This is a genomic window from Paenibacillus sp. FSL W7-1332 (assembly GCF_037969785.1).
GTDB lineage: Bacteria > Bacillota > Bacilli > Paenibacillales > Paenibacillaceae > Paenibacillus_AQ.
Genome location: NZ_CP150209.1, coordinates 5,852,407 through 6,083,092 on the forward strand (window position 1 = coordinate 5,852,407; position 230,686 = coordinate 6,083,092).

Genomic DNA, 230,686 nt, shown 5'->3' on the forward strand with positions numbered 1-230,686 from the left:
AACTTTATAGAAATATTTAATGAGTTCGCAAAAAACATTTTATTGGTAATACGAGGCAAGATTCTATAAAATTCTTTTTAACTTAAAAATGCTGAGTGCAAACTTTTAATGTTTTAGTACAAATTGTCCGAGACAGGCTTTCTTTTCAGCAAAACCGACGATTTATCACGCAATTCTACTTTAACGATTTGAAGGAGTGCATCGCAAAAGTGACTACGAATATTTCTGTTTCTTCACCCCTTAATGCCGCGAAAGACTATGTGGAATCCATCTATAACCAAGTGGTGGCCCGGGATCCGCACGAGAAAGAATTTCATCAAGCCGTCCGGGAATTTGTCGATTCCCTCGTCCCTGTTTTAGCCCAGCATCCGAAATATCGGGAACACGGTATTCTGGAACGCCTTGTCGAGCCTGAACGAATGATCACCTTCCGTATACCATGGGTGGATGATCAAGGCAAAACCCAAGTAAACCGCGGGTTCCGCGTCCAGTTTAACAGCGCGCTGGGTCCGTACAAAGGCGGCATCCGATTCCATCCTTCGGTTTATGCCGGCATCGTCAAATTCCTTGGCTTTGAACAAATCTTCAAAAATGCGCTCACAGGCCAGCCCATCGGCGGCGGCAAGGGCGGCTCGGATTTCGATCCAAAAGGCAAATCCGATCAGGAAGTCATGCGTTTTACCCAAAGCTTCATGACCGAGCTCTACCGCCATATCGGACCTGATTCCGATGTGCCTGCTGGCGATATCGGTGTCGGCGCTCGCGAGATCGGTTATATGTTCGGCCAATACAAGCGTATCCGCGGAGGACATGAGGCCGGCGTGCTGACAGGCAAAGGCGTCATCTATGGCGGAAGCCTGGCACGTACGGAAGCAACCGGTTACGGCTGCGTCTACTTCGTACAGGAGATGCTGGCTTCGCAGGGCCTTAGCTTCAAAGACAGCCGCGTTGTGGTGTCCGGCTCGGGCAACGTCTCCATCTATGCGATTGAAAAAGCACAGCAGCTCGGTGCGCACGTCATCGCCTGCAGTGATTCCAACGGATACCTGTATGATCCGGACGGAATTAACCTCGAAACCGTCAAGCTGCTGAAGGAACGGGATCGCCTGCGGATCAGCGAATACGTCAAGATTCACCCGCATGCCGAGTATACCGAAGGCTGCACGGGCATCTGGAACATTCCATGCGACATCGCGCTTCCATGCGCCACGCAGAACGAGCTGGATGAAGAAGCAGCGAAGACACTCATCATGAACGGCGTAAAAGCCATCGGTGAAGGAGCCAATATGCCTTCCACGCTGGAAGCGATTGAGCAGTTCATCAGCAGCGGCGTACTGTTCGGACCGGCTAAAGCCGCCAATGCAGGCGGGGTTGCCGTATCCGCGCTGGAGATGAGCCAGAACAGCATGAGAATGTCATGGACCTTTGAAGAGGTGGATGCAAAGCTCCATCAGATCATGAAAAACATCTACAGCAGTGCCGTAGATGCTGCAGAAGAATATGGCGTAGCCGGCAATCTTGTGGCTGGTGCCAACATCGCAGGTTTTATTAAAGTAGCAGATGCCATGATCGCACAAGGTATCGTATAAATAAGGACAAAAAAAAGCCCTGCCGCATATGCGGCAGGGCTTTTTGCAGCTTATAGAAGCTCGCTGCGGAGCTCTTCAGCCGATTTTGGAGATAAGTATCCCAGCGGGATATCAAACACCGTCTTGGCGCCTTGCTGTCCCTCTCTGCTCAAACGATGGGCAGCTCTTGCATAAGATACCAGCACACTGGCCGTAAATTCCGGATTGCTGTCAAGCTTCAGGCCAAATTCAACAATTTGTTTATTACCGCTTCCGGTTACGCCGCTGCGAATGACAAATCCGCCATGAGGCATGCCTGCATGCTCAGCTTCAAGCTCTTCTTGCGTAATGAAAGTTACGGTTGTATCGTAATCGGAAAAATAGTTAGGCATCGACACAATCGTTTGACGGATTTGCTCTTGGTCCGCGCCTTCTTCCGCTACGACGAAGCAATCTCTCCGGTGCTTCTCGCGTGTGGCAAGCTCCGGTGTTTCACCAGAACGGATTTGGTTGATAACCTCTTCTACTGGAACCGTGTATTGAACGCCTGCCTTCACCCCGGGAACACGACGGATGGCATCCGAGTGGCCTTGGCTCACGCCTTTGCCCCAGAAGGTATAATCCTTACCTTCCGGCAAAATCGCTTCGGCAAGCAGACGATTCATGGAGAACAAGCCCGGATCCCAGCCTGTCGAAATGACGCTGACATGGCCTCCGCCCATCGCCGCTTTGTTGACTTCCTCGAAAAACTCAGGGATTTTCGCGTGTGTGTCAAAGCTGTCTACCGTATTGAACATGCTAGCAAGCTGTGGTGTTTGCTCAGGCAAATCCGTAGCCGAACCGCCGCACAGAATCATAACGTCAATCTTGCCGATATATTGCTCTGCCGCTGATATATGCTCGAAGCGAGCACCGGAATTGGCCGGCATTTGCTGCGGGTCTCTGCGCGTGAAGATGGCTACCAGCTCCAAATCCGGATTTTGCCCGATGGCTTTCTGTACGCCTTTGCCCAAATTTCCATAACCTACGATCCCTACTTTAATAGATGCTTTCAATGTAATCCTCCCTTTGTCAGAACCATTTCCTGTAGCATGATGTTTATGTACCGCTTTAAAGTATAAGTATATAGACATCACTCAAATTGTAAACTATTTTATATGGACAGGAAATTGTTTCTATCTGTGTTATTCTTATTTTCCACCGTGCTATCCGATAACTTGTACAACATTTCCTTCTTGATCCTTGATTTCCGTCTTCAGGACTTCAATCCGAATTCCGTGCAAGCCAGAAAGCTCGAAGGTGCTGACCTGCGGCAGCAATCGGCTTGAAAATTCACCCGCGGTCCGATCGTCCAAAACAAGGGTAACATCTCCATCCTCTGCAGTCCAGCGACTCTCTTCCCCCGGCTCAAATACGACCCGAACATCCGAGCCTACTAGGCTCAGTTTCTTATCTTTCAGAATTCGGCCCTGCAGCAGCTTCCCGATAATTTCGGCCTGCTTCGCGCCTATTTGCAAGGTGGCCGGGGTTTTACTTAACCAGCCCTTCTTCCCGGGTTCAAAAGCCAGCTGGCTCACGTAGAGAAATCCGGTGTTCGAGCCCTCTTGTTTTCTCCCCCGATCAACGGCTTCTGAAATCGAAGGCATCTTCAGCAGCGAATCCCGATCCAGGTCCGTTATGTACTGCGGCATATATTCCGCACAAGCTTGTAATACGCCAAGCGTATTCCATGTCTGCATCGCCTCGAGCTCTTCACGCGTGATGCCAACCATCTGCAGGAATTCTACCCGACCATTCGGCGTATCCATCCCCGGCAGCTCGGGATCCAGGGTGAAGGCGAGTGCGGTCAATTGCGTATCGGTTCCCAGGCAGATCGGCCCATTGGCATCCAAATAATCCCCCGAGCGAAAAACATTCCCGCTGTTAAACACGTATCTCCCCATGTTCTGAAGCAGATTTAGCGCCCACGCCGGCGGCTCTTCCTCGTCCTCCCGCTTAGCCAGCCTGAACGTCAATTCGAATCCGTAACCGCTCTCCTCCAGATTGTCCGACTCCTTGTCATACAGCTCGCTAAAGCCATAAGTGACCATATGCCAATGGGGAAAAGGGGCATTCGACGTATAAGCGCTGATTCCATTCAGCGGATCGGGTCCTCCAAGAGCATAAGGAATTAGGGCTCCGTAATGTTTCGGCTCCTGCTCCCCGTACAGCTTCAACAGCTGCTCGTCAATTGCGTCCCAGCCTGCGGCGTTTTCTTCATATGTCATATCCTGTTCCCTCCCGTTTCCTGTGCATCCAAAAATATAACCATATCCGAGTAGGCCCAATCATTCAAGTCACCATCCTCTTCCGCTTCATTATATAGGACGTATAGAGGAATGAAGAAGTAACCAGCGAAGTGTATAATAGAACCATCTCAACAAAGGAGCCTACATGTTCATGAAAAAAATAACGGCATTATCCGTAACCTTAACACTTTCAGCTTCGCTTATAGCCACTTCGCTAGCCCCGCTGCCGGGTTCCGTCGATGCGGCCTCCGCCAAGGAATGGATACAGATCTCCGAACGGACATCCTATTACGGTGAAGCAGCCAACGGCCAGCCCAATGGTCGCGGTACGATCAAGTGGGGAAATGGCAAACAATATTCCGGCGAATTCATTAACGGGAAGCGCACCGGAAACGGTAAATACATTAACGAATACCAATTAGACGGTGAGACGCATAAGGTGGTATATATCGGCCGCTGGAACAACGACAAAATGGATGGCGAAGGCATCCTGACGCATAAGGTGACGTTGCCTGACGGGTCCGTTCGATGGAATCAGATCCAGAAGGGGACATTCCAGGCAGGTGTATTCCAAAGCGGATACGATGTCATTCATGCCGTCGCGGATCCCGACTACAGCTTTACCTACAAGAAAGGCAAGGAATCGCTCGAAATCATGGGCTTCAATCAAAACATGAAGCAAGCCTGGACCGCCGGAACGATGTTCAGCGTTCATTACAAAAACGGCAACATCAACAAAAAATCTTCGATCTTCCCTGCCAATTCGGCAGCTGAACAGCGTCAAAATGACGTCGCGATTCGTTATTTCAAGAGTATTCAAAGCAAAGTAAATCCTCACCTGGAACAATTTGAAGCATTGTCCAAGCAGGTTCCGTTAAAATAACCCAGCCCCATACAATCGTCAAAGAACCCGGTAGCTTGCCTAGAGCAAGACCGGGTTCTTCTATTACCGAAGTCTATTAATCACAATATTTCATAAAGCAGGACCCTCGAATACATACTGAATCGTATATTGATCCGGCTTCTTGACCACGATGGTATCCCCATTCATTCGGCGATATCTCTATTGTGAACGTCCCTCGTTCAGCATCGTGATGGTCTTATCGATTCGCCGCTGCCGGGTTTCCATCGCTTGCAAGCTTGATAACGATAAACCTACCTACTGTGCCGTCCAGCCGCCATCCACAAGCAGCAAAGTGCCAGTAACGAGATCAGCTGCCGGGGAGGCGAGATAAATCACGGCTCCGGCCACATCGCCTATGGTGCCGATCCGCCCTGCGGGAATCCGTGCCAGGACGCCATCGCGGAAATCAGGGGAGTCCAAACGCTCGGCTGTTCCCGGCGTATGGATGAACGTAGGGCCGACGGCATTAATGTTCACGCCACGGCTGGACCACTCCAGCGCCAGCACCTTCGTCAGCTGATTCACGCCGCCTTTGGAGGCGCAATAGGCTGCCCCTTCCGTAATCCCAACGACACTCACCTGGGAGCTGACGTTAATGATTTTTCCAAACCCCTGCTCCAGCATGATACGGCCAGCGGCCTGACAGCAGAAAAATACGCCCTTCAAATTCACGTCCATCATCTCATCCCAATAATCCTCCGTGATGTCTTCCGCCAGCATCCCCTCTCCCAGACCCGCGTTATTGACCACGATATCGAGCCGGCCGAAGTCCTTGGCTACCTGACCAAATACAGCTCGAATCTGCTCCACATTCCGGACGTCCAGCTCATAGGCCTTGGCCTGACCTCCTGCCTGAGAGATTTCCTCGACCAATGGATGGAGCAGGTCCTTGCTTCGTGCCATGACGGCAACCTTGGCCCCTGCCGCTGCCAGCGCTTGGGCTAGTCCATAACCGATGCCTTTGCTGGCCCCCGTCACGATCGCGATTTTATCCTGTATGCTGAAATTAGGCTGCATATGTAATACCTCCATCTCTTATATACATTTATGTTAGTTTCATTAAAGCATGATGGCGGGTCAGCAGCAATCTTTGCCAGTCCCCCTTCCCAATAAATCCATCCCGTTAAGTACTATAATACGTTCATTTGCAGCAGCAATAGAGGAATCTCAGCCCGTGGGCTAGAAATGATGAGGATAATAGCGATCGTTGTTTAGTTTGGAGAGTATGGAGGAAATCCACTTATGAGCGGACGGTTATCTGAAGCGCAGCAGCAAGCGATTCTTCATGTCGAATCAACAGCGGCGAGCCAGCGAAGGGTCGCCTTGAAAATGACGGAGCACATCTTGCGGAAGCATGGAAAAGATTCCGTAACGATCGGCTCACTGTTATCCTATATCGAAAAATTTGCCCGCGTCACGTTGAATTTCCATCCGGATCGGATACTGCCCGCCGGACACGCTGTCATCGAATCCCTCATGGCAGAAGGCATATATCATAACCAATTCATCACGAGCGTGACCAATGGAAGCAAGACCGCTTATCCGGGCGGTGACCGCGACCAATGGGAACGGCTCCTGTTTGGCGGAGCCTACCAGCAGCCCGGTGTGCGTAACGATGAGCGGCCGAAATACGGAGGACTTAATCTTATGAATTATGCCGATGGCGCGTCTCCCCGCTTCGGCTCCTGTTTGTTGGTGCTGTCCCCTAACGTATTGAACCGCTGTACCTTTACGTTCGGAGACAGTCATGCAGGTCCTGAGTATGTAGGCACGCTCCGTCGATGGGATTCCATTCTCGCTGCACTCTTGCATCAAGTTGAGTCCACTGGCTCGGCCCTGGGTTCCCCGAATGTGGACATTCCATCCATGCTGGATCGGCTTCTTCATCTGCCTTCATCATATACCGGTTCTTCCGGGCCTGTCGGTCGTTCCTTGGATGATTATATTGAAGCGCAGATCCATGGCGTCATTGACTTGTCCAGCGATGTGGAGGCCCTGGTAGCCGATCCTTCCTATAGGAACACCCCAATTGGATCTTTGCTTCATGCTTTATGTGAACGGTATAACCTCACCTTGTCCTGGCATCCCGGCTTCTGCCTTGCTGTACGGGATGTTCCGGATGATTTTCGGGGACCCGCCATGCGACCGCTCACCAAGCGGATCGATCAACGGTTTGGAGGCTCGCTGGGCATGCTGGATGCAGCCATTATCGGCAAAGCGGCTGCTCAACTGCACCATGATTCAAGCGAATGGAGCGATTGGGGAACATTTGCTGAAACCTTCCAGCATCTCAAACAGCTGTGGCATGTGCTCGTAAAGTATGGACATTCGTATCCGTATACGCCAAACCGCTAAGCTGTTTTTTTTGCCTAGTACCTGCGTTGGAATGATGGTTTGACTTAGATAACCGGGCTAGCGGAATCCGTTCAGCAACGGCTAGGCCTATCAAGCGCACCTTCTTATACATTGATCTTAGAAAGGATGATGACCGGATGGATTGGGTAAAGCGGATGAATGAGGCCATAGGCTATATAGAAGAGCACATAACCGAGGAGATCGATTACGCTGAAGCTGCTCAGATCGCATGCTGCTCCGTTTATCATTTTCAACGCATGTTTCCGTTCATTACGGATGTGTCGCTGTCCGAATACATACGGAGACGCCGGCTGACACTGGCCGCTTACGAGCTGCAAAACAGCGATATCAAAGTAATCGATCTAGCGCTTAAATATGGTTATGATTCCCCGGAGGCGTTCGCGCGTGCGTTCCAGAACATGCATGGCACAACGCCGACGGCTGCACGCCAAACCGGCACCAAACTGAAGGCCTATCCCCGCATCTCCTTTCAATTCTCAATGCGAGGGGCTGCCGAAATGAATTACAGAATCGAAGAAATGAAAGAGTTTTCCGTTGTCGGTTTCAAGGAGCAGGTACGCACGCAGCGTGCTTATGAAGACGTTCCCCGCCTCTGGATGGAGGCCCAGGAGAAGGGCATTTTCGAGAAACTATGGAACTATCGTGTGCAGGACCATCCGATCCGCGGAATACTCGGTGTTTGTGCAGACGGTGACTATGGGAAGAATGAGGATTTTGACTACATCATGTCCGTCGTATCCACGGATACGCCTCAGGAACCGATGGTACAGCGACATTTCCCTGCCGCCACTTGGGCCGTATTCGAGCTGGAAGGAGATCCAAGCGGCATTGCAGAGATGTGGAAACGTCTTTATACGGAGTGGATACCATCCCAAACTTATGATCTAGCGCCGCTTCCCGCCATCGAATGCTATCTTCCTCCGGATGAGCATAAGAACGAGTTATGGATTCCCGTGATTAGAAAGGCTTAGTACAACTCCGCAGTAACGACGTATTTTTCGCTCACCGCTACGAAAATCTAGATCGTGCGGTGAGCACTCCATCATTTTTCCCCGCCTATATGAAACAAGCCCAACCTGCCCAATCCTTCGAGGACTTTTCTGTTCTCATATATGAACAGGAATCATGATGATAAATTCGGGGTCATCCGCATAGGGATCCTGGCTCATCGGATATTTTTCGAAATGCGTTAAATGATCCGGGTTATATTCCGAGTAACCTTGTTCTTTGATCCAGGCATAGATATTGTTATAGGACTGATCGATGCTCTGCTCTTTCCGATGAGTACAAGAGGCATAGGTTAATGCGGGAACGGATATCGTAACCATCCCCTCCGGAATTTCGTCGATCCGTTCCACTTCCACGACCGCGTAGTGAATAAATCCGTCACCACCGGGAACAGCGTGATAAGATAGCCCCAGCAGCGTGTCGGTATGCAAGGCATGGGGGATCTCCGCGAGCCGCTCTTGCATCAACCGATGCACTGCACGTATCCCGCCTGCACCCGCCTCGGCAAATGTGCCTTCCCACTTCAATCCTATCGCCTGAAAAGCTTCCTTAGTCGTAACCGCTGCTTCGTTTCGTTGATCGATTGTCATCAGTAAATGCTCCTTTATCCTGTATTTGGTTTCATTATATACTTGAACTATGCCAGAAACTGTCATAGTATAAAAAATCACAGGAGCGAAAACATGCCCAAAACCGAACGCATCCTTAAGGTCATGCAGCGGGTGTATGAACGGCAAAACTTCACTGTTGGCGAGTTAGCCGAAGAATTCTCGGTTTCGTACCGTACGATGCTCCGCTATCTTCATGAGCTGTCTCGTTTAGGTGTCCCTTTATACGCCAATGAGGGGAAAAACGGCGGCTACTCCATTCTGACATCGCGGCAAAAGCGAGAACGATCCGCACAGACGAATGAATCTATTCAGCGGATCATCAAACCGCAAACGCTGATCGTCGGCCTGGAGATGAAGCTTCCTTTTACGGCCTATTATATGTCCCAAGCCCTCAAGCCAAAGCTCTGGCAGGAACTCCAGGACCGTATGGAGGAAATTCCATATATCCGCAAGAAAACGTCGAATCCCTTGTATATTGCAGCTGTTTTGAATCGACAGCAGATCTATCACTATGTAGCCGGAATCGAGGTAACGACGATTCGTGATACGCCGGAGCGGATGGTGGGTTTAACCCTGCCGACACAGGAATATGCCATGTACACCCATGAGGGGCATTCCGACAGGGAGGATACCGACCAGTCCTATGCCTATGTTATCCAGCAATTGAAACAACGTGCCCTTACGCCAAACCCGTCGCTCTACAGCTTGGAGCTGAGAACTTCGGTACATGCCTCTAAGGCCCAAATCTACATACCTATAACCTGAATGAATCAGAAGCTTCCCAATTCCGTTTGTCCCGCAAAAAAAAGCGAGTCCCCCAATCATTTCGGGGCTCGCTTTTTTGCATTAAATGGCTTTCGGATTGTCGACCACTGGATTAACATCCGCATCGTAATCCACGCCATCGGTTTCAAAGCCGAACAGCTGGAAGAACTCGCGGCGGTAACCGGCAAGGTCCGTCAATTCTTCAATATTTTCGCTTGTCACCTTGCTCCACAGTTCGGCTACCTCGGCCTGTACATCCTCGCGTAGCTCCCAATCGTCAATACGGATGCGCCCCTTCTCATCCACCGGCGTTTCTTGCCCTTTATAGAGGCGGTCGGAGAATAGACGATAGATCTGCTCGATGCAGCCTTCGTGAAGCCCCTTCTCCTTCATCACTTTGTACAGCGCCGATACGTACAGCGGAACGACCGGGATCGCTGAGCTGGATTGGGTCACTAACGCTTTGCTGACCGTTACATAAGCTCGCCCGCCTCCAGCAGCAAGCTTCTCGTTCAATTTCAGCGCGGTTGCCTCCAGGTGATCCTTGGCTTGTCCAATGGATCCATCCCGGTAGATGGCTTTGGTAATCTCGGAGCCGATGTAGGAGAAAGCAATCGTGGTCACATCAGGAGTCAATACGCCGCCTTCCGCCAGCTCATTCATCCATAATTCCCAATCGCCGCCGCCCATCACCTCTACGGTGTTCTTCACTTCCTCTTCCGTGGCCGGCTCAATCGTTACCTCCGTCACTTCACCCGTATGGAAGTTTACCGTCTTGTTGGTATAGGCCGGTCCGATCGGCTTCAATACGGAGCTGACCGTCTCACCCGTCTCAGGCAGCGTACGGCGCGCCGAAGCAACACTGTACACTACGAGATCAACCTGTCCCAGCTCTTTGCGGATAAGCTCAACCGTCTTGGCTTTGGTCTCTTGCGTGAAAGCATCTCCTGTCACGCTGAACGATTTTAAGCCTGCAGCCTCCGCTGCCTTCTCAAATGCGACCGAGTTATACCAGCCTGCCGAAGCGGTCCGCTTCTCGGTTGCCTGGCTGGGACGATACACGCCTACAGTATTTGCCCGGGAGCCGAATGCGGCAGCAATTCTGGCCGACAAGCCGTACCCGGTGGAAGCGCCGATAACCAGCACATTGCGCGGGCCCTCGATGCCAGGCTGTTGTAACACATAATCAATCTGCTCCTGCACCTGGGCTTCGCAGCCTACAGGATGGGATGTTGTGCAAATAAATCCGCGTGTTCTAGGTTTAATGATCATATTTATATACCTCTCTTCCAGTAATCGTCGTCTGACACCATATGTATGGTCTTTTAATTTTCCTTTCTATTTTAACTGTTTTTTGTGGAGAGAGGAAATCTTTTGACAGGAAATCCAAGAAAACCTCTCTTTACGAATCATGCTAGCTGCAGCCAGCATCCATTCAAAAGAGAGGTTTGTATTAGCGTATATCGATAATTAGCAATCCATAAAATGACCGTTACATTATTTAAATGACGCGTAACCTTGGTCAGCCATGACCACGCTGCCTGTAATCGCAGCGGCTTCATCCAGTGACACGAGATACACGGTATCCGCAACAACCTCAGGCTTTGTTAATTCACCGCCCATGACTTTGGCTCTCATGGAATCCAGCATCCCGGAATCTTTATAGCCTTGAATAATCGGTGTATCCACTGCTCCAGGAGCAACGGCAACGACGCGAATGCCATATGGTGCCAGTTCAAGCGCAGCGGATTTGCTCATCATGATGACAGCGCCTTTTGTAGCGTGATAAGCAAACGTTCCCGGTGAAGCCAGGAATCCGAATACGGATGCTGTATTGATGATCACGCCTTTAATGCCAAGCTCTTTCATCTTTCTGCCTGCTGCTATAATACCGTAAGCCACCCCGTGCTGATTCACGTTAATGGTGCGATGGTAGAGATCCATATTTTGCTCGAGAACCGGTCCAGCCCCGCCAATACCCGCATTATTGTGCATGACATCGATGCGGCCGTAAAGCTCAACCGCTTTATCCACAAGCGCCTCGACGCTTTCTTGTTTGGAAACATCGACTTGAACGAAAGTGGCTTCGCCGCCTTCTTTTTTGATCCATTCGACCGTCTCTTGACCGGCTGCCTCATTATAATCGGCAACGACGACACGATCGCCCTTTCTTGCAAATTTAAGGGAGACCTGACGACCGATTCCGCTTGCTCCGCCGGTAATTACCGCTACACGTTGTTCTGACATTATCAATGACCTCCTAGGGTATAATAGCGTTATTGTTTGAACATTGTGTGTCCATGTCCTTGTGTTCATTGTAACGCTGCGTTATATTTAAGTAAATTTAAACCTAATTAATATTACTTAACTATAGATTAAGGATGAGGTCATATGAATCTTGAACAACTGGAATATATCGTGGAGACGGCCAAGACAGGATCGTTAACCAAAGCAGCCCAGAATTGCAACGTTACCCTTTCCGCCGTCAGCCAAGCAGTGTCCAGCCTGGAAGCCGAGTTCGGTTTCTCCTTGTTCACCCGGTCGCGGCTTGGTGCCGTACCCACAGCCGAGGGCCAGCGAATCCTCCAGAAAGCCTATGCCATTTTGGAACAATTTCAGGAGCTGAAATCAGAAGCCGAAGGATATTCCAACCTGCTGAGCGGATCTTTGCGGATTGCTACCGTTCCGGTCCCCTTAACGCTGTCCATCGATGCCATTATCCAGTTTAAAAAGGACTTCCCCCAGATCAAACTCGAAATTACGGAAAAAGCGACACTTGATATTATTGAGGATATCAAACAAAATCATGCGGATATCGGTTTGATTTTTGTGGATGATTCCACCATTCATCAACACCGCGGCCTTCACTTCGGCAAGCTGCTGGAGAGCAAATTCGTGGTGGGGGTCAGCCGTCAATCTCCACTTGCCATGCGGCAATCGATCACGCCCGAAGAACTGCGTAAATACCCCTTGGTTCTCTACAAGGATGACAGTCTGTTCAAGCTGATGGATGTATTCGAGGAGCAGTACGGGGAAATGGATCTGCTCTTCTCAACCAACCAGACAAGAGTCATACAGAAGGTCGTCGAAGAAAATGTAGCGGTCACGGTGGGGGTCGATTTGTCCTTCTCGAGCTTCACTCCCGTACCTTCGGGAAACATCGTAACGCTGGAGCTGGAGATGCCCCCCGGCCACACTGCTTCTTCATTCGGATGGGTACAGCCCGGAACCCACCATCTGTCGAAGCCGGCCTCGATCTTTCTGGACAAGTTGAAGCATCAGATTGGGTGAACGGAGCCTTTGCTTTCAATATAAAAGCCAACCGGCGTAGGCAAGGCTGTTATCCAGTCCCCTGCTCTTCGGTTGGCTTTTTTTAAAAATCTGAATTTTAACGTAATGACTCGCTGAGCGTCAAACTCACCGGGCAATGATCGCTTCCCATCACATGGCAGTCGATCTCGGCATCCTTCAGCTTCTCGGTTAAACGGGCAGACGCCAGAAAATAATCGATGCGCCAGCCGATATTCCGCTCCCTTACCTTGGCCATATACGACCACCAGCTGTATACGTCCGTACGGTCCGGGTAGAAGTGGCGGAAGGAATCGATGAAGCCCGCTGCCAGCAGATCGGTCATTTTGCCGCGCTCTTCCAGGGTGAAGCCGGAATTGCCATGATTGGACTTGGCATTTTTCAAATCGATTTCCTGATGTGCCACATTCAAGTCGCCGCATACGATCACGGGTTTACGTTCGTCAAGCTGAAGCAAGTAAGCACGGAACCGTTCCTCCCACTCCAATCGATAATCCAGTCTGCTCAGGTCGCGCTTCGCATTCGGCGTATACACGTTTACGAGATAGAAGTCCTCAAACTCCAGCGTGATCACTCTGCCCTCGGGCTCACTGTCTTCCTCCAGACCATAGCGAACGGACAATGGGGCGATTTTCGTAAATACCGCCGTTCCTGAGTACCCCTTCTTCTCCGCATAGTTCCAATATTGTTGATATTCCGTCCCTAAATCGAGCTCGATCTGCCCCGCTTGCAGTTTCGTTTCCTGCACGCAAAATATATCGGCATCCACCTGCTGAAAATAATCCATAAATCCCTTCGTTACGCAGGCCCGCAATCCATTGACGTTCCATGACACTAGCTTCATATCGCAACCTCCGTGGTATCCATATCGTTTAAGCGTGTTGAATCTATGAATCTTCTAAATTCTACTATGGTATCATGTCACGGCTGAAACGAACAAGCAGCTACGAGCGCTTTCATCATAACTTCATAAACGGAAGATGAGACCCTGCGTGCATAATCCCGCGCCAAATCAGGAACAACATAAACGTTCGCAAAGTACGATCATTCGTACGTTCGCAATCGATGAGAACCCCACATAAGGAGGAATGCAGCATGACAGGCAGAAACAGCAAACCTAAGAACGACGGTCCTTCCAGCAGCCCTGAGCGTTTGGACCAATACGGTGATAAACTTGCTTCCGAGAATGAGGAAGAGTTTACTTCGGCGGCCGAGGAGCACTGTCGGGATCAGGAATAACGGATTTGATACGACTGTTGATGCACATTCGATAATCACCGCAGCAAAAACACCCATCCTTGCCAAGTCAATGAATGGGTGTTTTTCCTAATCGATCGTCTGGGCAAACACGATGCCCGTCGGTTATAGCCATTCTGCTTCTCGCTGTCGTTACTCCGTCACTCCGCAGCGGTTGCCGTCTGGATCCGTCAGGGAAAAGCCCTTGAACCCGCCAAAATCCTCAATTTCCGTCACGTCGGCTCCCTTGGCAACCAATCGTTGATGAATTTCACTTACATTCGTGGTATGCAGGTTGAAATATTGCCCCACGCCATAATCATTTCTGGGAAAAACCGGCTGCTTCACTTCATAGGACCGCACGAGGCAGAAGGATACCTTCTCATCGTTCATTCGCATGACCACCGCATTCGGTTCATCCGTATGGATCACTTCAAATCCGAGCATGTCCGTATACCAGGCCGTCGAACGCTTCAGATCACTGACCGGTACAAAGATGCCAACGCCGTACAAAAGGGATTTTTTCAAAAAACTTCCTCCTCTTTGATTTGCTTATATAGCTACTGACACATAAGTAACGAAATTTCGAGCTAAAACCAAACAGCGTCCAAATATAATGTTTTATTCTGTAAGTTTCCATACATTTCCATCCGGATCTTCCATATAAAATGCAAGGGCTCCGCCAACCCGGCTCAATTTGCTTATTCTTATTCGCAGCTTCGTCAATTGGAGATACGAGGTACAAATGGCTTTGGGATCCCTTTTCCGAAAAGCCTCCACAAGCCCATCCATATCCAGTCCTGCCGCTGTGCCTGCCCGGGCTTTCTCTTGCGGCTTAGATTCCATGCCTGTTTGCTGCAAGCGATGCAGCTTCTTCAGCCTGGTTCGCGCACGTCCGAGCGACACCTGAACCGTCCCTTCCGACATGAAGAGAAAATCAGCCGTCTCCCTGGCCGTGAAGTCAAAAACGTCCATCAGCAGCAAAATAACCATCGCCCGTGGGGACAACCGGTCCGCTAAGGCCTCCAAGAGCTCCCTGGTGGATAAGCCGTCATCCTCGGCCGCCCTATCTGCTAACTCATCCTGGGAAGCCCTCATTCCGGGCTTATCCTTCTTCAGTCGGTCCTTCCACGCGTTGCTTGCGATGCGATATAAATAGGCATTGGACAGGTGTTTTCCAGGATCGGTTTCAACGGCTCGCATCACCTTTATCATGACGTCCTGCAGCAGATCCTCCGCTTCCCATGGATCCCCTGAGATTCGCATACAGTATCGGTTCAGCTTCGCCTGCACATTGGATAAGTCCGGCATATACTTCGGCATCATCATTCCCACCTCGCTAATTAGTTCTGTGAGTGCCCACGTTTTCCTGCTGAATGTTTGCGCCGTCCCTGTTCCATATACGTACCCATACAAAAAACCGCCTCCCCACTAATGTGGGAAGGCGGCTGATTGGCTCGATCTAACAGCGTTTATTTCACCAAACTCTCCAGCACGTTATCGATGATCTGGCCGTTGGCAATCGTACCGGTATACAGCCAGCTTGTTTCTTTTCCATATTCATAGATGTTGCCGTTCTTAACGGCCGGAATATTCGCCCAGAGCGGATCCTGAAGCACATCCGCCCCTTCGCCGTCGCTGTTAATAAAGAACAGATGATCCGCGTCGAGCTCGGCCAATTTCTCCAGGGAAATGGAGGACCAGTTGCCCGTAGCCGATGCCGAAATTTCCTTCACCACGTCCGGTACCGTAAGTCCCAAGTCGCCGTACATAACGGCTCCGCTGGACAATGTCTCGCTTACGACGAACAATTTACCGCCGACAAGCCATATCGCTGCAGCAGATTCACCGCCGATCGATTGCTGGATTTTCTCCTTGGCCTCCTTTGCCTTCTGCTCGTATTGATCGAGTGCCGCTTGCGCTTCCTCCTCCATGCCAAAGATTTCCCCTACTTTCTTCAGCTCTTCGCGCCAATCGTTATTGACCTCATTGCCGATGACGTAGGTTGGAGCAATCTTCTCGTATTGGCTGTACTTATTGCCTTCTACCATGGAAGCCGAGTCCATAATCAATAAATCCGGCTGGAAGCTCGCTACCGCTTCAAAGGGAAGATCATGCTCAATCGTAGGCACATCCTTCAATGAATCCTGCAGATAATCCTGGACGCTTCCGCCTTTGACCGACCACTGCGCGATTGGGGTAATTCCTAACGCCACCAGGTTATCCTCCAAGTAAGAAGCAATCACCCGTTTCGGCTCGGCTGGAATTTTCACCTCATGACCCATGGCGTCTGTCAGTGTTCGTTCTGTCTTGGCTTCCGAGCTTCCTTCCTCCGGCTTCGCTTCGCTGCCGCCGTTCTGCTCGCTTGGCGTTTGCGCCTCCGTTGGCTCGTTCCCGGCTGCGTCCTTGCTATTTCCACAAGCAGCAAGCAGCGTGAAAGCTGCCAATAGTCCTGCGATTATCCATATTTTTTTCTTAAATCGACTCATTTTACAGGTCCCCTTTATGTATATTTTTTCTGCTTAGATCACTAGCAATCTTGGGATGAAGTGATATAATATAACCATGATAATGAAATTCATTCTCAATTACAATACTTTCATTCTTATTTTTTTATCAACACGAAGGTTTAGGTGACTATGCAAGCAAATCATCCCATTAACAAATCAACCGCAAAATCCATTTATCGTCCCAAGACAGCCGCGGCCGTCATTCTGCTGGGGCTTGGTCTGCTGGCTGCAGCGATGGCATCCTCCATTATCTATGGCGCTTCGAACATTAAGCTGTCCACCATATGGGAGGCGTTTGTCCGCTTCGATGCCCATTCCACCTCGCACCAGATTATCCAAAGACTGCGCATGCCGAGGGCCCTGGCAGCTGCACTGATCGGCGGTTCCCTGGCGGTTTCCGGAGCCATCATGCAAGGCATGACAAGAAACGCGCTTGCTTCCCCTTCCATTATGGGAGTCACCGCAGGTGCCACTTTCATGATGTCGATCGGGTTTGCCTTTATGGAGTCGCCATCCAACACTGTGCTCATGCTGCTGTCTTTTGCCGGTGCAGGCCTTGGGGCCGGACTCGTGCTTCTCATCGGCTCGTTATCCAAACGGGGCCTGACGCCCGTCAAGCTGGCTCTGGCCGGATCTGCCGTAACCGCGCTCCTAAGCTCGATTTCCTCGGCCATTGCCATCCGCTTTAACGTTGCCAAGGATATCAGCTTCTGGTATGCCGGAGGCGTGTCGGGCGTGCAGTGGGTGAACGTGCAGCTTCTGATCCCTGTCGCCATCATCGGGCTGCTCATTGCACTCGCACTCAGCAGATCCATTACCGTCATGAGCCTGGGCGAAGAGGTCGCTACCGGGCTTGGCCAAAAAACAGGAACCGTGAAGTTTCTGGGCACGCTCGTTGTGCTGCTCCTCACGGGCGCAGCGGTAGCTGTGGGCGGAACGATCGGATTCGTGGGGCTTGTCATCCCGCATATCGTTCGCTTCATCGTAGGTCCCGACTATCGGCTGATCATCCCTTGTTCTGCTGTCATGGGAGCACTTCTGCTGGTGTTTGCCGATGTGGGGGCGCGGATGATCAACCCTCCGTTCGAGACGCCTGTTGGCGCAATTACGGCCATGATCGGCGTTCCTTTCTTCCTCTATCTTGCACGTCGGGAAGGGAGGGGGCTGTAACGATGAATACAACGCGAAAAATCATGTCCGTGTCGATGATCCTGCTGCTGGCCATATTAGCCGTGTTTCTGGTCAGCCTGAATATGGGAACGATGAAAATCCCGCTCGCTGAGGTCATCAAAGCATTCAACGGGACGGGATCTGAGCAAAATTATACCGTTCTGGTGCACTTTCGTTTACCCCGCATGGTCATTGCCATCCTGATCGGTGCGGGAATCGCCGTCTCCGGTGCTATTCTGCAGAGTGTTTCGCGGAACGCGCTGGCAGACCCGGGCATCCTAGGCATTAATTCCGGAGCAGGACTGGCCGTCGTGCTGTATATCTTTTATTTCCAAGGCAGCTCGTTCAGCTCCGGCATATGGTCCGTCTATATCATGCCTTTTGCCGCCCTATTCGGTGCTTTTCTTGCCGCCTTCCTCATCTATTCGCTGGCCTGGAAGCAAGGCGTAACGCCGATCCGGCTGGTGCTTGTGGGGATTGGCATCAACGCGGCTTTCGGCGCGCTTATTATCGTGTTCCAGCTCATGATGGACCCTAACAATTTCATGCAGGCTACCATCTGGCTGTCCGGAAGCATTTGGGGCGCAAGCTGGGAATATGTCGTTGCGATCCTCCCGTGGATCCTTCTGCTGATTCCCTGGGCGGTGTATAAATCGCAACATTTGAATGTGCTGAACCTTGGGGACCACACGGCAGCGGGACTTGGGGTCACGGTAGAACGCGAGCGAAGAACGCTGCTGTTCATCTCCGTTGCCCTCGCTGGCGCCTGCGTGGCCGTAGGCGGCGGGATCGCATTTCTTGGACTGGTTGCTCCGCATCTGGCGCGTAAGCTGGTAGGGCCCCGTCATCAGGGAATGCTCCCGGTCTCCGCGCTGCTCGGCTCACTGGTGCTGCTTGTGGCCGATATGATCGGCAAGAACCTAATGGCCCCTTCCGAGATTCCTGTAGGATTAGTCGTTTCATGTCTCGGAGCACCCTACTTTATTTATTTGTTGATCAAGGATTAATTGAATGAGTTTAAAAAAGACGGCGATGACCTCCCGAATCCATTCGGAGGTAATCGCCGTTGTTTTGTATAATGTGCTAAAGCTTGTGCAAATGCGTTACTGCGTTTAGTGAGCACTCACCAGGATCTTCACCTGGTTCTTCTCTTTAAGCAGAGCCTCAAAGCCCCGGTCGATAACCTCATCCAGCTTGATCCGCTGGGTGACCAGCTTATCCGCAGGGAAGAATCCTTTTTCCATCAGGCTAATGACAGCCGGGAATACGTCGCGATAACCGATGATTCCGGTAATATTGCGCTCCTTCATCACGATGTCATTCGGCACGATCGGAGCGGAGGTTTCAAAGATGCTCACAATCATAATCTGCCCGCCAATCTTTGTAGAGTTGATCGCTTGATTCAGTACAGGCGGAACACCCGTCACTTCAAATGCGACATCTACCCCGCCGCCGGTCCGGCGATGAAGTTCCTCAACCACATCGTAAGCCTTCGGATCAATCACGATGGCACCCAATTCTTCAGCTTTTTGTTTACGCTCAGCCGACAGCTCCACGGCGTAAATCTCGGACGCCCCTGCTGCCTTCAATGCCTCGATGACAAGCAGACCGATCGGCCCCGCACCGAATACAACCGCCCGATCCCCTGCCTTGAGCTGGCTTTGGCGTACGGCATACAAAGCGACTGCCGAAGGCTCTACCAAAGCCCCTTGCTCATAGGAGACGCTGTCCGGAATTTTATGAACCATATGCTCATCCGCGGCGACATATTCGGAGAATCCGCCGCCACCGCCGGCAAGGCCGAGAAAGCCCATTTCGTCGCACAGATTGTATTTGCCTTGTCTGCAAGCTTCGCATTTTCCGCATGCAAATACAGGCTCAACAACCACGCGGTCACCGGCCTTGAATTTCGTAACGCCTTCGCCAACCTCTACCACCTGGCCGGAAAATTCATGGCCCATAACCACCGGAGCCTGTTCTCCGGTAAGGGTGTGAGGCGTATTCTCAGGTATAAATATAGGTCCGGCTACGTATTCGTGGAGGTCGCTGCCACAAATCCCGCACCATTCAACCTTGATTTTCACTTTTCCACTCGTAACTTGCGGCTCCGCAATGGTCTCCAAACGCAGATCCTTTACTCCATGCCAGCGCAATGCTTGCATTGTCTTCATCTCCTTATGGGTTCGAAAAAATAAAAACAAAACGGGAAACGTTTCCGAAAACAAATATGTCACAGTTTTGACAATCTGTCAAACATGATGGACTATAATGTATGAAAAGTCATGGACAACCGGTGATCAGGGTACATCGACTTTTTTAAGGAGTTGCAGCTTTTTATGCGCCCTCTTCCGCCGCACCTCATTTCTTAGCGAGGTGTTCCATGAATTGAAGGTATTCTTAATGTTATAATATAGATATTACTCCATTAGGATTTCGAATCAGATCAATAACAGGAAACGTTTCCGAAATAGAGAGAGGACTTTTTGAATATGGTAAATCCCAAAAAAGTGACGATTGAAGATGTCGCCAAACAAGCGGGCGTTGGCATTGCCACCGTGTCCCGAGCCATCAACGACAGCAAGGGGATCAGTCCGAAAACGAAAGCACGGATCATGCAGGTGATCGAAGAAATCGGATTTAGTCCGGATACATCGGCTCAAAGCCTGAAGGTTCGGCAGACGAATCAAATCGCCTTGGCCGTGCCTGACATCCGTAATGCAATCATCCCGGAAATCGCCTGGTCGGTGGAACAGACCGCCAAGCAGCACGGATATCGGGTCGTTCAGATCAATACGGCCGGGAATGCCCGTAACGAGCTTGAAATCGTGAGAGATATCAAGAAGCTGCACGTAGACGGCTTGATTATTATGCCGCTGGCTTATCCGAAAACGCTGGGCGACCTGATCAACAAATCCAGCCTCCCCGTCTCGATCATTAATTATGGGAAACAGCTGGGGGATGAGTATAAAGCCGATATCGTCGGCCTGGCACGCCAGGAGGGCAGGCTTGTCATGGAGCATCTGCTGAAAATCGGTCGGACCCGCATTGCCTACGCGGGTGCGCCCAAAGATAAAATCGAAGAGCGGTATTGGGCCTATGAGCAGTCGCTGACGCAAGTCGATCCGTCGCTTGTCTATTTCGGGGAGGATTTCTCGTTTGAAACGGGGGTTCGTGCGGCGGACTATTTCTATGGCCTGAGGCATATGCCGGACGCCATCTATGCGGTAAACGATATGGTTGCGATCGGTATCGTCAACCGTTTTAAAGAGCTGAAGATCCGGGTTCCCGATGATGTGGCCGTCGTCGGCATCGATAACAATGTATGGACCACCGTCACGACGCCTCAGATCAGCTCGGTGTCCATCATGGGCGATGAAGTAGCCCGGCTGGCTACGGAATTGCTGCTCAAGCGCCTTCGCGAGCAAAAGTCCGGCCAATACGAACGCGTGCAATTCGAACCGAGGCTCATCGTCAGGGAATCCAGCGTATCCGTTATACGAAACGCAACAACCGACTAGGGTCAGCAACCCAGCCCATAAAGAAGAGCCTGGAACGCGGAGTTCCAGGCTCTTCTTGCCGCTCTTGAAAAATATTAGACGCTTAATGACTTAGGGTATACAAGTAATAGCTTGTATTAAACGTCAGTCACCGCTTACCGAACTTCTTGCTCCTGAAAAAATCGCGGCAGATACGAACGGTTCCGCTCCAGCATCTCATCCAGCATCGCTTCCGCGGCACCAACGGAATCGATGAGCGGATGAACGCTAAGCGCGAGCAGCGCTTTCTCTCTGCTTCCCGTTACTGCCGCCTCGATAGCCAAACTTTCGTAGGTTTTCACGGCTTGGATCAGGCCCACCGCCGCAGCCGGTACTCGCTCGACCGGCACCGGAACCGCACCGTTCTTCGTCACGACGCAGTTCACCTCGATACTGGCATCCGCCGGCAGGAAGTCCAGCGTCTCGCCGTTCATGACATTCAGCGTCTGAATCTCACCGCTATCCGTATGAATAGCCTTCATCAGATTGACGGCCGCCTCGGAGTAATAAGCACCGCCGCGCTGCTCAAGCTGCTTCGGCTTTTCCGCGAGCCCCGGCTGCTCGTAAATCTCGAACAGCTCTTCCTCAAGACGCTGGACCGTCTCGGCTCTTGTCTCCCCTCTTACCGCGGCAGCCTGCTGCTCCTCCAGCATCTCACGATGGAGGTAATAATATTTTAAATAATAGGACGGAATCGCACCTATCGCCCGAATCAGCGTATCATTCCAGGCCAACTGAGGCACGTTGCCGGCAGAATAGCTCCCGCCTGCAGCCAGTAGCTCCTCCAGCTTCGACTTCCCGTCAACCTCAATTCGGCTGATCCAGTGCAGATGATTCAATCCGGCAAACTCGCAGTAGATGCGCTGCGCCGGCACCTCGTAAAGCCCGGACAGCCATTTGTAAGCGGCGATGGGGGAGTTGCACAAACCGATGGAGCGGATGCCGGAGTGCTTCATGATGGCTTCCGTTACCATCCCGGCGGGATTGGTGAAATTCAACAACCAGGCGTCCGGACATAATACCTCCATGTCCTTGCATATATCCAGAAGAACCGGTATCGTACGCAGAGCCTTCATCATGCCGCCGGCTCCGGTCGTCTCCTGCCCGAGCATTCCGTATTTCAAGGGAATCGTTTCGTCCCAGCCTCTGGCCTCCAGCAGCCCGACTCGCATCTGAGTCGATACATAATGGGCATTCTTCAGACCTTCCTTACGGTCCAAGGTTAGCGTAATACGAATCGGCAATCCGCTTCGCTCAATCATTCGCTGGGCCAGGCCGCCTACAATTTCGAGCTTACGGCGGCCTTCCGGGATATCCACGAGGACGATATCCGTCACCGGAAACGACGCATAATGGCGGATGAAACCTTCAATCAGCTCTGGGGTATACGAGGATCCACCACCGATAACAGCAACCTTCAATCCAGTGCCCATTCCACATTCCTCTCCTTCACGGCAAGCTCTTGCTGCAATTGTTCATACACGGCAGTGCCCGGAACGACGCCGCTATCATCCATTGCGAGCAGGACGGCACCTGCTGCCGGCTCAAGGTCCAGAATGCGCAGCCGGCCATTCGGGGCTGCCGCAAGAACCTGAGACTCGATATACGGAACGACATATTCCCTTTCTCCCCTGGTCAGGACGCTGCCTGCCAGCACGACGTCGAAGGCGTCATTGCCCATGTTAAGCTTATGAATAACCGCGCTGGCGACCTTCCCCAGCTCCATCCCTTGTCTCTCCAATATCTTTCTTGCAGCCTCATCCACGGGTGCAGCTTGAAACAGCAGCTTCGCCAAAGTATGCGGCGCCCTTCTGCCCTCGTCCAAAAATCGGTGAAACATCTCCTCCACGCTGCTGAATCTAAGCGCATCCAGCGTGAGCGGCGTCAAAGAAGTCGGCTTCTCACGGCCTTCCCAGGAACGAACGACCGTCCGAAACACCTCGACGGCAAGGTCAGCGCCTCCACCGAAATCGCCGAACGCATAACCGAATCCTCCGATCTGAACCTCCTCGCCTGCCGCGTTGACGCCGTAACCGTTCGTTCCGCTGCCGCATATTAGGACAACGCCGTCCCTCTGTCTTGTGCCGGCTCGCATGGCAATGACGGTATCACATGCGATATGGTGTTTCTTGAAGCCCATGGCGCCGATCATGGGCCGCAAGATGCGGAAATCCGCCTCGCGGTCGGCTCCTGCGAGCCCGAAAGACGCACAGGTGATATTTTCTCGTTGTAGTCCCGCCTGCCCAAGCGCTTCTTCCACGGCCTGCCTGATGCTGGATTCCGCAAGCGCTGCCCCAAGCTGATGGTTGCCGCAACCGCCCATTCCCTTTCCTGCGATTCGTCCCGTCTCGTCCGCCACGACCGCCAGCGTTTTGCTTCCTCCGCCATCGACTCCCAAGTAGTAATTCAAGTATGATCTCTCCTATGATGCCCGGCTCATGAAGCCGTCCTGCCCAAGGAATGCCAGCGGATATTCCGCAAGCCCCTGAAAGAACGACGGCTTCGCCGTGACGTTTATTTCGATGCTTCCAGCTTCTGCTTATTCTCCTGCCATTTTGCCGTTTTGTACTTCAACAGCTTGTCATAACCCGCTTTTTGCGCATCCGCCTCTGCCTTATCCAGAAGCGAGAGCACTTCCTGATCTGAGGAGGCCGAGCTGATCGCCTTGGCTCTAACCTGCTCATAAATTTCGAACACGCGCTGTGCAATAATGCCTTCCTCCGAATCGCCTGCCGGATCGAGATTAACGTACTCCGTCGTGTTCATCTGCGTCTTCCAGGTAATCTCCGATTGCCAATACGTTTCGAAGTTCCGCTTCTCCGGCGGGAGCGTGGATTCGAATTTCATCTTGGAATTGTCGACATACACCGTGTTGCCGTTCCACTGGAAGTTGACCGTGGCGTTCATCAGCTCATCGCGTCCCTTCGCATCGCTGGTGAATTTATCGGTGAACAGCGGCATGTCCTCTTCGTCCGTCCCGTCCCAGTACAAACCTTCAGGTCCCCACATGATCGTCCGCTGGCCCTCGGGACCGGTAAACCAATCCAGGAACGCGAAAATAGCTTCCGGATCTTTTGCCGCTTGCGTAATGACGCTGACGTTCCAGCCAAGCTGTTTGTAGTCGCCCGGGAAAATTTTGTTGCGATCCAATCCTTCCTTGTGGACCGGCCATATCATGATGTAACCAGCATCGGGGTCTTGTGCCTTCAGTAGATTGTTGCCCTTGGAACCGAACTCGGTAGGGCTGGATGCCACATATACTGCCACATTGCCGCTCAGAATCTTCTGTTCAACTTGCTCCAGCTTCTGTGTGAAGGCATCCTGCGTAATGAGTTTCTCGCGGTACAATCGGCTCATATATTGAAGCAGCTCGCGATAAACGGGATCCGTGAACAGCGACACGAGTTGATCCCCTTGGGGTACGGCAATCATACTGTTGAACGTATACGGGCGATTCTCGGCAAAAGCCGACACCATGATGTCCACGCCCGCTGCCGATTGGCCTACCTCCAACGGAACGATATTCGGATACTTCGCCTTCACTTGCTTCAGATAGGCGTACAGATCATCCGGCGTTTCCAGTTTTGGCGATCCGAGCTCCTCATAAATCTTTTTATTGACGAGATAGCCGGCATTGCCGTTCGGCTGCGTCGTATACCAGTTCGGGAATTGATACAGCTTGCCGTCCGGCGAGCGAAGCAAATCGAGCGTGGACTCCCCGGCCCATTTTTTCAAATTCGGGTATTTATCCAGATAATCGTCGAACGGCACCAGCATGCCCTCGGCACGAAGCCTCTCAACCTCCGCACCCCGCTCCATCCATATGACATCCGGCAGCTCCCCGGACACGATCATCGTACTAAGCTTGTTCTTGGCAACGCCGCCGGAGCTGACCGGGACCACGTTGACCTTCTTGTTCTCCTGGATCCACTTGGTTGCCGGATCCGCACCCCAATCCGGCATGGTATACCAGTCATAGTGGCCGTAGAACGAAAATTCCAGCGGGTTCTCTCCCAGCACAAAGGTATCCTCTCCGGCTGGCTTCTCCTTGTTTTGCGAGCCTGGGCTCTCCTTCTCCGGGCTTGCTGAGTTACCTTCTGAACCCGAACATCCCGTTAAAGCCATAACGATGACAAGCGTGACTGACCATGCAGATAGAAGCCTTTTTCCCCTTTTTTTCATTCCAAGTGCTCCCTTCATGATTCATCTATGGTCAAAGCTACCGCTTTAAACCCTTGGCAAGGTTGCTGGTGAATTACTCCTTCAAAGAACCGATTAACACACCCTTCACAAAATACTTCTGAACGAATGGATATACGCACAGAATCGGGACGGTTGCCACCATCATGGTCGCCATGGACAAGGACTTGGTCGTTACGGCCTTCATCGCGCTCATCCGGCCCTGCGCCGCCGCATCCATGTTCTGCATTTGTTCCATCATGATATTGGCATTGAGGATCTGCTGAAGCTTCGTCTGTATCGGCAGCAGATCCGCGTTGGATATGTAAATGCTTGGCGCAAACCAATCATTCCAATGATATACGGCCGTGAACAACGACAGCGTCGCAATGACCGGTCCCGATAGCGGAAGCACGATTCGGAAGAATACGCCCCAGTTCGAGGAACCGTCGATATGGGCCGACTCCTCAAGGCCGGGCGGGATGCCCTTAAAGAACGTCCGGAATATGATCATATTCCACACGCTGATGATACCTGGAATGACCATAACCCAGAACGTGTTCATCAGGCCCAGCTCCCGAATAAGCAAATAATTCGGAATGAGTCCGCCGCTGAAGTACATCGTTACGATGCAAGTGACCATATAAAAATTTCGGCCCATCAACTCGCGCTTGGATATGCCATAAGCGAATATGGCGGTTGCTACAATGGATAGAAGCGTACCGATGACCGTGCGGAGCACCGAGATGACGAACCCGTCAATGAGGCGCTCGTCCTTGAACACGACGCGGTAATTCTCCAGCGTAAATTCGCGTGGCCAGAACGTAATGCCGCCCATCATCGTGTCAGTCCCCGAGTTAAACGAGATGATGGCCGCGTTCCAGAATGGGTACAGCGCGATAAATGCCAGCAATGCCAAAGAACCGTAGATGAACCCCACGAATACCCGGTCTCCGTTTGACAGCCTCATAAACATCTCTCCCCTTTCTTCCCTACCATAGGCTGTTCCCCGATCGTCGGGCCCAGTAATTGGCTCCGGCCAATAACAAGACGCTGATGATGGCCTTAAATAGACCTGCCGCTGTAGCGTAGGAGAATCGGCTGTTCTGAATGCCAATCCGGTAGACGTACGTGTCCAGCACGTCGCTGACATCCCGCAATACCGGATTGCCGGCCAGCAGCAAAATGTCCTCAAAACCGGCATTCAGGAAATTGCCGATCGCCAAAATCGAGAACACAACGATAATCGGCATGATGGACGGAATCGTGATGGAGATGATCTGCTTCAGACGGCTCGCACCGTCAATGGAAGCCGCTTCATACAGCTGGGGATTGATGCCAGCAATGGCCGCCAAATACACAATGGAGGAAAAACCGATCTCCTTCCACACATTCGTTACCGTCAGGATGCTCCAGAAATACTTCGGCTCCGATAGAAAATTGATCGGTTCATCGATCAGGTTCAGCTTCTGCAGCAGAATGTTCAGACTGCCGTTGTCCGTGGACAGAATGGAAATCGCAAAGCCCGAGACGATGACCCACGACAAGAAGTGAGGCAGATAGCTGATGGTCTGGACGATTCTTTTGAAGGAATGCCTCCCTACTTCATTCAGCATCAACGCAAGCAGGATCGGTGCAGGAAACCCGATGCACAGCTTCAGCAGGCTGATGACCAGAGTGTTCCGCATAATGGTCCAGAACTCCGGAGCCCCAAAGAACATCTCAAAATGCTTGAAGCCGACCCACGGGCTGTTCAGAAACCCCTTGAACAAACTGTAGTCCTGGAACGCCATGAGCACGCCGTACATGGGAATGTAGCTGAAAACCAGAATGAACATCATGGCCGGAAGCACCATCAGCTGTATATCCCATTGCTTCAGAAAGCGGCGCAAGCGGCCTTTCTTCACATGCGTCTCCGCCCTGCTGTCGATCCCGATTTGCGGCACTGGCATCTCCCCCTTTAATATTTTGTGTTAGGTTTATTGACATATTCTTGAGATGCTTGCCACTTTATTGTATCGCCTGACCAGGCTCATTTCTCTGCTAAAACAAGCAAAAACCAGCACTATTTCACTGGTTTTTAGGAATGTTGCTTTTGTGAAGCCTTCGGCGTCATGCCGATGTGCTTTTTGAACAGCCGATTAAAGTTGGTCAGCGTACGGAAGCCGCATTCCAGGGCGACGTCCATCACTTTCATATGTCCTCCTTCCAGCATCGTGACCGCCTGCTCCAGCCGAATGTGGATCAGGTACAAGAGCGGCGGCATCCCGACCGCACGCTTGAATATTTCGCTGAACCTGGAAGGACTGAGATAGACCAGGGAAGCCAATTCCTCCAGCGTCCAGGGGTGGGCAAAATTTTGCTCCATCACCATGATGACTTGACGCATTTTCTCCAGCTGCCGTTCGCTGATGCTGGGTTCGCTCCCGCCCTCCCCTTCGATCCGGCACTCCCGGTTTACGGTAGCCAGGAACTGAAGCAGAAGCGAGTATACTATCGTAGCGTAAGACCGCTGTTCCCCCACATGCTCCTTCTGCAGCTCAAACAGCAGCGAACGCAGCTTATCCATCGCCGGGTGGTCGCGGGGGATCAGGTTCATGTAATGCTTGCCCATCTCGCGGAACGGGCTGAACAGCTCCGGATCGAACCGGAGGTTATGGATAAACCAAGTCGAATCGAATGAAATGACGGTCATGACAAGATCCTTCGTCTCGTAAGCGCAATGAAGATCATTCGAGTTGATGAGCAGTACATCCCCTTGCTGGAATTCGAATTTTTGCCCATTGATGATGTAGTAACCCGTACCGGATTTAATGTAATTTATCTCCAGCACATTGTGCCAATGAAGCTTTTGATAGGGGCTGGTCACGCCAATCGTATCGGCGACAAAAACCGGATAATTCTTGGCTAATATTACTTTTTCCTTCGGTATCGCTTCTTCCCGCATGATCGATGGCATGATAAATCCCTCCATAACCGATATTTTTTTGTAAGCGTTGCATCCATACATTTCTTGTGAAAGACTCTATCATCTATGTTCCATAGTTGTAAATAAAAAGCTGCCCCAAATGTCATTTCTGACCTGGGGCAGCTTGTTGGTGCGATGATTCCAGAACAATAAGCGGATGCTGATCAAGGAAACTTCAACATACCTGATCAAAACCTGCTGAATACCCGATAAACTAGTTGGCCGGCGTGAATTTGATCCAGTCATAGTACGCACGGACCGGCGAACCCGGGTAATTGAACTTCCCGGTCCATATCTCGGCCGGTCCCGATCCCGACCATAGGTTAACCATGATATGGCCCGGGCTAGTCGGAAGCGCCCCGCGTGAGCCATTCTCCGTGTGGACCAGTTGGCCGTCTACATACCACTTGATGGATGATGGCGACCATTCGAACGCATAGTTATGGAAATCGAGCGACGCATCAAACCCTAAATTGATGATGGTGCTGTGCTGACCTACCCCATTGGTAAAATAATTTGTTTCCATCTTCGTGGTGTCTTTCCCCAGGATTTCAATATCAATTTCGTCATTGGACGTGCCTGTGGCTTGACCGGAATACGTAAAAAGGCTCGTAACCAAGCCCGTTCCCTTGGCCGCTTTGATCCGCGCTTCAACGCGGCCGTAACCGTACTTTAGATGTGTCGCATATTCACCGGAAGCATAGGATTTGCCCGAGCAGCTCGCAGGACATCCCGCATTGTCCAGTCGTAAAGCCATAATTCCGTTTGAGAACTCCTGGTTTGCCGCCTTCCAGCCCACCCCGAAATCCGGCCCATTCCCCCATCCATCGGAAGTATAGAACAGATTAGGGTTCGTGCCATTCAGCGGCTCATTAAATGCAACGTCGGCAGCCGACGCTTGAATCGGTACCAACAATCCGCACAACAAGCTGCCAGCCATAAGTACAGTCGTCATTTTCTTTCTGAACACACTTAGCTTTTTCATGAACAACACCTCTTTCTTGAAATGTAGAGTGAATGCAAGCAAGAACATCCGTGCTTCCGTAATCTCTGATCTCTTTAAGACCTCCCTCCATCAAATGGATGTAATAACCACCGGGAATGGTGGATCCATTCTATCGTACACACAAATATTTTGGAAATCTCAGCCATTTTAAGGATAAAACGACACTATTTAACGGCACTTGCTGCCTTTCCAAGCGAAAAGACTGCAGCAGGTTTTGCTTCTCCCTGTTACAGTCTTGTTATGCATATCCTCTCCTATGTACTACTAAATTGGAACTGGCACATGCTGCTGCCGATACGAGGTAGGCGACACGTGGTGATATTTAGCGAATGCTCTCGAGAACGTGTGGAGGTTGGAGTATCCCAGCGAAAAAGCCGCCTCCGTGACGGATACATCGGTTTCAGTCAGCAGCACCGCTGCACGCTCCATCCGCAGCTTCATGAGATAATGGCTTGGACTGATGCCGTACACTCGAATGAATTCACAGTACAGATGCGTCCGGTGTACGCCGGCATGCTCGACCACATCCGTAACGGTGATCCCCTCCATGTAATGGGAATCCATATAATGGACGCTTTGCTCAAGCCAGTTCGATTTACTCCCTTTTTGGACCGCGGCACCCGCCAGCAGCTCAAACAGCCGGTATAACCATTTCTGTCGTGCAAACTCGTTTCCGATGGTATCGTTGTTAACACACCTATTCATTTGATCGAGCACCGTCTGCAGCTCACCCTTCATCACGTTCTGCACATAAGGCTTGCTTGGATGCAGCCCAATCCGGCTCAAAGCCATGTCGGTCAATCCTCCATCCAACACGACCCACTGCATGCGCAGCGTCGGTTCGAGATGGCCGTTCGGCTCCCAGTAGCTGTACCTCGTATGAGGAAACAGGCAAAAGACATCCCCTGCCGACAGCGTAACCTCCTCGTCCCCGTAAGCCAGTGAAACCATTCCGTTCAGAACAAAATGCAGCGCATAATTTTCGGATACTTTGGGGCCTACGAAATAGTGGGGTTTGACCCGGCTCCGGCCCGTACGCAGAATCCAGATTCCACCCCTTTTTTCCATATCCGAAGGTATGGAGTACTTCATATCGGCATATTCGAAGACCATTTCCTTCACACGAAATCCCTCCCGCCTCAAATAAAATGCTTCCAGCCAAATGCCAAATGCAAAATGTGGAGCATAATACTCCTGCCTTCACGGCATAAAAAACAACAAAGAGGCACGGCTTCATTGCCATGCCTCCAGTGATCTGGTCGACAAACCTTCCATATGTTATCTATTTTGATATGCCCCCGCGTCAGACGCAGGCTCTCCCGCTTTACACGTTCCCAATGGCCACCGGATGATCCTTATAGCTGATCCAGTCGCTCCAGCTGCCCGCATACAGCTTCACCTTGCGGTATCCCGCTTCTTGCAAAGCCAGCACATTCGGGCACGCGGACAGCCCGGAGCCGCAATACACAATCACTTCATGATCTGGAGCTATTCCTGCAAAACGCTCAAGCTGCCGCTCTGCACTCTTCAGTGTTCCGTCTTCATCTATACCGTCCTTCCAATAGGCGTGCACCGCCCCCGGAATATGTCCGGCTACCGGATCCAGCGGCGCCGTTTCTCCCGTGAACTGCTTCCAGTCCCTTGAATCGAGCAGGGTCACGCCGGCTGCGCCAAGCTTCGCCCTCACCTCGTTCACATCAGCCAGCCAATCTTTCTGCACGCTTGACTGGAAAGAACGCGGCGTCACTTCGATTTTCCCCGAGATGAGCGGATACCCGGCTGACTTCCAGCCTGCGAAACCTCCATCCAATATATATGCCGATTCATGGCCCAGGTACTTCAAAATCCACCATAACCGCGCCCCTTCCGGGCGGAGGTCATCATCATAGACAACGACAGGCGTACTTGCATCGATTCCGAGATTGCCGAGTCGCCTGGCCAGCTCCTCCGGATGCGGCAGCGGACTCCGCCCGCCATGCTCGCCTGGAGGTTCCGTCAGATCCTTTTTCAAATCAATGAATACAGCCCCGGGCACATGTTCACGCTGATAAGCCTCGAGCCCGTATCCCTCATTGCCCGGGCTGAATCGGACATCCGCGATAACCAGCTGATCCGGGTTCGACTCCAGCTGCTCCAGCACCCATTCCTTGCTTACGAGATTTGACAATAGCTCCACGTCCCTTCTGATTTCCAGCAGCTGTTGTTAAATCGTAAATTCCAAATCCTCTTCTGTCTTCACGTCATAGATTGCAGAGTAGATGTCGTTCTGAATCTTCAGGAGACCGACATCCTCCCGCTTGCGCGGACGCTCATGGGGAACGTCGAAAATGTGGTGGATGCGCCCGGGACGCGGGGAAAGCAGGACGACCCTGTCCGCCAGAAAGACGGCTTCGGATACGTCATGGGTCACAAACACCACCGTCTTCTTCTCCTCCTGCCATATGCGGAGCAAATCCTGCTGGAGCTGAAGCCGGGTCAAATGGTCCACCGCTCCGAACGGCTCGTCCATCAGGAGGATGTTGGGGCTGCTTACAAGCGCCCTAGCGATCCCTGCCCGCTGCCGCATGCCTCCCGACAGATGATGGGGATATTTGGAACCGAATCCCTGCAGACCGACCATGTTCAGATATTTGTCAACGAGCATTTGCCGCTCCGCTTTTTTCATGCCGGCGAGCTCCAGCCCAAGGCCGACATTCTGCGAGATGGTACGCCACGGATACAGGGATGCATCCTGGAATACGACCCCTGAGCTCCGCGTGGGTCCTTGAACCTTCGCGCCATCCAGCAAAATTTCGCCTTCCGTCGGAAGCTGCAGCCCCGCCAGCAGCTCGAGAAGGGTGCTTTTCCCGCAGCCGCTCGGCCCGAGAATGCACAGGAATTCGCCATCCCGGACCTGCAAGTTTATATGTTGAAGCGAGATCGTAGGAAGATCGCCGTCATAGACCTTCGAGACATTTTCTACCGTAAATCCCGACATAGGAACGCCTCCTGCCAGACTTTATTTTTTCGGAATAAACCTCAGGTCCAGAATGTCCTCCACCTTGTAAATCTCATCCTGGAAGCCTAACTCCTTCTGAATCTGCTGGGTATCGTTCAGCGCGTTGATGTCCACGTCCGGGTTGTTCTCCCACAGCACCTCTTCACGTTCCAGCGCCAGATCCAGCACCTCGGGATCAATCTCGATATGGTTCAGATAGTACGCCTTATACTCGTCCGGATGGCTCTTCGCATATTCCTGCGATTTGAAATAAGCCCTCAGCAGCTTCTCGACCAATTCCGGTTTCTCGTTCAATATGCCGTCACGCGCCGCCAGCACCCCGGTGTGGAAGGTCGGCAGGTAATCCCAACCTGTAGCGATAATATGGCCTTTTCCCTGCTTCTCCGCGAGAGAAGCAAACGGCTCATGGATGATGGTGGCGTCTACCTGTCCGGTTTCCAAACTCGCATAAGCCGCCTGATGCGTGCTGTTAGCAATGAAGGTTACATCCTCCGGCTTCAAGCCATGCTCCTTCAGAATGACTCGTGTATACACCTCCAGTCCGCTGCCAAACACGGCGATGCCCACCTTCTTGCCCTTCAGGTCTTCCACCGTCTTGATCTCCGGCGAGGCAATCAGGTAGAACGGGCCTTTGGTCCGGAACATGGAGGAGACGATTTTGACGGGAGCGCCCTTGCCCGCTGCCACAATCGCTGTCGTCGTGGCTACGTCAGCCACGTCAATGTCCTTGCTGGTCAGACCGGCTATCGGGTCCTTGGTGGTAATAAACTCGACGTCGAGTCCTTCCTCCTCAAAGAATCCCTTCTCCGCCCCGAAGGACACCGCCAATCCGCTGACGCCGCTAAGCGGCGCGTAACGGATCTTCTCCAGCTTGGTTCCCGCAGCGCTTTCTCCGGCCTCTGTGGGGGTTGCTCCCTTGCCGCTATCCGTGCCGCTTGCGCAGCCGGCCGTTATGACGATTAACCATAACGCCGCAAGCGCTATGATGCATGGACGTATTTTCCTTCTGTTCATATGAATCTCTCCCCTTGTATGTGACGCTCTTTCTGATGGATTATGATGATTTCCATTTCAAAAACACATTGCGTTCCAACAAATCGATCAATGAAATAATAAGTACGGATACGACGGTAACCAGCGCTACAATGGCAAAGGCCTGCGCGGTATTATACAGCGATGTCGCCTTCACGAGTATATTGCCAAGGCCATCCTTCGACGCCAGCATCTCCCCGAACAGAGCCCCAACCAGTCCGGTTGCAGCCGATAAACGAAGACCCGCAAAAATAGTCGGCGCAGCCGATGGCAAAATCACCTTCATGATGGTCTGATTCCGCGTGGCTTCGAACACTTGGGCGACCTTCAGGTGATTATCCGCCGTCTGTTTGATCCCGGTCATCGTATTGACCGTGATCGTAAAGAAACAGAACAGGAACACAATCGATATTTTATGCGTAACCCCGATCCCGAGCCAGAGCGCAAGCAGCGGCACGATCGTAACCTTCGGAATCGCCATCAGCGCCGAAAGATACGGCCGGAAGAATTGCTCCGCCCAAGGGATCAGCACCAGAGCCATGCCGACGGCCAAACCGCCAAGGGCAGCAATGCCGTAGCCCGTAACGAATTCGGCCAGCGTGACGTACAGGTGCTTCCAAATCTCCCCGTCACCGAACAGTTTGAACAGCTCACGGAATACCTGCGATGGCGCAGGCAGATACAGGCTGCTGACGATCTCCGTGCGAACCAGGAGCTCGCAAATCCCCAATATGATCAGCAGCAAAGCCGCCTGCCCCGCCCAGATGCCGCGGTATTTCCTGGCATGCCTCGTTCCCATCAGGCTCACCCCTTCGCAATCAGATCGTATCGGTTCCCCGGGCGGCTTAGTCCCAAGTGCTCCCGGAAGGTGCTGCCTTCATATTCGTTGCGGAATAAGCCACGACGCTGAAGCTCAGGAACCACCAGCTCCAGGAACAGATCCAGTCCACCCGGCATATAAGGCGGGCACACATTGAATCCATCGGCCGCTTCATCCCGGAACCATTCCTCGATGATATCCGCCACCTGCTGTGCACTGCCGACAACTAACAAATGCCCGCGGACCGTGACGGTAAAGAAATAGAACAGATCCCTGATCGTAATATCCGCGCGCCCGTTGGCCGCTCTGGCCAAGTCGGCCCAGTGTAAGGCCGTTTCCGAAGCCGATACATCCGGCAGAGGATCGTCCAGTGAGAATCCTCTTAGATCGATCCCGATCTTATCCGACAGCGGACCCAGATCGTAATCGGTCACAACCAGTTCATTCAGCTCCGCATATTTGGCCCGTGCTTCTTCCTCCGTCCGGCCCACAATCGGAACCAGCCCCGGCAGGACTTTCAAATCCGAAGCTGCCCTTCCATACTCCGGCAGTCGGCCTTTCACATCCTTGTAAAATTTGACGGCTACTTCCTTTACATTCGTTCCCGTGAAGACCATGTCGGAATACTTGGCCGCCAGCATTTGGCTGCGCAGGGAGGTTCCAGCCGTGATCAACGGAAGCTGCCCCTGTATCGGGCGCAGAATGTTCAGCGGACCCGCAACGGAGAAGTGCTCGCCGACATGATCCAGAACGTGCACCTTACTCCCGTCGGCGAACACGCCGCTTGCTTTATCCCGCGGTAGGGAGTCGTCCTCCCAGGTGTCCCACAGCCCGCTGACAATTTCGATGAATTCCTCGGCGTAGTCGTACCGCTTGGCGTTATCCCAATGCTTCTCCCGGCTGAAATTCAGCGCTGCCCGCGGATCGGAGCCCGTCACGACATTCCATGAGGCACGGCCCTGGCTAAGATGATCCAGCGATGCCGTGAAGCGTGCGATGTTGTAAGGCTCGGCATAGGTGGTGTTCACCGTGCCGATCAAACCGATTTTTTCCGTTGCCGCCGCCAGATAGGACAGCATCGTAAACGGCTCCAGCCGCGTCATTTGCGAAGGGAATAAATGCTGCATGTCCGCGCTCGTGGCCAATCGGTCCCCCAGGAAGAAGAAATCGAACTTGGCCTTTTCAAGCTTCCGGGCGACTTCCTTCAGGAACTGGGGATCGTAAGCCCCGTCCGTTTTGCCTTCAGGCAGTCTCCAGCCCGCGGGATGATAGCCTGTCCCGAATAAAAACAATCCAAGATGCAATTGACGACGTTTTGAACTCATCGTTGTGTCACCTTCCTGATCCATATTGGTTACGATTGATCATTATCGTGCCGTATAGGTATTTCGCTATATCTGCTTTATCCACGGATTTCCTCCGATAAACGATCAATTTCCTTCAGTTCTTCTTCTGTCAGCCGCTCATCCGAGTATTTCAAGGTATCTGCAATGTGCTCCGCCCTGGATGCTCCGACAATGGCTGATGTGATGCCCGGGCGGCTAAGCACCCAGTTCAGGGCGAACTGCGGAAGCGTCCATCCCCGGTACTCAGCCAGCGGCCGGATCGCTTCTACAATAGAGAGCGCATGCCTCTGGTTCAGCAGCAATTGCAGTCTCTGTTCGCCTGCAGCCAGACGCGAGTCCGATGGGGGAGCTTCCCCCGCCCGGTACTTCCCTGACAATATGCCCCGGCCCAGAGGGCTGTACACGATAACCCCAACATGCTCGGACTGGGCAAAGGGAATTAATTCACGTTCGATATCCCTTGTAATGAGACTGTATTCCGGCTGTACGCTTTCGAACCTGCGAAGACCGTGGAGCGCACTGATGCCATGAGCTTTGGCCAGCTGCCAGGCCGCGTAGTTCGAGCAGCCGATATAGCGGACTTTGCCTTGTCGCACAAGATCCGTCAGCGCCTCCAGCGTCTCTTCCAGCGGAGTAAACTCATCAAACCGGTGCACTTGATAAAGATCGATATAATCCGTTTGGAGCCGAACAAGGCTGTTCTCCAGCGCGCGATAAATATGATAACGGCTTTGGCCTTGGTCATTAATGCCGGGCCCGATCCGGTTATGCAGCTTCGTAGCCAGGAGAATGCCTTGTCTTCGCTCCTTCAGCAGCCTGCCCAAAATTTCTTCCGACTCCCCAAGCTGATTTACGTTCCCGTTATCCATACCCGTGCCGTATACGTCAGCCGTGTCAATCAGATTGATTCCAGAAGCAAGCGCCACATCCAATACGGCGGCCGAAGCCCTCTCATCGATCCAACGCCCGAAAGCCATGGTCCCGAGACTCACCTCCGACACTTGAACTCCCGTTCTGCCCAGTGGTCTATACTTCATACATTGGAGCCTCCTCATAAGATTCATATAAGAAAACCTCTATCGAGGCTTTTTCAAAGGATGAGCGAGCCGATTCAAGGGTAGGTTTTCTTGCGATATCAGCAAGACCCTGCCTTGAAGTCTGATATCTAAAAAACAGCCGAAGACACACCTCGGATCACTAGTTGATCCAAGGATGCATCTCCGGCTGTCCGGTAGAATACGCATAAATTCTATTATTTCCGATATGTTAAGTAGGATTATAGCACCGTCTAATTTTGTCGTCAATTATTTTTCATGTTGAGTTTCCGGCCGGTTGAGACCAAGATGGTCCCGTAACGTTCTGCCTGTATAGTCCTCGCGAAACAGTCCGCGCTGCTGGAGCAGCGGCACTACGCCCTCCACAAACTGTTCGAGACCACTCGGAAGCAAAGGGGCCATAATGTTGAATCCGTCGCAAGCCCCGCTTCGAAACCAATCCTCGATCCGATCGGCAATCTGCAGCGGGGTTCCGATCATCGTCATATGACCTCTGGCGACCGCGTAATGCCTGCCAAGCTCCAGAATGCTCATGCCCGATTTCGCGGCCATATCCATAATCATGATCGCCCGGCTGCTGTTCCCTTCCCTCGGCAGATCAGGCAGCGGACCGTCTACCGGATATTCGGTCAAGTCGGCATTCAGCAATTGAGACAAATATTTCACCCCTGCTTCCGGCAAGATGAGCTCGCTGAATGCCCGGTGATACGCCAAAGCTTCGGCTTCGCTCTCTCCGAGGAAGATCAGCAATCCCGGGAGAACCTTCACCTCTCCCCCTTCCCGTCCATACTCCTTAAGCAAGTCCTTAAACTCGCGGTAATACCTTATCGCATCTTCTTTACTCTCACAGGCCGTGAACACAACATCGGCTGTTTGGGCGGCCAGCCTCCTTCCCGCTGCCGAGGTTCCCGCTTCAATGATAACGGGCCTGCCTTGCGGAGATCTGGGCATGTTCAACGGACCTTCCACCCTAAAAAATGCTCCTTCATGATGAACCCGATGAATCCGTGTGGTATCCGCAAAAACAGCTCTCTGCCGATCCAACACAAGGGCATCGTCCTCCCAGCTGTCCCAACATTCCATCACAGCCCGCAGAAACTCCTCCGCCCGTTCATACCGCTTTCCATGCTCCATTAATTCCACCGAGCCGAAATTGCGCGCCTCGGCATCCTTCGTGGAAGTCACCACATTCCATGCAGCTCTGCCGCCACTGATATGATCCAGCGTGGACAGACGCCTTGCCAATGCGTAGGGCTCGTTGAATGTGGTAGATGCCGTACCGGCTAATCCAACATACGCCGTGACGCCTGCCAGACTGCTGAGCATGGTCAGCGCTTCAGGCTGAAGAAAGCTGACATTCGTCCGCAAATCCTCGATCAAAGGAATCGAGTTATTGTCCGCAAGGAATACCATATCGAATTTCCCGCGTTCGGCTGCTTGAGCGCAGCGCTTATAGAAATCGTAATCCACGGCTCCGACCCCCGCCGAACCGGGATGCCGCCAAGCGGCAATATGATGACCGTAATTCATTAGAAAAGCACCCAGACTTAATTGGCGTCGCTCCGCACCCATCTCTATACTCCCCTTCGCTTTATCTCTTCTAAAAGCTTTACCTCTACAGAAACTTACGCTCAACCAGGTTCTCTACGTAATCACCGACAAACTTCCTATCATCAAGACGGGATTGAACCTCCTTCTCCCATGTCCCGGCATCCCGTAATGAAGCAAGTGTGACCTGATTGCCAAACCACGACTCCACCTCATCCCGCTGGATGGTAAAGATTTGGTCTTCAAAGGCGAAAATCAGTTTCTCCAAATTATCAATCATGGCAAAATTAGCAGTGGAGTTATAAACTAGCAGCTGCTTCAGCTTTTCCTCTTGCAGATCGCCGGCCCTGGCCTGGAATCGGATCTCGGCCGTCAATTCCTCCGGATACAACTGAAATGTACGTTCGATGTCACGCATGGGAAGCGAAGCATTCAAATTGATCAGGTTCCCGGCATTCCCCATATACGGGCTCGCAAAGCTTAACGAATTCCGGATATCATGCGTCAACGGATCATTCTGCTCCGCTTCATATTGAACGGCCTGTTCGTCTGCTTTGGGCTTGATGAATCCCTCCAGTGCAGCCATACCCACTACGCCGATAAGCAGCAGTATAACGATCAGCCCATTTTTTTTGCTCATGGTTCATTCACCTCAAGTTGAAGAGTTAATTTACTAGCTTTTTGGACAAGCAGCGGAATGATGACCGACGTCATCGGGATGGCATATCGCATGACGGTCACGTAGAACGAATAGGGCCCATCGATCCGCAATTCTCGCCCAAACCACAGATCGCTGCCGTATTGAATCAGGAAGGTGTACATCGATACAACTACGATAAATATCGACCACAGCCACCATGCCCCTTTGCTCCATTTGGCCAATTTGCCTGCGTTGATCACAGCTGTCTGCTTCTCATACCGTTTCAGATGCCGTGACATGGAAAGATACACCGCACCGGATAAGACAACGAGACATAGCAGAAGGGTGTTCACCCCTATACCGCTTGGCAAAAATCGGGCCGGTATGGTCACGATCCACGCCAGCAAGGAATAAATAAGCGCGCTCTGAACCAATTCATAGCGGAAACGGTAGCTGTAAACTTTTTGATTATCGTCAATGAGGGCTTCGATATCTTCAATGTTATCGATGGCCAGACTAATGGCCGATTGATATTCCATCCCATTCTCCATATAATCCGTAACCCGAGCCTCCAAATTGCTGAGAACCTCATTCTTTAGCTCTACCACTTCCTTGGTTTTGCGTTGATTCGCAAATAGACGGTCCACAAAAATCTCTAAGTCATGCCTGTTGGTCATTGTCTGTCAGCTCCTTTCCGTTTCCGATCAAAATATCAATAATCTCGCGCGCAGCCTTCCATTCCTCCTGATTGTGCCGCAAGCGTCCCTGTCCCTCCTGGCTGATGGTGTAATATTTGCGCCTTCCGCCCTGGGTTTCTTCACCCCAGTAGGAACGGATGAATCCCTGCTTCTCCAACCTTCTCAGACTGGAATACAGTGTAGGCTCCTTCAGCTCAAATCGATTCCCGCTTCGCAGCGAGATTTCTTTAATGATCTGATAGCCGTAATTATCTCCGTCCGATAACACGCGCAAAATAAAGGTATCAATATTTCCACGTATCAAATCGCTGTTATGTATGGATTCAATCAAATACCCGGACCTCCTTAACGAAACGAATGGGTATAATATAACGCATATTACTATGCATGTCAAAGTAATACTTCACGCATTTATTTCTTCTTTCATCGATTGACGGTTTACAACCGCTACTATATAATTCTTGAAAGTTCTTTCTATTATAAATGGAAACAAAATGCGGTTCCAATCCCTTCATTATTGTATTTAGTAAGTGCAGGAGGAGACGGTTTTGCTTCATAAATACATTCGACGACTGAAATACTATATTCTCCGGACTCTCCGCATGCAAAATAGCGATCATCGAATTGCGCTCGGTTTTGCCGTCGGCTTCTTCCCTTGCTGGTATCCAACCTTCGGCATTGATCTGCTGCTGGCTCCGCTGCTCGCTCGCATGGTTCGGGCTAACATCCCTTCCGCCTTCCTTGCAGCTTCGGCAGGCTCCGTCTTGTGGCCGATCCTGTTCTATTTAAACTATAGAATCGGGGTATTTGTGCATCTGTTCACCACATTTCCCAAAACCTTTGAAATCGAAGATGCTCTCTCGGTACCTGTCCCGGAGACGGATTATAGGATTGAGACGAACCATTTTGGCAGATTAGGCGATATGGGCGTCAATTTTCTTGTCGGTGGTCTCATCAACAGTGTCCTGTCTACATTGATACTCTATATTTTGCTGCGCTTCGTTTTAACGTTCTACCGAAAACCATTGCTCCAACGAATAAAGAAATCCATCAAAAGAGGAAAAACCAAGAAGTAGCGGTTTAAATCGCAATTAACGGTACACCTTATAATCGCCCGTTTCGTAACAGCTTCATGCCGTTATGAATCAGGCGTATTTTTTTTCTGCATATCGAATGATCCCTAGCTCAGTCCCCCTCTCGACAAGTTAACTTCTCTGGTCATTTTGAATAACTTGCCAAGAGTACGGCATTCTATAAAAAAAGACACATATGAGCGTGAGGGGGTATCGGTTTTGAAGGAACAAACTCATCATGAACTGGTTGAGAATATAAAACAAAATCTTGAGAACTGTGAAGATGTCGTCTACCAATCATTTCGGGCCCATGGCAAATCCTGCACCCTGATTTATATCCAATCTATTATTGATACCAGCTCTTTGCATGAGCGTATCATTACCCCGCTCCTCAAAGAGGCCTCTGCCTTACAATTTAATTTAGATGACTTTATTAATGAGCTGGATCGTGGCGATTTACTCTCGATTCCATTCAACCGCTCATCATCAGCTCACGATATTGCGAACCTGATTGTAGAGGGCTATGTCGTTCTGTATATTGATTCATTGGTTAACGTCTATACCTTTGATCTAACGAAGTATGAAAAGAGAGCCGTCTCGGAATCCCAAAATGAGCTTGTGGTAAATGGCCCCCAGGAGGCTTTTATCGAGGACATCTTCACCAACCTGTCCTTGCTGCGTCACAAAATCAAACATCCCGCATTAAAGACGCGCCGTTACCAAATCGGGCGTTATTCGAAGACCCTTATATACATGGTATATATTGACGGACTGGCCGATAAGGATGTGGTGGCTAAGATCGAAAAAAATATCAAGGCCATATCTATCGACGGGGCCTTTGGCATCAGTACCTTATCTGAACAAATGAAAGAAGGCGTGAAATCGCCGTTTCCTCAGTTTCAATACACAGAGCGACCCGACTCTGTTGCAGCTTCACTGCTTGAGGGGAGAGTCGGGATGATGATGGACGGTACACCGTCTGCTCTTATCGTGCCGGTTACGCTCTTGTCTCTGCTGCAATCTTCCGAGGATTATTATCACAGCTTTTTTTCCTCCAGCTGGATCCGTCTTATTCGCTTTATGTTCGCTGTCATTTCGCTGCTGATGCCATCCATGTATGTTGCCATTACCACGTTCCAGCCTTCTATCATTCCGACGGATCTGCTGCTCACGATTACATCAACTCGTGAGAACATCCCTTTCTCGGCATTAACGGAAGCCCTCATTATGGAACTAACCTTTGAAGCGCTCAGGGAAGCCGGAACCCGAATTCCAAAACCGGTCGGTCAGACTATATCGATTATCGGCGCCATTGTCATCGGACAAGCCGCGGTGGAAGCAGGGATCGTGTCTAACCCGATGGTAATCGTGGTATCCATAACAGGGATTGCTTCGTACATCATTCCGCATTTTGAGCTTGGGCTGACATTTCGACTCCTACGCTTCCCCCTGCTTCTCTTGGGAGGAACACTCGGTCTAATCGGTTTGTTTGCAGGAACTTTTGTAGTGCTTGGACATTTGGCTTCGCTTAAATCCTTCGGGACTCCGTATCTGGAACCGGTAGCTCCGCTGGTATTCTCCGAGTGGAGGGATACGTTTCTCCGTGCTCCCTCTCCCCTGCTGAATAAACGTCCAACTTCCTATGCTGCTCAGACCTCGAATAATAGGAGGCAGAAACCAAAATGAAATGTTCAACAATCATTCGATTTCTGCTGCCTTTAATCATTCTTACCGGTTGCGCAACCAAGGTGGAGGTTAATGAACAGACGTTCGTCTTCGCTATGTATATTAATAAAGGCAAGCAGCCGGGAAATGTAGAGGTTACCATTAGCGCTCCCCTGCCGAATCGCTTAATGTCCGGGCAGCAGGCCGGCAGCGGGAGCGGCGGCGATCCTTATGCCATGGTCTCCAAGGATTCCGCCACAATTCAGGATGCCTTGCATCTTATTCAAAAAGATCTGTCTCGGCGGCTTGACTTCAGTCATACCCGGGTCCTTGTATTGGGCCGAAGCTACGCTGAAGACGGTATTGAGGATTTAATGGATTGGTTTGAAAGGGAACCCACGATCGATTTCAGATGCTACTTGATGGTTGCACCAGGCGACGCCAAGCAAATCGCCAGATTAACGCCGGTCTTTGAGCAAATGCCTTCGGAGGTTCTCATCAAATTCGCCGAACATCATAATATGGTGGCAACTACGGCGAGAGATATTTTATATGCAAGCAAAGCCAACCAAGGGTACGCCCTGACATACTTATCTGCAGGCAAAAAGCCGTTGGTAGCCGATCCAGCTAAAAAGGATGATTGGGCCGGAGTTCAAGGGACGGCGATATTTCAAGGTCACAAGCTAAGGGCCACCCTGCCACTAAAGGAATCCATGGCCGTCAGCTGGGCTCTTAAGGAGCTAAGAGACGCGCTTTACACCGTGTCTTGGGACGATGGCAAGAACAAAGGTAAGGCCAGCCTGTTACTCATCAACATCAGATCCCAGAAGAAGGTGAAAATGACGCCCGACGGCCCCGTTTTCACGGTTATGCTCAAGGGAAGGGCAGACATCATATACAAAAAAGACACACACTTACCGGATTCGGCTGCTATCAACAAAATGATTGAACGTGAATTGAATGACCAGGTCAGCACTCAAATGAACCGTGCTCTGCGTACATCCCAAAGGGCTGGTGCGGATATATTGCAATTAGGCATGGTCCTCGACTGGCACTACCCCGATGCTTGGCATAAACTGCGTTCAAGATGGGAAGATTTTTACAGAAATGAAGCAGAAATTCAAGTTTCGACTCATATTACCATACGAAACCTGGGAGCAAGTTTTAATGCCAAATCAGAATAAGGAGGAGAAAATCGAATGATAGCCATATTTTTTTCGGCGATTGCACTGCTGGAGTGGTACCTTGTCAGACAAAAATCGCGACGGGAAAAATGGATGGTGCTTTCCCTCATTGTACTGGCTGCCATATGGAATATGCTTGCCGCTTTCATCCATTGGTGGCCCACACCCAATCAATGGATCCACTGGGGATTCGGTTGGTTAGGCTGAAATTAGAAAGGAGAGGAGGCGATATAGGATGCGTAAAACTCCCTGGCAGCTGTTCCGGTTTGCGTTTGTTTATCTATCTGCCCAGCCCACTGGGTTTCTGATCACGCCTCTGCTATGGAATTCAGAATATCTAGGATGGATGTCCATTCTTGCCGGAAGTGCTATGAGTCTGATCCTTCTGTGGTTCACGATCAGGCTCGGCATGTGGAGCCCGAATACCTCCTGGGTGGATTTTGGAGAACGCCTGGTCGGGAAATGGGTTCATACCATGATCATCCTTTTGCTCTTGTTTTGGAGCATCAATTACATTGCCTTGGATATCGAAGGTTTTACCTTGTTTTTTAATACGAACTATATGCGGGAATCCCCGCAGTGGATTATCCAGATTATCATTGGATTGGTTGTGATCATCACGGCCAGATGGGGACTGGAAACGATGATTTATATGTCAGACGGATTATTTATACTTTCCGTGCTCTCTATCGTGCTGGTCAATATATTCTTTTTCAAAAACTCGGAATTTGAGATGCTGCCTGCTTTGATTACGCATCATAATTATGGTTCCGCGGCAACAGATGCCGTGTATTGTCTCTCTTTCTTTGCCGAATGGGTCGTATTCCTGTTTATTGCACCCTACATACAAATCGATCGGAGAGCGTTTCGCAATCTGGCCTGTTCAGGGCTCTTGGTCGCCTTGGCGGTTTTGCTTCAATGGTTGGCTGCCCTGCTCAATTTCGGTCCATACTTCGGGCGAGAACTTCAATATCCGCTCGTGGAGCTTATGCGTTCTACCGGCGGCTTCCTCGGTAAATCCGATCCCTTAATGATAGGGTTATGGAGCAGCTCCATGTTTATGCACAGTGCGTTTTTGCTCCATGTCAGCGTAAAATGCCTGGGAAAGGTATTGAACCTAAAAAAAATGGACAATCCCCTGATTTCCTTGGTTGGTGGTACTTCGGTCGTTATCGCCTACCAATATTCGCGGAATCCTACGCTGTTTCAGGAGAATTACGACTCTGTGCCTATGATTGCTTTTTTCCTGACCATTGAAGCGATTCCCCTATTGTACTGGTTAGCCATACTTCTGCGCCCGCGAAAGAGAAAACGGCGGACAGCCTAGCAGCGCGGTATCGGAAATGAATGAAGCTTGTTTAGACGTGAGAAAATTAAAAAGAGTATCCTGCATTAGGATACTCAGGCTGTCGAGAAAGTCTCGACAGCTATTTTTTGTGTATTTAGTTCAACACGACACCGCGTTAATATTATATAATATTAGTAAATAAACCGTTCGGAAGGGTGTTAAATATGTTGCGTTCTAACCGAGAAAAACAGCAGGCTTACGAGTTTGTTTCGATTGAAGAATTGGTTCCTCAAGATCATCTGCTCCGTAAAGTGGACAAGTATATCGATTTCTCTTTCATCGACGAAAAGGTCCGTCCGCTTTACTGTGCTGATAATGGGCGACCAGCCATCGATCCTGTCGTGTTATTTAAGATGATTTTCCTCGGTTATTTTTACGGCATTCGTTCAGAGCGTCAACTGGAACGCGAGATTCAGACGAATCTGGCATACCGTTGGTTTCTTGGTTTGGGATTGACAGACAAAGTTCCGGACCATACCACCATTAGCTGGAACCGACGGACTCGTTTCAAAGACACTAATATCTTTCAAGATATCTTCGATGAGATTGTGCTGCAGGCAATCGAGCATCGCATGGTCGGCGGACGAGTCCTGGTTTCGGATTCCACGCATGTGAAGGCCAATGCGAACAAACACCAGTACACCAAGCAGCAGGTTCTACAAAACACACGAGATTACATGGACGAACTCAATGGCGCAGTAGAAGCCGACCGGAAGGCGCATGGAAAAAAGCTTTAAAACCCAGAGAGGATGTGGTCGAGAAGAAAGAAATCAAGGTGAGCAAAACCGACCCGGATAGCGGTTATATGATTCGCGACGGGAAACCGGAAGGATTCTTTTATTTAGATCACCGGACCGTTGATTTGAAGTACAATCTGATTACCGATGTCCACGTCACGCCGGGAAACGTCCATGATTCTGTACCGTATTTGTCGCGTTTGGATCGCCAACGAGAGCGATTTGGTTTTGAAGTTGAAGCCGTTGCCCTGGATTCAGGCTATTTAACAACCCCCATCTGCAAAGGATTGCAGGAACGGGGGATCTTTGGAGTGATTGCTCACCGGAGATTTCATCCGACCCAAGGCTTATTTCCGAAGTGGAAGTTTACCTATGATGCCGAGCGTAACCGTTATATTTGTCCGCTCCAGCATGAATTGTTGTATCGCACCACGAATCGAGAAGGATACCGGCAATATGCCTCCGATCCGAAACACTGCAAGACTTGCCCGATGCTGGAGCAATGTACCCGTTCACGGAATCACCGCAAGGTCGTCACGCGCCATGTCTGGGAAGACAGCAAGGAATGGGTGCGAAACAACCGGCTCAGTCGATCCGGCAAGTATTTATACCGAAAACGAAAAGAAACGATTGAGCGAAGCTTCGCGGATGCCAAAGAGCTCCATGGGTTTCGCTATTGCCGGTTGCGCGGGTTGCAAAACGTCAGGGAACAAGCTCTGATGACAGCAACCGTGCAGAATATGAAGAAGATGGCGATCCACTTGGATCGCCTGGAAAACAGGGGGTAATCCCCCATTTCCCCTCTTGAATTGACCACTTAAAAAGGGAGAAACCCTGTACTTTGAAAAAAGTGCAGGGTTTCTCGACAATCTGAGTATCCTGCATTAGGATACTCTTTTTAATTCAACTGAAAAGTTCTGAGGAAAGTTGCGATGACCTAAAAGCCCGAAAGGTCCTTCATTTAGGATCAAAAGTGCAACAGCCTTACGATATGAGAACTTGGAAAAATAGAAAATTTGAAAATCTCTGTGCATAATGATGAAATTATTACGTAAGCGCTTCCTACAAAAAGGTTCTTTTATTGTAAGCAATTGGCATATTATATAGTACAGTAGACCAGCTGGCAAGGGTGGCAGCAGGAGGTGATAGGCATGGGCGTGAATGAAGCTTTGGCTTTAATGATATCGTTCGCCACTCTGGTCGTCTCGATCCTTGCCTTCCATAATAAGAAATAGACCCGTCCCTTGTACAGATGAATCTATTTCTTACGTCTGGTAGCAAGCAAATATCCACCTTGCAGGTAATGATCTGCTGTGCGGGGAGTCGGCGGCAACCGGCTCCTTTTGTAATACACAAAAATATCCTATTCCGATTTTTACGGAATTATGACTCGGTGGCTCCCGAATTAAGTATTTAGGATTGGCTTTACCTCGGCTATAATCTTCTCGATCTGTTTGGAGCTTTCTTCATACATTTTTTTTGCCTTCTTACTCTTTGTACTGAGGCTGAATAACTCCAGATCCGCCTGACATTTTTTCAAATTCGCATAGAGCAGTTTCCGCTCCTCATTTTGGGGAACCTGAATCTGATCATCATACAAATCGACGGTTAGTTGTCCATAAGTGTCTACCTGTGCGAGAAATACATCCTTGATCTTAGCGCCCTGCTTGTCCAGTTCTTCCACCAGCCATCCATGATTGAAGCCTGCGACGCGCAGCGGTTCATCCATGACTTCACCATCCATGACGACAACCTGTCCGGGCTTTTCCGGCGCTACCTGGACACCAAGATCTTTAGGAGTTAAAGGCAGATTCTCACGCGTCAGCAGAACATTAATTTCCCCGCTGGACTCCATAATGGCAAATTCCACGTCAGCGATCTGAAACACGTCTTTTTTCCGCAGCTGCTGCATTAACTCATCGGAAGACAGTTTTTCTTTCTTTAAATTATCTTCCAATATCTTGCCGTCTTTAATGAGCACGGTCGACTTAAAATCGATAAAGTCCCTGGCCTTCTTGCTCTTGATTGTCAGGAATTCAATAAGTAATGAACAGGCTACCCATACGCCCAGCGCTACTAATCCCAAATACCAGTTCGCATCAAGATCCAGGGAGATGTAGGCGGCCAAGCTGCCGATCGTAATCCCCGTTAAATATTCAAAAAAAGATAGCTGCGTAATTTGCCGCTTGCCCAGCAGTTTCGTCATCAGAAACAACACGACCACAGCACATAAGGTTCTAAGTACAATTTCCAACCACTCGGCCACAATAAAGCCTCCTCATTTCATGTCTTGACTAAATAATCACACTTTAGATTATTGTCAAATATCCCTTTAGAAATCACACCATTATTTTCCAAAATATGCTCCATGCATGTTCTTCTGCAAAATGCGTACATTATTACGCATGAAAGGAGTGATAAAAACCAATGACCGTAGCTTCCGATGTTAAAACATGTCTCTCATCCTTAAAAAGCGCTCAGGCCAGCCTTGAGCAATTTGCACTGTCCACGCAAGATCAAAATGCCAAGGATTTGTTCACGGCTGCAGCTCAACAGACACAGCAAGTCGTGGACCAAGTGGCCCAGCGGGTTCAGCAGCTTGAACAGGAAGAGCCTCAGTATAAAGGTTTCTAAACATAAGTTTTTAGTTTGCTCCATCACATGTAAGCCTAAGCCTACCTCCTATCTTCCCCTGATAGGAGGTACTTTATATTGTGTTATTTATTATTGAGTTATCCTCCCTATCAGGGTAAAGTGTTAATAACGGCGACTGAATTCAAGGGGGTAGATTCGATGAAGAATGGAACGCGTCCTATCGATGTCATCACGTTCGGTGAATCGATGGGATTATTATATCCGGAAGGTACACGGGGCATAGGACAAGGAGGAAGCATGGCACAATCCTTCGGCGGTGCCGAAAGCAATCTCGCCATCGGACTGTCCAGGCTTGGCTGCAGCAGCGGATGGTTCGGTCAACTCGGTAACGATCCGATCGGAACCGGTATTTTGAAAACGCTTCGAGGAGAAGGTGTCGATATTTCCGCCGCCAGACAAACGGATATTGCACCGACCGGCCTTATGCTGCGCCAGAACGTTCGCGGTCAATCCTCCGTCTATTACTACCGCAAAGGCTCCGCCGCCAGCCACATGACGCCGGACCATGTAGACTCCGAATACATAGCCAATGCCCGCATCCTTCATTTTACAGGCATCACCGCAGCTCTAAGCAGCAGCTGCCTGGAGACGATTCGGCATGTCATTTCCGTATGCAAAGCGCATGGCGTCCTGATCAGCTTTGACCCTAACCTGAGGCTCAAGCTATGGAATATCGAGGAAGCTCGCCCTGTATTGCTGGAACTTGCGGAAGCCTGTGATTATTTTCTTCCGGGCTATGATGAATGCAAGCTGCTGTTCGAAACTGAGGACGAGCAGGCGATCCTGGACCGACTGCGACAGCTTCCCGGAATGTCCGTTATCAAAAGTTTCAATGGGAGCAATGTCATTGTCCACAAGAGCCACACCTACTCCCTTCCCTTTGAACAGGTGGATCAAGTGGTGGACACCGTGGGAGCAGGCGACGGCTTCTGTGCTGGTTTCCTTGCCGGTATCGCCAAGGGCTGGACACCCGAAGAGGCTCTCTCGCTGGGCGGCTTAACCGGTTCGCTGGTGATCCAAGCGCCCGGTGATTGGGAAGCACTTCCGACCTGGGAAGAGGTACAACAGCGGCGCGGAAATGCTGCTCATATCGAGCGTTAGCTCCTGTTCATTAAACGAGCCATCTTTCTAATCCATTCATAGACGAGAAGGAGTGTGTAACATGAAAAAGCTAAGACTGATCGAACAAATTCATCATGCGGGTGTCGTCGCTGTCCTTCGCGGAGATTCCCCCGAAGAGGTTGTCGAGATTGCCAAACGTGCGATTGAAGGCGGTATCAAGGTTATCGAAGTAACCATGACCGTACCGTTCGCTACCGAAGCCATTACGACGCTGGCCAAAATGTACTCCTCTAAAGACCCGCAAGCGGATAACTATGCCATCATTGGCGCAGGCACGGTTCTCGATGCTGAAACAGCTCGAATCACCATTCTTGCCGGTGCCGAGTTTGTAGTCTCGCCGGGCTTCGACCGCGATACCATTATGCTCAGCAATCGTTACCGCATCCCGGTTATGCCGGGCGCCGTAACCGTTCATGATATCGTTGCCGCTCTTGAGCTTGGCGTCGACGTCATCAAGCTCTTCCCGGGCAATCTGTACTCTCCATCCGTCATTCCATCTCTGAAAGGTCCGCTCCCGCAGGCCAACATCATGCCAACCGGCGGCGTAAATCTGGACAATCTGCATGAATGGATCAAGGCCGGCGCGTTTGCGGTCGGGATCGGATCGGATCTGACCAAGGACGCATTGAAGAGCGGTGACTTCAATCTGATTACAGAAAAGGCACGCGCATACATCAACGCCTTTAAGGAAGCTCAATCGCAAAGATAAAAAATGATGTACGTTTTCGTATAGGATTCCTCCGAATATCGCTCTTTTCATAAACAGACAAGCCTATCAAGAGTCGACTTGATAGGCTTGTCTGTTTATTTAATCCGTCTCTTTTTGAACCAACGCTTCTGGGTGAACATTCCTGTCGTAAAGCCGCCCGCTACGATCGTCAGAACAGAATACATGAAGGTGCTTTCCGACAACAGGAAACCTCCGAAACCAATGATCACGGCATCCATCAGCAAAATAATGACGCCTACATTTAACGGCAAATATTTAGCCAGGAAATGCGCCAGCAGATCCGTTCCGCCCGTGCTTGCATTGTGTCTTAGCATAAATCCAAGTCCGGCTCCGATCAAAGCCCCGCCCAGGAGCGCGCTCAGGATGACATTCGGGGCAAAAAATCGCAAAAAATCCGGTTGCAGCGGTGAAAGCAAATCGATAATAAATGAAGATATCAGCATGCCTGACAGACTATTGTAAAAAATTTCGCGATTTAATATCCAGGCTGCGATAAACATGGGAATGCTGCACAAAATGATGACGAATCCGATATGTAGATCAAACACATAGTTAGCTATCAGGGCGATGCCGATAACTCCACCATCCAAAACTTTATGCGGGACAAGAAAAAAATTGGTCCCCATCGCGATCAGAAAACTGCCGATCACGATAATGACATGTTTTCGAAATGACACCATTTCCCCATCTCCATTTATAAGGGCATGTCTCATTTATATGCTTGCCATTTCGAAAAATTGCGGACTTGCTGTCCCGCATTTGAAAAAAATTCCACCGAGCTCGATTCGGATACCTTTTGCTACTAATCCTTTACATAAATCAAACGCTCGGTCCGTGCCATCACCTTGGTCTTCATATAGGGATAGTTCTCATAACAATAATCTACAAAATACCCCGGCTTCTCTCCATTCCAAGGGAAAATATCATAGTGCATGGGAATGGTCAGATCGAATCCCGATGCTGCGGCAAGCTCTGCTGCCTCCCGAAAGCCCATATTTCCAACGATTCCGTCTTTCCGGCGGAAGGCATCTCCCCCGTTGATCGGCACCATCCCGATATCAATCGCATACGCTTGTAACCTTTCAACCAAACCAGGATAAACGACGGTATCTCCCGCATGGTAGATCAACACGCCCTGGATATCCACCAAATATCCGACATATCGGTGCCCGAACTGTTCATGCTCATCCAATGTTTCATGGGCAGCCGGAATCGCCATCAGTCGGAAGCCCTCAAACTGCTGCCATTCATCGCACATCGCCGCGTACAAACGCTCCGGAGCGACACCGGCCTCTCTCATCGCTTCATGGCAGCAAGCCGGTGCGACAAAAATTGTCTCTGGATTCTGTTTGGCTATGACCGCAATCGTTCCCAGATCCATATGATCGTCATGCTCATGGGTGATCAGCACCATGTTCGCATTCGTGATATGCTCCGGGGTCAACGGTGCAGGAAATGCGCGCTTGAATCCCGCTTTGCGTTCCAGATCATCAGACATATAAGGATCGATATAGATGACAACCTCCCCGCCCTTAAGGACAACGCTCTCCTGTCCCAGAAACCATACCGCCGCCATTCCTTCAGCTGTGGACGTCCGGTTGATTTCTTCGATAAGCTCCTCGGGACCTCGACCCTTGCTGTTCTGTTCCATCATCTCTATTCTCTCTCCTTCCATTTTCGATCATGACTAGATTATAACATGCGGTCAACTGCAGAAATGACCAACCGACTATGAAAAAAACGAGTCCGAAGTAAGCAGAAACGCCTACTCCAAACTCGTATTGTCTCATCTGTATGAATCTATTTACGCTCAAGCGGCTTCTTCCACAGACCAAGCAGCAGGCCTGATAGCACCGCGCCAATCAGGACGGCCAGCAAGAACAGAAGCGCATGGTTGGCCAGAGCGGCAACAAAAACCCCCCCGTGAGGAGCAGGGACGTTGATGCTCCACAGCTGCGTCAACCCGCCGGCAACCGCCGAGCCGAGGATGCAAGATGTCAGCACGCGCAGCGGATCGGCAGCGGCGAACGGGATCGCGCCCTCCGTAATGAAGGAAAGTCCCATCACATAGTTGGTCACACCGGACTTTCGTTCCTGCTCCGTAAACTTATGCTTGAAAAACGTCGTCGCCAGCGCAATAGCAAGCGGAGGAACCATACCGCCGGCCATAACCGCAGCCATCATGGCTCCGTTCGTATTGCCGCTGGATGTAAAGACGCCGATCGCAAATGCATATGCCGCTTTATTGAAGGGTCCACCCATGTCAATCGACATCATTCCGCCCAGAATAAGACCAAGAATCACCGCGTTTCCAGTACCCAGATTGTTCAGAATATCAATCAGGCCGAGATTGATCCAGCTGAAGAACGGATCAAACAGGTAGAACATGATCGTTCCGGTTACAAGGAGGCCGACAACCGGGTACAACAGAATCGGCTTTAAGCCATCAAGCGCTTTGGGCAGACCAGCAAAGACTTTGCGCAGCAGAATCACCACATAACCCGCCAAGAAACCTGCCGCTAGCCCGCCAAGAAATCCCGAATTAGAATTCAGGGCCATTAGCCCTCCGACCATACCGGGCATCAACGCCGGACGATCACCTATGCTGAGCGCAATGAATCCCGCCAGAACCGGAATGAGGAAGTGGAAGGCGCCGTCTCCCCCGCCAATCGTCTGCAGCAGCTGGAAGAGGGGATGATTGTCTCCTGCAAGCTGCTCGATCAGGAAGGAGATAGCCAGAAGAATACCGCCTCCCACGACGAATGGCAGCATATGCGAAATACCATTCATCAGGTCCTTATACACTTTCGTGCCTATGCTGCCCTTCTCCGCGTCCTTCGCCTGCGACTCACCTCCGCCTTCGCTCCGGTAGATGGGGGCATCACCGCTCATCGCTTTGCGAATCAGCTCCTCCGATTTGCGGATACCGTCGCTGACCGGTCGCTGGAGCACAGGCTTTCCGTTAAAGCGGGCCATTTCCACGTTTTTGTCGGCGGCAATGATGACGCCTGCCGCCCTGCGGATTTCCTCTTCCGTCAACACGTTCTGCGCACCCTCCGAGCCATTGGTCTCCACCCGGATCTCGACGCCCATTTCCTGAGCTTTCTTCTTCAGGGCATCTTCAGCCATAAACGTATGGGCAATACCGGTCGGACACGCCGTTACGGCAACAACAAAAGCATCCGAGGTTCCGTCAGCAACCTTCTTGGGGTCAGATTCGGAAGTGACATCGGATTCCGGAGCCTTCTCCGATTCCTTTTTTGCCGCTTCCCTTCTCTTGGCCGCTTCCTTCTCCGCCTTGGCAGCTTCTTCCACTGCCTGTTTCGAATCAAATAACGCCGTTACTTCCCCGGGCGTCTTCGTATTCATCAATTGTGCGATAAATTCGGTATCGATCAACAGCCGCGATAGTGCGGCAAGCGTACGGAGATGGGTATTTCCGGCTCCTTCCGGAGCTGCGATCATAAAAAACACATACGCCGCCTCTCCGTCCAGCGCTTCGAAATCCACGCCCTGACTGCTCTTGGCAAACACGACGGTCGGTTCATTAACCGCTTTCGTCTTCGCGTGCGGCATCGCGATGCCGCCTCCGATTCCCGTACTGGATTCGGCTTCACGCTTCAGAATCATCTCTTTGAACAAGACCGGATCGTTGATCCGCCCGCTTGCAGCCAGGCTTGCGATCAGTTCATCAATGGCTGCCTCCTTCGTGACCGCCTTCAGGTCCATGATCATCGTTTCTTGTATCATTAAATCCGTAATTTTCATGCTGGTTCACACTCCCTTGATATCCTCGTGATGACTGCCACGCCATAGCCGGCCGGCCGCATCATAACCGCGTAATCGATGTAAAGCGGCTTACCACTCCGTGATCCTAACCTGCGGAAGAAGTCGATCAATCGTTTCCCGCACAGCCAAATCGTCCGAGAACGCCGTCGCGCTACCCGAGGCGACCCCTGTCCGGAATGCCTCGATCGGATCCTTGCCCATCGCTAGCGTACCGACGAATCCGGCAATCATCGAATCACCGGCCCCGACGGAATTACGGACTGTACCTGACGGTACGCTCGCGTGATATACCCGATCGGCCGTGATGAACAGTGCCCCTTCGCCGGCCATGGAGATAAGAACATGCTGCGCTCCTTCCTCTAGCAGCTTTCGGCCGTACTCTACAAGCTTCTCGCTTGAATCGATAACAACGCCGAATAATTCGGCCAGTTCGTGATGATTCGGCTTTACGAGGAGCGGCTTCCAGGCCAATGCCTTCATCAGCGCCTCTCCAGTGGTGTCCATCACGAATTCGGCACCGCACTTCCGGCACGTTTCGATAAGAAGGCCATAAAAATCAGGTCCCAGCGAAGGCGGAACGCTGCCGGACAGCACAACGATGTCCCCTGCTTGAAGCTGTGACAACTTATGAAGCAGTTCTTTCGTTTCTTCCTCGCGGATGATAGGACCCAGGCCGTTAATCTCGGTCTCGTCGCCATGCTTAAGTTTGACGTTGATGCGGGTATCGTCCGCGATATTCACGAAATCGGTGCGGATTCCTTCCTTGCCCAGCATCTCGTCTATATAACGACCGGTGAATCCGCCCAGGAAACCAATGGCCGTATTATCAGCTCCAAGCTGGTTCAACACCCGCGATACATTAATTCCTTTGCCGCCCGGAAATTTCAAGTCCCGTGTCATTCTGTTCAAACCGCCGAGCTCGATATGTTCAACTTCCACGATGAAATCGATGGAAGGATTCAGTGTTACCGTATATATCATCATGATCCCTCAATTATTTTGGTTTTCTGTGAAATAGCCTTCTTCCAGGATTCCGATAAGGACTCCGTAATCAGCGTCGCTTCGTTCAGATCCAGTAATTTGGCAAAGGAAACCTCTCCTATTTTGCTTGAATCCGCAAGGACATAACTGGAGGCGGACAGCTGGTGGGCTCGCCGCTTGATCAAGGCTTCTTCCGGATCGGGCGTGGTGTAGCCCATCTCTACATCCACACCGTTCGTGCCGAGAAAGCAGCGGTCAAAGCGGAAGTTGTCCATATTTTGAAGCGCTATGCTTCCGATGACGGCTTTGGTATGAATTTTCATCATGCCGCCCAGTAGATAACTTTTGATTCGTTTGCTTACCAGCGCTTCGATATGGGATAAACCGTTCGTTACCACCGTAACGTCCTTCGCGTCGATGAACGGTATCATCGCCAGCGTGGTCGTTCCCGCATCGAGGTAGATGCTTTCTCCATCCTCCACCTGTGCTGCCGCTAACCGGGCAACGGTATTTTTCTGTTGAATGTTTTTGAACGTTTTTTCCTCAATTCCAGGTTCCTGTATCTTTGGGCTCGGCAACGCGGCTCCGCCATGAATGCGCTTTAATAATTGACGTTCTTCAAGGTCGATCAAATCACGCCGTACCGTTGATTCCGAAGCTTCAAGGAGTTCAACCAATTCCTGCAGCTTCACGACGCCACGTTCTTGCAAGCGCTCTAATATGATTCGGTATCTTTCTTCCGTCAGCATAATGTGAATTCCCCCTCAAAGCATATAGTAACATAAACATACCAAAAAACAATCTAAAACTTTCAAAATCATTCACAATCATTCAGGGAGACAATGAATCATTTACCATATCCCATGATATCCATTTTCGCGTTTCTTCCTTATTCCTGACAGTTTACCCATTATCAAGACAACTAGTGTCGAAACATCACATAAACGTTTGTAACCTGCCGCCTCTACACTATATACTGGTAAATAGGAAACTCTCACAGTATAGAAGAGGTGACATGAATGGACCAATTGAAAGAAGCCTATGAGCGAATGGGTCTGCCGGAGGATGCAACCAAGGAACAGCTCGACGACCGGTATACGCTGCTCATGCGCCAAACCCGCTCACATCAAAGGCGGGAGCCGGACCGGGCGGAGGAGATCGAAGCCGAGTTTGCCGACATCACCAAAGCCTATAAATTCATCCTTGAAGAAGAGAACCGTAAAGCTTTGGAAGAGATGAATCAGAAACGGTACGGCAAATATAAAAGGTTTGCCGGGACAGCGGAGAAAACCGATCATTTCTTCCGTTATTATAAATTTCATGTGCTCGGCGGTATTGCTCTAGTCGGCGTCCTCATTTATATCGTGATTAGTATTTTCAACCATCAGGCCGAAAAAGAACGGTTGGCCAATCTGCCCCCGGTTGATCTGGAAGTCATGTTCCTCGGATCTTATATGAATCAGGATGGTGGACAGGACCTCAAACCAATCGAGGATGCGATTCTGGCGCAATTCCCCGATTGGAAACGCGTAACCGTTAACATTAACTATGTACCGCCTCTGGATTCCAACAATCCGCAGGATGCAGCCATGCTGCAAAAGGCACTGCTTGTACTGTCCACCGAGCGCCCGGACCTGTACATTATGGATCAGACCGCCTTTGATTGGGTTGGCAATCAAGGGATGGTGCGCCCCCTTGAAGCGGAGGTTGAAGGCGAGCTGAAGGAACTGCTCACGCCGGAGATGCTGGTAAAGGGGAAAAATGAGGAAGACGGTTCGGAGCATGTGTATGCCGTGGATATTATGGGCAGCCCGCTCGGCGAACAACTGCCTGTCCTTAAGAAAGAAATGTTTGCGGGCATTCGTGAAGGCACGGAACGTGACGCAAATGCACTGCGCTTTATTAAGCAATATTTGGAGACCTCCAAGCAACAATGAATGCATCCATCCGATATGAATAACAAAACAGCCTCGCTGCTCAGCCTTATGGCCAAACAGCAGAGGCTGTTTTTGCGAGTATTATTGATTAATAATCGAGCTCAAGGATGTAAAGGCATGCGTAGCAAATCCTTCGGAAGGTTCGCGGTGAGGGTTATTGACGCGGAAGATATAACCCTGTCCGTCAATCTCATCCACAATGTACATCTTGGTCAGGCTCTCACCTTCGCCTATCATATACACGGATGCACCCTCCATGACCTTATGCTTCTCATTGTCGCCAGCTTCACGAACCTTACCGGCATCGGCAAGCTCCTTCTTCGCTTCCAGCCTGAGTTCATCCTCGTTATAATCCGAAGGCAGCTTCGTAATCTCAACATAATAATCTTGATCCACATTCATGGTCAGCTTATTGGTCTTTGCATCAAAGGAAAAGATATCAAAAATATACAGCGCGTAGCCGTCGCCCTCTGCCAGTTTAGCTGTTTTGGTCTCTTTCATGCCCTCCAGCTCAAGCTCAAACTCTTTGGTTGCAGGCAGCTGCGCGGTTTCCGAACCCTTGCCCCCGCCTTCCTCTTCCACCGTCAGCTTGGTGAGAATCAGCTGTTTCAATTCTTCTTCACCCTCAATGGGCTGCTCCCAATACTCATACGAGACGGATTCATCTCCCTGTAGTTTGGATATGACTTGCTCCATACCTTCGTCCAGCCGGAACGCGGTAGGACCGTCTGCTGTTTCAATTTCAATGGAATTGTTATCGATTTGACCTACATAGGTACCGGTACCCTGCTTGATCTCGATCTTCGGCTCTTCGACGGGTTCAGCCGGTTCCTTGACATCATCCACTATGGGATTCGGATTAGCCGGCGGCTGAGAAGTTGGGTTTTCACCTCCACATGCCGTTATTGCCATCAGCAGCATTGCAGCGGTCGTTAATGCGATCATTTTGCTCAAATGCTTATGCTTAGCCATAAAACCACCTCCATTAGAATTAACGGGAAACTTATGGAATATGTTGCACAATTACAGCCTTTTTTGGAGTATGCTCAGCTCTCGACCCAAAACGACAAGAGCATTCCCTTTTCTCATCAAACAAGGTATTCTAGTAGTACAAGATTCAATTAGTTGATAAAGGGAGATGTTCATGTCTGGTAAAATTAGAATTTTTGCTGACAGTACTTGCGACTTACCACCTTCATGGATAGAAGAATATAATATCGGCATCGTTCCGCTCTACGTCGTATTCGGAGAACAATCCTTGCGCGACGGAGTCGACATCACGCCGGAACAGCTATACGCCAAAGTTGACCAGATCGGCAGCCTGCCCAAAACAGCGGCACCTTCTCCGTCCGACTTTATTTCGGCCTTCACGCCATCCATTGAGCAAGGCGAGGATATCCTGTTCCTAAGCATTTCATCAGAGCTTTCTTCCACCTACCAAAATGCGTTGATCGCCGCAGGTGAGCTGCCCGAGGGCCGGGTTACCGTGTTTGATTCACGCAATCTTTCCTCCGGTATCGGCCTGCTTGTCATGAAGGCTGTTCATGCAGCCAATGAAGGTTCATCCATACCGCAAATTTTGGAGTTATTAAGCCGCACCGTAAATGAAGTGGAGTGCGAATTCGTTGTCGATACGCTGGATTACTTGTATAAAGGCGGACGCTGTTCGGGCATGCAAAACATCATCGGCAGCCTGCTGAAAATCCGTCCGGTTATCAAAGTCGTGGACGGCGGCATGATCCCCGCTTACAAGGTACGCGGCAAAAAAGAGAAGGCACTGGATCAGATGATCCAGAATGCGCTGGCTCAAGTGGATAAGATGGACAATGATCTGATCGTTGTTGTACATACCATGGCCGAGGAGGAAGCCCGCTTCCTGCAAAAGCAACTGCAGGAGAAAACAGGCGCACGGCAGGTTAGCATTTCTACGGCGGGCTGCGTCATATGCAGCCACTGCGGTCCTCAAACCGTTGGACTCATGTATACCAAGAAGCCTTCATAATATCCTTCAATGGGAAAAGACAGTCCTGCTATGAAACCCTTTTGCTGCAGGACTGTTTTTTCTTTATTCAGGCTTGCCTAACAGGCGCTTAGCACCTTATTAAACGGCCTGCCTATTGGCTAAACATGCCATCCTAGACTAAAGTCTAGGTGAAACATTCCCCGCAGGACCGAGGACATCCCCATTCATTGCATGGTATTCTTGGATTAATCAATCTACAAAAGGAAAGGAACGAAGTTTGTATGACGAAACGTACAATCTTGGCACCGCTGCTCATCCTGCTCGGCGCATACTTGCTCTTAAACCAAGGCGGAACAGTTGGCGCCGGTTCCATCTTCGCCACATTCTGGCCTACGCTGTTCGTGATCCCGTTAGGTCTGTTTTTTCACTGGATGTACTTCTCGCTGGTTGGACGACAGGGTATCGGACTGTTGATACCGGGCGGCATTCTGCTCACAGCCGGTATTGTCAGCCAAATCGCTTCCTTGTTTGACTCGTGGGGTTCCATGTGGCCCGGCTTTATCCTGGCCGTTGCGGCAGGGCTGTTCGAGTTCTACTGGTTCGGATCGCGTAACAAGTGGCTGCTCATCCCGATTAACATTCTGACCGTATTGTCGCTGCTGTTCTTCGTGGTATTCTCAATCGGACCGGTACTGAATTATCTGTCCGTCGTGCAGCCTGTCATCGCTGTGCTGCTTGTGCTTGGCGGAGCTTGGCTGATGCTCGGACGGAAGAGACACGGTTAAGCATCCGGCAGCGCCAATCCGTTAACAACGCATAAAGGCACTCCGAAGGTTAGCTAACCATCGGAGTGCCTTTATATTATGGATACCCTGCTTATGCATTAAGAAGATGCAGCGGCAGCTAAAGTCTCACTGCTTTGAAACAGATGATGAACGCTCCGGATATACCGGACGGTTCTAGTGCCGGAATACATCATGACGGAATGCGTTTCGGCCCGCTGACCCGGCATAAACTTCACGCCGCGCAGGAAATCGCCAGCCGTCACGCCCGTAGCCACGAATAATACGCCTTCGCCGCCTACCATATCCTCCATCGTCAGCAGCTGCTCGGGATGCTTCAACCCCATGTCCTGGCATCTGATGAAATCCTCCGATGTCTCCGGTATGAGCCGTCCCTGGATTTCCCCGCCCAGGCATTTCAAAGCAGCGGCAGCGAGAACGCCTTCCGGAGCTCCTCCTGAGCCCACATAGAGATCGACCTCGCTGTCCGTGCAGGTCTCGATTGCTCCCATGACATCCCCATGGCTCAGCAGCTTGATTCTTACCCCGGACTCTCGCAAAGCCTTGATCATCGCGCTGTGTCGGTCGCGATCGAGAATGGATACCGTCATCTCCGACAGCGGCTTGGATAAGATCTCCGATGCTTTTCGAAGGGTGACCTCAATCGGATCATTCAAACTCAGCTTGCCCGCAAGCTCGGGTCCAACCGCGAGCTTATGCATATAGATATCGGGCGCATGCAGAAGGGTGCCTCGGGGAGCTGCGGCGATTACGGATAACGCGTTGTTCAGCCCGCTGGCCACCGTTTCCGTTCCTTCGAGCGGATCTACCGCCACGTCCATCTTCGGACCTTTGCGGTTCCCTACGCGCTCTCCAATATACAGCATGGGCGCTTCATCCATCTCGCCTTCCCCTATGACAACGACACCATCCATCGCTGCGGAATCAAAATGCTTGCGCATGGCAACCGTCGCGGCTTCATCAGCACTGTTCTTGTCCCCTCTTCCTGTCCACCGGGCGGATTGCAGCGCCGCTTCCTCCGTCACTCTTACAAGCTCCAATGCTAATGAACTCTCCATGAATGAATCCCTCCTTCAGCTTTTTTCCTTACCGATGCACCTTATTTCAGATAATTCATAATCAGTCCTGCGGATTCCTCAATCGCCTTATCGGTAACATCAATGACGGGGCATCCAAGCTCCGCATACAGCGACAGGGCATAATCCAGTTCCTCTTGTATCCGCTCAAGGGCTGCATACTGCACCTGATGCGGCAGTCCCATGACCTTTAAGCGCTCGCTGCGGATTTTGAGAAGATGCTCCGGCTCGATCGTAAGCCCGATGATCGTCCCGTTCGTGACTTCTCTGAGCTGCGACGGCGGCGACATCTCCGGCACGATCGGGAAATTGACCGTTTTGTAGCCTTTATGAGCGAGGAACATCGATAGCGGCGTCTTGGAGATTCGAGATACGCCCAACAATATGATGTCCGCCTTCAAAATAGCGCTAACGTCCTTGCCATCGTCATATTGGACAGCGAATTCCATCGCGTCGACCCTCCGGAAATAGCTGTCGTCCAGGCGATGCAGCAGCCCCGGCAGTCGTTTGGGATAGTCGTTGAACGTATCGGCAAAGGCCTGCATCATCGGCCCCATAATATCCACCGTACGAATGTTGAGCCGCACGGCTTCCTCCCGTATGACCTCGCGAAGCTCCGGCTGCACAAGCGTGTAGGCCACAAAGCCTCCGCGCCGCGCCACCTCTTCCATCAATTCGGTCAATTCATCCTCGTCGCGAACGTTCATATAACGTTTAATCTCTGTATTCGGAAGCTCGAATTGGCGCAGGGTAGCTTGCACAACTGCTTCAGCCGTCTCCCCGATGGAGTCCGAACAGATTGCTATGAAATGAGTTAATGCCTGATTCATCCGATTCCTCCCATTATTCCTCGGCTACCATGTCGAGCAGCATTTTGATAATATTCGTTTTTGTGATCCGACCGACAACCTTCCAGTGTTCCCCCGGATTCCCCGTAGCGGACGGAACGACAACCGGCAGGCTATCGATTTGATGGTTGATGATTTTCCGGGCGGCATCCAGCACCGTATCTTCCGGCTGCACGGTTGTCACGTTAGCCCGGCGGGTCATGATCAGGCTTACCGGCATGGAGGATGCCGTCGGGTTGCCAAGCGTTACCTTAAGCAGATCCTTGCGGGACACAATCCCGGCCAGATGACCATCGGCATCGGTAACGATCAGATTCCCCACGTTCTCCAGAAACAAGGATACAACGGCTTCATGAATCGTCGTGGTCTCACGCACAATAACCGGAACACCGTGCAGATCGCCTACCTTCATTTTGAGAAGGCGGAACTTCTCCTCCCGGTCGCGCGTTCCCCGCTTTCCCAGAAAGTACCCGACCTTTGGCTTGGCATCAATATAATCCAGAACCACCAGTTTGGATAAATCGGTACGAAGGGTGGCTCGGCTGACATTCAGCATCTCCGCAATCTGATCTCCTGTAATCGGTGCATGTTTTTTTACGATATCGACGATATCCTGCTGCCTTGTCGTCAGTTCGATAGTGATCCCTCCTGCGTGCATTTCCTCTACTTGCCGATATAATACGTCATATATAATATATATGCAACATATTTTCGTCTAAAAAATGCATAATTAGGTATCAATCATTTTTTTAATGCCCATCAAAAAAGGTTATAAATCCATAAAAAAGCATGCTTTCTGGAAGATTCCTTCCAAAAAAGCATGCTTTGTTTACATTCCGCTAACGATCATCCATTAATTTTGAGGCTCTGTGCCTTTGCATTCCCCTTTTCCGCAATATCCATAAATGATCTTCACTCCGTCGGTTGGAATCGTGTCCACCATTTCATCACATCTGGAGCATATAATCAGGCCCCATTCCTCATTCGCCTTGCCTTTCGCTGCCTCTGGACTTGTTAACGCTTTCATAACATTTCCTCCTTATGTTTTTTCACTTTGCTGCAAGGCAGTTTACGCTTTGTCATCCAGCGGTAACTCGATTCGCCACATCCTCCTAAAGACCACTTACCAACCGTGTTCACTACATACATCCCTTTATTTTCCACTATATTCTTAATGTATTGGGTAAGAAATGAAGATATGAGTAAATAATGATTAATGTAACAAAAAACATGTTAAGTATTATGTATGACATCATGTTTCACGTGAGGATAGGGGATACCCTTAATTTGGCATGATATGATAATATATACTTCGGATTTAAATCGAAATCGACAAAATAGACGGAGGGTTCGGATTGAAGAACACATGGCAGCTTATTAAAAAAGGAAACACCTCATCCGCCATTGCTGCACTGGGCAACACCGGATTGGCCATAATCAAGGGGATAGCGGCGTCCGTTAGCGGGAGCGGTACGATGTTTGCATCCGCCATGCACTCGGTGGCCGATGCCGTAAACCAGGGGTTTGTATTCGTAGGCAGCGTGCTGGCCGAGCGAAAGCCGACCAAGAAGTTCCCCACCGGATTCGGCAGGGTCATTAATCTGGTCTGCATGGTCGCGGTGATCGTGGTCACCATCATGGCCTACGAAACGATACTGAAAGGCTTCAAGCTGTTAAAGCATCCGGAAGAAGCCACGAATTTCTGGCTTAATTTCATTGTGCTGGCCATTGCCGTTATCATTGATGGCTCTATCCTGATGAAAGCCATGAAAGAGATTATGAAGGAAACCCGTGTTCAAGCATCCGGATTTGCCCTGCTGCCCGCCGCTTTCAAAAATGCCGGCCGCGCTGCCCCGCCTACACGGCTTGTGTTCTATGAAGACATCGTGGCTACGCTTGGCGCCCTCTTCGCGCTGATTGCCATTGTGTTCGCGCATTTCTTCAATTTCCTCATCCTGGACGGAATCGCCACGATCCTGATCGGCTGTCTGATGGTGGGCGTAGCCTTTAAGGTCGGATATGACAATATGGTCGGCTTAATCGGCGTCGCCGCACCGAATGAAGTGGAAGAGAAGATCTCCGAGATCATTCTCGGCGATCCGGATGTCCGCGACATCAATCGTCTTCGCATCCTGCAGGAAGGCCGCAACTATCATGTGGAGGCCTACATTGAACTAAAGAAAGGGATGACCCTGGCCGAGGCCGGCCATTCCAAAATGAGAATCAACGCCCTGCTCACCCAGGATCCGAACATTTCGGATGTGACCTTAGGCATCCTGGAGGACGATGGAATCAAGCTCTGGAATCCGAGCGACACTATAGATAACTAACAGGGAAAGAGGCGTACCTCGGAGTCCGAATGGACCTTGGGTACGCCTCTTTTTTCATACGGTCTCTTACTGATTGCGCTTCAGGAATTCGACCATCCGCGCATAAGCGATTTTTTCGTTGGCCTTCTTCGTAATGCCATGCCCCTCGTCATCGAACACGAGATACTCCACATCACGGCCTTTCGCCCTCAAGGCTTCGACGATTTGGTCAGATTCCTCTTTGACGACACGCGGATCGTTAGCCCCTTGGATGATCAGCATCGGGTTCACCATATCATCCAGGTACGTAATCGGCGAATCCTTGATAAAGCGTTCTTTATCCCGTTCCGGATCGCCTATCCAGCGCTCCATAATCGGCTTCCAGTGCTCGGGTACCGAATTGTAGAAGGTAAACAGGTTGCTGACCCCGACGATATCAATCGCCGCTTTGAAATACTCCGGATTACGTCCTGCCAGCAGCAGAGTCATATAACCGCCGTAGCTTCCGCCCATCACAAAGAGCTTCTCACGGCTCGAAATGCCTTGCTCAAACAGCCAATCCATGCCTGCCAAACAATCCTTTCGCGGTCCCTCGCCCCAATCCTGCTCCACCAATTTCACGAAGGAACTGCCGTAACCCGTGCTTCCCCGGAAGTTCGGACAGAAGATGTGATACCCTTTGGCCAGAATATACTGGAACATGGAACGGAACTGCTTGCGTTCCGAGGCTTGCGGGCCGCCATGCGGCCAAAAAACCGTATAACCGTTCGCCACATGGTCTTTGGCTCGGAACAGGAGCGCTTCGATCTCCATACCGTCAAAAGAAGGATACGTCACAACCTCCGGCGTCACCATGTCCTCGTCGGTTAATCCTGTCAAAACGTTCTTCGTAATCATACTCCATGAGCCGCCTGCGTAACGGTAAATGTTAAGCGGCTTCACGGCGCCGCGGGCGAGCAGGTACAGATTGCCGGACTTTGTCACGTTGAGCTGCTCCACGATATCCGATGGAAGAGGAATGGCGGTTAACGCCCCGCTGTCGAGCGAATAGGCATACAGTCGATCCTCCACCCCTTTTTCCGTGACGATATAGAGAGTCCGTGAATCCTTATGGTAGCGCAAGAGCTGGATGCTCTCCCGGTCGAAACGGCACAGCGGTTCAAACTTCTGCTGAGGAATGTCGTAAGTGGCTACATATGAAAATTCCGATTCGTAATCCGTTGCGAAAATGACCTGGTCATTGCTGGCGAACAGCACATCGCCCGAGATGTGAACCTGATCAGGGGAAGGTGTCAAGCAGAGCGGCTGGCCGCCTTCACGCTTCACGTAACTGACATAGTAGGTGTTGGCATACATTTTCGTATATGCGATGGTTTTCTCGTCGGGGCTCACGGCACACATTTCGGTCGACGTCACCTCGCCTTCATGCAGCAAATGATCCTCCTTGGTGTCCAGATGATATACGCGCGAATTCAGGAAGGACGGATTCCCCTTCGATGTGACGTAATACAATCGCTTGCCATCCTCCGACAAATGCACGAAATAATGTTTGTCATCCGCATCGGCCCCTTCGAACAAAGGCATCGGCTCGCCGCCGTTCCAGCGCAGCACATGAAACTGATAATTTTCATTCCCGTCACGGTCAAACGCCGTTAAGATATGTCGCCCTTCCGGGTCCAGCTTGATAAAGCTTGCGATCTGGTCATTGTATGTAAGCGGATAAGGGTAGGACGTCTCCCCTTCTAACTCCATGGCCCATAAATTGAACTTTCCGTTTAGACTGCTGCTGAATACAAGCCGTGACTCGTCTGCACTGATTCCAAAGGTACGAATGCCATAAGTTTGAAAAAATTGCTCCACATCGGGTTTAGGAAATTCGATCATTCATTTGCCTCCCTGACCTCATCTTATTATCCATCGGTTAATAAATGGTGAAGTCTGCCAAACCGCTGGATTAATCCCATTATAACGCAAAGCTTTCCGAGGGGCATCGTTACATGGTCTGGCAGCTCGCTACGTCTGTGGAACGAGACGGGACTCTTTTTTCGCAGAAGCCCGTACATATTCCCGGCATCCCCTCGTCAGCCCGCATATCTGCAGCAAGATTCCATATAAATGATAAGAACCATGTTTTTAATAACGAAGGGGGGATTCTCGTGCACCAAGACGAGATCGCGGAACTGGAACGTTCCATTGCGGAGATTACCGAGATCGCTACAGGCTTTGGCCTTGATTTTTACCCTATGCGATATGAAATCTGCCCGGCAGACATCATATATACCTTCGGCGCATACGGCATGCCTACCCGGTTCAGCCACTGGAGCTTCGGAAAAACCTTCAATAAAATGAAGATGCAGTACGACTTCGGCCTTAGCAAAATCTACGAGCTCGTGATCAACTCCAATCCATGTTATGCGTTTCTTCTGGACGGCAACTCCCTGATTCAAAATAAACTCATTGTGGCCCATGTCCTTGCACACTGCGATTTCTTTAAAAACAACGCCCGCTTCTCCGTCTCTAACCGTAATATGGTTGAGAGCATGTCGGCTACTGCCGAGCGTATCTCCCGTTACGAGATTGAGCACGGCACGGAGGCTGTGGAGCAGTTTATCGACGCTGTGCTGGCGATTCAAGAGCATGTGGACCCGCATATCGTAAGGCCGGATAAACTCGATAAGCAGCGATACACCGCACGGCGGATGCAGGAGCAGAAGGAGGAAGCCAAGCGACAGAAACCTCCCGGCCGGTATGACGATTTATGGGATATGGACGAAAATGGCGAAGACAAAGCCGATAAATCACCGGCAGCACCCAAACGCTTCCCGCCCGAGCCGGAGAAAGACATCATGTGGTTCATTCAGGAGCACTCCGACATTCTGGAGGATTGGCAGCGGGACATTATGAGTATGCTGCGGGAGGAAATGCTGTACTTCTGGCCGCAGATGGAAACCAAAATCATGAACGAGGGCTGGGCTTCGTACTGGCATCAGCGCATTCTGCGGGAGATGGACCTGACCAGCGAGGAAACGGTGGAATTCGCCAAGCTCAACGCCTCGGTCGTGCAGCCGTCGCGCCACAGCCTGAACCCCTACTACCTGGGTCTGAAAATCTTCGAGGATATCGAACGCCGCTGGGATCGGGAGAAGATGTTTGATGTGCGCGAATACGACTCCGATATTTCCTTCCTGCGCAATTATTTAACGAAGGAACTCGTGGAGGACCTGGACCTCTATGTCTTCGAGAAAAAAGGGCCGGAATGGAAAATCACCGACAAGGCGTGGGAAAATATCCGCGACCAGCTGGTCGTCTCCCGCGTAAACGGCGGCTCGCCGTTTCTCGTGGTAACCGACGGCGATCATCTTCGCTCCGGTGAGCTGATGATCAAGCATCTGTATGAGGGCATTGAGCTTGACCTGAAATATATGGAGCGCACCATCCCCTATGTTTACCGGCTCTGGGGCAAACCCGTGCATCTGCACAGCATGATCGAGGGCAAACCGATCCTGTTCTCCTACGACGGCAAGAAGCTCCATCGGCGATTTATTTAACGACGCAGCGCTTGAAGGGCATGATGGCGCCATAGAGCAGCAGCACCCGCGCTGGGGGATTTCTCCATGCGCGGGTGCTGCTGTTGTTTAGGGATATCCTTCATCCGTTCGCTTCTTGAATCCCTGTTATACGCTTACCTTCTGGGATATGGCCCCCTCTTGGACATCGTGCTTCTGAACATCATATTCATGCTGAAGCGATTCCAAATCATCGGCCAGCTTTTCCATCATTTTCACAAAAGCAGCCAATTCCTGCGAGCTTGCCGCTTGATTTCGTGCGTTCAAGGATGTTTTCTCTGATTCCTGCTCCACAAGCCCCAGCTTGCGGATAATGCCGCTGACCTTGTCCTGAATCTCGTCCATCGCCTTCTTGGAATGGGTGGCCAGCTTTCGAACTTCCCCGGCAACCACCTCGAAGCCTCTGCCTAATTCCCCGGCATGAGCAGCCTCAATCGCCGCATTCAGACCGAGCAAGTGGCTCTGATCCGAGATTTCCCTAATCAAACTTCCCATCTGCTCAATATGCAGAATTTCTTCGCCCAGCTCGGAAGTCAGCGTATGCGCTTTATCCTGTGCTTCCGCTGTTTTGATCGCATTGTCTGCCATTAACGCCGCGCTTTGATCCAGCTCCACGATCATGGCCGTCAATTCTTGAACCGCATTTGTAATCGCTTCCAACATTCTTTGTTGATCCGATACCAAATTGTTGATTTTCTCTTTCTCTTTCATTTCGTAAGCTTCCAGAACGAGCTGGGAATCCAGATTAAACATCTTGCTCAGGGCATGCACCACTTGGATCCACTGATCCGGTACGATTTGCTTCAGTAAGTCGGTAGCGATATCCAGATAAACCATGTAGCTTCCAAGGTAATAGTCCGTTTTCAGTCCGATTCTGGAGTGAACTTGTCCGATCTTAATCCGTTCGGCAATATAAGCATCATCCACTCTTCCTGCCGCAAGGGACATCCAGTATATCCGCTGGGTCTCCTTAAGCCGTTCCACCGTCGAGGTGCGCTCGATAATCTGCATCAGCTGCGGCTGCGTCCCGATCTGCGCGTAAAACCGGTTAACGACCTCTTCAACCACCTTCGCGAACACGTCACGATGATTGGCCAGCAGCTCCAGCCCTTGTTCATCCAATCCGATATACTCCAACTGTTGGCGTCTTTTCGGGGAAACATCAATCATTTCGATAACTCCACTCCTAAATAGCGTGATCCATATCACAGGTTCAAGTACTTAGGGTCCATTATAGACTATATTTACCATATAAACATAATCCTAAAGTCCTAATTGTGTGTATATTTGCACCACCCAACCGGGCCATTTCATCCCAAAACATGAGAAACCACCCTAACTTCACAAGTGGTTTCTCATGGCATTCCGTTATTCTATTCGATATTACCGATTCAACAGACTGCCCACATAACGCAGCAGCTCGTTCGCGCATACCGGGCAGTACCCGTGCTCCTCGATCAGTCTGGAGCTAACCTCGTTGATCCGTTTTAACTGCACGGCATCCGGCGTTTTCGTCGAGGTTGTAATCTTGACGATATCCTTCAGGTCGGTGAACAGCTTCTTCTCAATTGCCTCGCGCAGGCGCTCATGATTGTGATATTCGAACTTTTTGCCCTTTCGGGAATAAGCCGAGATGCGAATCATGATCTCCTCCCGGAAAGCCTTCTTCGCGTTTTCCGAGACGCCGATCTGCTCCTCGATCGAACGCATCAGTCTTTCGTCCGGATCCATCTCCTCATCGGTTAACGGATCGCGGATTTTCGTCCAGTTGCAGAATGCTTCGATGTTATCCAAATAATTCTCGAACAGCGTCTTGGCAGACTCCTCGAAGGAATACACAAAGGCCTTCTGGACTTCCTTCTTCGCTAGATCATCATACTCCTTGCGTGCGGCGGCAATAAAATTCAGATAGCGCTCCCGCTCCTCCTTGGCAATCGAGGCATGCTGATCCAGCCCATCCTTGATCGCCCGCAGCATATCCAGCGCGTTAATGCATTGAAGATCCTGCTTAATCAAAGCACTGGATATCCGGTTAATGACATACCGCGGATCAATCCCGGACATGCCTTCTTCCAGATATTCATTCTGCATCTCCTTCAGGTCCGCTTCTTTATACCCTTCGACTTCCACACCGTCGTACATGCGCATCTTCTTGATCAGATCCATGCCCTGCTTCTTCGTTTCCTTCAGACGCGTCAAGACGGAGAATATCGCGGCAGATCGAAGCGCGTGCGGCGCGATATGGATATGCTTCATATCGCTTTGGCCGATCAGCTTCGAGTAGATTTTCTCCTCGTCGCTGACTCGCAGGTTATACGGAATCGGCATAACAATCATCCGGGATTGCAGCGCCTCGTTTTTCTTATTGGCGATAAATGCTTTGTACTCGGATTCGTTGGTGTGAGCCACGATCAGCTCATCCGCGCTTATCAGCGCGAACCGGCCCGCTTTAAAGTTCCCTTCCTGGGTCAGGGAGAGCAAGTTCCATAGAAATTTTTCATCGCATTTCAGCATCTCCTGGAATTCCATCAAGCCGCGGTTCGCTTTGTTTAACTCACCGTCAAAGCGATAGGCGCGCGGATCCGATTCGGAGCCGTATTCCGTGATGGTGGAGAAATCGATGCTGCCGGTCAAATCGGCAATGTCCTGCGACTTGGGATCCGACGGACTGAACGTGCCGATGCCGACCCGGTTCTCCTCGGAGATTAATATCCGTTCAACTTCAACCTTTTCGATATCGCCGCCGTACTCGGTTTTAAGCCGAAGCTGGCAGGCCGGGCACAAATTCCCCTCGATCCGGACGCCGAGCTCCTTCTCGATCTCCGGTCTTAGCTCCATCGGAATCAAATGCAGCGGCTCTTCCTGCATCGGGCAGCCGGCGATCGCGTATACCGCTCCGCGGTCGGTACGGGAATGCTTCTCCAGGCCGCGCTTCAGCAGCGTGACCAGCGTGGATTTCCCGCCGCTGACAGGCCCCATAAGCAGCAGTATGCGTTTGCGCACATCCAGCCTGCGGGCCGCGGAATGGAAATATTCTTCAACGAGTTTCTCGACAGCCCGGTCGAGACCGAAGATTTCCTGTTCAAAAAACTTATATTTTTTCTGGCCCCCGCTCTCTTCGAAACCGTAGGATTCGATCATGTCATATACACGGGCATGTGCCGTCATGGCTGGAGAGGGATCCTTCTTAAGTATTTCAATGTATTCCCTGAATGTGCCGCTCCACGCCAAACGGTCGCCTTCTGCCCGATACGATGCTATGCGTTCGAAAATATCCATTTCGCTACCTCCTATGAGTCTGTTTATGGGGATTGGCTTCCATTCCACAGCGTCATTAGAAAACATTCCATTTTCGAAAAAGTGTATTACATACCTATGCGACTTGCTTGGAATAGTTGACCTTATTTTCGAAGTCATGCGCATGCAATTTTATCTAACCACCGGTCCATTCTACACTCGGGTACGCCATGCGAGCCGTCCCCATGCTATACTGAAATTACATTAACTTGACATTAAAGCATCTTTCGAATAAAGGAGAGTCATCATGGCGATAAAGCATGAAGCCGAGCTGTACGCTCCCCTGAAGGCCTTTTTTGAACTAAACGGTTATGAAGTGAAGGGTGAAGTACGCAATTGTGACCTTGTCGGCATGAAAGAGGGCGCCGATGAACCGCTGATCGTGGAGCTGAAAAAAACCTTCAATCTGGCCCTTCTGCTCCAGGGCATCGAGCGGTTAAAGCTGACCCCCTACGTTTACCTTGCCGTCGAGAAGAGCCGGGCGAAGAAAGGAGCCGTCAATCAGCGCTGGGCGGAGCTGACGGGGCTCTGCGGACGTTTGGGACTAGGACTCATTACGGTCACCTTCTACAAAACCAAAGCGCCCTTCGTCGAGGTGCTCTGTGAGCCGGAGATCGCCGTGCAGAAGGGACGAACCGCCATCAGGCGCAAGGAACGCCTATTGTATGAATTTCGGGAGCGCAGCGGCGATTACAACACGGGCGGGGTGACGAGAGCCAAGCTGGTTACCGCTTATCGCGAGAAGACGCTGCGCGTTGCTGCTGCCATGAATGCGGCGGAAGTGGAGCAGCGAAGCTCGCGCGAACTGCAGGAGGGGCATGAGCTTCAAGAAGCTACACCCGCGGTGCTGTCCGGTATTTCTCCCGCGGCCGTGCGGGATCGAAGCGGCGTGGGATCGGCGGCTGACATTCTGCAGCGCAATTACTACGGCTGGTTCCGTCGGGTAAGTCGCGGTCGCTACGTGTTGACACCGGCCGGCGTACAAGCTCTGGCAGACTATGCTTCCGTATTGAAATCATAGATTCTGCATGTAGAACTCCGAACAAGTACATATTCGCCCATGAAAAAAAGCCGCTGATTCTATTCCGAACCTGAAATCAGGCTCAATCAGCAGCTTTGCTATGTTATACACGATTCGCATAAAGAAACCTTCCATGTCTAATTCCGGGCTGTAAATTCCATCACGGCTTCGCTGATGAGATTCATGCCGAGCAGCAGCTCATCCCGCCCCGGGTGCGTAAAATTCAGCCGGATACACTCACGGGTACGATCTGCCGCCGAGCACATCGAGCCTGGCAGGAAAGCGGCTCCTTTTAATAGAGCGGCTCTTAGGAGCGCATCCCCATTCAATCCCGGAGGCAGCTGTACCCAGAGAAACATTCCCCCGGGAGGCACCGCATACTTCGAATCCTTCCACGCGCTGCGTTTCAGCAGCTCCACCATCAGCTTGAGCCTCGTTGCGTATTCCCGATTAAGCATGCCGATATGGTCCTCCAGCTTGAAATGCTTCGATTCCAGCAGATGGTGCAGCATCCGCTGGTTCAGCATGCTGGATTGCCAGTCGGCCATCTGCTTCACGGCCGTCATCATCTCAATCAAGCGCCGGTTCCCGGCAGCCCATCCCGTACGCAGCGCCGGCGCTACCGTTTTACTGAACGAGCCCACATACAGAACATGTCCTCCCTGCGGCTCCTCTAGTGAGAAGATGGAAGGAATTCGGGGTTTCGGATTCTTGGCGTCCGCAAAATAAAGATCGCCGTAAGAATCATCCTCCACGATAAGAAGTCCATGCGAGATACACAGCTCCAGCACCTGCTGACGCCGCTCCAAGCTCCACATCACGCCTGTCGGATTGGTAAAATTGGGCGCAGCCATAAGCAGCTTCGGCTTGTGCTGCCGGATCATGGCCTCCAGGTGCTCCGGCAGCATCCCGTCTTGATCTCCCTCCACAGGCACGATGACGGCACCTTGGAGACGCAGCACCTGGAGCAGTCCCGGTGAGGTGGGGTTCTCCACCAGCACCGGATCGCCCGGGTCCACGTACACCCTGACAAGCAAATCGATGGCCTGCTGCGTGCCCGTGGTCAGCAGAATATGCTGCGGCTGGACGCTCAGGCCTTTACGGCGGGAAAAGTCCTCGCTCAGCCACTCGCGCAGCGGTCCATAGCCTTCGGCCTCACCGTACTGCAAGGCGAGCGGGTCCTCGGAGAGCACCGAGGTCGCCGCTTCTGCCAGTGAATGCAAAGGAAATAACTCTTCGGCCGGCAGCTCTTCTGCCAAGGAAATAAAAGAATCCCGCTTCGCAAGTTCCCTGATATCGCGCAGCGGGGATGACAAAAGGGTCTGTGCACGGGAAGCAAAGGAATACTGCATGGAAGTCCCTCCTCTAACCGTTATCAAAACCTCGGTTTTGTATTCAGGAGCCTCTTAACAACCTCTAAAAGGTATTCCTGATATGTATATATTATACCTTAATCCTGCCTTAGGCATATATTTGCCTGCCTTGACGGGTATACAGCGCATACTTCTCGATCGCCTGTGCACGGGTGGATACCCCGAGTTTCACGTAGATTTTACGAAGGTAATTGTCAATCGAGCGGCGGCTCACCTGAATTTCCATGGCGATTTTGTCGTATGTAATGCCCTGGACAATCCGTTCCATTATAAAAGCCTCCGTCTCGGAGAGCTGGAGTCCGCCTTCGTTCATTGCAGAGGCCGTTAACGGCCAGATGCCTTGCCTTACCCAGTCGAGCGGCAGCGAGGCAACGCCTTCCCGGAGCCCGGTAATCATATGTATGAGCTGAAATGTGGATGCCTGCTTGGACAATAGGCCGCTTGCCCCGCGGCTGATCAAGGATTGCAGCAAAGGAAGGCCATCATTGTCGGTCATAATGACGACATGGGTCTTCGGGGACAGCTGCTTCATCTGCTCCAATACGGCTTCCGAGGTATGTTCCGACAAATGATAATCCAATAGTACCAAGTCAGGAAGCAAATCCCCGACCATGCGAAGCCCTTCTGAATCCGAGGATGTCATTCCCTCAACGAGCAGATCCTGCTGCTCTTCCAAAATCAATTTTGTTCCCAGCATGCTTGTAGGTTGACTGCCGACGATAACTACCCGCCAAACCTGATTCATTTTCTAATAGACCTCCTGTATCAACAAACTTGAATCTCTAGTATCTCTATTAAGTAAGCGCCGTCAATTTCTTACATATCCGGTATTGCGAATCTTCGTTGTTTGCAGATATGGATAGACGCAATTTAGAGCCGTTATACGTATAGAAATTAGGTTAATTAATCCTATAGGCGCAGGGCCTTTGACGGTATGCATGGCGAATGTCTTATATGTATCCTATTTGATAATCAAATCTATACAGATTGTATCCCACTCTATCTTTCTAGGCAATCTATTTTTCATAAAAACAAGTGCTATTGGTTCGTCTTTGCGAAAGTAATTCTGACATGTTAGAATGAAATTTGGAAAAAATGATAGTTTTTGAGGGGTGATGAAATGCCAATGTTGGACCAGGAACACAATACCCCCTATAAATCCCGTGAGGAAGTGCAGCAAAAGGGGCCATCCACCAAATGGTTCTGGGTATTTTGGATTGTTCTCATCGGGCTGGGTACCACCGCAGCCTACCTATATAGCAATCACTTGAAGGAGCAAGTTGTGGTGCAGCTGCAGCAGGATACGCGCCAGGAAATGGCGTCATTCAAAGCAGAGTACGACCAAAGGTTTAACGAGCTGGTTCAGGAAATGGACGAAATGCAGAGCAAGGTTCAGTCGTTTAATGAGCTGCTGACCTTTACCAAGGATCAGGCTAGCGGCAAAACGGACAACAGCAACAAGCTGTACAGTCAACTAAGCCAAGTTGAGAAACAGCTGAAAGAGCTGGAACGCAAGATGGAGCTGCTGAAGTGAGAAAACTGAAGTATATCCGTCCCAAGCAGTTAAACCGTACGTTTATGCTGGCCATTGCACCTTTTATCGGAATGCTGCTGTGTATGTGGTTCATCACGGAACCGCCGCGTCTGTCGCACGACACCGCCGAGTACATACCATCCGGCAGCATATCGGAACAATCAGCCGTGATCAAACAGGATTTGGATCAAGCCGCCGTCTCTGCGGAACAGACGATATCCTCCATTGAAAAAACGGCCAAGCTCTATCGGCAGACGACGGCCACAGTGGGAACCATTCTGCAAACAGCGGAATCGCAAGCCGCGCGCCCGGAGCAAATCTATAATCGAAGGATCACAACCAAATTGGGTGTCCCTATTGAAACGGTCAACAGTGACCGGATTCGAATCGAATTGTACAAGATCAATCCGGGCACCTATCACGGCTATGCGATGAAGGTCAAACTGAAGGATCCTTCCGCGATGAAGATGTCGCTTGGCAGCGAAAGCGGCAGACCCGGGTCCGTCGAAACCACCATGCGCGCCGTAAGCCGGCATGGTGCGGTCGCGGGGATTAATGCCGGTGGATACGCTGACGGGAACGGGGGCAGACATCCACTGAGCACGACCTATTATGATGGCAAATACGTCTCGGGGTTTCAACCGAGCTTTAAGGATCTTGCCTTTGTCGGCATGAGCAAATCCGGCAAGCTGATCGGTGGCAAGTTCTACAGCCAGAGCGAGCTTGACCGGCTCGATCCCATGTTCGGTGCTACCTTTGTCCCCGTGCTGCTCCAAAACGGCAGCAAGACGACAATTCCCGAGAAATGGAGAACGACCCCCGGCCGCGCACCGCGTACCGTCATCGGCAACTACAAGGACGATCAGCTGCTCATCCTGGTTACCGAAGGATATGATGAGAAAGGCAAATCGGGAGCCACGCTGCAAGAGCTGCAAAACAAGCTTAAAAAGCTGGGCGTGATCGATGCGTATAATCTGGATGGCGGCGGGTCCGCATCCCTCATCCTAAACGGCCGCGTCGTGAACAAACCATCGGACGGAAGTCTGCGTCCGGTACCTACGCACTTCTTATTTTTCAAATGATAGAATCGGCCCTCATATTCTCGTTTATTTTTTGGCTCAAGGTGGTTATAATAAGGTTAGCTTAGCAGGAGGTGGCAAGAATGTCGTTCTCATTAACATTTTGGATCGTCATGCTCGTATTCGCCCTTTACATGGTTGGCATTTGGACCGCGGCATACAATGATGATAAAACCAAAGGCCTGTAAGGCGTCTCCCTCGTATATCGGGGGAGTTTTATTTTTTTGAGGGACAAAAAAGGCACCGCTCATTAGCGATGCGCAAAAGGTGATTCATTTAAGGTCCTAAGCATGTTTCGGAAGCTGCTGCATTTCGGACATGCATTGTGAACAGATATAGCGTTCTTTAAACTCGCTTACTCCGTCCATAGAACCACAGAAGACGCATTTCGGACGATAGCGCTCCAATATGATATGGTCCCCCTGTACAAGAATTTCTACGGGATCCCCCTCGTTCATTTGATATCTCTTGCGTAGAGACTTAGGCAGAACGATTCTTCCCAGCTGATCCACTTTACGAACAACACCAGCAGGTTTCATAACGATTGTACACCTCTTTCATTTTCAACAAGTGATTTCTGACACCACAGTTCAGAACTGATAACAAGGGCCTAGTATAATAGTTCGATAAAAAGTTGTCGAATCCTGCTGGAAATTAAGAATTTCTTAGTTTTTTTCAATATCAACTAGGTATACTGGATGATATTCCCCAAAAAACTCAAAGTTTTGCATAACTTATTCCATACCCGGGAAATCCAATTGACGCAATGCTTCATATACCATAATCGCTGCAGAGTTGGATAAATTCAAAGAACGCACCTTATCGGTCATCGGCATGCGAATACAATGCTCACGATTCGCGGCTAGCAGCTCCGGCGGCAATCCCTTGGTTTCTTTGCCAAACACCAAAAAATCCCCGTCTTGATAATCAATGTCCATATAACGCTTGGTTGCCTTCGTCGTGGCGTAGAAATAGCGTCCTTCCGGATAGAGTGCCTGCAGCTCCTCAAAGGAATCATGATATTCAATATGTACGGCATACCAGTAATCCAGCCCGGCCCGTTTCAAGGTTTTGTCATCTGTATTAAAGCCGAGCGGACGGACCAGGTGCAGATGTGTGCCCGTTGCGGCGCAAGTTCTGGCGATATTGCCCGTATTGGCTGGAATTTCCGGTTCGACTAGTACGATGTGTAATGCCATGTTGATAAGTCCACCTTTTCTTCTGTTTTATTTTTATTATAACCGATTCCTTCCCGATTTCCCGGGATATCCAGAAATAACCTTCCGCCGAACGGCGGAAGGTTATCATGGTGTAATCTTATATGATATTAGCTGTGACTGTTCTTAAACTGCTGCATGAATTCTACGAGCGCCTGAGCGCTCTCGTACGGAACGGCGTTATAGACCGAAGCGCGCAAACCGCCAACGCTGCGATGACCCTTCAGGCCGACAAAGCCTGCTTGCTCCGAAGCCTTCACGAATTCCTTCTCCAGCTCCTCGGAAGCAAGACGGAAGGTAATGTTCATATCGGAACGTACCTCTGCATTCACGCAGCCGCGGTAGAAGCCTTCGCTGTGATCGATGGCATCGTAAATGAGTGCGGCTTTCTTGCGGTTCATCTCTTGAACGCCTTGCAGGCCGCCCTTCTCCTCAATCCACTTCAGCACTTCGTTGATCATATAGATGCCGAATGACGGCGGCGTATTGTACAGCGAGTTATTTTTCAAATACGTATTGTAGCGGAGCATAGTTGGCAGATGTTTAGGAGAATCTGTAATCATATCCTCTCTAACGATCACAACCGCTACACCGGACGGCCCCAGGTTCTTCTGAGCACCCGCATAAACCATGGCGAATTGGTTCAAATCGAACGGACGGCTGAGAATATCGCTCGACATATCACAAATAAGCGGCACCGAGCCGGTATCCGGGAATTCCTTAAACTGCGTACCTTCAATCGTTTCATTGGACGTAAGATGGAGATAAGCTGCACGATCCGACAGCTGGATGTCCTTAAGGCTAGGCAGAGCCATATACTTGCTCTCCTCGGAAGAGGCCGCCACATGAGTTTCGCCGATCAGCTTGGCTTCTTTAATCGCCTTGTCAGACCAGCTTCCCGTCATTACATAGTTCGCAACCTGATCTTGTCCCAGGAAGTTCATCGGAATCATCGCAAATTGTGTGCTTGCACCGCCCTGGATGAACAACACCTTATAGCCGGATGGATTCCCCAGCAGGGACAGCAGGCGCTCCTGCGCTTCGTTATGAACGGCTTCATACACAGCACCGCGATGCGACATTTCCATGATCGACATGCCGGTATCCCCGTAATTGACGAATTCGGCCTGGGCGCGCTCCAACACTTCAAGCGGCAATGCAGCAGGTCCTGCGTTAAAATTGTATGCTCTCTTGCTCAAAAGACTCTCCACCCTTTCTCTACTATGAATGCTAATTAACGCTAATCATAGCAACAATCCCATAGACCTTCAAGTGTAATTATTCACATTAAATTGTCCGGCTACCAACAGAAGAATTGATACTTTCTGCTCCAGGTTCTCTTTTCTCCGGGAGCCAGGCTCAGTTGAATAAACACTTCCGGCGAGATGACATGGCCCATCCCCCACAGAGCCATATACGCGACCGGAAAATCACTGATCTCCCTTACTCCCGCCCTGCTGGCAGTGTGCGTTAGCTCCCATGAATAGGAATAATCGCTGCCGTTGAAGCCTTGTATTCTTCCGTAAAAAGGCTTGTTCGGTCTGGCGTTCCAGCCTATCTCGCAATCCTGAACGGATAGCAGATCCGATGTATAATCCGATTCGACCTCCGTAAAACGGACAGGGACCGGTAACTTCAGCTTATACTCTGGTCCTACCAGCTCCTCGTTAATCCCTATGAAATTATGAATATACTCCTCCGTATCGATCCTCTGGCTTCCTTCATTGCAGAGCTCATAATCTATCGTCATTGCCGTGTCCTGAATCGAGATTTTCTTAACGAGTTTTGCCGCATACCCCTTGACGTTCTTAGGATGAATCGTATAGGAAATGCTCACATCATCCGAAGTGATATCCACATCGAACGGTTCCACCGGATACGTATACTGAAAGTGATACGGGTCCTCGCTGACCCGTTTAAGAAGCCCTACCCCTAATTTAGGAAACCACCCTCCTACTTCGGCCTCTGCATACCCCATCCCCTCATGCAGTCCAAACTCGTTACACAATCCAGACCCGCCCTGGGCGTTAAAACCCTCCGCAAACTCGTGTACACAGAAGGTGTGACCGCTCTTGGTTAATTTGACCTGGGTAATGAAACCGGTTCGGTCAAAACGCGTGCCTTGATAACGGCCGATTTCCGCAATATCAACTTCCAATTGTCCGTTTGCTAATTGATGTCCCAAAACAATCGCTCCATTCATGATGAAGAAGCCCCGGCCGAATTGCCTGCCAGGGATTCCGAAATATTGTATGCTCGCGCGTTAGGCAAGCTCGACAAGAATCCGCTGACAATCGTCATCGGATAACGCGGACAGCAAGCTGCGATCCAGTTCGGCAGACTCCTGCTTCTGACTGCGCAGCTGAATCTTCTCGCCGTTCAGCGTAACCGATTGAATCGTATAGCTTCCGTAATCCAGCCGCTTCGGATTGCTATATACAATCTGAAGCTCTTTACCCGCAAACCGCGTATGAACAACGGCAGTACCGTCGGCTCCGAACTGCGAAGGCCTGAGCTTCGGCTCCAGGAGCAGATGTCCACAATTTCCTTTTACTCCAAAAACCTCGGTCAGCATGGTCAACAAAAGCCAGCTTGCCGACCCGGTAAGATAGGGATACATCCCTCTCCCCTTCTCGTTGATGTACTCGGGAATACCCGGATACATGCGGCTGCGTTCAAAGTCATTGCTTAAATCGTAAATCGATTGCAATACCTCGTATCCCTCTCGGACAAAACCTCTCTTATAGAGAGCGTTAGCGTACATGACGCTCATATGACTGAACATGGCTCCATTCTCTTTATGGCCGAAAGCGAATCCGAAAGCCCTCCCGAGATTTTGCTGAATCTCGCCAAAGTTCGAATTCAGGCGATAGCCGATGCTCGGATCTTTTAAATACCGATCAACTGCCTTCGTTATTTGCCCTACCTGTTCATTGTCCGCTATTCCGCCCATAATAGCAAAGACCTGACCAGTGAGCGTCATCCGGACGCCAAGGGGATGATCACCTTCCACGCGCTCTCCATCGTTATTGTAGTAACCGTTAAACCACGAATATCCTTCTTGGCTCGTCATCCATTCTTTGCCGCGCAAATGCTGGATGATCCAGTCGGCTTTCCGTTTCAAATCCTGCACAACATCCGCCACGCTAAACTTTCGTTTGTTTCCGGTCACGGAGACTTTAACTGACTCATAATACTGGTCAAGCAGCCCCAGCTTCGCCTGCACATCGTCGTATGAGACGGGAGCCGTTAGCGAATCGAGCAGCACGGCCATTTCCTCTGCTATTTCAATTAACTCCACGCCTTCGCTGTCCCGCCATGCCAGCAGCAGATCGCCAAGCTGCATCAAATTGCTTGCATAGAACGCAGTAAAGGCTACGCTCTCGCCTCGATCCGGGGCAAGGTCAAGACCATCATTCCAATCTGCCCCCTCAAGCTTGATGTTATTGTGCTCCCCTACATTAAAGAACGGAACCAGATTCTGCAGCAGCATATGCTCCAGTATCGTACCTTCGTATACCTCACCGTCCACGGTTAAGAGCTGATTCCCGTGCTCAGGCAGCCATCCGATGTCCTTCTCCTGGCAGCGTTTCACGAATACATCGCGGAAATAGGTCTGCGGCTGATTCAGGAAATCCAAATCCCCGCTCTGATCCATATAAAGCAGCGTGGTCATGAATGGCCATGCACCATGATCCATCCATACGCGCGGTATGTTGTTCCGGTCAGCGATGAACTCACCGGGCTTCGTTCCGATAATCGTTGCATTGCTTCCGTCAATCCGTACACCCGCGTAATTATTAAGCAGCAGATACCGTACCTCGGACGGTTCCATGATCATCAATGCCAGGCAGTCCTGCCATAGGTCACGCCATCCACGTCCCCCACGGCCATAGTCATGATAAGGAAGGAATGAATTGCCATAAAGACGTCTCAATATCGGCTGCAAGGTTACCCATTTCATCCACAGGTCCTGCTGCTGATCACCGGTCTGGAAGGAAACGGCATTCAGTTTATCATTCCAATAGGCTTCATTCTGCGCAAGCAGCTCATCAAAGCGTCTCTCCGATAAATACGTTTCGGCAAGTGTTCCAATCTCGGCGCGACCTTCCGAAATGACCATCGCCATAACATAAGCCTTCGATTCACCAGGCTGCAGCTGCACCCCCGCAAACCGCAGGCCTCCAATGGCCTCGTAACCCGCCAAGGAGTCTCCTGCTTGCGCGACCGCTTGCTTGCTGGCAATGACCGCCTCAGGCCAATCGAGCGCGCCGCCTTCCCCAATAAATTCTTCAAGCACCGGAAAATAACCAATCGGTTCCGCACCGTCCGCTTCCGCACCCAACACACTGTAGGATACGTGATTGATACGGTGACCCCGCTCGTCAAATGAGAGAGCAGGCTGTACTTCAATCCCTTTACGATGGACAAAGATCCGGTGAAGAAGGGATGTCACGTGGCGATGGTCCCGCAGGTCGTCTGCCGAACGGCCATACAGCGGGATCGCCGCGGTAGGGGTTAGTTTTAGCGTCTGCTCGCCTACGTTGGTCAGCTTCACTTTCATTAATTCGACCTGGTCATCCGTTACCGGAACGAAACTTGTTACTTCCGCTTGCAGTCCGGCCTCTCCATTAATCCGCGTCAGCTTATGCCATAAAAACCCGGCTTCCAGCTGGCTTTCTTCTTCCTCGTTCATGAACCGGCTTGCATTCTGCTTGGCTGAATTGCCGGTTACGGACCATGCGCCATGCCCGTCAACATGCACCCAAAAGTTACGCGCGGACTTGGAATTGTGAAGATCCTCCACCGAAACGGGCGGCATGAAAAACGTATTATGACTGCTGGTCATTTCACCGTGAAGATTCGGCGTGACGGCCGACATCATGCCGGCCTCATTCACTAAAGGAAAATATAAATAGTTATGATGTTCGGGATGACTTATCTTAAAGACACCCTGGTCCCCCTCAAACTTCCATCCTGTTGATTTCATATTGCGATTTCTTCCCCTCTATGCCTTAGGATTTGACGGCTCCCGCCAGCGCCCCGTCCACCAGATATTTCTGTATGAACGTGTACAGAATGATCAACGGTGCGGCTACGATCATAATTCCGCATGCAAGCAGCGGCCAGTTATTCCCGTATTGCCCCCTGAATTCCTTCAGGCCGAACGTAATGGGATAATTGGACGGACTCGGGAGATACATGATCGGGCCGACAAAATCATTCCAGATTCCGATCGCGGTCAGAATGACGCCCGTTGCGATAACCGGCTTCATCAGCGGCAGAATGATCTGGAACAGGTAACGGATATAACCGGAACCATCCATGCCTGCCGCCTCATCCAAATCGCGGCTAATCGACTTGATGTAACCGACAAACATCATGAACACAACGCCCGTTCCCGTCGTTTTCAGCAGGATATAACCGAGCTTGGTATCATACCCGAAGAACGATACGCTCTCCTTGAAGGACAGCATGAGTTTATACTGTGCCACCATCGGATTCGGAAGAAACTGGGACAGCAAAAAGAACATATAAATAAAGCCGCTCCACATCACATATCCGCGCGCTACCGGAAACGCCGCAAACAACGACACGATGATGGTCAGCAGCGTCGCCGCTACCGTATATATCAAGCTGTTCGCAAAATAACCGGCGAAATTGCCTTCAGACCATGCTTGCGTGTAATTGCCCCATTCCATGTTCTGAACGATCCCGATCGGATTGAGCAGATACTCGTTGAAGGATTTGAGCGATACATTGAATACAAGCAGCAGCGGAACGACATACAGAATCAGCAGCAAACCTACAACGGCGTAAGAAAGAATTTGCGTGGTTTTGGAATTCCGCATCAATACTCCACCTCTCTCTTACGCGTCTGTCTGACCGCCACCACAACAAAGAGGAGAATAATCAGGAACTGAACAACAGATAACGCCGAAGGAAGGCCCATTTCCAAACTTCCCCGGAATGTCTCTTTGTACACGTCATACGCCATCGTCCTTGTATTGAAGCGACCGTCCGTTGTCGCCAAAATGATATCAAAGGTCGACATGGCGCCAATGATGGATAACAGCATATTCACCGTAAAGGACGGTGCGATCAGGGGGAAGGTAATATGACGGAAGGACTGCCACTTGTTGGTGCCGTCAATATGCCCCGCCTCGTATAAATCTTTAGGGACCGATTGGAGCCCGGCCAGAAAGATCAGCATGGAATAGCCCATGTACATCCAAATCTGGACGAAGATAATATAGCCGAACGCATGAGTAAAGCTCCCGAAGAACATGTCCTGATAGCCGAAGAGCGCGTCGTAGAGGCGATTGACCGGTCCGTTTAACGGGTCGAACATCATCCCCCAGATCAAAGCGACGACAGCTACGCCCAGAACCACCGGCAGGAAGAATACGGCACGATAGAAGTAATCGCCTTTCAGGCGCTGGTTAATGATGACGGCGATAAACAGAGCGACCCCGTTCTGCACGATCGTAACAACGAACATAAAGATCAGGGTGTTTACGATGGAACGCCACCGCTCTCCTGAGTTCCCCGAGAAAAATAATTCCTTATAATTATCCAGCCCGACAAATTGGTACGTGCTGCCCGGGAGGTTCTTGACATCGGTAAAGGAATAGATGACCGTCAGGATCGATGGTCCAAAATAAAAGACGATGTAAAGCGCCATCGGTATCAGCAGCAGCAATAAGGGTATGAATCGGTTAAATCCTTTTCCAAATGGATACATCTCTCTCACCTCGCAAATCCCATTTCAATAAATGTCGGGGCCTGCTGCACAGACCCCGACTACAGTATGGTTCATTCTATATAGGTCTCTTTATAATAGAAGAAGCTTTATTTTGGAGCGGCAGCTTCCCATTCTTTTTGTTGAATGTCAGCCAGCTCTTTTGCTGTTTTGTATGGGCCGCCCGGTGCCAGGAATTCCGTATGAACGCCTTCTGCAGCCAAATGCTCGCCGATATTTTGACGGTTAATCATCATGATTTCGTACGCCAATTCGAACTCTCCGAGATATGGAGTCAGTTCATTGTCAATAAAGTCGCTCTCCGTCTGAATGTTATCCTGTGTCGGGATGAAGCCGGCAGCTTTCACGAAGGTGGTGTAATTTTCCGGCTCGGAGAAGAACTCAAGCCATTTTAGAGCCCCTTCTTTGTTCGGTCCCTTCTCGGCTGCATACCAGGTTACGTCATACTTGCCGACAAAGGAGGAATTCTTGGCTGCATCTTCCGTAGCCGGAAGCGGGAAGTAACCGAATTTCAGCTCCGGATTCGCTGCTGCGACGGTTGGAGCATCCCAAGAGCCATCAGCCAGCATCGCTGCTTTTCCTGTGGCAAAATAGGAAGGCGCCGTTGCGTAATCAATCCCCATGAATCCGTCAATCATGTAATTGTCTTGAAGCGTCTTCATTTTTTCCAATACTTCGATTGCCTCTTCATCGTTGTAAGCCGTCTCGCCTTTCCAAACGCCTTCAATCCATTTCTGCTGATCTCCGCCACCCAGAATTTTTGCTTGCAGGGCGAAAACAGGAAGTTTCAATGGCCATACGTCTTTACCAGCAACAACAATCGGGGTAATGCCTTTGGCTTTCAGGTCATCGTTCAGCTTGATGAACTCCGACCATGTTTTCGGTACGCTCAATCCATTCTGTTCGAAGATTTCCTTATTGTAGAACAGGCCGGACATCGCAACCTTGCCCGTTGGGATAGCATACACTTTATCGTTATAAGTTCCGGCTTTTTCGATATCGTTGGCGTTATAATTCTTAATGAAGGCTTGGTCGGACAAATCAGCGATCAAGCCTGTATCGATCCACTGCTGCCAATCAGGCACTTTCGCACCCGGTGTCCATTCCTGCGGGGAGAGTCTCATACCCGATAAATCAGCCAAAACGTCGACGTCATTAGCGGTAATTCTCGCTCTTTGGGCCTGCTTGTATTCGTCATCAGGACCCGTAGTGGTATACTCGATCTTATACTCGGGATATTTCTCTTCAAATTTCTTGTTGATCTCTTCAACCGCTTTATTGATGTTATCTTGTTTCCAGTGTAAAATTTTGATGACCTTTTTATCGCCTTTCGCAGGTGTACCCTTATCGGCCGAATCGCTGCTTCCGCAAGCCGCTAGCGAGAAAGTCAGAGCACCCGCCAAAAGTATTGCTGATAATTTCTTAATCATTTCTTTACCCCCTGAAATTAAAGTGCAATTCGTTATGAAACCGGATTCATCATTTTCGCTTTTTCTCGTCCAGTACAATCTTGATGTTACGAAACATTCACTATAAATTTTCGTAATTCAGCGAAATATACCGAAAGCGGTTTCGCAAGGCCTATTATTACTCATAATTTTTTGTTTGTCAAAGCTTTTTTTCTCTTTGTCGCAATATTTCATTATTGAACATATTTCAGCATAATTCCTTTCTATAACAAGCATCCCGGCTATTCTCTTCATTGACTTACCTAGGTAAAGCAGATACACTAATTTACGAAACAGTTTCGGATATGTGCTGTATACGTTGCAACCGGATTGGTTAATACTGATCACAATGGTAGGCTTCATCGATATATTTTCCGTTATCACTCTATCGGATCATATAAAATCGTGTTCTTAAACAACACATTTCGAGTTGAAAACACGTATAAAACGGCTCTTTCTCTCCTTAACCTTACACATACAAATCATTGGCAATCATGATTAACGAAAACTTACGAAAATTATGAAGTGACATCATAAACAGAATAAGGGGCGTTTCGCATGGCGTTAAACATTAAAACAATCGCTAAAATGGCCGGGGTATCCGTATCCACCGTCTCCAAGATTATCAACAACTACAGTGATGTGTCCGAGGAAACCAAAGCACGGGTGTTGGAAATTATGAAAGAGACGGGATACACCCCTTCGAACTCCGCGAAAACATTAGCAACCAAAAAATCCAATTTAATCGGCATCATATTTGCGGGAAAGCTGAATGTCGATTTTACCCATCCTTTTTTTGTTGAAGTTCTCAATTCCTTTAAGAAGCAAATGGGGGTGCTCGGTTACGATCTGCTGTTTTTTTCGAATGAGAAATTCCAAGGGGATGACGCCGACTACCTCGGCCGATGCCGTCATTATCAGGTGGATGGCTGTGTCATTATATCCGGCGAGGAAATAGAGCCCTCCATCAAGGAGCTTGATGAGAGCGACATTCCGTGCATTGGGGTCGATATAGAACTGTTCGGCGAAATGTCGGGGCATATCATGTCCGATAATTATAAAATGTCCTCGAAGGTCGTGGAGCATTTCTATCTTCAAGGCCTCAGAGACTTGGGGTTCATCGGAGGCAGCAAGGAGTCTGAAATCTCCAACATGCGTGAGGCCGGTTATCGTAACGCCATGGAAAGCTTTGGACTTCCGGCCCGTGCGGAATGGTTCTTGAACGGTGAAGATTTTCATGAGGCAAGCGGATATAAAGCCATGACGCGGCTGATTCAAGCGGGTTCTCTCCCCCGCGCGATCTTTGCAGCCTCCGACCAGATTGCGATTGGAGCCATCCAAGCGCTTCAGGAACACGGTCTGAATGTCCCTGACGATGTATCGATCATCGGTTGTGACGACATTGAAGCGTGCAAATATACAACTCCCAAATTAACGACGATTCGGCAAAATAAAGAGAAAATCGGCCGCCTGGCAGCGCTCATGCTCTACGACCTAATCCATAAGCAATCACCCGTGAGCTCCTTTGTCGTTGAGCCTGAGCTCATCGTCCGTGAATCTTGCGGAAGCAATACGCATAGCTATGGTTACTTTTGAGAGTAAAGCTTTAGTGACGGGTATGTTTTAGCTAAGAGCAGCGTTAGTAATGAATGCCTTTGAAAATAGCCCTTGATCTCATTTGGCATGGTAATCCGCACCTAAAACCTAAACCTATCCAGACTTATATGTGTACAAAAAAAAGCCCAGGGCATCATGCCCTGGGCTTTTTAACGTTGTTTATTATAGATCGTAGTACAGGGAGTACTCGTGCGGATGAACGCGGATATTAACCGCTTTGGCTTCGGCACGCTTGAACTCGATGAAGTTCTCGAGGAATTCTTGCGTAAATACGCCGCCTTCTGTCAAGAATTCATAGTCTGCTTGAAGTGCATCCAAAGCTTCATCCAGGGAACCCGGTACGCTGCGGATTTCTTTCTTCTCGGCGTCAGACAATTCATAGATGTTTTTATCGAATGGTCCATATCCGAGTGCGGTTGGATCGATTTTGCGCTTGATACCGTCCAAGCCAGCCATCAGCATAGCGGAGAATGCAAGGTAAGGGTTCGCCGTGGAATCCGGTGTACGGAACTCGATGCGGCAGCCTTTAGGCGTTACGGCCGCAACCGGAATCCGCACTGCGGCAGAACGGTTGCCCTTCGAGAATACGAGGTTAACCGGTGCTTCATAGCCTGGTACCAGACGTTTGAAGGAGTTGGTGCTCGGGTTTGTCAAAGCGATCAATGCAGGCGCGTGGTACAGAATACCGCCGATATAGTGGATCGCTGTTTCGCTCAGGTTCGCATAAGCGCCTTTCTCGTAGAACAATGGAGTGTCGCCATCGAAAATGGATTGGTGAACGTGCATGCCGCTTCCGTTATCCCCGAACAATGGCTTCGGCATGAACGTAGCGGTTTTGCCATATTGGCGCGCTGTGTTATGCACGATATATTTATAGATCAACAAATTGTCAGCTGTTTTTTTCAATGTATCGAAACGGAAGTTGATTTCCGCTTGGCCGGCAGTTGCTACTTCATGGTGGTGACGCTCAACGCGAAGTCCTGCTTCATCAAGCAAACGACACATTTCGCTGCGGATATCTTGCTGCGTATCCACAGGCGCTACTGGAACATATCCGCCCTTAACGCCAACTTTGAAGCCCAGGTTGCCGCCTTCTTCCTTACGGTTCGTATTCCAATGCGCTTCCTCGGAGTCTACGAAATAGCTGGAGCTGTTCATGGAGCTTTCATAGCGAACTTCATCAAACAGGAAGAACTCGGATTCCGGTGCAAAGAATGCCGCTGTTCCGATACCGGCCTCTTGAAGGTATTGCTCGGCACGAGCTGCGATACCGCGCGGGTCACGCTCGTAAGCATCCCCTTCCGGAGTATAGATGTTGCTCATAATGTTAAGCGTAGGATGTGCTGTAAACGGATCGATATAGCAAGACTCCGGATCAGGCATCATAACCATATCCGATTCTTCAATGCCGCGGAATCCTGGAATAGAAGATCCATCAAATGCTACCCCGTTCACGAATGTTTCTTCGTCTACTTCTGAAGCCGGCAAGCTAATATGATGAACCCGTCCCGACAAGTCTACAAAACGAAAATCGACCCACTCAATATTGTTCTCTTTAATGGTTTGCAATACTTTCTCTACCGACATGTCTCTTCCTCCCAATTTCCGAACATTAAGACTTAAACAGCTTAACAATGTTCATAATCTTTCGATTTCTTTTCGTCATTATATGCCGGGAGATAACCTGACGTCAATACCTATGTAAGGTATTTTTGAAAACAATGTCAACTTATATGACATGAGAAACCAGTTAATGTAAACTCAGAAAAAAGACACCTGCAAGCTCTTTGCAGGTGTCTTCTCAATTAGATTTAAGGAAATGGTGAACCTTGACCAGGTTCTTAACGCGATCCCTGTGGTTGCAGCGTCACTGCTCAAATGCTATACGCGCGCAAATTCAGAAGCAGGCGCTTTGGCAGTCGCAAAGCTTTTGCCTACCAATGGGGCCAGCTGCTCCAAGTCTTTAAGCAGTGCGGCGAATTGATCCGGGAACAGGGATTGAACCCCGTCACCTGTCATGGAATTATCCGGGTCTGTATGCATCTCAATAATAAGGCCGTCTGCTCCGGCCGCCACGGATGCCTTGGACATCGGTTCGACAAGCTCGCGTCGTCCCGTTCCATGACTCGGATCAGAGATGACCGGAAGATGACTCAACCCTTGTAAAACAGGGATGGCAGATAAATCCAGCGTATTGCGGGTGTAAGTTTCGAATGTTCGGATTCCACGTTCACAGAGCATGACATTCGGATTGCCGCCGGCAAGAATGTACTCCGCTGCATTCAGGAATTCATCATAGGTTGCACTGAAACCTCTTTTCAGCAAAACCGGCTTGCCGCAGGTGCCCAGTTTCCGAAGCAGATCGAAATTTTGCATATTGCGGGTACCCACTTGCAGGATATCGGCGTACTCCGCACATATATCCACGTATTCAGGCGTCATAACCTCCGTAATCGTCAACAGGCCGTGTTTTTGCCCGGCTTCCGCCATCATGATCAAACCTTCGACGCCAACGCCCTGGAAGCTGTATGGACCCGTGCGAGGCTTAAACGCGCCGCCTCTAAGCACTTGTCCGCCTGCTGCCTTAACCAGCTGCGCAATCTCGTCAATCTGCTGCGGCGATTCCACGGCGCATGGACCACCCATAACGACCAGATTGCCGCCGCCAATCTTGGTGCCTTTAATATCAATGACGGTATCATCCGGATGGAAATCACGACTCGCAAGCTTGTAGGACTTGGAGATTTTAACTACATTCTCTACGCCCTTCATTTGGCGAAGATGCTCCGCAAGCTTCGGGTTTACGCTGCCGATCAGCCCGATCACGGTACGATCCGCTCCCTTGGATACATGAGCCTGGAGTCCTTCCTTCTCAATCTCGCTTACAATATACTGAACTTGTTCCTCTGATATTTGATTGGATGTAATAACGATCATAATAAAACCTTCTTTCTGAATATATTCCATTTTATTGTTGGATAGTCGCTTTCGCGCTTGTTCGCTTTTAAGCTTTTATGCTTTTAACCGATAAAGTAAATATACAAAAAATATCTCCCCTCGTCAAGCCCATTCTTGAAGCCTGAACGATCGGGAGATATAGGCCCCCTGTTACATTAATGTTTTGCTGCGTCCTTCCGCTACGGTTCGCTTCACGAGGGGGATCACAATTCTTACCGTCGTCCCAATACCGGCACGGCTGAATAATGTAACCCCGTATTCGCTGCCATAGTGAAGTTTGATTCGTTGATCCACATTCCGAATGCCATATCCGGCATTGGTTAGATCCTGTCCGCCTGTATTGTCCAGAACTCTGCCGGGCGGGAACCCGACGCCATTATCGATAATTTTAAATTCCAGAACATCTTCCAGCACTCTGGCGGTAATTCGAACATGTATATAATCCCCGGTCCAGGCATGCTCCAGCACATTCTCGATAAACGGCTGCAAAATCAATTTTACGGTCTCATACCGGACCACTTCCGGCTCAAAATCATAAGTAACCTGCATCCGTTCGTCGTATTTAATCTTTTGAATATCCACATATGCCTGAGCCTGTTCCAATTCATTCTTCACAGAGATGATATTCCGGCCATCATTAAGAGACAGTCGATAAAACTTCGCTAAGTCCATCACCATGCGCTGCAGCTTATCCAGCATCCCAAACCGCGCCAGACGGCTGATGGAGGATAGGGTGTTGTATAGGAAATGCGGATTAATCTGCGCATGCAGCGACTCCAGTTCCGCTTGTTTTTTCTGAAGGTCGGCCAGATATACCTCATTAATCAGCTTGCCGATATTGCTGCCCATATCATTCAGGGCTGAAGCAATATGTGTAAACTCATCGTTTCCCTTGAACTGAGCCCGTTTATGAAATGCACCTTCCTGAAAAGAATCCAGAACAGAGACGATCTTGGATACGCGTAAGCTGAAGTACTTGGATATTACGATGCTGACTACAAAAAATATAGCAATGCAAATGAGGCAAATAAGCAGGGTGAGGTTCCGGATTTTCACCGTATCTTTCTCCACGATTTCTGCAGGAACGACAGCGATAAGATTCCAGCCGAGCACGGGAATCGGCTTACGAATAAGCAAGTCTCCATTATTGCGCAGCTCGTTCTCCTTAAACACGGTTGTCTGTACCCCGCCCGAAGAAAGAATGACTCTGCCTTGCGAATCCGACAAATATAACGCTGTCCCATCACCAATTTTATTATAATCCATGCTTTCGAACATATCTTCGAGACTGACATTGATTCGCACGAATCCAATCTCCTGCAGCTGTATAGAACTGATGTCGATCAGCCTGCGCAAAAGTGAAATACGACCGTTGCCCGCATCATTTTCAACCTGCTTCCATTCCAGCGTCGATCCATAGTTTTCCTCTTGGGGATAGAGCTTGTACCAGGTCTTATCCACCAGGCGCTCATACTGATATATATCAAATAAACGCGTGTTGGACTCAAGCGGATCAGAGTAACTATAATTATTATAAATTTCCCTTAACTCTTCATTCCGTAAATAAATCGACAGCCAAATCTTGGAGTTCGCTGTGTTAATCGCCGTTTCCAACTTCGGAATCAGGACATTGACCATCGTATCGTAGCTTACCCATGTACTTTCTGAATAACGCAGTCGGTTATTAAAGGACGAATCAAAGTAGAGCATGTCGGAAACGCGGACGATGTCTTCCATTTTATACGAAATATTATCACTCATTTGGTGCAGGGTACCCTGAATGTTATTATACGTTTGTTCTCTAATCGATTTGATAAATACCTGGTTCGCGATATTTCCTACAAGCAATACCGGTATTATGATGAATACACAGTAAGAAATCATTAATTTGAAGCCAAATGGTATCTTGACCCGGATACGCTCGAATTTCCCCGCCAAACCTAATCACAACCTCATTACAAGCGGTATAGTAGTATTAAGAGTGTTTACGCCTATACTCCAGTGGTGTCATTCCATACATCTCTTTGAATTGACGACTAAAATAGGGCAAATACTGGTAACCTGTTTGAGAAGCCACTTCATATATTTTAAGTTTCGTGCTGACTAATAGATCTCTGGCTCGCTCCATACGAATCTTGATGACATAATCACTAAAATTATAACCGGTTTCTTCCTTAAACAGAACACCTAGATAGTTTGGAGAAAAGGAAAAACGGTTCGCCATATCCCGGAGCGTAATATTCTCGTGAACCCGCTCTCGTATATTATCAATAATCTCCTCAACAAGACGTCCATTCTTGGACGATTTGCGAAATTTCAATTGCTCCGAAATCTCAAAAACTTTCATTCTTAACCACGAGAAAATATCGTCCATCGTTTCAAATTGCAAGAGTACATCGAGGTTTTTCAGTTCGATTCCCAGCATCCGAAACAGGTCTTCATGCATCGTATGCAAATGCGCGTCCAACTTCAATATAATGTATACTCCAAGATTTCGAACCGTAAATTTGGAGCGGATATTGGATGCAAGCAGTTGTATGGCTTCGATCTCATCGTGGATTTTGACGATCTCATAATTCGTCATAGCGGTAAATAAAGAGTCCAGCCTGATATCGAGGCTTTTGGCGTCCTCCCGGTCCTCTGTCGGCACTTCGTTATAAAGTATCCATTTCCCTTTTCCACGAAACATTTTATAGTCAAGGGCACCCTCTGCCATAACGTAGGACGGATGAAGTTCTTCAAGCTGATTCGCAGTCCCTCCCTCACCTACGGTCACGGTTAGGGGATACTCTTGGCCTAGCGCCGTCAGTAATGACTGAATCTCTTCCTTGCCTTTTGTCGTATCCATGAGTACTGCCATCCGCTGATCTGTCACCTTGCATATATGCCTGAATCCGCAACATTCCAGCTCTTTATGCAATCTCGTGAAGTACTGCTCATTTAATCCACTCGGATTCTCGACCTCGTAATGATTGCTCCGCCAGGAGCTGACATCATCCACTTCAAGTAATATGACTCGCACGGGCCAGTTCATCTCATGAAGTTGATATTCCCGCTTAATAATACCCAGCATGGCACCGTCATAAGGCTTCTGGAGAATTTGCAGCAGGTACTGATTTTTGAGAATCGGTACCATCAGTTGATAAGCCCGTTCTGTTTCCTTGCGGTCATGGAGCCTGTCCAGCTCAATCCGAACTTTGGTCAACTCTTCAATCAGCTCTTGGTCCTCCATGGGCTTCAGCACGTAATTACAAGCGTTTAATGCGATTGCCTGTTTAACATAACTGAAATCCTGGTAACCACTCACAAAAATAACCTGTAATTCATCATGTATCTTCAGCGCTTTTTGCGCTAGTTCAATACCAGTCATATTGGGCATGCGTACATCCGTCACAAGAATGTCGATATCCTCTCGTTGCAGGACTTCCCATGCTGCAAATCCATTATTGACCGAATCAACCACGGTCATTCCAAGACTCTCCCATGGAATAAAGCTCCTCATGCCCTCTAGGTCCAATATTTCATCGTCAGCCAGCAGCACTTTATAGATGGGTATCCTCTCCCCTAAATTTCGATAAGGGTATGCTGCAGATGCAGCATACCCTTTTGGTTTACGTTATTCTACTTTTGACCATTCATTTGAGCCAAGTTTTCTTGCCATTTCGTTGTTTTGAATGCAAGAAGTTTATCATAGCCAGCTGCTTGAGCATCCGCTTCTGCTTTGTCCAAGACAGCCAGTACTTCTGCATCGTCCTTCGCAAACAGCGCCTTCGCTCTAGCTTCTGTGTAGATATCTTCTACACGCTGGCGGATAATACCTTCTTCGCTTTCTGGGGCCGGATCAAGATTGATGAATTCCGTTGCATTTGCTTGAGTTTTCCAAGTTATTTCATACTGCCAACGAGTTGACCAGTTACGCTCTTCTTCTGGCAATGTGCTTTCGTATTTCGCTTTTGCTGTATCAATAAATACCGTGTTTCCGTTCCACTGGAGGTTTGTTGTTTCCGCTTGCAACTTGCCAAGACCCGCAGCATCCGTAACATATTTCTCAGTAAACTTAGGCGTTATACCATCTTCTTCATATCCATCCCAATATCCGCCTTCCGGTCCCCACATTAACAGTGTTTGACCTTCAGGACCTGTATACCAGTCCAGGAAAGCAAAGATCGCTTCAGGATTTTTTGCAGCTTTCGTAATAACGCTTACGTTCCAACCCAGTTGAGTATAGGTTCCCGGGAAGATTTTATTCTTGTCCAGACCTTCCTTATGAATCGGCCAGATCATGAAATAACCGGCTTCCGGATCTTTGGCAACGAGTTCCGCATGTGCGTTCATTGCATTTTCAGTCGGGCTGGAAGCTGCATATACAGCAACGCGGCCTGTCATTACTTTTTCCTTGATTTGGTCAGCGGTTTGAGTCAATGCATCTTGAGAAATCAGTTTATCACGGAACAGCTTCGCTGCATATTGCATCGATTCGCGATATGTTGGATCCGTAAAGATCGAAGTCAATTTATCTCCGTTAGGCACACCACGAATGGTAATCCATCGTGTCATTGCATCCTCTTTGAAAGCAGAGTACAACACATCAATCCCTTGTCCTTCAATACCTGGTTCATAAGGAACTACAGAGTTTCCGTATTTCGCCTTGACAGCTTCCAGGTATTTAGTCAAATCGTCCGTTGTTTCCAGCTTAGGCTCGCCAAGCTCTTTATAAATTTTACTGTTGACTACATAACCAGCATTACCGTTCGGTTGGCTGGTGTACCAGTTAGGGAATTGATACAGCTTGCCGTCAGGGGAACGAAGCATGTTGATTCCCGCCTCACCCAACCATTCCTTCAAGTTCGGATATTTATCCAAGTAGTCATCGTAAGGTACGAGCATGCCGTTTTCTCTCAATTTTTCAACATCCGATCCCCGCTCCAGCCAAATAACATCAGGAAGCTCGTCGGAAGCAATCATCGTGTTGAATTTTTGTTGAGCATTACCTTGGGAGTTAACCGCTTTTACATCGACTTTTTTATTCTCTTTAATCCATTTCGTTGCGGCATCTTCTCCCCATGTTGGCATCGTGTACCAGTCATAGTGACCATAAAAACTAAAATCAAGCGGTTGCTCGCCCAGTACAAACTTGTCTGATGCTGCTTCTGTTGGCGGTGTGCTGGTTCCATTGTCGCTAGGAGTCGGGTTGGCTGTCTTAGTGCCACCGCTGCATGCTGACAGCATTAAAGCCGCTGCTAACAACGCAGTAACCGATGTGGCCAAAGATTTTTTTCTGAGCCTCATTCTCTAATTTCCCCTTTCATAATTCCCCTTGATATTTATGTCTAAAGCTAAGCTTCAAACAACAGGATTGCTTGCCATACATGTGCTACTCTTTCAACGATCCCACCAGTACTCCCTTAACAAAATGCTTCTGTACAAAAGGGTATACCATGATGATCGGAACCGTAGCGACAATCATTGTTGCCATGGACAACGATTTCGTTGTCACACTCTGCATTCGAGATAAAGCGGCCTGAGATGCCGAGTCCAAATTGCTCATCTGTTCAGACATAATGTTGGAATTCAGTATTTGACGCAATATCGTCTGAATGGGCAGCAATTCTTCTTTATTGATGTAAATACTCGGTAGGAACCATTCATTCCAGTGTGATACTGCCGTGAACAAAGACAACGTTGCAATAACCGGACCGGATAGCGGCAGGATAATCTTAAAGAAGATCCCCCAATTGCCCGCCCCGTCAATTTTTGCCGACTCTTCCAAGCCATTAGGCAACCCTGCAAAGAAGGTACGGAAGATAATCATGTTCCATACACTTACCAAACCAGGAATGATGAATACCCAGAACGAATCCATCAAGCCCAGACCACGAATCAGCATGAAGCTTGGTATCAAACCACCACCGAAATACATGGTGACTATACACATAATCATGTAATATTTACGACCGATCAGTTCGCGTTTGGTCATGCCATAAGCGAAGATGGAGGTCACTAGAATCGAAGTTATGGTTCCCACAATCGTACGGGCTACCGATATTCCGAAGCCATTCAGCAGGCGTTTATCCTGAAATACGATGCCGTAGTTTTCCAAAGTAAAATCCCTCGGCCAGAATGTGACTCCCCCAAGCGATGTATCGGCTCCAGAGTTAAAGGAAACCACAAGAGCGTTCCAAAAAGGATAAAACGTCACAAAGGCCAAAAATGCTAGAAAGATATAAATCATGATCATCATGAAACGATCACCGAATCCTAAACGCACCAAGTCTAACCGCTCCCTTCATCACCATGTTCGTTTACCATAGACTGTTACCTGATCTGCGTGCAATCACGTTAGCAATTGTCAGAAGCATCACGCTGATTACCGCTTTGAACAAGCCTACAGCCGTTGCATAGGAGAACCTGGAGTTTTCAATACCGATCCGGTATACATAAGTATCAATTACGTCGGATACCTCTCTTAAGACAGGGTTCTTAGCCAAGAGCAAAATATCCTCAAAACCTGCAGTGAGCAGGTTACCTATTGCAAGAATCATAAAGATGATAACAACAGGCATGATGGATGGTAATGTAATCGTGAAAATCTGTCTGAATTTGCTCGCACCATCCATATCTGCCGCTTCGTACATATGAGGATCCACTCCCGCAACTGCGGCCAAGTAAACGATGGAGGAGAATCCGATTTCTTTCCAAACCCCTGTGGTTACCAGGATCGCCCAGAAGTATTCAGGAATGGATAGGAAATTAATCGGTTCTTTAATCAAATTCATTTTTTCCATCAGAATGTTTACGCTTCCGTTATCGGTAGAAAGCAAGGAAACCACAAACCCTGATACGATAACCCAGGATAAGAAATGGGGTAAATAACTGACGGTCTGAACCAATCTCTTGAAGAACAGATGTCGCACTTCATTCAGCATCAGCGCAAGCAGGATCGGAGCTGGAAAGCCGACCAAAAACTTGAGTAAGCTGATAACGATAGTGTTTCGCATCACGTTCATAAACTCTGGAGACTCAAAGAACATCCGGAAATGCTTCATCCCTACCCAAGGGCTGTCTCCCATGCCTTTGAAGATATTAAAATCCTGAAACGACATCAGAATACCGTACATCGGTATATAACTGAAAATAAAAATGAGTGCGAGAGCGGGAAGTACCATTAACTGAATATCCCACTGTTTAAAAAAGCGAATGAATCCGTTGTCTCTCTTCCGTTTTGGAACAGTTTCCTGTTCTACGGATATTTGCGCCATGTCCAACCCCCCGTGTGTTCTATGCCATGAAGTTTTACCTGATGTCTAACATTGTAGAATAAATGATCCCATATAAACATTTGCCTATTCAACGAAAAATGATATTATTCAATCGAAAATTAAAACGCTTACAGCTTACGGGAGGGATGAGAAACCCCAAAAAAGCTCCTTTAACGGGGCAGGTAGTCTCATTCACCCTGGCATCTTAATCCCGGACATAGAAATTCCCCTAGCGTCAATAGTGTCAAGTTCATTTCACATGAACAGTTGTTCCACCATTCACTGCAAGGGGAAGTATCCATAAGCTCTATCAACATTTAACCGAGTGATCATGAAAAATGATACTAATCAATTAATAACGGCGGAATACACAATTCAAACCTATGGCTGTTAACTATAACGATGACGGGATCATATTAAGGACACACCGATATCAACAAAAATACAACGGTTGCGATTGATCGCAACCGTTGTATTAAAATTCTTATGACTTGCTCTTCACCCGTACAGGCGGAAGCAATTTATTCATATTCACCGTGCGCTTGATCTCCCAGGTTTCCGGCTGATCATGTTCATACTGTTCCAAATAGGCGATGACTTCCTTGGTAATCGGAGTCGGTGTTGATGCCCCTGATGTCACAGCCACTTTGCCTACGCCTTCAAGCCATTCGCGTTTAAGCTCCGTCACATCGCCAATGCGGTGAGCCGGTACGCCGGCTATCTCTTCGGATACCTGTGCAAGACGGTTTGAGTTATTGCTGCGCGGATCGCCGACCACGATGACCAAATCCGCCTGGCCCGCTTGCTCGGCTACAGCCTCCTGCCGAACTTGTGTTGCAAGGCAGATTTCATTATGAATCTCCGCCCCCGGAAATTTATCGAGCAGACTCTTCATGATATGCTTGATGTCCCATTGACTCATCGTTGTCTGGTTCGTAATGATGATTCGGGACGATTTGACCTGAAGCTGTTCGATCTCTTCTTCCTTCTCGATCAGATGCACGTGATCCGGTGCAATCCCGATCGCGCCTTCCGGTTCGGGATGTCCCTTCTTCCCGATATAAATGATCTCATACCCGTCCGCTGCCTTCTCCCGGATCAAATCATGGGTTTTCGTAACATCCGGACATGTTGCGTCGAGCGTGGTTAAACCTTTATCTCGCGCAAGCTTGCGTACTTCGGGAGAGACCCCGTGTGCGGTAAATATGACGGTGCCGCTCTCCACCTGGCTCAGGATTTCCATCCGGTTCGGACCGTCCAGGGTAATGATGCCTTCATCCTCAAAGGATTGCGTGACATGACTGTTATGCACAATCATGCCCAATATATAAATAGGCCGAGGAAGATCCAGATTCTGGGCCGCCTGACGTGCCAAGACCATAGCGTCAACGACACCGTAACAGTAACCTCTCGGTGATATTTTCAAGACTTCGATGATCCTCACCTGCTTTCCGTTGTCATACGTAAAGTATCCATTCTATTATAACCTATTCCAGCGGAGGAGCAAAGACGACGGGCAGCCAGACGATAAAGGTGCTGCCTTCCCCTCTTCGGGTAACAACCTCGACAGAGCCCTTGTGCTCATCAATAATCCATTTGGCGATGGATAAACCAAGTCCGGTCCCGCTCGTGATGCCTCTGGACTGATCCGCGCGATAGAAACGCTCGAATATAAACGGAACCTCATCCTTATCCATGCCGATCCCCGTATCCGAAATTCGCAGCCCGACCTGACCCTTGTACAGGACGACATCCAGGCTGACTTCACCCTCCGGCGTATACTTGAATGCATTCTCGATAAAGATGAACAGCATCTGCTGCAAGTAGTCCTTATTTCCTTCTACATAAACACCGTTCAGGACAGACAGCTCTCCGACATGCCACTCAGCGGTTTTATCAAGGAAATGAGCGCGCCGTGCGACCTCTTCAACCAAAGGCTGCAGAGGAACCGGATTCAGTTCAAAGGTCTGGCCGGTATCGGCTCGCGCCAGAGATAACATATCGTTCACCAGCCGACTCATCCGCTTCGCTTCATCGGATATATCTCCCACAGCTTCGAACGAGATTTGCTTGATCGTTTCTTCGTCCATATTCGCTCTCTCGCCAGGGGCTTCCGTCCACATCTTCTGGAGGAGATCCACATTCCCCCGGATGGTGGTCAGCGGCGTTCGGAGTTCATGGGAAGCATCCGATACAAACCGGCGCTGGGCCGCATAGGCATCTTCAAGCTCTTTGAAAAAGCTTTCCGTTCTCTCAAGCATCCCGTTAAACGTGCCGATTAACTGACCGATCTCGTCCTCGGGCCCATCGTATTCGATACGTACGCTGAGGTCGGTCCCCTTCTGGATCTGCTCCGCCGCCTCCGTGACCTTGCCGATTGGTTTCATGGATTTCCGGGCGAGGAACAAGCCAAAAGTGGAAGCAATGACCAGCGTTGCGGCGGACCCCATAATCAGGATCGATTGCAGACGGTCCATTGTCTGGTCGATTAGCCTTGTACTGGCACCGATTTGCAGCCAGCCAAATAACTTACCAGTATACTCTTCAAATACAGGCGCCTCCAGCAGAAGAAACGAATTTCCCTGAACCGAGAAGCGCTTATATTGCTGATCCGAGCTTAATGCTTTTTGAACTGAAGGCAGCTCAAATTGGAGGCCGCTAAACTCCATATTCCCTGATTTCCAAATTGCACCATTGTAAAAGGTATACAGCTGCACATATAAATCAGCAGCCTCTAAATTTTTTTCAGATTTACGATCGGGTAATAGAGAGACCGCTCCGTCGGTATATCCGATTTTATTTGCCTCTTGCTTCAATCGCTGCTTAAACTCCTCATACGTATACAAATGGACAAAGCCATACACCGCCGAGCTGAAAATCAGCAGTGTCACAAATAAAATGCCGGTATACCATGCTGTCAGTCTTAACCGAATGGACATGCTAGTTATCTCCTCTTAAAATATAGCCGGCTCCGCGAATCGTCTGGATCAGCCGTTTACCTCCATGTTCCTCGGTCTTTTGCCGGAGCATGGCGATGTAAACCTCCAGCACGTTGGACTCCCCGCTGTAGTCATAGCCCCATATTTTATCCATGATTAAATCGCGGGACAGCACCCGCTTCGGATTTTGCATAAACAGATGCAGCAGCTCAAATTCCTTGGCGGTGAGCTCCAGTCTTTGCCCGCTGCGAATGACTTCCCTTGCATCGGTATCCATCACGAGATCCTCGAAGGTCAGTCGGTGGTTAGAGCTATCATCCCCGGTTTTGCGGCGCAGCAAGGCCCGTACGCGGGCGAGCAGCTCCTCCAGCGCGAAGGGTTTGACTAAGTAATCATCCGCTCCGGTATCCAGTCCCTTGACCCGATTCTCCACCTCATCCTTCGCCGTCAGCATCAGCACCGGTGTCGTGCTTCCGCCTTCCCGGAGTCTGCGCAGCGCTTCAAATCCATCGACCTGAGGCATCATGACATCCAGAACGACAACGTCCGGGTCCTCACTCAAAATCACTTTCAAACCTTCCGCTCCGTTGGATGCGGTCAGGACGTCATAGCCCTCAAACGCAAGTCCCCTGCGCAGCATCGAAATAATCTTCTCATCATCATCTACAATTAATATCCGGGATCGCATAGCGGCATCTCCTCTATCTTCTAGCGTTAAATTTAGTACGACGTTACAATCCCATTATATCGGTCGTCTTAAGGACAAGACAAGCGGAAGGGAACGGTCCCTTCCGCTTGTTGTCACACATATCCAGGGTTACGGTTGTTGCTGCTGTTGGGTTAAATCGAATTGGTTCTTATCGCCGATCGTAAGCGGCAGATCAATCTTCTTGCCGTTACGAACCACATTCAGCGTAATTTTGTCTCCAACCTTCTTCGATTGTATCAATTCAATTAGATCCTTCGAGGTCGGATATTTCGTCCCGTCCACGCCCACAATGATGTCATATTGACGCAGGTCCGCTTCATAAGCCGGCGATCGGAATACGACACCGTCAACATAAGAACCTTCCGTTACGTCGGTCCCCAGGGACTGGGCAATTTGCGGAGTGACCGTTCCCAAGGTTGCCCCGATAAACGGAACCGGCTCTTTCGGAACTTCCTCGTTGTTCTTCAGGTATTCCACAACTTCCTTGATCGTGCTGGACGGAATCGCAAATCCGATCCCTTGCGCTTCCGCGCTGACGGCTACGTTCATCCCGATAACCTCCCCCTTCAGATTGAGAAGCGGTCCACCGGAGTTACCCGGATTAATCGAAGCATCGGTTTGCAGAAGATGCTCGTAATTCCGTTCAGCTTCACCATTCGTCCCTTGAATATCGATCTCGCGTTCCTTCGAGCTAAGTACGCCTGCGGTTACCGTATGCTCAAAACCGTGCGGGTTACCGATGGCAACAAGCCATTCACCGACCTTCAGCGAGTTGGAGTCGCCTAGCTGCACCGATGGAAAATCGGCCCCTTCGATTTTCAGAACGGCCAAATCGAGCTCATAGCTGGAACCGAGCAGCTTCGCTTCATATGGCTTTTTGGTACCCTGAACCGTCACTTGGATCACATCTGCGCCATGGATCACATGCTCATTCGTCAAAATGTATCCCGACTTCTCAAAGATGAAGCCCGAGCCGATGCCTGAAGGCTGAAGCTGGGATTCCTGACCTCCGTTGTTGCTGCTTCCACCGTTTCCGCCATTTCCTCCCTGGCTCGATTGTCCGCCGCCAAAGAAGTACCAGAACGGATCATTCATGTTCGGATTCGTGCTTTGACGATTGCTGCTGTTTACAAGCGTCTCGATCAGCACGACGGCTGGACTTGCCTGGTCAACAACCGCCGATACATCGCCCGGATTAGAAGGAATCATGGCCGATGCCGTAGTAGCTCCGCCGTTATCATCAACGCTAGCTGAAGTTTCATGGGCTGGCTCCGATGAATACGCCGCATCCGGCGTAAACAGATTCGTGCGGTCCGCGGCAAACATCAGGCTTGAGATCACGAGGACACCTGCCAAGAAGGACAACAGCACCGTCTTCACGGAATTTTTAGGCTTCTGGCTGTAGTTCCATTCTTTGTTTCTTTTCATCGAATCCATAGACCCGCCGCCCCCTTGGCTTCCGGAGGAATGTGACTGCGAGAAACCGGAGGATGGTATCGGTTTAACCGGCTGCGGAGCGGTAACCTCCACTTCCTGCGATTCCCGGCTCTGATATGGTCGCTCCGTCTGCTGATCATCGCGTTCATTGGGTATGGACTGAAACGGTCCGTAAGAATAGTAATAAGACGAATTCTTCGTGGATGCTTCCTCACGTCTCGGTGCTTCATTGTTATTCGACTCATTGTTCATTCCCTCATCATCCGGATACCCGTAGCGCTTTCTTTGGTCGTCCATAGGTCTACCTCCTATTTAAAATCACTTGCTTCCAAGTGGTTTAATTGATTAACTGTTCTTATTGTGTACTATAAACCTTAATAGTACCTTAAAAACAATTAAAAGGCAGATAAAAAGAAAGCCGGGCGGCGTCAAGGGAATCTGATCCGAATGGAATCGCTATATTTTGACCCATCCCTTCCGGTGGGCATAAATCGCCAATTGCGTGCGGTCTTCCAGCTCACACTTCATCAGCAGATTGCTGACATGAGTTTTAACCGTTTTAATGCTGATATGCAGCTCTTCGCCGATCTCTTTGTTGCTCTTGCCCTCGGCAATGAGCAGCAGCACTTCTTTCTCGCGCTCGGTAAGCCCGGAATCATCGCCGTTCACCATATGTCGGCGGATCCCGCGGGTGAGTGCTTCCGACACGTCTTTGGTCATGACCGGCATCCCCCTGAACGCTCCCTGAAGAGCGTAGATGAGTTCGTCAGCTGAAACGGTCTTCAGTACATAACTGACAGCCCCCGCCTCAATGCACTCAACCACAAGCTCATCTTCTAGAAAGCTGGTCAGAATCACAATCTTCTGGTCCGGGAACTCGGACATGACCGCACGCGTGGTCTCTGCCCCGTTCATCACCGGCATCATCAGATCCATAAGAATGAGATCAGGCCGGTCTGCCTCATCTCCATTTCTTAACATATCAACAACCTCTTGGCCGTTTGCTGCCTCTCCGATCACTTCAAATCCCGGATCCAGCGACAAATACGTTTTTAATCCCATACGAACCATATCATGATCATCCGCCAGCAATATCCGAATCGTACCCATAATGATGTTGTCCCCTCTCTACTCCACTGGCTCAGCCAGCTCTTCCTGTTCCTTGCTCTCTTCCGCAGCCGGTCCCTGACTACCCTCGGCCTCAAATAGCGGAATATTTACGCGAACTGTCGTTCCTGCACCCTTTTTGCTTATGATATCGACCTGGCCACCAAGCTTCTCGGCTCGCTCACGCATCGTGGACAGCCCGTATGAGCCCTGCTTGCCTGCCACCTCGTCAAACCCGATCCCGTCGTCGCTGATGCTTAAAATAACGCGTTTCTGATCCTCACGAAGCGACATGCTGACAAGGCTTGCACCGGCATGTTTCACAATGTTGGCTACGGCTTCCTGGATAATCAGGAACAGCTGATGCTCAATTGCATCGGATACCCCGCCGTAGAGCTCCACATCCTTCATGCCCTTCAGGCCATTTTGGCGGCAGTAATCCGGAAACCACCGTTCGAGTGCCTCCTCCAGGGTTCTTCCTTCCAGTTCAACAGGCCGAAGCTGTGCAATCAGCGCCCGCATCTGCTTCTGTGCCACGTGAGACATCTCAATCAACTGACCGAGCACTTTATCGCCGTGCTCCGGGTTTCTCTTCAGAACCGCCGGAAGCGATGAAGCCGACATATGAATCGCGAACAACTGCTGACTGACCGTATCATGCAAATCCCTTGCCATCCGGCGTCGTTCCTCAAGCACGGCGGCTTCCGCGGCGATCTCTTTCTCAATGACATCCTGCTCGCCCAGGCGCTGCAGCAGCTTCATCTTCTTCTCCAGCGCTTCCGTCATTCCGTTAAACTCATCGTATACTCTGGCAAAAGAACCGTCTTCCATAGCCGGCAGCCGCACATTCAGATTTCCTTTGGCAACCTGCAGCATGTTCAGATGGAGCAGGTCCAGCGGTCGCTGAATGCGCTGCCCCGCGATGTATCCCGCAATCCCCGTAAACAGAAGTACACCGACCGTGTAATACACCCACAGCCGGTTATCTTCAATATGTATGTAGCCGGATTGGTTTGCTGTATACAGGAAAACAGCAACCCCGGCTCCAATCAACAGAAAGTAAAACAGTATCACCCATTTGGTATTTTTCAATATTCCCATCATAACCGTTATCCTACCCTATTCACTTTGACATCACCGATAAATACGCTGACGGTGATGCGTATTTTCTTACCGGCTTCCCTGTAATGCGGGCTTTCCAGTCCGGCATTGCTCATAAAGCCGCTGCGGCTTTCCTCCAGCACCTTCATATCGCCAATGAAGGAGTTGGTCGTGACATGAATGCCGACATCCGAATCATTAGGAACGAATACCTTGACATCCCCGATAAACGCCGAGATGTTGATTTTCGTTTCTCCGTAAGGGATTTGAGCTTTGGTCAGATCCAGCACCGTATCACCGATGAACTGGGAGATATTTGTCGGCTTCAGCTGAAAATAATCTTTTCCCATATGCACGTCCCCGATAAAAGAGGACTTGTTCACCGCATCATGGCTGTGCCAAGATTGATGATGATGGTGTTGATGTTGGTGCTGTTCATCCTTATAATCCGATCCGTTGCCGTAGCTTTTGCCGTTATCGTCAAAATCCACATGAACTCTGAACTTGCTGCGATCCTGATGCTCCTGGCGCGGGCGATCCTGATGCTGTCCCTGCCAGCGGTAACCCTTGCCCTGCTCATGAAAATCCGGTGATCCTGGTTCGCGATCGGGCAGGATATTCTCAGACTTGTCAGCCTTGTCTGGCTTGCCAAATCTCCGTTCGAATTCTTCATCCAGGGAAGAATCCAGCGGACGCGCTTCAGGCGGATCGGGAATGTTGTAATGCTCGCTACGATGCGAGCTAAAGTCATCCGGACTTGGCGGCGATGGCGGCGGCGTATGAGGTTTCGGTTTGAAAATGACCTGCAGTCCAAACCCAATCAAGATAATAGGAATCGCATACTTGATCAGATCGCCAAACGAGAAGTCAATCAAATTCAGGTTTCTTCCAAGAAAATACGACCCGATAATGATCGGCACGACAGAGCCCCATAGTGCCCCTCCGCGGGCATAAATTAAGCTTTGCAGCCCGAACCAGATGATGAACACCGGCCAAAAAGTCGAGAATATATAACCAAGGTCCACATGTATCATATCAAGCTGATTTAGAAGAAACACCACACCAATACCGATGAGCAGCAATCCGTTGCTAAGCTGGCTCCATCCTTTTCTACTCATGGTCATCCCCTTGCCTTCCAGTTCTATTTTTTCTTAACTACAGTGTACAACATATTGCGATGAACAGGTTAGCGGCGGTGGAATGAAGTTGATCTCGGTCTAGAGACGGAGTCCATGGATAAAAATGGAAGTAGAGCCATAATAAAAGACCCCCGCTAAAGCGGAGGTCTTATTTTTGCACGAACGGGCGCTGGCATCTACACCTTAACGGTTTGTTGGATGGTCCCCTGGTGTGTTCAGTTCGCCAAACTCAGCATCAAACTTCTCGTTCGGTTTTTTGTAGTTCTCTTGAACTTTGGAATTCCCTTTTGGGTTGCTGGCTATGCTGGTATCTTCAGCAAACTCAGCGTTAAACTTTTCATTCGGCGTTTTAAAGTTCTCTTGTACCTTGTTCTTTTTAGCCACAGTATTCACCTCCCTGTTCATATGCAATACCATCATCCTCTTCAGGGGTTTGGCCCCCGAAAAGTAGTATGTGATGAACAGGGAGGCATTATTCTTAAATGTTTACTGCCAATCTACGCGCCAAAATCACCCTAAATGGCTTCCTCCAAAACGGATGCCGGCAGGAAACGATAGGTCTCGATCGCGTTATCCAGGGTTCTGAGCATTTCCTCCGTGCATTTGCCGCTTCCGGTTTTAATGACCTGTACCTCGACGTCCTTCTTCCCCCACTCCTTAAACACTTGTTTGGTTGTGGAGAAATAAAGATCGATTTTTTGCCCTTTGATCGCTGATCCGATATCCGCTACGATTCCATAACCATAACCCGGTATATAGAGAATACTGCCAAGCGGAAAAACATCCGGATCCGCGGCAATCGTTGATAGCGTATTTCGATCCCGCTTCACCTTCACCCCGGAATAGGTGATTCCATATTGAGGATGTCCCGGCTTCTTCCCGGTCGATTCATAACCTGCCGTATAGCCCGTAGCGGTGACCTTCACCGTATGCAGCACCTGGTCCTCCCTAGGAGCAAGCACGGGCATGGATTCGCGTTTCTTGCCAGGCACGCTGGCCTTAGGCCCCGTATCCGGAACATCCAAGTATCTATTCATATCGCTAAAACCTGCTACTCGAAGCGCATAGAAGCGAGACATTTCCACGTAATCGGAGCCTTGAAATTCCCCGGACGGATCATACACATTTCTTAAGTCTGTTGAATCATAGGATTCGCTTAGAATCAGATTATGGGCATCTACTATTGAAGAACCTGCACTGAACAAGACGGCTGATAAAATAAAACCAGCAAAAAACCTCTGCCATTTTTTCCATTGGATCATGTGAGTACCTCCCCCTTACTAGCGAGGGTTCCCACTTCCCAAAAAGAATATACGTGATGGCAGAGGTTTGCATGTCCCTACGTTACTTAAGCTTAAAGCTAAACTTAAACGACGTGGGTGTTAATTTCTTCACGAAGCTTGAGGATGATCTCGTCGAGCGGCTGGGCCCCGATATCCCCTTCGCCGCGTTTGCGAACGGAAACCGCACCAGCATTTTTCTCGTTCTCGCCAACGATGAACATGTAAGGAATCTTCTCGAGCTGCGCTTCCCGAATCTTGTAGCCCAGCTTCTCGTTTCGAAGATCCGGCTCTACGGAGATACCGGCGAATTGAAGCTTCTCGGCCACTTCCTTGGCATAATCCTCAAAGGCATTGGAGACCGGAATGACTTTCACCTGTACCGGTGACAGCCACAGCGGCAGCGCACCCGCAAAATTCTCAAGCAAGAACGCAGTGAAGCGTTCCATGGTGCCCAGAATACCGCGGTGGATCACGACCGGACGATGCTTCTGGCCATCGTCGCCGACATATTCCAGTTCAAAGCGCTCAGGCAGCAGGAAGTCGAGCTGAACGGTTGACAGCGTCTCTTCCTTGCCTAGAGCCGTACGGATCTGAACGTCGAGCTTCGGACCGTAGAAGGCAGCTTCGCCTTCGGCCTCATAGAACGGCATATCCAGGCTTTCGACAACTTCGCGCAGCATGCGCTGGGACATTTCCCACATTTCATCATTCTGGAAATACTTCTCGGTATCCTGCGGATCCCGGTAAGAAAGACGGAAGCGGTAGTCATGGATGCCAAAGTCCTTATAAACCGTCATGATCAGCTGAATGACCCGTGCAAACTCTTCCTTGATCTGATCCGGACGGCAGAAAATATGCGAGTCGTTCAACGTCATCGCGCGCACCCGATGCAAGCCGGTCAGTGCACCGGACATTTCATAGCGGTGCTGCATGCCAAGCTCAGCAATACGGATCGGCAGATCCCGGTAGCTGTGCATATCGCTCTTATATACCATCATATGGTGAGGACAGTTCATCGGACGAAGAACAAGCTCCTCGTTGTCCATCTCCATTTTCGGGAACATATCCTCCTGATAGTGCTCCCAGTGACCGGAGGTTTTGTACAGTTCCACGTTTCCGAGCACAGGCGTGTACACGTGCTGGTACCCGAGGCGCTCTTCCATGTCCACGATATAACGCTCCAGGGTACGGCGCAATTTCGCACCGTTTGGCAGCCAGATCGGCAGGCCTTGTCCAACAAGCTGAGAGAACGTAAACATTTGCAATTCCTTGCCCAGCTTACGATGATCACGCTTCTTGGCTTCTTCCAGCAGATGAAGATGCTCATCGAGCTGCGCTTTTTTCACAAACGCCGTACCGTAAACGCGCTGAAGCATTTTGTTCTTGCTGTCGCCGCGCCAGTATGCGCCCGCCACGTTCATGAGCTTGAATACTTTGATCTTGCCGGTTGAAGGGACATGAGGTCCACGACAGAGATCAAAGAACTCGCCTTGCTCATAGATCGTAATAACGTTGTCCTCAGGCAGGGCATTGATCAATTCCAGCTTGTACGGATCCCCGAGCTCGCCGAAGATGCGCAGCGCTTCCGCACGGCTTACTTCCTTGCGGACAATCGGAAGATTCTCGCCGATAATGCGTTCCATTTCCTTCTCGATCTTTTGCAGGTCCTCCGGATTCAAAGGCTCTTCCAGATCCATGTCATAGTAGAAGCCGTCCTCAATGACCGGACCCACGCCCAGCTTTACTTCTTTGGCTCCATACAAACGCTTGGTCGCTTGAGCCAGCAAATGCGCTGTACTATGACGCATCACTTCAAGCCCTTCGGGCGTATCCTGCGTTACGATCTCGATCAAAGCTCCGTCCTGAAGCGGTGTCGAAAGATCCACGACGATCCCGTCCATTTTTCCTGCGACCGCATTCTTTCGAAGTCCGCTGCTGATTGAAGCAGCCACATCCTCAATACTGCTGCCCGCCTCATACTCCCGTACGGAGCCGTCAGGCAATTTAATGCTAATAGCCACCTTGTATTCCTCCCAAGAAAAAGAATTTCACGTTTCTTCCATATATGAAGGACGCGTTAGTCTCCCCGCGAAGACAGGCATGGACCGCTGAGGTGCCCGCCAAGACTTCAACGAAAGATACCGGAACATGCAAAAAACACCCGTCCCGCGAAGGGACGAGTGTTATACCCGTGGTTCCACCCTAATTCGATCTCTTTCATCACCTTATGTACTGGGTACATAAACGATTAAGATCCTTCATCAGCATTGAGTAACGGTCATGAACCGGTGAAGCCTACTCATCCGCATTCATCATGACGTGCGGGTTCGACGACACAGCTACAAAGGGGTAAATCAATGGTGAACCGGAGGAAATTGCAGCCGAGGTTTCCTCTCTCTGAGCGGTCAAATCCAAAATTGATTCATGTCTTTGTCAGAGCTTTTACGTGAATTTATCAGTAATTATAATCCTGACCGCTTCGATGCGTCAAGTCATCATTCGTCCGCTACCGAGAAGCGCGCTGCATTCGGGACAGCTGCAGCATACTTCGGCGCGGTTATCAAAGATATGGGCCAACGTCACGATGACGGGAAGCTCAGGCTGCCTCGTGTGGATAATCATGCGGGCCGGAGATACCGAAATCAGCGTACTGACCACCATATCTTCAATCTCCATATCCTGGTCCAGCCTTTCCATAACGAGTCCTTCATCCCGAGGGCGTTCAATCGGGCGAAGATTGCCATCCAGCAGCAGGAACTCTTCCTCCCCCTTATGAATGACGTGAACCAGCGGCATTTTGGGCTCCTGAAAATAAACAAAATATTTCAGCAGACTGACGAACTCCTCGTACTGCTGATCCAGCATAAATTCATCCACTGCATACTCCGCCATCTCGCGGAGCTCCTGTTCATAAGACTGAAGCCGGAAGGTTATAAACCCATCCAGATTAAGCTCAGGCGCCTCGTTCAGGCATTGATATATGCCTTCCGACAGCTTGCGTCTGCGGCTCTGCCAGAAGTCCCCGGACGGGCCTTCCTCTTTTTGCAGGAGCATCAAAAACCACTGCAGGATCCGCCCCGCTTCTTCCTCATCATCAAACTCGAATTCCGAGAACATTAACCGTGCAGCAATCTCCTGCTCTTTCTCTTCCATAATATAAGCAGTGACTGCTTCGGCAGTGAGCCGGCGCAGCGTGTCGGCCGATGCGGTCCATGAGGACAGCGGAAGCTTGCCGGAGCACGTCCAAATCACGCGGTCATCCGAAGCGCTGAATGTGAATTTCAGCTGCTTGCATTGTTTATGTAGCTCTTTCTGCTTGTCTGACAATATACGGTGAAAAGCCTTTTTCTCGTCTTCCGTCCGTGTACCGACAGAAATGCTGAACAGTTCCATGGAATCACTCCTTTCGAGTTCCCTTTTCAGTATATGGGGACCCGCTCGGGGATATACGGAACTCCTGCTTGGAAAAACAAGCAAGTCCGGAAAATATCTAATCAACGGCCGCATCCTAAATATGTCCATCAACGCACATACTCTCTGATCCAAATTAAAAAGGCGGACCGAGTTGCTCGGCCCGCCTTACGGATCTTCATGAAGTATAGAATTAGTTCTGCATGACGAAGTCGCGCTCAACGGTGCTGTTATCTTCGAACACGCGCAGAATATCATACCGGGTGTTGCGTTGAGCCGGGATGTTGCCGGTCTCCCGGATCAATTGAATAATCGATTCAATATTGACCTTATAGACGGCTCCTGCGGAAGAAACCACGTTCTCCTCCATCATCGTGCTGCCAAAGTCATTACAGCCGTAGCTGAGTGACAGCTTGCCGATTTCAGGTCCCATCGTTACCCAGGACGACTGCAGATTCGGAACGTTATCGATCGCCAAGCGACCGATGGCTACCGTCTTCAAGTACGCCTCCGGCGTTTCGCGCTCGCGCTTAAGGTTCGTATTGTCCGGCTGGAACGTAAATGGAATGAAGGCCAGGAAGCCTTTGGAATCATAACCGTTCTGAATGCATTCATCCTGCGCATCACGTACGCGAAGCATATGTAGCGCACGCTCTTCCATCGTTTCGCCCAGACCGATCACCATGGTAGCCGTCGTGTTCATGCCGACTTTATGGGCCGTTTGCATGACATCCATCCACTTGCGCCATGTGCCTTTCAGTCGACTGACCTTTTTGCGGATACGATCATCCAAAATCTCGGCCCCGCCGCCAGGCAATGAGTCCAGACCCGCGCTGTGAAGCTCGCGCATCACCTCTTCGAGCGTAAGCCCGGAGATCTCCACCATTTTCATAATTTCCGCCGGGGAGAACGAATGCATCGTGATGTTAGGAAACCGCTTCTTAATGTTGCGAAGCAGGTCGGTATAATAATTGAAAGGCAAATCCGGATTAACGCCGCCCTGCATCAGAATCTCAGTACCGTTCACATCCTCGGTTTCCTGAATCTTCTGGAAGATTGTTTCATCGGGCAGTACATAGCCCTCGGAAGAGCCGGGTCTGCGATAAAAAGCGCAAAAACGGCAGAATACATCACATATGTTTGTGTAATTGATATTCCGGCCGATAACAAATGTCGTGATAGGATCCGGATGCAGACGCTTTGTCATCACATCCGCCGCATGACCAATTTTCTCAATCTCATCACTTTCAAAAAGCGTTACGGTATCTTCCAGGTTCAAACGCTCACCGCGTAAAGCTTTATCCAATATACGGTTTACCGCACTCATTCTTGCAGCCTCCCTACTTAGAGCAAAATAACAAATCACCAGCAAAACTTTTTCTATCTCATCCTACCACAATCCGGCATTAAAAACGACATCCCGTCCGTGACAGGATGCCGAATTCTATGATTTGGCAAATCTTTAGTAACTGGCAGCAAAAGCCCGATCCAGATCAGCAATCAGATCGTCCACATCCTCGAGTCCGACCGAGAAACGAAGCAAGCCATCCGTAATTCCGCGTTCATGCCGAACCTTCTCGCCCATGGCCGCATGCGACATCATTGTCGGATACGACAGGATGCTCTCCACGGCTCCCAGGCTGACCGCTACCAGCGGCAGCTTCACATGGTTCAGCACGTGCTTGGCGCGTTCGCCTGAGCCGACGTCAAAAGAGATGACCGCGCCATAACCGCTCGATTGCTTCTCATGGACTTCACGTCCCGGATGATTCAAGAGGCCAGGGTAGTACACTTGCTCAATGTCGCTTCTCCCTTGCAGCCAGGCCGCCAGCTTGGCCGCGCTTTGCTCGGAGTGGGCCATACGTGTGCTGAGTGTTTTCATTCCGCGCATAAGGAGCCAGGAATCCTGGACCCCAAGGACCGTGCCCAAACCATTTTGCAGCTGCTTCAGTTGGTCTCCCAGCTCCTCGGTTCTGGCTACCGCGAGACCTGCCAGCACATCGCTGTGCCCGCCAAGGAATTTGGTCGCGCTATGGATCACGATATCCACGCCGAATTCAATCGGACGCTGGTAAAACGGCGTCATGAACGTATTATCCAGCAGGGTAAGCAGGCCATGCTCCTTCGCCCAATCCGTCACCGCACCAATGTCGGTAATTTTCAGGGTCGGGTTTGAAGGGGTTTCCATATAGACGGCTTTCGTATTCGCTTTGAGGGCCGCCTTCACCTGATCCAGATCGGTCATGTCCACGAAGGTGCTCTCGATGCCCATACGGCTTAAAATGCTGGTCAGCAAGCGGTAGGTTCCGCCGTACACATCCTCCGTCACGATCATATGATCCCCCGCACTGAGCAGCATGAACGAGCTGGAGATCGCTGCCATACCGGAAGCATAAGCGAAACCGCGTACGCCTCCCTCCAAAAGGGCGATATAATCCTCCAGCGCCTGCCGAGTCGGATTGCCGGAACGGCTGTAATCGTGTTGCGGCGGGTTAAAGATGTCTTCATGGTGAAACGTCGAGGCTTGATAGATCGGAACGCTTGAGGCGCCGGTTGCCCGGTCGATTTCCCCGCCGAAATGCAATAGTTTTGTCTCGAAACGCAGTTCTTCCTCGTGTCCCCGTTTAGCAGCTAACTGCTTGGTTTGCGTTTCCAATCCGGATGGACCTTTATCGATGCTCATTCTCCCGTGCTCCCTTCCACTTCAGCCATGGCCGCGCTCAGTGCAGCATCCAAATCCGCGATCAAGTCATCCGCATGCTCGATGCCGACCGAGAACCGGAGCAAGCGGTCATCCACGCCGATTGCTTCCCGAATCTCAAGCGGGATGTCCGCATGGGTCTGAACAGCAGGGTATGTCATCAGGGACTCAACGCCCCCCAGGCTTTCTGCGAACGCAATCAGCTTAATGTGCCGCAGCACGGGCTCCACATAACGGGCGTCCTTCACCTTGAAGGAGAAGATGCCCGTGTTGCCGCTGGATTGACGATTCTGGATGTCATGTCCCGGATGGTCCGGCAGGGCAGGATAATACACCTCGCCGATCGCCGGGTGAGTTGTCAAAAACGTTGCCACTGCGGTTGCATTCGTCTCGTGCCGATCCATACGCAGCGCAAGCGTCTTCATTCCTCTCATCAGCTGATAGGAATCCGTCGGGCTTAACACAGCGCCGATGGAGTTATGAAGGAAAGCCATCTCCTCCGATAGTTCCTTGCCCTTCGTTACGATGATCCCCGCCAGCACATCGTTATGTCCTCCCAAATACTTGGTGGCGCTATGTATAACGATATCCGCCCCAAGCTCGATGGGTCTTTGGAAATATGGAGTAAGCAGCGTATTATCCACAATGCTGATCAGTTGATGGTGCCTTGCCCATGTACAGACGGCTTCGATATCCGTAATCATCATAAGCGGATTGGTCGGCGTTTCGATAAATACAGCCTTCGTGTTGGGCCTTCTTGCCCCTTCCAGCGCATCCAGGTCATTCGTATCCACGTACGTAGCTGTAACGCCGAACTTGGACATAATCCGCTCCAGCAGCCTATACGTCCCACCATACAGATCCAGCGATACAATCAGATGGTCCCCTTGACCGAACAAAGCAAAAATCGTCTGAAGGGCAGCCATGCCCGAGCTGCAAGCAAAGCCGGCATCGCCGGATTCCAGCTCGGCGCAGGCGTCCTCCAGTACCGACCGGGTCGGATTTTTCGTACGGGCGTAGTCAAACCCCGTGCTCTGGCCTAATTTGGGATGGCGGTATGCCGTAGCCTGATAAATCGGAAAATTCACGGCTCCGGTTACCGGTTCTTGCACCGAGCCGATCTGTGCCAGCCGGCTCTCTATATTAAAAGGTTTCTTCTCCATCACAAACTCTCCTCCCGTATACTGCTATATTTGCGGACCAATATCGTATGGCGTTTCCTGATATACATAGTAATTGAGCCAATTAGTAAATAATAAGTTTGCATGCGCCCGCCATATGGACGGAGGCGTCCTTGTTGGATCATTATTCGGGTAATAGTTCCGCGGCAGTTCGATGTCCATGCCCTTGGCAACGTCCCGGTCATACTCCCACTTCAGAGAGTCCGCATCATACTCGGAATGCCCCGTGGCAAAAATCTGCTTTCCATCCCGGCTTGATACCAAATAAATGCCTGCTTCCTCGGACTCGGACAGGATGACCAAATCGTCAATGCCTGTAATGTCCTCGCGCCGAACTTCCGTATGACGGGAATGCGGAACAAAGAACATTTCGTCAAATCCGCGGAGCAGCTTGGTACATGTTTCATTGATCGTATGCGGAAATACGCCGAAGCATTTTTCCTCGAGGCTGTATTTCGGCACGCCGTAATGATAATAAAGTCCGGCTTGCGATGCCCAGCAGATATGGAGCGTGGAGGTCACATGCGTCTTGGTCCATTCAAAAATTTCAGTAAGCTCATCCCAGTAATTCACTTCTTCAAACTCCAACTGCTCGACCGGAGCTCCTGTAATGATCATGCCGTCAAAGCGACGGTTCTTCACTTCTTCAAAGGTTTTGTAAAATGATTTCAGATGCTCAGCCGACGTATTCTTCGAAATGTGCGAACTCGGGTGAAGAAGGACAACATCCACCTGGAGCGGGGAGTTACCGATCAATCGCAGCAGTTGGGTCTCCGTCGTTTCCTTGGTAGGCATCAGGTTCAAAATAGCGATCCGCAATGGGCGGATATCCTGATGAAATGCGTGACTCTCATCCATGACAAAAATGTTTTCTCCAGCCAGAACTTCCTTTGCCGGCAAGGCATCCGGAATTTTAATTGGCATCGTGGCTCACTCCTTCGAAATATGAAATGATACATCCATAAAAAAGCTGTGAGAAAGAGCGTTAGACTGTATAAACGCAAGAAGACCTTTCTCAAAGTAGAGAAAGGTCATCATATACGTATCACAATGCGCCTCTCTCATCTGTCAGACTATACAACGGCTTCGAAGAAGCGTCGTATCTCCTGCAAGAATTAGCACCGTGCGATGTTGCCGCCGGTTGCCGGGTTTCATAGGGCTAGTCCCTCCACCTGCTCTTGATAAGATTTCGCTTTATTCAGTTGTCTTAAATTGTTCGTAATTGATACTTACTTTAAATCATTCCCAATTTTTCGTCAAGAACCTTTTCATAAAGTCCGTCACACTTCACCGAAGGTTTCCATACCCTGTACCGTGGCCCCTGGCTGGACCGGATTTCAACTTGAAAGGTCCTACACCCGGCGTTATACTAGACAAGTGCTGTTTAAAACCGAGTATGAAAGAGGTGACATGGAAGATGGACGGTGACCCGAGCCAGAAACTGGATGCACAAGACGCACAACCGCATAGGATTAAGATCAGCTTACCGGCAGAGGGCGGCGTTATTTTTCATGCGCTTTTTATCGTATTCTAACCTTCCTTGATTATGCCCGTATACCGGTGGGCTGATATCCTGTGCCTTTACTGCTTAACCAAGCAGCTTGAATTTGACAAAGGAGTGATATCAGATGAAAATCCGGTTGGTCGATTCGGGCGTATTTACCCCTGTTGATGACATCGAAATGACGCTGACACCTCCGGCCAGCGGCTTCTACTGGCTGGATGCGGATGTGGATGATTTAGCGGAACTGCAGCCCCTCTTCTCCCTGCATGATCTTGCGGTTGAGGATTGCCTCAGTGAAGAGGAGCAGCGTCCCAAAATTGAAATATACGAGAACCACTATTTTATCGTCGTGAACAGCATCCGGTTTGACGACGAAGAGATTTTCCTTCGGGCATTGAATGTTTTCCTGGGCAGACATTTTATTATTACGGTGACCAAGCAAAAGATCCACGAGCTGCGCACCGTTAAACCGCTTCTCTGGGAGGATGAAGTCAGCACGCCTGACCGCTTCCTCTATCTCTTGATCGACCTTGTGACGGACAACTATTTCTCCGTCGGGGACCGCATCGAGGCGCGGATTGAAAAGCTGGAGGAAGACATTCTGATGCATACCAAAAAATCCCACCTCAGCGAGATCATCGGTCTGCGAAGCGAGATTCTTTGGTTGAAAAAGGTGCTTGGACCGCAGAAGGAAGTTATCAATACACTTAACAAAAAAGATCTCCGGCTGATCGATGACCAGCTGCAAAAATATTTCAGCGATATCTATGAAAATGCCGTGAAAATTTCCGAAACATTCGAAACCTACCGGGATCTCATGGGGAACCTTCGAGAGGCTTACCAATCCAGTATCGCCAATCGGGCCAATGAAATCATGCGCGTGTTTACCGCCATTACAACGATCTTCATTCCACTGACGCTGATTACAGGCATCTACGGCATGAACTTTGACAATATGCCTGAGCTTCACTGGGAATATTCTTATTATGTAGTTATAGGCGTCATGATTTCTGCCGGTGCTCTCATGTTTTATCTGTTCCGTAAGAAAGACTGGATATGAAGCTCTCGAAACCATCAGGACGGATCTCCCTGCCGCAAGGGAATCCGTCCTGTTTTCATTACCTGGAATTAGCCTGCGTTCGCTTTACCAGGTTCTTCCCGCCGAAAGCGAATCCTGATCAGGCGCAGCCGCTCATACAGCTTCTCCGTTCCGCCAATCTCTTCTACCTCTCCATTGTGGGCTTGTCCTTCTCCATATACCCGTTGTAATACGGGTTTAAGAAATGTATCGCCCAGCTCTTCAAAAGCCTTCCATACCGTCGCCTGCTCTGTAGCCGTCATCGTGTTCAGCTCAACCTCCAGCAGCTGCTCCGTATCATAACCTTCCTTCTCAAGGCCCTCCAATTCCTCAACCAAATCTCGACGAGATAACGAAGTGCGTTCTTCCAGCTCGGTCAGCGAAGCTCCCTCAGCTATGCCAAGCAGCATCGTACGGCGAATTCGGAAGCGGTCCAGCTCTTGCTTATATCGCTGCTCCTTCTGCTTATAAAGCCAGGACAAGAACACCTCTTCCTGCAGCTGCTTATCAACCCAATCCAGTGGAAAGGTTGTGGTTCGCTCGATTCCTGACGTGATCTCCAGCCACTCCGCCCCATGCTCTGAAGACTTGCTGATTCCGATTCCCGGAAGCTGCAGCAGCTCTTCCTCGTTCTGGGGGATGAAGGCGCTAATCATGCGCAGCACCCGATTGCTGGCAATGAAATAAGGTGCTTTTCTTCCGGAAGCCGCCTTTCTCCTGCGCCAGGCACACAGCTCCGTGTACAGCTCCTCCGAGCCATACAGCTCACTGTAGCACTGCAGCTTCTGCACCCCAAGATTCTTGCCTCCAGTCTCTCCCGGTTCGTGGAATACCCCCTCCACAAGCGGCCGGAACCCCTCTCCAAGCTTCTTCGCTAATTGATGTCGATACACGCATAATAACTCATTCCATGAATTCCCTTCATACCACTCATCATCGGATACTTCACCGTCCGGTTCCATGTTCCGCCAGCCGAGCCGCCATCCTCCCTCTTCCTCACCGATCCATACTTGAGCAGAACGGAGGTGACCTGACTCATCCGCTCCGCTCATCTGATTCATGAATACAATTTGCATCCCTCGAATACCTCCCGTTTAGCATTCAGCACAACGATGGAACAACGCAAAAAAGCACCTCTCCTCCGCCGCAGCGACAAAGAAAGGTGCTTCCCGTTCCATACGTTATACTGTTGAATTCATAATACCATAATCTGTAATAAAGTCAAACTCATTTTGGCTCACTCTATATAACAAATAAAGTTAAGCTTGAACGCTCTTGGCCTCATCTACTGCAAGCTTGGCCAACGCCAATGCACCGCAGAGACCCGCATTATCGCCGAGCATCGGCGGAACGATGAACTGATCAATCCCGTCATGAAGGCTTGGATGCTGTACATATCCGGCCAGCAGCTCCTGAAGCTTCGTGCGGATCAGCGGGAACAGCTGCTCCTGCTTCATAACGCCTCCGCCCATCACGATTCGCTGAGGGGACAGAATGAGGACATAATTCATCAGCGCTTGTGCCAGATAATAAGCCTCCATCTCCCAAGCCGGATGATCCGGCGTCAATTCCACACCGGGAACTCCCCAACGTTTGCCAAGAGACGGTCCGGCTGCAAGCCCCTCCAGACAATCTGCATGATAAGGACAGGTCCCTTCATACCGGTCTTCCGGATGGCGGCGCACATAAATATGCCCCATCTCCGGATGAGACAATCCGTGGATCAATTCACCAGCTACCACGGCGCCTGCTCCTACTCCCGTTCCAATGGTGATATACAGACAGCTATCCAGTCCCTGGGCAGCGCCCCATGTATATTCTCCAAGAGCTGCTCCGTTTACATCGGTATCAAACCCAATCGGAACATTAAAACGCTCTTCCAATGCTTTGACAATATTGTAATTGCTCCAATGCGGCTTTGGTGTCGTTGTAATGCAGCCATAAGTCGGGCTGCCCTTCACCGGATCAATCGGCCCGAAAGAACCGACTCCGATCGACTCTATATCCTTATCAGCAAAAAAGTTAAAGACATTTGCCATGGTTTCTTCAGGGGTTGTTGTCGGGAAGCTCACTCGCTCCACAACCGTTCCATCCTCCATACCCACGCCGCAAACGAACTTGGTTCCTCCTGCTTCAATTGCTCCAAGTAAACTCATGCTTCTTCCATCCTCTCCACGATGTGCTGTGCCTTGTTCTCTATATAGTTGCTAACAAGCTCTATTCGAAGCATATGTAAACATGGTGCTCCCGTCAAGTCTGCCCGCCTCTTTCTCTGCTTCTGCCCGTTCCTGACGCGGCCAGTAACAGCCATGAGAACAAAATAATGACCGCCGTCCACGCCCACGCCAGCCCGCTCTCGCCATTGCTTACCGCAACGTAAATCGCCGTGGGCAGCGTTTGCGTAACGCCCGGTATATTGCCTGCAACCATCCAGGTTGCCCCAAATTCCCCTAAACCTCTGGCAAAGGCCAGTATGAACGCCGAAATTCCCGCCCTGCGAACAAGCGGCAGCGTAATCCAGCGAAGGACCTGCCATTCGCCGGCCCCGGCCGATCGCGCCGAATCCTCAAGCTCCGGGTCCACAGACTCAAAGCCCACCCGCATGCTCTGATACACAAGCGGAAACGAGACCACGATAGCCGCTATGACCGCGGCTCCCCAACTAAAAATGATGGGTCTGGCAAACAGCCATTCGGCAGCTGAACCTATCCAGCTGTTTCTGCCCAGCATGACAAGCAGAAGAAAGCCAACCACCGTAGGCGGAAGCACGAGCGGAAGCATCAGCAGCGTTTCTACCGCCGTCTTGCCGACAAACGAGCGCCGGGACATCCAGCGTGCTGCTGCTGCTCCCAGTATAAATGCAATGATGCTGGACAGCAGTGATGTTTTTATCGACAGCCATACCGGCATCCAGAACATTTCGGTCGTGGTCACGGCGATGCCTCCGCTACCTCAAATCCAGCCTCCGTGAAGATATCCCTGATCTCAGGCTTCCGCATAAATTCGAGAAGAGCCTCAGCCTCCTGCGGATGCTTGGCATTACCGGGAACCGCTGCAGGATATTCGATCGGTTGGTGCTTGTCCGGATCGACCTCAAGCGCAAGCGTTGCCTTGGCGGAACTCTTCAGATCGGTTTTGTACACAAAACCGGCGTCTGCATTCCCCGACTCTACATAAGCCAGAACTTGCGTCACGTCCTTGGCATACACCGCCTTGGATTCGACATCATCCCAAAGGCCTTCATTCTGAAGAGCCTCCTTGGCATATTCTCCGGCCGGTACAGTATCCGGCTGCCCAATGGCCACAACGCGCACCTCGGGTTTTAATAGATCCGGTAAATGCTTCACGTTCTGTTTGCCGACAGGCTCAATCAGCACCAATGCATTTCGAAACATCAACTGAACCGCATCGGATTGCACGATCCCCTTCTCGACCAATCGATCCATCGGCTCGGTTGCTGCGGATATAAACAAATCTACGGGCGCCCCTTGCTCAAGCTGCTGTCCAAGAGAGCCCGAACCGCCGAAATTATAACGCAGCGTAATATTTGGAAATTCCGCTTCAAATCGTCGTCCGGTCTCTTCCAGACTGGATTTGAGGCTTGCTGCTGCCGAAACCATAACTTCCACCTTCTTCTCGGCCCCTGAGGGCTGTTTAGAGGTATCGGTTGAAGGAGTCTGGACGGAGGCACATGCCGATATAAGAAGCAGCAATGTCCCGAGCAGTAGACCGGTCAAAATTGATTTTCTTCCGAAATTAAACCGTCTCCGCATGACTAGGAAACCACCGCCACACCAAAAAGATGACCGAGGCTCTTCATCTCAAGCTCCTCCAGTTTGGTTAATGCACGTTCGTGATCCACGCTTAAGCGGCACAGATCCAATTCGCACTCCATGGGAACCTCGCAATGGATTTCGGCCAAAGCCCGGGACAGGTGCAGCATCTCCAAATCCGCCTCGATCTTGGTGCGGACCCCTTTGGTCAGTGAATCAAGATTCGCAAGAATGCCTTCCACGGATTCATACTCCTGAATCAGCTTGACTGCCGTTTTCTCGCCAATCCCGCGTACGCCCGGATAATTATCGCTCGTATCTCCCATCAGGCCTTTCACATCGATAACCTGTCTTGGAGAAAGTCCTTTTTCGGCATATAACGTTTCCGGGGTATAGTGCATATAATTGCCGTGTCCCTTTTTCATAATGATGACGGAAGTCGAATCGTTCACGAGCTGAAGCAGATCATGGTCCCCCGACAGGATCATGACATTCATGCTATCCCCGTACCGTTTGGCCAGCGTGCCGATGCAATCATCGGCCTCATAGCCCACGACGCCCAGGTTCGGAATTCCCAGACATTCCGTCACATCGCGTACCAACGAAAACTGCGGAACCAGATCATCCGGTGCTTCCGGACGATTGCCTTTATACGACGCAAACTGCTCTGTACGAAATGTTTTTGATCCCATATCCCAGCAGCACGCCACATGGGTAGGCTGAAATTTATCGATAGCATCCCACATATAGCGCAGGAAGCCGTAAATCGCGTTGGTCGGTACACCCGCTTTGGTTCGACGGATATAGCCGCTTGACGCGGTTGCATAGTAAGCACGAAATAATAAAGCCATCCCGTCTACAAGCATTAAGGATGGTTGTTGATTGGGTATCACAGTCATGATCGCTCCTAACTTTAACTTCTCTGATATAACCTTAAATATACCTTGTCATTATACCATATCCCTATATAGTCTTGGGCTTGTCATAAGGTATTTCTTTGAATTTCCTATCATTGGCTGTTCATAAGAAAAACGTCTATCGACGTACTTTCTCAGTTGACAGACCGCATTTAGCGGAAGTTTTTCTTGCGAGATAAGGATGCTAAGCCTCGGATGTTTATACTTTCTTTTCTCTTAAGAAAAACGTCTATCGACGTACTTTCTCAGTAGACAGACCGCATTTTGCGGAAGTTTTTCTTGCGAGATAAGGATGCTAAGCCTCGGACGTTTATACTTTCTTATCTCTTAAGAAAAACGTCTATCGACGTACTTTCTCAGTAGACAGACCGCATTTTGCGGAAGTTTTTCTTGCGAGATAAGGATGCTAAGCCTCGGATGTTTATACTTTCTTATCTCTTAAAACAAAAGAGCATCCCGGCGCTCGAAAGACCTTGGGATGCTCTACCTTCTTCAGCAGGAGAATGTGTATACACTGGATCCATTCTACTTCTGCCATGACTCCTGATATTGTTCCGCCTTAAAGCCGACGGTCACTTTACTGCCGTCCGTCACGATCGGACGCTTAATTAATCTGCCGTTGGACGACAACAGTTCGATCTTCTCCTCATCGGAGAGCCCAGGCAGCTTGTCCTTCAGATTCATTTCCTTGTAGACCTCGCCACTCGTATTGAAAAATTTCTTAAGTTCCAGGCCGCTCTTGGCGATAAGGTCGGCTAGTTCTTCCTTTTGTGGCGGTTGTTCAAAAATATTTTGAAGTTCCAGCTCATGTCCTTCGTTCTGCAGCCATTTGACCGCGTTGCGGCATGTCCCGCATTTCGGATATTGATATACTTTCAGTTTGCTCATTCGATACGTTCTCCTTCTAGTGTTGTTTTGAACCTACTTAAGTCGCCTCTTCCGCGAGCATGTTTCTCAGTGCGTTCATATCCTCAGGAAGCGGGGCTGTGAATGTCATCGTGCTCCCCTCAATCGGGTGGATCAGCTTCAGGCTCGCTGCATGCAGCGCCTGCCGGCCCATATAGCGGTCCAGCCTCATGATCGTTTCGGCTTCCAGATCTGCTGGACCGGCAGCCAAGTCCGAAGCCGCCTCCGCTCCGTCTGATCGTAACTCCCGATCGCCGTAAACCGGATGCCTATACATCTGATCTCCAATCAATGGACAACCGATGCTAAGCATATGCACCCGAATTTGATGGGTACGACCCGTTTCCAGCTTTAATTCGACCAAGGATCCGGAAGGGTAAGCTTCGCATACCTTATACCGCGTAAGCGAAGGGTATCCTTCGGGAGTTACGATGCGGCGGTGGGGCTCTAACGGGTCCCGATCAATCGGACCGTCAATATCGCCTGAGGGCAAAGCAGGCTTGCCATGAACAAATGCTACATACCTCTTGTCAACGGTGCCGGCTATCATTTGTTCGGAGACATGCTGGTGAATATATGCATTCTTCGCAATCACCAACACGCCGGAAGTCTCCTGGTCCAGCCTGTGAACCGCTCTGAACCGGTAGTTCCAGCCCTTCTCCTGCCAATAGTGAACGACGCCGTTCGCCAGCGTGTCTGTATAATGCCCGTGCGTCGGATGGACAATGATCCCCGCAGGCTTGTTCAGGACAAGCAAATGTTCATCCTCGTACAGAATATGAAGGTTCATCGGCTGGGGCAGCATATCGTCCGATCGTTCCTGCTCCATCCGGATTTCGATCAGATCTCCGGCATGCACGTTAACGCTAATGTATACACGGGTCCCGTTCAGCATGATGCCCTGCTCAGTCAACTTGAGGCGAGACAGCAGCTTACGGGATACTCCCATCCGTTTTTGCAAAATGGTCTTAAGCAGCATGCCGTCTTCCTGTGGGGACACGACATAACTGATAGGCGGATAATACAAACTCATGAATTACCGAAACACCTTTCCGCTTCGCTCATATTCGACATCCGGAATCCCGGCGTGCACATTGGCTGCCCGTGCAGTCACAAAGAAATAGTCGGACAATCGGTTCAAATACCGGCGGACCTCCGGATTGATTTCCGTGGTTCGCTGCAGCGAAACGGTCAACCGCTCGGCTCGGCGGCATACGGTCCGACATACATGAAGCAGCGAAGACAACGCACTTCCGCCAGGCAAGATGAAACGCTCAAGCGGAGGGTTCTTCTCCTCGAAAGCATCCAGCCATACCTCCAGATTGTCCACAAGCTCGGCGCTTACCTTGAGTTTACCCTCTCGAGGCCTCGCATAGGCCAGATCCGAGCCGCAATCGAACAGTTCATGCTGGATTCGAACGAGCTGAAGGTGCAGCTCCTCAAAGTCGGCTTCCTTGGCCAAAAACACGGCCTGACCGACAAAGCTGTTCAATTCATCAATCGTGCCATACGCTTCTATCCGCGGGTCATCCTTGGGCACACGACCGCCAATAATTGAAGTTTCCCCTGCATCTCCCGTTCTCGTATATACCTTCATCACAATATCCTCCATTTCATCGTCCGATCCTTATTCAATAACACCATATTTCTTAAGATTATAGAATTTATAGTTTCAGCGAAGCTGAGCAATTCTATAATCGCAAGAAAAACTTCCTTTAACCGCGGTCTGTCTTCTGAGAAAGTACGTCGATCGACGTTTTTCTTAATATGCTCAACTATAGCATAATTTCGAATCAGGGTCCCTCTGCGCCGGAATAAGCCCAGGCCCATCATGATTCCGGGACGGTTTTTTACATCAGAGGGAATCATTTAAACGCAAACAAGGCTGATCCGTAAGGCATCTAGCCCCAGGAACAGCCTTGTATTATTCAATCAGATCGTATTTTATAGTTTCTTTTTGGGATGGGCCTTCATATATTCGTTAATCTTCAAGTCCAGCAAACTGCTGATCTCGATGACAATCTCTGATGTGAAGGACTGCTCTTCCAAAAAAATTTGTTCCATCTTTCGGCGAAGCATGTGAATTTCGTCTTCCAAGGTAATTTCCTGAGGAGTGGATTTGGCTGATTTAATTGACCATTTACCGTGATTATTGTCTTCAGCCGTATAGTCACCACGGTAGTTTGACAATTCATAATCACAAAACACTGGTGATCCCTCCTTGGAAAGTAAAATTCTGCCCCCAAAATAAAATTATAACATATATTTTGCCAATGGAAAGTAATTTTTTTGTTAATTCAAGGAAAAAGTTCAACGATTTCCTTGGCTACTTTATTTTTTCCACAAAATTGCCCATTCTCTCCAAGGCCTCATTCAGTTGGGCAATGGATGTAGCATATGAGCAGCGAATGAATCCTTCCCCGCCAAGACCGAATGCGGTGCCCGGTACGGCAGCCACTTTCGCCTCGGTCAGCAAGCGCTGGGCAAATTCATCCGAGCCAAGTCCCGTTCGCTTGATGCTCGGGAACGCGTAGAACGCTCCCTGTGGCTCGTGGCAATCCAAACCGATCTCGCGCAGCCCTTGAACCACGAGCCTGCGCCGCTGGTTATAGGATTCAACCATTCGGTCCTTTTCCCCCATGCCGTTACGCAATGCTTCGAGCGCGGCGACTTGCCCCATTGCGGGTGCACACATAACCGTATACTGGTGGATTTTCAGCATGGCGCCAATCAGATCCGAATGAGCACACACATACCCCATACGCCAACCAGTCATAGCAAAAGCCTTCGAGAAGCCGCTTACCAGAATGGTGCGGTCCATCATGCCTGGCATCGAGGCAAAGCTGACGTGCTTGCCTTCATACGTGAGCTCAGCATAGATTTCATCGGAGATCACAATCAGATCGTGTTTTTCCACTACTTCCGCAATGGGCAGCCAATCCTCATAGGTCATGATCGCTCCTGTTGGATTGCTTGGGTAACACAGGATCAGAATCTTTGATTTGGGGGTGATTTGCGCTTCGAGCGCCTCGGCGGTCAGTTTGAAATGATGCTCTGCCGTCGTTTCAATACCAACGGGCACCCCGCCACCGATTGAAGCAATCGGCGAGTAAGAAATGTAACACGGCTCGGGGATCAGAATTTCATCTCCGGGAACAATCAAGGCACGCAGCGCCAGATCAATCGCTTCACTGCCGCCTACGGTTACGATCATTTCATTGGCAGGATTATAGGTCACGTGGAAACTGTCGTTCAAATATTCCGCGATCGCCTCCCGAAGTTCAGGCATACCGGCATTGGACGTATATCCTGTAAACCCGCGCTCCAATGAATATACGCAGGCTTCTCGTACATGCCACGGCGTTACGAAATCAGGCTCACCGACACCAAGTGTGATAATATCCTTATTTCCACTGACGAGATCAAAAAACTTCCGGATTCCAGAGGGTTGAATGTCCCTGACCCTGGGCGCCAAATAGGAGCTCATCGATTTCCTGTTATTTTCTGCAAGCTGCTGTTCGTTCACAATCATAGCACACGCTTCCTTTACGGCGAGATCAGGAGACGATTGTCTTCTTGACGTTCTTCAAAAATAATCCCGTCTTGTTTATATTTTTTCAAAATAAAATTCGTTTTGGTCGATAATACAGAATCGATAGGTGACAGCTTCTCCGAAACAAAGTTGGCCACCTCACGCAAGTTTCCGCCTTCCACTTCAACCAGCAAGTCGTAGGCGCCAGACATAAGATAGACGGACTTCACCTGCGGGAATAAATAAATCCGTTCCGCAATTCCTTCAAAGCCTCTTCCGCGCTCAGGTGTAATTTGAACCTCGATCAGCGCCGTAACCTTCTCGTCTTCCACCTTGCCCCAGTTGACTACGGTCGCATACTTAACAATGACGTGATCTCGTTCAAGCTCCGCAATGGAGGTCTTTACTTCTTCCTCATCTACACCGAGTAGAGTAGAGAGCAGAGCCGGCGATCTTCTCGCGTCTTCTTTCAGCAGGTCAAGCACCTTCAGTTTCAATTCGCTAAGCTCTTCCATATACGTATCCTCCAGCACTTATTCCGAATATCCGTTCTTATAGCATGATATATCGGAACAGAGATTAATACTTATATTACAATAACTTACACGGGATGTGCAAAAAAAAATACCGATGCATGCCGGCAGCAACGGCTGCGGGGGTCATCGGCTCATAGATTGAGTTCACCATGGGATCATTGGGTTACATTATTAGAAGAAGGCGCTACATTGGTGGCATGCGGCGCCACATTCGGGTGATGCGCGAACGCGCCCATGCTGGAAGTTTTTTGATTAATGGTTTCCCGAGTTTTTTGCAGCGACTGCTGCGCTTGCTTATACTGCTTGTCCACATCGTATTTCAATGCATGCCGAGGGGCGGTATACATGTTCTGCTGCTTCATCATATTAAAAAACTCGCCTTGCAGCCTCAGTGTATCCGCGGTCAGATCCGTAAACATTTGACGCACCTCAGGGCAAGAGGCTTCCGTCGTGGCTGTCGTATACTCTCGAACGGCACGTTTCAGCTCTCCCAGAATAGGGCTAAGCATATCCTCTTCGGGCAGGTATGAGGATCCATTAGGGGTTACCATAAGTCGTTCCTCCTTAACAATTTTGCTTCCTGGTCTATACATCTCCTCTTATTGAGGCTGCGTCGGCGCGATATTGCTGTGAATTTGCAGAGCATTCACCAAGGTGTCCAGATGCTGCTCATGGCGTTTTACGAATCCCAGCAGCGCCTGCTGGATAGCTGGATTCTGACTGGCTGCTGCTGTCGCGGCACAATGCTTGGCCAGCATGGTTTCGTTGGAGATGCAATCCGCAATATAGTCCAGTTCTTTTGAGGTTAGAGGCTGTAATTGCTGATTAGGTGTCATCTTTGTGTTTGTTCCCCTTTCCATTTAGGTTGCACAGGAGCTAGTATGCCACCTATATAAAAATCTATGTCGTGAGATGTCATTAAAAACGAAAGGAACGTCCAAACTAATAACGATGTGACAATGAGGGGGTGAGGGACATTTTACTGACCGGCGGAATAACGCCCTGGAAATATTTAAACACTGAACCTGTAAAAAAATACCCCGGTCTATCAGAACAGCTCAGCTGTGATGTACTCATAGTCGGCGGCGGTATAAGCGGCGCGCTGATGGCCTACGTGCTGACCATGCAAGGCGTGGACACCGTCCTACTGGAGAAAAAACGCATGTGCGAAGGCAGCACATCCGCTAATTCGGGGCTGTTGCAATTTTCTAACGACTGCCCTCTATCTGATCTGATCCAACAATTTGGTGAACAACGGGCTTCCTCCTTCTACATGATGTGCAGACATGCGGTACGCCGGATCACCGAAATCGCAAATCATCTGTCCAGGGATTCCGGCCTGATCACGCGAAGCAGCCTCTACTATGCCAGTACCCCCCAAGATGTCGGCATGATTCGGCACGAGTATGACCTGCTCAAACGGAAGGGCTTCGATGTGGAATACTGGGGCCGCGAGCATGTGAGGGCTAACTTCCCGTTCTCAAAAGAAGCGGCCATCTATGCCCGCGGCGATGCCGAAGTCGATCCCTACCGTTTCGGGCATAATCTTCTCCAGGATGCCTGCGAGCATGGGCTGCGAGTTTACGAAAATAGCGGAGTGAAGGAAACCCGGTATACACACAGCGATGTCACCGTCTTAACCGATCAAGGAAGCGTTCTGGCCAGGAACATCATCTGGGCCACCGGGTATAGCACCCAAGAATGGAAGCCTGATTATCAAGCGGAGCTGCTCAATACCTATGCCATCCTGACGGAGCCGGTATCCGATCTGTCTTCATGGTATGAGCGCGCATTCATATGGGAAACAAATCGCCCTTATCTCTATTTCCGGACAACGCCGGATCAGCGAATCATAGCCGGAGGGCTGGATGAGCCGCTGCCTCCTTCTGGCAAACCAGAGGAGTACGCTGAACCAAGAAGCCGGAGATTGTTAAATGAAATTCATCAGTTGTTCCCCCATATGACGGATTTGAAGATCGCTTGCAGTTGGGCCGGCGTATTTGCCACAACCAAAGACGGCATCCCGCTGATCGGCAGGCACCCGAAATATCCGCACAGCTACTTTATCGAGGTGTATGGCGGAAACGGGACCGTATACAGCATGATTGCTGCGGATCTGCTGGGCGAGACGATAGCAGGACGTGAGCCCGAAGAACTGAAATGGTTCTCCCTGACACGGCCAATGGACCTTAAGATGTCATAAAATAATAGAAGGTATCTCCAAGCAGGCCATGCAGCCCTGGAGATACCTTCTTTGCGTGTACGGATTGCGCTATGACGCAGTCGTTCAGCAAACCGTTTGTTTGACTATCGGATTCTTTTGACCCGAGAGATGTCATTAGGCTTTAGGTGACTTGACCTTTGGAAGGGAACAGCTTTCGTATAAACAGCCACGATCCGATAGGGGACGCCCCCAGGAACAACAGCAGCAATGTCACCGTTAACGTGTCCTGTCTAAATGACAGGACAAGAATGAACACAAGCAGGCCCGTAATTCGGCCTATAGTTAAACTGAGCTCCCGCAGCACGACCAGTTCCACCCGCTTCTCCACGTTTTCCTGATTTACTCCCATAAGATCAAAGCTGGCGGATATAGCCGGCATCATGTACAGCGGAATGAACAGCGACGTCCCGATTCCCAGCACCAGCAGCGTCGTATAGTTAACGGCAAACAGCAGCGGTAAAATGACCAGCAGCATCAATATGGAACCTACCAGCATGCCGGTTTTACGGAATTTGGGCTTGAACCACTTCCCGCAGGCCCAGTAGCTGACCAGCGAAACCGCCGAAGTAATCAATGCAAACTGCCCCAGCTTCGACTCCTGATCCGTTGCCACAAAAACAAGGAGTGTAATAAGGAAGGAAAACACACCTTCCCTGATTCCCTGAACGGCCAAGCCGAATACCGCGTATTTCCATACGCCGCCCTCCTTGAGCCGGCTCAACCCCTCCAGCCAATGATAGCCGCTCTGAACCGGCCGTTTTCGCAGAAAAAAGCTCAGCACCACCGTCACGGCGAAGATGACCATCGATACGGTAAAAATAAACCGGTAGCCTTGATCCCCATGCATCATCGTGATGATCCAGCCCGCCAGCCACGGACCGATAATGCCCGTGATGGAGCCCAGAAGTCCGATCCAGCCATTAAACCAGTCCCGATTCTCCGCGCTCGAAACCTCAAAATAGACCACATTAAAGGCTAACCAGAATAATCCTAATGACACGCCGAACAGCAAGCCGAGCGGCCAAATATAATGGACGGCGTCCCGCCCTGCCCACAGAACGCATAAATAAAACAGGCCAGACACCGCAATTCCCAGGCGAAGCGCATTCATTTTGTTATGCTCCTTCACCCATTTGCCGGCGGCCCAGAACGTCAAGCCCAATGCCACCTGCTGTGCAATCGTGAACCAACCGAGCATCGTATAATCCTGGCGGCTTTTCCATAGGTATACGTTGAGGAACGTACCCGACAATGCACTCGATAAGATAAACAACCCATGAACTGATAACAGAAGTATAGCCTGGGGGTCCTTTGTCAACTTCATATACAGTTCCTCCCTCGCCCTCACACTTGAAGTCCAAGGTATTTTACCCCTCTAATCCCCACTTCATGAACAAAAAAAAGGAAACCGCCGACAGCAGTTTCCTTAAGTTCGCGCGGATCGGCACACAGCGCCTTTCCGTAAACGCTATTCCTTTTTATGGATAAAGCTCTTGATCATCCGAAGCCGGTCATTCTCTGCCAGATTATACTGTACATGGAAGCATCCAGGGCACACATATACGTTTAAATCATATGGCGGCTGCAGGATCGGACCTTGAATCAAGGCTGCGTTAACCGGCTGGAAGCCTTCCCCGCTCACGTGCTGCGTTCCGGCATGAAGCATATACTCCCGGCAATGCAAGCACTCGGGAACTTCCTCTTGCTGGTCCAGAATCCCCTCTACGGTCTCCTCAAATGCAAATAGGTCGTGATCCTCCCCGTACTTATCCACGGTTCGAAGCGAGGACAGCGATTCATGGTCGGACCCCCAAATACGTTGAAGATCACCTGCTTCCTCATCGGAAGCCTCATAATCCTCTTCATATTCCTCCGGATCGTCCTGTGTTTCCTCGTCATCCAATGCGATATTCAATGTGCGGTAGCCTTTCAGCTCGTTCGCACAATGAGGACAAGTATCTTCGGGACCTATCTCTTCATCCCACACAATCTCACTTTGGCACCATGGGCAAACCGTCGGTTCCATCGATCATTCATCCCTTTCTTATTCAAACGGCCATGGATGGCCCTGTTCACTTTATTTTTATTGAGACATCAAGTATACAATACCCGCCACAAAAAAAATCAAGGCGGCCGCAAACAATATCCGCGGTAAATATTTCATCGTCCTTTTCCTCCCGAAGCCCTTAAATGATGCTCGCTCCAATAATGTAAGATAAAGATACGGTGATAAGAAGTACGATCAAGCCCACTGCTCGGTTATCCTTGCCAATCTCTTCATCGACCGAAAACACGGGCGTCAAGAACTCAAGCAACCAATAAGCCAATAAAAGCAGTATAAACCCGAAGAACGACCATTTAATCATGCCATAAATGGACGTATTCGCCGTTATGCTGTACCGCATCACGTTACCGATGCCAAAGATCTTCCCGCCGGTCGCCATGGCCGCCGCGATGTTTCCTTTGCGTATTTCATCCCAGCAATTGTACTTGGTAACCAATTCAAAGCAATACAAGTAAACAATAAGTGCAAGTATCGCAACCGAGAAATAGCCGACGAGCACCCCGAGTGGATGGGCCAGCAAATGATCAATCGCTTCCGTCATTACCTTATTTCCTCCCTGATATAAACGGGATGCGGCACCTTTCGCATCCCGTCGTTCTGAACCTTATGATGATATGTTATACGATTGAAGGAGAAAACGGTTCCTGATTTCTTTCCTTACTTCAGCTCGGCAATGGTAACGCCATTGCCGCCTTCACCGTAATTACCTAAACGATGACTCTTAACATGCTTGTGCTTGCGCAAATAATCCTGAATTCCGGTTCGCAAGATCCCGGTGCCTTTGCCATGAATGATGTAAATCTGACCCAAGTTCCCCAGAAATGCCTCATCAATGAACCGATCCACCTCAATCAGCGCTTCTTCCAGATTCGCGCCTCTTAAATCCAGCTCGTTCCGGATGTTGGTATCGCGAGTCCGTTTCAAGACGGTCGCATGCTGTTTCGGCGCCTGTTTAGCGTTTGCTGTCGGATTCGACAGCAGCTCCAAATCATCCAGCGATACCTTCATCTTCATGATGCCGAGCTGAACAACCGCTTCTTTCGAGCCGGCCATTTCCACGACGTGCCCTTTCTGATTCAGGCTATATACCCGAACCTCGTCACCAGGCTCAATGCTGCGCTGCTGCTGCGCTGAACGCTGGCCAGCCGTCTTCTTGCCTTGCTGCGGTTCGGCATCATCCAAACGCTTTCTGGCAGCAATCAGCTTATGCTCCTTAACGGAAGCCCCTTCTTCTTGGGCTATCTTGCGCAAATCCGCGATGATTTCCTCGGCCTCACTCCGAGCCTTGTCCACGATCTGTCTCGCCTCGGCACGAGCTTTATCAACCAGCTTGTCCTTCTGCTCTTCCAGCTTCTGAAGCTCGTGCTGGTGACGAAGACGCAGGTCCTCCATTTCCTTCCGAACCTGCTCCGCCTTCTCACGCTCAACTTCCGCGGTGTGACGGTTCTCTTCGAGGGATGCAATCATATGCTCCACCCGTTGATCCTCTTCCTTGACTTCGCCACGGGCAAATTCCAGAATGGATCCCGGCAATCCCAAACGTTCTGCAATGGCAAACGCATTACTGCGTCCAGGTACGCCTACCAGAAGCCGGTAGGTCGGGCTTAGGGTATTGATATCGAACTCCATGCTGGCGTTAATCACGCCTTTGCGTTCATATGCATAAGCCTTCAATTCAGAATAGTGCGTCGTCGCAATCATGCGGCAGCCCATGCGGTGGATATGCTCCAGGATGGAAATCGCCAGAGCTGAACCCTCCGCAGGGTCGGTCCCTGCTCCAACCTCATCAAGCAGCACGAGACTCTTTGGCGTCATCTGGCTCAATATTCGGATGATGTTCGTCATATGGCTGGAGAAGGTACTGAGGCTCTGCTCAATGCTTTGCTCATCACCAATGTCCGCGTAGATCGCATCAAACACGCACATCTGGCTGCCTTCTTCGGCTGGAATAAAGAGTCCGGACATCGCCATCAGGTTTAATAACCCGATCGTTTTGAGCGTAACCGTCTTACCGCCGGTATTCGGACCCGTGACGATGATGGATGTATAGGAATTGCCCAATTCCACATCAAGCGGCACAACCTGATCCGCCGGAATCAGCGGATGTCGGCCTTTACGCAGCTTAATATAGCCTCTGTCATTCATTCTTGGCAGTGAAGCCTTCATGACATGGGCCAAACGAGCCTTGGCAAAAATAAAGTCGAGCTGGCCGATCAGATCCAAGTCAATGGACAGCAGCTCAGCCTGTTCGCCGACCTGGGCGGTCAGCTTCTGCAAAATCACTTCGATCTCCCGCTCTTCCCGCATTCGCGTCTCGCGCAGCTTGTTGTTCATGGCTACGATGGATTCCGGCTCAATAAACAGCGTCGCGCCTGACCCGGACTGGTCGTGCACGATACCGCCAAAATGCGAGCGATATTCCGCTTTAACGGGGATGACAAAACGGTCGCCGCGTATTGTAATTAACTGGTCCTGCAGCATCTTCGCCACGGATTGCGATCGAATCATGGACTCCAGTTTCTCGCGAATGCGAACTTCTCCGCCCCTCAGCTCCCGCCGGATCTGGGAAAGCTCGGCGCTTGCGGAGTCAAGGACCTCAGCAGCATCATCAATACACAGCCGAATGGCGTCTTCCAGGGGCTTTTGCTCCGAAATAAGATCACTCAGATTATAGAGGATCTCAATCTTCTCGTCCTCATGAATCGCCGCAATAAACCGCTTGATTCGGCGTGATCCATGAATCGTATTCGACGTAGCCAGCAATTCATGGGGACTGAGCGTCCCTCCGATTCTGGCCCGCTTCAAAGCATCATTGATATCGGTAATCCCGCGGAAAGACGGATTGCCCTTGAGCCTGTCTACGGTGTAGGCCTGATCGGTAGCCGCAAGCAGATCCTTTACAGCCTCCAGGTCGGTTTCAGGCATTAACTTTTCAGCTCTAGCACTTCCCATGGAGGTTTGCGTGTATTTTGTTAATGTATTTAAAATTTTCCGGTATTCTAAAGTTTGCAAAATCTTGTCATTCAAGAAGTTCACAACTCCTCTCAATCAATGCATATATTATATCGAAAGTGATGGGAATTCGCCAAGGAATCCAAAATCCTTCCACACATAACCGACGGTCCTATTGAACAAAATAAATTCTGCGTAACATTCCAGTCTTATTCTAAGGAGGCAGGTACCATGCAATTTCTCGGGCACGTTGTTCGATTTATCGTTGCCGCGCTCGTTCTTATGGTTGTCGGATGGATTGTCCCCCAATTCACCGTCGGCGGATTCGGAAGCGCCCTGTTGCTTGCACTCGTTATCGCCCTGATTGGTTGGGCTATTGAGGGCATCTTCGGCAAAAAAGTCACGCCTTTTGGACGTGGCATCGTGGGCTTCCTAGTGAGCGCACTCGTGATTTACCTTGCCCAATTCATCGTTGGAGGCGTTAGCGTCTCCGTATTGGGCGCCTTGCTTGCTGCACTGGTCATCGGGATCATCGATCTGTTCATTCCGATTTCCACCCCTTTTGAAGCAGGCAAAACCCGCAAATAGAAGAACGCCGCTTCTGTTAGAGGATTCCTCTGGAGCCCTCTTCCTGAACGAACCGATCGGGAGCTGCATTACTCCACATTAACCCTCTGTTGCAATTTGCGCAGGGGGTTTTCATTTTGGGCAAAGCTCCATTCTTTTATTTCCTTCTTCCCCTATATTATAAAGGAAATCCATATCATCGTTTGAAACCGTTCACGTTCACCAATTTTTCATAACACATATGTGCATCCACTCTTTTTCTGAGCTATCATAAAGATTGGAAATTATATTTCACAATTATTTCATAGTCAGGAGAGGTTATAGTGAAAAAAGGCATAGCTTTACTTGTTTCATGTATGCTCCTTTTTGTATTGGCTGCCTGCGGCGGAGACCAGAAAGAGTCCCAAGGAGGTTCCGGGATCTCGGATACTGGCGTAGCACCGGAAGCTGAACTCGTCATTAAGGGCACCAATTTTCAATTCGACCAAGAGGAATATCGACTCAAGAAAGGTGTGCCCGTCAAGATCACTTACGAGAACGAAGACGGCAACCACGGCGTTATGATTCCTGCACTTGGCCTGCAACTGGACCGTAAAAACAACTCCACTGTCGTTACGCCGGATGAAGCGGGAGAATTCGAAGTTTCGTGTTCCATTATGTGTGGAGCGGGTCACAGCAAAATGATCTCCAAACTTATCGTCGAAGAATAGTAGATCTGCTCACGAAAATAAACCTCCGGATCGCCAGAGTATCCTCTGTCTAATCCGGAGGTTTTTTCAGGTTCAATTCTTCGCCATGGCCTAACGCTGATCCTGCTCAATCAACTCGATCCACTCATTATATTCAACTTGGAGCTTCGCATACTCTTCCTTCAGCTTACGGTGTTCTTCTTCAAGCTGCGCAGATTGCTCCGCCTTCAATTCCTGTTCTGCCTGGAGCAGACGATACTGGTGCATAACCAGCTCATACTGTTCACCTAAATCGGAATACTGCTGCGCCGCTTCACTTTTCTCGTCTTCCAGACGCTCACAGGCTTGGCGTGCGGATGCAATTTCCTGCTGCCAGGACTGGAGCTCTTCTTCGAGAGCAAGCTTGGTTCGTTTCCACTCATCGCGCTCGGCGGCCAGCTTCTCGCTGTCCTTGGCAAGCTGCTCCCGTTCCGCCATCCATTGCTGGTATTGCTCCTGCCACTGAACGGCGCGTTCCTCTGAATCTCTCAGCTGCTCGGCGAGTTCACGTGCGCGCTCTTCACTGGCAGCTGCCTTCTTGCGAAGCTCATCCAGCTGATTCGACACCGTATCGTATTCTTCTTCCAGCATGGCGTACAGTTTGCTGGTCTCTTCCTCTCGGGTTCCCGCTTCCTTCGTGAGCTTCTCCAATTCTTCATGGCGAAGCTGCAGTTCCTTCAATTCCTCTTGGGCACTTCGGCGCTCGGACATGCTCCGGTCAGCTTCGTCCTTCATGACCTGGATTTCATCCTGAAGTCCCTTCATTCCTTCTTCCAGGCTCTCGTTCGCTTCCATAAGCTCGACAATTCGCATCTCCAGCTCGCCGGTTTCCTCTTTGCGCTGATCAGCCAACGTACGCCAGGATTGAAGCTCGCTGCTTAGACGCTGCAGCTCTTCCTGCTGCTTGCGGGAGGTCTGATTCGCATCCACCACAAGTTTCTGCAGACGACGGCGCTCTTCCTCCGACTTGGCGGATTCCTGCTTCAGTCCTTCGAGCTCCTTCGTCAGCCCCTCCACCTTCGTACGGAAGGAACGCAATTCCTGCGAAGAGGCTTCGGCTTGCTGCCTGGACGATTGGAGCGCTTCCTTCAGCTTGTCCGATTCCGCTTTTACAATACCCAGTTCCTTCTCCGCGGACGACAAACGTGATTGGAGCTGACCACCGCGCGTTCGCTGCTCGGCAAGCTGCTTCTCCAGATCCTGGACGGTCCTCGTATGCTTTTGTTCCATATCCTGGACGGTTTTCGTATTCTTCTGTTCCAGGTCCTGCACGGTTTTCGCATTCTTCTGTTCCAGATCCTGCACCGTCTTCGTATACTTCTGCTCCAGATCCTGCACGGTCTTCGAGTGCTGCTGCTCCTTCAGGAGCGCCTCTTGTTTATAGGTACTCTCCTGTCTCTTCAATTGCTCAGCCAGCTTCTCTTCGGCCTGCTTCGCAGAAGTCCGTTGACTCTGTTCCAGCTTCTCGATGGCCTGCTTATGAGTGAGCGTCAGCTGCGAAATTTGCCCTTCATAGCGGCGCTTCATATCTTCAATAGACTGCTTATGGCCGCTCTCCAGCTTCTCACGCTGCTCCTTAAGACGCGCCTCAAGCTGCTGCTTCTCCTTCAGCAGTTCCGCCACGCGGTCCGATTCCTTCTGGAGCAATTCCTTCGTACGCTCTGACTCCGCGGTTAGATTCTCCTTGGACTTCCTGTATTCCTCAGCCAGCGTTGTCTGCTCCGCCAGCTTGCCCTCCAGCTGCTCCAGCTGCTGACGATGTCTCTCCTGCTGCTCGATTTGAAGTCCTTGCACCTTGGCAAGCTCCGTGCGCAGTTCATTCCGCTCGGCCGTCATCTGCTTGGCCTCATTCTGAAACTCCAGCTTCTGCAAAGCTTCTTCAGCCATATGTACTGCAGCTAGGACGGCAATGCGCGGGGTATCCAATCGAGAGTGCGCCTTGGATATGGTACGCATGCGGTCATCTACATAATTCGCTACCTGTCTGGTATAATCACTGCTACTGCCAACGAGTTTATAGGAAGTTCCGTAGATGTCTACGGTAACGCTTTTACGGTCCGATGTAGTCAAAATTGTGCCCTCCTTCTATTATGTGTAGATTCTATGATGTCTGAAATGGTCTATTCTCTACATTCATTATATATGAGATAACATCTGTAGACGAACCTCAAGAAAACAGACCGAAGTTTGGTATATGATAACACAGTTTTGTGCTTATAATTATGTACCCTGCGGGCGTCCTGATGCAAATCCCAGTTCAATTTGGAGCAAAAAAGCCCGCATCGAATCCCTGATGTAATGGATTCGATGCGGGCGTTCACAATTCCTGCTATTTTCTTAATTCTGCGCCAAAAGTTTGCTGAAGGGCAGCAACCGCTTTTTCCGTGACGCCGGCAACCTCTTCATCGGTCAGGGTCCGTTCCTGATGACGGTACGTCATGGAGATGGCAACACTCTTCTTGCCCTCTCCAAGCTTGCTGCCCGTGAAGACGTCAAACACCTGAATCTGCTGCAGAAGCTCACCTGCATTCTCCTTGATCACTTGAATCAGGGAGCCGGCTTCAACCTCCTCATTCACGACGATGGCAAGATCTCGTTCCATGCCCGGAAATCTAGGCAAATCGCGGTAAACGACGCGGGCGTTGGTCAGCTCATACAGCGGCTCAAGCAGAATTTCAGCGGCATAAGCATCTTCCAAATCCAGCTCCTGCTGCGTCTTCGGATGAATTTGTCCGAGCACACCTAGCAGCTTCTTATTCTCGCCTTGACCCGCATACACGGAAGCGGAACGCCCCGGATGGAAGCCAACCGGTCCGTTAGCCTCGTAAGTGATATCTTCCGCGCGAATTCCAAGATAGTCGAGCACCGTCTCGAGCGCACCCTTCAAATCGAAGAAATCCACTTTGGCCGGCTGGACATTCCATTGCTTGCTGCCTTTGCGTCCCGACAGCAGCAAACCAAGAACCGGACGCTCCAGCGGCTGCTTCGTCAACGTCTTCTCATGTGTATGGAACAGGTTCCCTATTTCAAACAGGGCCAGGTCCGGCTGCTTGCGGTTATGGTTGTACACCGCGATATCCAGCAGCTGTGGGAGCAAGCTGGTACGAAGGACGCTGCGGTCCTCGCTCATTGGCATGGCCAGCTTAACCGCTGTCCCGTCTGACGACAGGGAAGTGAACATTTCCGCTTGCTGCGGATGGATAAAGGAATAACCCAGAACCTCCTGGAATCCGCTATGCGTCAGCAAACGGCGAAGCGAGCGGCGGATGGCCTGAGCGATCGTCAATGAACCCGGTGTCGTCGGACCTTCTATGGCCGTTGTCGGGATATTGTCGTATCCATACAGACGGGCCACCTCTTCAATAAGATCTACGTCAAGCACGATATCGCCGCGGCGGGACGGCACTTGCACATCCACCAATCCTTGGCCCGCATCTCCGCAAGGGAAATGCAACCGGGCAAAGATCGTTTTGACCTCAAGCAGGGACAGATCCGTACCAAGATAACGATTGAGCTTCTCCAGCGATAAAGTAATCACGGTAGGCTCGGTGTCCGCACTGCCTGCTTCGACGATTCCCTGATGGACAGCGCCGCCGGCATATTTCGCCATCAGTGCCGCTGCACGGTTCAGTGCAGGGATAACTGCGGCGGGATCCACTTCCTTCTCGAAGCGGGAGCTTGCCTCTGAACGCAGTCCGAGCTGACGGGATGTTTTGCGTACGGTTCCGCCATCGAACTTCGCCGATTCCAAGAAAATATTCACCGTGCTGTCCGTTACTTCGGATTCCAGGCCGCCCATAACGCCAGCCAAGGCCACTGGCTTGCCGCCAGCTGTAATCACCAGCATATGCGGCTCCAGACGACGCTCCGTGCCGTCCAGCGTCACCATCGTTTCGCCAGCTTCAGCCATACGCACGTGAACCGCGCCATCCTTCAACTGATCGGCATCAAAAGCATGCAGCGGCTGGCCATATTCCAGCATCACATAGTTTGTAATGTCCACGATATTACTGATCGGGCGCACGCCTGCCGCCATCAAGCGGTTCTGCATCCACAGCGGAGAAGGACCGATCTTTACACCGGTAATGTAGCGCGCCGCATAATGGCTGCACTGCTCGTCAGCGCCAATCGTAACCGAGATATGATCGGCCGCTGCATCTTGAACCTCCAGCATTTCCTTTTCCGGATTCGGAAGACTGAGCTCACGCCCCAGTATGGCGCTCACTTCGTAAGCGGCTCCCAGCATGCTGAGACAGTCAGATCGGTTCGGTGTCAGATCCAGTTCCAAAATCTCATCGTTCAGACCCAGCACATCCACAATCGGTTTGCCGATTTCCGTATCCGTCGGAAGTACCAGAATCCCTTCCTGCAGCTCTTTAGGCAGCAGTTTGTCATTCATGCCCAGTTCCTTCGCCGAGCAGATCATGCCTTGGGAGAGCACGCCGCGCAGCTTGGCCTTCTTGATATCCATACCGCCAGGCAGCTTCGCGCCCACAAGCGCCACCGGCACCTTCTGGCCCGCATCCACATTTTTGGCTCCGCACACGATCTGGAGATCTTCCTCCTGACCCGCATCCACGATACATACATTCAGCTTGTCTGCATCAGGATGTTTCTCCTTGCTCTTAACGTAGCCGACGACCACTTTATTAATGCCTTGATTCCGTTTCTCGATCACATCGATTTCAATACCAGCCGAAGTAATGCGGCTCGCCAAATCCTCTGAGGTTACACCTTCGAGCGAAATATAATCGGACAACCAATCGGTTGAAACTCTCATTGTCTATTCACTTCCCTTTATCGTTAAAATTAGATCCGCGTGAACTGATTCAAGAATGCTGTATCGTTGTTGAAGAAGTGACGGATGTCATCCACGCCGTATTTCAGCATCGCAATCCGCTCAACCCCCATACCGAAAGCAAAACCGCTGTACTTCTTAGGGTCATAACCGCCCATTTCAAGCACCTTCGGATGAACCATGCCGCAGCCTAAAATCTCAAGCCAGCCTGTTTGCTTGCATACGCGACAGCCGCTGCCGCCGCATCTTACACAGGATACGTCCACTTCCGCACTCGGCTCCGTGAACGGGAAGAAGCTTGGACGCAGACGGATCTGCGTGTTATCGCCGAACATCTCCTGCACGAATTGCAGCAGCGTTCCTTTCAGATCACTCATGCGAATGTTCTCGCCGATGACCAGGCCCTCGATTTGGTGGAACTGGAACGAATGCGTCGCGTCATCGTCATCCCGGCGGAATACGCGTCCCGGGCAGATGATTTTGACAGGTGCTTTTCCTTGCATCGACAGCATGGTCCGGGCTTGCACCGGGGATGTCTGAGTACGCATCAGCAGATCTTCCGTCAAATAGAAGGAATCCTGCATGTCACGTGCCGGGTGATTCTTTGGCAGATTCAGCGCTTCGAAGTTGAAGTAGTCCGTTTCCACCTCGGGTCCTTCTGCTACCTGATAACCCATCCCGATAAAGATATCCTCGATATCCTGGATCACCTTGCTCAATGGATGAACAGCGCCTTGGCTGAGCTTGCGGCCCGGGAGGGTTACGTCCACCTTCTCTGCACGCAGGCGCTCTTCGGTTTCCTGCTGCAGGAATGCTTCCTGCTTGCCGGAGATGACTTCCTCAATCGCGCCCCGAACGTCATTGGCCACCTGGCCGATAACAGGACGCTCTTCTGCGCTCAGCGCACCCATTCCGCGCAGGATTTCCGTCAAAGCCCCTTTTTTGCCAAGGTATTTCACCCGCAGATCATTCAGCTGCTGCGGATCGGTAACATCCTGCAATTGCGCCAATGCTTCCTGCTTTAATGCTTCTAATTTTTCCTTCATGGCTATTCGCACACCCCTTTGTAAACTCCATCATCGAACTGAAAACAAAAAAGACTGAAAACAAAAAAGGCCTCTCCTCCCGAAAAGGGACGAAGAGACCGTGGTACCACCCTTGTTAACATGTTTCATACCCTAACCAAGGCGGTAAAAGCCTTAGCCCCGAGTATGCCTCATCATGCTCACTTGACCGACGTAACGAATCGGACCCGTTATCCCCTACTGACCGGCAGCATGCCGTGTTCAAGGAACTGCTCCGGAGCGAACTTCACCAGCCTGATTCTTTGAGGGACACTCTCAATCTACGGTATCCCTTCCCTGTAAAGAGGCACTGACTACTTTTCTCCATCGACGCATTTGTTACATATGCAAATATATAGGGTTTATTATATGCAACCTTTCGGGATATGGCAAGTTTCATTTCCCCATTTTAACCCCATCCGGCTGATTTTAATCGCGATCCTTGATCTTATTCCGACTGAAGTGTAGCCAGCTCAGCCCGAAGTTCCCTAATCTCAGCAAGCCAGCTCCCCTCGTCCCCGGGTTCAAGATCTTCGGCTGACAATCCCAGTAATTCCTGAATCCGGTATTCGAGCTCCATCCGCCGGTTGTCCTTCTCCGTATCTCCCTTGATCACGCCGGTCCGCGAGGCCTGCTCATCCTCCTCGTCCATACTTCCCTCGAACCAAACCGGATCTTCCCCGGGCGTCAGCGTAAGCAGTCGGTTCGCGATTTTACGCACAAGATACCGGTCATGGGATACGAGCGCAATCGCACCGGGAAAACTCACGAGCACTTGTTCAATCACCTCGCGGGTATCCACATCCAGGTAGTTGGAGGGTTCATCCAACACAAGCAGATGCGCACCGCTGAAGTATAGCTTGAGAAAAGCCGTTCTGCACTTCTCTCCCATACTCAGCTGCCCCATCTTCTTAAACACATCGTCCCGTCTGAAGAGGAACGAACCCAGCAAAGTACGCGCACGGCTCTCCGTCATTCCCGGAATGACAAGCAGACTGTCCAGCAGCGTGGTTTCGGGTTCCAGCCCCTCAAGCTCCTGCGAGAAATAACCGATCTTGACGGAAGGATTTCGGGTAATCCGGCCTTCATGCGGTTCGATTTCGCCCAGAAGCAGCTTAAGCAGTGTCGTTTTCCCGCTCCCGTTAGGGCCTCTTACGGCCAACCGGTCGCCGCGGTTCAGATAGAAGGTTAGCTTATTAAAAAGCTGCTGATCTCCGTATCCAAAACAGATATCCTTCACTTGGACGAGGGTACGGCCGCCGAAAGCCTCCCCTTCCAGCTCCATGTTCAGCTTGGGACCGTTTCGCGGTTTATCCACACGCTCTGCTTCCAGCCGTTCCAGCGCTTTTTCCTTGGCATGATATCTTGAGATGTTCTTCTTGGCCTTGGCCTTGTAAAAGCTGGCGGTGATCTTGACGTCATTCACGTCCCCGGCCGCGTTATGTGCTTTATGGAACCATTCCTCATATCTTCGGATCGATTCCTCCAGCGCTTTGCGGGCCAGCTCCTGCTTTCGGTAAAGCGTCTCCTGCTCGCGCAGCTCCCGTTCCTTTTCACGGCGGTAATCCGTATATCCTCCCCGGTAACGCCGGAGTTCCTCCGAGGTCAGCTCACATACAGAGGTTGCTACCCGGTCAATGAACTCTCTGTCATGGGATACAAACAACACGGTGCCTTTGTAGGATGATACCAGCCACTGCTCCAGCCAGACCAAGCTCTCACTGTCCAGATGGTTCGTGGGCTCGTCGAGCAGTAAAAATTTCGGTGCCGATACAAGGAGCCCTGACAGCATGACCTTCGTCTTCTGGCCTCCGCTCAGCTCGCGGTAAGACACAGGCCATACCTCCGGCCCGATGCCCAGCATCGTCATCGCTTTCTCCACCTCGGTCTCCCACTGGAAACCGTTCTGGGACTCGTAACGCTCCAGCAGATTGCCATATTGCTCAAGCAATGATTCCATCTCAGCAGCGCTGCCGCCATTCATCCGCTGCTCGACGCTGGCAAGCTGAAGCTTCAGCTGCCACAACGAAGGGTTACTGCGGCTGCGCACCGTATCGATGGCACTCCGATCGATTTCGTCCGGCTCATCCTGCTGCCTGAGCCAGCCCCAGCGATCTCGTGGGAGAATCGTCTCCACAACGCCTGAGGCAGGTTCGAGCTCGCCGGCCAGAATCGAGAGGAGCGTGGTTTTGCCGGTGCCGTTGCGCCCGTACAGCGCAATCCGCTCTCCTTCTGCCACCTCCAGCTGAATGCCTTCAAACAACGGCCTCCCTTGGAGCTCCATACTTATATCTTTCGCTTTTAGAATCATGGTCATATCGCCTCATCCTCTCTCTTTGGAAAAAACTAAAAAACCGCAAGCGATGGCCTGCGGCGGATATCATGAGAGAGGATTTGTTCTGATCTGAGTAACGGGACGAACGCGCGCCACAGCACACTTCCTTCGGCTGTTCATTCCAGGCCAGCCCTGACGGTATGGAGATGTTAGGCTCTATACCCTCGGCTGTCAGCGAAAGCTGCAATCCGTTCCGTATATGTGATTGTTTTGCATAAGAGTACCACTTTCGACATAACAAAAAGAGGTACCCCAGTCACATTGTTCAGACACACCAAATCTCTCCCTCTACCGCCGTAGAGAAACGCCTGCAAACCACATGCAGTTGTTTTTAGAGAAAAGGGTGTCTTACTTCATTGGACTAGGTTACCTCGCATTCTTGGAATGAAATTATGGCCATTATAACAGATATTCTTAGGAAGTAAAAGGGTTGATTAGCGGAACTTCTACATATTCGAATTCCTGCTATCGCCTGTTTATCCGGTCCTACCTACAATTCGAAAAAAAGTAAACAAAAAAACCCTTGTCACCAAGGGTTTTCTGTTCTTACGTAAGCGGGTGATGGGAATCGAACCCACGCTACCAGCTTGGAAGGCTGGAGTTCTACCATTGAACTACACCCGCATATATACCTACAAAAGTGAAGCTATGACTCGGCGCATATCCCGATTACTTCTGTGAGGTCCTAAATCTTAAGCGAATCGGGACGACACGATTTGAACATGCGACCCCCTGGTCCCAAACCAGGTGCTCTACCAAGCTGAGCTACGTCCCGATAATAAAGATGCTGTCTTTTGAAGACAAAAATAAATATACCATGCCGAACACGTAATTTCAACATGTATTTTATGGAAAATAGATCACCCATATTAAAAAAGCAAACAGCATCCTTCCAAGGAGGGAAAGATGCTGATACTACCTTGACCTGATACGAGCAGAGCTGCAAAAGCACCTTGCCTATTTTTTGTCGAAAGTCACTTCCGGTGTCGTCAATTTATCATAAAAATCCACAATTTTGTCTTTATCGTCCGAAGCACGAAGGGCCATGGCGGAGCGTGGATGTTCATCCAGGGTGCCTGTAATCATGTAAGGCATGATATAACCCCACTCTTCTTTTTCACGAAGTGGAATCATGTAGCGCTCGATAATATCCAGTACCGGACGCAGTTCATACTTGGTGCCTTTCAGATGGGTAACCAAAAGCTCGGTCGGGCAGTTGCCAGCCGCACGTCCCATCCCGTATACGGATGCATCCAGAAGCTCAACGCCAAGATCTGCAGCGACCAGCGTGTTGGAGAACGCCAGCTGCATGTTGTTATGGGTATGAACGCCCAGGCGTTTGTTCGGCAGATGCGTCTTGAACTTATTCACAAGGTATTCCATATCTTTATGATCAAGGCTTCCGTAAGAATCGACGATATATACCACATCCACGACGCTCTCCCTGATCAGCTCAAAAGCTTCCAGCAGCTCGTTCTCCATTACGTTGGAGAGGGCCATAATGTTGAGCGTAGTCTCGTAACCACGATCATGGAAGGTCTGTACCAGCGCAAGCGCCTTATCCACGTCTTTAATGTAGCAAGCGACACGGATGAGATCCAGCAAGCTTTCCTCGCGCGGCAAAATATCGTCTTCATCCACGCGGCCGATATCTACAAGTGCGGACAGTTTGGTTTTACCTTTATGAGGAATGACTTCTCTGAGGAATTCATCATCCAGAAAACGCCAAGGGCCCGCCTGATCAGCGCCTTTCAGCAGTTTAGGCGAATTTTTATAGCCGATTTCCATATAGTCCACGCCAGCCTCATTCAGGCCCGCATATAAATTTTGTACGAATTCTACACTAAAATCCCAGTTATTTACCAGTCCGCCATCGCGAATGGTACAGTCTACAATCTTTGTCTGACTACTCTTAATCATCTAAGCTAAGCTCCTCTCGGCAATTTTCTCTTCATCATACTTGAATGCCGGTTGAAAAGTAAAGCAAAAACGTCCGAAGGACGGACGTTATTCAAAGGGGTACGGGACGGCCGCTGTCTCTTCAATTCAGAACAAACGCTTCAATTGGCGACCTGGGCCTGTTTGAGTATCCAATCGGTGATGGTGCGGACGAGCACGCCGGTTGCCCCTTTGGGATCCACGCCCCGCTCCTTGGATAGGTATGCCGTACCTGCTATGTCAAAATGCACCCAAGGCAGTCCATCAGCAAATGTCCCCACAAAAAGACCGCCCGTTATCGTCCCGCCTTCTCGGCCCGTTTGATTTCGTAAATCCGCCACCTCACTCTTCAATTTATCCCAAAACTCCGGATAGGATGGCAGCGGCCATATCTTTTCGCCGGCCCTCCGGGAGGAGGCAATAAGCTCCTGCAAAAAAGTCTCATCATTGGTTACGGCCCCAGTGGCGATATCCCCAAGAGCCGAAACGACGGCCCCCGTCAATGTAGCTACGTCAATCAAACGCGAAGCTCCAAGCTGCTTGGCATAGGTTATTCCGTCCGCAAGCACGATACGGCCCTCGGCATCCGTATTCAATACTTCGATGGTGCGGCCGCTCAGTGTCGTGACAATATCGCCGGGTTTAAAGGCACTACCGCTCATCACATTCTCCGCAGTCGGAATCACCATCACTACATTGACTCTGGGGCGAATCCGTCCTAACGCTTCCATAACGCCCATTACGGTAGCCGCCCCGCCCATATCACTGATCATATCCTCCATTCCGGATGCCCTCTTCAGCGACACGCCACCGGTATCAAACGTAACCCCTTTGCCAACAAGGCCGACAACATCCTCCCACGTCTCCCGTCCCTGATAACGGATCGCGATCATGCGCGGTGGATGGATGCTGCCTTTGCCTACGGCCAGGAGGCCGCCCATACCTTTCTCGTCTATGGCGTCCTCGTCCAGTACCTGGGCTTCGAAACCATACCGTTTCGCCAACTGAAGCGCCTTCTGGGCCAGGTCTTCCGGCAGCAGCATATTGCCGGGCAGATTCGTCAGGTCTCGTGCCAGGCAGGTTGCTTCTCCAATCGCTGCGCCTAATGACATTCCCTTCGTCCACCCTGCTTCAAATTCCGCATCCATATCGCCTTCTATATAGTAGAGGATTTCTTCTAAATTCGTCGGCTCGGAAGCATCACGCTTATAATGCGGTTTCCGATAGCTTCCGAGGATAAACCCTTCAGTTAAAGCCTGAGCAGCATCTTGCGGCGTTTGTTCGGCGGTAAAGTTAACCATCGTATTTGGAATTTGAATGGCGGCACTGCGTACACCCGATCTCCCGGCTGCTTTTACTGCCTGTGCTGCAAGCAGCCGCAGCTGCTCGGATGTCAGAATTCCTTCGGGACGTCCCAGCCATATTAACAAGCGTGCTCCCCCTTCGATCCTCTCGGGCCATACGAATGACCGATTCGGAGTGCCATCAAATAACCGATTCTCGACCAACTGTTTGAGCAGTGGATCCCAGGACTCGGAAACGCCGCCATCCGCCGCTTGTTTTTTCGTTACGGGAACAATGATCGCATCGGTATGCACTTGCCCGGATGATAAACTGCCCTTTAATGTCCACTTCATGCGTGATCTCCTCCTAAAAAAGAAAAAGCCATTCCATCGGAACAGCTGCTCTCGTATTCATTTCAGGCACGTATCGTACAATCTTAGACTTCCGAAACGTCCAGCTTGGGAAAAGTAATCACAAACTCCGTTCCGGCACCAACCTGGCTATCCACGGCAATCGAACCGCCATGGTTTCTGATAATACTGTAACTTACGGATAACCCGAGCCCCGTTCCACTCTCCTTCGTTGTGAAGAACGGGTTGAACAGATGGTTCAGTGTGTTCTGATCCATGCCGCCGCCGTTATCCGATATGCAGATGTTGATATGTTTCCCCGTATCGCGGGCTGAAATATCAATCACGCCGGTGATGTTCTCATCATGATGCTCATTAATCGCATCCAGGGCATTTTTAATAATATTCAGAATCACCTGTTTGATCTGCTTCACATCCACGGATATAAACGCAGGCGGGGTCTTATCGGTATGCAGATTAATCTGGCATCCCTTCATTAAGGCTTCACTTTCAGTTAGCAGAACAACTTCCTTCAATAAAGAGGATACGGACACAATTTTGGTTTCTGGAGCCGAGGGTTTGGAGGAATTTAGAAATTCATATATAATATCATTCGCGCGATCGATCTCCGTAAGTATAATTCTGGCATACTCGTCCTTACCTAAACTTACGAGATGCGGACGAAGCAGTTGGATGAAGCCACGGATGGAGGTGAGCGGGTTGCGTATCTCATGGGCAATGGAGGCCGAGATTTTTCCCAGCATGGCCAGCTTATCGTTCTGATAAGCGGTTTGCTCAATTCGTTTGAAGTCGGAGACATCCTTCACGCTAATCAGAAAATCGCCTTCCATCTGGTCCCCATAAGTCATCGTGATCAGCCACGATCGGCCATATTCATCAACCAATTCATGAAATCTCTTGCGGTGGAATACCGTTTCCCGAAAAATGCGAAGTATTTTTCTCTTCTTAAATCTGGAGAGCTGGGGATGTCTCAATAGTTGGGTCAGCGTACAGCCAGTCAGCGATTTACGGGATACACCTAACAATTTTGCCATCTGTACATTAACAAATGCTAACACACCGTCACTATCAAAGAGGATGATCCCGCTGTCGAGATTCTCCAGTATGTTCTCATACTTGTTCCTAATAAGCTGGCTGGAATGAAAAGAACGAATTGCCTGCAGCTCAGATTCACGGATTTGACTCAACAAGATGGCTCCCCCTTTTCATGAAAAGTTGAACTCACCAAACCGACAAAAAACCTTGCAAACATCAGCTTGTCCGCCTTTGAATCAGAAGCAGCCCGAATCTGCTTCCTTCCATGATAGTCATCGAGACAAAGAAACGTCAATCAGAAATCCTGTCGAAAAATGGGAAATTGCATAAAAATACCATGCATCATGCTTATGTATTTCTGCTTATGTAGTGGATCTAACACCTAATTCCAAACAACTAATATAAACATTACCCCCTTTTGTATGATTTGAAACATTAAAAAAGCCCCGAGTACTCACGAGGCTTTATTAATTCCTGGATTAAGGCTGCTTCTGGAGCCGGAGTCTGCGCTGACTCATCACGGCAAGCCGTCTTTTCAGTTCGCCCTGCCACTTCTCATCCTCCATCCATTTGGCAACCACCAGGAGATCTAACGACATATCAATCTGACTCTGAACCACCGTTAGCGGATCCTCCGACTCCCGGTTGACAACATTCTCAAAAATCGCATCCTCATCTTCCATCACATAATCCTGAAAATCCACCTGGGATGCTCCGTCACCATGGGCATATTCAGCTAATATTTCATATTCATTCTCAACCCGATGATGTACCTCCACGCGATGGCAGACCGGACAAGACAGCAGGGGAACATTATGTACTTGAGTGCGATAATGCTTCAGTGTACCCTTTGTACCCATCATACTAGCCCCACAGCAAAAACTCATATCGTTCACCCTCCTTTTGTGGACTCTCAACCGTTTCAAAATATTGTATTCGCTTTCACTCCCGCTAATTCCTTCATGAAAAGAACCTCGATAAAAATTTTAGGCACGATTCCCTAAACATAAGTCCGTTAGCCTATATATTTAAATTTAAATTATATATCAACGCAAGAGCGGTTCTCTAAACAAGAGTCTTCCCCTATTTCATCCAATAAAATCAGAGGTGAAAAAACCCCCACTACCTGCACATAATGTCAGATAATGAGGGTCACCTTAACTTTAACGAAATGGAATTACAGGTTGCTGTCGCCTGGTTTCCAGTTCATAGCGCACAATCCGCCGGATTGAAGTGCTTGAAGAACGCGAAGCGTTTCTTCTACACTGCGGCCTACGTCGTTATGGTTTACAACTTGATATTTCAATTCGCCTTCTGGATCGATGATGTACAAGCCGCGCAGAGCAACGCCTTCTTCTTCGATCAGAACACCGTAGTCTCTTGCTACGTTTTTGGTGATGTCGGAAGCCAGCGGGAAGTTCAATGCTCCCAGACCGTTAGCTTCTTTAGCAGTGTTGATCCAAGCTTTGTGGCTGTGGATAGAGTCAACACTTACACCCAGAATTTCAGTATCCAATGCTTTGAATTGATCATAAGCATCGCTGAGAGCCGTGATTTCAGTTGGGCATACAAAAGTGAAATCAAGCGGATAGAAGAAGAATACGAGCCATTTGCCGCGGTAGTCGGACAGGCTTACTTTACCAAAATCTTTACCGTCTCCTGATACAGTTTCCATTGTAAAATCAGGAGCCGCTTTACCAACCAAACGTTCTGCCATGATTGAATTCCTCCTTAACATATGTAAGAAAATACGTGTATTTCCTACATGCTATGTTCCTATGAACATTTAATAGAAATGTTATCATTGAGGCTAATCAAAGTCAAGATTGTAGACGTTACTTTATTATAATTATTATAAATAAGGATTTTCCTTGAACGAATGCTTCCCCTATTAACGGATAGCCGCAGCGATCAAATCGCCCATTTCTGTCGTACTGAGCGCTTTGCTCTTATCCACAGCAATGTCTGCTGTACGATGTCCGGCATCAAGCACCTCGGCAACTGCGCGTTCAATTGCGTCTGCCGCATCCTCGTAGCCGAACGTGAGGCGGTACATCAGCGCTACGGACAGAATCGTTGCGATCGGGTTTGCCAAGCCTTGACCGGCAATATCAGGTGCCGAACCGTGTACCGGCTCGTACAGGCCGAAAGCACCCTCGCCCATGGATGCGGATGCCAGCATGCCGATGGAACCTGTCAGCATGGCTGCTTCATCGCTCAGGATGTCGCCGAACATGTTCTCGGTTACGATCACGTCAAAGCTGGACGGGCGGCGCAGAAGCTGCATCGCGCAATTGTCTACCAGCACATGCTCCAGCTCCACGTCCGGATATTCAGGAGCGATGCGGTTTACCGTTTCGCGCCACAAGCGGGACGTTTCCAGCACATTCGCTTTATCGACGGAAGCCAGCTTCTTCCGGCGCTTCTGTGCAATCTCGAAGGCTTGATGGACGATTCGCTCTACCTCCGCCGTATTGTATACGCAAGTATCTACCGCTTCTTCGCCACCAGCACCTTCGCGTCTGAATTTCTCGCCGAAGTATATGCCTCCTGTCAGCTCACGAACGACCATCAAGTCAGTGCCTTCCAGGACTTCAGGCTTCAATGTGGACGCATCCTTCAAGCAATCGAAAATGACAGCCGGACGCAGGTTGGAGAACAGGCCAAGCTCTTTACGGATGCCAAGCAATCCGGTTTCCGGGCGAAGCTCCTTCGAATTGTTGTCCCATTTCGGTCCGCCTACCGCACCAAGCAATACAGCATCGGCGCTCTTACATACATTCAACGTTTCTTCTGGCAGCGGCGTCCCTTTCTCGTCAATGGCGATGCCGCCAAACAGTGCATGTTCCGTCGTAAATGAATATCCGAACACCTCTTCGGTACGTTTAATGATCTTCTCCGCTTCAGCCACTACCTCAGGACCGATGCCATCTCCGGCAATTACCGCGATTTTCTTCGTTTCTGCCATTCTTCGTCACTCCTTAATTTATATATACACTGGTCGTATTTAATCATCTAGTTACTGTTGTAACATACTTCCCCCTTGATTGACCAAGATATAGAAACTATGAACTTAATTCGTTTTGCCTATAAGCAGGGGGAAAGTGATCAGGGAGATGGCTGCGCCGAAGAGTTGCGCAGACGCTCAAAGAGTTGTGCAGAAGCTCGAAGAGTTAATATCGCAAGAGCGACTGAACGCGAGTAAGGCTTACTTTGAGAAAGGCTCGAGGTAAAGCTTAATCGTGTGTGCTTTTGTGCGTGGGTAACTTATGCGAGAGCGGCTTTAATGAGAGCAGCTTTATGCGAGACTTCGAAGACTTAATGTGAGAGGCTCCGATTACGTATCGTTCCTCCAATCGCTGTTGTCGCCGAATTTCTGGATTGTATGTCTGGGGTTGAAATTCGGCTCCAAAGGCGACCGCTTCGCTTTTCCGGAATCGATTCGTCCTCTTCGCTGCTTCGAAGCTAAGGCGATTGACAGGTCACTGGAGAAGAGCACATCTCCCTGACCACAAGGGTGGTGGGAGATAGAAGAGCCGCCCTATGTATAATCATGGGGCGGCTCTTGAAAGTAACATCTTGAAGAGATTCTCGGTTACTCCTAGTCCTGCTTGTGCTTCTTGCTTCTTGCTTCCTGCTCTTGCTCTTTAACTTTGGCGAATGAAGTAAACAGATCACTCGCAGGTCGGCTTTCAGTGCAACCATATTAACGTCTCGAACGCCGTTAGTTACATTTTTCTGCCAATACGCTACAATAGGGGTGAATTTGTCTTATACCCTAAACGACCAAGGAGTGATCATCGATTATGAAGTACACAGCTCTAGGTAAATCCGGTATGAAAGTAAGTCGTCTGTGTTTGGGGACGATGAATTTTGGTCCTGCTACGGATGAAAAGGAAGCCTTCCGCATCATGGATGCTGCGCTTGACGCCGGCGTCAACTTCTTCGATACGGCCAATATCTACGGCTGGGGCGAGAACTCCGGACTGACCGAAACCATCATCGGACGCTGGTTTAACCAAGGCGGGGGCCGCCGCGAAAAAGTCGTTTTGGCTACCAAATTCTATGGCTCCATGAGCGATCCTCTGGATGGTCCCAACAATGAAGCCGGGCTGTCGAGCTATAAACTTCGCCGTCATCTCGAAGCGTCGCTAAAGCGTCTGCAGACAGACCATATCGAGCTGTACCAAATGCATCACGTCGATCCTTCCGTCACCTGGGACGAGCTGTGGGGCGCATTTGAGGTTGCGGTTCATCAAGGAAAAATCGGGTATGTCGGATCCAGCAACTTTGCGGGCTGGCAGATTGCGGTTGCGCAAGCCGCAGCCCAGAGCCGTCATTTCCTCGGCCTCGTTTCCGAGCAGCATAAATACAGCCTGACCTGCCGATTGCCGGAACTCGAAGTGCTTCCCGCTTCGCAGCAGCTTGGGCTCGGCGTCATTCCATGGAGTCCGCTGGACGGTGGACTGCTGGGACGCAATGCGCTAAAGAAAATCGAAGGCTCTCGCAGTGGGGGCAATGCGGAGCGCGTGGAGAAACACCGCTCGCAGCTGGAACAGTTCGCCGCACTCTGCCAGGAACTTGGCGAACCACAGGACAACGTCGCCCTTGCCTGGGTGCTTAAGAACCCGGCGGTTACGGGACCGATTATCGGACCGCGCACGCTGGAGCAATTCGAAAGCTCCATGCGCTCGCTTGAGATAGAACTCGATGAATCCGTAATGAAGCGTCTGGATGAAATTTTCCCGGGTCCGGGTGGAGCCGCTCCGCAGGCCTATGCTTGGTAAAATAAGGATAACATCCGAACGAAGCGCTGTCTTATCCCGTTGATCAGCTGCGCCAAGGCGGTATCGGCACACTGCCATGAGAGTTAAAGGCTCGGTGCGAGTATCTGATACCAGCATTCACGGCCGGCCAACATCATCATAAAATAAAGAAAAAGAGGAGCCGCTTTCACAGCGGCCCCTCTTTTTCTTTTGAATATCTCCTGCAGGCAAAACGATGCGATTCAGAGCTACCATGTACTCTAAGTATGGATTACAGCGTAGCGCGCTCACGCCGGCTAAACGTTTTGCGTTTCTCGATCAGGACGTTAACCGCATCCACGTAAGCTCTTGCACTTGCTTCCAGAATGTCGGTGCTCAAGCCGCGGCCTTGCGCAGCCACGTCGTTTTGCGACAGCACGACATGCACTTCACCTTGAGCATCCTTGCCGTGCGTTACCGATTTGATGGAATAATCCGCAAGCGTAACCTCTTCGCCGGTCACCTTGTCGATCGCGTTATAGATCGCGTCGACGGAACCGTTGCCCTCGGCCTCTTCCTCAATCGTCTGCTCCGCAGTCGCAATACGAACCCGCGCCGTCGGTGTGGATTCGTTGCCGTAAGCAACAAATATCGTTTCCAGCTTGAACACTTCCGGCGTATCGATCAGTTTCTCTTCCAGCAGAGCCAGCAGATCCTCATCGGATACTTCCTTCTTCTTGTCGGCGAGCACCTTGAATTTGGCGAATGCGTCATTCACCTGTTCTTCGCTCAGCTCATAGCCCAAATCCAGCAGCTTCTCCCGGAAAGCATGACGGCCAGAGTGTTTGCCTAACACCAGCTTGCTTTCTTTGAGCCCGATAGACTCAGGCGTCATAATTTCGTAAGTCGTCTTCTCTTTCAGCATGCCGTCCTGATGAATACCGGATTCATGAGCGAACGCGTTCGCGCCGACAATCGCTTTGTTGCCCGGCACGACCATACCGGTCAGCTTGCTCACAAGGCGGCTCGTGCGGGCGATTTCCGTTAGTGCCAGCCCCGTCTTCGCTCCAAAAAACTCGGAGCGCGTCTCCAGCGCCATCGCAATTTCCTCAATGGCGGTATTCCCTGCACGTTCGCCGATTCCGTTGATCGTTCCTTCGATCTGATCGGCCCCGTTTAAAATGGCGGCAAGGGTATTCGCCGTCGCCATGCCCAGATCGTTATGGCAATGCGCGCTCAGCTGCACCTTCTCGATATCCGGAACATTTTCCTTCAAGTATTTGAATATAGCCCCGTACTCCGAAGGATTCAAATATCCCACGGTATCCGGAATGTTAACGACATTGGCGCCTTCCCGTACAGCCATGCCTACAACCTCGGCCATGAAATCCAGCTCCGTCCGGCCGGCATCCTCTAGGGAAAACTCCACTTTGGAAAAGTATTTCTTGGCATAACGGATCGAGGCCTGCGCCGTTTCCAGCACCTGCCGCTTCTCCATCCGCAGCTTGAACTTGCGGTGAATCGGGGAAGTCGCCAGGAATACGTGTATGCATGGATCCTGTGCTCCCTGAAGCGCTTCGCGAACCGCATCGATGTCACTCTCTCTGGAACGTGACAATCCAATGACCGTGACGTCTTTAACCGCGCGCGCCACTGCGTTCACAGCAGCAAGGTCACCGGGTGACGCCGCTGGAAAGCCTGCTTCCATGCGGTCGATTTTCAACTTTTCGAGTTGAAGGGCAATTTCCACCTTTTCCCGAGTGTTCAAATTCACGCCAGGAGACTGCTCTCCATCTCTCAGCGTTGTATCAAAGATATAAATCTTTCGCATGTCGGCACCTCCTTGAAGTTTATCGCTTGACGTAAACATCCGGCGGCAGGTTGACTTAATCCCCTGCCGCCGGCTGCTTTAATCTAACGGGTTCCCTGCAGCAGCACCATCATCTCATGCTCGACTGCTCCATACCCGGAAGAATTCTTATGAATTCTATATATTCTTATTTTTTGATCCAATGCATCATTTCGCGAAGTTCCGCACCAACCACTTCGATCGGATGCTCGGACTCGTTGCGGCGGGTAGCTGTCAGGAACGCACGGCCCGATTGGTTCTCAAGGATAAAGTCGCGAGCGAATTTACCTTGTTGAATATCGGAGAGGACTTCTTTCATTGCCTTCTTCGTATCTTCGGTTACCACACGAGGGCCTGTTACATAGTCGCCGTACTCCGCTGTGTTACTGATGGAGTCGCGCATGCTTGCAAGACCACCTTCATAGATCATGTCTACGATCAGTTTCAGTTCATGCAGGCACTCGAAGTATGCCATTTCCGGCGCATATCCAGCTTCAGTCAACGTTTCGAAACCAGCTTTAACCAATGCGGATACACCGCCGCACAATACCGCTTGCTCACCGAACAAGTCCGTTTCGGTTTCTTCGCGGAAGGAAGTTTCGATAACGCCTGCACGAGTACAACCGATACCTTTTGCATAAGCAAGACCGATCGCCTTGGCTTGTCCAGTTGCATCTTTCTCGATTGCAATCAATCCAGGTACGCCAAAGCCTTCAACATACGTACGGCGAACCATGTGACCTGGGGATTTAGGAGCGACCAGAAGGACATCGTTGTCTTTAGGAGCTACGATTTGACCAAAATGAACGTTGAAACCGTGGGAGAACATCAGTGCCGCGCCTTTTTTCAGGTTTGGCTCGATATCGTTCTTGTATACCGCTGCTTGCGTTTCGTCCGGCATCAGGATTTGAACTACATCTGCACGGCTAACGGCTTCGGCTACAGGAAGCACTTCGAAACCATCGTTTTTCGCTTTGTCGAACGACTTGCCTTCACGAAGACCAATGACAACCTGAAGTCCGCTGTCGCGCAGGTTTTGCGCTTGAGCATGACCTTGGCTTCCATAACCGATAACCGCGATTGTTTTGTCTTTTAACACGCTGAGTTCTGCATCTTGTTCATAATAAGTAGTAATTGCCATTTGTATAAGTCCTCCTTTGATTTTAAAGACCCTTCATGATGAGCGGGTATCTCAATAGACCGTCCCTTTTCCGATCTGCTGAGACACCCGCTCATGCCATGCAGGTGTCTAACGCTTATATTGCAATAACTTTGTCATCCGGATAAAAAGAAAAACGTAAAATCATTACGCGTTACCGCGAATCATCGCAGTAACCCCGGTACGGGAAAGCTCCTGGATGCCATACGGCTTAAGCAGCTCGATCATGGCATCGATTTTGACGGTATCGCCAACTACCTGAACCATCAGGTTGGCTGTGCCGATATCCACGACGGATGCGCGGAATGTCTCGACAACGCCCATAATTTCCGGTCTGGCCGATGGCTCGGCTTTTACTTTGATCAGGGCGAGCTCTCTGGCTACCATCGGTTTCGAGCTCAGGTTAATGACTTTAATAACATCGATCAGCTTGTAAAGCTGCTTCTCCACCTGCTCCAGCGTCGTTTCATCACCGGTGGTTACGATAACCATCCGGGACAAGCCGGATTCCTCCGACTGCCCCACGGTAATGCTCTCGATGTTAAAGCCCCTGCGTCCGAATAACCCGGATACGCGCTGCAGGACACCCGGCTGGTCGTTCACTAGTACGGCAATGGTATGTTTTGTACTCATCTTACGCATCCCCCATCAGCATTTGATCGATTGTCGACCCTTGCGTCACCATCGGATACACGTTCTCGCCTTTCTCTACAACGAATTCAACGAGGACGGGTCCCGGTGTTTCCATCGCTTCGGCCCAAGCACGCTGTGCTTCTTCTTTCGTGGTGGCACGAAGTCCTTTGACACCGTAGGCTTCAGCCAGCTTGACGAAATCGGGGCTGCCTGCCAGATCGATGTGGCTGTAACGGTTATCGTAAATGAGCTCCTGCCATTGACGAACCATTCCTAACACCTGGTTGTTGATGACAACGATTTTTACCGGAATGTTGTTGATGGCACAGATGGCAAGTTCTTGCGAACACATCTGCATGCCGCCATCCCCGTTGATCGAAATGACCAGGCGATCCGGATGCGCCATCTGGGCACCAATCGCGGACGGGAATCCGAAGCCCATCGTTCCGAGACCGCCGGAGGTGATCCAGGAACGCGGCTGGTTGAACTTGTAATACTGAGCGGCCCACATTTGGTGCTGGCCAACGTCAGTCGTTACAATCGCTTCACCCTTTGTCGTATCGTTCAGCATTTCGATAACCCATTGCGGCTTCAGCACGGTATCTGAATCGACGTAACGGAATGGGTATTCGGCTTTCCATGTTCTGATCTGGTCTCTCCACGCATCTGCTTTCGCTGCGTACGGAACGAGCGGATTCAGCATCTCAAGCACGGTCTTCACGTCTCCGACAATCGGGATATCGGTTGGCACGTTCTTGCCGATCTCAGCCGGGTCGATATCGATATGAACGATCTTCGCATGTGGCGCGAAACCATCGAGCTTGCCTGTAACCCTGTCATCGAATCTTGCCCCGATATTGATCAGCAGGTCCGACTGCTGAATACCATGGTTCGATGTGTAGGTTCCGTGCATACCCGGCATTCCCGTCCACAGCTCATGGCCGCTTGGGAAGGCACCCAGACCGAGAAGCGTTGTCGTGATCGGAATCCCGGATTTATTCACGAATTCGTACAGCCCTTCATGAGCTCCGGAGTAAATCACGCCGCCGCCAGCAAGGATCATAGGACGCTCGGCTTCCTCAATCGCGCGGGCTAATTTATCCAACTGAAGTTTGTTAGGTACCGTCCGAGGATTGTATCCTCTCAGTTGAATTCGTTCTTCCGGCTGGAACAGCGTCGTTGCGGCGGATACATCCTTCGGAATATCGATCAGTACCGGACCTTTGCGGCCGGTTGAAGCGATATGGAAGGCTTCGTGAATCACCCTTGGCAGATCCTTTACATCCCTTACCAGATAGCTGTGTTTCGTAATCGGCATCGTGATGCCCGTAATGTCCGCTTCCTGGAAAGCGTCCGTACCGATCAGGGTTGTTGCAACGTTACCGGTTATCACAACGAGTGGAACGGAATCCATATAAGCTGTTGCGATACCGGTCACAAGGTTCGTTGCCCCCGGTCCTGAAGTCGCTATGCACACACCGACTTTGCCGCTTGCGCGAGCGTAACCGTCAGCTGCATGAATGGCGCCTTGTTCATGACGGGTCAAGACGTGATTGAAGTCCTCAAAACCATACATGGCATCGTAGATGTACAGGACCGCCCCGCCCGGATATCCAAAGACGCATTCGACACCTTCGAGCAGAAGACTCCGAAGCAAGATTTCCGATCCGGTAATCACTTCAGGCTTCAACCATTTCTCTCGTAATTGTTCTGTAGACCGCACTTCTGGAGTTTGCGCGCTCATCAGTCATCCTCCTCTCAAATATTGGCACTCTTCATTCATCATTCAAGCAACAAAAAAACCTTTCGTCGCCACACCCGGAGTAACTCCGTGTGAGGGACGAAAGGTTTAGCTTCCGTGGTACCACCCATGTTTGCCCTACACTTCGCAGTGTAAAGCCTCAGCAGGTATGAAGAACACAATGAACACAGCTCTTCAATATCTGCAGTCCGTAACGTGGACTAAGACGATTCCCCCTAATAAACGCTGTTACGACTTAATGCGATAAAGTCATAACGTAGCATCTTTCAGGGAAACAGCTCCGAGGTGAGCTCGTATAAAAGGGGTTTTGGTGGTGGTTTCAGCTGATCCATCCACTCTCTGAGCAAAAGAGCCCTTTAAACTTCGTCCTCATCATTGCCGATTGGATATTTTCGTTAAAATGTTTAGAAACATTATATGATTCATTCATTCCAGAAGTCAACACATTTATTTTACTTCCGATGAAAGGTTTTCATTCACAATTGGAGCAATCCCTTCGCTTCCTTGATGCAAAACACGCTCTTAAACCCTGCTACATATGATAAATGGAGCTATCCTTAATAGCGGTGAAGGGAGGAAACAACACGATGATCCGCTATCGAAAACCGGAGCAGGATGATCCGATGATTCAACAACTCATTGAGTCCCAACTCGTCCCGCTTTCCCATATGACAAAAAAAGAGCTGGACATCATCCGCAAGGATATTCCCTCTCGATTACGACGCGGCGTGACCCTTGTTGCTTCGCCTCAGGATAACGATAAAATCATTGCCTTTATCCATTTTATGATGCACGGCGAACTGCTGTATATCGATATGCTGGCCGTCGCATCCACCGCACAGCGAAGACGGTGGGGCGTCCGATTGATGGAGCATGCCGAACGTTTCGCTGTATCCCGCGGATGCAAACGCGCCAAGGTCATGGTCGATATTGGAAACCAGACCGGCCTTAACTTTTACCGCAAGCTCGGCTACACGGTTACAAGAATCATCGAACCGAGCCGCTGTTATGAGCTAGAGAAGATTTGGTTCCTCTAATTACCAGAAGAAACCTGGCCCAAAGCCTGGCCCGAATGCGCCATACCCCGGTCCGAATCCGCCGTATCCCCCTGGGTAGCCTCCCGGATATCCACCGAATCCGCCACCATAGCCTCCACCGAACGCATAAGGTGCCGTCCCAATGGCAAGAAGGTCAAACAATGCGAGCGGAAGAATCGCCTTGGTTCTCACTTTTTTCCCCTTGGTTGCCGGTTCTACAAAAAGGCGGTTGCCGGAAACGCGTACCAGCTTGCCTGTCACCATCGTCCCGTCCTTCTTATACGCTACGATCTGTTTGCCCACATATGATTTCACTTTTGCCTTGCTGACAGGCTTGTGCATAAGATCCCTCCTCAGGTAATATACATTTCAATCTATTCCGGAAGGAGTTCCCTTGCTTGTTTCATGGCCCTTACGATGGCTAAAGATAGGTGAAAAAGCTCGTCCTGCCCAGCAATCAGCGATTACCATTGTTATATATGACGGACAGGAGCGGAAAATAAAAAAACCGCCGTAATATTACGGCGGTTTCTTCATACACGTATAATTAAGCGTTCACTTTTTCTTTAGCTACAGTAGCCAAAGAATTGAACGCGTTCAGGTCATTAACAGCCAGATCAGCCAGCATTTTACGGTTAATGTCCACGCCAGCAAGCTTCAGACCATGCATCAATTTGCTGTAAGACAGACCGTTTTGACGAGCAGCCGCGTTGATACGAACGATCCACAATTTACGGAAATTACGTTTCGTTGTACGACGATCCCGGTATGCATAAACGAGGGATTTCATTACCTGCTCGTTCGCTGTTTTAAAAATGCGGTGTTTGGAACCGAAATAACCTTTCGCAAGCTTCAATACTTTTTTATGTCGACGACGAACGACAAATCCGCCTTTAACTCGTGCCATATCAAAAGACCTCCCAATAATTGTTGTTTACTATTTCAAGTTAGCCAGACCTTGCTTCAAACGTTTAACATCTCCAGGCGCCATAACTGGGCTATTGGACAATACGCGCTTCGCACGCTTGGATTTGTGGGAAAGCAAGTGGTTTTTGTAAGCTTTATAACGTTTAACTTTACCAGTACCAGTAATCTTGAAGCGGCCTTTCAGGCTGCTATGTGTTTTCATTTTAGGCATTGTAGTACTTCCTCCTCTAATTTCTCTTAGGCTTTTGGAGCCAAAATCATAATCATGCTGCGGCCTTCCAATTTCGGTTGACGTTCAATGACGCAGAGATCCGCCACTTCCACCTTCACGCGCTCCAAAATCTTCTGACCAATGTTAGCATGGGTGATTTCACGACCACGGAAACGCACGGAGCATTTCACTTTATCGCCGTCTTTCAAAAACTTAACGACATTGCGAAGCTTGGTTTGATAATCATGCTCCTCAATGTTGGCTCGGAACCATACTTCTTTGATATCCACAATTTTCTGGTTCTTACGTGCTTCCTTCTCTTTCTTCTGCTGCTCATAGCGGAATTTACCGTAGTCCATGATGCGGCATACCGGCGGTTTCGCCTGAGGGGCCACGTTCACCAGATCCAGATTGAGATCAATTGCCATTTGCAGTGCTTCACGAATCGGCTTGATCCCGATTTGCTCACCTTCGGCACCAACCAAACGTACTTCCTTGGCCCGAATCTCGTCATTGATCATATGTTCCTTACTGATAGTCCTCCACCTCCAAATTACTTGTTGTTCCTGTTTGCAAAAAAAATAAAGGGATGACGGGTTAATCACCGACATCCCTATTTGATACTCATCTCACAAATGAAGTTAAATCCATTCATTGATTTCGTGATCAAACCAGCCAACACATGTCGGTCAGGTGAGAAGCGGCGCTTCTGCTTGCAATCAGATATTCTGTTTAACAGACTACGATAGTATAACAGGTCATCCTATCTTCTGTCAACACAGATGCAATATAAATATTGGATTAGCCTTGTTTGCTTTGAACTTCTTCAAGGCGTACAACCCGGGTATGCTCCGTATGACTCCACTGCTTGTTGTTCTGCGTGAAGAACGCATACACCGTGATAGGATACCACGACAGCAGGTAAATCGGGAACAGCACCAGATACATATACACTTTCTTGTATTTCACCTTCTCCAGAATCATCGCGATCATGAACGTGAACACATTCGCCGCGATTGCTGTAAAGCTAAGCCAGAGCGGTAAATATCCATACAGGTTCGCGATATTCGGACCATCGAAGAATGAGCTGTCAACCCATATGATGGCCGTCAACAAGAAAGTCAGCAGTACGATGTAAACGTTGACTCCGTACAATGCCAAGTCCAGCTTCACGAGGCTGCGTTCTTTAATGGCACGCCACAGCAGCGGGAAGAAATAACGACGGGCAACCGTAAAGTGACCCTGCATCCAGCGCAGACGTTGTCTGGCGGAAGCCTTAAACGTAAGCGGCTTTTCGTCAAATACCTTCGCGTCATAGTTGAACTTCGGATACACGCCGCGCATAACGCTGCGCATCGTGAACTCCAAGTCCTCAACCAGACTGGTTGCACCCCAGCCGATCTCCTTCAAGAGATTGGTCTCAAAGCACATTCCCGTACCGCCGAGGAAGTTCGCCATGTTCAGATTGCTGCGGGAGAGCTGCCACAAGCGGTTGATATACCAGTAAGATACCCCGTAAGAGGCAGTGATCCAGGAATCCTCAGGATTCTTGGTATCGATATATCCCTGGATAACTCTTGCTCCAGAGCAGAGATCATTGTTCATTTCGTTCAAGAAATTCGGAGCGGCCAGATTATCCGCGTCAAACATGACAACCGCATCATACTGGCGCGGCATTGCCCAGAGCTCTTTCAGCATCCACTCGATGGCATAACCTTTGCCTCGGAGATTCTGATTCGTGCGCACGCATGCGTTCATCCCGTGGGCACGGACGATCTCTGCAGTACGATCTGTACAGTTGTCGCAGATGACAAATACGTCGTACAGATGTTTCGGATAATCAAGCTGTTTCAGGTTCTCCATTAATGCACCGACAACCTGTTCTTCGTTGTGCGCAGCAACTAACACTGCAAATGATTTATTGGGTTCAAACTGTTGTTTCTTTTTTCTTTTGACCAGACCAAACAAAGAGAATACGAACTGGTACACACCCACCGCGGCCAAGAATAGTTGGAGCGCGATAAAGATGGCGTCTGTCATGATTCTCCGTTACCCCCTTTTTATAACCCGAGAATGTTTGTTATTTTTTTCTCTCTAAGTTTTTCGCTTTTTTTGTTGTTGCTATGACCCTGTGACTTGTGTCTGTCCTTCTAGTAGCCTCGGTGCCGCGGGGCAACTTCGCACGTCATACACGATTTTCCACACTTTTGAATCTTTTGTCAAAACCGTGGAATGCTCTAATTTACGGAAAAACTTCGTAAAAGAGCTCAGCTTGCAATGTCGTTTGCCAGCAAGCTTCGTTTCAAACGGCTTTAGTTCTTATTTTCATCTGTTTCCTTGCTTTTTATTTCTCTTGGCTGCCCATTTTTTCTTTTTCGACTTGTCCGCCAATAAATAAACGCAACAGACACCCAAAAAGTTTTCGTTTTTCATTGCTCTTTCTCTAATAAACTTTTTGATGTCCGTTTGAATCATTGTAGCGGCATCTCATACTCAAGTCAAAAGACCACGGACCCTGATTTTCTACAAAATGCGCGCTGCTGACTAACTCCTTAAGTAGCAAGGCGCCAGCGAGAAGTTTGCTGAATAAAGTTTCCGTTTCCGGGACCAAAGTCCCTGAAACACAAGTGGAGAACGGTTGATTTCTTTTCCCAAAGTCGATATGTTAAAGTTAAAGAATAACGCTGCAGAACGGGTGAAAAGTAGTGGCTAAAAAAAGAGTCTTGCTGTTATCTGAAGGGTTCGGTGCAGGCCATACACAGGCCGCTCATGCACTCTCCAGCAGCCTGCGCCAGTTATCGCCTAGCGTACAGACCAAAGTTCTCGAGCTCGGGAGCTTCTTGAACCCTAAAATCGCTCCACTGATCATTTCGGCCTACAGAAAGACGATTACAACTCGCCCGAGATTGGTCGGGTACATGTATCGCCATCAAAAGTCCTTTAATCGCTTTACGGCTTTAGCACTTCACCGAATGTTCTATACAAGCACCAAAAATGTGGTTAGACAGCTTAAACCCGACATCATTGTTTGTACCCATTTTATACCAAGTGCGGTCATCTCGCGTTTGAAACGACTGGGCATTGATGTGCCTCTGTGTACCGTTATTACCGATTATGATGCTCACGATACATGGATCAGTCCAGAGGTCGACCGATATTTCGTGTCCACGCCGGAGGTAAGGCGAAAGCTGCTCAATCGCGGGGTTTCCCAAGCCAAAATTCAGGTTACCGGCATTCCGATCCATCCCGACTTCTGGACGCATCCGAGCAAGAAGGAAATCAGGGAACGATTTCATCTGTCCGATATGCCTACCGTGCTTGTAATGGGCGGAGGCTGGGGCATCATGAATGACGAAGTGGTGCATGAATTTCTGACCCGATGGCGCGACGAAGTCCAGATCATATTTTGCCTCGGCAATAACGACAAGGGACGCGAGGAGATGGAGAACAACCCCCGGTTCCAGCATCCGAACATCCGGATTTTGGGCTTTACGCGCGAGATCGACAAGCTGATGGAGGTGTCGGATCTGCTCGTTACGAAGCCTGGCGGGATGACATGCACCGAAGGCTTGGCCAAAGGAATCCCCATGCTGTTTCATCAGCCTCTTCCGGGACAGGAAGAAGAGAACTGCCAATATTTCACCGCGCAAGGTTTGGGCGAACCTATCCATTCACTGGATGTTCTTGCCAACTGGATGAACAAACTGCTTCATCAATACGATATGATTCAACAGCAACGGGCGCAAAATTTGCGAGACATCGAGCGATTCCATCCGATGCAAAGCGCACGCAGCATCATCGACATGCTGGAAAACGAAAAGGTGTACTCCTGAAGAGGGAGCACACCTTTTTTTTGCGCCGTTGTCCGCAAACACGTCATCGAATTGATAGATTTCCTACTATTATAATAGATGCAAGCGCTATCATCGAAGAAACTCTACCATATAGACGTTATTTACCGTATTTTTCAAGACGATTCTTATGGTAGGAAGCAAGTGCTTCCTTGCCAACAATGGCCTCGCAGCGATGTATCTGCATACCTTGACCGACGAATTTCGTCTCGTACTCAGTCATCACGTGTTCTTCGTTCAGTCCGTCCCGGTGCAGATCCAGCGAAATATTCGTCATTTGCAAACCATAATCGGCAAATGCATTCAGGGAGAACTCAAAAAGCGTAACCGAATCGGTCTTGAAATGAATTTCCCCGCGCTCGTTCAGGATCTGGGAGTACTTGTCCAAAAAACGCGGATGCGTCAAACGACGGCGGGCATGCTTGGATTTTGGCCACGGATCGCTGAAGTTTAAATATAAACGTTCGATCTCGCCGGGTTCAAAAACCTGCTCGACATTCTCGATATTAAACAGCGCCAGCTTCAAATTTGGCGGGGTATCGACACCGTCCTGAGCCCAGACATTGCGTCCCTTTTCGCTTGCGCGGCGAATCAGCTCGTCGTACATGTCCACCCCGATAAAATTCACATTCTGATGTTTGTAACTCATCTGGCTTATAAATTGACCTTTGCCCATGCCGAATTCGACATGGATCGGGAGGTCATTGCCAAATAATGAAGCCCATTTCCCTCTATATTGACCGGGGTCCAAAACGACCAGGTCTTCCTGCTGCTCCAGATTTTCCCGTATACCTTTTCTTCCGCGTAAACGCATGTCATACCTCCGAAACTTTCCAAGTAAATTTAGAATGATATCCCGATACTGCATTTATTGTGACGAAGTTACTCCCAAAAGTAAAGGCCCCATAGAAAAAGGAACCTATACTCTGCTTAACGCAAAGGCTTAGGTTCCTCTTTCTTATATTTGGAATTGGGGTTCCGCGATGGTTAAACTGTGAATAGTCTACCTTTCATTCGACGTAAATTCAAACGTCTTCTCAAAGGCGGCCCGAATCTTGCGACGTGCCGAAGCCTTCACGTCCTGGTTGGAGTTAAACTCCACGCCAGTAAGGGCTAAAGCTTCGTTCGGGGTAAGCTCCACAGCGATCTTGTCTCTACTGTCATTCTTTACTGTCGATGAATTCATTCGTAATCACCTCACGGTATTATTGTATCCATGACGTCACACAAATATGAATCCTATCCGATATATACCCATGCCAAAATTGCTTGAATCATATTTTTATTTTTCTACTTTAAATATACCAATTATATGCAATTCATTCAAGTAACAACATCTTAATTAGGCTTGAAGACCTGTATATAACGCAAAGTTTTATTTTTTGTTACAATGGACATATCTGCTCAAGGATAAGTTAAGTAAAACATGTATACTTTGAGGCACGGCAATCCCTGTCTATTCATCTTATGCGGCTATAAAAGGAGCACACATGAGTACATCACTTAGACCCGCCCCAACATTATGGGGCGACAAACGATTTCATACATGGAATTACGAGATGCGCAGCCAATTCCAGGAAAAAGTATTCAAGGTTATGCTGGATGCGGGCTTTACGTGCCCGAACCGCGACGGCACGATTGCCAAGGGAGGGTGCACCTTCTGCAGCGCCCGCGGCTCCGGTGATTTTGCCGGACGACGGCGGGACGATCTTGTTACCCAGTTCAACACCATCCGGGACCGGCAGCACCAGAAGTGGCCGAGCGCCAAATACATCGGTTATTTCCAAGCCTATACCAACACTTATGCTCCGGTAGAGGAGCTTCGGGAGTACTATGAAGTCATTCTGCAGCAGCCGGGTGTTGTCGGTTTATCGATCGCTACACGCCCCGATTGCCTGCCTGACGACGTCGTGGAATACTTGGCCGAGCTGAATGAGCGAACCTATCTCTGGGTGGAAATGGGCCTGCAAACGATCCATGATTCCACCTCCGAGCTGATCAACCGGGCCCATGATACCGAATGTTATCTGGAAGCGGTCGAAAAGCTGCGCAAGCATAACATCCGTGTCTGCACACACATCATTTATGGCCTTCCGCAAGAGGACCATGAGATGATGCTCGCCACCGGCCGAGCGGTCTCCAAGATGGATGTGCAGGGAATCAAGATCCATCTGCTGCACCTCATGCGCAAGACGCCGATGGTGAAGCAATACGAGGCGGGGCTGCTGCGGTTCCTGGAACAGGACGAATATATCAGCCTTATCGTAGATAGCCTGGAGTTTTTACCTCCGGAAATGATCGTGCACCGTCTGACCGGAGACGCTCCACGGGATCTCTTGATCGGACCTACGTGGAGCCTCAAGAAGTGGGAAGTGCTTAACGGCATTGACGCCGAGCTCAAGCGCCGGGATACATGGCAGGGTAAATTGTGGGGGGGATCCTGATGGGCTTCCTCTCGGTTTTGAGTTTTGCTCACAAGCTCGTGTCCGAAAGGCTGCGGCTTGGAGACATTGCGCTGGATGCGACGGCGGGAACCGGAGCCGATACGCTGTATCTAGCTAAATGCACAGGTTCAAAGGGCAAGGTGTACGCTTTTGATATTCAGGAACAGGCGCTGCAGCTGACTCGTGATCGGCTTGATAAGGAACCGCCCGGCACCCTTGCGGAGGTTACCCTTCACCATCAGAGCCATGCCCTTATGGGAGAATGCGTACCTGAGTGCGAGCATGGCCGTATGGGTGCGATCATGTTCAATCTCGGCTACCTTCCGGCAGATTCATCAGATAAACGGATCATGACGGAAACCGCCAGCACACTCACGGCTCTGGAAGCTGCCATCGAGCTGCTCCGTCCCGGCGGCATTATCACCATCGTGCTGTACCCGGGCCATAAAGGCGGCGATGCCGAAGCGGACGCCGTGCAGGCCTGGGCGGCTGAATTGCCCCAGCACAAAGTACAAACGATATTGTATCGTGGTCTTCAGCGTTCCGAAGCCCCATATCTCATTGCACTGGAACGGAAGAAGCCGATATGATATAAGTTCTAGGAGAGGTCCATGCACTTACATCCATAGAATATTCCAAACATGATGAAAGGTAGATGATTACTATGACAAAACCATATCCATTATTGTTCCAACCCGAATTTAAAGAGCGTGTGTGGGGTGGCCGTGCCCTGGAGCAATTCGGCCTGGATATTCCTGAAGGACATATCGGAGAAGGCTGGATGATCGCCGACCACCCGAACGGCACGACCAGTATTGTGAACGGTGAACTTGCCGGTCGCGGCCTGGATCAGGTTCGTGAGCAATTTGGACGGGAGTGGTTTGGCAGCAAGGGATTCTCCGAGGTTAACGGACGTTTCCCCCTGCTGATCAAGCTGCTTGACTGCAATGACAACCTCTCCGTTCAGGTGCATCCGACCGATGACTACGAGGGGCTTCCGAAAGGCGAGCTGGGCAAGACTGAAATGTGGTATGTGCTGGATGCGAAGCCGGACGCCAAAATCATATACGGTCTGAAGGAAGGCGTTAGCCGCGAGACGTTGAAAGAGGCCATGGAAAACGGCACGGTTATGGACCAACTGCAAGAAGTGTCCGTAAAAGCCGGAGACACGTTCTACATACCTGCCGGTACGGTGCACGCCCTGTGTGCTGGCGTTGTAGTGGCGGAAATTCAGCAAAATTCGGATACAACCTACCGGATTTTCGATTACAATCGACCAGGTCTTGACGGTAAGCCGCGCGAGCTTCATATCGAGGACTCCTTGAACGTGACGGCCTACGAAGGATCCGGCGCGACCACAATGAGCACGGAAGGAACCGCGCCTGGAGAATGGCTTGAGCTTGCCAAGTCTCCCTATTTTGTTGTCGAGAAAGGTGTTGTTAACGGTGCCTGGTCCTTGTCCACTTCCGCGGAAAGCTTCACGATCGTCGTGGTATGCGATGGTCAAGGAACCCTCAGCTGGGATAACGGCTCCATTGAGTATACGTCCGGACAATGCTTCCTGCTGCCAGCTAACCTGGGTGCATATACGCTGGACGGGCAATCTACGGTTCTTCGTTCATATCTTCCATAAACAGGGTATAAAGTATTGAAATAAACCATTCGTTTTTGTGGAGGTGTTAGGCCTGAAATGCAAACCGACACGTTTACGATGCTGAATACGCAGGGCATGCATGTTTTTGTATATCAATGGCTGCCGGAGCCGGACCATCCCGTTCGTGCCATCGTGCAAATTGCGCATGGCATGTGCGAAACCGGCATACGATACGAGGAGCTTGCTGAGTTGCTTACAGCACACGGTTACGCTGTGTACTGCAACGACCATCGGGGTCATGGACAAACGTCCGGCCTTACACTTCTCGGCGATGCCGGGGAAGACGGTTTCGAAGGAATGATTGAAGACCTGCTGCTTCTTGCTTCCGAGCTTAAGAAGCGCCATGCCGGTGTTCCACATTACTTGATGGGTCACAGCATGGGGTCTTTTTTGACCCAAAAGATCATGTGTTTGAACGGCGAATTATTCGACGGATTCATTCTGTCCGGCACCAATGGTCCACAGGGACTGCTGGCGTTCGGTTTGAATCTGGCAGCGGTACAAATGCGCCTTCAAGGAAACACGCACCGGAGTCTGATGCTGAACGCCATCGTGTTCGGCCCTTACAACAAAGGTTTCGGCCCTATTCGCACTCCATTCGATTGGTTGTCCCGGGATGAAACGGAAGTGGATAAGTATATCAACGACCCCTATTGCGGTCAGGTATGCAGCGCTCGTTTCTTCCGTGATTTCTTCAAGCTGCTGTCCCAGATCCATAAACCTCAATTGATGGAATGCCTTCTAAAGGATAAGCCGGTCTACATTTTCTCGGGCGAGGATGATCCGGTCGGACACCGCGGAAAAGGCGTACGGCGTTTGATCGAAATGTACCGGAAACATGGCATCCAGGATCTTGAATACCGTTTGTATCCCGGCGGCCGCCACGAAATGCTGCATGAAATCAACCGGGATGAAGTTGCGGCACATGTTCTCGACTGGCTAGAACGGCACACCTCGGAATCGCATGGGACAGCAGACGACGCCGCGAGAATCGAAACCCGTATGTAAAAGAATGTTGCAGGACGAATTAAAAAGGGGTGTCCCAAAAAGGTCGATTAACCTTTTGGGACACCCCCTTCTCTGTTGTGACGCTGTGCATATCCACCCTTAACATAAAATTCCTTAGTAAATGGAAACCTTTTTAATTCGACAAGCTATCCGCCAAGTAAGTAAACCTACTTAACAGAAAGCCCAGCCCCTTTCAGCCCCTTACTCTTCCTCGTTCGGCGTGCGGTCGATGATCAGCTGCGTGACCTCGGTATACTCGCCATGGTTTACTTCATCCTCCGTAGCCTCTTCGCGCAGATCATCATTGGTTTCCATACCCGGCGCAATGGTTGGCTCATCCTGCGGATGCTGTTCCCGCCCCATCTGTTTCCCGTTCATAAACATCCCCTCCTCATCGGTTGATGCGATTAGAATTCCGATCCTCAGGATGTTTTATTCCGGGACGCCCAGGTTACGGTCCGTTACGGCAACGCAGGGATTATCTTCACGGCTCCAGTCCATGCCAATCCCTATAAGAAAGGTATTTCGCCAAAACGGCAAGCCGCTCACATCAAGTTCCGGTAAGAGTTGTCCTTCGCTAACTCTACTTTGCCTGCTTCGCTAACTCCACAGGCATCGTGTAGTACTGCGGCTGTCCTGTTTCGTTCTGCTGGTACAATACCAACAGCATCGTTGCATGGTCCGCGCTGTCCGAAAATCCGGTGCCGCCCTGGATGGCATCGCTGAGGTTAAACGGCAGCACCTCAATCATCGCATGTTTCTGCAGATCGCGCTCCGTGATCCCCAGATCGGCAAAAGCGTCGGACAGGGCCGCAGGCTCCTCTACGATTTTGCGGACATTGGCGGTCCATTGCGCTTTATCCTGGGTATGATCCCACCATATTTTCCGCGGCTTATACTTATGGCCCAGGAAATAATCAAACTTCATGAGACCGGAGACAACGTCCATATGCGGGGTCTTCCGATCTTCAAGGAAAGCCGTTAAACGCGTGAACAGATCCTCGAGCTGATGGCCGATTTTTTGCCAGCCCTGTCCTTCCCAGTAGTCTCCAAACTCTTGGAAGAAATCAAACGGCGACGTAAACTCATGCTTCATCAAATAATTCAGGGTGTGGTCCATCCGGTGCGCATTCCAATACTTCTCCAGCACATCCTCCAGCCTCTTCAGTCGGACGATATCCGAGAACGGTAGCACGTCGCTGCCGAGGATCTCATACGGAGCATGGTCCATGTAGGTGTAATTATACTTGTCCGCATCGATCCGCAGCCCGGTTCCGCGGAGCATCTTCAGGAAGCCTAACTGCAGTTCCTCCGGCCCAAGCGCAAATACATCGTTAAACGTTTTCCGGAACGTATCGTAATCCTCTTCCGGAAGACCTGCAATCAAATCCAAATGCTGATCGATCTTGCGGCTGTCCTTGATCATGGTTACCGTGCGCGACAGCTTGGTGAAATTCTGGCGACGCTTTACCAGCTCGTTTGTCGGGTCGTTGGTCGATTGCACCCCGATTTCAAACCGGAAAATGCCGGGAGGCGCATTTTTCGCCAAATAATCCAGCACCTCGGGACGCATGATATCCGCCGTGATCTCAAACTGGAACACGCAGCCGCCATGATTCTCGATAAGAAACTCGAACATTTCAAGCGCGTAATCCCGCTTAATGTTAAAGGTGCGGTCTACGAACTTGATCAATTTTGCTCCGTTCTCGATCAGGTAGAGAATATCCGCTTTAGTCCGTTCAATGTCGTAGTAGCGAACCCCCACCTCAATGCTCGACAGGCAGAACTGGCAGCTGAAGGGACAGCCCCGGCTGGTCTCAAAATAGACAACCCGCTTCCCGAGATGCGGGATATCCTCCGGAAAACGATGCGGGGAAGGCAGCTCTGCCAGAATGCTCTTCGGTCTTCCGGGATTCACAATGACTTCATCCTGCTTGCGGTAAGCCACGCCATAAACGAAATGATACTTCCGGTCCCCTTCAATCGTTTGCAGCAAATGGTGGAAGGTCTCCTCGCCTTCACCCATAACGATAAAGTCGACATTGTGCAGCCGTTTCATCCAATACTCCGTATCGTAGGATACTTCAGGTCCGCCCAATATGATCGTGACCTCCGGCATAATCTTCTTCACGATATCGATCACTTTAATCGTTTCTTCAATATTCCATATATAACAGGAGAATCCGATCACATCCGGCTTGCGCTGGAACAGGTCGGAGACGATATTCATCACAGGGTCCTTAATCGTGTACTCCGTCAGTTCGATATCGAAATCCTTCTCGCTGTATGCCTTCAGGCAGCGAATGGCTAAAGAGGTATGAATGTACTTGGCATTCAAGGTTGATAGTATGACTTTCATGGTAGGGTCCACTTTCTTTCTACATAATGTAAATTTATTAACCGAACGGTTTATTCTGAGTGATGGAACGGGAAAAAGCCATGATTTCCGCCTGTCATGCAAGCCTATTCTTCATAGTCAAACAGATCGTCCCCGTCATTCGACGCACTCTGACCATTCAGGAAGAATTCCAGGAACGGACGGCCATATTTACGGAATTTCACTTCCCCGACCCCTTTGACATTCAGCATCTCATCCTCGCTCTGCGGACAAACCACACTCATCTCACGCAAGGTTGCGTCGTTAAAAATGATGTAGGACGGCACATGCTCTTTGCTTGCCAGCTCACGCCGAATCAAACGCAGCTGCTCGAACACCGTCTCGTTGACGGCTGACGGCGAATAATCGCGGCGGCTGCCGCTTCGCTGGCTGCCTGCGGCTTTGGAAGGACGCGGAACGCGCTGCATCACTTCGCGCTGGCCTTTTAACACATCGGCGGCCTCGCTCTGCAGTTTCACGACAGGGTATTGGCCTTCCGTCAGCGCCAGGAACCCTTCCGAGATGAGCACATTGATCGTCTCGGATATCTCCTTCTCGGTCCGATTCGACATCACGCCATAGGTCGGAAGGCGGTCAAAGCCGTACTCCAGCACTTTTTTCGCCCGGGAGCCCTTCAGCACCGAGGCGACCGTGGACACGCCAAAGCGTTCGCGCATCCGGTGGATGCATGAGAAAATTTTCTGCGCATCCACCGTGATATCGACAAGTTCCCGGTCATCCGTGCAGGAGCTGCACGTACCGCAGGGCTTATCTTCGTGTTCTTCCCCGAAATAATCCAGCATCGCGCTCCTAAGGCACCTTGTGGTGTAGCAGTAATCGATCATCTGCTGCAGCTTCCGGTAGTCGTTCTGCTTGCGCTCGCCCTCCTGGGGATTCTGTTCAATCAGGAATTTCTGGGTCATGATGTCCTGGGCGCTAAACAGCAATATGCACTGGCTGGGCTCGCCATCCCGACCGGCGCGACCCGCTTCCTGCACGTAGGACTCCATATTTTTCGGCATATTGTAATGAATGACATACCGGACGTTGGATTTATCGATCCCCATGCCAAACGCGTTCGTTGCTACAATAACGCGAATATCGTCATAGAGGAAAGCCTCTTGGCTCTCCGCCCGCTCCGCGTCACTCATGCCGGCATGGTATCGACCCGCTAGAAGCCCCTTAGCTATAAGGCGCTGGCATAAATCATCGACCTCTTTGCGAGTGGCGGCATAGATGATTCCTGGCTGGTGGGTATGCGAGGCCGCATAGTCCAGAACGAACTCCCGCTTGTTCTCACCGCGAAGCACCGACATCTCCAGATTGTCGCGCCCAAGGCCCGTTACGAACACCTGCGGCTGTTCCAGTCGAAGCAGACGCTGCATGTCTTCCATAACTTCTGGCGTGGCCGTGGCCGTAAAGGCCGCCACGATCGGACGGTTCGGGAGCCCTTTAACAAAAGGAGCCACCGAGAGATAGCTGGTCCGGAAATCATGCCCCCACTGGGATACGCAGTGAGCTTCATCGACAGCCACAATCGAAATGTCAAGACCTGCCATCTCCTCCCGGAACCAATCCAGTTCAAGCCGTTCCGGGGCGACATATAACAGCTTCAATTCTCCGCGCTTGGCCGCACGTATGCGATCGTTCACTTCCTTGCCGCTGAGCGTGCTGTTGATATAGGCAGCGGCCACACCCGCTGTCGTAAGGGCATCCACCTGATCCTTCATCAAGGAAATCAAAGGCGATACAACCAACGTGAGACCCGGACACAGGAGCGCCGGGATCTGATAACAGATCGATTTGCCTCCGCCCGTCGGCATGATCCCGAGCGTATCTTGACCCGCCAGCAGACTGGCGACGATTTTTTTCTGGCCCTCCCGAAAATCAGGATAGCCGTAATATTTCTGCAGATAATCCCGCGCTGTATCCATATTCATCGATTCTCTATCATTTGTTTCCACATTCATGGATAAAAACTCCTTAATTCTCCTTGGTTTTCCGTTTCGAAAAGCCTGTATCCTTTAAGTTTAACGGCCTTTCCATGAATGGGCAACCGAATCGTAGAAGGAAATTGCATTCGACGAAGAGAACTTCATAAATGTGGAAAAAGGCATGCTATCATGTAGAGCCCAAAAAGTGAAGTTGGTGATCCTAATGAATGACGCACATACGGAAGCCGTAAATCAAACCATTCAATATATGAAGGAGCATCTGGACGAGCCCATGACGACCGAGCAGCTCGCCGATCTTGCGGGATACAGTCCCTACCATTTCTCCAGAGTATTCAAGCGAGTAACCGGCATATCGCTCAGGCAATACCTGTCCGCGCTCCGGGTTGAATCCGGCAAAATCGAGCTCCTTCAAAGTCCTTCCCTGCTCGTAAAAATCGGAATGCGCATCGGTTTGGCAAGTCCCGGCACCTTCAATACCCGCTTCAAGCAGTTTGTCGGCCTGTCTCCGAAAAGGTTCCGCTCCACCACCGAGTCCCTGCATCGTTACGTGAATCAATATGAGCACAAGCCATTAACCTGGGCAGAGGAAGAAAGACATGCTCTGCCCCGGATTCATTGCCGGATCGAAGCTCCCGAGGCGTTCCGCGGCATGATTTACGTTGGTCTGTTCCCAAGACCCGTGCCTGATCAGAAGCCCGTCTCCGGTACGGCGGTCAACCTCAAGAACCGGACCTGTACTTTAGCCGGCATACCAACCGGAACGTATTATGTTCTGGCAGCGGGCATCCCCTGGAGCCTTAATCCCCGGGATTATTTTCTGCTGAGCAAATCCTTGCGCGGCAAGCGGGAGGAGCCTGTCCATATCGACGAAGAAACCGACCTCGCCGTAAACATCACCTTGCGCGAGCCTCTGCCCTATGACCCGCCGATTGTTGTGAATCTACCTCTGCTCTTATTCGAGAAGGATCGGAAATAACAGCGCAAGGTAGAAGAATTTTTGAATCGCATGTCCCTTTATAATGGAATTGCTGGAAGCGTTATTACGGAACAATGAGCACTATAGATTGGAGGAATAGACATGACCATTATTCAAGAAACCATAATTCAGGCCGACGTGCAGCTCCTCTGGCGAGCATGGACGGAGTCTGCGAGGATAACCGAGTGGTTTGCGCCGGCTGCTGAAATTGAACCGAGGGCGGGCGGAAAGTTCGAGCTTTATTTTAACCCGGCTAATCGTGAATCGATGTGCACCGCGGGCTGCACCATTTTGCAGTATGATGAACCGCATACCCTCGTGTTTGAGTGGAAAGGACCCGATCCCTTTGCGGAAACGATGAATCAGGGGGAATTAACTGAGGTCAAGGTGTCTTTTAGACCTGAACAGGACGGCGGCACGAGAATTACCTTAGAGCATACGGGCTGGAAGGATACCGAGGCGTCACTGCAAGCCCGGGAATGGCATGTGGATGCATGGAAAGGCATGCTGGCCAGCTTAAAATCCAGCATCGAATCCGGTGAAGGCATTCTATGCTGCCAGTAAGACAACCCATGGATTAGAGGAGAAGAGGAACTATGCCCAATCTTTGTGTTCTATCGATCAATGTAAGTGATATGGATCAAGCGACGCGATTTTATTGTGATATTCTGGGATTCGAAATTTCCAAGGTGTATGATGATCAGATCATCAGTTTGAAACATGAAGGCGTTTCCCTTGTTCTGCAAAAATGCGACCGTCCTACGAAAACCGATTACCCGCATGAAGCTCAGGTTATTATCGGACTTGAGACGGCTGATGTAAGCGCGGCGATTGCGAACTACAAAACGCAGGGTGTAGAGGTCATCTTTGATACACCGCAGCCGTGCCCTCCCGGTCTATACAGCGCAATCCGGGACCCTTTTGGGAATGTAATTGAACTGCTGGAATTTACGGAGTAATCATGCCGTTTGAGAAGGATCATAGTATCGGAAATACGAAGTGAAGTCCATATACACGCTCGAAGGATATGCTGCATGTAGCAGGTGTCCTTCTCGTCTTGAGGTCAGCCGGGGATTACCGGTTGGCCTTTTTGAGTTTTGAGCAGCCAATACTTGTCTCTATCATCCTTGACCTTCTGTTAATGTTAAACCCGATCCGGGTAAGAACATATTAATGTTAATTCCGAAGGTGAAGCATGGGCAGATTAGGAATCGCCGGTTTCGGAAATAATAGGTACTCGAACTGATATATTAACGACACAAGGGGAAATTCATATGGATATGACACCAGAACAACGCGTTACCCTGCACGGGTTCAACAACCTAACAAAATCGCTCAGCTTTAACATGTACGATGTCTGTTATACGAAAACCCGGGAAGAACGAGAGGCGTATCTTGAATATATTGATGAACAGTATAACGCGGATCGGCTAACAAAAATATTGAGCCATGTGGCCGAAATCATCGGAGCGCATGTCCTGAACATTGCCAAGCAGGATTATATCCCGCAAGGCGCCAGCGTAACGGTCCTTGTATCCGAGGGTCCGGTCGTGGAGGTTCCGGAGGAATCCTATGACGAATCGCCGGGGCCGCTGCCGGATAACGTCATCCTGCAGCTCGACAAGAGCCACATTACCGTCCATACGTATCCGGAATTTCATCCCGATGAGGGAATCAGCACCTTCCGGGCCGATATCGACGTGTCAACCTGCGGGGAGATTTCACCGCTGAAAGCCCTAAATTACCTGATCCACTCCTTTGATACGGATATTATGACGATCGACTATAAAATTCGAGGCTTCACGCGGGATATTCACGGGCACAAGCTGTTTATCGACCATGAGATCAGCTCCATTCAGAACTACATTCCGGACGAGGCCAAGGAGCTGTTCGATATGATTGACGTCAACGTATACAAGGAGAACATCTTCCACACCAAGTGTAAGCTGAAGCAGTTTGATCTGGACAACTATCTGTTCGGTTACACGAAGGATAAGCTATCCGAAGCCGAGCAGCAGAAAATCACCGAGCGCATCAAACTGGAGATGGACGAAATTTATTACGGTAAAAACATGGACCGCAGTTACTGATGGTATGCACTCCGATACGCTGCCATCAAACGGCTTTGATGCTGGAAATATGCAAGAGTCAGAAACCAGGCCGGGCTCATAGGAGCCCGGCCTGATTTGCAATTTCTATCGCTTCGTCCCGGTTGCGGACGCCCAGCTTGGCATACAAGGTTGAAGCATAATTCCGTACGGTCCCGTCTGAGAGATACAATCTCATCGCAATCGCCTTGTACCGCATGCCTTGGGAGAGATACTTCAGAATCTCCATCTCCCTTGGTGTCAGATCATACAACTTCAAAGTTGGAGACGACGTTGGATCGGCTTCGATTACGAATGCAGTGCCGCCTTCCTCCTTCATGAAATCGCCCGCTTCCCCATCGAAGAGTTTCGCCGAAATCTCCGGATTCATTAAAGTTCCGCCTCGATACACGATGCGAATGTTCTCGGCAAGTTCACGCGGCTCCATCGACTTCAGCAAATAACCGTCCGCTCCGCCTCGCATCGCTTCGGCTGCTTTGGCCCTCTGCTCAAATGTGGTGAATATAATCACCTTCACTGACGGCCAACGTTGTTTGATCAATCGCGTCGCTGTAATCCCATCCATCACGGGCATCTCCAGATCCATCAGCACCAGATGGGGGTTAAGCTTCTCACACATGTCCAAGGCAAACTCCCCATGTTCCGCACGTCCTACTACCTCAAGGTCCTTCTCCGACTCCAGAATGATGCCGAGACTCTCCCTGATAAAAGGTTCATTATCCACCAATAAAATTCTGATAATTTCATCCGCAGGCTCCATGATTCTAGGCAAGCTGCAGGTCACAACGGTTCCTTCGTCGGGAGTCGAATAAACCGTGACTTGGCCTTGAAGGCGATAGGCCCTTTCCTTCATGGCACTTAAACCAAAACCTTCCTGGATTTGCACGGTTCCACGGCCGTTATCCAGAATTTCAAGCCGGGTTTGCTGCAATTCGAATTGAAGCACGGCATCAATCCTCGTCGCATTGCCATGACGAACACTGTTGGTTAAAGACTCCTGGAGACAACGATAGAAGGTCATTTTCACCTGCCGGGATACCGGGTACTCTTCACCAAGCACTCTAAATCCTGCTTTTACCCCGGTGCTGCGCTCAAAATCCTCCGTTACCTGTCTCAGTGACTGCACCAGGGGAAGCTGTTCTTGCGGTGAGTCCAGCTCATGCAAGTACCCTCTGACTTCATCCAGGCTTCTCCGTGTCAGTTCGAGCAGATTGGACAGCTTACGCTGAGCCGCTGCATCACTTTCCGTGGAACGAAGCGTTTCCAAGCCCATAATGACCGCCGTATACGTATGGCCCATCGTATCATGCAGTTCCTTGGACACGCGCTCTCGTTCTTCCAGCAGCGTGACCCGCTCGACCTGGGACAAATATTGCTCCAAAATCGTATTATGTGTTCGAATGATTTCATTCTGGCGATAGTTGGCCATCAATAGATGAAAGGCAAATCCTAACGCAAACGCAAAGGCGACATGCTCCATCATCAGCATCAAATCCGTTGATGGGGCGTACAGCTTGATCAGCATTGGAACCAAGATAGCCGCAAGGGGGCCTGTCCATCTGTACGTATTTCCATAGCTGTTCGCTGCCATCAGAAATGCCGGAATGATAAACGACAAGTAAGCCTCCGGGAATAAGGAAGTTAAATAGACGGCGATCCCCCCCGATAACAGGAGCTCCGTTACCAAATATGCTTTATGGTTCAGAAGCAGACACAGCCAGGGTATCGAGAAAGCTGCCATCTCCCACATGACGACGAGCCATAATGATACGGTAAACTGATTCCGGAGCTCTACAAACTTTATGATCAGGGAGATGCAGCCCATCATGCGAATAAAGAGCATGGCCCAGTCGTACCACTTCCATTGTTTCACTATATCAAACAAAGCTTTCACTCCCTGCAGTTCCTTCACGGTTCTTTCCTAATATGACATGGCCCCCACAGTGTGTCTACCTACAAACCGAAAACATCCACTGCGTGTACCGGCCGCTCCATCTCGCCGCTCCCTTAGCGGCCCATGACCCTGCATAAGCAAACAGAACGCCGACTCCCATCATAAGCAGAGACTTGGGCAAGGTATCGATGCGAATAGGCCCTACGTTGATATCCGCAAAGGAACTGATACATGGGGCCAATATCCATAGAATGGGAACGATAAAGAATATAACGGCACTGAACAAACTCGCGATGCCAACGATAAACTTCAGCATGAGTACCGATACGGCTTTCCAATTTCGGATGTCCGCCAGTTCCCCCTTAGCCTGAATCCAGAGGGAGCCGGATGTTGTTCTCTTCATAACAGGTTCGATCGTTATGTCCGTATAGAACTTCGTCTGGATCCGATCATAATTCATGAAAGTCCATGACGATCGCATTACAAAGGTAAGAACCGGTATCCCGATCAGGGTGAAACTCATGCCGAAGCCAAAAAAAAGTCCCACAAGATAGTAACAAAAATAAAACACCCCGGTTCCAAAAGTCAGCATCAAAAAACAAAAGTTCAGCAGGTACTCCCTCAGCCATTTCTTCATAGATTAAACTCCTTTCATGTCTTCATGACCTTGATACTCCTGTATCCTACTGCACTCGTTGTCATGTGCAACAGTGTCAAAATGTCATATGACACGCCTTCTCAAAGAAGTGACTGAATGTAGCTGGCTGTTAGTAGAAGCCATTCAAGCGCTTATCGGGAGTGGAGTCGTTGATCCGGACACTCGTAACCAAAAAGGTCGCTCCGTCCATTTCCGTTCCAAGCAGCTGCTGCTTCGTCAAGAGGCCTGTGCTCTGCTGGACAAGGCCTTTTAACTACTACGCCCTTCCGCTAGCCTCGAAATAAATTAGGAATCGAAAAAGCCCTGCACCCCTCGGTGCAAGGCTTTTCATTTCTTCCCATGGCGCTTGCTTGCCGGAGAAGTAACCGGATAACGGTGCTAAAATTGAACCGAAAATCCGTTGAACCGGTGAATGCCCGTTCCAAATCGGACAAGGTCCTTTTCCCGCAGCTCTTGAACCGCCTCTTTGACCACGACCAGCCATGCCGGATCCAGTCCAAGTGTATTGTGAGAACCATAGATGCGCTTTACACCATCGAGATTCGCGATCCGCTCCAGCGAGTTTACGAGATCCTCCGGACTTGTCGTTGGATAAAAAGCATATATCGGCGTCTCATCATACAATAAATCCCCTGTGAACAAGTAACCCCGGTGTACATCAAATACCACGATATGTCCAGGCGAATGGCCCGGCGTGTGGTAAATAACCAGACTCCGCCCGCCCAGCTCGATGACATCTCGATCCCTTAGAATACCGGTCGGTTGCCCCTGGTAAGGGGTATAGGTTGCCGGATCGAAGGAAGCCGGTACCGGCCTCGTGATATCGCGTGAAATGTCCTTACGGATTTGTTCAATGGACAGCTTCTTAATCCCGCTGACGAGCCAGTCCTCCTCAGCCTCATGCACATAAATCTCTCCGTACTGCCCATGACTGCCGATATGATCCGCGTGAACATGCGTGGTTAGCACCACAACAGGTAAATCCGTCAGCTGATCGGTCATCCGCCTCATGTTGTCGATGCCAAGTCCCGTATCAATCAGTGCGGCACGCTCGCTTCCGATCAACAGAAACGAATGTACCTTCTCCCAATGTCCGTATTCACTGATCGCGAACGTGGTCTCATCCAGCTGCGATACGGTAAACCATGCATCATCGATAACAACGTTATGTTGATGATTCTCCATATGTAATGACTCCCCCATCAAGGATTATCGAATGGTGATATCCTCCTGATTATCTTGAAATGCGATCAACGACATATAGTAATTTTTCTCTTCCATGGACACAGGCGTATGGCCTGTTTCGGCCGTCTCCATCGTAAAGTGTTTATTCATGAGCTGCTTGAACTCGTCCACAAAAGCATGGAAGCTCTCCTTTGTTGCATGAAAACGGTAGGTCCCTGCAATGTTTTTTCGATAGTGTTCGCTTGTGCTGTCCAAGGCAAAAGAAGAAGCCGGCGCGCTTTCGATTTTCGTCCGGGTAACATCGAGTGTCTCCATAAATACCTGTCTGGATGTTTCCACCAAATCCAGGCTCGGCAGCAAATGATCCTCCGGAATGAAACGGCTTGCGACGGCGCGATAGTATTTCTGCACGATACCGTTCTTCTCTTCCTTCCGGACCACGTGAATGATGCCGTGCTTCTCCAGCTCCTTCAGATGAAAGTAAATATTGTTCCGCGTAATGTCCAGTACCTCGGCTAGCTGCTGTCCGGTGTAGGCATCTTTCACGAGATTCATCAGGATCTTGGTGCGCAGGGGATCGGCAATCGCTTTGAGCTGTTCATGAGTTTTAATTCTATAAACACCAGTCATTTTAATTTTAACACCTCCATACACTTTACCGGTAAAATTTATTTTACCGTCTTTTGTGTTTCATCCTATCATGATCTTTATCCGCAGGTCAACTTGCTGCCCCTACGATTTTTCCGTTATACCAGATTGGAGCCGAGTGCGAGTCAACGATGATACCATTTGGCAATACTGTTATAACACGAAGGAAATCACGCAGGGATCCCGTCTTATACATTTAGCCTGCTCCCCTTAAGCAGTTGAATTGTGATATATTATCCACAATCGTATGTACGACACTATGACGTTCAAAGGATGTGCCTCATGTTTGACCCGACGATATTCGAAAATTTAAAGGTTGGCATCGAAAACGCGGTCTACGATCTCGATAACCTCGATGAAATCATTCGTGTTACCGATCGGAAGGATCTTCTGGATATGGCCACGTTATCCAGAAGTTTTAGCCTCCGGTTCGAGCTGGCTGCGTCATCCACAACTTCAGCCGAAATTTGCCTGGAGACCGGGCTCCGGGATTTGGCTGCCGAGATCTTGGAAATTCCGGAAGGTCAGCCAGCCTGCGAGCTGAAACTCCGCTTTTATAAACATATCGCTGATGCTTCCATAGCGTGTCCGGCTATTGCCCAGATCATAAAGGAGATATGGAATCCGGAGCTTCCTCCGCTGCAAACGATACGGTACACCTACAGCGATGATCCGGTACCGCTTCACAACACGATCGAGCTTCGCTTTCCTCGTAGAATCAACGAAGAACAGATGGGAGATATCCCGAATATCTTGGAATTCATGCTTCGTACGCTGGGAGAATTAGACCAGATATAACTTAAAGATAGCCGAGATTTCTCATAAAGAAAGCCTGCCCACGATCATCGCGGACAGGCTTTTTAACTTATATTATTAAGCAACAACCAACCGGATCCAGATATCCGAAGGATCTTGAACGGCCCAGACGCCATCGCGCTGCTCCAGGCCCAGTCCCGCCTCACGGATACGGCCGGTTACCGCTTCAAGCTCTTCATGGCTCGGAAGCTCAATCGTATAATCTTCCATCCCCGCAGCGCTCCGTGGTGTGTTCGGTACACCGATTCCTGCCCAAACATTGAGCCCGATATGGTGATGGTACCCTCCCGCAGATATAAACAACGCAGCGCCGCCGTAATGGGCTGTCAGCTCAAACCCCAGAACATCGCAATAAAATACGCGGGCATCATGCAGGTTGGACACGTGGAAATGCACATGCCCGATAACCGTCTCTTCAGGAAGTCCATACCATTCCTTGTCCTTGGAGAGAGCCAGCAGTCCTTCTACATCGACAGGGTCGGTAGTCATCACATATTCCCCATTGGCATCACGCTTCCAGATATCCCTTGGTCGGTCGGCATAAATCTCGATGCCGTTCCCGTCCGGATCATTAATGTACAATGCTTCGCTGACCAAATGATCGCCTTGACCGACTGGAATGTTATGCGCAATCAGATTGGCAAGCGCAAGCCCGAGCGATTCCCGATTCGGAACCAGAATTGCAAAATGGTACAGACCTGCCGTCCGGGTCTGCGGTCTCACCAGATCTTGAATTTCCTCAATAATCAGCAGCGGCTGTTTGCCGTCTGCCGTCAATTCGGCAACACGGCCATGCTGGCGAAGCATTTTCAACCCGACGACTTCTGTATAAAAGCGAACAGATTGTGCCAGATTACTGATCCGCAGAGAGACCGGGCCAAGCTTTGTGGATGGATGTATAATGGCTGTCATATTCTCACTCCTTGAATGTTGTGGTTAGTTCATTCCATATATTCAGGTCAACGTCAGGTTCAACTTGTAATCAAATCAGTTACATCTTGCTTGTAATCATTATAGTTACAGGACATCCTTGTTGTCAAACCCAGTAATTTACAAGTACATCGAAGAGTCGCCAACATTTAACCAAAAGAAAACGCCCATCCTACATAAGGATCGAGCGTGTGATTTTCGCTTATTCACTTGATGTTCCATTCGCAGAGGCATCAATTTTCCGGACAATCTCTTCCAGATTCACCTCATGCAGCGTGTTCTCCATGGCCTTCTGGGCGGCTGAAAAAACGGGGACAATCGCCGTTTGAATATGTTTGCCAACAGGACATTTTGTGTCCGAATTCTCATGAATGCCAAACAAGGAATCCTCCTGCACGACATGAACGGCATGATAAATATCCAGCAGCGTAATCTCGGACGGTTGCTTTGCCAGCTTCGCTCCCGCTACGCCAGGTTTAACCTCCACCAGGCCCGCTTTGCTCAGCATGCCTACGATACGCCGGATAACCACAGGATTCGTGTTCACACTCTCCGCGATATAATCTGAGGTGCTGACGCCAGCCTTATTCATCTCCAGCACGGAGAGAATATGAATGGCCACTGCAAATCGGCTGCTTATGTTCATGTGACCCCTCCTGACGGACCAAATCTTCAGATGACTATCATATCATGTAACCATCATAGTTACATTAACCCTTAAAGTCAACGGTGAAGCCGCTGCCCCTTAATCCAAAATCAGGCACTTGATATACAAATTCCAAAATTTTTATGGGATATAATGTAATTTTATGTTGATTTTCCCGAGTTTTTCACTATAATTATCAAAACACGTATTGGTAAAATCAACCTATTCAAACATAATCCAGGCATTCCTGCATGATCCAAAACATTCAAGGAGGGAATCCATGGATCCCAGCCAACATCGAAATGAAACGTATACTATCAGACGTCCTCGAAAACCTAAAAGCCGTATCAAGCTCAAGAAATGGATAGGAATATCCTTATCGATACTAATTCTCTTAGGCGGACTAGGCTATATTTTCAGAAAAGAATTGTCCTGGATGGCGTTTCAGGCTTTTTTCGCGAAAGATATCAAACATACGCTCGAGCAATCCTACAAACCTGTTGGTCCTTCTGATTCGCCCGAGCCTATTGCGGAGGCAACGAAACCATTCTCGGTTTTGCTTCTGGGTGTTGATCAACGCGAGGACGAACCTGCCCGTTCCGACACCATCATCTACTCTGTCATCCGACCTGACCTTAATAAAATATTGCTTGTCTCCATTCCGAGAGATACCTACACCGAAGTCATCGGCAGGGGAGTCACCTCCCGAATCAACTCAGCTTACGCCCACGGCGGCGCGAAAATGGCTATGGATACGGTTGAGCATCTGTTTCAGCACCCTGTCGATTATTATGCAGCCATCAATTTCCACGGATTAACGGATATCGTCAATGCATTGGATGGGGTTAAACTCCCCATCGATAAAGTCATCGAGAACAAGAGCGCCCGTCATATCAAATTGCGGATCGAGCCGAACAAGCCGATTTACGATGGAACAGAGGCATTAAATTATGTAAGGTACCGGGAGGATTCGGATTTCAACCGTACCATGCGTCAGCGCATATTCCTCAGTTCCTTAATGGATCGGGTATTTGAATTGAAAAATATAACCAAAATCCCGGAGCTGATTCGTATCGGAGGCAGCAATCTCACGATGGACATAAACTCCGATTTCATTTTTAAGCTGGCCGAAAACCTATTTTTTAATGACTCTCCACCGACATTTGAGAATTACATGCTAAAGGGAAAAGATCTAGTGATCCGCGGCGATTACTTCTATGATCCGGACGATTCGGACATCCGGTATATTCAAGAACTGTTTGCCAACTGGTCTGATGAAAAGACCAAGCTGGAAGATTTGATGATCCCAGGTGCGAAGTGAATCTGATCACACGAGGTTGGATGAATCGCCTGACTAAGGTAAAGCTTGTTATGAAAAAAGCCGATCCATGATAAAAAACCTCTCTTTCGCGTATTACGAAAGGGAGGCTTTTTAACGAATACCATCTGCTCCATCTAGAACATCGGAAATACGTATTTGATAAGGAAATACAGAAATCCAAAGAAGATAATCAGATAAGCCACATACTTAATTAACGTAGATGCTACCCTGCTGGAGTCATTCCGCTCCTCGATATTGCGGGTCTCGATCTCCACGTCTCGGTCACGCTGCCTGCTCATAGTCTCCACCTCCATCCGATTCTTTAGTTGCAGATGTTGGTTATTTCTTGACGCTTACTACTCTTTACACACACGTCTGGAGATTGAACCAAGCTTCAGGTCAGGAGATGGCAAGCTTAGAGAAAGCCGATCATGGCAGGCAGAACGATAAAGGAAGCCAGCGTGGTCCACAGTATGCACCTGGATACCAGCTTGGGCGCGGCATCGTATTGTTCAGCAAGGATTACCGCATTCACGGCTGCTGGCATCGCCGACAAAATCAGGATGACCGCAAACAAGGTTCCCTCAATGGATAAAATCGCGAGCAATCCCCAAGCCACCAATGGGCCCGCCAGCATTCGCATCGCCATGCCCGACCAGAATCCGCGCTTGGAGACGGCAGAAGCTCCGCCATCCCGAACCCCGACCATCTGGGCTCCCAGTATGACAAGAGCGAGCGGCGCATAAGCCGCGGACAGCATGGAAACGCCGGTATTCAACCCTTCCGGAAGCTGAAAATCCGCCAACCGGAAGAGCACGGCGAGTCCCGCCGCGTAAACCGAGGGGAGCGTAAACACCGATTTGATCGCCTTTGCGGCGGAAAAATGAGATCTCGCTGCCAGGTACACCCCTAATGTATTCATAATGATAATCTGCACAATGACATACACTGAAGCTTTATCCAGCCCTGCTTGCCCGAAGGCAAGCAGAACGAGGGGAAGCCCGTAATTCACGCTGTTGGTAAAAATAGTGGTCAAGGCGAGCCCCGATTTCTCTGTCTGGGACAAGCCCAGCATTTTACCAGCTAAGGCACTCAGCACCCAAAGCGCAATCACATTCAACAAGCAAAACGCAACCGTTACCGTGACCTCATTCGAGGTAATCGAAGCCTTCTCCAGCGTTTCGAAGATCAGAGCCGGGCTCAGCACATATAAAGACAGGGCCGAAAGGCCCTTGGTTTCAATGCCCTTGAATCGCTTGAGCAGTGCTCCGCCGATGACGGGCAGCGATATGGGTAGGAATACGCCATAAATCGTAGCTAAGAAAGAAGAGATCATGAGGTCCACCTTTATGCAAAGTAAAAATTCTTGGTCCGCCGCTGTTGTCATTTCAACTAACGTATCCCGTTGGTTGAGCCATAAATCATCGATTATTTGCACTTTGGAAAACTAGCTATCCTCTGACGGATTTATAATCGCCATCGCCAGAACCTGATGATCCACCCACTTACCGTTGATCTTTGCATGGCTTCGAGAGATGGCTTCTTTGTATAAGGTCGACGACAGCCATCCAAGTTTGCTCCGGACCACGCACCGAGCGCACAGGGGACAGCGCTCGGTGCGTGCACACAGGCGCCGCCGCGCTCGGTGCGTGCACACAGGGAGCACCGCGCTCGGTGCGTGCACACTGGCGCCGCCGCGCTCGGTGCGTGCGCACAGGCGCCGCCGCGCTCGGTGTGTGCACACAGGGGACAGCGCTCGGTGCGTGCACACAGGCGCCGCCGCGCTCGGTGCGTGCGCACAGGGGACAGCGCTCGGTGCGGGGACGCCGCGAACGGTGTACAGACATAAGACCCGCTCCGTGCGGACCGTGATTCCGCTATTTGCAAACAAAGGTACTAAAATTAAGCTTAAGCGGACACTTGTTCCGCTATTGCCGGCATATCACAGCAAAAAACAGGCAAAAGCCGAGAATAACGGATTCTGTGTCCGCAAAGCCTTAAATTTGGCACTGTTGTTGGCAAATAGCGGACCTCCTGTCCGCATCTCTCCGCGCATATCGCACATCGTCAGCACAGGGGGCGGCGCGCTCAGTGCGTGCACACAGGCGCCGCCGCGCTCGGTGCGTGCGCACAGGGGACAGCGCTCGGTGCCGGGACGCCGCGAACGGTGTACGGACATAAGACCTGCTCCGTGCGGACCGTGATTCCGCTATTTGCAAACAAAGGTACTAAAATTAAGCTTAAGCGGACACTTGTTCCGCTATTGCCGGCATATCACAGCAAAAAACAGGCAAAAGCCGAGAATAACGGATTCTGTGTCCGCAAAGCCTTAAATTTGGCACTGTTGTTGGCAAATAGCGGACCTCCTGTCCGCATCTCTCCGTGCATATTGCACATCATCCGCGCATATCGCACATCGTCAGTGCATATTGCACATCATCCGCGCATATCGCACATCGTCAGTGCATATTGCACATCTTCAGCGCATATCGCACATCATCCGCGCATATTGCACATCATCCGCGCATATTGCACATCATCAGCACATATTGCCCATCATTAGCACATATTGCACATCTTCAGCGCATATTGCACATCTTCAGAGCATATCGCACATCATCCTCGCATATTGACATCATCAGCACATATTGCCCATCATTAGCACATATTGCACATCTTCAGCGCATATTGCACATCATCCGTGCATATTGCACATCATCCGTGCATATCGCACATCATCAATGCATATTGCACATCATCAATGCATATTGCACATCATCCGTGCATATCGCACATCATCAATGCATATTGCACATCATCCGTGCATATCGCACATCATCAATGCATATTGCACATCAACCGTGCATATCGCACATCATCCGTGCATATTGCACATCAGCAGGGCATATTGCACATCAACGGTGCATATTGCCCATCGATTCCGACTTTTATATTATTGAATCGGTATTGCCATTTCCCCCTCTTTCGGGAAAATGGCGATATTTATGGGTAACAAAGCGCGGCGGTGATCCGGATTCAAGACCGGGAATTCGCTTACGGTAATTATTTCCATCAACTAACTTCGTCTCCGTATCTTCCCTAAGAATAATGTACATGGATCATTCTCTCTACATCCTAACCCATACCTCAAGCATTCGTCCAAGATTCAAAGACTATAGGTTTAATAGGCTTAGGCTCTCATTATGCCATCTTCCTGATGACAAACGACACGGTGGTTCCTCTGCCCCTTGTGCTGTCAATCATGAGTCCTTGCCCATAGACTTGCTTCAAACGCCGATCCGTGTTCATAAGGCCGACTCCCTTGCCGGTACGCTGCCCGCTTCCCAGCATCAAGCGGAGCTTCTCGGGATCCATCCCGGCACCATCATCCGCAATAATGACTTTGGCGGATTCAGCTTCACTTACGATGCGAATCGTTACGGTCCCTCCCTGGGTTCGAGCCAATACCCCGTGAACGACAGCATTCTCCACAATCGTCTGCATGGTCAAAGGGGGAAGCTTCCACTGCTGAACAGCAACTTCCTCGGAAATATGCCAACGGACACGCAGGCGTTCCCCAAACCGCTCTCCTTCGATATACAGATATGAGCGAACCAAGCCAAGCTCCTGCTCCAGCGGGATAAAACGCTCCAAGTTGCTGATATCATAGCTGGCTCTCAGATAGTGGCTGAATTCTCCAATCAGCGCAACCATCCGGGAAGGGTCAATCTCACTAAGGGATGCAATCGAATTTAAAGTATTGTGCAGAAAATGCGGCTGAATTTGAGCCTGGAGCCAAGCCGCCTCCATATGCAGCCTTTCCTTAATGGAGCGCTTCAGGTCCAGCAGCGCGCGTACCCTTGTTTTTAATTCCAGATGATCCACCGGTTTTATCAAATAATCGTTGGCTCCGGAAATGAAGCCCATATGAATATCTTCAGGGCGATTTCTTGCAGTCAGCAGCAGAATCGGAAGCTCCGATATCATATACCTCTGCCGAATCGTCCTGGACAATTCATATCCTGACATCTGGGGCATCATCACATCAGATATGATGAGATCCCATTCTCCCTGCTCTAACAATTGAAGGGCTTCCTCAGCCCGGGTAACGGTCACGATCTGATACCCTTCGTTTTCAAGCAAATGACGGATAACTTTTAGGTTAACCGGATCGTCATCTACGATGAGCAGCCTGCCATCGGTTTGACGAGAACGCTGCTTAGCCTCGGATTCGGCATCATCCTGTTCGTGCTTATCTGACATGTTAGATAGCCTCTCCTTCTCTTTCTCTGAATTTGAAGCCAAGGAGCCGGCAATAAACTCCTGTTTATCCGTATTCTCCTGCCTCATCATATCGTCCACTTTCAGCGTAAACGTAAAGGAACTTCCCTGCCCCGGAGCAGATGACACGGAGAGTTCCCCGCCATGCAGCTCAACCAGCTGCTTGCAAATGCTGAGTCCAAGCCCCAAGCCGCCTCCCGCTGCGGCAAAGTTGGAGTCTCCCTGCTCGTAAGGGAGGAATATCCGCCTTACTGTCTCTTCGTCCATCCCCATCCCCGTATCAAGAACGTGGACGCAGGCCCTTCCATTAACAACATCGGCAGTCACCATGATTCGGCCTGACTCCGTATATTTGATTGCATTGTGAATCAGATTGAATATAATCTGAACCAACCGGCTTTCATCTGCCCATACCTTGGGAAAGTCATCCTCGATCTCGCATACGAGCTCGATTCGCTTGCCCTCCGCCATTGGACGGAGCATATCCAGCACGCCTTGGGCAGCCGAACCGAGATGGATGCTCTGTACATTCAGCCGGATACGCCTGTCCTTCAATAACGAAACATCCAGCAAGTCATCCAACAGCAGCGACATCCGCTTACCAATGCCGGTAATCAGCTCCAGGTGATTACGATCCTCTTGCTGAAGAGTACTCCCTTTGCGTTCCAGCAGCGTTTGCGCCATATTAATCATGCCATGCAGCGGATTTCGCAGCTCATGGGACGTATTTGCCAGAAATTCATCCTTTTTCTTGTCTGCCCGTTGCAGCTCCTCTGCCTGTTCCCTCAGCACCACAGTGTTTCGGGCAAACCGGATAAACCAGAAGGAAGCAAATCCGAGAAACGCAACGATCAGGTCTATCGGATAATAAGGCAGTTCCTTAAAATACCGAAACCTTAAAATTCCACTTACGATAATGTTGCAGGAAACCGCAACCGCCGACAGCAAGATAAATATGGCCGCTTCCGTCCGCTCGCTGACCGCCTTCCTGGCAATCGAAGGCAGGAACAGTACGGAGCTTATTAATACCAATGATAAATAAGTAGAGAGATGCACCATCAGATGAAACGGAAGCAGCAAATAAGCGACGGCATACGAAACCACAAAGATTGTATAGGCCCGGTATAATCCTTCTTTGATTCTCGGCCGGAGTAAATGCTTGGTGCACAGAATCAAACATAAGGATATAGCCACATAAGCAACAACCTTAAGCTTCACTGACCATTCGAAACGGATAGCAGGCTGCCAAACGAGCAGGAGCTTATCGTCGTCAACCAGCGTAGCCAGCAGCGTAAACAGTATAAGGGCCGCAAAATATAAGAGGCCTTTGCTCCGATAGCCGATCAGATACAAAATTAAGACATACATGACATGAAGAAATAGCACTATGCAGACCAGCAGCTGCATGTTCTCCGAGAACGCTTTTCCTTTCATCACCGCTTCTGCAGTCCCGAATTTGATTGGCAGCCTAATCCCGCCTGAATCGGCATATTGGTAATTGCTCACTTCCAGAATGATATCCAGCTCGTCTTCGGCAGCCGGGGGGATGAGTTCGATATGGGGAACGATTCTTGCCACATGGGTCTTTGGCGTATCGGAGGGATGTCCGGATTCGTACAATAACTCGCCATTGACATACAAACGATAGGCTGTACGGATATCGGTGATCCAGAGGCCGTAAGTTACGTTACGTTCCGGTACGAGCAGCTTGAGACGATAAGTGCCGAAGCCCATTTGGTTCCCGTTCTCGTTTACGCCTCCCCATGGCCCGGGAACCTGTATCCAGCGCGGATCGGCGGCAGGCTGCTGCTCCCCTTGAGACCATCTATCCGGGCCCATCCATTGATTCGGATAAAAGGCCCACTCCCCGTTCAGCGCGACCGTATTGCGGTCATCCGCCCGCCAATCCCGAAGATCCAGCACTCCTTGCTGAAACGGAACTTCCTCAGGGATCATGATGATTTTAAAATAAGCCAACCGCACGGAGAGTAAAATGACAATAAACAGAAAAGTAATCCCCAGCAGCCTTTTGCCGGAGATCGGTTTCGATTTCGAGTTTGAGTTCGAGTTGGAATAGGTCGACAATAATAACAGTCCTTTTAACATATTGTAAAAAATCAACACCCCTACACAACTGTCCATTATTTTACATCGTTACGGAGCTGTTGTCTGTTCCTTTTCCATAAAGTCCAATAAATAAGCGGGCCGGGTCAGGCCGCTATACAAACGATAATGTCTTGCCTGGACGCTGCAGCGGCTGGTACGGACATAATTCCGCAGCGGATACATACTTCACCGTATAGTAAGAGTAGAATCTTTTTCTACCGGATGCTTCATAGATCCACGAAAAAAAGTCGAAAATCGAATCATCCACCCATTTTCCGTTGTACTCGATCAAGGACCGCAAATAAGGAATTTGGAGTTTCACTCCCCCATCCCACATAAAGATAAATGTGTTAACCTCGGCGTTTTTTTGCAACAAAAAATGAACGGTACGCTCATCCAGCAAGTACTTTTCCTGTCCACACAGAAATACCGGACCCTCATCCGTAGCAACGATGCCAATCCGCTTGCCGTTGAAGTGAGCATAGAAGCCTCTGCAATGCTGGAGGTCCTTCTCCGCATCAAGCTCGAACTCCCGGAACGTTCCAAGCTCCAATCCCATGGCCTTTTGCAGCGAAGATTCCTTAAATTTCCGAATGAATTTCATAACCGAATAATGTACCTCCCGATTGTTATGGTTCACTCCCAGTATAGGAGACCGTCCTCTACAATTTCTGAACAACACCGGAAGGACTATAAAATCAGGCAAGTATATACAAAAAAATCACCGGTCGAACAACCGGTGATTTCATCTCGAATGCGTCTTTAGCTACCTCATCTATTTCATATTGGCGGCTTGGATTCCATTGCTCCATTCGTCGTACCATTTCACAATGTAAGGACTTGGCTCCTCGCCCATCTCATCCTCTAACACCTGACACAGAAGACTGAATTGACGGTGCACCTGGGCCGGATTATCCTGCAAAGCATATATTTTCATCAATGAAATGTAGGCCTTCTCCTCCAAGGGATGCTGCCTCTGGATCGAGAAGTAGCATAATATGGCTTCATCGATGCGTTCCTGATCCACATACCATTCCGCCATGGATAAAGAAACGCTAAGCCACAACTCCTTCAGCCTTTGACGCTCTCCTTCTGCCCACCAGTAGTCATATTCCTGCAGGTAGTCCCCCGTGTACAACTTCATCATTTCAATATGTCGCTCAATCGATTCAGCCGATACGGAGGTGTTTGACATGAACCAATTCTCCCACTCCTCAATGTCCAGCTGCACGCCTTCCATATTCAGCACATAGCCTTCCGTCGTGTTGGTGATTTGGAATCGGGTATCATAAGGCTCCAATGTTTTTCGGATATGATAAATGGCCGTGTACAGCTGGGGATAGGCTTTATCCATATCAAACTCCGGCCATAACATATCGATCAATGCCGACTTTCGTACAAGCTGTCCTCTATGCTGAAGCAAATAAATGAAGATCTCCTGAGCCCGGGTTGTCCGCCAATGAAGCAGAGCGAATTGCCCCTGCTCATTCGGCTGCTCGATCATAACCTGGCGGAACATTGTCATCCGAATGCTGCGATTGGACTCCATGACCTCTTCCGGCCTGGACGCAATGCGGCTTCGCAAACGCTCCATCGTTTTGGCGACTCGATCAATCTGGACAGGTTTAACAATATAGTCAACGGCATTCAATTCAAAGGCAGTGACTGCATATTCGTGATACCCCGTCACAAATACAATACAGAGATGAGGCTTCTGCTCAAGCAGCTGCTCTGCCAGCTCAATGCCGTTTAATTCCGGCAAGCTGATATCCAAAAACACGATATCGACGTCCCTTGCAAGAATTTCTTTTCGTCCTTCAAAGGGATTCGTATATGTACCGATTACATCTATAGACATGGTATCCAGTTTTAACAGCTGACGTTCTAAATACTTCAGGGCCAACGGTTCGTCATCTACGAGAATTACCTTCATTCATATTACTCCTTGGATTGGAAAAATACGGTCACATTTAACTATATTGATTCCTTCGCATTGTTGCAACAAGCGAAAGCAATGTTTATAACAATATACTCGTTATTTTTTCTCTTGAAAAACTCATAATTCCAAGTATAATACTTGGTATAACGTGATTAGAAGTTTGCTAAGGGGGCTTTCAACTTGGATCAATGCGATAAAGAACCGACATCTCTGACCCTCGATGATTATCTGGATCTTCTCAGTTTGGCTATTCGCTTGGAAGATCGGAAGTGGCAAGCAGACATTGTTCGTACACTTCGGCACATGTTGGAACCGCAGGGCAAGAAGCAAGCGAAGTCGGAGGAATGCACGGAACAAGAACTGTGGCAATGCGTGAACCAAATCAATGACCGGATGTTTGCCCTTTACAATGAACTGAAAGCAACGGATGATAAAGATATGCAGCGGAAGCTGCTGGACCAGATGTGGGAACTTAAAATTGCCCGGGTTGAGGTTTTCCGCAAAATACGCTCGATATATCAATAGCAAACAAAGACGATAACTCCTTCTGGAGTATCGTCTTTGTTTGCTATTGTGCCCCTTCGTTATGATAAGTCCAAATAATAATAGGCAAATTCTTCATCCTGCGCATACCCTGCCGATTCATACAAATGCCGAGCTGTCACGTTATGAAGCTGCGTGGACAGAGTCAGCCCTATGGCTCCGGTCTGAAGGGCGTGCGTTTGGGCTTGATGCAGCAGATTCCTTCCGATACCAAGCCCGCGATATTCGGAGTCTACGAATAGATCATTCAAGACCCACAACCTGGACATCGAGAGCGATGAGAAGGATGGATATAACTGCAGAAAGCCAGCCGTAACCAGGTTTTCTCCTCTATTGCAATCCGCTAAATACATAACGGAATCGCCCAGGGTCAGCCTCTCCCTGATATATTCCTCGGCCCCGTTCAAATCATCTTCCCGCCTGTAGAATTGCCGATACTGATTAAACAGAGCGGCTGCCTTGCTCAAATCCTTCTGTTCCGCTTGATATATATGAATCTCTGCTTTCAAATCACGCACATCCTTTACATCCGACGTTACCCCAAGTGTACTGGATGACGGTCAGGGTTTGGAATGCATAAAATCACGAACGGTTTGCACGCAACTTCATCTTCAAGCATCCAGGATGGTGTCATGATTTCCGGATTAAACTGCACGGCCTACAATGACCAAATCCCGCTTAATGCCATCAAGCTCCGCAACCCCGGGGAGAAGCCCCCATTGATCAAAGCCAAACTTCATCAACAGCTTAAGGCTCGGTTCATTATGGCCGAATACAAATCCGACCAGATTACTGACGCGAAGGCGCGGGCACTCCTCAATTGCCTTCTGAATTAATATGCTTCCGGCACCGATGCCGCGATATTTCTCGTTTACGTATATGCTGATCTCAGCTGTGCCGTTATAGGCCGGACGGCCATAAAAGGATTGAAAGCTCATCCATGCAACCATTCCGTCATCGGACCGCATGACCCACAGCGGACGAAAATCGTTGCTGTGCTCTTCGAACCAGCGTATACGACTCTCCACCGTGACCGGCTCCAGATCGGCGGTTACTTTTCTGCCTGAGATCGTCGAATTGTAAATGTCAACAATGGCCGGCAAATCCTCTTTGACGGCATAATCGATACGGTATTGTTGCGTCACGATGTCCTACCTCCGAATAGATGCGTAATCTTTTTGTACGAGATCTATTGTACAAGAGGCAGCGGAAAAACGCTTCTGTTTTTTCAAGCGGCATTAATTCACGAAGGTGTTTCGCACACGCTTGGAGCGAATGAAATACGGGATCCAGATACAGGCGTACAGAATGGACCGGGTAACTTCACGCATGAATGTCCCATCATTCCCCTGAGCCAGGATTTCGATTTGGCTGACTGCGACATAGTCCACTATGCTGGTCAGCAGACTAAATAAAATATAACCGATCATCAATTTGGGAAACGCCTTTTTTTTGCGATAGAGCAAAAATAAAGCAAAGACTAATGCAATAATAAACAACACATTAACTACGGTCTCAAAAAGGATTAGCTGGACAAGCGATTGATTGTAAGCAGCCGATCCTTTATCGGTAATCATACTCCATATCTCCGGCTCGAACACCGGGAAAATATGATTAAACAGCAGGTATGTGATCGTGATCAATGAAAAATACATAGAAATCTGGACTAATACAAGCCATCCGCCAAGCCCTTCCACTTTAAGTTTTATAAGATATTTGGGTGTCTGGCCCTGCGGTGATGAACCAGGATTGTTCTCCTGAACTTGATTCGGATCCATTCGAGTGTAATTCCTCCCGTATAACATGTAATTTATTAACTTCAAAACATTATATAGGAAGATCAAGCTCATAATAAAGGAAAACTTTACTTACGTGTTTGAACGCGATAACCTAACATTAATAGCGTAAAAGCCGTCTTCTGATGATGAAAGGAATGAACAGAATGAATGAACGATTGCAAAGTTTGCTACAATCCATGAATACACAGGGCTGGGATCATGTCCTTGTGACAGACCCCAAGCATGTTTACTATTTGACCGGATTTGCGAGTGATCCTCATGAGCGTTTCCTGGGCCTGCTCCTCTCCTCTGCGAATGATCCGGTGCTGATTGTCCCCGCATTGGATGCCGACGCGGCAGCGGCCGCTTCAACGGTTAAGCATATTGTCACGCACCAGGATACCGATAATCCGTATCTCTTGCTCAAGCAGCAGTTTCAAGGTGCCGTCGGTACGCTGGCGCTAGAGAAGGATCAGCTTACGGTCTCCCGTTATGAGCAGCTGCAGCAGCATGTGAACGCGAACCGGATCGAAGATGTTGGCGCCGTGCTCCGGGAGCTCCGAATCCGAAAATCGGCCGATGAAGTGAAGATCATCAAACATGCAGTAAGACTGGTTGAGGATGTTCTGACACAAGGCCTGGCCCAGATCAAAATCGGCGTCAGTGAGATTGAGGTTGTGGCAGAACTGGAATACCTAATGAAAAAAATGGGTGCCGATGCTCCGTCCTTCGCCACAATGGTATTATCCGGCCCCAATACCGCCTTGCCTCACGGTGTTCCCGGTACGCGCCGGATTGAAGCAGGCGATCTGCTCATGTTCGATATGGGAGTTTATGCGGGTGGTTATGCGTCGGATATTACCCGTACCTTTGCCGTAGGCGAGCTGAAGCCTGAAGCCGTCGACATCTATGAGACGGTTCTCGCAGCGAACCTGGCCGGCATTCAGGCCGTAAAACCCGGCGTAACCTATGGGTCGATTGACCAAGCCGCTCGCAAAGTGATTGACGACGCAGGGTACGGCCATGCTTTTGTACATCGCTTGGGGCACGGGCTTGGCATGGATGTTCATGAATATCCGTCCATCCACGGTTTGAACCAGGACATTTTACAGCCCGGGGCGGTATTCACGATCGAGCCCGGCATTTATCTGCAAGGCGTAGGCGGCGTGCGGATCGAGGATGATGTGATCGTAACCGAGGATGGCGTCGAGGTGCTGACCTCCTTCCCGAAAGAACTGACTAGCATCGGATAATTCCATTTTCAGTATGATAAAAAAAGCCCGGATACCGTTTTACTTACGGTATTCGGGCTTTCTCTATGTACCAGAAGAGCCATCCTCCGGCAGAAACAATGCCTTCAAGATGGCTCCCATGGTTACGTTCTTATGCCTGAACCATATCCAGTTCAATGTTGTCATCGTTGTACACGTCTTTATCGACTTCATTCATGACTTTCCCGGTAATCACGCCCGCTGTCATGGAGTCATTCACGTTCAGTGCCGTCCGTCCCATATCGATCAGCGGCTCGACGGAAATCAACAGGCCCGCCAAGGCAACCGGCAGGTTCATCGTGGAGAGCACGATGAGCGAGGCGAAGGTAGCCCCGCCTCCGACACCCGCCACGCCGAAGGAACTGATCATAACGACCACGATCAGGGTAAGGATGAACGACCATGAGGTCGGGTCCACGCCGGCTGTCGGCGCAATCATGACGGCCAGCATAGCAGGATAAATGCCCGCGCAGCCGTTCTGCCCAATCGTGGCGCCAAACGATGCCGAGAGATTCGCGATGCCTTCCGAGACACCCAGCTTTTTGTTCTGGGTCTGCACGTTAAGCGGAATCGTAGCCGCGCTGGAACGCGACGTAAAGGCGAAGGTCAGCGTCGGGAATACCTTTTTTACATATTTAAGCGGGTTGAACCCGAATATCGCCAGCAGTACCAGATGGATAATGAACATGGCGATCAAAGCCACGTACGAAGCAAGGACAAAATCGATCAAATTCATGATGACCGCAAGGTCGGTCGTGGCAATCGTTTTGGCCATAAGCGCCAAAATCCCGTAAGGGGTCAGACGAAGCACCAGCGTCACGATGCGCATGACCACGCCATACACCGCAGAGATCATATTGCGGAACGTTTCCGCCTGCTCCTTGTTTTTTCGGTCTAACCCGAGAACCGCGATCCCGATGAATGCCGAGAAAATAACGACCGCAATCGTCGAAGTTCTTCGCGCCCCCGTCATGTCGGCAAACGGATTGCTCGGAATGAAATCCAGGATCTGCTGCGGGAGCGTACGGCCCTCAACATCCCCGAGCCGTTCTTGCAGCAGTGCACCCTGCTGCTCTTCCGCTGCACCGCCTTGGATATTGACGGCGGACAAATCGAACGCCAGCGCGGTTGTAATCCCGACTGCAGCGGCTACGGCTGTCGTCAGAAGCAGCACCGTAATGATAAGTCCGCTCATTTTGCCCAGATTCTTTCCGCCCTTCAGCTTCATGATAGCCGATATGATCGACACCATGATCAGCGGAATGACCATCATTTGCAGCAGCCTTACGTAGCCGTATCCTATCAAATTAAACCAATCGGTGGATTTCACCACCACATCGGAGGTCGAAGTGTAGATGAGCTGCAGTGCCACTCCGAACAACACACCCAGTCCGAGTCCGGCAAACACGCGTTTGGTAAACGAGATATGCTTTCTCTGCATCCAGTACAAAATACCGACCAGCAGAATCAGAACAAGGACATTGATGATAACCCAAAGCGTTTCCATCCTAATGATTCCTCCCATTCTTTAAATAAGGATATATGTGCTCCATCCTCATGTCATAAGTGCGCTAGTATGTATTCATATCCATTACAGCCCACTCTAAACATATCATTACCCGATTGAGAAAATTCCTGTCAAAATCGTTAGTTTCCCATCGATGCGGATTATGTCGACTATGTTGATCGGATTACCACTGATATCACCCTACTATCATATCATGTAAACTTCAAAAGGAGAACCACAAATATTAACAAAACCGTTTCAATCAGTTCATTGAGCGCTCCATATGTATCCCCCGTCAGTCCTCCAAGTCTTCGGCTCATCCGTTCAGCCGTTAAACTTCCAGCTGCCCAGGCTATGAATGGGATAATAAGGATTCCTCCGACTGCAATCGTCCAAAGATTAGTCTCGCCTGCCGTGAACCATAGGAAACCTACAGTAACTAGCGTTAAGAGAGCAGCCATTACGCCCGCCAGCGATCTCCTTCCGGCCGTCAATCCGTGAAATAGAGCGGCTAGCCCCTCACTTCCCCGTGCCATCGGCCAGCGATACATCGCATGGACCATAAACCAGCGGCTCCAAACCGGAGCGAGCACCAGCAGCCATGCCTCTTGTTTCCATGCCCCGGCTGACAAATCCCATACAGACATGATCAAGGAAGCCTTCAGAAGGAGCAGCAGCATACACGCCATGACGCCCATCGCACCCACACGGCTATCCTTCATGATTTCAAGCATCCGTTCGCGCGACCGATGGCTGAGCAGCGCATCCGCGCTGTCCATCCAGCCATCGAGATGAAGCCCTCCAGTCAGCGCCACCCATACAACCAGCAGGATGACGGCAGCAGGAAGGGAGGGCAGCACATAGCTTAAGCCCAGTCCCAATCCGCCAACGATAAAGCCTATGACCGCCCCTACCAAAGGATAAAAAACGACGCTCCGTTGCTGCACTTCCGGCGTAAAAGGAATTTCTCTCCGCACCGGCAGCCTCGATAGAAATTGAAAAGCGGCCGCAGCCGCTTCGATCATCTTGCTCATATGAGATACTCCTTGCTCTTGATTTCCATCGGAATTCCCGCCGTCACCAAAAATACTTCATCGCATACCTGAGCCAGCCTCTGATTCATGATCCCTGCCCAGTCGCGATATATTCGGCCTAGCGGATATTCCGGAACAATACCCGACCCCACTTCATTGGTTACCAAAATGACCATGCCCGGGTAACTCTGTACCGCTCTTGCCAGTCTGCCGATTTGAAGTCCTAACCGTTCTTCCATTGCAGCACTTCCTTCAGGCTCAGCTTGCAGCAGCACATTCGTAAGCCACAGCGTCAGGCAGTCCACTACCACCGCAGGGGCATCCGAGGCGGACTGGCCGAGCGTTTCCAGCAATTCGGGCAGTGCGACAGGCTCCTCCACCGTCTCCCAACCATAGGCTGAATCCTGCCTGCGGTCTTGATGAATCCGGATCCGTTCCCTCATCTCTTCGTCGTAGGCTTGCGCAGTCGCCACGTACGTTCCAGAGTCCGATCGCTTCATGCACAGCTTCTCCGCGAATGAGCTCTTTCCGCTTCTGGCCCCGCCTGTTACCAACACGCTTCCACGATGGCTCATACGGCCCCTCCGCTGATTCCAGCGCTCTCAAACGTCGCCATCTCGTTCACGATCCTGCACGCCGCCTCGACCAGATGAAGGCACAGCACCCCGCCCGTCCCCTCGCCAAGACGCATGTCCATTTGCAGCATCGGCTGGAGTCCGAGCTCTTTCAGCAGAAGAACATGCGCCTGCTCATGCGAAACATGAGAGGCAATCATATAGGAGAGAGCGTCCGGGCAGATGCATTTGGCAACCAGCGCCGCCGCACTGGATATGAAACCATCGATGATAACAGGACAACCGTGAGCAGCCGCACCCAGGATCAGTCCAGCCAACCCGCCGATTTCATATCCTCCAACTTTGGCGAGCACGTCGAGGGGATCATCGGCATGAGGTCTATTAACTTGTATAGCCTGTTCCACCACTCGAATCTTATGCAGCAGCCGTTCATCCGTTACGCCGGTTCCCCTCCCCACGACTTCAGAAGGCTGATAGCCGGACAGAACAGAGAAGATCGCCGCACTCGGTGTCGTGTTCCCAATGCCCATCTCTCCGGTCACGAACATTTGCGTTCCTCGCGATACCAATTCGGCAGCTACCTCTGCACCGACTACAATGGACTCCAGTGCCGCTTCCTTTGTCATCGCAGGCCCTTTGGCCATATTGGCGGTTCCTCTGCCAACGTTCCGCGACATCAGCTTCTCATGGTTCAGCTCGATCGCGACCCCGATGTCCACACAATGAACGTCTGCCTCCGCCTGACGGGCCAGCACATTCACAGCCGCCCCTCCATTCAGGAAGTTCATGACCATCTGGGGCGTTACCTCAGCCGGAAAGGCGCTGATTCCTTCTTCACAGACTCCATGATCGCCAGCCATGACAACGACGGATTTTTGGGTGAACGACGGTTTCATATTCCCTGTAATGCCCGCTAATTGGATCGCTAGCGACTCCAGCTTGCCCAGACTGCCCGGAGGCTTCGTCAGCGTATCCAAATAAGCGGCTGTTTCGTTCTGCACCTCGACACTCAGCGGTTTTATGTTAGCAATGTAACGATTTAAACGATTCACGATGGTATCCGTCAATGAAATGACCTCCTCATATCTTGTTCCTAAATCTTGCATCCCCGCCCGGAACATGCGGCTGCATCGGTCAGGACCACGTGCTATTTGCCGTTAACAGCACCTGCGGAGCGCCATTCTCGGGATGGGCCACAATCGAGGGCTCTACCCGGAAGATTCGGCGTATATACGCCGCTGTCAAAACTTCTTTCGGCTTGCCAATCCCCGCGATCTTTCCCTGATCAAGCACCAGCAGCTTATCGCAAAACTGAGCTGCCAGGTTCAGATCATGTAGTACGCTGATCACGGTAATTCCGGAGGAGCTCCGCCACTGCGCCACCATATCCATAAACTGAAGCTGATAGCGGATATCCAGATAAGTCGTCGGTTCATCCAGCATCAGCAGCGAGGGTTCCTGGACCATCACCTTGCCAAGCGCGACACGCTGACGCTGGCCCCCGCTTAACTCGGTAAGCCGCCGTTCTTCCAGACCGTTCAGATCCAGCTTTCGGATAACGGCCTCAATGAGCGGGGCTGCATCCTTATCTTCACGACCAAGCCAGTTCAGGAAGGGGAATCTCCCCATCTCCAGCACTTCCCGGACCGTAAAATCAGTAGGGTCAAGCCCTTCCTGCTGAAGCACCGCCACGATCCGTGCCAGCGCCTTTCGGGTATAGCGTCCAAGCTCCTTGCCCCGAAGGGTCACGCTTCCTGTCGTGGGACTCTCCACACCGGATAACAGCTGCATAAGGGTGGATTTACCGCTTCCGTTCGGACCGATGATCCCCCACCATTCCCCTTCGGCAATGTGAAGGTCCACACCTTCAAGAATCGGCACCTTGCCATAGGCTTTGCCAAGTCCTTGAGCTGTAATCATGATAAACCCTCCCTGCGCCTTTTTTTGTTCCGGTATAGCAAATACGCAAAGAACGGAGCGCCTATGAATGCCGTAACTACACCCAGCGGTATTTCCGTTGGTGCCAGCACGGACCGTGCCGCCGTATCGCACCAGACCATGAACATCGCGCCGCCCAGAGCCGACAGTGGAACAATGACGCGGTAATCGGAGCCGGTGATCAAACGGATCATATGCGGTACCACAAGTCCCACGAATCCAATCACGCCGGAAACCGACACGGCTGCTGCGGCGAGCAGGGTAGCAACGATGAGCACGCTCGTCTTCAGCTGATCCACATTCAAGCCCATATGGGCGGCCTGCCGTTCCCCCAGCGACAAAATATTAAGCGCTCGCGACCTGCTCCATAAGTATATAAAACCTGCGATAAAATACGGGAAAAGGATGGCCGTATACGACCATCCACGCATGCTGAGGCTCCCCATCGTCCAGTACAGGATCTGGTTCACCGTATCTTTGGACATGACCGTCAGGAAGGAAACGACGGCACCCAGAAACGACTGCATCACCACGCCGGACAGAATGAGCCCGTGGATCGGCAGCTTTCCTTGATCCCTCGCCAGCAGCAGAACGACCCATAAGGTCCCTGCTCCGGTCAGAAACGCTACAAGCGGGAGCGTGTAACCTCCGGCAAAGGAGTATTCCATCCCGAAAAAAATCAGGGATGCTGCGCCAAGCGCAGCACCCGAGGATACACCGAGCGTAAACGGATCCGCCAGCGGATTGCGCAATACCCCTTGAAAGGCGGCTCCGGCGACGGCCAGGGAGGCTCCTACGAGCATCCCAAGCAATATGCGCGGCAATCTCACCTTCATTAAGATTTGCTCGGATGAAGCTTCCCAGCCCGGAACGATGGAATCGCCGATTCCCGGCAGCCGGTGCAGCAGCATCGCCCCAATCTCTCTCACAGGCAGGTGCACGGAGCCGATTCCGAGACTGACAACCAAGGTTAACAGTAATAGGATGATGCCGGCCGCACCGAATCCTGCAAGTTTTTTACTCATGGATTCATCAGTTCCGGATAAACGGCCTTCGCCACTTCAATCAATCCTTGCGTTACACGGGGACCCGGACGGCTTAACAGATTCGCATCCACGGATATGACCTGATCGTTCTTGATGGCTTCGATCTGATCCCAGCCGCCGCGCTCCTTAATCAGCTGATCCAATGTTTTCTTGGTTGCTTCGTCAACGACATCGTCCGTGTACAGAATGACGTCGGGGTTTGCAGCGATAATATTCTCCTCGCTGATTTCGAACCAGCCTTCCGCTTCGCCGGCTGCGTTAACGCCGCCAGCTAAGGTGATGATCTCATCCATAAACTCGCCCTTGCCGACGGTCCATCCTGGAGAGAATTCCACATACACTTTCTTTTTGTCTTCATCCTTCACGGATTTCACGGCTTCTGTAACGGTAGTCAATTCCTGCTTCATCTGATCCACGACGGCTTTCGCTTCCGCTTGACGGTCCGTAATTTGTCCGATCAACTGGATGTTCTCCATTACGGCATCGATGGTTTTCGGATCATTGACGAACAGGGTAACGCCAAGCTCACGCAATTTCTCGGCATTCTCGGCATTCATCGAAGCGGCGAATACCACATCGGCATCAGCTGCAATTATAGCCTCTTCATTTACTTGGAACCCGCCCAATTTCGGCTTGGATTTGGCCGCTTCCGGATAATCGTCATTATCGGACACGCCCACAATTTCCTCATCCAGGCCCAAAGCGAACAGTTTTTCCGTCTCGGACGGTGTCAGGGATGCAATTTTGGCCGGAGCTTTCTCAAACGTCATTTCAACCCCGGTTGAATCCTTGACGGTCAGCGGATACGTCGTTTTAAGCTCTTCGCCCGAATCCGCAGGCGCTTCGTTATTCTGCTCTTCCTGCTGTGCCGGCGGCGTTGTATCCTTCGGCGCAGCTTCTTCGCCTCCACAGCCGATCAAGGCCAGAGCCATCAGTATGGCTACCAGAAGTACGGACCATGTTTTGTTCAATGCTTTCATCTCTTGAAATCCCCCTATACATAATTGAGAACCTGGCGCTGCGAGTTTACATTCCTTCGACCGATCCTTACCGGGAGAAAAAAACATCAATCGTCATACTCCAAAGAAGCAAAAATCCCCGACTCCTCGTAAAACAAGGAATCAGGGATTACGTTTTAACATAAGGACATCTGGATCACCGTTCACAGATAGCGCCTTAAACTTCCGCCCACACATGCTGCATGGGTCCGGCAAACGTAATCCTCTCCTCGAAGGACCGTCATTCATTCGCCGAGGGCAGGTCTCCTGACTTGCAGGCTGTAACGACTTCTCCGCCTTCCCAAGCGCTTTTGGCTCAGTGGCATATGGAGAAGTCCCTGCTTCACAGTGGCGGGACCGTGCCGGACTTGCACCGGCTTCCCTATTAACCCGGCAGATGACAATAAATGCCCTCTGTCCGGGACCCTCGCAAATAATATGAATTTATGTATGTTAGGCCAAGCATGGTTTCTCTGCCCAAGATTATAGGCGATAAACCTCCCTCTTACAACCGAAAGTTTCGGTCATTTCAAATGCCTTATGATACGGATTTATCCCGTTATCGCCCATTCCGCACCGATATCATACGATTTCGTTTAATCGCTTAACCGTACGCCTTGCCAGCGTTCTCCGTCCCATGTCAATTGCAGCTTGAGCTCCTCGCCCGGCGACACCTGCGTCTCCCAGAATTCCGTATGCGGAAGGACTGCTGCAGCGATCTGCCGGATGACGCCTCCATGGGTCACCACAAGCACATCAAGCTCCACCCTCTGTGCTCCAAGGACATAACCAACTGGCATTGCCTCTGCCTCTGCCTCTGCCTCTGCCTCTGCCTCTGCCTCTGCCTCTGCCTCTGCCTCTGCCTCTGCCTCTGCCTCTGCCTCTGCCTCTGCCTCTGCCTCTGCCTCTGCCTCTGCCTCTGCCTCTGCCTCTGCCTGCACAAGGGTATCCGGATCTTCCTCTACATGCAACAGTTCCTTTAAATCCAAATGCAATCCGGTCAAGAATGCCTGAAGCCGGGAACGAAACGCCTCCCAGCTCTCCCCATTCGGCGGCGTAACTTCTGCGGGGTTATCAATCCAGCGCCGATAAGAGATATCCGATTTCAAATCCTCGTAGGTTTTCCCTTCCCAATCTCCGAAATCGAGCTCGCGCAGCCGCGGATCATACATCACTCCCGGTATAATCCTGCCCAAAACTTCATCATCAGGAATAGCAGCCATTTTGGAGTCCGATAGGATAACATTCAGCGTCTGTCTGCATCGAAGGAGATCACTGCAATAGATCCGGACAAACTGCCCGGTAAAAAACCTATCCCGAAGCGGGAGGAGCTGTTCCCTTTCCTCAACCAGGATTCCCTGATCCTCATGGCCGAGATAACGGCGCTCCTCGTTCCACAACGTGCGGCCGTGACGGACCAGATGCAGCGTGATCCTCATATCCATAGGTTTCCTCCGGCTGCGGCAACAAGTCCAAGCACCAGGGTACCCAGCAACGTAAACAATACCGACACGCCCAGCAGCAGACGGTTTGTCACCCGAATATGCTCCGCTTCAAGCGGGCGTTCGGGATCCCCCATATAAGCCCGGAACGAGATCACGCCTTGATAGGAATTCTCGCCTCCCAGACGAACCCCCAGCGCACCGGCAACGGCCGATTCCGGGAAGCCGCTGTTCGGACTGGGGTGCTTTCGCGCATCCCTTCTTACCATTTTGATCGCTTTTTTCCATTGCAGCGACAACATGGCAGCCACCATGGTCAACAGTCCTGCCGTCAGACGTGCCGGTATCCAATTGGCGATATCGTCCAGCCTTGCGGATGCCCAGCCGATATGCTGGTATTTGTCGTTTTTATATCCGACCATGGAGTCGAGCGTATTCACGGCCCGGTAGGCCATCGCCAGCGGCGCTCCCCCGATCAGGGCAAAAAACAACGGAGCGATGACCGCATCCACGATATTCTCCGCAACCGTCTCCACCGTTCCCCGCACGATCTCCGGCTCATCCAGATGACCGGTGTCTCTTCCGACAACCATGCTGAGCGAGCGTCTGGCCTCCGCGATATTCCCGGAGCGAAGATGGCCGTAGACCTCCAATCCGGCTTCACTCAGCCCTTTAATGGCAATCGTAGTCGCAATAAGCACGATCTCTACTCCCCACGCTAGCCAAGGATGAATCGCTCCGCACAGCTCCAGCAGCAGCCATGCCAGCACGAAGGATCCGCCGGCAACGATCACCGGCAGCAGAATGCCCGCTCGCTTCAGGCTCTGAGCGGTAGTCGCCCGTTGGCGTATCCAGCCTTCAACCCGGCGAATGGCTTTCCCCATGCCGATGACAGGATGGGGAAGCCATCTCGGATCTCCGATCAGCAGGTCCAGCACGACCGCTGCCCAAATGACCCATACGACGGTCATATCCGGTCCTCTCTTTCGGTAATAATGCTTTCCATAACACTCTCGTAGACAAGACGGCCGATCATGCCGCCCAGATCGGTTGCGGTTCCGGCATAATGGTGGTTCACGCCATACGCTGCATTGCCGCTGACCCCAAGGACCATTGCGTCCGTTGTCGTTCCGGTCGCAACGCCTCCGGTCTCATGATCCCTCACGCCAAGATCATGCAGCGCAGCGGCTTTCGCTTCCGTCGCCGTCAGCATCGCGTTCACCATGCAAGCCGGCGTCATCATCCCGTCCACCATCAACATGATATTAATCGTGCCCGGCTGATAAGCGGCAAAGGTCGTACGACTCGACCCGGCACGGGCTGCATTGCCCACGCCGGCGGTGGTGCAGCACAGGATGGAGGCTTGTTCACTCCGCTCTTCCCGAATAGAGGCATACTTCAGTTTTACCGCTGTCATCAATCCAGCTGTGGATTCAGCCGGATAACCGTGAACAGCCATAAAGTTAACCATATCGTTCACAGGGTCGCTGCAATCGTAATGCTTGTCCACATAACGGTTTACGATATGATCCAATAGCACGAATCCGCCGCCGTATATGGCACTGCTTATGGACGCAGCCGGCTCCGGAAGCGAGATCCGGATATGCGGATGCGGCCGCTCCGATTCCAAGTACACTGTGGCTCCCGGCCAAGCATCCGAGCAATACGGACGCGTGTTGCCTTTCAGAAAAGGTGCTGCCATGTTTTTTCTCTCCCTGCTCCTTAAATATCTGAACCAACTGTAGCGTTCTTCCTATAGCTCTGCTGCTAAACATCCCTATGTCACGCCAGCAGAAGAATTTCCAAGGACCTCTGCGGTTATGGCCAGCAGCCTGTCATTAGCTCCGGCATCCTTAACGGCTAGCCGGATATGACGCTCACCAAGGCCCGGGTACATGGCGCAGCTGCGGACAAGCACGCCGCGTCTGCCCATCTCCGACTGAAACCTCCCGGCACTCCATGGCCGCGGAAGCTCCATGAGTAGAAAATTAGCCTCGCCCGGCGTAACGTCTAGCTCCAGCGCTTGTAACCCCCGTATGAGCTTCTCGCGCTCTGCGCGAATCAATTGCAGCGTATCCAGTTCATATTCCCTGCCGCTGCCAAGACAAGCCTCTCCGGCAAGCAGCGCCAGTCCATTGACGCTCCACGTCACCTGTTTGCCTGCCATCTTGCGTATCACGTCAGGATGCGCGACCGTATATCCGAGCCGCAGGCCCGGAATCGCATAAAACTTGGTCATCGACCGGACAATGACCGTCCGCGGATAGTCTTGCAGCTCCGGCATCAAGGTCTGTCTGTCCACCGGCGGAATGAAATCGATGAAGGCTTCATCCAGCACCAGCCAGGTCCCTTCTTGCTCTGCACATACCGCTATTTCACGGATATCCTCCAGGCTGTATTGAACCCCGTTCGGATTGTTGGGCTGGCCCAAAAACACGAGATCCGTACGGGCCAACAGCTCCATAACATCCGCCTTGTCTGCTCTCCAGTCCCTCTCCGGATGTCCGCACACGGAGTGGATGTCCGAACCAAATTTTAAGGACAATTCCCGATATTCGGAAAAACACGGGTCAACTACGCCCACAATCCCTGGCGTAAGACCCATCAACAATAGCGCCATGCACTCTGCCGCTCCGTTGCCGACAAGGATTCGTCTGGTATCGGTGCCTAACTCAGCTGCGAGCCGCTCCTTGAACCTGCGGTGTCCCGGATCCGGATAACGAATGACCGCACTCATTCCCTCTTGCAAGGCCGTCATAACGCCTTGCGGCGGTCCGAGCGGGTTAATATTGGCGCTGTAATCCAGGAAAGCCGAGGCTTTCCTTCCGAATGCAGCCGCCGCCGTCTCCACGTCTCCTCCATGGCCGTACACCTCGATCAAGGGCTGTTTTTTGTCGTTCATAAGGGCTCCTCCTGTTCCATGTCCCGGCTCTTGCAAGCCCTGCCGTTATGTAATGCCATCATTATGTCGCTACCGTCCCTGCCTCGTCAACATGGAATGCTTTGTCTCTGCCTTAAAATTGGTTTACAATAGTCTGGAAGCACCACATTTTGATTTGTGACGACGGAGGATACTATGCTATTTATCGATAATCAGGGGATCCACGATCCTTCCATTAACCTAGCGATTGAAGAATATGCCTTGAAGCACTTGTCCATGGACGAGAGCTACCTTCTTTTTTATATCAACAAGCCTTCCATTATTATCGGAAAGCATCAGAATACGATCGAAGAGATCAACCAGGAATACGTTCGTGACAACAACATTCAGGTTGTGCGCCGGCTGTCCGGGGGCGGAGCCGTATACCATGATCTCGGCAACCTGAATTTCAGCTTCATTACGAAGGATGACGGACAGTCCTTCCACAACTTCCTGAAGTTCACGCAGCCGGTTATCGACTTCCTGCAAAAGATGGGCGTGCCCGCCGAGCTTAGCGGCCGGAATGACCTGCAGGTCGGCGAGAAGAAAATTTCGGGGAACGCGCAGTTTTCGACGCGGGGACGCATGTTCAGCCACGGCACGCTCATGTTTGACCTGAACCTGGATGATGTCCAAGCCTCGCTGAATGCCAATCCGGAAAAATTCAAATCCAAGAGCACCAAATCCGTCCGCAGCCGCGTGGCGAACATCAAGGAGCTGCTTGGCACGGATATGACGATTGAACAGTTCCGCGCCGAGCTGCTTCGCTCGATTTTCGGTATGGAACCGGATCAAGTACCGCAATACGTCCTTCAAGAGAAGGACTGGGAGATGATCAACCAGATCTCGAAGGAACGCTACCAGAACTGGGATTGGAACTATGGGCTATCCCCGGAAAGCAATGTGAAGCATGCCAAGAAGTTCCCGGTGGGCATTATCGATATCCGAATGGACATCCGTGAAGGACATATCGGAGAGATCAAGATTTACGGCGACTTCTTCGGCGTCGGCGATGTCGCTGATATCGAGAACCTGCTCCGCGGCAAACGGTATGAAGAAACAGCGGTGCGCACCGCGTTATCCGGTATCGACGTCAAGTTTTACTTCGGCAACCTTGAGCTCGACGATCTGATCGGCTTGATTTTCCTTGAGGAATAGAGCCGGCTCGTATTAAATAAGCCTCCCGCCCGTATGCAACATGCACAAGGGTGGGAGGCTTTTTCATTTCAAACAGGTATACCTCGGATCAAGAGGAGGCCATAAACACATACCAAACGAGGACCAGCGTTAACACAATGCAGGCATTCTCTACCGTGCGTCCCCATTTGCTTCCTGTGCTCATGATTTTCAGTTTAATTCTCCATTTGAACGGAGGAAGCGGGCGGATTCCGCGATTGGTCAATGCATCTGCAAGCAAATGAATGGAGTAGGATAAACCGCCGGCAAACCATAGGCTTTCCCCGCCGATCTTACCCTGCGATGCGAAATACAGCAGGCCCGTCCATCCGGCAGCGGCATAGACGGTATGGGTTAACCCCCGGTGGGTCACCAAGGAGCCTGCAATAAGCACGCTGCCTGCGATCGTGTTCCACGGGCTGAAGCCCTGCCCAAATGATATCAGTCCGAGACCGATCAGGAACATGACGATATGGCGCAGGGTCCGGCTTGGCAGGTACGAAACCACCCCGATCAGTCCGGCCAGGGCGATGTTCCAGGGGGCATACTCCTTGCCGTAGAAGACAACAAAGATGGCTGCGCCGATCATGGCCAGCTGAAGGATTCGCAGCAACCCGGAAGGAATCGCTTTGCGCACCAGCAGAGAGTTGGGCTCGTCAATATCGGGAAGCAGCGCGCTAACCAAAGCCACTGCGGCAGCCGGCAATGTGACAGGCACTCCGCTCATGCCCATGACGGATAACGTGACCCCTGTGCTAATAATCAAATGAGCTCTGCCCATCATGATGACAATCTTCCTTTCTAAGCTCAATGCTGACTATGGGATCGATGGATCGCTTGCCGACCTTCACCTCCGATAGCCCAGGGTCATGAGAATGTACGTTCGGTTCATTAGTATAGCAAAATCATCCTCTTTTTGTCTACCCCTTCCACTTGGGTTAGGCCTAAAAATGGTTGTCCGATTCTCTGATATGGGATACAATTTGATCACTTGCCCAAGGTTACGACCTGGGACGAATGCACGGGAATCTCATCAGGAGTTTCACGCCTTCAGGAAAGGATGACTACCGAGTGAATCGCTCACGAATTGCCGATCTCAGCCTGCTTCTGGTGGCCATGATGTGGGGATCTACGTTCCTCATCGTTCAGCATGCGGTTCGCGTGCTCCCGCCGATGGCTTTCAATTCGGTCCGCTTTCTGGGAGCGGCCCTGCTCCTTGCATGGATCATCACCCTCCTCTACCGGAGCCAGTGGAAGCTAATATCCGGCAAAATGCTGCTGCATGCTTGCCTGCTGGGTCTTTTTTTATTTATAGGGTACGCCTTTCAAACCGCGGGTCTTTTGCACACGACCACGTCCAATACAGGCTTCATTACCGGCTTGTCCGTCGTGCTGGTCCCTTTCATATCCTATGCTCTGCTAAGGCACTCCATCTCCAAATTCACCTGGATCAGCGCTTTGCTTGCGGTGGCAGGGCTGTATCTGCTTACCTTCACCGGATCCGGCATGAGCCTGAATAAAGGGGATTTGCTGGTGCTCGTTTGCGCCATCGGTTTTGCGCTCCATATCGGTTACACGGGCGTTTATGCCGGGAGATACCCTGCTTTGCTGCTGGCGGCGCTCCAGATGGCTGTCGTGGGGATATTGAGCTTAGCGGCATCTGCGCTAACCGAGCATGTCGGCAATGTGACCAACTTGATGGGGAAGCTGACCCAGCCGAACGTGCTGTGGGCGCTGGCTGTATCCATCGGACCTACCAGCGCATTCGCCTTCTGGATCCAAACCGTCTGTCAAAAATATACGACGCCGTCCAGGGTGGCCATCATCTATGCAACGGAGCCGGTATTCGCCGCGCTGACCGGAATCCTGTTCGCGGGAGAGCGGCTTACGCTCATCGGCGGCATCGGTTGTCTATGCATTTTGGCAGGAATGATGATTGCGGAATTGAAGTCTGCGCCACAGAAGGTACAATAGAGTTAAAGACAGAGACAGAAACAAAAGGAGAGATACCCATGACAACTTACAAATTGATGGCCATCGACATTGACGATACCTTGATCAATGACGATAAGGAAGTAACCCCCGGCGTCCAGCAGGCGCTTGAGCAAGCCGTAGCCCACGGTGTCGTTGTGACACTGGCAACCGGGCGTGCCTATGCGTCCGCTCAAGCTATTGCGCGTCAAACCGGACTCAACGTTCCCATTATCACCTACCAGGGCGCCCTGATTAAAAATCTGCTCGACGAGAAGGTTCTCTATGAACGCTTTGTACCCGTCGATGCAGCCGTGAAGCTGTATGAATACTGCGTAGAGCACAATCTCCATCTGCAAACCTACATCGATGACAAGCTGTATGCCCGTGAAGAGAATCAGAAGCTGATCGATTACTGCGCCCTGAACCGGACGCCGTATTACATCGAGCCTGATTTTATGAAAATGGTTCAGCAACCGACCCCGAAAATGCTCATCATTGACGATCCGGACTATCTGGATGAACTCATCCCTGTATTCCGTGAGCTGCTGGGCGATGACATGCACATTACCAAATCCAAACCGCATTTTCTGGAGTTCATGCATAAGGAAGGCACGAAGGGACATGCACTCACCTTCCTTGCCGATCATTTCGGCTGCGACCTCAAGGAAACCATCGCTGTCGGAGATTCCTGGAACGATCACGAGATGCTGGAAGCCGCCGGTCTTGGCGTCGCTATGGGCAATGCGATCGAGCCGCTTAAGGCAATTGCCGATTACGTTACGCTTGGGAATAACGAAGACGGCGTGAAACATGTCATTGATAAATTCGTGCTCAACCAAGGTTAATATCCGGAACAAATAAATCTGCGCAATTAAGCCTCCATGATATCCATGGGGGCTTGTTCATGTCCTTTAAAAAACGCAGCCAGTGCGTTCCCTAACAGGTCACGAGGGACGGCGCAGAGCCTTCGCGGCTTGTCCGTCATTCCCGATCCGGGTTAAACGTTAGAATCGGCTTCAGAAGCGCCGCATCGTTGAACTCCAGCAGGCCAACCTCCATGCACAGCTCCATCAATTTATGAATGCCGTTGTATTGCTGCAGATTCCGTTGATGGATGACGGACAACGCTTCGCGAACCATTTTTTGGGCCTGTTCAATGCTCTGATGCTCCACGGCCTGAATAATCTCCTTGATACTCTCCAAGTAATATACGGTCCGCCTGAGCGAGCGGATCAGCAAAATCTGCCTGACTTGCGACGGGGTATACAGCCGATATCCATTCTCGGGGTTTCGATCCGGGGTGATCAAGCCTTCCTTCTCCCAGTGACGGATGGCGGACGATTCCACGTTGGTCAGTTCGGCGACCTCGCCGATTGTCATATGGGGTTTGAGCTTTTTATCCTTGATGATGTTAAGTTCGGGATTCTCGAGCAAGGCAAGCGTTTCGTCTGCAATGTTTTTTTCCTGCAACAGTTTGACCTGCTCCCCATTCACGAGCCAGAGGGCTTCATCCATCTCCCTCTTCTGAATGTGGCGAATCACATCATAAGTAACCGCGTACCCAAAGCCCGGAAACATGGCGCGCAGACAACGGAAGTAAGCCATATGCATTTGCGTGTATAAACGGTAGCCCTTCTCGTTCCGGGCAGGAGGGGGTACCACTCCCCAAGATTCATAATGCCTTAAAGCACTCGTGCTGATTTGCAGCTCTTTGGCGATATCTTTCGGCTTGTAGTAATGCATGCCGTTCCCTCCCCAATCACGATTGAGAACCTACTTTACCAGAATCGCAAGCCATTGGCAAACCTTAAATTAAAACATTAAAGTGCTATGAGAAGATTTATTGGATGACATCCTCGACATGGTTGGATCCGCTGCAAGACATCTTCTCACTTGCATCAATGTTGTATATTGAGTGGTGTAGAGGCAAGATGAACTTATTATTAACCGCGGGAGGCTGATTATGATGAACGTGCACATAACCGAGGAGTTTCCACAGAATCAAGAATACATGGATCTAAAAGCAGCTGCAGGGCTGCCTGAGGTTGAGATTTCGGCCATAGCAACAGCGCTAAACCGCAGCGTGCTGTCCCTTCTGGCCAGAGACGACAATGACCGGCTGATCGGGATGGGAAGGGTCGTAGGGGATGGCGCTTTCTATTTTCAACTGGTGGATATTATGGTTGCGGACTCCCACCTTGATCAAGGGGTTGAAGAGATGATCGTGTCCGAGCTGCTCTCCCGGCTGGCAAAAATAGCGCCAAGCGGAGCCGAGGTCACCGTCATCACCGACGTGCCCGGAATCAAGCTGTACCAACATGCCGGCTTCAAGCTGCTGTACCCTGATCGATACGGCATGGCCAGGTCTCTGTAAGAGAGCGGGGCCTTCAAACCTGTGTATGGCATCTCACTGGGCTGCGAATTGTTTCCGCTGCATCTCGCTTTCTTTCATTATTCAAATAGTCCTCGAATTGTTGATAAATCAATATTGACTCATGAAACGGCTGTTCCGGATTGTTTCTATTGTGGTATAATCAATATATAGGAAGCGTAAAATAATAAAAGTCACGATGCTCGATACATCGTGACTTTTAACAAAGGCCAGTGGGCAACCCACGGCGAGAGATTCATACGAAATGAAAAACCACCGGTTAGGGAGCCAACCTATCGCCGGTGGTTTTTCTTGTCTTTACGTGTTTTCTTCTGTTTTCCGCTACCATGCAAAGTCTTCAGGCCAGCAAAAATACCAACCACTTTTAGTAGCACATCCAGAATCTTCACCAAAAGATCAAGTGACACAGCGTCGCCCCCTTTCGGGTAGCTTCGCCGTGTCAACATCCCACCGGTTACTCTCGCGGATAATGTTATTAGCTGTCTTTTGGATCTCTCCCAGTGCCTATCTAGCCAAGTTCACATCTTTAGCCCAGGTTGCATTGTAATCGGCGCTGTATGCATCAGTATCGAGTCCATCATATTTTTTTCACTTGCTTAGACTCACGGTCATCCCTGTCCTCGCCACGCGGACTCCCTCCGGAAGAGGCAGCTCCTTCCGAACGTCGACGTCATGAGACATATGGGTATACACCGTTTGGCGAGGCTTCACCTCGGCGAGCAGCTCTGCCGCTTCCTTCATGTCATAGACGGAGCGCGTCTCAAATTTGGCGGTTTCATGAACAAAGCTGGTTCCGAGGACCAGCAAATCCACGCCATTCAGCGGTTCCTTTTCCGCAGGGCTCAGATTAATCGAGTCGGAATTGTATACCCAGACGTACCCGTCCTTCTGAAACCGGTATGCATAAGAATATCCGTTCTGTCCATGGTTTACCTTCCAGCAGGAAATCTCCCAGCCGCCCAGTGAAAATCCATCATCGACTGGCGTCATCTCCATCTGTCGCGGGAGCCATGGATACTGCCTTACAATCTGCTCCAGCACCTCGGCAGGGGCGTATAACCGTCCCTTTTCCCTCTGCCATCTGCAGGCATCGCTCCATTCCGGCAGGCCGCCGATATGATCAAAATGGGCGTGCGTAATCAGCATATCGCTCATCTTCCGCATTCCCAGCCCCTCCATCATAGAGCGCCAATCCGGGCCGCAGTCGATCATGAAGCACGTTTCATCGCACTCTACCATAACGGCAGAGCGCAAGCGCCGATTGTTCCCCGTATTCCGGGCTTCCGTGCATACCTCACAATCGCAATATACCCGCGGAACGCCCATGGCATCTCCCGTTCCCAAAAAAGTCAATGTATCCCCGCTCACACGACATCCCCCATTTGTGCTTATAGATTTGTTCTTGTTTGCGTAAAAACCTTGTCCCTATATTGTATAAGCGCACGAAGAAAAAACAAAGACCGCCCGGATCATCCCGAACGGTCTTTCGTCTTAAACGGTATCATAGCAATTCATTAAGCAAATGAGGGCTTATTATCGTCAACAGCTCCGCTGATGACCTTGACGTATTTCTTATCTACACCTTCCACAGAAGGACCAACATATACACTGTTCTTGCTTGGGCGTCTAACCGAGCGCTTCCGGGATTTCAGCGTACTCATCATCGGTACGGGTCCCCGAACCACCCAGCTGCTGCCATTGGCGGACTCCTGCGGATGACCTGACGTTCTCTTCTTCTCATTCCTGCTCACGACGAATCCCCTCCAACTAAATGCCTGATGGTACGAAGCAGCTCACGATTCTGTTCTACAACCTCCGCGAGATCTTCATCCGTAAGAATCTCATGTCCCGTAAAATGCACGGACAATACATGATTTACACCTAAAGGATAGCAGAACACATACACCTGCGCAACTTCCTCTTCGTGATAAAATGCCCATTTTCCACTATTATAGACATCTATCACGTAAATCGACTGGTTACTTGGCGAATGTTCCTTACTCCCATCGAACGGGAAATACCGTCCTCTACCTACATTACCCCCAATTTGGGCAATGCCTTCATCTCTTCGGCCCCAGAAGGCGGCCCCGGTCACCCTGAAATCCCCTGCAGCCGGTGGGAGCAAGGAATTTCGGACAGCTTCACTCAGTGCATGATATTTTCCCGCTTCATCACTCACATGCACATTTCGGTTATATTCCCAGAAAAAATGCAGCACGCTTTGCTTGCGCCTCAGCTCCGCATCCTTCTGTTCAATCACGGTGCTCGGGTTGTTGTAGAACCCTTCGGTTTCGATCGCGCTCAGTATATGCCCGCAAGCGACATCGACGGCTGATTTGTAATCGTCATCGCTTCGCAGTTCATATTCGAGCAGCGTTAAGCCCTGCAGGTCGGAGAGTAGATGGTAATCCTTAACGATCACGTCTTGAACGGAACTGCTGTCTGCCTCCACCTGATCCGGGATGATGCAGTACACCCTTCGCCGCCCGAGCCTTCCCCAATACAGTCCCATCTCGAACAGCGTGTTGTCGCGGGTAACAAATACATGTTTGCCTCGAATGAGTGCCACATCATCCGGAGAAAAGACGAACACACCAAAATCACTGGACGCCAGCTGCTTCTCCAAAGCTTCCATCGTATACATGTTCGCCCCGAACGTTCCGCCGTACCAAGGTGTCACTTGGGCGGACCGTTTAAGCTGTTCGTGGATCGCCCTTGCATACTTGATGGCCTCTCTGGAAGAACCTATGAATAAATTCGGCTTCGGTATGGTCATAGGCACATCCTATTCTCCCTTTGTTATACATTTTAGTCTTATTCGACCATTATAACAAAGTTGCCTATTTTTGGGTGAAAATTATGGCAGGCGCATGTTGGTATAGTATATGCTAAGGTTTTAAAACAGACCCCATAAATAACCATGTGCCGGTGTCCCGATCTTCAATGGCAAAGAAAAAAGGGCGGTCAACATTCATGACGATCGGCTGGGAGGTCAGAGCAGCAGTTGTCTCGATCCCGACTGCTGTAATTGCAGCAGCCTCTGTTCCCTTTTCGCTGACATCAACTACGGTTTTGTGTTTTATCTTATCAATCCAAAATTTCTCTCCATCGGCTGCCATGGCGCTAAAATCAGCTGCATCGCTGTCGAATGCCTGAATCATCCCCAAACTTTGAAGCGCATTCGGGAGCTCGAAGGTCTGTTCCACCTTGAATTTGGGCAGCCCAAGCTGGATGGTCTCATGCGGGAAATCACCTTTCCAGACGGACGCATCCTTCCACAGCTGCTGCTGCAGCTCATCCATGGATGAGGATTCCTTCGGCAAGATGACCAGCATATGCATGCGGCCATCTCCATAAGGGATGCGGATCGCCTGCCAGGACTCCCCTTCTTTGTAACCGTATCGTCCTTCCCGCTTCATCATCGGAATTTTTTGAGTGGTGCCGTCAGAAAGCGTGAATTCTTCATCCACGGTATTCGCCGGATCAAATTCGTCCGTCCACCCGCCGTTAAAATAAATGGCATTGATCAGAACCGCAACGCCGCCCGGAGGCTTATCATATATCGAGGGAATCATGCCGCTCGTCTTGTCGTTCACCCACCGATTTATGGCATCCACTGCATCGGCATGCAACAAGTCGGCCTCCTTAACTTCAGCACGATAGCTATCCTTAACGGCCTGCAAATACGTCTTCTTCATCTCAAGGCCTGGCTGGTGCCAAACGGAATTGGCCACATTCAGCACGACGCCGCCCCCATTCTCCAGCAATGATCGCAGCTGGCGGTTCCCATCGTTGATATCAGCCACATTCATGTCCTTCCATCCAAGTACGTCGGACATCTCGGCGGCCGTACCGCCCGCTGTCCCGTTATAGGCCAGTGCCAAAGCTTGCGTAACGCTGTATGGAGAAATAATCAGATTATCACTTCTGTACTCCGGGTTATTCGATAACGCCTGATGCAATCGTAAGCCAAAATCATTCTGCGCTTCCACCATGCCGGTATCAATCTTGGTCAATACCTCTTTACGTTCTTCAGCCGACAATTCCTTCACTTTGGGCAGCTTATCCACCATGGCTTGCGGTTCCCCTGACTGGATATCGCTGCCCTGAGCGCAAGCGGTAAGCCCCATAAGTAAACATAGGCCCGAGAGTACCATTCTTCTTCGCATAACCTTGTCCCCCTTCAATCTCAAATTCCTTGTCTATCTGCTATTGACGGAATAATGTCACCTAATGTTTCATATACAGGATCATTTATCCAAATTTAGTTGGCAACCCATTTGTTCACCGTTACAATGTAGAGAACCCGAACCGTACTTAAGCATGTACAGAATACAGAGCGAAAGGAATTTCTACATATGCAAAAAATTCGCCTTGAAGGCAGCAAAGTGACGCTAAGATCCAGGAAACCCGAGGATACCCCGGTTTTATATAATCTGATCTATGGCACGAAGAATCCGGAATGGAAAAAATACGACGCTCCTTATTTCCCGCTCAAGCAGATTTCCTACGAAATATTTGAAACGCAGTGGAACGCCGACTTCGAAACCGATCAATTTCCGAGTGATTTGCTCATCGAAGCAGAGGGAAAGACGATTGGCATCGTCACGTTCTATTGGGAGCATGAACCCTCACGCTGGCTGGAAGCGGGCATCCTGATTTACGATCCGAGCCATTGGAGCGGCGGATACGGCACGGAAGCGCTGTCGCTGTGGGTGGAATGTCTGTTTCAAAATCTCACCATCGCTCGTGTCGGCATCACCACCTGGTCCGGCAATCCGAGAATGATGCGCTGCGCGGAGAAGGTTGGCATGCAGCTCGAAGGCCGTATGCGAAAGTGCAGATATTACGAGGGCGTTTACTACGATTCCATTCGCATGGGCATTCTGCGCGAAGAATGGGAAGCGCGGAAAATGAGCGTGTAGGGCAAGGATTGTACGGCACCATCCGTTTACATGGAAAACTTCCAGTACATGAGGCGTTATTCAGATCATTGCTTAATGTTCTATATATACAAATAAGAGCCGGCCAGGAGATCCTGGACGGCTCGCTTTTTTGTCTTTTTTGATCGACGGACCATGTACGAAACGCAGCTCAGCACGCGACTGACCCTCATGAACCCTCAATCGCTCCCGTTTGCCGCGAGCATCATAGACCGGCCAGCACCTGATACCAGACTCCGCGCTTGGAATACAGCGTCTCGCGCACCTGATCCCATCCACCCAGATACTCGATATCGAATAACCCCGGCGGGTTGGAAAACTGATCCTTCGTCTGTTCATACACCGATTCTTCAACTGGACGGAACCCATACTTCACGAATATGCTCTGCGCCTCCGGCGTGCGCAAGTACTCTACGAAAGCTGCCGATACATCCAGCGTGCCGTGTTTTTCAGCGAAACGCTCGACGACTGCAGCCGGATTCTCGATCAGCATCGTGTGCTGCGGCACAACGATATCATATTGGACGCCTTGAGCAATCCGGGCGAGCAGCTCGTTCTCATACGTGACGATCACGTCGCCTACCCCGTATTCAAAAGCCGCCATGGAAGCCCGCCCGCTTTTATCGAGCGATTCCACATTGCGGTGAACCGCTTCAAGGAAAGCTTTCGCTTCGGCAGGGTCACGCTTCCCGTTCTCTTCCGATTGTTTCAGCCCCGCGCCGTAGATCGCGTTGATGTCCCACTGGGCGCCGCCCGATGTCTTCGGATTCGGATACAGCACCTTGACGTCCGATCGGGTCAGATCGTCAAAATCCCGTATTCCTTTCGGATTTCCCTCGCGCGTGCCGAGAACGACAATCGATCGTGTCACCATGCCGTTATACGGCTGAGATTTCCATTCCGGGTCCACAAGCCCTTCCCGAACCAGCTTGTCGACATCCCCTTCCATGGCAAGCAGCGTTACGTCGGCCTCAAATCCGCCCGTGATGGCACGAGCTTGTGTTCCGGAAGCCTCGTAGGATTCCTGAAACCGAATGGTTTCTCCCGTCTGCTCCTTCCACTGCGCTTGAAAAGCAGGGATGATCTCGGACAAGGCGTCTCTGGCCACGCTGTACGCGCCCAGAACGATCGTTCGCTCTCCCGCTCGGGATATCACTTCTTCGCGATCCGGCGGATCACTGGCGCATCCTGCCATAAAAAAACTGAAGAGAAGCGCCATGCCAACCAGCAGGAATGAGGTGCGTTTCATATTTAAGATCCGCATGAATGAATCCACTTCCCTTCGGATATTTAGAACCATCAGATCATAATTGGCATCGGGTCGACCTTCAATCGATTCTCCTCGATCCAGCTGTGCTCTTCATTAAAGAGATAAGCCCGGTGAACGAGAACCCGGACCTCTTGACCCGGGTACAGCGTTTCCTTCTCCAGTGAACGGTAGGTGATCAGCTTATGTCCCTTAACCTCCACCTCCACCAGCCATTCGCTGCCGCGGAAATGCAGATGACGGACGATCCCCGTCTCCGTTGCGGACAACACGCTGAAATCATGCTTGCTTCCAATCTCGATATATTCCGGACGAATCAGCGCACGCGTCGCATTCTTGTTAGCCGCTGCCTCAAATCCCTTCAGCTCGGCCGCGCTCGAAATCACGGTGGATTCGCCTATGAATGAAGCGACAAACGGCGTCTTCGGCTCCTTGTAAATATCCCAAGGAGTTCCCTTCTGCTCCACGCGCCCCTGATTAATAATCATAATTTCATCCGCGACTTCAATCGCCTCATCCTGGTCATGCGTAACAAAAATCGACGTAATGCCGACCCGCTCGATCAGCTCGCGAAGCCAGGAGCGAAGCTCCTGGCGGATCTTCGCATCGATGGCAGCAAACGGTTCATCCAATAAGAGCAGCTGCGGTTCAGGTGCCAGCGCTCTGGCAAAGGCTACACGCTGACGCTGTCCGCCCGATAACTGGTGCGGATAGCGGCTCTCAAAACCTTTTAAGCCGGTCAGCTCCACCAATTCCATTACCCGGTCCCTGATTATGGCCTTGGGAGTCTTCTTCACCTTCAAGCCGAAAGCGATGTTATCAAACACGGTCATATGCTTAAACAAGGCATAGTTCTGGAATACAAAGCCGATTCCGCGCTCCTGCGGCGGCAGATCATTAACCACTTGGCCATGAAAGGAGATTTGCCCGGAGTCCGGATTCTCAAGCCCGGCCAGCATGCGCAGGATGGAGGTTTTGCCGCCTCCGCTGGGCCCCAGAAGTCCAATCAGATGTCCCTTCTCAATCTCGAAGCTGACATCCTTGACGGCATGAAACGTACCAAAATGCTTGTTCAGATCGCGAACCTCCACATGCATATCAATGCACATCCTTTCTTTTTTTAGCCCATTCCATCAACAGCAAGAGTCCTACCGAGAAGGCAGCCAATACCAATGCGACGCCATTCGCCGCAGCCACGTTAAAATTCTCCACATCCTGATATACTAACGTTGTCGCCGTCTGAGTTTTATTCATGATATTACCGGACACCACCAGCACCGCACCAAACTCGCCCAATGAACGGGCCACCGTGAGTACCAGGCCATATACGACAGCCCACCGGATGGAAGGCCATGTTACCTTTCGGAACGTTGTCCATTCGTAAGCCCCCAGCGTCGCTGCCGCCTGTTCCTGATCATTTCCAATTTCCTGCAATACAGGCATGACCTCACGAACCATGAGCGGAAACGTGACGAACAGTGTGGCGATTACCATACCCGGGAAAGCATATACCACTTTAAACCCGATCCCTTCAAAAAAACCGCCGATGATGCTGTCGGGTCCGAGCAGCAGTACAATCATCAAACCGCCAATGACCGGCGATACCGCATAGGGCAAATCGACAATGCTGTTCAGAATGCCCTTGATCTTTCGGCTCAGCCAATTCGCCCGTACCAGGTACAACGCCATCATGATGCCAAACAACGCATTGAAGAACGTAACGAATACCACTATAAGCCCCGTCATCATCAGGGCATGCAAGGCTTCCGGCCTGAACAAACCTTCGGCAAACCCGCTCAGCCCTTTATCAAACGCACCGATCGCAATTCGGGACAGGGGGATGATTAACAGAATAATAAATACGGCGTACGTAAGTCCGATCCACAGACGTCTCAAACTCGTCTCCCCCTCTGCTGTACGGCATTGATCACCCAGAGGATGATAAAAGAGAGGGTAAGGAGCAGAATCGATACCGCAGCCGCTCCAGCAGGATTGTCGCTCTCGACCTCACCAAAAATAAAAACCGAGGCAATCAGTGTTCTTCCCGGAATGTTGCCGGCCACCAAGACAACGGCCCCGAATTCGGCTAATGCCCTTGAGAATGCCAGCATTCCTCCGCTGATAATCCCGGGCAGCATCGACGGCAGGATGACTTTGAAAAAGGTTCTCGTCCTGGAAGCACCCATCGTATATGCCGCTTCTTCCTCCAGCGGGTCGAGCTCCTCCAGCAGCGGCTGAACCGCACGGATGACAAACGGAAACGTGACAAACATCATCGCTATCACAATCGCGGGCTGGTGGAATACAATTTCAAAACCCAATTTCTCTGCCAAACCACCGAGAAAGCTCCCGGGGCCCAGCAGCAGTAATATCATCAGACCGCCAACGGCTGTCGGCAGTGCAAAGGGCAGGTCGACCAGACTGTTCAGCAGCGTCCTTCCCGGAAACTTATATCGTATAAGCACCCATGCAATCATCGTTCCGATAAGCACGTTGATGAAAGTAGAGATGACGCCCAGCTTGATGGTAAGCAGCACAGCCTTCCACGCGATCGGATCCATAATGCTCTCCGTAAAATGACTCCATCCTGCAGAGAATGATTGCACATATACCCCAAAGATCGGCAGTACGATCAAGGCAAGAAAATAAAGCAGTACGGTACTTCGAAATCCCCAAGTCCAACCTTTATGACGAATCCATGTTGTCATCTCGTATCCCTCCCGCCTCCGGATGGCATTCCGGTCGACACTTTCGCAAACCATCTTTATATTTCCTATTTGTATACTTGGTTTTCTTTACACATACTTTACCAAAAGCGGAATCCCATCGTCAATCCATCTTTTGCACTTTATCGGGTAAAATAAAAGAAATGGTAAAAAATGAGGAGGTATTCTACATGCTGTATACCGGTGAATTGGAAACGCAAGGTCGCGATGAGATGAGGGATATTACAAGGGAGATCCACTCCTACGTGAAACAAAGCGGGGTCCAGCAGGGAACGGTCCTGATCTATTGCCCGCATACGACGGCGGGGATTGCCATCAATGAGAATGCGGATCCTGATGTGAAACGGGACGTCCTGATGTCGCTCGATGAGGTCTATCCTTGGAATCATCCCAAGTATCGCCATGCGGAGGGCAACACCGCTTCCCACCTCAAATCGATCACCTGCGGCCCTTCCCAGACCGTGATCATTCAGAACGGGCACCTGCTCCTCGGACGTTGGCAGGGCATTTATTTCTGCGAATTCGACGGACCGAGGCAGCGCCAATATCATGTGAAGATCATGGAAGGATGATCCCTTAAATAAGATGTTATGTTGACGCCAGCGTATGTATAACAGCACAAAAAGCAGACAGGCACATGCTAGGGGGCGTGGACCTGTCTGTGTTTTATTCATTAAGTGATTGACGTTTCAACGCTAGATCGTTGTAACGGATTGAAGCATCAAGCTGCACGTTTTGACCGTATTTAAACATCAGACCCTGCTGTACAAACTCCGGCATAACACTTTGATATGGGTAAGAGCGGCTGGTTTAATCTCATCAAAACCAATTCTGTCCTGAATATAATACGATATAAATCCATGCAGCGACAAAAACAAAGTCAACGGAACGGTTCGCCGTTCTTCCTCACTGTAATTCTCCTCAAGCAAATACTGACGGACCAGCATAGCAAACATTTCAAAACAGCGTCCCTGCTCAGAGCGACAGTAGGACAGCAGCTCTTCGTCCCGAATCATGAACATGATTTCGTACTGGTAAGGATTATCCAGACCGAAACGAACGAATTCCAGCATCAGCTGCTCCAGCTTCGATACCCCGTCACAGGGAGGCTTTCCCGAGACTTCCAACAGCAAATCACTTAGATCATTAAAGTCCTTCATGACAATGGCGTAGAAAAGCTCCGCCTTTTCCTTAAAATGATAATACAGGGAGCCGTGGCTATAACCCAGATGCTGCCCGATGCTTCGCATCGATATGGCCCTGTATCCTTTGGTTATGAACAAATGCCTGGCTGCTTCCAGTATCCGCTCTCTCGACAACTCGCGTTCGACTGCTCTTCTTGCCATATTATTTTATTCCCCTTCAATAAAATAAAGCCGCTCTCCCTCTGTGATCAGGGACTGCCCCTGTGTCAAATCCACCATCCAAGACATAAAGCTCTCCGCATCACCATCGAGCGGCAAGCAGGTCAAGGTCACCGTGTCGGCAAAGTTTGTCTCTCCCATACGAACGCCTCGGTTGCGTAGCTCGTTCTCCACTTTACCCAGCCAGGTATAATCCAGCTCCACGAAAATCTCCCGATGAAGAACCCTTGTAATCGGATCGCCTGACTCCATCGCAGCCACGGCTCCGTCGGTGTACGCCCGGATCAATCCGCCCGCACCCAGCATAATGCCGCCAAAATAACGCGTGACCACAATGGCTACATTCTTCCGCCCCTGATTGCGGATCACCTCGAGAATTGGCTTACCAGCCGTTCCGCTCGGTTCCCCGTCGTCCGATTGCTTCTGAATCTCATCCCGCTCGCCGATCATATAAGCGGAACAGTTATGGGTAGCATTCCAATGTTTTTTCTTGATCTCTTCAATAAAAGCGACGGCTTCCTCTTCGGTTTCAACCGGCATTACATGCCCGATGAAACGCGATTTCTTGATGACGATCTCTTTGGAGCCCGCCTGACGTACCGTTTTGTAACGATCCAGCATGAAACTACAACCACCTCTATATTGCCAAGAAAGCAGTCCACGGCAATGATATGCCAGCGGACTGCTTCCTTCAGCGTCTTACGTCTAATCCAATGAAAGTGTCAGGTTATTCGGAAAGTCTAGCTTCCAATTCGGCCTTCTCTTTCTCATACCCAGGTTTGCCGAGCAATGCGAACATATTTTTCTTGTACGCCTCTACGCCCGGTTGGTCAAACGGGTTGACACCCAACAGATAGCCGCTGATACCGCAGGCCTTTTCGAAAAAGTATACCAGATATCCGAACGAATAGGGAGTGAAATCTGGAATTGTCACAATCAAATTCGGAACTTGTCCGTCTGTATGGGCCAGCATCGTGCCTTGGAAGGCCTTTTTGTTAACAAAATCCAATGTTTTCCCGGTCAGGAAGTTCAAGCCGTCCAGATCGTCCGGATCCGATTCGATCGTAATATGCTCGGATACGTTCTCCACCTGAATAACCGTTTCGAAGATGTTGCGGCTGCCTTCCTGGATAAATTGACCCATGGAGTGCAGATCCGTAGAGAAATCGACGGATGCCGGGTAAATCCCCTTGTAATCCTTGCCTTCACTCTCGCCGTAAAGCTGCTTCCACCATTCCGATACAAAATGCAGGGAAGGCTCGTAGTTCACGAGGATCTCGATGCCTTTGCCTTTACGGTAAAGCGCGTTACGAACCGCCGCATATTGGTAAGCTTCGTTCTCGGCTACGTTCGGGCTGCTGTATTCCTTGGATGCGTCAGCCGCGCCTTGCATCATTTCTTCAATGTTGATGCCTGCCGTAGCAATCGGAAGCAGACCGACCGCTGTCAGCACGGAATAACGTCCGCCCACATCGTCAGGGATGATAAAGGACTCGTAGCCTTCCTCGGTAGCCAGCTTCTTAAGGGCGCCCTTCGCTTGATCCGTCGTAGCGTAAATGCGTTTGCGAGCTTCTTCCTTGCCGTATTTCTTCTCCAATTCCGCACGGAAAATACGGAATGCGATAGCCGGCTCTGTCGTTGTTCCGGATTTGGAGATGACGTTGACGGAGAAGTCCTTGCCTTCAATCAATTGAAGCAGATGGGTCACATAAGTGGAGCTGATGTTGTTACCCGCAAAATAGATTTCCGGTGTCTTGCGCTGGTCCTTCGACAGCTCATTATAGAACGAGTGCGAGAGCATTTCGATGGCCGCGCGCGCCCCGAGGTAGGAGCCTCCGATTCCGATAACGATCAGGACGTCCGAATCGCTTTGGATTTTGGCAGCCGCTTTCTGGATGCGCGAGAATTCTTCTTTATCATACTGCGTCGGCAGGTCGATCCAGCCCAGATAATCGGAGCCGGCTCCCGTACCGTTATGTAACTGTTCATGAGCTGTGCGGATCGGCTCAGCGAAATAATCAACTTCGTGCTGATTGACAAAAGTCAGTGCTTTACTGTAATCAAACTTGATTTTTTTAGACATGCCTTAAACCTCCTGTGAATTTAGAAATAGGATACTTTAATTTAATAAAGACCGCAAGCTTCGCGGGCCAACTGTCATCTATTCTTCATGCGAGAGTCTCCCTTGCGCTTCCATTCCTCACAAACGCTGGCTTCGTTTCAGGGACCCATGCTAAGATAGAGTGGATCAGGAATCCATAATCGAAGGTGATATAGCTATGAAAAAAATCGGGTTTATCGGACTGGGCACCATGGGCGCTCCCATGGCCTCCAATCTGCTGAAGCAGGATTACGATGTGACCGTGTATAACCGCACCCACGAAAAATGCCGTCCGCTCGCCGAACAGGGAGCCTCCATTGCGGAGACGCCTCGTGAAGCGGCTGAAGGACAAGATCTTGTTATTACAATGGTAAGCAACGACCAATCCATCCGGGATGTATTCTATGGAGAAAATGGCCTGCTTGGCTCCCTGACGAGCGGGATGACCGTCATTGACTGCAGCACGATCTCCGAGAGCCTTGTCAAGGAAATCGCTTCCGCCGTAACCGGTCTGGGCGCTTCCTTCCTGGATGCCCCGGTAACCGGCAGCAAGCCTGCAGCGATAGATGGAACCTTGGTGTTCATGGTTGGCGGCGATGCCGCGGTCATCGAAGCTCATGCAGACGTGTTTGACACCCTGGGCAAAAAAGTCATCCACATGGGACCTAACGGAAGCGGCGCTGTCGCGAAGCTTGCGCATAATACCATCGTGGGCATTAACAATCTGGCGCTTGCCGAAGGCTTTGCCATCGCCGCGAAATCAGGCATTCCCGCTGACAATTTCCTGGAGCTCGTGCAGCTGGGATCAGCCGGCAGCAAAGCGGCAGAGCTGAAGGGACGCAAAATTATCGAGGGCGACTTCAGCAATCAGTTCTCGCTTGCGCTCATGCTCAAGGACCTTAAGCTGGCCTCCTCACTCACCGATGGCATCGGAATGCCTTCCCCTATGCTGAATCTGGCCAAGAGCCTGTTCCAAGCCGGTGCCAGCGAAGGTTATGGCGAAGAGGATCTTTCCGCTGTCGTGAAATGTTATGAAGCCTGGATCGGCCAGAAAATCGGCGAACAGCAGCAGTAATACCAGCTAAGCCATGCTTTGCCTTATACTGGCTCCTTTCATACTGGTTTTCGGATCATCCGGACCAGGAGGAAGGAGCCGTTTTTTTGGTCAAATTCATGATTTCCCCCTCCAGAAGAAACTTTTTGCATTTCATTTCGTCTACTATGCAAAGGGAGGAATATACAACATGAAATGGACCACAGGTTTAAAAGCAGTGACAGCCACTGCGCTATTAACCACTGTACTATCTTCAGTAACAGCTGCATCACCGGCTTCTGCCGCAGCCAAACCTACCGCTTCGATTAACAATGTTACCGCGAGCGGCGAAGTGCTGGTCAAGCAGGGCTCCACCTTTGTTACCCTAACCGATCTCAAACCTCTGGGTAACTACGTCATGAAGTACGACAACAGCAAGAAACAGGTGACGATTCAGGGTGACCACCGAACGGTGATTCTCACGGCGGGAAGCAACCGCATGGAAGTGAACGGAGTTCAGAAGACGCTGCCTGCAGCCCCGCTGCTCCATAAAGGCAAGACCATGATTCCCCTGAGGGCCGTAGCCCAAGCTTTTGATGCCGACATCAACTGGAACGGTTCTCTCAAGACGGCCTATATCAATAAAGCAGATGCCGCTATGCTCGCTGACTTAAAGAGCTCCGATCTGGCCACCGCCAGGAATGCTGCTGCCAAGCTGCCTTATTCATCCCAACTGCAGAAACCTGAGCTGGAAATGCTCCCTGTGGAAATGCAGGGCGTGGATTATTATTTTCCAAAAGGCGAATCCAATCGCTTCTTCCTGGTCGATAACGACATCGCCGAATATTACGAAATCCAGGGCGGCGTCAAATATTTGAAATGGCAGGGCAAGCTGGATTACTCCGCCAAAGCGGCCGCGAATCAGAACCTGTTCTTCCTGCCCCCGATTCAAGCCGAGATCGGTAAGCAGCCGGATGCCAGAAACTGGACTGTAGCCCGATTCGTATTCCGTTATCCTTCCGGCGTCACCAGCTACCGGCTGCTCGACCGTAATCAGGAATGGAGCGAAGGATACGTAGAGCTTGATAACCGGGCTCCCGGATATAAAGGCGAGATCGTGACGATCCCGGAGGAATAAGTCCATTATAGCAACCAACGTTAACGGCATGCGTTGATATCCGACATTGACAATAAGGGTTCAAAGCCAACGGCTTTGAGCCTTTTTGTTGTGTATTTACGGACACGACATCACATGCGGCATTTCATCTATTACATGGTTGGATAAGAGCAGCAATAATCCGTCACGGTGCGGATTTCCAGCTTAAAGCTTGAATTGCCCGGAACGTTAAAGGTTGCAGCCCCTTGAATCTCTAACCACTCCTGCTCTCCAGGCAGCAGGACACGCAAATCGCCCGACAAAATTTCCATAATCTCAGGGCCATCCGTTCCGAATTCATAGCTTCCCGGAAGCATGATGCCGAGCGTTACCTTCTCGCCATTCTCCAGCAGCACCGTACGGCTGGTTACCTTTCCCTCATAGTACACGTTGGCTGCCTTTGTAACGGTAGCATTCTTAAATTGTGACATGGACAAACTCTCCTCCTCCAACATAGTTATGGCTTGATATATGGACGGCACCCGCATGATGCGGGTGCCGGAAAATCAATATGGAGTTAGATCCGCTTACATTACAGCAAGCCTTTTACGCGGCTAACCACGTTCTCAACGGTAAATCCGTACTCGGCAATGACGCGGTCGCCAGGAGCAGAAGCGCCAAATGTGTTGATCCCCAGAATGTCGCCTTTGTCTCCGACATAACGCTCCCATCCGAACGGATGAGCCATTTCAATAGCCAGACGGGCTTTTACGTCAGGAAGCAGCACGGAATCTTTGTATGCCTGGTCCTGGCTGTCGAACAGATCCCAGCTCGGCATGCTGATGACGCGTACGGCGATTCCTTCTTCAGCCAACGCTGCTTGCGCTTTAACGGCAAGCTGAACCTCGGAACCCGTTGCAATGATTTGAGCTTGCACGTTGCCATCCTTCGCGTCGGCTACAACATAAGCGCCACGTTTGATGCCTTCACGTGCATGATCCGCCGTGCCTGCAAGGATCGGAAGATTCTGACGAGTCAGCACCAACGCTACCGGACGGTCTGTGTTCTCAACCGCATAAGCCCATGCCGCGGAAGTTTCGTTGGCATCCGCAGGACGGATCACCGTCAGGCCTGGAATGATGCGCAGGGAAGCCAATTGTTCAATCGGTTCATGCGTAGGACCGTCTTCACCGACAGCGATGCTGTCATGAGTCAGTACATACGTAACCGGCAGCTTCATGATCGCAGCCAGACGTACAGCCGGACGCAGATAATCCGTAAATACGAAGAACGTACCGCCGAAAATCTTCAGTCCGCCATGGAGAGCGATACCGTTCATGGCACCGGCCATTGCGAATTCACGAACACCATAATACACGTTGCGGCCTTCGTAGCTGTTCGCTGTGAAAGAGGCCAGGTCGTTCAAGTGTGTCATCGTGGAGCTTTCCAGGTCAGCCGATCCGCCGAGCAGCTGCGGTACGCCTGCAGTCAACCCGTTCAGCGCTTTACCGGAAGCCACGCGAGTGGAAACCGCTTTGTCATCCGCGCTGTATTTCGGAAGGTCTTTGTCCCATCCTTCAGCCAATTCGCCGGATTCACCGCGCTCGAATTGCGCCGCCAACTCAGGATAAGCTTCTTTGTATTTCGCAAATTGATCAACCCAAGCTTGATAAGCTGCAATACCGCGCTCTTTCACTTTGCCGAAATGCTCGCGCACTTCCTCAGGCACATAGAAATCCTCTTCATATACCCAATTGTAAAAATCCTTGGTCAGCTTCGCTTCATCAGCTCCAAGCGGAGAACCGTGCGTACCGCCATGGCCGCCTTTACCTTGTTTGTTCGGGCTGCCGTAACCAATGACGGTCTTCACTTCGATCAGCGTCGGACGGTTCGTATCGGCTTTCGCTTCCTCGATCGCCTTCTCAATCGCAGGCAAATCGTTACCGTCTTCTACGCGCAGCACTTGCCAGCCATAAGCATCAAAGCGCTTCGCTACGTTCTCGGAGAATGCCAGGCTGAGCTCGCCATCAAGGGAGATATCATTGGAATCGTACAACATGATCAATTTGCCAAGCTTCAAATGACCTGCCAGGGAAGCTGCCTCGGAAGCCACGCCCTCCATCATGTCACCGTCGCCGCAAATCGCATACGTATAGTGATCCACTACGTTGAAGCCGTCTTTATTGTAAGTCGCGCCCAAATGAGCTTCAGCCATTGCCATACCTACAGCCATAGCCACGCCTTGTCCAAGCGGACCTGTCGTTGCATCTACGCCGGCCGTGTGGCCGAATTCCGGGTGACCCGGGGTTTTGCTTCCCCATTGACGGAACTGCTTGAGATCCTCAATGGACAAGTCATACCCGCTCAGGTGAAGCAGACTGTAGAGCAGCATGGAGCCATGGCCTGCAGACAAGACAAAACGGTCGCGGTTAATCCACGCCGGCTGGTCCGGGTTATGATTCATCGTCTTCGCGAACAGTTGGTAGCCCATAGGTGCAGACCCCATCGGCATGCCCGGATGACCGGAGTTGGCTTTTTCGATCGCGTCGATCGCCAGTGTCCGGATCGTTGCGATGGACAGGTTGTCGATCGTTTGGTTATGTTCAGTTGTCATGATTCGTCCTCCTCAAATCTTTTCCATAGTAAGCTTCGAAAATGAAGGCTTCTTACGTCCCTCCAGCCCCAATCCACATGGTATTAGAGCAGTTAGGAATGTTGAGAATATCATTTTGACTCTTATTGTATCACCACACGTCTTTCATTTCCATAACGTAATTGTCAAAGTTGTGTAAAAGCCGCCAGGGCGAACGACATCCCCCTTGCATTATTTCCCTTAATAGTCCGGTTATAACCGGATTCGACATCCGTTAAACGATTTTACGGACATCGGCGGCATGGAAAAAG

The 230,686-nt window shown here is 50.4% G+C and carries 216 protein-coding genes, 2 tRNA genes, 1 pseudogene, 2 riboswitches and 1 other annotated feature; of the genes and pseudogenes, 59 read left to right on the plus strand and 160 right to left on the minus strand.

Features of this window, described 5'->3' with window-relative positions; all coding sequences use genetic code 11:
* Nucleotides 1-209: 209 nt before the first annotated feature.
* The gene (gene gdhA / locus MKX98_RS26450) at nt 210-1,589 is read left to right on the plus strand and encodes an NADP-specific glutamate dehydrogenase (protein WP_071217941.1); all 1,380 of its coding nucleotides are present in this window, start codon (nt 210-212) and stop codon (nt 1,587-1,589) included.
* Between the two features lie 50 nt (nt 1,590-1,639).
* Here the strand turns inward: gdhA and MKX98_RS26455 are convergent, their stop codons facing one another.
* Complete coding sequence (locus MKX98_RS26455) at nt 1,640-2,623, minus strand: diaminopimelate dehydrogenase (protein WP_194544235.1); 984 nt, start codon at nt 2,621-2,623, stop codon at nt 1,640-1,642.
* Between the two features lie 150 nt (nt 2,624-2,773).
* Nucleotides 2,774-3,835, minus strand: a complete 1,062-nt coding sequence (locus MKX98_RS26460; protein WP_220684107.1) for a suppressor of fused domain protein — start codon at nt 3,833-3,835, stop codon at nt 2,774-2,776.
* A gap of 172 nt (nt 3,836-4,007) precedes the next feature.
* Between MKX98_RS26460 and MKX98_RS26465 the strand changes: the two genes are divergently transcribed.
* Nucleotides 4,008-4,739 carry a hypothetical protein gene (locus tag MKX98_RS26465; protein ID WP_339219369.1) on the plus strand — a complete coding sequence of 244 codons (732 nt, stop codon included), beginning with the start codon at nt 4,008-4,010 and terminating at the stop codon, nt 4,737-4,739.
* 276 nt (nt 4,740-5,015) lie between these two features.
* On the opposite strand, the gene MKX98_RS26470 is transcribed toward MKX98_RS26465, so the two are convergent.
* Nucleotides 5,016-5,777, minus strand: coding sequence for an SDR family oxidoreductase (locus tag MKX98_RS26470; RefSeq protein WP_339219371.1), 762 nt, complete (start codon nt 5,775-5,777; stop codon nt 5,016-5,018).
* A 225-nt stretch (nt 5,778-6,002) separates the two neighbouring features.
* Here MKX98_RS26470 and MKX98_RS26475 point away from each other — a divergent pair, with 225 nt between their 5' ends.
* Both MKX98_RS26475 and MKX98_RS26480 read left to right on the plus strand, forming a co-directional pair.
* On the plus strand, nt 6,003-7,115 hold the full coding sequence (locus MKX98_RS26475) for a DUF3626 domain-containing protein (protein WP_339219373.1): 1,113 nt from the start codon (nt 6,003-6,005) through the stop codon (nt 7,113-7,115).
* 137 nt (nt 7,116-7,252) lie between these two features.
* Nucleotides 7,253-8,107: an AraC family transcriptional regulator gene (locus MKX98_RS26480; RefSeq protein ID WP_339219375.1), complete on the plus strand. Its 855-nt coding sequence runs from the start codon at nt 7,253-7,255 to the stop codon at nt 8,105-8,107.
* A gap of 135 nt (nt 8,108-8,242) precedes the next feature.
* On the opposite strand, the gene MKX98_RS26485 is transcribed toward MKX98_RS26480, so the two are convergent.
* The gene (locus tag MKX98_RS26485) at nt 8,243-8,734 is read right to left on the minus strand and encodes a GyrI-like domain-containing protein (RefSeq protein WP_339219377.1); all 492 of its coding nucleotides are present in this window, start codon (nt 8,732-8,734) and stop codon (nt 8,243-8,245) included.
* Nucleotides 8,735-8,827: 93 nt separating this feature from the next.
* Between MKX98_RS26485 and MKX98_RS26490 the strand changes: the two genes are divergently transcribed.
* The gene (locus MKX98_RS26490; RefSeq protein ID WP_194544242.1) at nt 8,828-9,520 is read left to right on the plus strand and encodes a GyrI-like domain-containing protein; all 693 of its coding nucleotides are present in this window, start codon (nt 8,828-8,830) and stop codon (nt 9,518-9,520) included.
* Between the two features lie 81 nt (nt 9,521-9,601).
* Here the strand turns inward: MKX98_RS26490 and fabV are convergent, their stop codons facing one another.
* Nucleotides 9,602-10,792 (minus strand): enoyl-ACP reductase FabV, encoded by a 1,191-nt coding sequence (fabV, locus tag MKX98_RS26495; RefSeq protein ID WP_339219380.1) that lies wholly within the window; start codon nt 10,790-10,792, stop codon nt 9,602-9,604.
* 225 nt (nt 10,793-11,017) lie between these two features.
* A complete protein-coding gene (locus tag MKX98_RS26500; RefSeq protein WP_339219382.1) occupies nt 11,018-11,767 on the minus strand; it encodes an SDR family oxidoreductase in 750 nt (249 codons plus the stop codon).
* Between the two features lie 144 nt (nt 11,768-11,911).
* Between MKX98_RS26500 and MKX98_RS26505 the strand changes: the two genes are divergently transcribed.
* Entirely contained in the window at nt 11,912-12,811 is a 900-nt protein-coding gene (locus MKX98_RS26505; protein WP_071217930.1) for a LysR family transcriptional regulator, read from the plus strand.
* A gap of 97 nt (nt 12,812-12,908) precedes the next feature.
* Here MKX98_RS26505 and MKX98_RS26510 read toward each other — a convergent pair whose 3' ends face one another.
* Nucleotides 12,909-13,673: an exodeoxyribonuclease III gene (locus tag MKX98_RS26510; RefSeq protein WP_194544245.1), complete on the minus strand. Its 765-nt coding sequence runs from the start codon at nt 13,671-13,673 to the stop codon at nt 12,909-12,911.
* Between the two features lie 251 nt (nt 13,674-13,924).
* Here MKX98_RS26510 and MKX98_RS26515 point away from each other — a divergent pair, with 251 nt between their 5' ends.
* Nucleotides 13,925-14,068: a hypothetical protein gene (locus MKX98_RS26515; protein WP_009595787.1), complete on the plus strand. Its 144-nt coding sequence runs from the start codon at nt 13,925-13,927 to the stop codon at nt 14,066-14,068.
* Nucleotides 14,069-14,218: 150 nt separating this feature from the next.
* Here MKX98_RS26515 and MKX98_RS26520 read toward each other — a convergent pair whose 3' ends face one another.
* The 3 genes from MKX98_RS26520 to MKX98_RS26530 form a co-directional block, all read right to left on the minus strand.
* Nucleotides 14,219-14,593, minus strand: coding sequence for a VOC family protein (locus tag MKX98_RS26520; RefSeq protein ID WP_071217928.1), 375 nt, complete (start codon nt 14,591-14,593; stop codon nt 14,219-14,221).
* A 93-nt stretch (nt 14,594-14,686) separates the two neighbouring features.
* Nucleotides 14,687-15,481: an RNA polymerase sigma factor gene (locus MKX98_RS26525; RefSeq protein WP_339219386.1), complete on the minus strand. Its 795-nt coding sequence runs from the start codon at nt 15,479-15,481 to the stop codon at nt 14,687-14,689.
* 56 nt (nt 15,482-15,537) lie between these two features.
* The gene (locus MKX98_RS26530; protein ID WP_339219388.1) at nt 15,538-16,554 is read right to left on the minus strand and encodes an iron-hydroxamate ABC transporter substrate-binding protein; all 1,017 of its coding nucleotides are present in this window, start codon (nt 16,552-16,554) and stop codon (nt 15,538-15,540) included.
* A gap of 150 nt (nt 16,555-16,704) precedes the next feature.
* Between MKX98_RS26530 and MKX98_RS26535 the strand changes: the two genes are divergently transcribed.
* Nucleotides 16,705-17,745, plus strand: coding sequence for an iron ABC transporter permease (locus MKX98_RS26535; RefSeq protein ID WP_220684099.1), 1,041 nt, complete (start codon nt 16,705-16,707; stop codon nt 17,743-17,745).
* A 2-nt stretch (nt 17,746-17,747) separates the two neighbouring features.
* A complete protein-coding gene (locus tag MKX98_RS26540; protein ID WP_339219391.1) occupies nt 17,748-18,752 on the plus strand; it encodes an iron ABC transporter permease in 1,005 nt (334 codons plus the stop codon).
* 105 nt (nt 18,753-18,857) lie between these two features.
* Here the strand turns inward: MKX98_RS26540 and MKX98_RS26545 are convergent, their stop codons facing one another.
* Nucleotides 18,858-19,907: a 2,3-butanediol dehydrogenase gene (locus MKX98_RS26545; protein WP_339219393.1), complete on the minus strand. Its 1,050-nt coding sequence runs from the start codon at nt 19,905-19,907 to the stop codon at nt 18,858-18,860.
* 327 nt (nt 19,908-20,234) lie between these two features.
* Between MKX98_RS26545 and MKX98_RS26550 the strand changes: the two genes are divergently transcribed.
* The gene (locus MKX98_RS26550) at nt 20,235-21,263 is read left to right on the plus strand and encodes a LacI family DNA-binding transcriptional regulator (protein ID WP_113057555.1); all 1,029 of its coding nucleotides are present in this window, start codon (nt 20,235-20,237) and stop codon (nt 21,261-21,263) included.
* A gap of 134 nt (nt 21,264-21,397) precedes the next feature.
* Here the strand turns inward: MKX98_RS26550 and MKX98_RS26555 are convergent, their stop codons facing one another.
* The 18 genes from MKX98_RS26555 to MKX98_RS26640 form a co-directional block, all read right to left on the minus strand.
* Nucleotides 21,398-22,714: a 6-phospho-beta-glucosidase gene (locus MKX98_RS26555; protein WP_339219395.1), complete on the minus strand. Its 1,317-nt coding sequence runs from the start codon at nt 22,712-22,714 to the stop codon at nt 21,398-21,400.
* Nucleotides 22,699-23,691 (minus strand): BadF/BadG/BcrA/BcrD ATPase family protein, encoded by a 993-nt coding sequence (locus MKX98_RS26560; RefSeq protein ID WP_194544252.1) that lies wholly within the window; start codon nt 23,689-23,691, stop codon nt 22,699-22,701. Before MKX98_RS26560 ends, MKX98_RS26555 begins: the two co-directional genes overlap by 16 nt.
* A gap of 104 nt (nt 23,692-23,795) precedes the next feature.
* On the minus strand, nt 23,796-25,463 hold the full coding sequence (locus tag MKX98_RS26565; protein WP_339219398.1) for an extracellular solute-binding protein: 1,668 nt from the start codon (nt 25,461-25,463) through the stop codon (nt 23,796-23,798).
* Nucleotides 25,464-25,536: 73 nt separating this feature from the next.
* A complete protein-coding gene (locus MKX98_RS26570) occupies nt 25,537-26,430 on the minus strand; it encodes a carbohydrate ABC transporter permease (protein ID WP_260068104.1) in 894 nt (297 codons plus the stop codon).
* A gap of 22 nt (nt 26,431-26,452) precedes the next feature.
* Nucleotides 26,453-27,406 (minus strand): ABC transporter permease subunit, encoded by a 954-nt coding sequence (locus MKX98_RS26575; RefSeq protein ID WP_339219402.1) that lies wholly within the window; start codon nt 27,404-27,406, stop codon nt 26,453-26,455.
* 134 nt (nt 27,407-27,540) lie between these two features.
* Entirely contained in the window at nt 27,541-28,419 is an 879-nt protein-coding gene (locus tag MKX98_RS26580; RefSeq protein ID WP_194544255.1) for an AraC family transcriptional regulator, read from the minus strand.
* A gap of 223 nt (nt 28,420-28,642) precedes the next feature.
* Complete coding sequence (locus MKX98_RS26585; protein WP_194544256.1) at nt 28,643-29,413, minus strand: glycoside hydrolase family 16 protein; 771 nt, start codon at nt 29,411-29,413, stop codon at nt 28,643-28,645.
* A 285-nt stretch (nt 29,414-29,698) separates the two neighbouring features.
* Complete coding sequence (locus tag MKX98_RS26590; RefSeq protein WP_233355137.1) at nt 29,699-30,547, minus strand: AraC family transcriptional regulator; 849 nt, start codon at nt 30,545-30,547, stop codon at nt 29,699-29,701.
* Nucleotides 30,548-30,758: 211 nt separating this feature from the next.
* Complete coding sequence (locus MKX98_RS26595) at nt 30,759-31,601, minus strand: sulfurtransferase (protein WP_339219405.1); 843 nt, start codon at nt 31,599-31,601, stop codon at nt 30,759-30,761.
* A 36-nt stretch (nt 31,602-31,637) separates the two neighbouring features.
* Complete coding sequence (locus MKX98_RS26600; RefSeq protein ID WP_339219407.1) at nt 31,638-32,411, minus strand: ABC transporter ATP-binding protein; 774 nt, start codon at nt 32,409-32,411, stop codon at nt 31,638-31,640.
* Nucleotides 32,412-32,432: 21 nt separating this feature from the next.
* Nucleotides 32,433-33,446, minus strand: coding sequence for an ABC transporter substrate-binding protein (locus MKX98_RS26605; protein ID WP_339219409.1), 1,014 nt, complete (start codon nt 33,444-33,446; stop codon nt 32,433-32,435).
* A gap of 40 nt (nt 33,447-33,486) precedes the next feature.
* Nucleotides 33,487-34,263, minus strand: a complete 777-nt coding sequence (locus MKX98_RS26610) for an ABC transporter permease (RefSeq protein ID WP_194544261.1) — start codon at nt 34,261-34,263, stop codon at nt 33,487-33,489.
* A gap of 5 nt (nt 34,264-34,268) precedes the next feature.
* Nucleotides 34,269-35,609, minus strand: coding sequence for an LLM class flavin-dependent oxidoreductase (locus tag MKX98_RS26615; RefSeq protein ID WP_339219412.1), 1,341 nt, complete (start codon nt 35,607-35,609; stop codon nt 34,269-34,271).
* Between the two features lie 77 nt (nt 35,610-35,686).
* Nucleotides 35,687-36,667: an aldo/keto reductase gene (locus MKX98_RS26620; RefSeq protein ID WP_339219414.1), complete on the minus strand. Its 981-nt coding sequence runs from the start codon at nt 36,665-36,667 to the stop codon at nt 35,687-35,689.
* 267 nt (nt 36,668-36,934) lie between these two features.
* Nucleotides 36,935-38,257 (minus strand): LLM class flavin-dependent oxidoreductase, encoded by a 1,323-nt coding sequence (locus MKX98_RS26625; RefSeq protein ID WP_339219416.1) that lies wholly within the window; start codon nt 38,255-38,257, stop codon nt 36,935-36,937.
* Between the two features lie 43 nt (nt 38,258-38,300).
* Nucleotides 38,301-38,873: a DUF4825 domain-containing protein gene (locus tag MKX98_RS26630; RefSeq protein ID WP_339219418.1), complete on the minus strand. Its 573-nt coding sequence runs from the start codon at nt 38,871-38,873 to the stop codon at nt 38,301-38,303.
* Nucleotides 38,870-39,550 carry a permease prefix domain 1-containing protein gene (locus MKX98_RS26635; RefSeq protein WP_339219419.1) on the minus strand — a complete coding sequence of 227 codons (681 nt, stop codon included), beginning with the start codon at nt 39,548-39,550 and terminating at the stop codon, nt 38,870-38,872. The genes MKX98_RS26630 and MKX98_RS26635 overlap by 4 nt, the downstream gene beginning before the upstream one ends.
* Nucleotides 39,534-39,902, minus strand: a complete 369-nt coding sequence (locus MKX98_RS26640; protein WP_339219421.1) for a PadR family transcriptional regulator — start codon at nt 39,900-39,902, stop codon at nt 39,534-39,536. The genes MKX98_RS26635 and MKX98_RS26640 overlap by 17 nt, the downstream gene beginning before the upstream one ends.
* 217 nt (nt 39,903-40,119) lie before the next feature.
* Between MKX98_RS26640 and MKX98_RS26645 the strand changes: the two genes are divergently transcribed.
* The 6 genes from MKX98_RS26645 (at nt 40,120) to MKX98_RS26670 (ending at nt 46,366) form a co-directional block, all read left to right on the plus strand.
* Nucleotides 40,120-40,647, plus strand: coding sequence for a DUF2062 domain-containing protein (locus MKX98_RS26645; protein WP_194544266.1), 528 nt, complete (start codon nt 40,120-40,122; stop codon nt 40,645-40,647).
* 216 nt (nt 40,648-40,863) lie between these two features.
* The gene (locus MKX98_RS26650; protein WP_194544267.1) at nt 40,864-42,330 is read left to right on the plus strand and encodes a spore germination protein; all 1,467 of its coding nucleotides are present in this window, start codon (nt 40,864-40,866) and stop codon (nt 42,328-42,330) included.
* On the plus strand, nt 42,327-43,493 hold the full coding sequence (locus MKX98_RS26655; RefSeq protein ID WP_194544268.1) for a Ger(x)C family spore germination protein: 1,167 nt from the start codon (nt 42,327-42,329) through the stop codon (nt 43,491-43,493). The genes MKX98_RS26650 and MKX98_RS26655 overlap by 4 nt, the downstream gene beginning before the upstream one ends.
* Before the next feature lie 15 nt (nt 43,494-43,508).
* Entirely contained in the window at nt 43,509-43,700 is a 192-nt protein-coding gene (locus MKX98_RS26660; RefSeq protein WP_194544269.1) for a hypothetical protein, read from the plus strand.
* A gap of 28 nt (nt 43,701-43,728) precedes the next feature.
* Nucleotides 43,729-44,820, plus strand: a complete 1,092-nt coding sequence (locus MKX98_RS26665) for a GerAB/ArcD/ProY family transporter (protein ID WP_194544270.1) — start codon at nt 43,729-43,731, stop codon at nt 44,818-44,820.
* Nucleotides 44,821-45,005: 185 nt separating this feature from the next.
* A protein-coding gene (locus MKX98_RS26670; protein WP_339219424.1) for an IS1182 family transposase occupies nt 45,006-46,366 on the plus strand; the annotation gives its coding sequence in 2 pieces (ribosomal slippage) (nt 45,006-45,573 and nt 45,573-46,366; 1,362 coding nt in all).
* Between the two features lie 617 nt (nt 46,367-46,983).
* Here MKX98_RS26670 and MKX98_RS26675 read toward each other — a convergent pair.
* Complete coding sequence (locus tag MKX98_RS26675; protein WP_194544271.1) at nt 46,984-47,844, minus strand: DUF421 domain-containing protein; 861 nt, start codon at nt 47,842-47,844, stop codon at nt 46,984-46,986.
* A 161-nt stretch (nt 47,845-48,005) separates the two neighbouring features.
* Between MKX98_RS26675 and MKX98_RS26680 the strand changes: the two genes are divergently transcribed.
* The 3 genes from MKX98_RS26680 (at nt 48,006) to MKX98_RS26690 (ending at nt 50,064) form a co-directional block, all read left to right on the plus strand.
* A complete protein-coding gene (locus MKX98_RS26680) occupies nt 48,006-48,212 on the plus strand; it encodes a DUF1657 domain-containing protein (protein ID WP_053491912.1) in 207 nt (68 codons plus the stop codon).
* Between the two features lie 159 nt (nt 48,213-48,371).
* Entirely contained in the window at nt 48,372-49,334 is a 963-nt protein-coding gene (locus MKX98_RS26685; RefSeq protein ID WP_220684081.1) for a sugar kinase, read from the plus strand.
* Nucleotides 49,335-49,395: 61 nt separating this feature from the next.
* A complete protein-coding gene (locus tag MKX98_RS26690) occupies nt 49,396-50,064 on the plus strand; it encodes a bifunctional 2-keto-4-hydroxyglutarate aldolase/2-keto-3-deoxy-6-phosphogluconate aldolase (RefSeq protein ID WP_194544273.1) in 669 nt (222 codons plus the stop codon).
* A gap of 95 nt (nt 50,065-50,159) precedes the next feature.
* Here the strand turns inward: MKX98_RS26690 and MKX98_RS26695 are convergent, their stop codons facing one another.
* The 5 genes from MKX98_RS26695 to MKX98_RS26715 all read right to left on the minus strand — a co-directional run bounded on the left by MKX98_RS26695 (nt 50,160) and on the right by MKX98_RS26715 (nt 55,604).
* Complete coding sequence (locus tag MKX98_RS26695; protein ID WP_194544274.1) at nt 50,160-50,765, minus strand: YitT family protein; 606 nt, start codon at nt 50,763-50,765, stop codon at nt 50,160-50,162.
* Nucleotides 50,766-50,887: 122 nt separating this feature from the next.
* Entirely contained in the window at nt 50,888-51,739 is an 852-nt protein-coding gene (locus MKX98_RS26700; protein ID WP_194544275.1) for an MBL fold metallo-hydrolase, read from the minus strand.
* A 146-nt stretch (nt 51,740-51,885) separates the two neighbouring features.
* Entirely contained in the window at nt 51,886-53,853 is a 1,968-nt protein-coding gene (locus MKX98_RS26705; protein ID WP_194544276.1) for a fructose-specific PTS transporter subunit EIIC, read from the minus strand.
* Nucleotides 53,854-53,943: 90 nt separating this feature from the next.
* The gene (gene pfkB, locus MKX98_RS26710) at nt 53,944-54,855 is read right to left on the minus strand and encodes a 1-phosphofructokinase (protein ID WP_220684080.1); all 912 of its coding nucleotides are present in this window, start codon (nt 54,853-54,855) and stop codon (nt 53,944-53,946) included.
* Nucleotides 54,855-55,604 (minus strand): DeoR/GlpR family DNA-binding transcription regulator, encoded by a 750-nt coding sequence (locus MKX98_RS26715; RefSeq protein WP_071217888.1) that lies wholly within the window; start codon nt 55,602-55,604, stop codon nt 54,855-54,857. Before MKX98_RS26715 ends, pfkB begins: the two co-directional genes overlap by 1 nt.
* A gap of 270 nt (nt 55,605-55,874) precedes the next feature.
* Between MKX98_RS26715 and MKX98_RS26720 the strand changes: the two genes are divergently transcribed.
* A complete protein-coding gene (locus MKX98_RS26720; RefSeq protein WP_220684079.1) occupies nt 55,875-56,792 on the plus strand; it encodes a J domain-containing protein in 918 nt (305 codons plus the stop codon).
* Nucleotides 56,793-56,873: 81 nt separating this feature from the next.
* Here the strand turns inward: MKX98_RS26720 and MKX98_RS26725 are convergent, their stop codons facing one another.
* Complete coding sequence (locus MKX98_RS26725; RefSeq protein ID WP_339219431.1) at nt 56,874-57,764, minus strand: hypothetical protein; 891 nt, start codon at nt 57,762-57,764, stop codon at nt 56,874-56,876.
* 172 nt (nt 57,765-57,936) lie between these two features.
* On the opposite strand from MKX98_RS26725, the gene MKX98_RS26730 reads away from it, so the two are divergent.
* The gene (locus MKX98_RS26730; RefSeq protein ID WP_339219433.1) at nt 57,937-58,794 is read left to right on the plus strand and encodes a DegV family protein; all 858 of its coding nucleotides are present in this window, start codon (nt 57,937-57,939) and stop codon (nt 58,792-58,794) included.
* A 242-nt stretch (nt 58,795-59,036) separates the two neighbouring features.
* Nucleotides 59,037-59,540, plus strand: coding sequence for a hypothetical protein (locus MKX98_RS26735; RefSeq protein WP_009595848.1), 504 nt, complete (start codon nt 59,037-59,039; stop codon nt 59,538-59,540).
* Between the two features lie 98 nt (nt 59,541-59,638).
* Here the strand turns inward: MKX98_RS26735 and glpX are convergent, their stop codons facing one another.
* The 4 genes from glpX to MKX98_RS26755 form a co-directional block, all read right to left on the minus strand.
* Nucleotides 59,639-60,616 carry a class II fructose-bisphosphatase gene (glpX, locus tag MKX98_RS26740; RefSeq protein ID WP_339219435.1) on the minus strand — a complete coding sequence of 326 codons (978 nt, stop codon included), beginning with the start codon at nt 60,614-60,616 and terminating at the stop codon, nt 59,639-59,641.
* Between the two features lie 41 nt (nt 60,617-60,657).
* Nucleotides 60,658-61,464 carry a pyruvate, water dikinase regulatory protein gene (locus MKX98_RS26745; RefSeq protein WP_071217883.1) on the minus strand — a complete coding sequence of 269 codons (807 nt, stop codon included), beginning with the start codon at nt 61,462-61,464 and terminating at the stop codon, nt 60,658-60,660.
* 13 nt (nt 61,465-61,477) lie between these two features.
* Nucleotides 61,478-62,140: a helix-turn-helix transcriptional regulator gene (locus MKX98_RS26750; protein WP_194544283.1), complete on the minus strand. Its 663-nt coding sequence runs from the start codon at nt 62,138-62,140 to the stop codon at nt 61,478-61,480.
* A 195-nt stretch (nt 62,141-62,335) separates the two neighbouring features.
* On the minus strand, nt 62,336-62,509 hold the full coding sequence (locus MKX98_RS26755; RefSeq protein WP_339219438.1) for a GapA-binding peptide SR1P: 174 nt from the start codon (nt 62,507-62,509) through the stop codon (nt 62,336-62,338).
* Between the two features lie 328 nt (nt 62,510-62,837).
* On the opposite strand from MKX98_RS26755, the gene MKX98_RS26760 reads away from it, so the two are divergent.
* Nucleotides 62,838-63,812 carry a cation diffusion facilitator family transporter gene (locus MKX98_RS26760; protein ID WP_220684077.1) on the plus strand — a complete coding sequence of 325 codons (975 nt, stop codon included), beginning with the start codon at nt 62,838-62,840 and terminating at the stop codon, nt 63,810-63,812.
* A gap of 66 nt (nt 63,813-63,878) precedes the next feature.
* Here the strand turns inward: MKX98_RS26760 and MKX98_RS26765 are convergent, their stop codons facing one another.
* Entirely contained in the window at nt 63,879-65,675 is a 1,797-nt protein-coding gene (locus tag MKX98_RS26765; RefSeq protein WP_339219441.1) for a S9 family peptidase, read from the minus strand.
* A gap of 272 nt (nt 65,676-65,947) precedes the next feature.
* Here MKX98_RS26765 and MKX98_RS26770 point away from each other — a divergent pair, with 272 nt between their 5' ends.
* Nucleotides 65,948-67,339 carry a SpoVR family protein gene (locus MKX98_RS26770; RefSeq protein WP_194544287.1) on the plus strand — a complete coding sequence of 464 codons (1,392 nt, stop codon included), beginning with the start codon at nt 65,948-65,950 and terminating at the stop codon, nt 67,337-67,339.
* A gap of 126 nt (nt 67,340-67,465) precedes the next feature.
* Here MKX98_RS26770 and MKX98_RS26775 read toward each other — a convergent pair whose 3' ends face one another.
* Both MKX98_RS26775 and MKX98_RS26780 read right to left on the minus strand, forming a co-directional pair.
* On the minus strand, nt 67,466-68,527 hold the full coding sequence (locus MKX98_RS26775; protein ID WP_339219444.1) for a globin-coupled sensor protein: 1,062 nt from the start codon (nt 68,525-68,527) through the stop codon (nt 67,466-67,468).
* 213 nt (nt 68,528-68,740) lie between these two features.
* Nucleotides 68,741-70,636, minus strand: a complete 1,896-nt coding sequence (locus MKX98_RS26780; protein ID WP_194544289.1) for a PrkA family serine protein kinase — start codon at nt 70,634-70,636, stop codon at nt 68,741-68,743.
* Between the two features lie 265 nt (nt 70,637-70,901).
* Between MKX98_RS26780 and MKX98_RS26785 the strand changes: the two genes are divergently transcribed.
* Nucleotides 70,902-71,675: a DUF2161 family putative PD-(D/E)XK-type phosphodiesterase gene (locus tag MKX98_RS26785; RefSeq protein WP_220684073.1), complete on the plus strand. Its 774-nt coding sequence runs from the start codon at nt 70,902-70,904 to the stop codon at nt 71,673-71,675.
* 137 nt (nt 71,676-71,812) lie between these two features.
* Here the strand turns inward: MKX98_RS26785 and MKX98_RS26790 are convergent, their stop codons facing one another.
* Both MKX98_RS26790 and MKX98_RS26795 read right to left on the minus strand, forming a co-directional pair.
* Nucleotides 71,813-73,027, minus strand: coding sequence for a PLP-dependent aminotransferase family protein (locus MKX98_RS26790; protein WP_071217876.1), 1,215 nt, complete (start codon nt 73,025-73,027; stop codon nt 71,813-71,815).
* Between the two features lie 109 nt (nt 73,028-73,136).
* A complete protein-coding gene (locus MKX98_RS26795; RefSeq protein ID WP_076324451.1) occupies nt 73,137-73,793 on the minus strand; it encodes a response regulator in 657 nt (218 codons plus the stop codon).
* 381 nt (nt 73,794-74,174) lie between these two features.
* Here MKX98_RS26795 and MKX98_RS26800 point away from each other — a divergent pair, with 381 nt between their 5' ends.
* Nucleotides 74,175-74,582, plus strand: a complete 408-nt coding sequence (locus MKX98_RS26800; protein ID WP_220687333.1) for a hypothetical protein — start codon at nt 74,175-74,177, stop codon at nt 74,580-74,582.
* On the plus strand, nt 74,579-75,664 hold the full coding sequence (locus tag MKX98_RS26805; RefSeq protein WP_194544293.1) for a phosphodiester glycosidase family protein: 1,086 nt from the start codon (nt 74,579-74,581) through the stop codon (nt 75,662-75,664). The genes MKX98_RS26800 and MKX98_RS26805 overlap by 4 nt, the downstream gene beginning before the upstream one ends.
* 281 nt (nt 75,665-75,945) lie before the next feature.
* Here the strand turns inward: MKX98_RS26805 and MKX98_RS26810 are convergent, their stop codons facing one another.
* From MKX98_RS26810 to MKX98_RS26845, 8 genes are all read right to left on the minus strand, one after another.
* Nucleotides 75,946-76,200 (minus strand): AbrB/MazE/SpoVT family DNA-binding domain-containing protein, encoded by a 255-nt coding sequence (locus MKX98_RS26810; protein ID WP_009595823.1) that lies wholly within the window; start codon nt 76,198-76,200, stop codon nt 75,946-75,948.
* Nucleotides 76,201-76,395: 195 nt separating this feature from the next.
* A complete protein-coding gene (gene trmL, locus MKX98_RS26815) occupies nt 76,396-76,860 on the minus strand; it encodes a tRNA (uridine(34)/cytosine(34)/5-carboxymethylaminomethyluridine(34)-2'-O)-methyltransferase TrmL (protein ID WP_194544294.1) in 465 nt (154 codons plus the stop codon).
* A 128-nt stretch (nt 76,861-76,988) separates the two neighbouring features.
* Nucleotides 76,989-78,077 carry a 3-phosphoserine/phosphohydroxythreonine transaminase gene (serC, locus tag MKX98_RS26820; RefSeq protein WP_260068135.1) on the minus strand — a complete coding sequence of 363 codons (1,089 nt, stop codon included), beginning with the start codon at nt 78,075-78,077 and terminating at the stop codon, nt 76,989-76,991.
* Between the two features lie 101 nt (nt 78,078-78,178).
* Nucleotides 78,179-79,063 (minus strand): hypothetical protein, encoded by an 885-nt coding sequence (locus MKX98_RS26825; protein WP_339219450.1) that lies wholly within the window; start codon nt 79,061-79,063, stop codon nt 78,179-78,181.
* Between the two features lie 78 nt (nt 79,064-79,141).
* A complete protein-coding gene (locus MKX98_RS26830) occupies nt 79,142-81,868 on the minus strand; it encodes a cellobiose phosphorylase (protein WP_339219452.1) in 2,727 nt (908 codons plus the stop codon).
* Between the two features lie 25 nt (nt 81,869-81,893).
* On the minus strand, nt 81,894-82,730 hold the full coding sequence (locus tag MKX98_RS26835; protein WP_339219454.1) for a carbohydrate ABC transporter permease: 837 nt from the start codon (nt 82,728-82,730) through the stop codon (nt 81,894-81,896).
* Complete coding sequence (locus MKX98_RS26840) at nt 82,730-83,623, minus strand: sugar ABC transporter permease (protein WP_071217869.1); 894 nt, start codon at nt 83,621-83,623, stop codon at nt 82,730-82,732. The genes MKX98_RS26835 and MKX98_RS26840 overlap by 1 nt, the downstream gene beginning before the upstream one ends.
* Nucleotides 83,624-83,730: 107 nt before the next feature.
* Nucleotides 83,731-85,071, minus strand: coding sequence for an extracellular solute-binding protein (locus MKX98_RS26845; protein WP_071217868.1), 1,341 nt, complete (start codon nt 85,069-85,071; stop codon nt 83,731-83,733).
* 576 nt (nt 85,072-85,647) lie between these two features.
* On the opposite strand from MKX98_RS26845, the gene MKX98_RS26850 reads away from it, so the two are divergent.
* Nucleotides 85,648-86,685, plus strand: a complete 1,038-nt coding sequence (locus MKX98_RS26850; protein WP_339219458.1) for a LacI family DNA-binding transcriptional regulator — start codon at nt 85,648-85,650, stop codon at nt 86,683-86,685.
* Between the two features lie 183 nt (nt 86,686-86,868).
* Here MKX98_RS26850 and glnA read toward each other — a convergent pair whose 3' ends face one another.
* The 22 genes from glnA to metA all read right to left on the minus strand — a co-directional run bounded on the left by glnA (nt 86,869) and on the right by metA (nt 114,855).
* Complete coding sequence (gene glnA, locus MKX98_RS26855; RefSeq protein ID WP_113057606.1) at nt 86,869-88,293, minus strand: type I glutamate--ammonia ligase; 1,425 nt, start codon at nt 88,291-88,293, stop codon at nt 86,869-86,871.
* A 294-nt stretch (nt 88,294-88,587) separates the two neighbouring features.
* Nucleotides 88,588-89,643 carry a 3-deoxy-7-phosphoheptulonate synthase gene (aroF, locus tag MKX98_RS26860; RefSeq protein WP_260068141.1) on the minus strand — a complete coding sequence of 352 codons (1,056 nt, stop codon included), beginning with the start codon at nt 89,641-89,643 and terminating at the stop codon, nt 88,588-88,590.
* Between the two features lie 171 nt (nt 89,644-89,814).
* Nucleotides 89,815-91,548, minus strand: a complete 1,734-nt coding sequence (locus MKX98_RS26865; protein ID WP_339224587.1) for a sensor histidine kinase — start codon at nt 91,546-91,548, stop codon at nt 89,815-89,817.
* A gap of 91 nt (nt 91,549-91,639) precedes the next feature.
* Nucleotides 91,640-93,166 carry a helix-turn-helix domain-containing protein gene (locus MKX98_RS26870; protein ID WP_339219461.1) on the minus strand — a complete coding sequence of 509 codons (1,527 nt, stop codon included), beginning with the start codon at nt 93,164-93,166 and terminating at the stop codon, nt 91,640-91,642.
* A gap of 119 nt (nt 93,167-93,285) precedes the next feature.
* Nucleotides 93,286-94,953 (minus strand): extracellular solute-binding protein, encoded by a 1,668-nt coding sequence (locus MKX98_RS26875; RefSeq protein ID WP_216530589.1) that lies wholly within the window; start codon nt 94,951-94,953, stop codon nt 93,286-93,288.
* An 85-nt stretch (nt 94,954-95,038) separates the two neighbouring features.
* Nucleotides 95,039-95,935: a carbohydrate ABC transporter permease gene (locus MKX98_RS26880; RefSeq protein ID WP_194544301.1), complete on the minus strand. Its 897-nt coding sequence runs from the start codon at nt 95,933-95,935 to the stop codon at nt 95,039-95,041.
* 31 nt (nt 95,936-95,966) lie between these two features.
* Nucleotides 95,967-96,923, minus strand: a complete 957-nt coding sequence (locus MKX98_RS26885; RefSeq protein ID WP_194544302.1) for an ABC transporter permease subunit — start codon at nt 96,921-96,923, stop codon at nt 95,967-95,969.
* Between the two features lie 484 nt (nt 96,924-97,407).
* Complete coding sequence (locus MKX98_RS26890) at nt 97,408-98,358, minus strand: 4-hydroxy-3-methylbut-2-enyl diphosphate reductase (RefSeq protein ID WP_071218136.1); 951 nt, start codon at nt 98,356-98,358, stop codon at nt 97,408-97,410.
* Between the two features lie 52 nt (nt 98,359-98,410).
* Nucleotides 98,411-99,862: a HAMP domain-containing sensor histidine kinase gene (locus tag MKX98_RS26895; RefSeq protein ID WP_339219464.1), complete on the minus strand. Its 1,452-nt coding sequence runs from the start codon at nt 99,860-99,862 to the stop codon at nt 98,411-98,413.
* A 1-nt stretch (nt 99,863) separates the two neighbouring features.
* On the minus strand, nt 99,864-100,550 hold the full coding sequence (locus MKX98_RS26900) for a response regulator transcription factor (RefSeq protein WP_113057613.1): 687 nt from the start codon (nt 100,548-100,550) through the stop codon (nt 99,864-99,866).
* Nucleotides 100,551-100,679: 129 nt separating this feature from the next.
* The gene (locus MKX98_RS26905) at nt 100,680-102,305 is read right to left on the minus strand and encodes a trypsin-like peptidase domain-containing protein (protein WP_339219465.1); all 1,626 of its coding nucleotides are present in this window, start codon (nt 102,303-102,305) and stop codon (nt 100,680-100,682) included.
* Nucleotides 102,306-102,464: 159 nt separating this feature from the next.
* A complete protein-coding gene (locus MKX98_RS26910; RefSeq protein ID WP_071217857.1) occupies nt 102,465-103,118 on the minus strand; it encodes a response regulator transcription factor in 654 nt (217 codons plus the stop codon).
* A gap of 18 nt (nt 103,119-103,136) precedes the next feature.
* Nucleotides 103,137-104,219 (minus strand): sensor histidine kinase, encoded by a 1,083-nt coding sequence (locus tag MKX98_RS26915; RefSeq protein WP_194544307.1) that lies wholly within the window; start codon nt 104,217-104,219, stop codon nt 103,137-103,139.
* A gap of 5 nt (nt 104,220-104,224) precedes the next feature.
* Nucleotides 104,225-105,340, minus strand: coding sequence for a cell wall-active antibiotics response protein LiaF (gene liaF, locus MKX98_RS26920; protein ID WP_339219468.1), 1,116 nt, complete (start codon nt 105,338-105,340; stop codon nt 104,225-104,227).
* A gap of 198 nt (nt 105,341-105,538) precedes the next feature.
* Nucleotides 105,539-105,739: a hypothetical protein gene (locus MKX98_RS26925; RefSeq protein WP_194544309.1), complete on the minus strand. Its 201-nt coding sequence runs from the start codon at nt 105,737-105,739 to the stop codon at nt 105,539-105,541.
* A gap of 131 nt (nt 105,740-105,870) precedes the next feature.
* The gene (locus MKX98_RS26930; RefSeq protein ID WP_071222715.1) at nt 105,871-106,617 is read right to left on the minus strand and encodes a 3D domain-containing protein; all 747 of its coding nucleotides are present in this window, start codon (nt 106,615-106,617) and stop codon (nt 105,871-105,873) included.
* A 104-nt stretch (nt 106,618-106,721) separates the two neighbouring features.
* Nucleotides 106,722-108,659 carry a threonine--tRNA ligase gene (gene thrS, locus MKX98_RS26935; RefSeq protein ID WP_339219469.1) on the minus strand — a complete coding sequence of 646 codons (1,938 nt, stop codon included), beginning with the start codon at nt 108,657-108,659 and terminating at the stop codon, nt 106,722-106,724.
* Nucleotides 108,660-109,125: 466 nt separating this feature from the next.
* Nucleotides 109,126-110,031, minus strand: a complete 906-nt coding sequence (locus MKX98_RS26940) for a putative sporulation protein YtxC (RefSeq protein WP_113057619.1) — start codon at nt 110,029-110,031, stop codon at nt 109,126-109,128.
* A gap of 211 nt (nt 110,032-110,242) precedes the next feature.
* Nucleotides 110,243-111,376: a cyclic dehypoxanthinyl futalosine synthase gene (gene mqnC / locus MKX98_RS26945; RefSeq protein ID WP_339219470.1), complete on the minus strand. Its 1,134-nt coding sequence runs from the start codon at nt 111,374-111,376 to the stop codon at nt 110,243-110,245.
* A 135-nt stretch (nt 111,377-111,511) separates the two neighbouring features.
* Nucleotides 111,512-112,732 carry an aminotransferase class I/II-fold pyridoxal phosphate-dependent enzyme gene (locus MKX98_RS26950; RefSeq protein ID WP_339219472.1) on the minus strand — a complete coding sequence of 407 codons (1,221 nt, stop codon included), beginning with the start codon at nt 112,730-112,732 and terminating at the stop codon, nt 111,512-111,514.
* Entirely contained in the window at nt 112,729-113,913 is a 1,185-nt protein-coding gene (locus MKX98_RS26955) for a PLP-dependent transferase (RefSeq protein WP_339219474.1), read from the minus strand. The genes MKX98_RS26950 and MKX98_RS26955 overlap by 4 nt, the downstream gene beginning before the upstream one ends.
* A 24-nt stretch (nt 113,914-113,937) precedes the next feature.
* On the minus strand, nt 113,938-114,855 hold the full coding sequence (gene metA, locus MKX98_RS26960; protein WP_339219476.1) for a homoserine O-succinyltransferase: 918 nt from the start codon (nt 114,853-114,855) through the stop codon (nt 113,938-113,940).
* Nucleotides 114,856-114,989: 134 nt separating this feature from the next.
* A riboswitch (SAM riboswitch) is annotated at nt 114,990-115,119 on the minus strand.
* A gap of 208 nt (nt 115,120-115,327) precedes the next feature.
* On the opposite strand from metA, the gene MKX98_RS26965 reads away from it, so the two are divergent.
* Both MKX98_RS26965 and corA read left to right on the plus strand, forming a co-directional pair.
* Entirely contained in the window at nt 115,328-115,465 is a 138-nt protein-coding gene (locus tag MKX98_RS26965; RefSeq protein ID WP_339219477.1) for a hypothetical protein, read from the plus strand.
* 94 nt (nt 115,466-115,559) lie between these two features.
* The gene (gene corA / locus MKX98_RS26970; RefSeq protein ID WP_113057622.1) at nt 115,560-116,495 is read left to right on the plus strand and encodes a magnesium/cobalt transporter CorA; all 936 of its coding nucleotides are present in this window, start codon (nt 115,560-115,562) and stop codon (nt 116,493-116,495) included.
* Between the two features lie 68 nt (nt 116,496-116,563).
* Here the strand turns inward: corA and MKX98_RS26975 are convergent, their stop codons facing one another.
* The 13 genes from MKX98_RS26975 to MKX98_RS27035 form a co-directional block, all read right to left on the minus strand.
* Nucleotides 116,564-117,589, minus strand: coding sequence for an HRDC domain-containing protein (locus MKX98_RS26975; protein WP_339219479.1), 1,026 nt, complete (start codon nt 117,587-117,589; stop codon nt 116,564-116,566).
* 183 nt (nt 117,590-117,772) lie between these two features.
* Nucleotides 117,773-118,669 carry an ROK family protein gene (locus MKX98_RS26980; protein WP_216530599.1) on the minus strand — a complete coding sequence of 299 codons (897 nt, stop codon included), beginning with the start codon at nt 118,667-118,669 and terminating at the stop codon, nt 117,773-117,775.
* Between the two features lie 94 nt (nt 118,670-118,763).
* The gene (modB, locus tag MKX98_RS26985) at nt 118,764-119,447 is read right to left on the minus strand and encodes a molybdate ABC transporter permease subunit (protein WP_233355066.1); all 684 of its coding nucleotides are present in this window, start codon (nt 119,445-119,447) and stop codon (nt 118,764-118,766) included.
* Nucleotides 119,444-120,286: a molybdate ABC transporter substrate-binding protein gene (gene modA, locus MKX98_RS26990; RefSeq protein ID WP_339219484.1), complete on the minus strand. Its 843-nt coding sequence runs from the start codon at nt 120,284-120,286 to the stop codon at nt 119,444-119,446. Before modA ends, modB begins: the two co-directional genes overlap by 4 nt.
* 2 nt (nt 120,287-120,288) lie before the next feature.
* On the minus strand, nt 120,289-121,185 hold the full coding sequence (locus tag MKX98_RS26995) for a 5'-3' exonuclease H3TH domain-containing protein (protein ID WP_339219486.1): 897 nt from the start codon (nt 121,183-121,185) through the stop codon (nt 120,289-120,291).
* 543 nt (nt 121,186-121,728) lie between these two features.
* A complete protein-coding gene (locus MKX98_RS27000; protein WP_071222700.1) occupies nt 121,729-122,091 on the minus strand; it encodes an arsenate reductase family protein in 363 nt (120 codons plus the stop codon).
* 37 nt (nt 122,092-122,128) lie between these two features.
* Nucleotides 122,129-123,142, minus strand: coding sequence for an RluA family pseudouridine synthase (locus MKX98_RS27005; RefSeq protein ID WP_339219489.1), 1,014 nt, complete (start codon nt 123,140-123,142; stop codon nt 122,129-122,131).
* A 3-nt stretch (nt 123,143-123,145) separates the two neighbouring features.
* Complete coding sequence (locus tag MKX98_RS27010) at nt 123,146-123,706, minus strand: cob(I)yrinic acid a,c-diamide adenosyltransferase (RefSeq protein WP_220684057.1); 561 nt, start codon at nt 123,704-123,706, stop codon at nt 123,146-123,148.
* 347 nt (nt 123,707-124,053) lie between these two features.
* Nucleotides 124,054-124,317, minus strand: a complete 264-nt coding sequence (locus MKX98_RS27015) for an aspartyl-phosphate phosphatase Spo0E family protein (protein WP_009590300.1) — start codon at nt 124,315-124,317, stop codon at nt 124,054-124,056.
* A gap of 118 nt (nt 124,318-124,435) precedes the next feature.
* On the minus strand, nt 124,436-125,641 hold the full coding sequence (locus tag MKX98_RS27020; RefSeq protein ID WP_071222694.1) for an aminotransferase class I/II-fold pyridoxal phosphate-dependent enzyme: 1,206 nt from the start codon (nt 125,639-125,641) through the stop codon (nt 124,436-124,438).
* A 14-nt stretch (nt 125,642-125,655) separates the two neighbouring features.
* The gene (locus MKX98_RS27025; protein WP_071222693.1) at nt 125,656-126,156 is read right to left on the minus strand and encodes an Lrp/AsnC family transcriptional regulator; all 501 of its coding nucleotides are present in this window, start codon (nt 126,154-126,156) and stop codon (nt 125,656-125,658) included.
* A 176-nt stretch (nt 126,157-126,332) separates the two neighbouring features.
* Nucleotides 126,333-126,728 carry a spore coat protein gene (locus MKX98_RS27030; protein WP_339219495.1) on the minus strand — a complete coding sequence of 132 codons (396 nt, stop codon included), beginning with the start codon at nt 126,726-126,728 and terminating at the stop codon, nt 126,333-126,335.
* Between the two features lie 48 nt (nt 126,729-126,776).
* Complete coding sequence (locus MKX98_RS27035) at nt 126,777-127,013, minus strand: hypothetical protein (RefSeq protein WP_071222691.1); 237 nt, start codon at nt 127,011-127,013, stop codon at nt 126,777-126,779.
* Between the two features lie 131 nt (nt 127,014-127,144).
* Between MKX98_RS27035 and MKX98_RS27040 the strand changes: the two genes are divergently transcribed.
* The gene (locus MKX98_RS27040; protein WP_339219497.1) at nt 127,145-128,380 is read left to right on the plus strand and encodes an FAD-binding oxidoreductase; all 1,236 of its coding nucleotides are present in this window, start codon (nt 127,145-127,147) and stop codon (nt 128,378-128,380) included.
* Between the two features lie 142 nt (nt 128,381-128,522).
* On the opposite strand, the gene MKX98_RS27045 is transcribed toward MKX98_RS27040, so the two are convergent.
* From MKX98_RS27045 to MKX98_RS27060, 4 genes are all read right to left on the minus strand, one after another.
* The gene (locus MKX98_RS27045; RefSeq protein ID WP_339219499.1) at nt 128,523-129,725 is read right to left on the minus strand and encodes an MFS transporter; all 1,203 of its coding nucleotides are present in this window, start codon (nt 129,723-129,725) and stop codon (nt 128,523-128,525) included.
* A 144-nt stretch (nt 129,726-129,869) separates the two neighbouring features.
* Nucleotides 129,870-130,427: a hypothetical protein gene (locus MKX98_RS27050; RefSeq protein ID WP_220684055.1), complete on the minus strand. Its 558-nt coding sequence runs from the start codon at nt 130,425-130,427 to the stop codon at nt 129,870-129,872.
* A gap of 160 nt (nt 130,428-130,587) precedes the next feature.
* Nucleotides 130,588-131,007: a DUF350 domain-containing protein gene (locus MKX98_RS27055; protein WP_194544320.1), complete on the minus strand. Its 420-nt coding sequence runs from the start codon at nt 131,005-131,007 to the stop codon at nt 130,588-130,590.
* A 116-nt stretch (nt 131,008-131,123) separates the two neighbouring features.
* Complete coding sequence (locus MKX98_RS27060) at nt 131,124-133,493, minus strand: endonuclease MutS2 (RefSeq protein ID WP_339219501.1); 2,370 nt, start codon at nt 133,491-133,493, stop codon at nt 131,124-131,126.
* A 156-nt stretch (nt 133,494-133,649) separates the two neighbouring features.
* Between MKX98_RS27060 and MKX98_RS27065 the strand changes: the two genes are divergently transcribed.
* Together MKX98_RS27065 and MKX98_RS27070 are read left to right on the plus strand one after the other, a co-directional pair.
* Nucleotides 133,650-134,006 (plus strand): phage holin family protein, encoded by a 357-nt coding sequence (locus MKX98_RS27065; protein WP_071222686.1) that lies wholly within the window; start codon nt 133,650-133,652, stop codon nt 134,004-134,006.
* 302 nt (nt 134,007-134,308) lie between these two features.
* Nucleotides 134,309-134,695, plus strand: a complete 387-nt coding sequence (locus MKX98_RS27070; protein WP_216530609.1) for a cytochrome C oxidase subunit II — start codon at nt 134,309-134,311, stop codon at nt 134,693-134,695.
* A 90-nt stretch (nt 134,696-134,785) separates the two neighbouring features.
* Here the strand turns inward: MKX98_RS27070 and MKX98_RS27075 are convergent, their stop codons facing one another.
* From MKX98_RS27075 to leuB, 12 genes are all read right to left on the minus strand, one after another.
* The gene (locus MKX98_RS27075; protein WP_339219505.1) at nt 134,786-136,783 is read right to left on the minus strand and encodes a hypothetical protein; all 1,998 of its coding nucleotides are present in this window, start codon (nt 136,781-136,783) and stop codon (nt 134,786-134,788) included.
* A 259-nt stretch (nt 136,784-137,042) separates the two neighbouring features.
* A complete protein-coding gene (gene pheT / locus MKX98_RS27080; protein WP_194544325.1) occupies nt 137,043-139,493 on the minus strand; it encodes a phenylalanine--tRNA ligase subunit beta in 2,451 nt (816 codons plus the stop codon).
* 29 nt (nt 139,494-139,522) lie between these two features.
* Nucleotides 139,523-140,557, minus strand: coding sequence for a phenylalanine--tRNA ligase subunit alpha (pheS, locus tag MKX98_RS27085; RefSeq protein WP_339219507.1), 1,035 nt, complete (start codon nt 140,555-140,557; stop codon nt 139,523-139,525).
* 466 nt (nt 140,558-141,023) lie between these two features.
* Nucleotides 141,024-142,892, minus strand: coding sequence for an ABC-F type ribosomal protection protein (gene abc-f / locus MKX98_RS27090; RefSeq protein ID WP_339219509.1), 1,869 nt, complete (start codon nt 142,890-142,892; stop codon nt 141,024-141,026).
* A 571-nt stretch (nt 142,893-143,463) separates the two neighbouring features.
* Nucleotides 143,464-143,534, minus strand: a tRNA-Gly gene (locus tag MKX98_RS27095).
* A gap of 77 nt (nt 143,535-143,611) precedes the next feature.
* A tRNA-Pro gene (locus MKX98_RS27100) sits at nt 143,612-143,685 on the minus strand.
* Between the two features lie 182 nt (nt 143,686-143,867).
* Nucleotides 143,868-144,830 (minus strand): aldolase catalytic domain-containing protein, encoded by a 963-nt coding sequence (locus tag MKX98_RS27105; RefSeq protein ID WP_071222679.1) that lies wholly within the window; start codon nt 144,828-144,830, stop codon nt 143,868-143,870.
* A gap of 140 nt (nt 144,831-144,970) precedes the next feature.
* Nucleotides 144,971-146,485: a leucyl aminopeptidase gene (locus MKX98_RS27110; RefSeq protein WP_339219511.1), complete on the minus strand. Its 1,515-nt coding sequence runs from the start codon at nt 146,483-146,485 to the stop codon at nt 144,971-144,973.
* An 83-nt stretch (nt 146,486-146,568) separates the two neighbouring features.
* Complete coding sequence (locus MKX98_RS27115; protein WP_194544328.1) at nt 146,569-147,693, minus strand: ATP-binding protein; 1,125 nt, start codon at nt 147,691-147,693, stop codon at nt 146,569-146,571.
* Between the two features lie 324 nt (nt 147,694-148,017).
* Nucleotides 148,018-148,425, minus strand: a complete 408-nt coding sequence (locus tag MKX98_RS27120) for a hypothetical protein (protein WP_015737147.1) — start codon at nt 148,423-148,425, stop codon at nt 148,018-148,020.
* Between the two features lie 290 nt (nt 148,426-148,715).
* Complete coding sequence (locus tag MKX98_RS27125) at nt 148,716-149,255, minus strand: peroxiredoxin (RefSeq protein ID WP_009593058.1); 540 nt, start codon at nt 149,253-149,255, stop codon at nt 148,716-148,718.
* A gap of 174 nt (nt 149,256-149,429) precedes the next feature.
* Nucleotides 149,430-150,506, minus strand: a complete 1,077-nt coding sequence (gene leuB / locus MKX98_RS27130) for a 3-isopropylmalate dehydrogenase (RefSeq protein WP_076324535.1) — start codon at nt 150,504-150,506, stop codon at nt 149,430-149,432.
* A gap of 355 nt (nt 150,507-150,861) precedes the next feature.
* On the opposite strand from leuB, the gene MKX98_RS27135 reads away from it, so the two are divergent.
* Together MKX98_RS27135 and MKX98_RS27140 are read left to right on the plus strand one after the other, a co-directional pair.
* A complete protein-coding gene (locus tag MKX98_RS27135; RefSeq protein WP_339219514.1) occupies nt 150,862-151,047 on the plus strand; it encodes a hypothetical protein in 186 nt (61 codons plus the stop codon).
* A 297-nt stretch (nt 151,048-151,344) separates the two neighbouring features.
* Nucleotides 151,345-152,325, plus strand: a complete 981-nt coding sequence (locus MKX98_RS27140; RefSeq protein ID WP_339219516.1) for an aldo/keto reductase — start codon at nt 151,345-151,347, stop codon at nt 152,323-152,325.
* 250 nt (nt 152,326-152,575) lie between these two features.
* Here the strand turns inward: MKX98_RS27140 and MKX98_RS27145 are convergent, their stop codons facing one another.
* The 4 genes from MKX98_RS27145 to ilvB form a co-directional block, all read right to left on the minus strand.
* Nucleotides 152,576-154,114 (minus strand): 2-isopropylmalate synthase, encoded by a 1,539-nt coding sequence (locus tag MKX98_RS27145; RefSeq protein ID WP_339219518.1) that lies wholly within the window; start codon nt 154,112-154,114, stop codon nt 152,576-152,578.
* A 166-nt stretch (nt 154,115-154,280) separates the two neighbouring features.
* A complete protein-coding gene (gene ilvC, locus MKX98_RS27150; RefSeq protein WP_009589347.1) occupies nt 154,281-155,273 on the minus strand; it encodes a ketol-acid reductoisomerase in 993 nt (330 codons plus the stop codon).
* A gap of 165 nt (nt 155,274-155,438) precedes the next feature.
* Nucleotides 155,439-155,924, minus strand: a complete 486-nt coding sequence (ilvN, locus tag MKX98_RS27155) for an acetolactate synthase small subunit (protein ID WP_071222673.1) — start codon at nt 155,922-155,924, stop codon at nt 155,439-155,441.
* Nucleotide 155,925: 1 nt separating this feature from the next.
* Entirely contained in the window at nt 155,926-157,668 is a 1,743-nt protein-coding gene (gene ilvB, locus MKX98_RS27160; RefSeq protein WP_113060011.1) for a biosynthetic-type acetolactate synthase large subunit, read from the minus strand.
* A 605-nt stretch (nt 157,669-158,273) separates the two neighbouring features.
* On the opposite strand from ilvB, the gene MKX98_RS27165 reads away from it, so the two are divergent.
* Nucleotides 158,274-158,723, plus strand: a complete 450-nt coding sequence (locus MKX98_RS27165; protein WP_339219521.1) for a GNAT family N-acetyltransferase — start codon at nt 158,274-158,276, stop codon at nt 158,721-158,723.
* On the opposite strand, the gene MKX98_RS27170 is transcribed toward MKX98_RS27165, so the two are convergent.
* The 5 genes from MKX98_RS27170 to MKX98_RS27190 all read right to left on the minus strand — a co-directional run bounded on the left by MKX98_RS27170 (nt 158,724) and on the right by MKX98_RS27190 (nt 161,901).
* Entirely contained in the window at nt 158,724-159,065 is a 342-nt protein-coding gene (locus MKX98_RS27170) for a hypothetical protein (protein WP_194544337.1), read from the minus strand.
* Nucleotides 159,066-159,270: 205 nt separating this feature from the next.
* The gene (gene rplT, locus MKX98_RS27175; protein ID WP_071222669.1) at nt 159,271-159,630 is read right to left on the minus strand and encodes a 50S ribosomal protein L20; all 360 of its coding nucleotides are present in this window, start codon (nt 159,628-159,630) and stop codon (nt 159,271-159,273) included.
* Nucleotides 159,631-159,660: 30 nt separating this feature from the next.
* Nucleotides 159,661-159,861: a 50S ribosomal protein L35 gene (gene rpmI, locus MKX98_RS27180; RefSeq protein WP_007127239.1), complete on the minus strand. Its 201-nt coding sequence runs from the start codon at nt 159,859-159,861 to the stop codon at nt 159,661-159,663.
* A 26-nt stretch (nt 159,862-159,887) separates the two neighbouring features.
* A complete protein-coding gene (gene infC, locus MKX98_RS27185; RefSeq protein WP_071222668.1) occupies nt 159,888-160,382 on the minus strand; it encodes a translation initiation factor IF-3 in 495 nt (164 codons plus the stop codon).
* A 53-nt stretch (nt 160,383-160,435) separates the two neighbouring features.
* Nucleotides 160,436-160,582 (minus strand) — a sequence feature (ribosomal protein L20 leader region).
* An 80-nt stretch (nt 160,583-160,662) separates the two neighbouring features.
* Nucleotides 160,663-161,901 (minus strand): glycosyltransferase family 2 protein, encoded by a 1,239-nt coding sequence (locus MKX98_RS27190; protein ID WP_071222667.1) that lies wholly within the window; start codon nt 161,899-161,901, stop codon nt 160,663-160,665.
* A gap of 665 nt (nt 161,902-162,566) precedes the next feature.
* On the opposite strand from MKX98_RS27190, the gene MKX98_RS27195 reads away from it, so the two are divergent.
* Nucleotides 162,567-163,694, plus strand: coding sequence for a glycosyltransferase (locus tag MKX98_RS27195; RefSeq protein ID WP_339219523.1), 1,128 nt, complete (start codon nt 162,567-162,569; stop codon nt 163,692-163,694).
* A 118-nt stretch (nt 163,695-163,812) separates the two neighbouring features.
* Here MKX98_RS27195 and trmB read toward each other — a convergent pair whose 3' ends face one another.
* Together trmB and MKX98_RS27205 are read right to left on the minus strand one after the other, a co-directional pair.
* A complete protein-coding gene (trmB, locus tag MKX98_RS27200; RefSeq protein WP_194544340.1) occupies nt 163,813-164,526 on the minus strand; it encodes a tRNA (guanosine(46)-N7)-methyltransferase TrmB in 714 nt (237 codons plus the stop codon).
* 189 nt (nt 164,527-164,715) lie between these two features.
* The gene (locus MKX98_RS27205; protein WP_194544341.1) at nt 164,716-164,898 is read right to left on the minus strand and encodes a hypothetical protein; all 183 of its coding nucleotides are present in this window, start codon (nt 164,896-164,898) and stop codon (nt 164,716-164,718) included.
* 304 nt (nt 164,899-165,202) lie between these two features.
* Here MKX98_RS27205 and MKX98_RS27210 point away from each other — a divergent pair, with 304 nt between their 5' ends.
* The 4 genes from MKX98_RS27210 to MKX98_RS27225 all read left to right on the plus strand — a co-directional run bounded on the left by MKX98_RS27210 (nt 165,203) and on the right by MKX98_RS27225 (nt 168,818).
* Entirely contained in the window at nt 165,203-166,156 is a 954-nt protein-coding gene (locus MKX98_RS27210) for a TIGR01212 family radical SAM protein (RefSeq protein WP_113060005.1), read from the plus strand.
* Complete coding sequence (locus tag MKX98_RS27215; RefSeq protein WP_339224590.1) at nt 166,156-166,746, plus strand: class I SAM-dependent methyltransferase; 591 nt, start codon at nt 166,156-166,158, stop codon at nt 166,744-166,746. Before MKX98_RS27210 ends, MKX98_RS27215 begins: the two co-directional genes overlap by 1 nt.
* Nucleotides 166,747-166,820: 74 nt before the next feature.
* Nucleotides 166,821-167,789: a type I phosphomannose isomerase catalytic subunit gene (locus tag MKX98_RS27220; protein WP_194544342.1), complete on the plus strand. Its 969-nt coding sequence runs from the start codon at nt 166,821-166,823 to the stop codon at nt 167,787-167,789.
* A gap of 57 nt (nt 167,790-167,846) precedes the next feature.
* Complete coding sequence (locus MKX98_RS27225; protein ID WP_194544343.1) at nt 167,847-168,818, plus strand: alpha/beta hydrolase; 972 nt, start codon at nt 167,847-167,849, stop codon at nt 168,816-168,818.
* A gap of 201 nt (nt 168,819-169,019) precedes the next feature.
* Here MKX98_RS27225 and MKX98_RS27230 read toward each other — a convergent pair whose 3' ends face one another.
* From MKX98_RS27230 to recQ, 3 genes are all read right to left on the minus strand, one after another.
* Nucleotides 169,020-169,196 carry a hypothetical protein gene (locus MKX98_RS27230; protein ID WP_194544344.1) on the minus strand — a complete coding sequence of 59 codons (177 nt, stop codon included), beginning with the start codon at nt 169,194-169,196 and terminating at the stop codon, nt 169,020-169,022.
* 205 nt (nt 169,197-169,401) lie between these two features.
* Nucleotides 169,402-171,177, minus strand: coding sequence for a B12-binding domain-containing radical SAM protein (locus MKX98_RS27235; RefSeq protein ID WP_339219526.1), 1,776 nt, complete (start codon nt 171,175-171,177; stop codon nt 169,402-169,404).
* A gap of 104 nt (nt 171,178-171,281) precedes the next feature.
* Nucleotides 171,282-173,165, minus strand: coding sequence for a DNA helicase RecQ (gene recQ, locus MKX98_RS27240; RefSeq protein ID WP_194544346.1), 1,884 nt, complete (start codon nt 173,163-173,165; stop codon nt 171,282-171,284).
* A gap of 169 nt (nt 173,166-173,334) precedes the next feature.
* Here recQ and MKX98_RS27245 point away from each other — a divergent pair, with 169 nt between their 5' ends.
* The 4 genes from MKX98_RS27245 (at nt 173,335) to speD (ending at nt 176,216) form a co-directional block, all read left to right on the plus strand.
* Complete coding sequence (locus MKX98_RS27245) at nt 173,335-174,126, plus strand: AraC family transcriptional regulator (RefSeq protein ID WP_339219528.1); 792 nt, start codon at nt 173,335-173,337, stop codon at nt 174,124-174,126.
* Between the two features lie 102 nt (nt 174,127-174,228).
* A complete protein-coding gene (locus MKX98_RS27250; protein ID WP_339219530.1) occupies nt 174,229-174,690 on the plus strand; it encodes an SRPBCC domain-containing protein in 462 nt (153 codons plus the stop codon).
* A 32-nt stretch (nt 174,691-174,722) separates the two neighbouring features.
* On the plus strand, nt 174,723-175,085 hold the full coding sequence (locus MKX98_RS27255) for a VOC family protein (RefSeq protein ID WP_216530627.1): 363 nt from the start codon (nt 174,723-174,725) through the stop codon (nt 175,083-175,085).
* Between the two features lie 315 nt (nt 175,086-175,400).
* The gene (gene speD / locus MKX98_RS27260; RefSeq protein ID WP_194544349.1) at nt 175,401-176,216 is read left to right on the plus strand and encodes an adenosylmethionine decarboxylase; all 816 of its coding nucleotides are present in this window, start codon (nt 175,401-175,403) and stop codon (nt 176,214-176,216) included.
* Between the two features lie 76 nt (nt 176,217-176,292).
* Here the strand turns inward: speD and MKX98_RS27265 are convergent, their stop codons facing one another.
* Both MKX98_RS27265 and MKX98_RS27270 read right to left on the minus strand, forming a co-directional pair.
* Nucleotides 176,293-178,119 (minus strand): hybrid sensor histidine kinase/response regulator transcription factor, encoded by a 1,827-nt coding sequence (locus tag MKX98_RS27265; protein WP_339219533.1) that lies wholly within the window; start codon nt 178,117-178,119, stop codon nt 176,293-176,295.
* A gap of 64 nt (nt 178,120-178,183) precedes the next feature.
* Nucleotides 178,184-178,765 (minus strand): sensor domain-containing protein, encoded by a 582-nt coding sequence (locus MKX98_RS27270; RefSeq protein ID WP_339219535.1) that lies wholly within the window; start codon nt 178,763-178,765, stop codon nt 178,184-178,186.
* An 88-nt stretch (nt 178,766-178,853) separates the two neighbouring features.
* Between MKX98_RS27270 and MKX98_RS27275 the strand changes: the two genes are divergently transcribed.
* Nucleotides 178,854-179,039, plus strand: a complete 186-nt coding sequence (locus tag MKX98_RS27275) for a hypothetical protein (RefSeq protein ID WP_339219537.1) — start codon at nt 178,854-178,856, stop codon at nt 179,037-179,039.
* Nucleotides 179,040-179,164: 125 nt separating this feature from the next.
* Here MKX98_RS27275 and MKX98_RS27280 read toward each other — a convergent pair whose 3' ends face one another.
* Both MKX98_RS27280 and MKX98_RS27285 read right to left on the minus strand, forming a co-directional pair.
* Entirely contained in the window at nt 179,165-179,971 is an 807-nt protein-coding gene (locus MKX98_RS27280; RefSeq protein WP_339219538.1) for an MBL fold metallo-hydrolase, read from the minus strand.
* A gap of 24 nt (nt 179,972-179,995) precedes the next feature.
* Nucleotides 179,996-180,601 (minus strand): winged helix-turn-helix domain-containing protein, encoded by a 606-nt coding sequence (locus MKX98_RS27285; RefSeq protein ID WP_339219540.1) that lies wholly within the window; start codon nt 180,599-180,601, stop codon nt 179,996-179,998.
* 300 nt (nt 180,602-180,901) lie between these two features.
* On the opposite strand from MKX98_RS27285, the gene MKX98_RS27290 reads away from it, so the two are divergent.
* Nucleotides 180,902-181,417 (plus strand): hypothetical protein, encoded by a 516-nt coding sequence (locus MKX98_RS27290; RefSeq protein WP_194544354.1) that lies wholly within the window; start codon nt 180,902-180,904, stop codon nt 181,415-181,417.
* A gap of 75 nt (nt 181,418-181,492) precedes the next feature.
* On the opposite strand, the gene MKX98_RS27295 is transcribed toward MKX98_RS27290, so the two are convergent.
* Nucleotides 181,493-182,347 (minus strand): VOC family protein, encoded by an 855-nt coding sequence (locus tag MKX98_RS27295; RefSeq protein WP_194544355.1) that lies wholly within the window; start codon nt 182,345-182,347, stop codon nt 181,493-181,495.
* A 220-nt stretch (nt 182,348-182,567) separates the two neighbouring features.
* Nucleotides 182,568-183,011: an Rrf2 family transcriptional regulator gene (locus MKX98_RS27300; protein ID WP_071222650.1), complete on the minus strand. Its 444-nt coding sequence runs from the start codon at nt 183,009-183,011 to the stop codon at nt 182,568-182,570.
* Between the two features lie 436 nt (nt 183,012-183,447).
* Between MKX98_RS27300 and MKX98_RS27305 the strand changes: the two genes are divergently transcribed.
* A complete protein-coding gene (locus MKX98_RS27305) occupies nt 183,448-184,332 on the plus strand; it encodes an LCP family protein (protein ID WP_339219543.1) in 885 nt (294 codons plus the stop codon).
* Between the two features lie 134 nt (nt 184,333-184,466).
* On the opposite strand, the gene MKX98_RS27310 is transcribed toward MKX98_RS27305, so the two are convergent.
* The 3 genes and pseudogenes from MKX98_RS27310 to MKX98_RS27320 form a co-directional block, all read right to left on the minus strand.
* Nucleotides 184,467-184,631, minus strand: a complete 165-nt coding sequence (locus tag MKX98_RS27310; protein WP_164817510.1) for a hypothetical protein — start codon at nt 184,629-184,631, stop codon at nt 184,467-184,469.
* A gap of 116 nt (nt 184,632-184,747) precedes the next feature.
* The gene (locus tag MKX98_RS27315; protein ID WP_339219547.1) at nt 184,748-185,668 is read right to left on the minus strand and encodes an AEC family transporter; all 921 of its coding nucleotides are present in this window, start codon (nt 185,666-185,668) and stop codon (nt 184,748-184,750) included.
* Between the two features lie 111 nt (nt 185,669-185,779).
* Nucleotides 185,780-185,881: pseudogene (locus MKX98_RS27320) on the minus strand (RimJ/RimL family protein N-acetyltransferase); the annotation flags it as partial.
* 214 nt (nt 185,882-186,095) lie between these two features.
* Here MKX98_RS27320 and MKX98_RS27325 point away from each other — a divergent pair.
* Nucleotides 186,096-186,536, plus strand: a complete 441-nt coding sequence (locus MKX98_RS27325; protein WP_339219548.1) for a hypothetical protein — start codon at nt 186,096-186,098, stop codon at nt 186,534-186,536.
* A gap of 997 nt (nt 186,537-187,533) precedes the next feature.
* On the opposite strand, the gene MKX98_RS27330 is transcribed toward MKX98_RS27325, so the two are convergent.
* The 3 genes from MKX98_RS27330 to MKX98_RS27340 form a co-directional block, all read right to left on the minus strand.
* Nucleotides 187,534-190,719, minus strand: coding sequence for an ATP-binding protein (locus MKX98_RS27330; protein ID WP_339219549.1), 3,186 nt, complete (start codon nt 190,717-190,719; stop codon nt 187,534-187,536).
* Nucleotides 190,720-190,831: 112 nt separating this feature from the next.
* Nucleotides 190,832-191,323: a hypothetical protein gene (locus tag MKX98_RS27335; protein ID WP_194544361.1), complete on the minus strand. Its 492-nt coding sequence runs from the start codon at nt 191,321-191,323 to the stop codon at nt 190,832-190,834.
* A gap of 171 nt (nt 191,324-191,494) precedes the next feature.
* Nucleotides 191,495-192,652: a response regulator gene (locus MKX98_RS27340; RefSeq protein ID WP_194544362.1), complete on the minus strand. Its 1,158-nt coding sequence runs from the start codon at nt 192,650-192,652 to the stop codon at nt 191,495-191,497.
* 186 nt (nt 192,653-192,838) lie between these two features.
* On the opposite strand from MKX98_RS27340, the gene MKX98_RS27345 reads away from it, so the two are divergent.
* Entirely contained in the window at nt 192,839-193,183 is a 345-nt protein-coding gene (locus MKX98_RS27345) for a hypothetical protein (protein WP_194544363.1), read from the plus strand.
* 59 nt (nt 193,184-193,242) lie between these two features.
* Here the strand turns inward: MKX98_RS27345 and MKX98_RS27350 are convergent, their stop codons facing one another.
* The 3 genes from MKX98_RS27350 to MKX98_RS27360 form a co-directional block, all read right to left on the minus strand.
* Entirely contained in the window at nt 193,243-193,719 is a 477-nt protein-coding gene (locus MKX98_RS27350) for a GNAT family N-acetyltransferase (RefSeq protein WP_339219552.1), read from the minus strand.
* 126 nt (nt 193,720-193,845) lie between these two features.
* Nucleotides 193,846-194,346, minus strand: a complete 501-nt coding sequence (locus tag MKX98_RS27355; RefSeq protein ID WP_071222644.1) for a GNAT family N-acetyltransferase — start codon at nt 194,344-194,346, stop codon at nt 193,846-193,848.
* A 93-nt stretch (nt 194,347-194,439) separates the two neighbouring features.
* Nucleotides 194,440-194,979 carry a DUF2569 domain-containing protein gene (locus MKX98_RS27360; RefSeq protein ID WP_339219555.1) on the minus strand — a complete coding sequence of 180 codons (540 nt, stop codon included), beginning with the start codon at nt 194,977-194,979 and terminating at the stop codon, nt 194,440-194,442.
* A 164-nt stretch (nt 194,980-195,143) separates the two neighbouring features.
* On the opposite strand from MKX98_RS27360, the gene MKX98_RS27365 reads away from it, so the two are divergent.
* Complete coding sequence (locus tag MKX98_RS27365) at nt 195,144-196,232, plus strand: Xaa-Pro peptidase family protein (RefSeq protein WP_339219556.1); 1,089 nt, start codon at nt 195,144-195,146, stop codon at nt 196,230-196,232.
* A gap of 130 nt (nt 196,233-196,362) precedes the next feature.
* On the opposite strand, the gene MKX98_RS27370 is transcribed toward MKX98_RS27365, so the two are convergent.
* From MKX98_RS27370 to cobD, 11 genes are all read right to left on the minus strand, one after another.
* A complete protein-coding gene (locus MKX98_RS27370) occupies nt 196,363-197,757 on the minus strand; it encodes an L-cystine transporter (protein ID WP_071222641.1) in 1,395 nt (464 codons plus the stop codon).
* A gap of 212 nt (nt 197,758-197,969) precedes the next feature.
* Nucleotides 197,970-198,791 carry an adenosylcobinamide-GDP ribazoletransferase gene (cobS, locus tag MKX98_RS27375; RefSeq protein WP_194544367.1) on the minus strand — a complete coding sequence of 274 codons (822 nt, stop codon included), beginning with the start codon at nt 198,789-198,791 and terminating at the stop codon, nt 197,970-197,972.
* On the minus strand, nt 198,788-199,366 hold the full coding sequence (gene cobU, locus MKX98_RS27380) for a bifunctional adenosylcobinamide kinase/adenosylcobinamide-phosphate guanylyltransferase (protein WP_339219559.1): 579 nt from the start codon (nt 199,364-199,366) through the stop codon (nt 198,788-198,790). The genes cobS and cobU overlap by 4 nt, the downstream gene beginning before the upstream one ends.
* Nucleotides 199,363-200,433, minus strand: a complete 1,071-nt coding sequence (gene cobT, locus MKX98_RS27385; RefSeq protein WP_233355070.1) for a nicotinate-nucleotide--dimethylbenzimidazole phosphoribosyltransferase — start codon at nt 200,431-200,433, stop codon at nt 199,363-199,365. Before cobT ends, cobU begins: the two co-directional genes overlap by 4 nt.
* A gap of 67 nt (nt 200,434-200,500) precedes the next feature.
* Nucleotides 200,501-201,286: an ABC transporter ATP-binding protein gene (locus MKX98_RS27390; RefSeq protein WP_339219561.1), complete on the minus strand. Its 786-nt coding sequence runs from the start codon at nt 201,284-201,286 to the stop codon at nt 200,501-200,503.
* Nucleotides 201,283-202,329 (minus strand): iron ABC transporter permease, encoded by a 1,047-nt coding sequence (locus MKX98_RS27395; protein WP_339219562.1) that lies wholly within the window; start codon nt 202,327-202,329, stop codon nt 201,283-201,285. Before MKX98_RS27395 ends, MKX98_RS27390 begins: the two co-directional genes overlap by 4 nt.
* Nucleotides 202,326-203,330, minus strand: coding sequence for an ABC transporter substrate-binding protein (locus MKX98_RS27400; RefSeq protein ID WP_194544371.1), 1,005 nt, complete (start codon nt 203,328-203,330; stop codon nt 202,326-202,328). Before MKX98_RS27400 ends, MKX98_RS27395 begins: the two co-directional genes overlap by 4 nt.
* Before the next feature lie 257 nt (nt 203,331-203,587).
* Nucleotides 203,588-203,792: riboswitch (cobalamin riboswitch) on the minus strand.
* 152 nt (nt 203,793-203,944) lie between these two features.
* Nucleotides 203,945-204,793 (minus strand): histidine phosphatase family protein, encoded by an 849-nt coding sequence (locus MKX98_RS27405; protein WP_339219564.1) that lies wholly within the window; start codon nt 204,791-204,793, stop codon nt 203,945-203,947.
* On the minus strand, nt 204,784-205,761 hold the full coding sequence (gene cbiB, locus MKX98_RS27410) for an adenosylcobinamide-phosphate synthase CbiB (RefSeq protein ID WP_339219565.1): 978 nt from the start codon (nt 205,759-205,761) through the stop codon (nt 204,784-204,786). The genes MKX98_RS27405 and cbiB overlap by 10 nt, the downstream gene beginning before the upstream one ends.
* Entirely contained in the window at nt 205,758-206,492 is a 735-nt protein-coding gene (locus MKX98_RS27415; protein WP_339219567.1) for an adenosylcobinamide amidohydrolase, read from the minus strand. The genes cbiB and MKX98_RS27415 overlap by 4 nt, the downstream gene beginning before the upstream one ends.
* Before the next feature lie 75 nt (nt 206,493-206,567).
* On the minus strand, nt 206,568-207,692 hold the full coding sequence (gene cobD / locus MKX98_RS27420; protein ID WP_339219570.1) for a threonine-phosphate decarboxylase CobD: 1,125 nt from the start codon (nt 207,690-207,692) through the stop codon (nt 206,568-206,570).
* A 174-nt stretch (nt 207,693-207,866) separates the two neighbouring features.
* Here cobD and MKX98_RS27425 point away from each other — a divergent pair, with 174 nt between their 5' ends.
* Nucleotides 207,867-208,868 (plus strand): lipoate--protein ligase, encoded by a 1,002-nt coding sequence (locus MKX98_RS27425; RefSeq protein WP_194544376.1) that lies wholly within the window; start codon nt 207,867-207,869, stop codon nt 208,866-208,868.
* An 88-nt stretch (nt 208,869-208,956) separates the two neighbouring features.
* Here the strand turns inward: MKX98_RS27425 and MKX98_RS27430 are convergent, their stop codons facing one another.
* Nucleotides 208,957-209,670 (minus strand): metal-dependent hydrolase, encoded by a 714-nt coding sequence (locus MKX98_RS27430; RefSeq protein WP_071222630.1) that lies wholly within the window; start codon nt 209,668-209,670, stop codon nt 208,957-208,959.
* A 287-nt stretch (nt 209,671-209,957) separates the two neighbouring features.
* On the opposite strand from MKX98_RS27430, the gene MKX98_RS27435 reads away from it, so the two are divergent.
* Both MKX98_RS27435 and MKX98_RS27440 read left to right on the plus strand, forming a co-directional pair.
* Entirely contained in the window at nt 209,958-210,860 is a 903-nt protein-coding gene (locus tag MKX98_RS27435; RefSeq protein ID WP_339219573.1) for a DMT family transporter, read from the plus strand.
* A 38-nt stretch (nt 210,861-210,898) separates the two neighbouring features.
* Nucleotides 210,899-211,705 (plus strand): Cof-type HAD-IIB family hydrolase, encoded by an 807-nt coding sequence (locus tag MKX98_RS27440; protein ID WP_071222628.1) that lies wholly within the window; start codon nt 210,899-210,901, stop codon nt 211,703-211,705.
* A 136-nt stretch (nt 211,706-211,841) separates the two neighbouring features.
* On the opposite strand, the gene MKX98_RS27445 is transcribed toward MKX98_RS27440, so the two are convergent.
* Entirely contained in the window at nt 211,842-212,603 is a 762-nt protein-coding gene (locus MKX98_RS27445) for a TioE family transcriptional regulator (protein WP_071222627.1), read from the minus strand.
* Nucleotides 212,604-212,823: 220 nt separating this feature from the next.
* On the opposite strand from MKX98_RS27445, the gene MKX98_RS27450 reads away from it, so the two are divergent.
* Nucleotides 212,824-213,234: a GNAT family N-acetyltransferase gene (locus MKX98_RS27450; protein ID WP_339219575.1), complete on the plus strand. Its 411-nt coding sequence runs from the start codon at nt 212,824-212,826 to the stop codon at nt 213,232-213,234.
* Between the two features lie 290 nt (nt 213,235-213,524).
* On the opposite strand, the gene MKX98_RS27455 is transcribed toward MKX98_RS27450, so the two are convergent.
* The 5 genes from MKX98_RS27455 to MKX98_RS27475 form a co-directional block, all read right to left on the minus strand.
* On the minus strand, nt 213,525-213,659 hold the full coding sequence (locus tag MKX98_RS27455) for a hypothetical protein (protein WP_258394733.1): 135 nt from the start codon (nt 213,657-213,659) through the stop codon (nt 213,525-213,527).
* Between the two features lie 181 nt (nt 213,660-213,840).
* A complete protein-coding gene (locus MKX98_RS27460; RefSeq protein ID WP_339219578.1) occupies nt 213,841-214,620 on the minus strand; it encodes an MBL fold metallo-hydrolase in 780 nt (259 codons plus the stop codon).
* A gap of 146 nt (nt 214,621-214,766) precedes the next feature.
* Nucleotides 214,767-215,003 carry a hypothetical protein gene (locus MKX98_RS27465; RefSeq protein ID WP_339219580.1) on the minus strand — a complete coding sequence of 79 codons (237 nt, stop codon included), beginning with the start codon at nt 215,001-215,003 and terminating at the stop codon, nt 214,767-214,769.
* On the minus strand, nt 215,000-216,028 hold the full coding sequence (locus MKX98_RS27470; RefSeq protein ID WP_339224592.1) for a nucleotide-binding protein: 1,029 nt from the start codon (nt 216,026-216,028) through the stop codon (nt 215,000-215,002). The genes MKX98_RS27465 and MKX98_RS27470 overlap by 4 nt, the downstream gene beginning before the upstream one ends.
* Nucleotides 216,029-216,140: 112 nt before the next feature.
* On the minus strand, nt 216,141-217,421 hold the full coding sequence (locus MKX98_RS27475) for a serpin family protein (protein ID WP_339219582.1): 1,281 nt from the start codon (nt 217,419-217,421) through the stop codon (nt 216,141-216,143).
* A 189-nt stretch (nt 217,422-217,610) separates the two neighbouring features.
* Here MKX98_RS27475 and MKX98_RS27480 point away from each other — a divergent pair, with 189 nt between their 5' ends.
* Nucleotides 217,611-218,177: a GNAT family protein gene (locus tag MKX98_RS27480; RefSeq protein WP_339219584.1), complete on the plus strand. Its 567-nt coding sequence runs from the start codon at nt 217,611-217,613 to the stop codon at nt 218,175-218,177.
* Between the two features lie 223 nt (nt 218,178-218,400).
* Here the strand turns inward: MKX98_RS27480 and MKX98_RS27485 are convergent, their stop codons facing one another.
* From MKX98_RS27485 to cysT, 4 genes are read right to left on the minus strand one after another with little or no spacing between them, the layout of a single operon-like run.
* Nucleotides 218,401-219,459: a sulfate ABC transporter substrate-binding protein gene (locus tag MKX98_RS27485; protein WP_339219586.1), complete on the minus strand. Its 1,059-nt coding sequence runs from the start codon at nt 219,457-219,459 to the stop codon at nt 218,401-218,403.
* A 35-nt stretch (nt 219,460-219,494) separates the two neighbouring features.
* Nucleotides 219,495-220,559 (minus strand): sulfate ABC transporter ATP-binding protein, encoded by a 1,065-nt coding sequence (gene cysA / locus MKX98_RS27490; protein ID WP_194544383.1) that lies wholly within the window; start codon nt 220,557-220,559, stop codon nt 219,495-219,497.
* 1 nt (nt 220,560) lies between these two features.
* Nucleotides 220,561-221,358, minus strand: a complete 798-nt coding sequence (locus MKX98_RS27495; protein ID WP_071222618.1) for a sulfate ABC transporter permease subunit — start codon at nt 221,356-221,358, stop codon at nt 220,561-220,563.
* Complete coding sequence (gene cysT / locus MKX98_RS27500) at nt 221,355-222,170, minus strand: sulfate ABC transporter permease subunit CysT (protein ID WP_071222617.1); 816 nt, start codon at nt 222,168-222,170, stop codon at nt 221,355-221,357. The genes MKX98_RS27495 and cysT overlap by 4 nt, the downstream gene beginning before the upstream one ends.
* A 188-nt stretch (nt 222,171-222,358) precedes the next feature.
* On the opposite strand from cysT, the gene MKX98_RS27505 reads away from it, so the two are divergent.
* Nucleotides 222,359-222,760 carry a secondary thiamine-phosphate synthase enzyme YjbQ gene (locus MKX98_RS27505; RefSeq protein ID WP_194544384.1) on the plus strand — a complete coding sequence of 134 codons (402 nt, stop codon included), beginning with the start codon at nt 222,359-222,361 and terminating at the stop codon, nt 222,758-222,760.
* Nucleotides 222,761-222,940: 180 nt separating this feature from the next.
* Here the strand turns inward: MKX98_RS27505 and MKX98_RS27510 are convergent, their stop codons facing one another.
* The 3 genes from MKX98_RS27510 to MKX98_RS27520 form a co-directional block, all read right to left on the minus strand.
* On the minus strand, nt 222,941-223,534 hold the full coding sequence (locus MKX98_RS27510; RefSeq protein WP_113061516.1) for a TetR/AcrR family transcriptional regulator: 594 nt from the start codon (nt 223,532-223,534) through the stop codon (nt 222,941-222,943).
* 6 nt (nt 223,535-223,540) lie between these two features.
* Complete coding sequence (locus MKX98_RS27515; RefSeq protein ID WP_194544385.1) at nt 223,541-224,173, minus strand: YigZ family protein; 633 nt, start codon at nt 224,171-224,173, stop codon at nt 223,541-223,543.
* A 106-nt stretch (nt 224,174-224,279) separates the two neighbouring features.
* Nucleotides 224,280-225,635, minus strand: a complete 1,356-nt coding sequence (locus MKX98_RS27520) for a glucose-6-phosphate isomerase (protein ID WP_194544386.1) — start codon at nt 225,633-225,635, stop codon at nt 224,280-224,282.
* Between the two features lie 196 nt (nt 225,636-225,831).
* Here MKX98_RS27520 and MKX98_RS27525 point away from each other — a divergent pair, with 196 nt between their 5' ends.
* Nucleotides 225,832-226,728, plus strand: a complete 897-nt coding sequence (locus tag MKX98_RS27525; RefSeq protein WP_220684015.1) for an NAD(P)-dependent oxidoreductase — start codon at nt 225,832-225,834, stop codon at nt 226,726-226,728.
* 169 nt (nt 226,729-226,897) lie between these two features.
* A complete protein-coding gene (locus tag MKX98_RS27530) occupies nt 226,898-227,824 on the plus strand; it encodes a copper amine oxidase N-terminal domain-containing protein (protein ID WP_220684014.1) in 927 nt (308 codons plus the stop codon).
* 131 nt (nt 227,825-227,955) lie between these two features.
* Here the strand turns inward: MKX98_RS27530 and MKX98_RS27535 are convergent, their stop codons facing one another.
* A complete protein-coding gene (locus MKX98_RS27535) occupies nt 227,956-228,273 on the minus strand; it encodes a pyrimidine/purine nucleoside phosphorylase (RefSeq protein ID WP_194544389.1) in 318 nt (105 codons plus the stop codon).
* 101 nt (nt 228,274-228,374) lie between these two features.
* The gene (gene tkt / locus MKX98_RS27540) at nt 228,375-230,396 is read right to left on the minus strand and encodes a transketolase (RefSeq protein ID WP_194544390.1); all 2,022 of its coding nucleotides are present in this window, start codon (nt 230,394-230,396) and stop codon (nt 228,375-228,377) included.
* Nucleotides 230,397-230,686: the final 290 nt, after the last annotated feature.

Coding starts and splice junctions, on each gene's coding strand:
- MKX98_RS26460 (WP_220684107.1), bottom strand. CDS start 3,835: ATGACATATGAAGAAAACGCCGCAGGCTGGGACGCAATTGACGAGCAG.
- MKX98_RS26465 (WP_339219369.1), top strand. CDS start 4,008: ATGAAAAAAATAACGGCATTATCCGTAACCTTAACACTTTCAGCTTCG.
- MKX98_RS26470 (WP_339219371.1), bottom strand. CDS start 5,777: ATGCAGCCTAATTTCAGCATACAGGATAAAATCGCGATCGTGACGGGG.
- MKX98_RS26475 (WP_339219373.1), top strand. CDS start 6,003: ATGAGCGGACGGTTATCTGAAGCGCAGCAGCAAGCGATTCTTCATGTC.
- MKX98_RS26480 (WP_339219375.1), top strand. CDS start 7,253: ATGGATTGGGTAAAGCGGATGAATGAGGCCATAGGCTATATAGAAGAG.
- MKX98_RS26485 (WP_339219377.1), bottom strand. CDS start 8,734: ATGACAATCGATCAACGAAACGAAGCAGCGGTTACGACTAAGGAAGCT.
- MKX98_RS26490 (WP_194544242.1), top strand. CDS start 8,828: ATGCCCAAAACCGAACGCATCCTTAAGGTCATGCAGCGGGTGTATGAA.
- fabV (WP_339219380.1), bottom strand. CDS start 10,792: ATGATCATTAAACCTAGAACACGCGGATTTATTTGCACAACATCCCAT.
- MKX98_RS26500 (WP_339219382.1), bottom strand. CDS start 11,767: ATGTCAGAACAACGTGTAGCGGTAATTACCGGCGGAGCAAGCGGAATC.
- MKX98_RS26505 (WP_071217930.1), top strand. CDS start 11,912: ATGAATCTTGAACAACTGGAATATATCGTGGAGACGGCCAAGACAGGA.
- MKX98_RS26510 (WP_194544245.1), bottom strand. CDS start 13,673: ATGAAGCTAGTGTCATGGAACGTCAATGGATTGCGGGCCTGCGTAACG.
- MKX98_RS26515 (WP_009595787.1), top strand. CDS start 13,925: ATGACAGGCAGAAACAGCAAACCTAAGAACGACGGTCCTTCCAGCAGC.
- MKX98_RS26530 (WP_339219388.1), bottom strand. CDS start 16,554: ATGAGTCGATTTAAGAAAAAAATATGGATAATCGCAGGACTATTGGCA.
- MKX98_RS26535 (WP_220684099.1), top strand. CDS start 16,705: ATGCAAGCAAATCATCCCATTAACAAATCAACCGCAAAATCCATTTAT.
- MKX98_RS26540 (WP_339219391.1), top strand. CDS start 17,748: ATGAATACAACGCGAAAAATCATGTCCGTGTCGATGATCCTGCTGCTG.
- MKX98_RS26545 (WP_339219393.1), bottom strand. CDS start 19,907: ATGCAAGCATTGCGCTGGCATGGAGTAAAGGATCTGCGTTTGGAGACC.
- MKX98_RS26550 (WP_113057555.1), top strand. CDS start 20,235: ATGGTAAATCCCAAAAAAGTGACGATTGAAGATGTCGCCAAACAAGCG.
- MKX98_RS26555 (WP_339219395.1), bottom strand. CDS start 22,714: ATGGGCACTGGATTGAAGGTTGCTGTTATCGGTGGTGGATCCTCGTAT.
- MKX98_RS26565 (WP_339219398.1), bottom strand. CDS start 25,463: ATGAAAAAAAGGGGAAAAAGGCTTCTATCTGCATGGTCAGTCACGCTT.
- MKX98_RS26570 (WP_260068104.1), bottom strand. CDS start 26,430: ATGAGGCTGTCAAACGGAGACCGGGTATTCGTGGGGTTCATCTACGGT.
- MKX98_RS26580 (WP_194544255.1), bottom strand. CDS start 28,419: ATGCCATCGATCATGCGGGAAGAAGCGATACCGAAGGAAAAAGTAATA.
- MKX98_RS26585 (WP_194544256.1), bottom strand. CDS start 29,413: ATGAAAAAGCTAAGTGTGTTCAGAAAGAAAATGACGACTGTACTTATG.
- MKX98_RS26590 (WP_233355137.1), bottom strand. CDS start 30,547: ATGGTCTTCGAATATGCCGATATGAAGTACTCCATACCTTCGGATATG.
- MKX98_RS26600 (WP_339219407.1), bottom strand. CDS start 32,411: ATGTCGGGATTTACGGTAGAAAATGTCTCGAAGGTCTATGACGGCGAT.
- MKX98_RS26605 (WP_339219409.1), bottom strand. CDS start 33,446: ATGAACAGAAGGAAAATACGTCCATGCATCATAGCGCTTGCGGCGTTA.
- MKX98_RS26610 (WP_194544261.1), bottom strand. CDS start 34,263: ATGGGAACGAGGCATGCCAGGAAATACCGCGGCATCTGGGCGGGGCAG.
- MKX98_RS26615 (WP_339219412.1), bottom strand. CDS start 35,609: ATGAGTTCAAAACGTCGTCAATTGCATCTTGGATTGTTTTTATTCGGG.
- MKX98_RS26620 (WP_339219414.1), bottom strand. CDS start 36,667: ATGAAGTATAGACCACTGGGCAGAACGGGAGTTCAAGTGTCGGAGGTG.
- MKX98_RS26625 (WP_339219416.1), bottom strand. CDS start 38,257: ATGGGTGCGGAGCGACGCCAATTAAGTCTGGGTGCTTTTCTAATGAAT.
- MKX98_RS26630 (WP_339219418.1), bottom strand. CDS start 38,873: ATGAGCAAAAAAAATGGGCTGATCGTTATACTGCTGCTTATCGGCGTA.
- MKX98_RS26635 (WP_339219419.1), bottom strand. CDS start 39,550: ATGACCAACAGGCATGACTTAGAGATTTTTGTGGACCGTCTATTTGCG.
- MKX98_RS26655 (WP_194544268.1), top strand. CDS start 42,327: ATGAAATGTTCAACAATCATTCGATTTCTGCTGCCTTTAATCATTCTT.
- MKX98_RS26660 (WP_194544269.1), top strand. CDS start 43,509: ATGATAGCCATATTTTTTTCGGCGATTGCACTGCTGGAGTGGTACCTT.
- MKX98_RS26665 (WP_194544270.1), top strand. CDS start 43,729: ATGCGTAAAACTCCCTGGCAGCTGTTCCGGTTTGCGTTTGTTTATCTA.
- MKX98_RS26680 (WP_053491912.1), top strand. CDS start 48,006: ATGACCGTAGCTTCCGATGTTAAAACATGTCTCTCATCCTTAAAAAGC.
- MKX98_RS26685 (WP_220684081.1), top strand. CDS start 48,372: ATGAAGAATGGAACGCGTCCTATCGATGTCATCACGTTCGGTGAATCG.
- MKX98_RS26690 (WP_194544273.1), top strand. CDS start 49,396: ATGAAAAAGCTAAGACTGATCGAACAAATTCATCATGCGGGTGTCGTC.
- MKX98_RS26695 (WP_194544274.1), bottom strand. CDS start 50,765: ATGGTGTCATTTCGAAAACATGTCATTATCGTGATCGGCAGTTTTCTG.
- MKX98_RS26700 (WP_194544275.1), bottom strand. CDS start 51,739: ATGATGGAACAGAACAGCAAGGGTCGAGGTCCCGAGGAGCTTATCGAA.
- MKX98_RS26705 (WP_194544276.1), bottom strand. CDS start 53,853: ATGAAAATTACGGATTTAATGATACAAGAAACGATGATCATGGACCTG.
- pfkB (WP_220684080.1), bottom strand. CDS start 54,855: ATGATATATACGGTAACACTGAATCCTTCCATCGATTTCATCGTGGAA.
- MKX98_RS26715 (WP_071217888.1), bottom strand. CDS start 55,604: ATGCTGACGGAAGAAAGATACCGAATCATATTAGAGCGCTTGCAAGAA.
- MKX98_RS26720 (WP_220684079.1), top strand. CDS start 55,875: ATGGACCAATTGAAAGAAGCCTATGAGCGAATGGGTCTGCCGGAGGAT.
- MKX98_RS26725 (WP_339219431.1), bottom strand. CDS start 57,764: ATGGCTAAGCATAAGCATTTGAGCAAAATGATCGCATTAACGACCGCT.
- MKX98_RS26730 (WP_339219433.1), top strand. CDS start 57,937: ATGTCTGGTAAAATTAGAATTTTTGCTGACAGTACTTGCGACTTACCA.
- MKX98_RS26735 (WP_009595848.1), top strand. CDS start 59,037: ATGACGAAACGTACAATCTTGGCACCGCTGCTCATCCTGCTCGGCGCA.
- glpX (WP_339219435.1), bottom strand. CDS start 60,616: ATGGAGAGTTCATTAGCATTGGAGCTTGTAAGAGTGACGGAGGAAGCG.
- MKX98_RS26745 (WP_071217883.1), bottom strand. CDS start 61,464: ATGAATCAGGCATTAACTCATTTCATAGCAATCTGTTCGGACTCCATC.
- MKX98_RS26750 (WP_194544283.1), bottom strand. CDS start 62,140: ATGCACGCAGGAGGGATCACTATCGAACTGACGACAAGGCAGCAGGAT.
- MKX98_RS26755 (WP_339219438.1), bottom strand. CDS start 62,509: ATGAAAGCGTTAACAAGTCCAGAGGCAGCGAAAGGCAAGGCGAATGAG.
- MKX98_RS26765 (WP_339219441.1), bottom strand. CDS start 65,675: ATGATCGAATTTCCTAAACCCGATGTGGAGCAATTTTTTCAAACTTAT.
- MKX98_RS26775 (WP_339219444.1), bottom strand. CDS start 68,527: ATGATTGATGTTTCCCCGAAAAGACGCCAACAGTTGGAGTATATCGGA.
- MKX98_RS26780 (WP_194544289.1), bottom strand. CDS start 70,636: ATGGATATTTTCGAACGCATAGCATCGTATCGGGCAGAAGGCGACCGT.
- MKX98_RS26785 (WP_220684073.1), top strand. CDS start 70,902: ATGGCGATAAAGCATGAAGCCGAGCTGTACGCTCCCCTGAAGGCCTTT.
- MKX98_RS26790 (WP_071217876.1), bottom strand. CDS start 73,027: ATGCAGTATTCCTTTGCTTCCCGTGCACAGACCCTTTTGTCATCCCCG.
- MKX98_RS26795 (WP_076324451.1), bottom strand. CDS start 73,793: ATGAATCAGGTTTGGCGGGTAGTTATCGTCGGCAGTCAACCTACAAGC.
- MKX98_RS26800 (WP_220687333.1), top strand. CDS start 74,175: ATGTTGGACCAGGAACACAATACCCCCTATAAATCCCGTGAGGAAGTG.
- MKX98_RS26810 (WP_009595823.1), bottom strand. CDS start 76,200: ATGAAACCTGCTGGTGTTGTTCGTAAAGTGGATCAGCTGGGAAGAATC.
- trmL (WP_194544294.1), bottom strand. CDS start 76,860: ATGGCATTACACATCGTACTAGTCGAACCGGAAATTCCAGCCAATACG.
- MKX98_RS26830 (WP_339219452.1), bottom strand. CDS start 81,868: ATGAAATCAACAGGATGGAAGTTTGAGGGGGACCAGGGTGTCTTTAAG.
- MKX98_RS26835 (WP_339219454.1), bottom strand. CDS start 82,730: ATGCGGAATTCCAAAACCACGCAAATTCTTTCTTACGCCGTTGTAGGT.
- MKX98_RS26840 (WP_071217869.1), bottom strand. CDS start 83,623: ATGTATCCATTTGGAAAAGGATTTAACCGATTCATACCCTTATTGCTG.
- MKX98_RS26845 (WP_071217868.1), bottom strand. CDS start 85,071: ATGATTAAGAAATTATCAGCAATACTTTTGGCGGGTGCTCTGACTTTC.
- MKX98_RS26850 (WP_339219458.1), top strand. CDS start 85,648: ATGGCGTTAAACATTAAAACAATCGCTAAAATGGCCGGGGTATCCGTA.
- glnA (WP_113057606.1), bottom strand. CDS start 88,293: ATGTCGGTAGAGAAAGTATTGCAAACCATTAAAGAGAACAATATTGAG.
- aroF (WP_260068141.1), bottom strand. CDS start 89,643: ATGATCGTTATTACATCCAATCAAATATCAGAGGAACAAGTTCAGTAT.
- MKX98_RS26865 (WP_339224587.1), bottom strand. CDS start 91,548: ATGATTTCTTACTGTGTATTCATCATAATACCGGTATTGCTTGTAGGA.
- MKX98_RS26870 (WP_339219461.1), bottom strand. CDS start 93,166: ATGAGGAGCTTTATTCCATGGGAGAGTCTTGGAATGACCGTGGTTGAT.
- MKX98_RS26875 (WP_216530589.1), bottom strand. CDS start 94,953: ATGAGGCTCAGAAAAAAATCTTTGGCCACATCGGTTACTGCGTTGTTA.
- MKX98_RS26885 (WP_194544302.1), bottom strand. CDS start 96,923: ATGGCGCAAATATCCGTAGAACAGGAAACTGTTCCAAAACGGAAGAGA.
- MKX98_RS26895 (WP_339219464.1), bottom strand. CDS start 99,862: ATGTCCATTCGGTTAAGACTGACAGCATGGTATACCGGCATTTTATTT.
- MKX98_RS26900 (WP_113057613.1), bottom strand. CDS start 100,550: ATGCGATCCCGGATATTAATTGTAGATGATGATGAGAAGATTATTTCG.
- MKX98_RS26905 (WP_339219465.1), bottom strand. CDS start 102,305: ATGGACGACCAAAGAAAGCGCTACGGGTATCCGGATGATGAGGGAATG.
- MKX98_RS26910 (WP_071217857.1), bottom strand. CDS start 103,118: ATGGGTACGATTCGGATATTGCTGGCGGATGATCATGATATGGTTCGT.
- MKX98_RS26915 (WP_194544307.1), bottom strand. CDS start 104,219: ATGATGGGAATATTGAAAAATACCAAATGGGTGATACTGTTTTACTTT.
- liaF (WP_339219468.1), bottom strand. CDS start 105,340: ATGACCATGAGTAGAAAAGGATGGAGCCAGCTTAGCAACGGATTGCTG.
- MKX98_RS26930 (WP_071222715.1), bottom strand. CDS start 106,617: ATGATCCAATGGAAAAAATGGCAGAGGTTTTTTGCTGGTTTTATTTTA.
- MKX98_RS26940 (WP_113057619.1), bottom strand. CDS start 110,031: ATGGAACTGTTCAGCATTTCTGTCGGTACACGGACGGAAGACGAGAAA.
- mqnC (WP_339219470.1), bottom strand. CDS start 111,376: ATGAGTGCGGTAAACCGTATATTGGATAAAGCTTTACGCGGTGAGCGT.
- MKX98_RS26950 (WP_339219472.1), bottom strand. CDS start 112,732: ATGAGCATCGATAAAGGTCCATCCGGATTGGAAACGCAAACCAAGCAG.
- MKX98_RS26955 (WP_339219474.1), bottom strand. CDS start 113,913: ATGGAGAAGAAACCTTTTAATATAGAGAGCCGGCTGGCACAGATCGGC.
- metA (WP_339219476.1), bottom strand. CDS start 114,855: ATGCCAATTAAAATTCCGGATGCCTTGCCGGCAAAGGAAGTTCTGGCT.
- MKX98_RS26965 (WP_339219477.1), top strand. CDS start 115,328: ATGAAAGAGGTGACATGGAAGATGGACGGTGACCCGAGCCAGAAACTG.
- corA (WP_113057622.1), top strand. CDS start 115,560: ATGAAAATCCGGTTGGTCGATTCGGGCGTATTTACCCCTGTTGATGAC.
- MKX98_RS26975 (WP_339219479.1), bottom strand. CDS start 117,589: ATGCAAATTGTATTCATGAATCAGATGAGCGGAGCGGATGAGTCAGGT.
- MKX98_RS26980 (WP_216530599.1), bottom strand. CDS start 118,669: ATGAGTTTACTTGGAGCAATTGAAGCAGGAGGAACCAAGTTCGTTTGC.
- modA (WP_339219484.1), bottom strand. CDS start 120,286: ATGCGGAGACGGTTTAATTTCGGAAGAAAATCAATTTTGACCGGTCTA.
- MKX98_RS26995 (WP_339219486.1), bottom strand. CDS start 121,185: ATGACTGTGATACCCAATCAACAACCATCCTTAATGCTTGTAGACGGG.
- MKX98_RS27000 (WP_071222700.1), bottom strand. CDS start 122,091: ATGAGCAAACTGAAAGTATATCAATATCCGAAATGCGGGACATGCCGC.
- MKX98_RS27005 (WP_339219489.1), bottom strand. CDS start 123,142: ATGAGTTTGTATTATCCGCCTATCAGTTATGTCGTGTCCCCACAGGAA.
- MKX98_RS27010 (WP_220684057.1), bottom strand. CDS start 123,706: ATGAAGGTATATACGAGAACGGGAGATGCAGGGGAAACTTCAATTATT.
- MKX98_RS27020 (WP_071222694.1), bottom strand. CDS start 125,641: ATGATTGTGAACGAACAGCAGCTTGCAGAAAATAACAGGAAATCGATG.
- MKX98_RS27025 (WP_071222693.1), bottom strand. CDS start 126,156: ATGGAAGAGCTTAGCGAATTGAAACTGAAGGTGCTTGACCTGCTGAAA.
- MKX98_RS27030 (WP_339219495.1), bottom strand. CDS start 126,728: ATGGTAACCCCTAATGGATCCTCATACCTGCCCGAAGAGGATATGCTT.
- MKX98_RS27035 (WP_071222691.1), bottom strand. CDS start 127,013: ATGACACCTAATCAGCAATTACAGCCTCTAACCTCAAAAGAACTGGAC.
- MKX98_RS27045 (WP_339219499.1), bottom strand. CDS start 129,725: ATGAAGTTGACAAAGGACCCCCAGGCTATACTTCTGTTATCAGTTCAT.
- MKX98_RS27050 (WP_220684055.1), bottom strand. CDS start 130,427: ATGGAACCGACGGTTTGCCCATGGTGCCAAAGTGAGATTGTGTGGGAT.
- MKX98_RS27055 (WP_194544320.1), bottom strand. CDS start 131,007: ATGACGGAAGCGATTGATCATTTGCTGGCCCATCCACTCGGGGTGCTC.
- MKX98_RS27065 (WP_071222686.1), top strand. CDS start 133,650: ATGCAATTTCTCGGGCACGTTGTTCGATTTATCGTTGCCGCGCTCGTT.
- pheT (WP_194544325.1), bottom strand. CDS start 139,493: ATGAGAGTTTCAACCGATTGGTTGTCCGATTATATTTCGCTCGAAGGT.
- pheS (WP_339219507.1), bottom strand. CDS start 140,557: ATGAAGGAAAAATTAGAAGCATTAAAGCAGGAAGCATTGGCGCAATTG.
- abc-f (WP_339219509.1), bottom strand. CDS start 142,892: ATGACCATGATTCTAAAAGCGAAAGATATAAGTATGGAGCTCCAAGGG.
- MKX98_RS27105 (WP_071222679.1), bottom strand. CDS start 144,830: ATGATTAAGAGTAGTCAGACAAAGATTGTAGACTGTACCATTCGCGAT.
- MKX98_RS27110 (WP_339219511.1), bottom strand. CDS start 146,485: ATGAAGTGGACATTAAAGGGCAGTTTATCATCCGGGCAAGTGCATACC.
- MKX98_RS27120 (WP_015737147.1), bottom strand. CDS start 148,425: ATGAGTTTTTGCTGTGGGGCTAGTATGATGGGTACAAAGGGTACACTG.
- MKX98_RS27125 (WP_009593058.1), bottom strand. CDS start 149,255: ATGGCAGAACGTTTGGTTGGTAAAGCGGCTCCTGATTTTACAATGGAA.
- leuB (WP_076324535.1), bottom strand. CDS start 150,506: ATGGCAGAAACGAAGAAAATCGCGGTAATTGCCGGAGATGGCATCGGT.
- MKX98_RS27140 (WP_339219516.1), top strand. CDS start 151,345: ATGAAGTACACAGCTCTAGGTAAATCCGGTATGAAAGTAAGTCGTCTG.
- MKX98_RS27145 (WP_339219518.1), bottom strand. CDS start 154,114: ATGCGAAAGATTTATATCTTTGATACAACGCTGAGAGATGGAGAGCAG.
- ilvC (WP_009589347.1), bottom strand. CDS start 155,273: ATGGCAATTACTACTTATTATGAACAAGATGCAGAACTCAGCGTGTTA.
- ilvN (WP_071222673.1), bottom strand. CDS start 155,924: ATGAGTACAAAACATACCATTGCCGTACTAGTGAACGACCAGCCGGGT.
- ilvB (WP_113060011.1), bottom strand. CDS start 157,668: ATGAGCGCGCAAACTCCAGAAGTGCGGTCTACAGAACAATTACGAGAG.
- MKX98_RS27165 (WP_339219521.1), top strand. CDS start 158,274: ATGATCCGCTATCGAAAACCGGAGCAGGATGATCCGATGATTCAACAA.
- MKX98_RS27170 (WP_194544337.1), bottom strand. CDS start 159,065: ATGCACAAGCCTGTCAGCAAGGCAAAAGTGAAATCATATGTGGGCAAA.
- rplT (WP_071222669.1), bottom strand. CDS start 159,630: ATGGCACGAGTTAAAGGCGGATTTGTCGTTCGTCGTCGACATAAAAAA.
- rpmI (WP_007127239.1), bottom strand. CDS start 159,861: ATGCCTAAAATGAAAACACATAGCAGCCTGAAAGGCCGCTTCAAGATT.
- infC (WP_071222668.1), bottom strand. CDS start 160,382: ATGATCAATGACGAGATTCGGGCCAAGGAAGTACGTTTGGTTGGTGCC.
- MKX98_RS27190 (WP_071222667.1), bottom strand. CDS start 161,901: ATGACAGACGCCATCTTTATCGCGCTCCAACTATTCTTGGCCGCGGTG.
- trmB (WP_194544340.1), bottom strand. CDS start 164,526: ATGCGTTTACGCGGAAGAAAAGGTATACGGGAAAATCTGGAGCAGCAG.
- MKX98_RS27205 (WP_194544341.1), bottom strand. CDS start 164,898: ATGAATTCATCGACAGTAAAGAATGACAGTAGAGACAAGATCGCTGTG.
- MKX98_RS27210 (WP_113060005.1), top strand. CDS start 165,203: ATGAGTACATCACTTAGACCCGCCCCAACATTATGGGGCGACAAACGA.
- MKX98_RS27215 (WP_339224590.1), top strand. CDS start 166,156: ATGGGCTTCCTCTCGGTTTTGAGTTTTGCTCACAAGCTCGTGTCCGAA.
- MKX98_RS27220 (WP_194544342.1), top strand. CDS start 166,821: ATGACAAAACCATATCCATTATTGTTCCAACCCGAATTTAAAGAGCGT.
- MKX98_RS27225 (WP_194544343.1), top strand. CDS start 167,847: ATGCAAACCGACACGTTTACGATGCTGAATACGCAGGGCATGCATGTT.
- MKX98_RS27230 (WP_194544344.1), bottom strand. CDS start 169,196: ATGAACGGGAAACAGATGGGGCGGGAACAGCATCCGCAGGATGAGCCA.
- MKX98_RS27235 (WP_339219526.1), bottom strand. CDS start 171,177: ATGAAAGTCATACTATCAACCTTGAATGCCAAGTACATTCATACCTCT.
- recQ (WP_194544346.1), bottom strand. CDS start 173,165: ATGAATGTGGAAACAAATGATAGAGAATCGATGAATATGGATACAGCG.
- MKX98_RS27250 (WP_339219530.1), top strand. CDS start 174,229: ATGACCATTATTCAAGAAACCATAATTCAGGCCGACGTGCAGCTCCTC.
- MKX98_RS27255 (WP_216530627.1), top strand. CDS start 174,723: ATGCCCAATCTTTGTGTTCTATCGATCAATGTAAGTGATATGGATCAA.
- speD (WP_194544349.1), top strand. CDS start 175,401: ATGGATATGACACCAGAACAACGCGTTACCCTGCACGGGTTCAACAAC.
- MKX98_RS27270 (WP_339219535.1), bottom strand. CDS start 178,765: ATGAAGAAATGGCTGAGGGAGTACCTGCTGAACTTTTGTTTTTTGATG.
- MKX98_RS27275 (WP_339219537.1), top strand. CDS start 178,854: ATGACACGCCTTCTCAAAGAAGTGACTGAATGTAGCTGGCTGTTAGTA.
- MKX98_RS27280 (WP_339219538.1), bottom strand. CDS start 179,971: ATGGAGAATCATCAACATAACGTTGTTATCGATGATGCATGGTTTACC.
- MKX98_RS27285 (WP_339219540.1), bottom strand. CDS start 180,601: ATGACTGGTGTTTATAGAATTAAAACTCATGAACAGCTCAAAGCGATT.
- MKX98_RS27290 (WP_194544354.1), top strand. CDS start 180,902: ATGTTTGACCCGACGATATTCGAAAATTTAAAGGTTGGCATCGAAAAC.
- MKX98_RS27295 (WP_194544355.1), bottom strand. CDS start 182,347: ATGACAGCCATTATACATCCATCCACAAAGCTTGGCCCGGTCTCTCTG.
- MKX98_RS27300 (WP_071222650.1), bottom strand. CDS start 183,011: ATGAACATAAGCAGCCGATTTGCAGTGGCCATTCATATTCTCTCCGTG.
- MKX98_RS27305 (WP_339219543.1), top strand. CDS start 183,448: ATGGCGTTTCAGGCTTTTTTCGCGAAAGATATCAAACATACGCTCGAG.
- MKX98_RS27310 (WP_164817510.1), bottom strand. CDS start 184,631: ATGAGCAGGCAGCGTGACCGAGACGTGGAGATCGAGACCCGCAATATC.
- MKX98_RS27315 (WP_339219547.1), bottom strand. CDS start 185,668: ATGATCTCTTCTTTCTTAGCTACGATTTATGGCGTATTCCTACCCATA.
- MKX98_RS27330 (WP_339219549.1), bottom strand. CDS start 190,719: ATGTTAAAAGGACTGTTATTATTGTCGACCTATTCCAACTCGAACTCA.
- MKX98_RS27335 (WP_194544361.1), bottom strand. CDS start 191,323: ATGAAATTCATTCGGAAATTTAAGGAATCTTCGCTGCAAAAGGCCATG.
- MKX98_RS27340 (WP_194544362.1), bottom strand. CDS start 192,652: ATGAAGGTAATTCTCGTAGATGACGAACCGTTGGCCCTGAAGTATTTA.
- MKX98_RS27360 (WP_339219555.1), bottom strand. CDS start 194,979: ATGGATCCGAATCAAGTTCAGGAGAACAATCCTGGTTCATCACCGCAG.
- MKX98_RS27365 (WP_339219556.1), top strand. CDS start 195,144: ATGAATGAACGATTGCAAAGTTTGCTACAATCCATGAATACACAGGGC.
- MKX98_RS27370 (WP_071222641.1), bottom strand. CDS start 197,757: ATGGAAACGCTTTGGGTTATCATCAATGTCCTTGTTCTGATTCTGCTG.
- cobS (WP_194544367.1), bottom strand. CDS start 198,791: ATGAGCAAGATGATCGAAGCGGCTGCGGCCGCTTTTCAATTTCTATCG.
- cobU (WP_339219559.1), bottom strand. CDS start 199,366: ATGAGCCATCGTGGAAGCGTGTTGGTAACAGGCGGGGCCAGAAGCGGA.
- MKX98_RS27390 (WP_339219561.1), bottom strand. CDS start 201,286: ATGATTACAGCTCAAGGACTTGGCAAAGCCTATGGCAAGGTGCCGATT.
- MKX98_RS27395 (WP_339219562.1), bottom strand. CDS start 202,329: ATGAGTAAAAAACTTGCAGGATTCGGTGCGGCCGGCATCATCCTATTA.
- MKX98_RS27400 (WP_194544371.1), bottom strand. CDS start 203,330: ATGAAAGCATTGAACAAAACATGGTCCGTACTTCTGGTAGCCATACTG.
- MKX98_RS27405 (WP_339219564.1), bottom strand. CDS start 204,793: ATGGATATGAGGATCACGCTGCATCTGGTCCGTCACGGCCGCACGTTG.
- cbiB (WP_339219565.1), bottom strand. CDS start 205,761: ATGACCGTCGTATGGGTCATTTGGGCAGCGGTCGTGCTGGACCTGCTG.
- MKX98_RS27415 (WP_339219567.1), bottom strand. CDS start 206,492: ATGGCAGCACCTTTTCTGAAAGGCAACACGCGTCCGTATTGCTCGGAT.
- cobD (WP_339219570.1), bottom strand. CDS start 207,692: ATGAACGACAAAAAACAGCCCTTGATCGAGGTGTACGGCCATGGAGGA.
- MKX98_RS27425 (WP_194544376.1), top strand. CDS start 207,867: ATGCTATTTATCGATAATCAGGGGATCCACGATCCTTCCATTAACCTA.
- MKX98_RS27430 (WP_071222630.1), bottom strand. CDS start 209,670: ATGATGGGCAGAGCTCATTTGATTATTAGCACAGGGGTCACGTTATCC.
- MKX98_RS27440 (WP_071222628.1), top strand. CDS start 210,899: ATGACAACTTACAAATTGATGGCCATCGACATTGACGATACCTTGATC.
- MKX98_RS27445 (WP_071222627.1), bottom strand. CDS start 212,603: ATGCATTACTACAAGCCGAAAGATATCGCCAAAGAGCTGCAAATCAGC.
- MKX98_RS27450 (WP_339219575.1), top strand. CDS start 212,824: ATGATGAACGTGCACATAACCGAGGAGTTTCCACAGAATCAAGAATAC.
- MKX98_RS27470 (WP_339224592.1), bottom strand. CDS start 216,028: ATGACCATACCGAAGCCGAATTTATTCATAGGTTCTTCCAGAGAGGCC.
- MKX98_RS27475 (WP_339219582.1), bottom strand. CDS start 217,421: ATGCGAAGAAGAATGGTACTCTCGGGCCTATGTTTACTTATGGGGCTT.
- MKX98_RS27480 (WP_339219584.1), top strand. CDS start 217,611: ATGCAAAAAATTCGCCTTGAAGGCAGCAAAGTGACGCTAAGATCCAGG.
- MKX98_RS27485 (WP_339219586.1), bottom strand. CDS start 219,459: ATGCGGATCTTAAATATGAAACGCACCTCATTCCTGCTGGTTGGCATG.
- cysA (WP_194544383.1), bottom strand. CDS start 220,559: ATGCATGTGGAGGTTCGCGATCTGAACAAGCATTTTGGTACGTTTCAT.
- cysT (WP_071222617.1), bottom strand. CDS start 222,170: ATGACAACATGGATTCGTCATAAAGGTTGGACTTGGGGATTTCGAAGT.
- MKX98_RS27505 (WP_194544384.1), top strand. CDS start 222,359: ATGCTGTATACCGGTGAATTGGAAACGCAAGGTCGCGATGAGATGAGG.
- MKX98_RS27510 (WP_113061516.1), bottom strand. CDS start 223,534: ATGGCAAGAAGAGCAGTCGAACGCGAGTTGTCGAGAGAGCGGATACTG.
- MKX98_RS27515 (WP_194544385.1), bottom strand. CDS start 224,173: ATGCTGGATCGTTACAAAACGGTACGTCAGGCGGGCTCCAAAGAGATC.
- MKX98_RS27520 (WP_194544386.1), bottom strand. CDS start 225,635: ATGTCTAAAAAAATCAAGTTTGATTACAGTAAAGCACTGACTTTTGTC.
- MKX98_RS27525 (WP_220684015.1), top strand. CDS start 225,832: ATGAAAAAAATCGGGTTTATCGGACTGGGCACCATGGGCGCTCCCATG.
- MKX98_RS27530 (WP_220684014.1), top strand. CDS start 226,898: ATGAAATGGACCACAGGTTTAAAAGCAGTGACAGCCACTGCGCTATTA.
- MKX98_RS27535 (WP_194544389.1), bottom strand. CDS start 228,273: ATGTCACAATTTAAGAATGCTACCGTTACAAAGGCAGCCAACGTGTAC.
- tkt (WP_194544390.1), bottom strand. CDS start 230,396: ATGACAACTGAACATAACCAAACGATCGACAACCTGTCCATCGCAACG.